General features: G+C 67.8%; 173 protein-coding genes and 11 pseudogenes (1 of these 184 cut by a window edge). 83 read left to right on the plus strand and 101 right to left on the minus strand.

Features of this window, described 5'->3' with window-relative positions:
* Positions 1-394 precede the first annotated feature (394 nt).
* From EJ357_RS00005 to EJ357_RS00030, 6 genes are all read right to left on the minus strand, one after another.
* Positions 395-1,873, minus strand: a complete 1,479-nt coding sequence (locus EJ357_RS00005) for an effector-associated domain 2-containing protein (protein ID WP_126387396.1) — start codon at positions 1,871-1,873, stop codon at positions 395-397.
* Entirely contained in the window at positions 1,870-2,784 is a 915-nt protein-coding gene (locus EJ357_RS00010; RefSeq protein ID WP_175647230.1) for a CHAT domain-containing protein, read from the minus strand. Before EJ357_RS00010 ends, EJ357_RS00005 begins: the two co-directional genes overlap by 4 nt.
* 308 nt (positions 2,785-3,092) lie before the next feature.
* On the minus strand, positions 3,093-3,713 hold the full coding sequence (locus tag EJ357_RS00015) for a hypothetical protein (RefSeq protein ID WP_126387400.1): 621 nt from the start codon (positions 3,711-3,713) through the stop codon (positions 3,093-3,095).
* A complete protein-coding gene (locus EJ357_RS00020) occupies positions 3,714-5,591 on the minus strand; it encodes a DnaB-like helicase C-terminal domain-containing protein (RefSeq protein ID WP_126387402.1) in 1,878 nt (625 codons plus the stop codon).
* Positions 5,592-7,031: 1,440 nt separating this feature from the next.
* Positions 7,032-7,979, minus strand: a complete 948-nt coding sequence (locus tag EJ357_RS00025) for a helix-turn-helix domain-containing protein (protein ID WP_126387404.1) — start codon at positions 7,977-7,979, stop codon at positions 7,032-7,034.
* Between the two features lie 2 nt (positions 7,980-7,981).
* Complete coding sequence (locus tag EJ357_RS00030; RefSeq protein ID WP_126387406.1) at positions 7,982-8,242, minus strand: hypothetical protein; 261 nt, start codon at positions 8,240-8,242, stop codon at positions 7,982-7,984.
* A 395-nt stretch (positions 8,243-8,637) separates the two neighbouring features.
* Here EJ357_RS00030 and EJ357_RS00035 point away from each other — a divergent pair, with 395 nt between their 5' ends.
* Together EJ357_RS00035 and EJ357_RS00040 are read left to right on the plus strand one after the other, a co-directional pair.
* On the plus strand, positions 8,638-10,146 hold the full coding sequence (locus EJ357_RS00035; protein ID WP_126387408.1) for a toll/interleukin-1 receptor domain-containing protein: 1,509 nt from the start codon (positions 8,638-8,640) through the stop codon (positions 10,144-10,146).
* Positions 10,147-10,328: 182 nt separating this feature from the next.
* Entirely contained in the window at positions 10,329-11,300 is a 972-nt protein-coding gene (locus EJ357_RS00040; protein ID WP_126387410.1) for a lipase family protein, read from the plus strand.
* A gap of 14 nt (positions 11,301-11,314) precedes the next feature.
* Here EJ357_RS00040 and EJ357_RS00045 read toward each other — a convergent pair whose 3' ends face one another.
* On the minus strand, positions 11,315-11,734 hold the full coding sequence (locus EJ357_RS00045) for a hypothetical protein (protein ID WP_126387412.1): 420 nt from the start codon (positions 11,732-11,734) through the stop codon (positions 11,315-11,317).
* Positions 11,735-11,842: 108 nt separating this feature from the next.
* Between EJ357_RS00045 and EJ357_RS00050 the strand changes: the two genes are divergently transcribed.
* From EJ357_RS00050 to EJ357_RS00060, 3 genes are read left to right on the plus strand one after another with little or no spacing between them, the layout of a single operon-like run.
* The gene (locus tag EJ357_RS00050) at positions 11,843-13,390 is read left to right on the plus strand and encodes a vWA-MoxR associated conflict system protein (RefSeq protein WP_126387414.1); all 1,548 of its coding nucleotides are present in this window, start codon (positions 11,843-11,845) and stop codon (positions 13,388-13,390) included.
* Positions 13,387-14,394 (plus strand): AAA family ATPase, encoded by a 1,008-nt coding sequence (locus EJ357_RS00055; protein ID WP_126387416.1) that lies wholly within the window; start codon positions 13,387-13,389, stop codon positions 14,392-14,394. Before EJ357_RS00050 ends, EJ357_RS00055 begins: the two co-directional genes overlap by 4 nt.
* Complete coding sequence (locus EJ357_RS00060) at positions 14,387-19,771, plus strand: SAV_2336 N-terminal domain-related protein (RefSeq protein ID WP_126387418.1); 5,385 nt, start codon at positions 14,387-14,389, stop codon at positions 19,769-19,771. Before EJ357_RS00055 ends, EJ357_RS00060 begins: the two co-directional genes overlap by 8 nt.
* Positions 19,772-20,091: 320 nt before the next feature.
* Here EJ357_RS00060 and EJ357_RS00065 read toward each other — a convergent pair whose 3' ends face one another.
* Genes EJ357_RS00065 through EJ357_RS00080 form a run of 4 tightly spaced genes read right to left on the minus strand, consistent with a single transcriptional unit; the run spans position 20,092 to position 24,966 of the window.
* Positions 20,092-21,456 (minus strand): AAA domain-containing protein, encoded by a 1,365-nt coding sequence (locus EJ357_RS00065; RefSeq protein WP_228472882.1) that lies wholly within the window; start codon positions 21,454-21,456, stop codon positions 20,092-20,094.
* Positions 21,453-22,946, minus strand: coding sequence for a hypothetical protein (locus EJ357_RS00070; protein ID WP_126387420.1), 1,494 nt, complete (start codon positions 22,944-22,946; stop codon positions 21,453-21,455). The genes EJ357_RS00065 and EJ357_RS00070 overlap by 4 nt, the downstream gene beginning before the upstream one ends.
* A complete protein-coding gene (locus EJ357_RS00075) occupies positions 22,943-24,088 on the minus strand; it encodes a hypothetical protein (RefSeq protein WP_228472881.1) in 1,146 nt (381 codons plus the stop codon). The genes EJ357_RS00070 and EJ357_RS00075 overlap by 4 nt, the downstream gene beginning before the upstream one ends.
* 50 nt (positions 24,089-24,138) lie before the next feature.
* Positions 24,139-24,966, minus strand: a complete 828-nt coding sequence (locus EJ357_RS00080) for a hypothetical protein (RefSeq protein ID WP_126387422.1) — start codon at positions 24,964-24,966, stop codon at positions 24,139-24,141.
* Between the two features lie 431 nt (positions 24,967-25,397).
* On the opposite strand from EJ357_RS00080, the gene EJ357_RS00085 reads away from it, so the two are divergent.
* The 6 genes from EJ357_RS00085 to EJ357_RS00110 all read left to right on the plus strand — a co-directional run bounded on the left by EJ357_RS00085 (position 25,398) and on the right by EJ357_RS00110 (position 34,117).
* Positions 25,398-26,642 carry a metallophosphoesterase family protein gene (locus EJ357_RS00085; protein ID WP_126387424.1) on the plus strand — a complete coding sequence of 415 codons (1,245 nt, stop codon included), beginning with the start codon at positions 25,398-25,400 and terminating at the stop codon, positions 26,640-26,642.
* A complete protein-coding gene (locus tag EJ357_RS00090) occupies positions 26,639-26,857 on the plus strand; it encodes a P-loop NTPase family protein (protein WP_126387426.1) in 219 nt (72 codons plus the stop codon). Before EJ357_RS00085 ends, EJ357_RS00090 begins: the two co-directional genes overlap by 4 nt.
* Positions 26,854-30,063 carry an AAA family ATPase gene (locus tag EJ357_RS00095; RefSeq protein ID WP_228472880.1) on the plus strand — a complete coding sequence of 1,070 codons (3,210 nt, stop codon included), beginning with the start codon at positions 26,854-26,856 and terminating at the stop codon, positions 30,061-30,063. Before EJ357_RS00090 ends, EJ357_RS00095 begins: the two co-directional genes overlap by 4 nt.
* Positions 30,064-30,671: 608 nt before the next feature.
* Entirely contained in the window at positions 30,672-32,180 is a 1,509-nt protein-coding gene (locus EJ357_RS00100; protein ID WP_407698544.1) for a Mu transposase C-terminal domain-containing protein, read from the plus strand.
* On the plus strand, positions 32,177-32,950 hold the full coding sequence (locus tag EJ357_RS00105; protein ID WP_126387430.1) for an ATP-binding protein: 774 nt from the start codon (positions 32,177-32,179) through the stop codon (positions 32,948-32,950). The genes EJ357_RS00100 and EJ357_RS00105 overlap by 4 nt, the downstream gene beginning before the upstream one ends.
* Positions 32,951-33,088: 138 nt before the next feature.
* Positions 33,089-34,117, plus strand: coding sequence for a hypothetical protein (locus EJ357_RS00110; RefSeq protein ID WP_126387432.1), 1,029 nt, complete (start codon positions 33,089-33,091; stop codon positions 34,115-34,117).
* 148 nt (positions 34,118-34,265) lie between these two features.
* Here the strand turns inward: EJ357_RS00110 and EJ357_RS00115 are convergent, their stop codons facing one another.
* The 8 genes from EJ357_RS00115 to EJ357_RS00150 form a co-directional block, all read right to left on the minus strand.
* Entirely contained in the window at positions 34,266-35,684 is a 1,419-nt protein-coding gene (locus tag EJ357_RS00115) for a Wadjet anti-phage system protein JetD domain-containing protein (protein WP_126387434.1), read from the minus strand.
* Positions 35,677-38,748, minus strand: coding sequence for a coiled-coil domain-containing protein (locus tag EJ357_RS00120; RefSeq protein WP_126387436.1), 3,072 nt, complete (start codon positions 38,746-38,748; stop codon positions 35,677-35,679). Before EJ357_RS00120 ends, EJ357_RS00115 begins: the two co-directional genes overlap by 8 nt.
* Positions 38,745-39,395, minus strand: coding sequence for a hypothetical protein (locus EJ357_RS00125; RefSeq protein ID WP_228472878.1), 651 nt, complete (start codon positions 39,393-39,395; stop codon positions 38,745-38,747). The genes EJ357_RS00120 and EJ357_RS00125 overlap by 4 nt, the downstream gene beginning before the upstream one ends.
* A 4-nt stretch (positions 39,396-39,399) precedes the next feature.
* The gene (locus tag EJ357_RS00130) at positions 39,400-39,963 is read right to left on the minus strand and encodes a hypothetical protein (RefSeq protein WP_126387439.1); all 564 of its coding nucleotides are present in this window, start codon (positions 39,961-39,963) and stop codon (positions 39,400-39,402) included.
* On the minus strand, positions 39,956-41,122 hold the full coding sequence (locus EJ357_RS00135) for a hypothetical protein (protein ID WP_228472877.1): 1,167 nt from the start codon (positions 41,120-41,122) through the stop codon (positions 39,956-39,958). The genes EJ357_RS00130 and EJ357_RS00135 overlap by 8 nt, the downstream gene beginning before the upstream one ends.
* A gap of 350 nt (positions 41,123-41,472) precedes the next feature.
* Positions 41,473-42,996 carry a UvrD-helicase domain-containing protein gene (locus tag EJ357_RS00140; RefSeq protein ID WP_126387443.1) on the minus strand — a complete coding sequence of 508 codons (1,524 nt, stop codon included), beginning with the start codon at positions 42,994-42,996 and terminating at the stop codon, positions 41,473-41,475.
* Entirely contained in the window at positions 42,993-43,475 is a 483-nt protein-coding gene (locus EJ357_RS00145) for a hypothetical protein (protein ID WP_126387445.1), read from the minus strand. The genes EJ357_RS00140 and EJ357_RS00145 overlap by 4 nt, the downstream gene beginning before the upstream one ends.
* Positions 43,472-44,245 carry a DUF6083 domain-containing protein gene (locus EJ357_RS00150; protein ID WP_228472875.1) on the minus strand — a complete coding sequence of 258 codons (774 nt, stop codon included), beginning with the start codon at positions 44,243-44,245 and terminating at the stop codon, positions 43,472-43,474. The genes EJ357_RS00145 and EJ357_RS00150 overlap by 4 nt, the downstream gene beginning before the upstream one ends.
* A gap of 361 nt (positions 44,246-44,606) precedes the next feature.
* Between EJ357_RS00150 and EJ357_RS00155 the strand changes: the two genes are divergently transcribed.
* Positions 44,607-45,233, plus strand: coding sequence for a hypothetical protein (locus tag EJ357_RS00155; protein WP_126387447.1), 627 nt, complete (start codon positions 44,607-44,609; stop codon positions 45,231-45,233).
* Positions 45,234-45,317: 84 nt separating this feature from the next.
* Here the strand turns inward: EJ357_RS00155 and EJ357_RS00160 are convergent, their stop codons facing one another.
* Positions 45,318-47,762: an ATP-binding protein gene (locus tag EJ357_RS00160; protein WP_126387449.1), complete on the minus strand. Its 2,445-nt coding sequence runs from the start codon at positions 47,760-47,762 to the stop codon at positions 45,318-45,320.
* 500 nt (positions 47,763-48,262) lie between these two features.
* On the opposite strand from EJ357_RS00160, the gene EJ357_RS00165 reads away from it, so the two are divergent.
* Positions 48,263-48,688, plus strand: coding sequence for a hypothetical protein (locus tag EJ357_RS00165; protein WP_126387451.1), 426 nt, complete (start codon positions 48,263-48,265; stop codon positions 48,686-48,688).
* A gap of 528 nt (positions 48,689-49,216) precedes the next feature.
* The gene (locus tag EJ357_RS47975) at positions 49,217-49,387 is read left to right on the plus strand and encodes a hypothetical protein (RefSeq protein ID WP_175647232.1); all 171 of its coding nucleotides are present in this window, start codon (positions 49,217-49,219) and stop codon (positions 49,385-49,387) included.
* Between the two features lie 70 nt (positions 49,388-49,457).
* Here EJ357_RS47975 and EJ357_RS00175 read toward each other — a convergent pair whose 3' ends face one another.
* From EJ357_RS00175 to EJ357_RS00185, 3 genes are all read right to left on the minus strand, one after another.
* A complete protein-coding gene (locus EJ357_RS00175) occupies positions 49,458-50,585 on the minus strand; it encodes a caspase family protein (RefSeq protein WP_175647233.1) in 1,128 nt (375 codons plus the stop codon).
* Entirely contained in the window at positions 50,582-50,965 is a 384-nt protein-coding gene (locus EJ357_RS00180; protein ID WP_126387455.1) for an effector-associated constant component EACC1, read from the minus strand. The genes EJ357_RS00175 and EJ357_RS00180 overlap by 4 nt, the downstream gene beginning before the upstream one ends.
* Positions 50,966-51,188: 223 nt before the next feature.
* Positions 51,189-53,381 (minus strand): NACHT domain-containing protein, encoded by a 2,193-nt coding sequence (locus EJ357_RS00185; protein ID WP_175647234.1) that lies wholly within the window; start codon positions 53,379-53,381, stop codon positions 51,189-51,191.
* A 193-nt stretch (positions 53,382-53,574) separates the two neighbouring features.
* Between EJ357_RS00185 and EJ357_RS00190 the strand changes: the two genes are divergently transcribed.
* Positions 53,575-54,048 carry a hypothetical protein gene (locus tag EJ357_RS00190; RefSeq protein ID WP_175647235.1) on the plus strand — a complete coding sequence of 158 codons (474 nt, stop codon included), beginning with the start codon at positions 53,575-53,577 and terminating at the stop codon, positions 54,046-54,048.
* A 121-nt stretch (positions 54,049-54,169) separates the two neighbouring features.
* Here EJ357_RS00190 and EJ357_RS00195 read toward each other — a convergent pair whose 3' ends face one another.
* Positions 54,170-54,604 carry a hypothetical protein gene (locus tag EJ357_RS00195; RefSeq protein WP_126387459.1) on the minus strand — a complete coding sequence of 145 codons (435 nt, stop codon included), beginning with the start codon at positions 54,602-54,604 and terminating at the stop codon, positions 54,170-54,172.
* A complete protein-coding gene (locus tag EJ357_RS00200; protein ID WP_126387461.1) occupies positions 54,585-55,151 on the minus strand; it encodes a hypothetical protein in 567 nt (188 codons plus the stop codon). The genes EJ357_RS00195 and EJ357_RS00200 overlap by 20 nt, the downstream gene beginning before the upstream one ends.
* Positions 55,152-55,492: 341 nt before the next feature.
* Here EJ357_RS00200 and EJ357_RS00205 point away from each other — a divergent pair, with 341 nt between their 5' ends.
* Entirely contained in the window at positions 55,493-55,936 is a 444-nt protein-coding gene (locus EJ357_RS00205; protein WP_126387463.1) for a hypothetical protein, read from the plus strand.
* A 29-nt stretch (positions 55,937-55,965) separates the two neighbouring features.
* Positions 55,966-58,182 (plus strand): tetratricopeptide repeat protein, encoded by a 2,217-nt coding sequence (locus EJ357_RS00210; RefSeq protein WP_126387465.1) that lies wholly within the window; start codon positions 55,966-55,968, stop codon positions 58,180-58,182.
* On the opposite strand, the gene EJ357_RS00215 is transcribed toward EJ357_RS00210, so the two are convergent.
* Together EJ357_RS00215 and EJ357_RS47980 are read right to left on the minus strand one after the other, a co-directional pair.
* Positions 58,163-59,914 carry a helix-turn-helix domain-containing protein gene (locus tag EJ357_RS00215; protein ID WP_175647236.1) on the minus strand — a complete coding sequence of 584 codons (1,752 nt, stop codon included), beginning with the start codon at positions 59,912-59,914 and terminating at the stop codon, positions 58,163-58,165. The genes EJ357_RS00210 and EJ357_RS00215 overlap by 20 nt on opposite strands.
* A 757-nt stretch (positions 59,915-60,671) precedes the next feature.
* The gene (locus tag EJ357_RS47980) at positions 60,672-60,809 is read right to left on the minus strand and encodes a hypothetical protein (protein WP_175647237.1); all 138 of its coding nucleotides are present in this window, start codon (positions 60,807-60,809) and stop codon (positions 60,672-60,674) included.
* A 1,136-nt stretch (positions 60,810-61,945) separates the two neighbouring features.
* Here EJ357_RS47980 and EJ357_RS00220 point away from each other — a divergent pair.
* Both EJ357_RS00220 and EJ357_RS00225 read left to right on the plus strand, forming a co-directional pair.
* On the plus strand, positions 61,946-63,223 hold the full coding sequence (locus tag EJ357_RS00220; RefSeq protein ID WP_126387469.1) for a NucA/NucB deoxyribonuclease domain-containing protein: 1,278 nt from the start codon (positions 61,946-61,948) through the stop codon (positions 63,221-63,223).
* Between the two features lie 131 nt (positions 63,224-63,354).
* Positions 63,355-63,966 carry a hypothetical protein gene (locus EJ357_RS00225; protein ID WP_126387471.1) on the plus strand — a complete coding sequence of 204 codons (612 nt, stop codon included), beginning with the start codon at positions 63,355-63,357 and terminating at the stop codon, positions 63,964-63,966.
* Between the two features lie 469 nt (positions 63,967-64,435).
* Here EJ357_RS00225 and EJ357_RS00230 read toward each other — a convergent pair whose 3' ends face one another.
* The 5 genes and pseudogenes from EJ357_RS00230 to EJ357_RS00250 form a co-directional block, all read right to left on the minus strand.
* Positions 64,436-65,473 (minus strand): hypothetical protein, encoded by a 1,038-nt coding sequence (locus EJ357_RS00230; RefSeq protein ID WP_126387473.1) that lies wholly within the window; start codon positions 65,471-65,473, stop codon positions 64,436-64,438.
* Positions 65,473-66,651 carry a helix-turn-helix domain-containing protein gene (locus tag EJ357_RS00235; RefSeq protein ID WP_126399012.1) on the minus strand — a complete coding sequence of 393 codons (1,179 nt, stop codon included), beginning with the start codon at positions 66,649-66,651 and terminating at the stop codon, positions 65,473-65,475. Before EJ357_RS00235 ends, EJ357_RS00230 begins: the two co-directional genes overlap by 1 nt.
* A 763-nt stretch (positions 66,652-67,414) precedes the next feature.
* Positions 67,415-68,734, minus strand: a pseudogene (locus EJ357_RS00240) (UDP-glucose dehydrogenase family protein).
* A gap of 73 nt (positions 68,735-68,807) precedes the next feature.
* Positions 68,808-69,242 (minus strand): NUDIX domain-containing protein, encoded by a 435-nt coding sequence (locus tag EJ357_RS00245; protein WP_126387475.1) that lies wholly within the window; start codon positions 69,240-69,242, stop codon positions 68,808-68,810.
* A 28-nt stretch (positions 69,243-69,270) separates the two neighbouring features.
* Entirely contained in the window at positions 69,271-70,977 is a 1,707-nt protein-coding gene (locus EJ357_RS00250) for an asparagine synthetase B family protein (protein ID WP_175647238.1), read from the minus strand.
* Positions 70,978-71,340: 363 nt separating this feature from the next.
* Between EJ357_RS00250 and EJ357_RS00255 the strand changes: the two genes are divergently transcribed.
* Positions 71,341-72,732, plus strand: a complete 1,392-nt coding sequence (locus EJ357_RS00255; protein WP_126387479.1) for a sporulation protein — start codon at positions 71,341-71,343, stop codon at positions 72,730-72,732.
* Between the two features lie 99 nt (positions 72,733-72,831).
* On the opposite strand, the gene EJ357_RS00260 is transcribed toward EJ357_RS00255, so the two are convergent.
* Positions 72,832-73,230: a hypothetical protein gene (locus EJ357_RS00260; RefSeq protein WP_228472874.1), complete on the minus strand. Its 399-nt coding sequence runs from the start codon at positions 73,228-73,230 to the stop codon at positions 72,832-72,834.
* Between the two features lie 38 nt (positions 73,231-73,268).
* Positions 73,269-74,888 (minus strand): S8 family serine peptidase, encoded by a 1,620-nt coding sequence (locus EJ357_RS00265; protein ID WP_228472873.1) that lies wholly within the window; start codon positions 74,886-74,888, stop codon positions 73,269-73,271.
* A gap of 813 nt (positions 74,889-75,701) precedes the next feature.
* Here EJ357_RS00265 and EJ357_RS00275 point away from each other — a divergent pair.
* On the plus strand, positions 75,702-76,274 hold the full coding sequence (locus tag EJ357_RS00275) for an RNA polymerase sigma factor (protein ID WP_126387483.1): 573 nt from the start codon (positions 75,702-75,704) through the stop codon (positions 76,272-76,274).
* Between the two features lie 224 nt (positions 76,275-76,498).
* On the plus strand, positions 76,499-77,002 hold the full coding sequence (locus tag EJ357_RS00280; protein WP_228473256.1) for a response regulator: 504 nt from the start codon (positions 76,499-76,501) through the stop codon (positions 77,000-77,002).
* 131 nt (positions 77,003-77,133) lie between these two features.
* On the opposite strand, the gene EJ357_RS48870 is transcribed toward EJ357_RS00280, so the two are convergent.
* Positions 77,134-77,547: a DUF6417 family protein gene (locus EJ357_RS48870; protein ID WP_228472872.1), complete on the minus strand. Its 414-nt coding sequence runs from the start codon at positions 77,545-77,547 to the stop codon at positions 77,134-77,136.
* 391 nt (positions 77,548-77,938) lie between these two features.
* Here EJ357_RS48870 and EJ357_RS47990 point away from each other — a divergent pair, with 391 nt between their 5' ends.
* The 4 genes from EJ357_RS47990 to EJ357_RS00300 all read left to right on the plus strand — a co-directional run bounded on the left by EJ357_RS47990 (position 77,939) and on the right by EJ357_RS00300 (position 80,866).
* Positions 77,939-78,079: a hypothetical protein gene (locus EJ357_RS47990; protein ID WP_175647240.1), complete on the plus strand. Its 141-nt coding sequence runs from the start codon at positions 77,939-77,941 to the stop codon at positions 78,077-78,079.
* Positions 78,080-78,235: 156 nt separating this feature from the next.
* Entirely contained in the window at positions 78,236-79,309 is a 1,074-nt protein-coding gene (locus EJ357_RS00290; protein WP_126387485.1) for a helix-turn-helix domain-containing protein, read from the plus strand.
* Between the two features lie 27 nt (positions 79,310-79,336).
* Positions 79,337-79,900 (plus strand): hypothetical protein, encoded by a 564-nt coding sequence (locus EJ357_RS00295; RefSeq protein ID WP_126387487.1) that lies wholly within the window; start codon positions 79,337-79,339, stop codon positions 79,898-79,900.
* A 165-nt stretch (positions 79,901-80,065) separates the two neighbouring features.
* On the plus strand, positions 80,066-80,866 hold the full coding sequence (locus EJ357_RS00300; protein ID WP_228472871.1) for an SAM-dependent methyltransferase: 801 nt from the start codon (positions 80,066-80,068) through the stop codon (positions 80,864-80,866).
* 29 nt (positions 80,867-80,895) lie between these two features.
* On the opposite strand, the gene EJ357_RS00305 is transcribed toward EJ357_RS00300, so the two are convergent.
* Positions 80,896-81,798, minus strand: a complete 903-nt coding sequence (locus EJ357_RS00305) for a helix-turn-helix domain-containing protein (RefSeq protein WP_126387489.1) — start codon at positions 81,796-81,798, stop codon at positions 80,896-80,898.
* Positions 81,799-81,885: 87 nt separating this feature from the next.
* The gene (locus tag EJ357_RS00310) at positions 81,886-82,122 is read right to left on the minus strand and encodes a DUF397 domain-containing protein (RefSeq protein WP_126387491.1); all 237 of its coding nucleotides are present in this window, start codon (positions 82,120-82,122) and stop codon (positions 81,886-81,888) included.
* A gap of 204 nt (positions 82,123-82,326) precedes the next feature.
* On the opposite strand from EJ357_RS00310, the gene EJ357_RS48875 reads away from it, so the two are divergent.
* On the plus strand, positions 82,327-82,872 hold the full coding sequence (locus EJ357_RS48875) for an ATP-binding protein (RefSeq protein ID WP_126387493.1): 546 nt from the start codon (positions 82,327-82,329) through the stop codon (positions 82,870-82,872).
* Positions 82,873-83,018: 146 nt separating this feature from the next.
* Here the strand turns inward: EJ357_RS48875 and EJ357_RS00320 are convergent, their stop codons facing one another.
* Positions 83,019-83,849 (minus strand): hypothetical protein, encoded by an 831-nt coding sequence (locus EJ357_RS00320; RefSeq protein ID WP_126387495.1) that lies wholly within the window; start codon positions 83,847-83,849, stop codon positions 83,019-83,021.
* Positions 83,850-84,184: 335 nt separating this feature from the next.
* Positions 84,185-84,775, minus strand: coding sequence for a hypothetical protein (locus EJ357_RS48880; protein WP_228472870.1), 591 nt, complete (start codon positions 84,773-84,775; stop codon positions 84,185-84,187).
* 622 nt (positions 84,776-85,397) lie between these two features.
* Between EJ357_RS48880 and EJ357_RS00330 the strand changes: the two genes are divergently transcribed.
* The 4 genes from EJ357_RS00330 to EJ357_RS00345 all read left to right on the plus strand — a co-directional run bounded on the left by EJ357_RS00330 (position 85,398) and on the right by EJ357_RS00345 (position 88,751).
* Positions 85,398-85,661, plus strand: a complete 264-nt coding sequence (locus EJ357_RS00330) for a helix-turn-helix transcriptional regulator (protein ID WP_126387499.1) — start codon at positions 85,398-85,400, stop codon at positions 85,659-85,661.
* Between the two features lie 159 nt (positions 85,662-85,820).
* Positions 85,821-86,705, plus strand: coding sequence for a DUF6083 domain-containing protein (locus EJ357_RS00335; protein ID WP_126387501.1), 885 nt, complete (start codon positions 85,821-85,823; stop codon positions 86,703-86,705).
* Entirely contained in the window at positions 86,702-87,199 is a 498-nt protein-coding gene (locus EJ357_RS00340; RefSeq protein ID WP_126387503.1) for a hypothetical protein, read from the plus strand. The genes EJ357_RS00335 and EJ357_RS00340 overlap by 4 nt, the downstream gene beginning before the upstream one ends.
* A gap of 82 nt (positions 87,200-87,281) precedes the next feature.
* Positions 87,282-88,751 (plus strand): UvrD-helicase domain-containing protein, encoded by a 1,470-nt coding sequence (locus EJ357_RS00345; RefSeq protein WP_126399023.1) that lies wholly within the window; start codon positions 87,282-87,284, stop codon positions 88,749-88,751.
* A 57-nt stretch (positions 88,752-88,808) separates the two neighbouring features.
* Here the strand turns inward: EJ357_RS00345 and EJ357_RS00350 are convergent, their stop codons facing one another.
* The 5 genes from EJ357_RS00350 to EJ357_RS00370 form a co-directional block, all read right to left on the minus strand.
* Positions 88,809-89,990, minus strand: coding sequence for an ISAs1 family transposase (locus tag EJ357_RS00350; RefSeq protein WP_126387505.1), 1,182 nt, complete (start codon positions 89,988-89,990; stop codon positions 88,809-88,811).
* A 71-nt stretch (positions 89,991-90,061) separates the two neighbouring features.
* Positions 90,062-90,634, minus strand: a complete 573-nt coding sequence (locus EJ357_RS00355; protein ID WP_323377762.1) for a hypothetical protein — start codon at positions 90,632-90,634, stop codon at positions 90,062-90,064.
* Positions 90,635-91,196: 562 nt separating this feature from the next.
* Positions 91,197-91,853 (minus strand): DUF6928 family protein, encoded by a 657-nt coding sequence (locus EJ357_RS00360; RefSeq protein ID WP_126387507.1) that lies wholly within the window; start codon positions 91,851-91,853, stop codon positions 91,197-91,199.
* A 53-nt stretch (positions 91,854-91,906) separates the two neighbouring features.
* Positions 91,907-98,923: a polymorphic toxin-type HINT domain-containing protein gene (locus EJ357_RS00365; protein ID WP_126387509.1), complete on the minus strand. Its 7,017-nt coding sequence runs from the start codon at positions 98,921-98,923 to the stop codon at positions 91,907-91,909.
* Positions 98,924-99,046: 123 nt separating this feature from the next.
* The gene (locus EJ357_RS00370; protein WP_228472869.1) at positions 99,047-102,883 is read right to left on the minus strand and encodes a LamG-like jellyroll fold domain-containing protein; all 3,837 of its coding nucleotides are present in this window, start codon (positions 102,881-102,883) and stop codon (positions 99,047-99,049) included.
* 735 nt (positions 102,884-103,618) lie between these two features.
* Here EJ357_RS00370 and EJ357_RS00375 point away from each other — a divergent pair.
* Positions 103,619-104,134 (plus strand): hypothetical protein, encoded by a 516-nt coding sequence (locus EJ357_RS00375; RefSeq protein ID WP_228472868.1) that lies wholly within the window; start codon positions 103,619-103,621, stop codon positions 104,132-104,134.
* Between the two features lie 94 nt (positions 104,135-104,228).
* On the opposite strand, the gene EJ357_RS00380 is transcribed toward EJ357_RS00375, so the two are convergent.
* Genes EJ357_RS00380 through EJ357_RS00390 form a run of 3 tightly spaced genes read right to left on the minus strand, consistent with a single transcriptional unit; the run spans position 104,229 to position 108,308 of the window.
* On the minus strand, positions 104,229-105,488 hold the full coding sequence (locus EJ357_RS00380) for an MFS transporter (protein ID WP_126387511.1): 1,260 nt from the start codon (positions 105,486-105,488) through the stop codon (positions 104,229-104,231).
* Positions 105,485-106,045 carry a flavodoxin family protein gene (locus EJ357_RS00385; protein ID WP_228472867.1) on the minus strand — a complete coding sequence of 187 codons (561 nt, stop codon included), beginning with the start codon at positions 106,043-106,045 and terminating at the stop codon, positions 105,485-105,487. The genes EJ357_RS00380 and EJ357_RS00385 overlap by 4 nt, the downstream gene beginning before the upstream one ends.
* 31 nt (positions 106,046-106,076) lie before the next feature.
* A complete protein-coding gene (locus tag EJ357_RS00390) occupies positions 106,077-108,308 on the minus strand; it encodes a YcaO-like family protein (protein WP_228473255.1) in 2,232 nt (743 codons plus the stop codon).
* 461 nt (positions 108,309-108,769) lie between these two features.
* On the opposite strand from EJ357_RS00390, the gene EJ357_RS00395 reads away from it, so the two are divergent.
* The 8 genes and pseudogenes from EJ357_RS00395 to EJ357_RS00425 form a co-directional block, all read left to right on the plus strand.
* Positions 108,770-109,258, plus strand: a complete 489-nt coding sequence (locus tag EJ357_RS00395) for a GNAT family N-acetyltransferase (RefSeq protein ID WP_228472866.1) — start codon at positions 108,770-108,772, stop codon at positions 109,256-109,258.
* A gap of 527 nt (positions 109,259-109,785) precedes the next feature.
* The gene (locus EJ357_RS00400; protein WP_126387516.1) at positions 109,786-110,109 is read left to right on the plus strand and encodes an acyl carrier protein; all 324 of its coding nucleotides are present in this window, start codon (positions 109,786-109,788) and stop codon (positions 110,107-110,109) included.
* Positions 110,109-111,647 carry an amino acid adenylation domain-containing protein gene (locus tag EJ357_RS00405; protein ID WP_126387518.1) on the plus strand — a complete coding sequence of 513 codons (1,539 nt, stop codon included), beginning with the start codon at positions 110,109-110,111 and terminating at the stop codon, positions 111,645-111,647. Before EJ357_RS00400 ends, EJ357_RS00405 begins: the two co-directional genes overlap by 1 nt.
* Complete coding sequence (locus EJ357_RS00410; RefSeq protein ID WP_126387520.1) at positions 111,644-116,014, plus strand: non-ribosomal peptide synthetase; 4,371 nt, start codon at positions 111,644-111,646, stop codon at positions 116,012-116,014. The genes EJ357_RS00405 and EJ357_RS00410 overlap by 4 nt, the downstream gene beginning before the upstream one ends.
* Positions 116,015-116,199: 185 nt before the next feature.
* The gene (locus tag EJ357_RS48000; protein WP_175647243.1) at positions 116,200-116,337 is read left to right on the plus strand and encodes a hypothetical protein; all 138 of its coding nucleotides are present in this window, start codon (positions 116,200-116,202) and stop codon (positions 116,335-116,337) included.
* Positions 116,338-116,908: 571 nt separating this feature from the next.
* Positions 116,909-117,739, plus strand: coding sequence for a hypothetical protein (locus tag EJ357_RS00415; RefSeq protein WP_126387522.1), 831 nt, complete (start codon positions 116,909-116,911; stop codon positions 117,737-117,739).
* A 42-nt stretch (positions 117,740-117,781) separates the two neighbouring features.
* Complete coding sequence (locus EJ357_RS00420; RefSeq protein WP_126387524.1) at positions 117,782-118,693, plus strand: hypothetical protein; 912 nt, start codon at positions 117,782-117,784, stop codon at positions 118,691-118,693.
* 1,014 nt (positions 118,694-119,707) lie between these two features.
* Positions 119,708-119,889 (plus strand): annotated as a pseudogene (locus EJ357_RS00425) (ATP-binding protein); the annotation flags it as partial.
* Positions 119,890-119,908: 19 nt separating this feature from the next.
* Here the strand turns inward: EJ357_RS00425 and EJ357_RS00430 are convergent.
* A complete protein-coding gene (locus EJ357_RS00430) occupies positions 119,909-120,460 on the minus strand; it encodes an AAA family ATPase (protein WP_126399033.1) in 552 nt (183 codons plus the stop codon).
* Between the two features lie 223 nt (positions 120,461-120,683).
* Positions 120,684-122,900 carry a tetratricopeptide repeat protein gene (locus tag EJ357_RS00435; RefSeq protein ID WP_175647244.1) on the minus strand — a complete coding sequence of 739 codons (2,217 nt, stop codon included), beginning with the start codon at positions 122,898-122,900 and terminating at the stop codon, positions 120,684-120,686.
* A gap of 1,176 nt (positions 122,901-124,076) precedes the next feature.
* Between EJ357_RS00435 and EJ357_RS00440 the strand changes: the two genes are divergently transcribed.
* The 3 genes from EJ357_RS00440 (at position 124,077) to EJ357_RS00450 (ending at position 126,050) form a co-directional block, all read left to right on the plus strand.
* Complete coding sequence (locus EJ357_RS00440; protein ID WP_126387529.1) at positions 124,077-125,006, plus strand: hypothetical protein; 930 nt, start codon at positions 124,077-124,079, stop codon at positions 125,004-125,006.
* 26 nt (positions 125,007-125,032) lie between these two features.
* Positions 125,033-125,275 carry a hypothetical protein gene (locus EJ357_RS00445; RefSeq protein WP_126387531.1) on the plus strand — a complete coding sequence of 81 codons (243 nt, stop codon included), beginning with the start codon at positions 125,033-125,035 and terminating at the stop codon, positions 125,273-125,275.
* 112 nt (positions 125,276-125,387) lie between these two features.
* Positions 125,388-126,050: an HAD family hydrolase gene (locus tag EJ357_RS00450; RefSeq protein WP_175647245.1), complete on the plus strand. Its 663-nt coding sequence runs from the start codon at positions 125,388-125,390 to the stop codon at positions 126,048-126,050.
* Here EJ357_RS00450 and EJ357_RS00455 read toward each other — a convergent pair.
* A pseudogene (locus EJ357_RS00455) lies at positions 126,031-127,195 on the minus strand (helix-turn-helix domain-containing protein). The gene EJ357_RS00450 and the pseudogene EJ357_RS00455 sit on opposite strands and share 20 nt — an antisense overlap.
* A gap of 544 nt (positions 127,196-127,739) precedes the next feature.
* Between EJ357_RS00455 and EJ357_RS00460 the strand changes: the two are divergent.
* Both EJ357_RS00460 and EJ357_RS00465 read left to right on the plus strand, forming a co-directional pair.
* The gene (locus EJ357_RS00460) at positions 127,740-128,237 is read left to right on the plus strand and encodes a DUF6415 family natural product biosynthesis protein (protein ID WP_175647246.1); all 498 of its coding nucleotides are present in this window, start codon (positions 127,740-127,742) and stop codon (positions 128,235-128,237) included.
* A gap of 561 nt (positions 128,238-128,798) precedes the next feature.
* The gene (locus tag EJ357_RS00465) at positions 128,799-129,017 is read left to right on the plus strand and encodes a hypothetical protein (protein WP_126387533.1); all 219 of its coding nucleotides are present in this window, start codon (positions 128,799-128,801) and stop codon (positions 129,015-129,017) included.
* 184 nt (positions 129,018-129,201) lie between these two features.
* Here the strand turns inward: EJ357_RS00465 and EJ357_RS00470 are convergent, their stop codons facing one another.
* Positions 129,202-129,726 (minus strand): nuclear transport factor 2 family protein, encoded by a 525-nt coding sequence (locus EJ357_RS00470; RefSeq protein WP_126387535.1) that lies wholly within the window; start codon positions 129,724-129,726, stop codon positions 129,202-129,204.
* The gene (locus tag EJ357_RS00475; protein WP_126387537.1) at positions 129,723-130,433 is read right to left on the minus strand and encodes an SDR family NAD(P)-dependent oxidoreductase; all 711 of its coding nucleotides are present in this window, start codon (positions 130,431-130,433) and stop codon (positions 129,723-129,725) included. The genes EJ357_RS00470 and EJ357_RS00475 overlap by 4 nt, the downstream gene beginning before the upstream one ends.
* A gap of 103 nt (positions 130,434-130,536) precedes the next feature.
* Between EJ357_RS00475 and EJ357_RS00480 the strand changes: the two genes are divergently transcribed.
* Positions 130,537-131,379 carry a helix-turn-helix transcriptional regulator gene (locus tag EJ357_RS00480; protein WP_228472865.1) on the plus strand — a complete coding sequence of 281 codons (843 nt, stop codon included), beginning with the start codon at positions 130,537-130,539 and terminating at the stop codon, positions 131,377-131,379.
* A 171-nt stretch (positions 131,380-131,550) separates the two neighbouring features.
* Positions 131,551-132,303: pseudogene (locus EJ357_RS00485) on the plus strand (transposase); the annotation flags it as partial.
* Positions 132,304-132,572: 269 nt separating this feature from the next.
* On the opposite strand, the gene EJ357_RS00490 reads toward EJ357_RS00485, so the two are convergent.
* The 3 genes and pseudogenes from EJ357_RS00490 to EJ357_RS00500 all read right to left on the minus strand — a co-directional run bounded on the left by EJ357_RS00490 (position 132,573) and on the right by EJ357_RS00500 (position 134,209).
* Positions 132,573-133,424: a helix-turn-helix domain-containing protein gene (locus tag EJ357_RS00490; RefSeq protein WP_126387541.1), complete on the minus strand. Its 852-nt coding sequence runs from the start codon at positions 133,422-133,424 to the stop codon at positions 132,573-132,575.
* Between the two features lie 16 nt (positions 133,425-133,440).
* A pseudogene (locus EJ357_RS00495) lies at positions 133,441-133,984 on the minus strand (DUF6879 family protein).
* A pseudogene (locus EJ357_RS00500) lies at positions 133,956-134,209 on the minus strand (hypothetical protein). The pseudogenes EJ357_RS00495 and EJ357_RS00500 overlap by 29 nt, the downstream one beginning before the upstream one ends.
* A 232-nt stretch (positions 134,210-134,441) precedes the next feature.
* Here EJ357_RS00500 and EJ357_RS48005 point away from each other — a divergent pair.
* Both EJ357_RS48005 and EJ357_RS00510 read left to right on the plus strand, forming a co-directional pair.
* Positions 134,442-134,852 carry a DUF6415 family natural product biosynthesis protein gene (locus EJ357_RS48005; protein WP_175647247.1) on the plus strand — a complete coding sequence of 137 codons (411 nt, stop codon included), beginning with the start codon at positions 134,442-134,444 and terminating at the stop codon, positions 134,850-134,852.
* Between the two features lie 335 nt (positions 134,853-135,187).
* The gene (locus EJ357_RS00510) at positions 135,188-135,406 is read left to right on the plus strand and encodes a hypothetical protein (protein ID WP_126387543.1); all 219 of its coding nucleotides are present in this window, start codon (positions 135,188-135,190) and stop codon (positions 135,404-135,406) included.
* 132 nt (positions 135,407-135,538) lie between these two features.
* Here EJ357_RS00510 and EJ357_RS00515 read toward each other — a convergent pair whose 3' ends face one another.
* Positions 135,539-135,976, minus strand: a complete 438-nt coding sequence (locus tag EJ357_RS00515) for a glutaredoxin domain-containing protein (protein WP_126387545.1) — start codon at positions 135,974-135,976, stop codon at positions 135,539-135,541.
* 108 nt (positions 135,977-136,084) lie between these two features.
* Between EJ357_RS00515 and EJ357_RS00520 the strand changes: the two genes are divergently transcribed.
* Positions 136,085-136,890 (plus strand): IS5 family transposase gene (locus EJ357_RS00520; RefSeq protein WP_126399039.1). Its coding sequence is split into 2 segments (ribosomal slippage): positions 136,085-136,379 and positions 136,379-136,890, totalling 807 coding nucleotides; the frame shifts between segments, so codons are not numbered across the junction.
* Between the two features lie 886 nt (positions 136,891-137,776).
* On the opposite strand, the gene EJ357_RS00525 is transcribed toward EJ357_RS00520, so the two are convergent.
* The 7 genes from EJ357_RS00525 to EJ357_RS00550 all read right to left on the minus strand — a co-directional run bounded on the left by EJ357_RS00525 (position 137,777) and on the right by EJ357_RS00550 (position 143,823).
* The gene (locus tag EJ357_RS00525; RefSeq protein ID WP_126399042.1) at positions 137,777-139,399 is read right to left on the minus strand and encodes an NADH-quinone oxidoreductase subunit NuoF family protein; all 1,623 of its coding nucleotides are present in this window, start codon (positions 139,397-139,399) and stop codon (positions 137,777-137,779) included.
* A gap of 359 nt (positions 139,400-139,758) precedes the next feature.
* Positions 139,759-140,562: a sigma-70 family RNA polymerase sigma factor gene (locus tag EJ357_RS00530; protein WP_126387547.1), complete on the minus strand. Its 804-nt coding sequence runs from the start codon at positions 140,560-140,562 to the stop codon at positions 139,759-139,761.
* On the minus strand, positions 140,559-140,786 hold the full coding sequence (locus tag EJ357_RS00535; RefSeq protein WP_126387549.1) for a hypothetical protein: 228 nt from the start codon (positions 140,784-140,786) through the stop codon (positions 140,559-140,561). Before EJ357_RS00535 ends, EJ357_RS00530 begins: the two co-directional genes overlap by 4 nt.
* A 373-nt stretch (positions 140,787-141,159) precedes the next feature.
* Positions 141,160-142,284 (minus strand): hypothetical protein, encoded by a 1,125-nt coding sequence (locus EJ357_RS00540; protein WP_126387551.1) that lies wholly within the window; start codon positions 142,282-142,284, stop codon positions 141,160-141,162.
* A 705-nt stretch (positions 142,285-142,989) separates the two neighbouring features.
* Positions 142,990-143,325: a hypothetical protein gene (locus EJ357_RS48010; RefSeq protein ID WP_175647248.1), complete on the minus strand. Its 336-nt coding sequence runs from the start codon at positions 143,323-143,325 to the stop codon at positions 142,990-142,992.
* Complete coding sequence (locus EJ357_RS00545) at positions 143,297-143,572, minus strand: hypothetical protein (protein WP_126387553.1); 276 nt, start codon at positions 143,570-143,572, stop codon at positions 143,297-143,299. The genes EJ357_RS48010 and EJ357_RS00545 overlap by 29 nt, the downstream gene beginning before the upstream one ends.
* A 26-nt stretch (positions 143,573-143,598) precedes the next feature.
* Positions 143,599-143,823 carry a hypothetical protein gene (locus EJ357_RS00550; RefSeq protein WP_126387555.1) on the minus strand — a complete coding sequence of 75 codons (225 nt, stop codon included), beginning with the start codon at positions 143,821-143,823 and terminating at the stop codon, positions 143,599-143,601.
* Positions 143,824-144,251: 428 nt separating this feature from the next.
* On the opposite strand from EJ357_RS00550, the gene EJ357_RS00555 reads away from it, so the two are divergent.
* Positions 144,252-145,001 carry a transposase family protein gene (locus EJ357_RS00555; protein WP_126387557.1) on the plus strand — a complete coding sequence of 250 codons (750 nt, stop codon included), beginning with the start codon at positions 144,252-144,254 and terminating at the stop codon, positions 144,999-145,001.
* 11 nt (positions 145,002-145,012) lie between these two features.
* On the opposite strand, the pseudogene EJ357_RS48885 reads toward EJ357_RS00555, so the two are convergent.
* The 3 genes and pseudogenes from EJ357_RS48885 to EJ357_RS00570 form a co-directional block, all read right to left on the minus strand.
* Positions 145,013-146,575 (minus strand): annotated as a pseudogene (locus EJ357_RS48885) (ISL3 family transposase); the annotation flags it as partial.
* A 204-nt stretch (positions 146,576-146,779) separates the two neighbouring features.
* Complete coding sequence (locus EJ357_RS48015; protein ID WP_175647249.1) at positions 146,780-147,280, minus strand: hypothetical protein; 501 nt, start codon at positions 147,278-147,280, stop codon at positions 146,780-146,782.
* 489 nt (positions 147,281-147,769) lie between these two features.
* Positions 147,770-149,116 (minus strand): FG-GAP and VCBS repeat-containing protein, encoded by a 1,347-nt coding sequence (locus EJ357_RS00570; RefSeq protein WP_126387561.1) that lies wholly within the window; start codon positions 149,114-149,116, stop codon positions 147,770-147,772.
* A gap of 148 nt (positions 149,117-149,264) precedes the next feature.
* Between EJ357_RS00570 and EJ357_RS00575 the strand changes: the two genes are divergently transcribed.
* Positions 149,265-149,693, plus strand: a complete 429-nt coding sequence (locus EJ357_RS00575) for a transposase (RefSeq protein WP_126387563.1) — start codon at positions 149,265-149,267, stop codon at positions 149,691-149,693.
* Positions 149,694-149,805: 112 nt separating this feature from the next.
* Here EJ357_RS00575 and EJ357_RS00580 read toward each other — a convergent pair whose 3' ends face one another.
* Positions 149,806-150,153, minus strand: a complete 348-nt coding sequence (locus EJ357_RS00580; protein WP_228473258.1) for a pentapeptide repeat-containing protein — start codon at positions 150,151-150,153, stop codon at positions 149,806-149,808.
* 4 nt (positions 150,154-150,157) lie between these two features.
* Between EJ357_RS00580 and EJ357_RS00585 the strand changes: the two are divergent.
* A pseudogene (locus tag EJ357_RS00585) lies at positions 150,158-150,829 on the plus strand (IS256 family transposase); the annotation flags it as partial.
* Positions 150,830-150,948: 119 nt separating this feature from the next.
* On the opposite strand, the gene EJ357_RS00590 reads toward EJ357_RS00585, so the two are convergent.
* From EJ357_RS00590 to EJ357_RS00600, 3 genes are all read right to left on the minus strand, one after another.
* On the minus strand, positions 150,949-151,404 hold the full coding sequence (locus tag EJ357_RS00590) for a hypothetical protein (protein WP_126387567.1): 456 nt from the start codon (positions 151,402-151,404) through the stop codon (positions 150,949-150,951).
* Positions 151,405-151,406: 2 nt separating this feature from the next.
* Complete coding sequence (locus tag EJ357_RS00595) at positions 151,407-158,135, minus strand: polymorphic toxin-type HINT domain-containing protein (RefSeq protein WP_126387569.1); 6,729 nt, start codon at positions 158,133-158,135, stop codon at positions 151,407-151,409.
* 163 nt (positions 158,136-158,298) lie between these two features.
* Complete coding sequence (locus tag EJ357_RS00600) at positions 158,299-162,573, minus strand: LamG domain-containing protein (RefSeq protein WP_126387571.1); 4,275 nt, start codon at positions 162,571-162,573, stop codon at positions 158,299-158,301.
* Positions 162,574-162,668: 95 nt separating this feature from the next.
* Between EJ357_RS00600 and EJ357_RS00605 the strand changes: the two genes are divergently transcribed.
* Positions 162,669-162,893, plus strand: a complete 225-nt coding sequence (locus EJ357_RS00605) for a hypothetical protein (RefSeq protein WP_126387573.1) — start codon at positions 162,669-162,671, stop codon at positions 162,891-162,893.
* 265 nt (positions 162,894-163,158) lie between these two features.
* Here the strand turns inward: EJ357_RS00605 and EJ357_RS00610 are convergent.
* Positions 163,159-164,387 (minus strand): annotated as a pseudogene (locus EJ357_RS00610) (IS3 family transposase).
* Here EJ357_RS00610 and EJ357_RS48890 point away from each other — a divergent pair.
* A complete protein-coding gene (locus EJ357_RS48890; RefSeq protein ID WP_228472883.1) occupies positions 164,386-164,757 on the plus strand; it encodes a hypothetical protein in 372 nt (123 codons plus the stop codon). The pseudogene EJ357_RS00610 and the gene EJ357_RS48890 sit on opposite strands and share 2 nt — an antisense overlap.
* Positions 164,758-164,789: 32 nt before the next feature.
* Positions 164,790-165,650, plus strand: a complete 861-nt coding sequence (locus tag EJ357_RS00620) for an IS5 family transposase (RefSeq protein WP_126387575.1) — start codon at positions 164,790-164,792, stop codon at positions 165,648-165,650.
* A gap of 52 nt (positions 165,651-165,702) precedes the next feature.
* Here EJ357_RS00620 and EJ357_RS00625 read toward each other — a convergent pair whose 3' ends face one another.
* Positions 165,703-166,443, minus strand: coding sequence for a Type 1 glutamine amidotransferase-like domain-containing protein (locus EJ357_RS00625; protein ID WP_126387577.1), 741 nt, complete (start codon positions 166,441-166,443; stop codon positions 165,703-165,705).
* 297 nt (positions 166,444-166,740) lie between these two features.
* Here EJ357_RS00625 and EJ357_RS00630 point away from each other — a divergent pair, with 297 nt between their 5' ends.
* The 3 genes from EJ357_RS00630 to EJ357_RS00640 all read left to right on the plus strand — a co-directional run bounded on the left by EJ357_RS00630 (position 166,741) and on the right by EJ357_RS00640 (position 172,359).
* Complete coding sequence (locus tag EJ357_RS00630; RefSeq protein ID WP_126387580.1) at positions 166,741-167,583, plus strand: IS5 family transposase; 843 nt, start codon at positions 166,741-166,743, stop codon at positions 167,581-167,583.
* A gap of 224 nt (positions 167,584-167,807) precedes the next feature.
* Positions 167,808-168,119, plus strand: a complete 312-nt coding sequence (locus EJ357_RS00635; RefSeq protein WP_126387582.1) for a trypco2 family protein — start codon at positions 167,808-167,810, stop codon at positions 168,117-168,119.
* Positions 168,103-172,359, plus strand: coding sequence for a trypsin-like peptidase domain-containing protein (locus EJ357_RS00640; RefSeq protein ID WP_126387584.1), 4,257 nt, complete (start codon positions 168,103-168,105; stop codon positions 172,357-172,359). The genes EJ357_RS00635 and EJ357_RS00640 overlap by 17 nt, the downstream gene beginning before the upstream one ends.
* Before the next feature lie 298 nt (positions 172,360-172,657).
* On the opposite strand, the gene EJ357_RS00645 is transcribed toward EJ357_RS00640, so the two are convergent.
* Positions 172,658-172,810: a cold shock domain-containing protein gene (locus EJ357_RS00645; protein ID WP_126387586.1), complete on the minus strand. Its 153-nt coding sequence runs from the start codon at positions 172,808-172,810 to the stop codon at positions 172,658-172,660.
* A gap of 900 nt (positions 172,811-173,710) precedes the next feature.
* Here EJ357_RS00645 and EJ357_RS00650 point away from each other — a divergent pair.
* On the plus strand, positions 173,711-174,856 hold the full coding sequence (locus tag EJ357_RS00650) for a hypothetical protein (protein ID WP_126387588.1): 1,146 nt from the start codon (positions 173,711-173,713) through the stop codon (positions 174,854-174,856).
* Between the two features lie 435 nt (positions 174,857-175,291).
* On the opposite strand, the gene EJ357_RS00655 is transcribed toward EJ357_RS00650, so the two are convergent.
* The 11 genes from EJ357_RS00655 to EJ357_RS00700 form a co-directional block, all read right to left on the minus strand.
* Positions 175,292-179,017, minus strand: coding sequence for a serine protease (locus EJ357_RS00655; protein WP_126387590.1), 3,726 nt, complete (start codon positions 179,015-179,017; stop codon positions 175,292-175,294).
* Entirely contained in the window at positions 178,996-179,355 is a 360-nt protein-coding gene (locus tag EJ357_RS00660; RefSeq protein ID WP_126387591.1) for a CU044_2847 family protein, read from the minus strand. The genes EJ357_RS00655 and EJ357_RS00660 overlap by 22 nt, the downstream gene beginning before the upstream one ends.
* A 500-nt stretch (positions 179,356-179,855) precedes the next feature.
* Positions 179,856-180,530: a hypothetical protein gene (locus EJ357_RS00665; protein ID WP_126387593.1), complete on the minus strand. Its 675-nt coding sequence runs from the start codon at positions 180,528-180,530 to the stop codon at positions 179,856-179,858.
* Positions 180,531-180,614: 84 nt separating this feature from the next.
* On the minus strand, positions 180,615-181,286 hold the full coding sequence (locus EJ357_RS00670; RefSeq protein ID WP_126387595.1) for a hypothetical protein: 672 nt from the start codon (positions 181,284-181,286) through the stop codon (positions 180,615-180,617).
* Positions 181,287-181,443: 157 nt separating this feature from the next.
* Positions 181,444-181,791, minus strand: coding sequence for a DUF6527 family protein (locus EJ357_RS50670; protein WP_407698545.1), 348 nt, complete (start codon positions 181,789-181,791; stop codon positions 181,444-181,446).
* 50 nt (positions 181,792-181,841) lie between these two features.
* Positions 181,842-183,005, minus strand: a complete 1,164-nt coding sequence (locus tag EJ357_RS00675) for a ThiF family adenylyltransferase (protein ID WP_126387597.1) — start codon at positions 183,003-183,005, stop codon at positions 181,842-181,844.
* Positions 182,980-183,240 carry a multiubiquitin domain-containing protein gene (locus EJ357_RS00680; protein ID WP_126387599.1) on the minus strand — a complete coding sequence of 87 codons (261 nt, stop codon included), beginning with the start codon at positions 183,238-183,240 and terminating at the stop codon, positions 182,980-182,982. Before EJ357_RS00680 ends, EJ357_RS00675 begins: the two co-directional genes overlap by 26 nt.
* A gap of 117 nt (positions 183,241-183,357) precedes the next feature.
* A complete protein-coding gene (locus tag EJ357_RS00685) occupies positions 183,358-183,642 on the minus strand; it encodes a DUF3892 domain-containing protein (protein WP_126387601.1) in 285 nt (94 codons plus the stop codon).
* A 147-nt stretch (positions 183,643-183,789) separates the two neighbouring features.
* The gene (locus EJ357_RS00690; RefSeq protein WP_126387603.1) at positions 183,790-184,815 is read right to left on the minus strand and encodes an ImmA/IrrE family metallo-endopeptidase; all 1,026 of its coding nucleotides are present in this window, start codon (positions 184,813-184,815) and stop codon (positions 183,790-183,792) included.
* Positions 184,816-184,830: 15 nt separating this feature from the next.
* Positions 184,831-185,541, minus strand: a complete 711-nt coding sequence (locus EJ357_RS00695; protein ID WP_175647250.1) for a hypothetical protein — start codon at positions 185,539-185,541, stop codon at positions 184,831-184,833.
* 13 nt (positions 185,542-185,554) lie between these two features.
* Entirely contained in the window at positions 185,555-186,157 is a 603-nt protein-coding gene (locus EJ357_RS00700) for a hypothetical protein (RefSeq protein ID WP_228472884.1), read from the minus strand.
* Positions 186,158-186,524: 367 nt separating this feature from the next.
* Between EJ357_RS00700 and EJ357_RS00705 the strand changes: the two genes are divergently transcribed.
* A complete protein-coding gene (locus tag EJ357_RS00705; RefSeq protein WP_228472885.1) occupies positions 186,525-187,670 on the plus strand; it encodes a three-Cys-motif partner protein TcmP in 1,146 nt (381 codons plus the stop codon).
* 11 nt (positions 187,671-187,681) lie between these two features.
* On the opposite strand, the gene EJ357_RS00710 is transcribed toward EJ357_RS00705, so the two are convergent.
* From EJ357_RS00710 to EJ357_RS00725, 4 genes are all read right to left on the minus strand, one after another.
* Positions 187,682-188,449: a DUF5131 family protein gene (locus EJ357_RS00710; RefSeq protein ID WP_126387605.1), complete on the minus strand. Its 768-nt coding sequence runs from the start codon at positions 188,447-188,449 to the stop codon at positions 187,682-187,684.
* 311 nt (positions 188,450-188,760) lie between these two features.
* Positions 188,761-190,296 (minus strand): caspase family protein, encoded by a 1,536-nt coding sequence (locus tag EJ357_RS00715; protein ID WP_126387607.1) that lies wholly within the window; start codon positions 190,294-190,296, stop codon positions 188,761-188,763.
* The gene (locus EJ357_RS00720; RefSeq protein WP_126387609.1) at positions 190,286-190,669 is read right to left on the minus strand and encodes an effector-associated constant component EACC1; all 384 of its coding nucleotides are present in this window, start codon (positions 190,667-190,669) and stop codon (positions 190,286-190,288) included. Before EJ357_RS00720 ends, EJ357_RS00715 begins: the two co-directional genes overlap by 11 nt.
* A gap of 1,022 nt (positions 190,670-191,691) precedes the next feature.
* Positions 191,692-192,006: a hypothetical protein gene (locus EJ357_RS00725; protein WP_126387611.1), complete on the minus strand. Its 315-nt coding sequence runs from the start codon at positions 192,004-192,006 to the stop codon at positions 191,692-191,694.
* Positions 192,007-192,481: 475 nt separating this feature from the next.
* Here EJ357_RS00725 and EJ357_RS00730 point away from each other — a divergent pair, with 475 nt between their 5' ends.
* Together EJ357_RS00730 and EJ357_RS48895 are read left to right on the plus strand one after the other, a co-directional pair.
* On the plus strand, positions 192,482-195,817 hold the full coding sequence (locus EJ357_RS00730; protein ID WP_126387613.1) for a hypothetical protein: 3,336 nt from the start codon (positions 192,482-192,484) through the stop codon (positions 195,815-195,817).
* Between the two features lie 728 nt (positions 195,818-196,545).
* Positions 196,546-196,629: pseudogene (locus EJ357_RS48895) on the plus strand (IS21-like element helper ATPase IstB); the annotation flags it as partial.
* 16 nt (positions 196,630-196,645) lie between these two features.
* Here EJ357_RS48895 and EJ357_RS00740 read toward each other — a convergent pair.
* Both EJ357_RS00740 and EJ357_RS50950 read right to left on the minus strand, forming a co-directional pair.
* Positions 196,646-197,119, minus strand: coding sequence for a hypothetical protein (locus EJ357_RS00740; protein ID WP_126387615.1), 474 nt, complete (start codon positions 197,117-197,119; stop codon positions 196,646-196,648).
* Positions 197,120-197,513: 394 nt separating this feature from the next.
* A protein-coding gene (locus tag EJ357_RS50950; RefSeq protein ID WP_456114832.1) for an IS630 family transposase occupies positions 197,514-198,586 on the minus strand; the annotation gives its coding sequence in 2 pieces (ribosomal slippage) (positions 197,514-198,140 and positions 198,143-198,586; 1,071 coding nt in all).
* A 167-nt stretch (positions 198,587-198,753) separates the two neighbouring features.
* Between EJ357_RS50950 and EJ357_RS00755 the strand changes: the two genes are divergently transcribed.
* The 4 genes from EJ357_RS00755 (at position 198,754) to EJ357_RS00770 (ending at position 203,769) form a co-directional block, all read left to right on the plus strand.
* Complete coding sequence (locus tag EJ357_RS00755) at positions 198,754-199,167, plus strand: hypothetical protein (protein WP_126387621.1); 414 nt, start codon at positions 198,754-198,756, stop codon at positions 199,165-199,167.
* Between the two features lie 151 nt (positions 199,168-199,318).
* Complete coding sequence (locus EJ357_RS48900) at positions 199,319-200,389, plus strand: hypothetical protein (RefSeq protein WP_407698546.1); 1,071 nt, start codon at positions 199,319-199,321, stop codon at positions 200,387-200,389.
* 455 nt (positions 200,390-200,844) lie between these two features.
* Positions 200,845-201,570, plus strand: coding sequence for a hypothetical protein (locus EJ357_RS00765; RefSeq protein ID WP_126387623.1), 726 nt, complete (start codon positions 200,845-200,847; stop codon positions 201,568-201,570).
* Positions 201,571-202,488: 918 nt separating this feature from the next.
* A complete protein-coding gene (locus EJ357_RS00770) occupies positions 202,489-203,769 on the plus strand; it encodes an IS701 family transposase (RefSeq protein ID WP_126387625.1) in 1,281 nt (426 codons plus the stop codon).
* Positions 203,770-203,984: 215 nt separating this feature from the next.
* Here the strand turns inward: EJ357_RS00770 and EJ357_RS00775 are convergent, their stop codons facing one another.
* On the minus strand, positions 203,985-204,389 hold the full coding sequence (locus EJ357_RS00775; RefSeq protein ID WP_126387627.1) for a type II toxin-antitoxin system PemK/MazF family toxin: 405 nt from the start codon (positions 204,387-204,389) through the stop codon (positions 203,985-203,987).
* Between the two features lie 207 nt (positions 204,390-204,596).
* Here EJ357_RS00775 and EJ357_RS00780 point away from each other — a divergent pair, with 207 nt between their 5' ends.
* A complete protein-coding gene (locus tag EJ357_RS00780; RefSeq protein ID WP_456114844.1) occupies positions 204,597-204,839 on the plus strand; it encodes a hypothetical protein in 243 nt (80 codons plus the stop codon).
* 173 nt (positions 204,840-205,012) lie between these two features.
* Positions 205,013-205,279, plus strand: coding sequence for a hypothetical protein (locus EJ357_RS00785; protein ID WP_126387629.1), 267 nt, complete (start codon positions 205,013-205,015; stop codon positions 205,277-205,279).
* Between the two features lie 130 nt (positions 205,280-205,409).
* Here the strand turns inward: EJ357_RS00785 and EJ357_RS00790 are convergent, their stop codons facing one another.
* Positions 205,410-206,111, minus strand: coding sequence for an NAD(P)-dependent oxidoreductase (locus EJ357_RS00790; RefSeq protein WP_126387631.1), 702 nt, complete (start codon positions 206,109-206,111; stop codon positions 205,410-205,412).
* A gap of 116 nt (positions 206,112-206,227) precedes the next feature.
* On the opposite strand from EJ357_RS00790, the gene EJ357_RS00795 reads away from it, so the two are divergent.
* On the plus strand, positions 206,228-206,947 hold the full coding sequence (locus EJ357_RS00795) for a TetR/AcrR family transcriptional regulator (protein ID WP_126387633.1): 720 nt from the start codon (positions 206,228-206,230) through the stop codon (positions 206,945-206,947).
* A 266-nt stretch (positions 206,948-207,213) separates the two neighbouring features.
* Here the strand turns inward: EJ357_RS00795 and EJ357_RS00800 are convergent, their stop codons facing one another.
* The 3 genes from EJ357_RS00800 to EJ357_RS50430 are packed head-to-tail and all read right to left on the minus strand — an operon-like array spanning position 207,214 to position 208,128.
* The gene (locus EJ357_RS00800; protein WP_126399048.1) at positions 207,214-207,483 is read right to left on the minus strand and encodes a transposase; all 270 of its coding nucleotides are present in this window, start codon (positions 207,481-207,483) and stop codon (positions 207,214-207,216) included.
* Positions 207,425-207,775, minus strand: coding sequence for a hypothetical protein (locus tag EJ357_RS50425; protein ID WP_323377769.1), 351 nt, complete (start codon positions 207,773-207,775; stop codon positions 207,425-207,427). The genes EJ357_RS00800 and EJ357_RS50425 overlap by 59 nt, the downstream gene beginning before the upstream one ends.
* A 32-nt stretch (positions 207,776-207,807) precedes the next feature.
* The gene (locus EJ357_RS50430; protein ID WP_323377771.1) at positions 207,808-208,128 is read right to left on the minus strand and encodes a Ku protein; all 321 of its coding nucleotides are present in this window, start codon (positions 208,126-208,128) and stop codon (positions 207,808-207,810) included.
* 496 nt (positions 208,129-208,624) lie between these two features.
* Here EJ357_RS50430 and EJ357_RS00810 point away from each other — a divergent pair, with 496 nt between their 5' ends.
* On the plus strand, positions 208,625-209,230 hold the full coding sequence (locus EJ357_RS00810; protein ID WP_126387635.1) for a dihydrofolate reductase family protein: 606 nt from the start codon (positions 208,625-208,627) through the stop codon (positions 209,228-209,230).
* 254 nt (positions 209,231-209,484) lie between these two features.
* Here the strand turns inward: EJ357_RS00810 and EJ357_RS00815 are convergent, their stop codons facing one another.
* Entirely contained in the window at positions 209,485-209,694 is a 210-nt protein-coding gene (locus tag EJ357_RS00815) for a hypothetical protein (protein WP_126387637.1), read from the minus strand.
* Between the two features lie 617 nt (positions 209,695-210,311).
* Between EJ357_RS00815 and EJ357_RS00820 the strand changes: the two genes are divergently transcribed.
* Positions 210,312-212,447: a SpoIIE family protein phosphatase gene (locus EJ357_RS00820; protein ID WP_126387639.1), complete on the plus strand. Its 2,136-nt coding sequence runs from the start codon at positions 210,312-210,314 to the stop codon at positions 212,445-212,447.
* A gap of 662 nt (positions 212,448-213,109) precedes the next feature.
* Here the strand turns inward: EJ357_RS00820 and EJ357_RS00825 are convergent.
* Both EJ357_RS00825 and EJ357_RS00830 read right to left on the minus strand, forming a co-directional pair.
* A pseudogene (locus EJ357_RS00825) lies at positions 213,110-214,221 on the minus strand (PP2C family protein-serine/threonine phosphatase).
* Between the two features lie 200 nt (positions 214,222-214,421).
* Positions 214,422-216,206, minus strand: a complete 1,785-nt coding sequence (locus EJ357_RS00830) for a sigma-54-dependent Fis family transcriptional regulator (RefSeq protein ID WP_126387641.1) — start codon at positions 216,204-216,206, stop codon at positions 214,422-214,424.
* 182 nt (positions 216,207-216,388) lie between these two features.
* Here EJ357_RS00830 and EJ357_RS00835 point away from each other — a divergent pair, with 182 nt between their 5' ends.
* The 7 genes from EJ357_RS00835 (at position 216,389) to EJ357_RS00865 (ending at position 223,570) form a co-directional block, all read left to right on the plus strand.
* Positions 216,389-217,414: an NAD(P)-dependent alcohol dehydrogenase gene (locus tag EJ357_RS00835; protein WP_126387643.1), complete on the plus strand. Its 1,026-nt coding sequence runs from the start codon at positions 216,389-216,391 to the stop codon at positions 217,412-217,414.
* Positions 217,415-217,433: 19 nt separating this feature from the next.
* Positions 217,434-219,035, plus strand: coding sequence for an ABC transporter substrate-binding protein (locus EJ357_RS00840; protein WP_126387645.1), 1,602 nt, complete (start codon positions 217,434-217,436; stop codon positions 219,033-219,035).
* An 81-nt stretch (positions 219,036-219,116) separates the two neighbouring features.
* Entirely contained in the window at positions 219,117-219,995 is an 879-nt protein-coding gene (locus EJ357_RS00845) for a carbohydrate ABC transporter permease (RefSeq protein WP_126387647.1), read from the plus strand.
* Positions 219,992-220,837 carry a carbohydrate ABC transporter permease gene (locus EJ357_RS00850; protein WP_126387649.1) on the plus strand — a complete coding sequence of 282 codons (846 nt, stop codon included), beginning with the start codon at positions 219,992-219,994 and terminating at the stop codon, positions 220,835-220,837. The genes EJ357_RS00845 and EJ357_RS00850 overlap by 4 nt, the downstream gene beginning before the upstream one ends.
* A complete protein-coding gene (locus tag EJ357_RS00855) occupies positions 220,834-221,922 on the plus strand; it encodes an ABC transporter ATP-binding protein (RefSeq protein ID WP_126387651.1) in 1,089 nt (362 codons plus the stop codon). Before EJ357_RS00850 ends, EJ357_RS00855 begins: the two co-directional genes overlap by 4 nt.
* Position 221,923: 1 nt before the next feature.
* Positions 221,924-223,003, plus strand: coding sequence for an ABC transporter ATP-binding protein (locus EJ357_RS00860; protein ID WP_126387653.1), 1,080 nt, complete (start codon positions 221,924-221,926; stop codon positions 223,001-223,003).
* A gap of 234 nt (positions 223,004-223,237) precedes the next feature.
* Positions 223,238-223,570 (plus strand): putative quinol monooxygenase, encoded by a 333-nt coding sequence (locus EJ357_RS00865; protein ID WP_126387655.1) that lies wholly within the window; start codon positions 223,238-223,240, stop codon positions 223,568-223,570.
* A 361-nt stretch (positions 223,571-223,931) separates the two neighbouring features.
* Here the strand turns inward: EJ357_RS00865 and EJ357_RS00870 are convergent, their stop codons facing one another.
* Complete coding sequence (locus tag EJ357_RS00870) at positions 223,932-225,050, minus strand: fatty acid desaturase family protein (RefSeq protein WP_126387657.1); 1,119 nt, start codon at positions 225,048-225,050, stop codon at positions 223,932-223,934.
* 7 nt (positions 225,051-225,057) lie between these two features.
* The gene (locus EJ357_RS00875; RefSeq protein WP_126387659.1) at positions 225,058-226,113 is read right to left on the minus strand and encodes a ferredoxin reductase; all 1,056 of its coding nucleotides are present in this window, start codon (positions 226,111-226,113) and stop codon (positions 225,058-225,060) included.
* Positions 226,114-226,201: 88 nt separating this feature from the next.
* On the opposite strand from EJ357_RS00875, the gene EJ357_RS00880 reads away from it, so the two are divergent.
* The gene (locus EJ357_RS00880; RefSeq protein WP_126387661.1) at positions 226,202-227,341 is read left to right on the plus strand and encodes a PucR family transcriptional regulator; all 1,140 of its coding nucleotides are present in this window, start codon (positions 226,202-226,204) and stop codon (positions 227,339-227,341) included.
* A 127-nt stretch (positions 227,342-227,468) separates the two neighbouring features.
* On the plus strand, positions 227,469-227,807 hold the full coding sequence (locus tag EJ357_RS00885) for a thioredoxin family protein (RefSeq protein ID WP_126387663.1): 339 nt from the start codon (positions 227,469-227,471) through the stop codon (positions 227,805-227,807).
* Between the two features lie 243 nt (positions 227,808-228,050).
* Here the strand turns inward: EJ357_RS00885 and EJ357_RS00890 are convergent, their stop codons facing one another.
* On the minus strand, positions 228,051-228,752 hold the full coding sequence (locus EJ357_RS00890) for a FadR/GntR family transcriptional regulator (RefSeq protein WP_126387665.1): 702 nt from the start codon (positions 228,750-228,752) through the stop codon (positions 228,051-228,053).
* A gap of 228 nt (positions 228,753-228,980) precedes the next feature.
* Between EJ357_RS00890 and EJ357_RS00895 the strand changes: the two genes are divergently transcribed.
* Both EJ357_RS00895 and EJ357_RS00900 read left to right on the plus strand, forming a co-directional pair.
* Positions 228,981-230,201 (plus strand): aminotransferase class V-fold PLP-dependent enzyme, encoded by a 1,221-nt coding sequence (locus EJ357_RS00895; protein WP_126387667.1) that lies wholly within the window; start codon positions 228,981-228,983, stop codon positions 230,199-230,201.
* Between the two features lie 17 nt (positions 230,202-230,218).
* Positions 230,219-230,686, plus strand: the beginning of a protein-coding gene (locus tag EJ357_RS00900; protein WP_126387669.1) for an ABC transporter substrate-binding protein. It continues 834 nt past the right edge of the window; only the first 468 of its 1,302 coding nucleotides appear in the window; the start codon lies at positions 230,219-230,221; its stop codon lies off the right edge, out of view.

Below are 230,686 nucleotides of genomic sequence, written 5' to 3' on the forward strand. Positions count from 1 at the left end.
CCAACTTGAAGCGTTGCTGGAACCGGCGTTGGGCAACAACTGTGGCGTCGTCATGCAGGGCACCGGCTAGGGGCCGGTGCCCTGCATGACGACGCTAGTCACCCGGTAGCGGACAGCGGGTTCCGCAGTAGTGGTCCGCGTGAGAATGACATCGGCCCTTCGTCACTCATGCCAGCAACGAATTGGCACCACCCGTCAGCGTCAACACCCAGGTCACGCGCCTGCGCCACTGACGCACAGACGACGTTCAACTGGCACTCCCCTGCAGACCAACAGCGGTTCAGCGGGTGCGCAGCCACCACTCGAGGACGGCGACGGCTCCTGTGGAGCTGGCGAAGCCGCGAATGGCGCGGCGGCCGACTTCCCGCTTCGTTCGACTCAGGCGTAGCCCAAGTCAGTTGGAAGTATCGTGTCCGCACCGCCGTGTCAGCTCGCCAGCCACATGGTCGACGCGTTCCGTCTCCATGGACGGGCCCTCCAGCAGACGTACGGCCTCCAGTAGTTGGCCGAGCGTGCCCGGGTAGCGCAGGCAGGTCCGCACGATGCCGAAAAGGTCTATCCGCAGGTTGGCGGAGCGGGGGCTGGTTGCGGGGATCACGGGGTCGATGCTGTCGAGGAGGACGCTCATGCCGTTCGGGCTTCGCAGCAGCGGGAGGGCCGTCAATGCGTCGACGAGATCGGCAAGTTCGTGTAGCGGCAGGTCGGCGGGCAGGTCGGCAAACACGACGGCCTGGTTCGAGGTGCTGGTGACGTCAGCAGGGGCGAGTTCGTCGCGCGGGGGCAGGCCGGCGTCGTGCTGGAGCAGTTCCAGTTCCGCCGGGGACAGGAGGTCGTACCAGCGGTCCACCCTGCAGGCCGCCAGCCTGCCAATCCCGTCGGATCGGTGGTGAAAGCTCACCATGCCAACCAAGGCGCCGTCGCACCACACTGCGGCCCCGGACATGCCCTCCCACGGGGAGCGCTCTGGCGCGACGCCGACGGACGGTGGGGCGACGACCAGCTCCATTGTGGCCTCACGGCGGTTGGACAGAACTGAGATCGTTCCGCGCACAAGGCAGGAGTCGCGGTACACGATCTGCGTGGAACCGGGGTCTGTGCGGAGTTGGAACTGGGGGAAGCCGACAGCGCTGAACGGCAAGATCGCGTCGGCCTCTGGGATGGCGGCGTAGCGCGGCGAGACGATGGGGGGCAGGTTGGGCGGGACAGCTGTGATTTCCAGCAGTGCCAGGTCCGCCGCCTCGGACAGCAGGACGACGTGGGCGTCGGCGCTCCACTCCCCCGGCCGGTGGGCGTCGAAACACACCTGGACCGAGGCGGTCGGGCCAGCGACGACATGAGCGGCCGTCAGCACGTACACGGGCCCGACCCGGTATCCGGAACCGCGCCGTCCCGGCAGGCCTCCGGGCCGCAATACGATGATCTCGGCGACCTGTCCCGCCTCCATCCTTCGTACCGGTACCGGTGCGTTGGACCACGCTCGTGGGGCCAGCTTCACCACCCTCGTCCCGGCCTCCGCGGTCGCCGGTCCGACCTGGACAGGAACCTCCACCGATCCCATGACCACACCGTGGGACGTGAGCGGAGTCAGCCGGAGGGAATGCCTGCCGGACGTCGTCCGGGTCACCACCACAAACTCGGCCGGGCCGTAGGAGCCGCCGAAGCGGTGCAGCACGACACTCGCGTCATGGACCGCCTCAACACGGAAGTACCGCCCGCCATTTAGGAGGCAGGTAAATTCGATCTCCTCGTCCTCGAAGGGCCATGGCTCCCCGCCGGTGTCGACGAGGGCAAGGTCCACGGAGACCAGGAACGGCTCGCCAGCCACCACGGAGCGGGGCCAGGCGACGCGTGGTTTAACGCGCACGGTGGTCATGTCGATGCCTCACGGGCAGTGAGAGTGACCACGGTGCGCGGACTGCCGTAGTAGACATACATAAAGCGGTACAGCAACGGCAACAGGCGCCGCTGCTCCTCCTTACCGTCTACGTCCAGCAGATCTGCCGGGGTCAAATGGGCCACCGTTGAGCGCAGTTCGCGCAGGGCTACGGCGATCGGTGTGTGGGGGCGGGCACTGAGGAGTTGCAGGAGTTCGTCGGCCATCTGGTGGGCCTCCTCGTCTCCGATCGCGCCACTGGTGGCAAGTACGCCTGCCGCCCCGGAGCGCAGAAACAGCTCGGAGAAGCCGCGTTGGGTCTGGTCCGCGTACTCGCCCTCATCGGCGAGGAGCTGACCGGAATGGCAGGCGTTGAGGAAGACGAAGGTGGCGGCGGACGCCAGCCGTTCGAATGAGTTGCCGCCCTCCAGCATCACCAGGGGCACGTCACCGAGCAGGCAGTCGTCTTCCCCGCGCCCGAATGTGCCGTGACAGGCGACGTACACCATGCCCAGGGGGTCGCCAGCCGCCAATGCTTTGGGCAGGCCCCGCACCCCGGCGATGCCTTCGGATGCGTACGCGTGCAGGAGCCGGTCGTCGTGGCGCATGTCTTCGGCGATGTAGGCGGCGACGGGGCCTGCGCAGGTATGGGGCTCGGCGTACTCGCGTACGACGGACCAGGCGGCGTTGACGGTTAGCCAGCGTGTGAGCGTGATCAACCCGCCGAGCCAGCCGGCCCGTTGTGGGGAACGGGGCGGGGTGTCGAGCCAGAACAGTTCCCAGGGGATGCCGTAGCCCGTCTCATCCCAGATCACCAGTTCCAGGTCGTCGCCGTGCTCGCAGCGGCGGTCGTGCAGCCAGCGGGTGAGGTCGGGTTTTCCGCCCGGGCTCCTGGCACGTTCCGAGGGCACTCTCCTGTCAAAAAGTCCGATAGACGGGGCCTGCCCCATGCCGTACGCGGGGTGCGTTCTGTGCGGTAGGCGCCGAGTAGCCCGCGAAGTTAGTCCCGGCCGTGCCTGGTGGTCGGTGTGAGAATGACATGGTCCTTCGTCACTCAGCCAGCAACGAATGAGCACCACCCGTCAGCGTCAACACGCAGGTCACGCGCCTGCGCCACTGACGCACAGACGACGTTCAACTGGCACTTCCCTGCAGACCATCGGTCTTACGGGGCGCCGGCGCCGCTTTGGGTCGGTCAGGCCGGCCGCGGGCGGTCGTGTCAGGCGCCGATGCCGATGTAGGAGACGTAGGTGTAGGCGCCCCAGTCGGAGTCGAGTTCGGCGATGACGTCGTCCCAGAGGTCTTCCATGGTCTCCAGGTCGCTGGCGACGAGGGCGTCGACGGCGTCGTCCCAGATGTAGCGGACCTGCCGGTGCTGGATCCTCAGGTTGCTGCGGCGGCGTGGTTCGTCGACGGCGGTCTGGTTGACGGGGTGGATCTCGATGCGGGTGCCTCGGCCGCCTCGGTTGAGGTGCTGTTTGAGGGCTCCTGGGTTGGCGAGCACGTTGTGGGCGCGCAGGTTCCAGTAGGCGGTGTCGATCGCTTCGAGGCTGGCTGGGCGCGGGCGTTGGGTGCCGCGGGTCCAGGCGCGGATCGTGGCGGGGGTGGCGTGGATGCCGGCGTCGGCCAGGGCTTGGGGGCCGCCTTTGGTGGTGGTGAGGTAGCGCATGCGGGCTTTCAGGCCGCGGCGGGTGCCTACTGGGGATTTGATCCCGCCGTCGATGATCATGCGTTCGAGGGCGTCTTCGAGGGCACGGGCGAGGGCAATTTTGCCGTGGACGTTTCCAGGGTCGCGGTCTGCGCCGTAGTTGCCGAAGTTCTTCCAGCCGTCGGTCGACATCTATCGGGCGCTCTTCCTCGGCAGGGGGTACTGGTCTTTTTGTTTCATCTGGGTGGTGAGGCGGCCTTCGGTGAATACCGCGCGCCAGTCACCGGCGACGTGGAGTTCGTCGGTGCCGCGGACACGGACGACGCTCAGGCCGTTGCTGTGTGCCCGGTGGGATTTGTACCAGAGGTTTGCGAATGCCTGGGAGCGGATGATGTGCATCCAGTCGGGTCGGCGGATGTCGCGGTTGACGCTTGATTCTCCGATGGTGGAGGTGAATTTCGAGTACATGGCCTTGATGTATTCGACGGTCACCGTGTCGTCGGTTTCGAGGGCTTTGGTGCGGGCCTCGGTGAGGACGCGGCGGAATTTTTCCAGGAGGCCTTCGCTGGTGCCGGAGGTCCAGCACTCGGTGATGTGCGGGGTCTCGCACAGGCCGAGGCGGGCGCAGCGGATGAGGAGGCGGATGGTGGCGTCGTCGAGGAGGACGGGGCCGTCTTCGCGGCGGTTGCCGATGGGGTCGGGCAGGTGGGGGTGGTGCCAGGTGGGGCGGGTGGGGAGGCGGTAGATGCCGGAACGCTTGGGGTCGAAGCCGCCGTTGGGGTCGTGGATCAGGGCGCCGATGGGCAGGTGGGTCTTGAAGGCGGACAGGAAGCTGGCGTTGGTGTCGAGGGCGTAGACGGTGATCGGGGGGTGGGTGCCGTTTTGGAGGGCTTCCATGAGGTGGGTGTTGGTCCAGTTGTGGCGGCCTTCCCAGATTTCGTCGGCGCCGTCTTTTGTTTTCTTTCGGAGGAATTCGAGGGTTTCCGGGTAGACGGTGTGCTCGTAATTTCCGCCGACGCGGGTTGATTCGAACAAGGCCATTGCGTTCGGTACGGCCTTTTTCACCAGGGCTTCGGTTGCGGCGGTGACGTCACCGTCGTGGTCGTGGAGGGCTTCGTCGACGGCGCGGGTGATCATGCCGGTGAAGTAGCTGTAGTCCCGGTTTGCGTAGCCGCCCACGGGCGGAGGTGGAGCGGCGGTGCGGCGGGGCGATGGCCTGGGTGGGTCGGCTGTGTGGGCTGTCGGTGCGGGCTCGGTGGGTGTGGAGTCCGAGGTCGGGCTGTTGGGGGCTTGGAGAGGCGCCTGCGGGGTCTGTGCGGGGGTGTGCTGGGGCGCGGCCGGGGGTGTCTGTGGCTCTGGGGTGGGGCTGGCGTAGGGGTTGGTGGGGTCGGTGATGCGGGCGTGGGCGAGGTCGGCGTGGAGGGTGAGGGTGGCCTGGGGGCCGAGGTCGCGTTCGGTGATCGTGGTGTGGATCTGGTCGGCGTCGCGGGTCAGGGTGATGGTGATGTCGAGGCTGAGCGTGGCGATCAGCTGGGGGTCGTCGGTGTCGACGGCGGCGAGGACGGGGAGCTCGTGGGTGCGGGCCAGGTGGGCGAGAGCCTGGGCGGCGTCGGTGATCTGGGGCGGGCCGGACAGCGGCAGCCGGGGGTCTGCGGTGGTCTGAAGGCGGTCGACCACGACGAGGGCCAGGTCGGGCAGGTCGGGGACGCTCTCGGCGATCGCGTCGGTGGTCAGGTCGGTGCCGTCGTCGATGTACAGCGGGGCTTGGGCCAGGTGGTGGTGGAGGGCTGCGGCATCGTCCTGTTCGGTGGGGGTGAGGCGGCCGGCTCGCAGGCGGCTGTAGTCGACCGGCAGGTGCGCGGCGACGATCCGTGCGGCGACGTCGGCGCGGGTGAGTCCGGAGGCGGCGTACAGCACGGGTCGGTGCTGGTCGAGGGCGCTGGTGCGTGCGGCGGCGGTGGCGATCAGGCTGGATCCGGCGCCGGGAGCGGCTGCGACGAGGTAGAAGCGTCCGGGCTGCAGGCCGCCGAGGACGTCGTCCAGCGCGCGGATGCCGGTCGGCAGACCCATCTGGGGTGCGGGTGTGGTGGTTTCACCGGCGGGAGCGGCGGCCGGGAGGACGGTGTCGAGGGCCTGGGCGAGTACCGCCAGGCGTCGCGGAGTGCGCGGCGCGGTGAGGGCTTGTGGGCCGCTGGCCGGGATGGCGCTCTCGTGGCCGGAACCGGGCTCCGCGGGAGTGGAGGCCGGCGGGCTCGGCTCGGGCTGGCTCGGGGGAAGGGCAGTTGGCGCAGTGACCGGGTGCTGGAGTGCGGCAGGGCTGGGCGGCGGGGCGGTTGGCGCTGGGGCGGGGCCGGGTGCAGCGGAGGGTGTGGGGGTAGGTGCGGGCGTGTCTGGGGCTGCCGGAGCTGGCTGTGGTTCTGAGGGCGTGGTGGGTGCGGCGGCCGCTTCGGCAGGGGCAGTTGTCGGCGCGGGCGCGGGCTCTTCGGCCGCTTCGGCTGCCGTTGTGGTCGCAAGGGGATTCTGGACTGCTTGCTCGCCTTGAGGGGGTGAGGTGGAGTCCGGGGGTGCGGCTGGAGCTGCTGTGTCGGGTGCGGGTTCGGCTTGGGGTTCGGGCGGGATGAGCGTGCCGTCCGCGGTTGCGGGGAGCAGTACGGCGACGGGGGTCTTGTGGCGGCAGAGCACCTGGGGGTGGCCTTCAGCGCCGGACTGGATCAGATCCCCGAGCTTTTTGCGGGCGTCCGCGAAGCTGTGGGTCGTGGCTTGGGTGAGGTCCCAGCCCAGTTCGGTGGCGTGGGCGGGGGTGGTGAGCAGGGCATGGTGCGGGCCGCGGGTCAGGGGTGTGGTGTGCCCTTCGCTGGCAGCGTTGATCATCTGTCGGAGTTTGCTGCGGGCCTCGTGCAGCGTCGCCGGGCGGGCGGGTGCATGGGGGTCTTCACTCGGAGGGTCGTGAGGTGTTTCCGCAGCCGGATCGGCGGAGGCTGTTCCCGCCTCGGTCAACGGGCTGTCGGCAGCCTCGGGTTCACTGTCTGCTCCCTGTCGGCGGTCGGCGCTGGCAGAGAAGGTGGGAGTCGTCGGGAGATGCAGGGGCCAGGTCCCCGCCCAGTGTGGAGTCGGCTCGGTCGGCGATGCAGGAGCTGCGGGCGCGGCATCGTTGGCGGGGTTGTCCGGTACTGCAGCGGCGGAAGCTGCCTCACCGGCGGTGTGGGATGAACGCGAGGAAGGCACCTGAGGGCTCCAGGGCAGAAACGGCGAGCGGGTTTACGGGGAAGCCGAGCTTCGGCTTGGCGGCCGTCAGCAGGCGCGGCACACCGCGCCATCAAAATGTAACGCCACTTCACAGCCTAGCTGACGCTACATCACATTGACCAGATTTATGTAACGCCAACCTCTGAGATTATGTAACGCTGGCGTCGGACTCAAGAGTGCTCCCGAGTCCGGCCCTGCCATGCAGGAGGGATGGCAGTGGGCTGGAGACGCCAGGCAGTCGGCCCGGGGAACTGTCAGGCACGTTCAGTCGGCTCCGTGGGGGCTGTCGGGCTCCACCATGGCCCTCAGCCGGACGCGGAAGGCGGTCTGCTCGGCGGCCCGCGCCTGCTCCTCAGCCTCGCCCCCCGGCTCATCGTCCTCGTACTCCTCGTACTCCTCGACCAGCCATTCCTCTGCGGCTCGCTGGAACGCCCTCTCGCGCATGCGGTCCTCGTAGTCCTCGTACGTCTCGTCCGGCTGGATCTGACCGGTGCGGCGCTTGATCTCCTCGTCGCGCTCGCGGCGTTCGAGGTGCTCCTGCACGGCCGGGTGGGCGTCCGCGCACACGTACCCTCCCCACCGCCGGGGCGGCGGCTCGGGCGGTCGCCGGCGGTCTTCGATCCGGTTGAGGACCGTGTGCCACTGAGCGGTGTCCGGGGCACTCACGTCGAAGGCTTGCAGGAGCGCGGACAACTGCTCGCGGCTGGGCAGGGCCTTCCCGCTCAGGATCAGGTGGGCTGTCGAACGCGGCACACGGTGTCCGCCGGCTTTGGTCGCCTGCTCGATGGCGCTGTAAGAGGGCCGGCCGGCCCGCAGGCGCAGTCGGGCCAGTTCCTGGGCCAGGGATGCCTGGGTGCGGACCTGCCGGGTCCGTCGGGCCCGGCCTGACAGGTGCCGGCGTGCTTTCTCGGCCGCGGCTGCCTTCCACAGGCTCCGGGTTTTCGCTTCGCGCCACTGTATGGAGTAGCCGCCGGGGTCGCCGGCAGCGCGGGCGTAGGCGAGGACGGTCTCGAGCGGTGGCAGGTGTGTGCCGCGGGCGGCCTGGCTGAGGGTGGAGGCTCCGCGGAATCCCGGCGTGTTCGCTGGCCCGGTGCGCTCCGACAGGGTGGCGTAGGTGATGCGGGACTCGTCCTTGAGCTGGCGCAGGTACGCGGCCAGGGCCCGCAGCCGGGGGTGGGCGCTGGCGTCGACGGGCTTGGTGGGACGGCCCATTCTCACCGCCTGCGGCGGCGGGAGGGCCTGCCGAGTGCGCTCGGACGACGGCCGGTGATCAGGTCAGCCGCGGCAGCGGCCACCACGACCAGCGCGGCCGGAACGGGCCGGTTTCCGGCGGCCAGGGCTGCCGATGCCAGGACGACCACGACGACGACCACAACCTCGGGGATGCCGAGCCGGCTCTGCTGAGGGCGCTCCGGTAGGTGGGTGGAGCAGAATGCCGACGGCTCGGGGCTGGCGGGCAGGGGCAGGGCAGACATGTGCAACTCCAGGCAGGCAGGCACCCGACACCCAACTCGGGCGTTTCGGGGTGGGATTGATGCGGGGTCGTGCCCCGCCGTCGAGACCTCATGGTGCCGGTGTCGGCACCCTCGCGGCCAGTCGTATCAGCGTCCGTCCAAACCGACGTGTTCACCGGCGAACCAGGCGGGTTTGCCTTTCGTCCCTGCTCAGGGCCCCTGAAAAATTGAGTTAACCCGAAACCGTCCAAAGGCTCTGCGCCGTCCCGGGTGTGGCTAGGCAAGGTGCTCAGGCAGTACTGGCTGACCGCGTGCAGCCTTGTCCGAGGGCTGCGGCGTCACGTCGGCCGAGTCGCTGATGGCGGCCTGCTCTGAAACAACTCTCGGTGTCAGAGCCTGGATTTATCATCCGACCCATGAGCGACGAAGTGGCCAAACACGTCTTCATCTCCTACGTCCGTGAGGACTCGGATCGGGTGGATGGCCTGTGCGCTGTCCTGGAGGCGGCGCAGATCCCGTACTGGCGAGACCGCCAGGACCTCGGGCCTGGCGATGCCTGGAGAACCGAGATCCGCGCGGCGATCAGAGACGGATCGCTCGTCTTCCTGGCCTGCTTCTCGGACAATTCCAGGGCAAAGGGCAAGTCCTACATGAACGAGGAACTGTCGCTCGCCGTCGAGGAGTTACGTCTCAGACCGCCGGGACGTGTCTGGCTGATCCCGGTGAGATTCGACGCGGGAGCCGTCCCCGAATGGGACCTTGGGGCAGGACGCGTGCTGAGCGACCTCAACTACTCGGACCTGTTCGGGGAGGAGCACACGGCCAACGTGGTCAGACTCGTCACCACGATCAGTCGTCAGCTCGGTGAGAGAAGGCCCGACCCAGCCACCGCCCTGGCCGCCGTCGAACAGGCGAAGGCCACGGACCGAGTGGACCTCCTTCGAAGGCTCACCAAGGAGATGCTCCCCGAACCCTCGCGCCGCATCGAGTTGGACGATCTGATCTCACAGGAAGTCCAGCGTGTCCTCGCGGTCCTGAAAGACCAGGACCGCATGGCCGGGCCGCTGGGCGGCACGGACGAGGAGCAGATCGTTCGCATCGCCGAGGAGGCCCGAGAGCTTTGGACTCTCTCCGTGCCGTTGTGTGCGCCGCTCCAGGTCGCGTCACGATGGGGGACACCGGAATCGTTGACACCCTGGACGAACAGCATCCGGTCCTTCGTCGCGGCGGCCATCAAACAGGAAAGCGGGAATTCCGCGCTCGTTGGTCTTCGGCACATCCCCGGCATGGTGAGCATCATGACGGCCGCGCTCGCCTGTACGTCGAGTGGCAACTGGGCCAACCTCAAGTCGCTTGTCGTCGACCCCTCGGTCAGGGACCGCTACGAACAGAAACCGGCGCCGGTCATCGACATGACGGACCCGCACCAGGCGTTCGGCAGCACCACGGACTTGATCTCCAACGCCCTCGCACGCGCCACCCTGACCGGGAGGGATTTGGGCGACTCGTTGAAGGACTTCACAGAACGCAACAACGGCCGGTATCACACACCGATTGCCGAGTGGCTCCACCAGATCCTTCGCCCGGTCTTCTCTGACCAGTTGCCGGACGATGACACCTACAGCGCGGAGTTCGACAGGGCCGAGGCGGTGCTCGGGGTGCTCGCGCAGGACGTGACGAACGTGCGCGCGGCCGCACACCCGGAAGGGAGGTCGTGGAGCCGCACCCACTGGTACGGACGGTCGACGTGGCGGTCCAACCATCATGGCAACCCAGTCGCCGACCTCGTGTACGAGTTCGAGACTCAGGGCGCCCAGTGGGGCCCGCTCAAGGGCGGTTTGTTCGGCGGCGACGAGGAACGTGCGCGCTCCGCGTTGGAGGCCTACCAGACGTCCTTCAACAGAGTCGCAGGGCGGCAGTTCTAGTAAGGACCGGGGCAGCTTCCTCTCATCGGATTCAGGCGTGGGTTCCCCGAAATGGGGCGCGCGTGTTGACGGATGCCGAAGCGTGGCAGCTGAGCAATGTTTGTCATGTGCGGAGGTTCAGGCACGTCCTTGGCTCCTCACAAGGCAGGATGGTCTTCGTACAGTAAGGCCGGGGGAGGCTCGTGGTGGGGACGGCAAATCCGCAGCTCGTGTTCGTTCACGGGATCGGTGGACTCCGCGACGCGGAGGCGGAACGACAGCAATGGCTCCGGGCGCTGGCCACCGGTGTGCGGGCGGCCGGACGGGCGGAGTTGGTCTCGGCGCTCACCCAAGGCTGGCTCGCGGATGTGCGTTTCGCGGACTACAGCGATCTGTTCAACGCCCGAGGAGCCCAGGGAGGCGCGCCGGGGGGCGAGTTGGATCCGTCCGACGAGCAGGTGCTCTCCGACTTGCTGAAGGCGATGGTGGATGAACTCGCCGAGCAGTATCCACCGGATTCCGGTACACGCGACGCCAGGTTCATCGAACAGGCCCGGCACCAACTTGATGCGGTCTCCTCCGACGGCCGCGCGCAGGGCGTGGGCGAGTCCGGGCGGCGACTGGTGGCGGTGACCACGACGCTGCTCCAGCTGCCCGGTCTTCGCCAAGGTGCCCAATGGGCGGGTGGTCAGGCTTTCGCGCTGCAGCTCTCCCAAGTCGCACGCTACTTGAACCGCCACGGTGACAGGGCCGCGCTTGGGGCGGCCATCCGCTCCCGGGTGCTGGAGGGACTGGATCCCACTCGGCCGCTCGTCGTGGTCTCACACTCCCTGGGCACCGTTGTGGCCTACGAAGCTCTGCACGAATACGAAGGGCCGGTGGCCCTGTGGGTGACGCTTGGTTCCCCTCTCGCGCTCGGCGGCGTGGTCCTGCAGCGCCTGGTGCCGCGGCCGCCGTCCTGCCCGGAAGGGGTGGGGGCGTGGCACAACTTCTGGGACCGAAACGACGTCGTGGTCGGGCGTCCGCGGCTGGCGGACTGGATCGCGCCGAGCGCCAGAGGGGTAAAGGCACAGACCGCGCCCGTGAAGTCCGGTGGGTTGTGGACCCATACAGCTACTAAGTACCTGGAACATGCGGAGGTGGCCGGGCCGATCGCGGAAGCTCTTCTGCCGTGACTGGCCTCGCCACATCAGCGGCACCCCGCCATGTGCTGGTGGTGGGTGCCCAGTGCAGCGGCGCGGAGGAACTGCCGGGCCTGGAAGACGCGGCGCGCCGTCTTCACCGCGCGCTGGTGGACCCGGATCTCGGTGCCTGCGTCGACCGGGGTGAAGGCGAAGCAGGGTCGCTGCTCGTGGGCACTGGCCTGGGCAAAGAGGTTGTCGGAACGGCGATCGCCGCGGCAGCCGATCGGGCGAAGGAGGACCGTGGCCCGCTCGTCCTGGCGTTGCTGGGCCATGGAGTAGGTGGCTGCGGTGGCCCGCTGTACTTCGTCACCTCGGGAAACGCGCAGGACGGACTCGTCCACCAACTGGATGTGTCGTCCACGATCGGTGCGGTGACGAACGAGAATGGACTCGATGGCCTGATAGTCATCGTCGACACCTGCCACGCGGCCGCCTCACTGGTGGGTCCGCAGTCCGTGACAGCCGGAGTCCAGCAAGGCACGGTGCGCGTGTCGGTTCTTTTCGCTGCTTCCGCACATCAGTCGGCATTGGACATGAACCTGAGTGTCCAGCTTGCCGAGCTGCTGGAGCACGGGGTGACGAATGCTGAGGAGTTCCTGACCGTCGACGCTCAGTTGATCAAGGAGCTGCGTGGCCGTATCCACACCCAGGAGCCCGGCAGTTACACCTTCGACGGCACCCCTGGTGACAGTGAATCGCTGTGGCTGGCCCGCAACGCCCAGGCCGCCGCGCGACGCTCCGCCGGCTCTCTTGGTGCCGTCGCGTGCGAGAGGCTGGCCAAGCTGCTGCGTCCGCTGGAAGGCACGGAAGGCATCCACAGCAGGGAACAGCTCACGGACTGGCTCAGCGGGCTGGAACAGGAACGTGTCGGCCACCCTGCGGTCCAACGCGTCCTGGAGTTCGAGCGTGATCTGGACCTCTGCACATACGCCGTAGCCGTCCTCGAGGAGGTCTTCGGGGGTGCTCTGACGGACGACTTGCTCCGCAAGGCGGCGGCCCGCGCCGGATTCCCCTTGAAGGTGGTGGTCCGGGTGCCCTGCCCGTCCTTGCGTGACCTGGTCGAGCACGCAGTCCTCGACCAGTCGGCCATCACCACGGCAGGACAGCACCGGATACTGGTGCATTTCGTCGCCGCCCTCGCTCACCTGCTCAGTCCAGCAGATCTTCTTCCGCAGCAACTGACCACCTGGGCGGCCAAATCGGCAGCCACCATCGCTCTGAACAGCCGGCTGAAGGAACTGAGCGGAGCGACGCCCCGCCTGGTCCTGGTCGCCGCCGACGACGGCGGTGAAGACGTCACCCGTGTGGAGGCATCGCTTCTCTTCGGCTCGGCCGTGGTGCACGCAACAGAATTCCCGTGCGAGCCCGGGCGAGTTGGCCTGGTGTCCGCACTGGAGGATGCCCGAGGGTGGGCGCTGTCCTGGCTGGGAGCGGCGGGCGAGCAGTTGGTGCGGGTCGATGTGTCAGTCCCGACCCTTCTGCTTTTGGACTCCTCCCCGGAGGAGTGGCGAGTGGTCCGCAAGAGACGGATGCTGGGCGTCGACTACGACGTCACGACACGCTGGTCGGGCCTGCTGACACCCCCGTCCGGCGTCAGTCTCGACGACATGCTGCACGCTGGGAGCCAGTTGCTGTCCTCCTTGCAGGCCAAGGTTCAGGCCGGACCGTCGTGGCTCAGCTCCGGTGACCTCAGCAGCGTCGAAGCGCTGCAGGAGTTACTCGACCGTCGTCGTATGGGCGGCTGCGTGTGGGGAGTGAGCACTCTGCCGACGAAGGACTTCGACCTCATGCTGGAGGAACTCCTGATCCACACCCCGGCCCTGATCTGGCCCCGGCGTGAGGGCGTCTCCGACACGCAGGCGCTTCAGGACGCGGTCGCGGAGCACTGGCAGTCACTGCCGGAGAAAGTCGTCCGCGCCTTCAAACAGCGGCTGGAGAACGGACTGGGTGAAGACGTTCCCGGTCATCTGGCTGATATCCGTACGACATGGCACGACGCGCACTGGCAGGACTTCTGCCAGCGACGCGCCGGCCGGGCGGTCGTCGCCCCGCAAGACGTGACGCCGAAGGAGCAGGCATGAACTGGACGCCGTACTACACGGGTACGGGGAGCGTCCCCGAGCAGCCTCAGCAACTGCCTCCCCCGCCTCCGTGGCGCGCGCCGACGGGCAAAACCGGCGCTACGGACGCCGTGCCGTCATCTTCCCCGGCGAGCACCTACCAGGCGGACCCCGGACTGGTCGACGCGGTCAATGCCGCACTCCATCTGCGTCGGCCCCTGCTGTTGACCGGGCCGGCCGGCTCGGGTAAGTCCTCCGTCATCGAGCAGATCGCTACCGAACTCGGGCTCGGGAGTGTGCTGCGCTGGCACATCACCTCCCGCAGCACCCTCGCCGACGCGCTCTACCGCTACGACGCCCTGGGGCGTATCCACGCCTATAACCTCCGCGCCATCGGCCGTCCCGTCGCGTCCAGGGGGCGAGTGGCACGCCGGTCCACCCGTTCCGCGCGCGACGACATCGGGGACTTCGTCCAACTCGGCCCTCTCGGTACTGCCTTGGTGCCCGGCCGTCTCCCCCGCGCCCTGCTGATCGACGAGATCGACAAGAGCGATCTCGACCTGCCGAGCGACCTCCTCGACGTCCTGGAACGCGGCCGTTTCGAGATTCCCGAACTTGCCCGGCACTCGAAGAGGCACGTCACCGTCCGCACGGCCGATCCCGGCGTTCGGCATGAGGTCGAAGACGGCCTGGTGGAGTGCGAGCAGTTTCCGGTCATCGTCCTCACGAGCAACGGTGAACGCGACTTCCCGGCCCCGTTTCTGCGGCGCTGTGTGCGGTTCGACATGCCCGCCCTCACCGTCTCGACCCTCACCAGCATCGTCGAGGCTCACTTGGAGAAGGTCGAGGAGGACACCACCGATGCCCTGGTGAACGCTTTCGTGGACCGGCTGAACCGCGGCGAGAACCTCGCCGTCGACCAGTTGCTGAGCGCCGTCCATCTCCTGCGCGGCAGCCGCGTGCAGGACGAGGAGCAGCGGACGCGGCTGCAGGAGCTGTTGCTGCAAGGGCTCGGGCGTGGCTGAGAACCGTGCCGCACGGCTGCTGGCCGCCTTGGCCCATGCCGGCCCGGGCGACATCAGCGACGGCGCGGAGGGCGACATCCGGGATGCCCTCGACGCTCTTCTTCTCGCCGCGGCCAGATCCGGCATCAGCTGGACCGGTGGCATCGCCGCCGACCTGCTTCCGGCCGACGAAGAGTCACTCGCCGAGGTGCCCCTTCAGCCCGAACCGGGACCGGACGACTCCTGCGACGATCCGCCGGCCTCTGAATCAGCTTCGGACGCAAGCCCTCCTGGGACCGCCTCGGTCTGGCTGAAGGACGACAGCAGCACTCACTCGGTGCCCGGCCGGCCCCTGAGCATTGGCCGCGCCCCAGCCCTGCCGAACGCGCTCGACATCGGCCGCGCCCTGCGCCCTCTGCGCCGCTTCCGGCCGTCCCGGGTTCACCGCCGTCTCGACCTGGGCGCCACCGTCGATCACTACACCCGCACCGGTGTGCTCGTCCCCCAGCTCGCGCCTGCTGCAGAACCCTGGCTGGAAGCCGTCGTGGTTGTGGACCGCGGCACTTCCATGGCCGTCTGGGACGAGACCTCACGCGCACTGACCAAGATGCTGCGCGCTCTGTCTGCCTTCCGCAGTGTCCGCGTATGGCACCTTGAGCACCCGCCTCAGGCCCCGCCTGTTCTCCACAATCACCACGGCCGCCCCCTCCCTCTGGATCCATCCGACCCCCGGCATATCCAGCCGGACCACCGGCTCCTGCTCGTTGTTTCCGACTGCGCGGCTCCCGCCTGGCGCCGTAGCGACCTGTGGCAGACACTCCACACCTGGGGCCGCACCGCCCCCGTAGCCTTGATCAATCCGCTCCCCAAACGCCTCTGGCACCGCTCCGGTCTCGACCTGCCCCGTACCACCGCCACCGCGTCTATCCCGGCATCGCCCGGACGGCTCCTCGCCTACCGCCGTCCCCGCCTCTTCCGCGACGACGCCCCAGGGACGCAGCCCTGGCAGGCACTGCCCGTACTGCAGCTGGATGCCCACCAGGTCCTCGCCTGGACACGGGCCACGATGCGCACCGACCCGAGCGGCTGCGAGGCTGTCCTCGTCCCCGCCTCAGGACGCGTACCCTCCAGGAACCGCAGTCCGCAGCCGAGTACCGTGGCGTCCGGTGCGCCGGCAACTGACACTCACGTCACCGCCGCGGCAGAGGCCTTCACGGACAGCCTGCACTCCCCCGCCGTCCGGCTGGCGATCGCCGCCTCGTCACTGGACGCGTTCACCCTCCCCGTTCTCGACGTGATCCGCGAGCGCATCGTTCCCGAGGCCGCCCTGGCCGACACCGCGGAGTTCCTCACCGCCGGCCTGCTCACGGCAAGCCGTCACGAGGACGCGGACATCGTGTACCGGTTCCACCCGGCCGCGGCGGAACATCTGCGCGGAATGCTCAGCCGCGATCAGGCGTGGGACACGCACTTCGCCCTCACCGACCACCTCGCAGCCCACCCTCAGGTCCCCCACGGAATCGTCGCCGCGCTGCACTCCCCCAACAGCAAGGAGATGCTGCCCACCGGGCTTCGGCCCGTCGCCCAAGCGGCTGCGGCAACAGCGCGACTCCTCGGAATCGAGACCCCCGGCCCTCGCACGAACACTGAACAGGCCAGCCTCGCGCGCGAGCCCTCCCGTGACGAGAAAGACGACGTTCAGCAGACTCCCGCCTCAGGTACCCCGGACGATCTCCAAGAGCCGGACCCGAACGAGGAAGTCACCCCGGACAGCCTCCAGACCGACGGGGCACTCGTTCTGCGGGTCCACCAGCGCGACATGCTTGATCGTCTGAACACCGAGCGCGAGAGCCACGGCTGGCACCGCAACCTCCTGCTCGCTCCCCCCGGTACCGGCAAAACCATCATGTCCGCCTTCGACTACAAGCGCCTGCGCGAGCAGCACCAACGGGACCTGCGCCTCCTCTTCATTGCGGACAACGAGGAAGCGCTGTACCAAGCGCGGCAGGCATTCCGGAATGTCCTGATGACCCCGGACTTCGGAGAGCCCCTGCATGGCGCCAGGTTGAATCCTCCGTTCTGGAATCATGTGTTCGCCACGGTGCCGGCTCTCAGCCGGGTCATGGACGAGTTGTCCCCTGATCACTTCGATGTGATCGTCATCGACGAGTTCCGTGGAGGATCATGGTCGATGTATCTGAGCGTCCTGGACCGCTTCATGCCGCAGGAGTTGCTCGGGCTTTCTGCGGCTTCCGAGCATGAGCACGGCCTGAGCATCCACGATGTGTTCTTCGGCGGGCGTATCGCTGCGGAGATGCGTCTTCAGGATGCGCTGGAGGATGACCTCCTGAGTCCCGTCCACTACTTCGGCATTGCGGACGGCACCAACTTCGAACCGCTGGAATGGAAGCAGGGAAGGTACGACCGGGCTTCACTTGACGCTCTGCTGACTGCCGACCACTCACGAGCGCGGGTAGTCATCAACGCCGTCCGGGACAGGGTTGCCGACGTGGGGGCCATGCGGGCGGTCGGCTTCTGCGTGTCCGTGGCACACGCAGAATTTATGACTCGGTACTTCCGTGACGCTGGCTTCCAGGCCATGACTCTCACCGCGTCGAATAACCCCGCAGCCCGTCAGGAGGTGCTCGCCTCCCTCAGAAGCGGCGACTTGCATGCTGTCTTCTGCACTGCCGCCTTCGGTGAAGGCCTCCGACTCCCTCAGGTGGACACCCTGCTCCTGCTGCATCCGGTGTCGAGCGGCATGCAGTTCGTGCGGCAGGTGGGGGTTGCCCTTGCTCGCAGCCCGGGCAAGGCTGTACTCACCGTGCTCGACTTCATCGGGGCCCACCGAAAGGAGTTCCGCCTCGACGCCCGGTTCCGGGCCATGACGAGTCTGCCGGGGAGGGAGCTACTCCACCACCTTGAGCACGGCCTCCCCCAGCTCCCTGCCGGGCCCACGATCATCCTCGACGAGATGGCCAAGAATCTCGTCATCGACAGCCTCAGCGAGCAGATGCGGGGCACCAACACGGACGCTGCAGGCGACAGCTGGCAGGTGGACGACGGCCGACAGCCCGGGGAAGAGCGGCCGGTGGCGCCAGCGGCGGAACTGCCGACGGCCTCCGAGCGGGCTTCCGGTGCTCCAGAAACGGGCCGGGGGCGGGCTTTCGATCCGTCCCCGCGTGTCGTCATGGTGACGGGGAGACGCAGTCCGGACACAATATCCGAAGCTGGCATCATACTGACGCCCCGTCTCGTGCTCACGTGCGCTCACATGTCGGATGAAGCGCTGTTGCGGATCGTGCGCACAGACGGCAAGGAGATCCCTTGCCGAACCGTGTGGAGAGGGTCGGGGGACCTGGACGCCGCCCTGGTGGTCACGGGCGAGAACATCCTCGAAAGCCATGATTGGGAGCGGCTTCTACCGTCCCGGCTGAGTTGGGGGCGCATCCCTGATGGATCCGCATCATCCGTGCGAGTCACTGGCCTTGGGCGGATCGGCGGATGGACTGGGCTGCGTGGGCTGGCTCGGCCAGTCAGTATGGGGCTCGTTATCGAAGGCACTAAGTCCCTCGACAGGGGCACGTTGACGAAAATGTCGGGCGCGCTGGTGTCCTGCGACGGCTTCTTCGTGGGCATGGTCACCGGGCGGCACCGACAGCGTCCTCTACTCATGGCAGTGTCTGCTGCCCGTCTCCTCCAGGATCAGGGATTTCGCCAGACCCTGGCCACGCACATGACGACGCCGTACGAGCTGGAGGACGTAGGAGGCGAGTTGGCCGCCGATTCCCGGCGGTGGCCATCTGCCCTATGCCTTGCCCTCGAAGCGCGCGCTGTCAGCTCCCGTCAGAACACAGACACTCCTCACCTGACACCGACGTCAACGCAGGACATCAGGCATTCCCTGACCGAAAGCATGCGCCGCGCAAGTACCGACGGTGTAGTCCGCGCAGTGACAACTGACGAGAGAACAGATCTGCTGATGGCACTGAACGGCCCTACGGCCGTTCGGGACATGGGCCGAGTGCTGGCCGAACTGCAGAGCGCTGCCGTCACCCATCATTTGTTGATCGGCGTCGGGGCCTCCATTGGTGAGGTCACGGACACCCACTTGAGCCTTGTCGGTGAAGCCGTGTCGGAGGCCTCGCGGCTTGCCCACAACACGTTCTATACGGAGCAGTCGTTCCAGGCGGCACGCTTCCCCGACTCACCTGTGCACTTCGCCGTGTCCGACGCCCTGCGCATCCTGATCGGGGAGATGTTCGGTCCGGCCTGGAAGGACCTTTTCGTGCCGCTCGGACCACGTGCCCAGGATCGCCAACCCGACTGGGTGTACGAGGGTTCCATCGAGCAGTTGGTAAGGCCACTCACCGCTGTTTCGACCCGGAGGCCTACTTCTTCGCTGGTCAATTCCTATCGAAGCTGGCTGGAAACCAAGAATAAAGCCCGCGCCGACGCGGAGGAGAAGGTCAGCGAATTCCGGAGAAGGGAAGCCGACTATCGCGCAAGGGCCGCAAGGGAACGGACGGCCGCTGGCAAGACCAAGAATGTCAACAACCAACGGGTCAGACTGCGCAGCGCGCAGGTGTTCGAGGACCGTGCGGACAAGGCCGCTCGCGATGCTCAGATTTGGAGCGCGAAGGAGGCCCAATACGGCAGGGAGGCAGCGCACCTTGGGGCGCAGCTCATGAAGGAAGAGCGGGCCGCTGGCCTTGCTGCTGCCGGTGAGGTCGCGGCCGGGATCTTTACATCAGTAGCGGACGGGCACATACACACAACACGAAGGGAGCTTCGGAGACCAAGCCCGGAGAAACTGCGAGTGCTGTTGTTGGGCACTGCCTCTGACAGCAGACGGGAGCAGCTGAGGACCCTTGCGGCAGTGCGGAGCGCCACGCACCGCGTCTTGGTCGAGTTCGTTAGCCGACCGACGGCTGCTGACGCGTTCTTGGAGGCACTGAACCAGTTCCGCCCACACATCGTGCACTTGAGCGGCGGCAGGGGACAGGATCTGATCGCCTTGGGGCAGGGCGACGAGGGCTTCCACGATCAGCCCATGCTCACCCCCGACGTCTTCGCACGGACCATCGCAGCCGTCGACGACAAGCCGCTGGTCGCGCTGTTCAACAGATCCTTTTCCGGCGCCCAGCTCGGTAGCCTCGTCGACGCTGTCCCGTTCGTCATCAGCATGTCTGACTCCATCGGTGACGTCGACGCCCTGACCTACGCCGCCCGGTTCTACGCTGCGCTTGCTGCCGGCGAGTCCGTCCAGGCTGCTCACCTCCTCGGCCGGACCGCCGTCGAAATGAGCGGCCTGCCTGAGCACGACCTGCCAGTCCTAAGTTGTGCCAAGGATGTCGATTCCCGCACTACGAAGCTGGTGAAGCCACTCCCGGGGTAGGGCTTCTGGAACACGAGTCGCGCAGGCGTGGCCGGCCGGCACGCGATCGCCTCGGTGCACAGATACGTTGGACGCTGGCCCGCCTCTGACCTTCAGGCGTATGCGCTGTTCGGCATCGGAGGCGCCTGGATCGCCGCGGGCGATGCGGGTCGGACAGTCTCTTCTCCCATGTGCAGCGAGCGTGCTTGAGGACCTCGGTGTCCTCAGTGAGGTAGCCGACATGCGCGAGCTGCTGACGATGCACCGGTCCTGGGGCCCGGCCTGCTTGCCTGTGCCTTCGTACCCGGCTTGGGTTGCTGCAGGCGTGTGTCTCAAGCTGTCTAGCTGCGGCGGCGGCCGCGCCGCGTCTGAGAACTGATGGTGTGGTCGGTCAGATGGGCGAGGACTGAGTGGTGTGCCTCCCAGCCGTCAGGGACCTTGGAGGTGGCGCCGGGGTGGACGGGGTCGTTGGAGGGGTGGGTATCAAGGAGGCCGGCGATGCCGGCGCGGGCGACGACGATGCAGGCGTGGCGGTGTCGTGTGGTGAGCACGCACAGGCGGCCTGCTTCGAGGTGGAAGGCGGAGGCGTCGCCGCGGCCGGAGAGGGGGTGCAGGACGATGGTGACGCGGAATTCGGAGCCTTGGAGTCGGTTGGCGGTGTTTACGGTGACGCCGTGCAATTGGGGGTAGTTGCGGGCTAGGAGTGCGCGGATGTGGTGGGCCTGGCTGCTGTGGGCGGTGCCGATGGCGATGTCTCCAGGCTGCAGGATGTGGCCCTGTGGGTTGTCTTCGCAGGTGGTGATGGCGTGACGGACCAGCAGTCGCTCGGCGATGCCGAGGATGGCGTGGAAGGCTTCGGCGTCGAGCTGGTGGGTGATGCGGGCCGGTAGCTCGAGTAGGGCCCATCCGGTTCGGGCGGCATGTTCGATGACTGCGTCGGCGGGGGTGCGCATGCCGTTGGACAAGTACGTGAGGGTGCGGTCGGTTTCGCTGCTTCCGGCGTGGAAGGGCGTGAAGGGGTAGAAGGCGTCGCTGATCAGGGTGACGGCTGAGGGCGGCAGGCGCCAGGACACGGGCAGGGAGTGGACGGGCAGGTCGCGGTTGTTGGCGAGCAGGACGGCGACTGCGCTGTTCATGGGGTCGTGGGTCAGGCCGTGGAAGCGGTCTGTTTCGACTGTGGAAAAGGGGTCGAGTTGGCCGGGGTCTCCGACGAAGAGTGCCTGGTCGAAGAGGCGAGCGGTCCCCAGGAGCGTGTCGGAGCGCATCTGGTAGGCCTCGTCGATGATCGCCCATGGCCATCGGCGGTCGGTGACCGTGGCCCATTTCATTGCTGTGCCCACGATGATGTCGGCGGTCTTTTCGAGGTCTTCGATCCGGGTGCCGATTCGGACGCGGGGGTGTTTTTGCAGGTCGTCCGGGACGGTGTAGTCCGTGGCGGTGAGCCGGGCGGTGTGCAGGTGGGGGTGGTGCCGGGCGAATCGACGCACGAGGTGGTCGACCTGGTTGTTGGTCTGGGCCATGACGGCGCAGGGGCGGCTGGATTGTGTGAGGACGTCGGCGGCCCGGGCGGCGAGGGTGGATTTGCCGGCGCCGGGCGGGGAGTCCACGACGAGGCCTCGGTGGGTGAGGGTGGGCAGTCGCTCCAGGATGGCGCGGGAGGCATGGTCCATCCGCTGCTGCGGCGATGGCTGGTGCGGGAGTGTCACTGGCTCTCGTCGCTCTCGTCCTCGTCGGTGTGGTCCGGATGGTCGGGAGGAGGGCCGCCGTGGGTCCAGGGTGTCTCGTCTCGTGAGGGGAATTCCGGCATCCGGTAGTGGTCCGGTGCGATGGTGAATACGAGGAAGGCACCAGGCTCGGGCAGGATGCCGTGGTTGGGGCGGGCTGCGGGGCCCATGCCTGCGGTGATCTCGAGCTCGACGAGAGTGTCGCCGCCGCGGCGAGTGATGTCGCAGATCGTGTAGGCGGCCTTGCGGTGGGCATGGCAGACCAGGGGCTGGCCGGGTTCCATGCGCAGCTGGTCCGTGGTGGACACGATGAGCCGGGGCCGCCATTGGGGCCGTCCGGTGGGGCCGCGCAGGGTGTGCCTTGAGTCGATCACGGTGACGGTTCCGCCGAAGGCTGCGCCGGTGGTGCGCAGTTCCGCCCGTGCGAAGGGGTCGTCGGCGGCGCGTTCTGCGGCGAAGGCTGCGGCTGCGTGTTCCATGCGAGCCAGGCGGACGGCGGCGGCGACGGCTTGGTCGCGGGCTGGCCGAGGGCGCCCGTCCTGGGTCAGGTGGATGCATTCGTCGGTGAACGCGGTGCGTTCGTGGTCCCAGCGGCGTGTGCTGCCTGTGGCTTCTGGGAGGGCTTGCAGGAGTGCGTAGGCGTGCCACATCAGGTCCCAGGTGGGTTGCATGTAGGCGGCCAGCAGGCGTTCGAGTTCTGCCAGGGTGCGGGTCTGGTCTCGTCCTTGGGTCCGGGTACGGGCGTGGGCGTCGAACAGGGGCGCTAGGTGGTCGTTGTCGAAGGCGGCGTCGGTGGCTGGGCCTGCGAGGCGGTGGGTGGCTGGATTTTCTGTCTTGAGTGCGGCGTCGCGTCCCGAGGCTGTGTTGCGGGGTGGGTCGATCCAGGCCAGCAGGGTGGCGAGGTCGTCGTCCTCCTGGGGGCTCTGGCCGGTGACCCAGTGCATGCCGAGGAAGCTGGTCAGGGGTATGAGGGCGGCTGAGCCGGGGATGTCGGCGCGGTCGGTGAGGTAGGTGAGCCAGTGGCCCAGGCGCTGAACAGATTGGGAGTTCTGGTCGTCGGCACGGCGGAATCTCAGGGCGTCGCCGAGATCTTTTAGGTGCTGCACGGTCTGGGGGTTGGGGACGAGGATCTGGGGAGCGTCGGTGTGGCGCCGGCGTGCGGGTTTGTTGTCGGAGACGGCTGGCAGGTATTCGCTGTGTCGCTGGCAGGCGTCGATGTATGCGGTGACGGTGTCTGCCAGGGCGGCGAGCATTGGGGTGGTGCTTCCTGAGGGGGGCGCGATCAGGAGCTGGGGCCGGTATGGGTCGGTGCCCAGCATGACGGCCAGTGGGCGTGCGGCGGGGCCTGTCCGCTTCAGCGCCAGCAGCATCAGCGGCTGGTCGCTGAGGTGGAGGTGGCGCAGGTGGCTGGCGCGCAGGGCGTTGCCGGTGGCGGTGGCACGCATCCGCAGCAGCGAGGTGAGCAGGCTCATGCGGTGTCTGTCTGGAGGTCTTCGTAAATGCGCTGTGCCTGCTGCAGGGCCTGGGTGATGTCCTGCTGGTCCCGGGCCGGGTGGAGTCGGCCGTCGGTGAGGGCCAGGGCTGTGGTGATGGTGTCGATTCCTGCCAGGTCGTCGCGGACTGCGGTTCCCAGGGTCTCGAATCTGCCTTGGTGGCGGGCTTCGTTGCGGCAGTGGAACGCCAGATCGCAGTGGTGACGGCAGCTGGTGGTGTAGCTGGCCTGCACGGTGGCAAGTGCGGCAGTGAGTTCACCGCGAGGCCTGGTCGGGTTCTTGTCGGGTCCGGGGGCGAGGTCGAAAGTGGTTCCGGGGGGAAGTTTGTCCAGCAGTTCGGGCAGTCGCCGGAGTCTCTTGAGGTGACGGCTCAAGGTCTTGATCTGCTGGCGGGCGTTGTAGGTCGTGGCGGTGGGGTGCTGGGTGAAGTTACGTGGATTGATCAGGATGACGGTTTCGGAGACGCGCTCTGGCGGGAGGCCGTCATCGGCGAGGAGTTCACGCATGGCCAGGACGTAGGCTGCGGCCTGGGTCAGCGCTGCGGCGACCTTGGCGGGGTCGGGCTGTCCGTGGATGACGGGGAAGGATTTGATCTCGACGATGTAGAAGGCGCCCTCATTCTGGAAGGCGACGATGTCGGGCTCGAGGTAGACCTGGTGGCCGGCGACGGTCAGGCGCAGTACGGGGTGGTCGAGCAGGGTCCGGTGAAGGTCCGGCCTGCGGTGTGCTGCGCTGAGGATGCGGGACCGGGTGCGGGAGTAGCGTCGCTTCAGGGGAGATTTGTCCTCGTCGCTGCCGACGCTGTTGAGGTCCTCGTAGGCCACCTCGGACAGGGTCAGGCCAAGGGCTTGGCGCAGCAGCGGCACCAGTGGGGCTCCGGCTTGGGCGGTGACCTTGTGTTCGAAGGCGAGGCCGTAGTCGAGGGCGAGCTTTGATTTTCTCAGCGGCTGGGGCAGGCCCAGGTGGGCGGCGAGGGCGGCTTTGTCGATGCCGGCCGCGTCTATGAGGGAGCGGCGGTCGCAGCTCGGGTTGGCGTTCAGTGCTGCCAGGGTTCGTGCATTGTGCGGGGTGGGCGGTGCGGTTCCGCGTAATGCGCTCAGTCGTGCGTCGAGCGAGCTCACTGTTCTTCCTTGGTGGGACAGGGCACAGCCGTGCTGGTTGAAGGGGTGGTTTACGAAGTCCGGCGCAGGCGGTTGGTGTTGCGCAGGGTGTTGCCGAAGATCTGCTCTGCGTCGCCGAGTTTCTGGCGTGCTCGCTGCGCCGCTTCGGCGCGGTGGTCGGCGTCGTCGTGGGCGTGGATCTCCAGTTCGGCTGCGGCGGCCCGTCGCAGTGCGTCCAGGTCACGTGGGCTTCGGATGGTGTCGCCGTGGATGTTGCGGCTGTAGTGCAGCAGGAGTTGCTGGACGGGCTGTGGCAGGCTGGTCTCGCCGGAGAGGTGTTCGGCGGCGTCTGCGAGCCGCAGGGCTGCGGTGAGGAAGTGGACGCGCTGGGTGAGTGGTCCCACCAGACGCTGCTGCAGTGGCCAGGTGCTCAGGGCGAGCAGCCCGCGGGCTGGTGAGAGCAGATCGGACGTCAGCGCGGGGCAGATGTAGTAGGCGCGGCCGTAGGGGGCGGAGCGGAAGGAGCGTTCCTCGTCGCGGCGCAGGGTGGTGAGGCGCGCCGTGTTCAGCGGGCTGGAGAAGAAGGCCTGGTGGACCTGGCTGAGCAGTTTCGGCGAGGCGGGTACGGTGAGGAGAGCTAGCGCCTGGTGGACTTGGTCGCGTACGGGCACAGCCTGGTTGGGCTCGGCGGCCGTCGGTGCGGGCTCAGGCTGGTCCTCTGGCCGGGCCGTTTCCGGGACGTCAGTGAGTCCGCACAGTACGTTCCAGGCGTGCTGAGTGCGCGTCAGTTCCGCGCCGAGGCGGCTTGCTTGGGCGTTGTCGTGTTGCGTGAGCGCCTGCCGGATCGCCTCCTGCAGCTGCTGCATACGCTTCTCGAGAGCGACCAAATGCTCGTCCATGCCCGCATGCTAGCAGCCGCTCGGGACTCCCAGTCTTTCTCCGGGATTTAGGAGGGTCAGCGCCTGATGGTTCTGCTCGCTTGCGAGCTCGCTCTGGTCGGGCTCGACGGCTGCCGGCCCAGGCCCCGACTGGGCCGCGTCCGGGCCGTCAGTGAGTCCGCACAGAGTCATCCAGGCATGTCGGATGCGCGTCAACTCTGCACCTAAGAAACTTACTTGGGCTCTGTTGTGTCGCGTGAGCGCCTGCCGGATCGCCTCCTGCAGCTGCTGCATGCGCTTCTCGAGAGCGACCAAATGCTCGTCCATGCCCGCACGCTAGCAGGTGCTCGGGACTCCCATGATTTGCCCAGTGATTTTGGTGTACAGTCCCGGGCTCGTAGGGCACCACTGGTGCCCTCCTACGCCTCGCTTCCAGAAGGGCGCATGAAGGCATGAGCAGACTGCTCCACACTTCCGACTGGCATTTAGGCCACACCTTGTACGGGCATTCACGCGAAGAGGACTTCGACGCGGTCTTGGCCGAGATCGTGGCCATCGCCCAAGAGAGCCGGCCGGACCTGATCATCCACAGCGGCGACCTGTTCCACTTGTCCCGTCCCGCCATCCACGACCAGTTCCGCGCCATGCGCACCCTGCGCCAACTCGCCGGCATCGCCCCCACCGTGGTCGTCGCCGGCAACCACGACTCCGCAGCGCACTTCGACTTCTTCGACTACATGACCGGCCCGTCCTGCGGCCGGGGCCTGTTCTTCATCGGCCAGCGCCGCCCAGCACGCGACGGCGGTGTCCTCACGTTCGACGCCTGCGGTGGTGAGCAGCGAATCCGGCTGGGTGTTCTGCCATTCGTGCACCCGAACCGGTTCTGGCAACACTCTTCCACCACGGGCACGTCGTACGCCGACTATGCCGAAGCGATGCGCGGGCTGCAGAGTGAGCTGCTGGATGCCTTGCATGAGGGGTATGACGCCGACCGGGACATCCTCGTGTTCACGGCCCATGTGTTTGTCGCCGGTGCCACGACCTCCCCGAGCGAACGAGCCGTCGGCGATGACTTCGAGACCCCTCCCGCGGATCTTCCGGTGGTGTCATACGCCGCCCTCGGCCACATTCACCGCCCACAGGTCATCGAAGGTCTCAAGTTCACCGCCCGCTACGCGGGCAGTCCGTTGCCCATGGACTTCGGTGAAGCCAACGAATCCAAGAGCGTAGTGATCGTCGACGCTGATCCCGGACGCCCGGTGAGGGCACTGCCCCGGCGGCTCTCCAGCGGCCGACGGCTGGCCCAGTTCACCGGGACCCTTGATGAGCTGAAGGCCGCAGCCGACCAGTACGACGAGACCTTCCTCAAACCGACGATCACTGGCGAAGACCCCGACGGGCCGCTCAGCCAAAAGATCGCTGAGATCGTTCCCCACGCGGTGCTCATCAACCCGGCCCCTGCACGTGAGGCAGCCGACGGCGCCGTGCTTGACCGCGATCCCGGAGACGAGCCGGAACTCCCCGACGCGTTCCGGGCCTACCTGGCGAGTGAGGGGCTGAGCGGGGAGGCCGCGGAGTCCACGGTCACGGCGTTCCTTCACCTGCTCAGCGAACTCGACGACGAGACACAGACCCCGTCCCCAGCCGAGGAACTGCTGCGCGCCGCGCTGCAGGACACCTGGAAGGAGGCATCGTGAAACCCCTGCAGCTCACCCTCACGGAAGTGCGCAACTACGCCGGCGCCAGCACCATCGATGTCACCGACGGGCATCCGCCTGGCGACACGCGCTCGGGCAAGTCCACCATCCTTGAGGCGATCCTCTTTGCGCTGTACCGGACGCCTTCGTGGCCCGAGGACGCCGAGGAACCGTCGCGCATCGCGCTGGAAGACACCACGACGGAGGCACCGTGAAGCCCCTACGGCTCACCTTCACGGGAGTGCGCAGCTACGCCGGTACGTGCACCATCGACTTCAGCGACAAGCGCTCGTTCGCCATTCTGGGCCATACCGGCGTGGGCAAAACCACCATCCTCGAATCGATCATCTTCGCCCTGTACGGCGTGTGCTCGTGGTCGAAGAGCGCTGCAGACGTCTATGAGCTGATCAGCACGGGATGCCCCAACATGGACGTGTTGTTCGAGTTCTCGGCGAACGGCCGCGAATGGCGTGTGCACCGCACTCTGCATGCGGACCGCAAGAAGAGGCCGCAGGCCGTGCTGGAGCCCCTCACTGAAGGGGCCAGCGACGCCCGGATCGACGGCAAGGCTGCGGTCACCGATGCGGTCACCCGAGTCATCGGGCTGGACTGTGACGGCTTTGTCAGCACGATCCTGCTCCGCCAGGGAAAGTTCGACCTCCTCCTCAAGGCTTCCGACGCCGTCCGTGCCGACCTCCTGCGGCACATCTTCGGCATCACTGAACTGGCACGCGTACGCAAGCTGGCCGGTGCACGGCTCGAGCGTCTGAATGCGCAGATCAACGAGGCGACCCGGATCCGCCACGACCTCCTGCCGGACCCCCCTGCTTCTGCGGCCCAGGCGATACTGGACTTGGACCGCACCCGGGCCATCGCCGCCCGTCGGCGCGAGCAACTGGATGTACTGCGCTCAGCACAGAGCCAGGCCATCGAACACAGGCACCGCAAGAGCGGCCTGGACAAAGCGGCACAGCTGCTGCGTGAGCGTGCTGTTGCGGATGCGAGCATCACGATGGCGGCGCTGGCACGGAAGAAGAAGGAACTCGATGCCGAGGCAGCAGAACAGGAGGCAACCGGGCACGGCCTGAACGCGAAACTGGAGACGGCCCAGGCCGCTTTGGAGACGGCCGCACAGGCTGGCGACACGGTTCGGTCCCTCTCCAGCGCGTTCGCAGTCCTGTCCCGCCTGCCGGAGCGTGCGGCCAGCCTGGACACCGTCGAACAACGGTTGAAGCAGGAGCAGCTTCAGCACGAGGAGCACGAGCAGGAACATACGCAGGCACGGCAGGAACTGGAGGAGCACGAGCAGCACAAGGCGGCCCTCGTCGAGGCCGCCGGCCGGGCCGAGCGCATGGTGAGCGAGGCACGTGCGCGCACGGACCAGGTGCAGGAGGCCGTCCGGACGGCGCTGCAGGAGGCAAATGCCGCGGCCGGTCATCGGCAGTCCGAGCACACAGCGCTCGAGACTGTGGAGGAACAGCGCAGCCACCTCGCGGACCTGGCGAACAGGCTGGAGGAGCGCCGCGGCGCGCTGGAAGCCGCCCAGGAAGCCCTCGCCGCGCTGCAGCGCGGGGAGGCGGCGCATGCGGCAGGTTCCGGTCTGGTGCCCGGGGACGCCTGCACGGTGTGCGCCCAGCCCGTCCCTGGTGACTTCACTCCTCCGCCGCTGCTGGACAGCAAGGCGCTTGGTCGGGCCAAAAGCAAGGTCCGCACTCACATGAAGGCCGTCAACCCGGCGGTGGAGGCGAAAGCGGAGGCAGCCGCCCAGTTGAAGGGGGCTGAGCGGGCGGTCGAAAAGCACCGCCGTGGGCAGCTGGCTGCCCGCGAGCGTATGGACGCGGCTCTGCTCCAGGTGCAGGAACTGGTAGACGCTTTACACCCGGACGGTCTTCCTGCCACAGCCATCGCCCTGGCCACGCTGCGTCGGCAGACGGCAGCTCAGGCGCACGTTTTGGCCGAGGGCGAACCAGTGAACCGGGCTCAGATCACCCGTGCGGTCAAAGCGCTTGTCCAGCCGGTGCGCGACGCAGAAGGCGAAACCCTCGCGGCCCACTCCAGAGCCCAGACGGAGCTGGGGGCGGCTCAGGCTGAGAATGAAGCAGCCCGGGCCGAGATCAAACGCCAGCGTGGTCGGCTGCAGCGTGACCGCAAACGGCTGGACAAGACTCGGCTGCAGCACGAGAGCGAGCTGGGGAATCTGCTGACAGAGGTCGCAGAGCTCCCTGCCTCAATTCGTCCCACCCAGTCCGCACCGGCAGAACTGCCCTCCCTGCCAGACATCGCTTCCGCTCAGAAGGCGGCCGGAGAACGTCTCGCACAGCTCGAACACACAGAACAGGAGCGTGAGGAAGTCCGGCAGGCCCTGACACTGCACAGCGAAAGTCTGCAGGTCCTGGACGCGCGTCGTCGGCGCTCAGTCGAGACCCCTACACGCAATCTCATCAAGCAAGTGGAACGCTGGGCGGACGCGGCCACCGACGCGGCAGCCCTTCTCGGGGACGCGGTATCCCACGAGTTGCCTCCCGTCCCGGACGGCAGTGACCTGGCCATCGTCGACGCCTACTGCATGGCCCTCGCCTCCCTGCACCAGCGTCTGACCGGCGCACTCGGACAGGCCGCCCAGCACGCCTCCGACGAGGTCCACGCATTCCAGAAGGAGCTCACCCGCCAAGCCGAGGCTACCGCCGACGAGAGGGACCCAGAACCCGGGTTCCCGGTGCCTGCGAAGAGCGACCTGCTCGCCCGCGCCGTTCTCGACCCGCTCAGCCGCAAGACACTCCAAGCAGAAGACGCGCATGCCAAGGCCAAGACCGACCTGCGCCTCGCACAGTCCCAGATCCCCTACGCCGAAGCGCTGGACACCGCCCTCAAAGCCGCCCACCGACAGGCCGCGCAATGGCAGAGCGTGAGTGAACACCTCACCGACGGCAACTTCCTCAAGCATCTCACCGATCAGCGCACCGATTCACTCATCAAGGACGGCAGCAGAACCTTCCAGCAGATCTCCGGGGGCGACTACGTATTCGGCAAGAACTTCCGGATCGTTGACCTCGCCACCAATCACATGCGGCACCCGGAGACACTCTCCGCCGGCGAGACCTTCCAGGCCTCCCTAGCGCTGGCACTGGCCCTCGTCGAACGCCACAATCGCAGCCATACCAAGGTGGAGAGTCTCTTCCTGGACGAAGGCTTCGCCTCGCTGGACAACAACCGTCTGGAAGACACCCTCAACGTCCTCAGGAGCATGACCCGAGACAAGACAGTCACGGTCATCAGCCACCTGTTCCCGGTGGCCGATGCCGTCGACGACGTCCTGTTCGTCGACAAAACCCCTCAGGGTTCAACGGCCACCTGGCTCACGCCGGAAACGCGCACCTCCCTCATCAACGACGGGATCCGGCGCATGCTGGAACACACCTGAGCAGCACCGGGCCGGCCAACAGCGCCGCCGGGAAACCCGCATTCCGGGGGCTTCAGGCACCCCGTCTACGGCCCCGGCGGCCCCTACACAGACACACCGAGCCCGGTACTTGTTTCCACCGCCTGAGGCGGCCCGGGGACACCTGCGGCCGGTAGCGGCGCATCACCCCTGCGCAGCACCAACCGCAGCGCCCTTGCAACGGGCCTGCATACTCCGATGGCAGGCCCGCGAGCCCCTCTCCCCCATGCCAGAGGGCGCCGCGCAACCGCGCCTCCCGCAGTTGTCCCCCTATCCGGGAAGGCCCTCGTACGCGGAGCGGGGCAGACCGCCACACAATGCCTGAACGCCTGAAGCGCGGCCCCTACAAACCCCGCCGGGCAACCCCCCTTTTTTTTTGCGTGACGCCTCCCCGGATGCCCCGTGCCGGCCGGGGCCTCCCGCGTCCGCCAGTACCAGTGCGGCACAACGCGTTTCTGCCACTTCCAGCACCCATTCGTTCGAAAAGGTAAGGAGAAGACTGGATGAGCGATTCCTCTGTCGGCGCGCCCGGCGCCGACAAACCGTTGTTCACTGCCCGTTCCGGGCGGCTGGCCGCGGTGCCGCGCTTGATGGCGCTGGACCAGCACGGCGAACTGACCAGCGCGCACGTACAGCTGGTCGCCACGGCTGTGGGACGGTCGGAGCGGACGGTGTGGCGATGGGTCACCAAGGCGCGCGCCACCGGCCGCCTCGATGCGGCGTACCGGACACGCTTCACCATCACACCGGAGATCCGCCGTCTGCTGGTGCTCTGGGGAGGCAACGCCTCCGCCGTACACCGCGAGTTGCAGCAACGGGCCCTGGCCGATCCCCTGCTGCCTGCCGCTCCGTCGCTGTCGACGATCCACCGGGCGCTGCGACGGGATCTGACGCCTGGGGAGCGGGCCGGGCTCGCCAAGGGAGAGGCCGCCCGGCGTGCCTTCGATGTATTCGGGCAACGCCCGGCCACCCACCGCAACGCCGCCTGGGAAGGGGACCACAAGTGTGTGCCCGTTCGGGTATGGGTCGAGGGCGAGCTCGTGCAGCCCTGGCTGACGTGGTTCATCGACTGCGCCCGCAAAGTCATCATGGGCCTGGCTGTGACGCCCCACGCACCCAGCCGAGACGCAGTGCTGGCGGCCTTGCGGATGGCGTTGGACCGCTCCGAGCCGTTCGGCCCAGCCGGCGGGCTGCCCGGCCTGATCCGCGTGGACCGCGGCAAAGAGTTCCTGTGCAAGACCGTTGCCTCGGCGCTGGGTGCCCTCGCCGTGCCCGTCGTCGACCTTCCGGCCTACACCCCGCATCTGAAGGGCACCATCGAGGCGCTCAACGGGGCGGTTGAGGACATGCTGTTCGTCTCCATGCCGCGCTACGTCCACCGGCAAAAACTCACCGGCGGCCACACTGCGGATCCGGACGAGCCCGCGCTCCCCTTCGAGGCGTTCGTGGAACTGCTGCTGGAGTGGGTGCACTGGTGGAACACCGAGCACCGGCCCAAGTCTCTGGACGGCCTCACCCCGATGGAGGCATGGCGGTCCGACCCGACTCCCCTGCGTGAAGTCCCCGCCGAACAGCTGGCCCATTTCGGGCTTGAGGACGATGGCCGCACCCGCGTCATCACCACCCGGGGAGTGCAGTGGCGTAACCGCCACTACATCGCCCCCTGGATGGTCGGCCAGGCCGGCGTCCGTGTCGCGGTGCGTCACCTGCCTCACCACGACATGACCATCGAGGTCTTCGGCCTTGACGGCGTACACCTGGGCAGCGCCGTTCTGGCCGAGGCGGCCAGCGAGGAGCAGGTCCGTAAGGTCCGCAACGCCCGCACTGCGAAGGCGCGGCGGCTTCGCGCGGATATGAAGGCTGCGGAACGGCTGCGCCGCGAGCGCTTCGAGGCCGTCACCACAGCCGCCCCGCCCGAGCGTCTGGGTGCGCTGACCGAGGCGGAGGCCGAGGCAGAGCTTGCCGACTCGGCCGCCACGGACCTGCGGCGGGCCGATCCCGGCTACATCCCGCACCAGCCCGTCCCGGATGGCTGGGCTCGCCCGATCCCCCCAGCCGCGGACGAGCCGGGAAACGACACCCCTGGGGAGAACGCGTGAGCGGTGACATGGACTACGGCAGGCTGCCTGCCGAGGACGAGGACCACTTTCATCGCCTCGATGCGCGTCTGGTGGCCACCGACGCGCTCATGACGACCCTGGACGACGTCCAGGCGACGATCGACGCCAAGGGCATGATGGTCGCCTATGGAGCGGCCGGATACGGCAAGACGATGTCGGTGAATTCGGCGCTGCGGAAGATCGCCCCCGACAACACCTACCGCTTGGAGCTGCGCTCGGGGCCGACACCCCGCGACATCCGCCACGGGCTGTTTCATGCCCTGGGGCTGCCCGGGGAACCGCCGACCCGGCCGATCGAATTCGACACGCTCCTGAAGGAGACGCTGTCGCAGACGTTCCGGGTGCTGGTGTGCGACGAGGCCCAGTGGATGGGCCGCAGTTCGTTTGAGTACTGGCGCCACCTGTGGGACGACCGCAAGACCGACATCGCGGTGATCTTCGCCGGCGGCGATGGCTGCTACAAGGTCCTCAAGCGTGAACCGATGCTGGCGTCGCGGATTTTTATCTGGCAGAAGTTCACGCGCATGCCCGAGGCCGAGGTCGTCGGCACGCTGCCGGCGTTCCACTCGCTGTGGGCCGGGGTGGACCCGCAGATGATCCGCAACATCGACCGGGCCGCGGCACACGGCAACTTTCGCAACTGGGCCACCATCACCAAGCACATGCTCAACGGCATGAAGAAGAAGGGCCTGACCGAGGTCAAGCAGGACCTCGTCAACTGGGTGTACAGCAAGCTGGGCGGCATGTAGCAACGGCCGCACATGCGCGGCGGCCCGTCGAGCCCGGGCCGCCGCCATCGACCTCGGACTCCGCACGGACCGGCCCTGGCGTCTTCCACATGCAGGGCCCAGTCTGTGCGGTGCACGGCCGGAAGGGAGGCGGTGGCCGTGGTCTACGACGACGTGACGATCGTGGTGGACGAGCAGGACGACCTGTTCTACACCCGGGCGGCGCTGCAGGCCCACCGGCCCGGGGAAGGCCGCATCACCGTGCAGCCGACGCCGGCCAGCGGCAGCCCGGCCGCGCTGGCGCACGACATGCTGTATGCGCTGGGCAAGCGGCTGGCCCCCGGGCCCAACTCCCCCGATGTGTGGCTGGACTCGGTGAACGCGGCCTGGCTCGCCGCGGCTGCCTGGGGTGTCGCGACCGGGGTGCGGCACGTGGTGGTCCCCCGGGCCCACCTGCTGACCATCCGGCGCATCGACCAACTGCTCGCCTGGCGCGAGTCGACGGGAGCTCAACTGACACTGCTGTGGCAGAAGGCCCCGCGCGGACTGCCGCCGGCGCTGGCCCGCGTGGAGCGCCGTATCAGCGGCCGGGGCCAGTTCGAGGCGCTCCTCGCCGAGCCGGGACCGATACCCGCGCGCCCCTCCTTCCCTCCTGCTCCACCGATGGCGGGACCGGCCGTGGTGGCTGCGGGGCAGTCCCCCGCCCCCCGGCCGCGGGAGGCTCGGGCGGCGTCGCTGAGGCCCGGGCGGCCAGCTCACCCCTGCACCGGCGCGATGGCAACAGCGCAGCTGGTCCAGGCCGCCCCTGCCCTCGAGATCGCGTCCGAGGAGGCCGCCGCGCTGGCCGCTCTCGCACACCCGCTCATCGCAGGAGCACTGAGCGTGCTGGCCTTCACCCGGGCCGGCCTCAGCAACCTGCGCTTCACCGGCGACCTCGACATCACCGGCGACGTCACCGCCATCAAGCTCCACGGGGTCGTCCACCGGGACTGCCCTTTGCACGCTGTGCCTGCCTGGGCACGCCCGCTGCTGGCCGGCGCCCGCGCCCACCACCGCCTGACACCCCACCCGCCCGGGGACGGCATGTTCGCCCCCGCCATGGTCGCCGAAGCACGCCATCTGCGCGCACACGCCGGACGCCTGCCCCGGCTCGACCTGTCCCTGCCCGCTGGCACCCTCGTCCCATGAGCTGTGTGTGCCGACCGCCCGCACTGCGCGCTACAGACACGGCACAGCCGAGAGTCTCCATTCGCGGCAGGCACCGCCGCCCATGGCGGGAGGACCAGGGGTAGTGGAAGACAGCCCTGCCGCCCCGCCCTGTCCGCCTGGCGCGAAGTCAGCAACTGCCGGGCAGGTGCACGGCTTTCAGCAGGCCTGGGAGCGTGGGCAGGACTTCGTCGTAGAGGGTCTCCTGCTCGCAGCCGTGCCCGCCGGTTCGGGCGATCTCGTCGGCCAGATCGCGCAGGGCCTCGATGCCCTGGTACGCGAGCCGGGCGGCGAGCTTGCGGTTCTCCTCCAGTTTCGAGGGCTCCTGGTGGTATTTGGTGCCGGCACGGTAGAGGTCGACGGTCATGGCGACGGGGGTGACGGGCCGCCCGATGCGGTCGGCGAGGTTCCCGATGATGCGGATGCCGTGGGCGTCGAGGTCGCCCCATGCCGCAACGGGCAGGCCGTCGAGGCCGCGGAGGAACTCGGCCAGCCCGTCGGTTGCGTAACCCTTGCCCCAGATGCACAGCCAGGTGTCGGCGATCTCCCGGATCTTGCAGACCTGTTCGAAGGTGTCCTCGTTCTCGATCAGGAAGATGCCCTGGGCGTCGCAGGAGATCATGCCGAGGGCGCGGACACCGCGGGCGGGAAGGGCGAGCCAGGGGTTGCAGGCTGCCGCATCGGCGATGACGGTTCCGACGCGCCACTGCAGAGGGCCACGGATGCGTAGTTCGGTGTCGGCCTTGTCGACGGCCTGGTCGAAGGGGATGCCGATCAGGTTGGAGAAGGCCTGCTGCCTGGCTGGGGTCCAGGCGCTCTTGGTGTTGCGCAGGCTGCGTCCGGCGAGTTCCTTGGCGGTGATCTTGCGGGGGGTGTCCTGGGCGGGCCACCAGATGCCAGCGGCCCGGATGGCGACCTCGTACACGCGCCAGTCCTCGGCTCGTGTGGCGGTGCCTTCGGGGATCTTCAGGACGCGCCCGGGTGGTGTCTTGGCCAGCAGCGCGTGTTCATGGGCGAGTTGAGGGACGTCGGCCATGACGTCGAGGAGCTCGCGGTGCAGGTCTTCGGGGTGCTGGCGGCCTTGGAGTTCGGCGAGTTTGTCCTCGGCGAGTTCGGCCCACGACTGGGTCAGGGTCCATGACCGCGGGCTGTAGGCGGTGCCGTTGACGACGTCGCAGCGCAGGATGACAGCGCCGCAGCGGATGAGGTCGACCACGGTCTGCCAGGCGTTGTCGCCGAGGTCGGCTTGGATGGTGGGCCAGCGCTTGGTGGTCTTGGTCCGCAGGACCTTCATCAGTTGTCGGGTGGTCAGGGCGGGCGGCGGCTCATAGGGGCTGACGGGGTGGTCGGCGACGAGGTCGACCTGCCGGGGACTGACCCGCCGTCGCTGGTCCCTGGGGACGCGCACGTGGATGGTGTCGTCCGCGTCCTTGGTGATGCGCGGCAGGGTGACGGCGGTTATGCCCGGCGGCAGATTACGCAAGGGGACGGTCTCGCGGCCGTGTGCCTCGCCGATGAGGAGTGGAGGCCTGGGGGTGGGATCAGACATGGGCGCGTCCTGCGGTGATCCAGTCTTCGGTGAGTTGGGTACGGTCACCGTTGCTGTCGAAGGCCCAGATGTTGGTGGGCTGGTTGATGATGTCGGCCGCTGATGCGTGGACGAACCACAGCAGTTCCCCGCAGACATCGGCGGCGTCGGCGAGGACGCTGTCCTGGCAGGTGCCGAGGATGGTCAGGTGTTGGTCACGGGCGACGTCACGCAGGGCGGCGAGCATGTCCTTGCGGTTGACCTCCCCGAGGCTGTTGCCGAGTTCGTCCAGGATCAGGACTCTGCCCTGGGTCTGGGAGTCGGCCAGGAGTGCCGCGAGGACCAGCAGGATGGCATGCACCTTGACCTGGGCGCTGTTGGCGTTTTCTCGGTAGGAGACATATCCGCCGCTGCGGGAGCGTTTCCACCGCGGGATGACTTGCCACTGCCAGTCACCGGCGCCCTGGGGGCGGACGCTGATGTGCTCGAGCTTGGCTCCGTGGCCGTCGCCACGCAGGTCAAGGTCGTTGAAGGCGGCACTGATCTGGGCGAAGAGGCCGTCAAGGTGCTTTTCGATCATGTCCTGGAGGGTTTCCAGGTTGCGGACGCAGGTGGCGACCCCGGTGGTGAGTTCTGCGATCGCCTGCTCCCGGGCGTGCTGGTCGCGGGTAATGCGCGTTGCGGCCACCTCGTCCTGGTCGCGGTGGCCGGCGAGGCGGTTGTCCAGCGGTGCTGCCACGTCGATGAAGGTGAGGGTGGGCAGGACCGTAGGGTCGGTGTCGGAGAAGGCCCGCATCGTCTCCTCTCCGGCGCGGAGGTCTTCGCCGACGTCTGCGCCTGGGGTGCCGTCCAGCCCGTAGTACTCGTAGGCCTTGCGTAGTTCGTCCTGCGCCTGTCGGTGCAGGGTCGCCGGCCGGGGTGAACGAGCCTGGTCCGATGCCGAGTCCAAGAGGCGGACGGCGTCTTCGAGAGTGCCGTCCCACTGCAGCTGCCACTGGGCTGCTGCGACTTGGCTGCGCTGGCGTTCAAGAGCCGCCAGGGTGCGGTGCCGTTCCTTGAGCGCCTTGCTGACCGCTTCCAGTTTGAGCTTTGCATTGGCGAGGAGCTGCTCGTGGGAGGCGTGCCGGGCCACGGCTTCCTTCCAGGTCTGCTGGAGCTTCTGTTCGTCGTGCGCGGCCTTGTTGACGCGGCCGGTCAGTTCGTCGATCTGTGTCTGAAGGTCGTTCTCTCGGGTGCGGAGGCGTGCGAGTTCTTCAGCGGCCTCGGCGGCCACGTGCTGGGTCGTGGCCAGGGTGAGGGCAGCGGCAGCAACGGTCACGGCCTCGGCGGCCTCAGCGATGCCCTGCTCGGCGGCTATGAGATCGTCGCGGGCTTGTCGAAGCCGGGCTTCGCGCCCGGCCAGCGGGGTCGTGAAGCCACCCGTCACGGTCAGCGCCAGCGCCTGGTCATGGACGGCAGCGCCGTCGGCCGAGGGGATCAGACGTTCTTGAAGGGTGCCGAGGAAGCGTGCCACGTTCAGGGTGCTGTGCATGCCCTCGGGCAGGCGTTCTTGCCCTTCGTCGGACGAGATGATCTGCGCGCCGGGCAGATCGGCATGCAGAAGGCGGCGGGCCTTTTCTTCATGCTCGGGTTCGACGACGATCGCGTCCTGCCAGGGCGCCAGACGCGGTTCCCACGCGGGGCGGGCGGCCTCGTCCACGTTGAGCTGGTCGAGCAGGCCGTGCGCGGGGATGCGGTGTTCGCTCAGCAGATCGATGGCGTGGCCGGCCTTCCCGCTGCGGCCCCGTTCGACGTTGTGCAGGTGGGTGCGGGCTCGGGTGGCGATGTCTTCGGCATCCAGGCGTTGCAGCTCAGCCTTGGCGTGATCGCGTTGGCGTCGTTCCAGGCGGGCGGCCGCGGTGGCACAGTCGCTGCCGTCCCAGCCTTGTGCCTGGGGCAGGAGCGTGGTCCGCTGACTGTGCAGCAGCGCCTGCTGGGTGGTCAACTCCGTCATCTTGCTGGACAGTTCGCGTGCATGTTCTTGGGCGTCGGACCACGTCTGGCGGGCTTCGCTCTCCTGGGTGGCGAGGTCCGCGGCGGAACCGAACGAGGTCACATGGTCCTCGGCGTCCTGCACCAAGTCTGCGACTGTCGCGGCCGCTTGCCTCTCCTCCTCCATGGCCGCGGCGATGCGCTGGTCGCTGTCGTGGGCGTCACGGAAGGAGGCGGCAAGGTAGCGGCGCCATGCCTCGTGACCGAGCTGGAGGGCGAGGCGGGCGGCCTCGCGGGCGTGCACGCCGCTCATCACGTCGTCTTCTGCGAGCAGCGCCTGGGCGTGCTCCGTCTGGGCCTTGTCGAGGTTGATCTGGTGTTCCAGGGCCTGGCCGCGCAGGTCCTCTTCCTCCTCCAGCAGGTGTGTCATGCCCGACAGGGCGATCAGGGACCGGCCGATGTCGTGGGGCTCCATCTCGGTCAGCTGCTGGCTGAGCAGCGAGGGAACGGGTGGGCGCAGGGCGGTGTCGAGGTAGGTGAGGCAGCGCGGGGCGGTGCCGTAGAGCTTCTCGGCCATGGCCCGGGCCGAAAGGATCTGGCGTGTGCCCAGCTCGCGCCACAGGGCGTCGGCCTGGATGCTGCGCTCGTGATCGGTGGGGGCGTCGGCGAGGTGCAGGCCTTCGGTCCAATTGGCCTGCAGGTAGGGGGCGGTGGTGGCGATGCGGACCCACACGGTCAACGAGCTTGTGGCGGGGTCGGTAGGGTCGGCGAAGACGCCGACGATGTAGCCGTGGGTGACCGGCGAGGCATGGTGAGCTTGGTCGACGCCGGCTGCGTCGGGACGGAACAGGATGCCGCTGGCGTGCCGGCCCCCGTTGGCCTCCAGGCGCCACTGCGGGTCGGCCAGCAGCAGGGAGACGGCGATGAGGAAGCTGGTCTTGCCGGAGCCGTTCGAGTCGTCCTTGGGACCGAGGCCGGAGACGGCGATGAAGGTCTCCGGGAGAATCGGAACGGCGTGTGCCGTAAGGCGGGCGATGTCGAAGGTCTGGACACCGACGAGTTGGCGGTCGCCGACAATGCCCCGGGACGGATCGGACGCGGGCGGAGTGGTCATGGTGTGTCGGGCACCTCGTGGTCGGGAGCGGCAGCCGGAGGCACGGCGCGGAGGGCGCGGCGGCGACGGATCGATTCGGCGAGGGGACCGTCGGGGTCGGCGAGCAGGATCAGCCGTTCGAACAGCTCGGCGCCCACGGCCGGCGTCAGGCGCAGGAACTGGTTGCCCAGGACGTAGCCGGGTTTGGTCCGGCGGACCAGATCGGCGTCGGTCAGGCGCTGCAACGCGCCGGTGAGGGCCACGTCGGACACCTGGCAGTCCTTGAGCTGATCCCTGGGCACGGGGGTGCCCTGGGTCCACAGCTGCTCGGGCAGGGTGATGCCGGACGCTCGTGGAATGGCTACGCTGAACAGCAGGATCAGAGTGAGGACGGCGCGGTCGTCACGCGGCAGAATCCCGATCCCTTCGTGCGCCAGACGTTGTCTGATCTCGTCGGTGTAGCCGGTGAGGTAGCCGCCGCCGACCGCGAGCAGAGCGCGTCCGGATGCGGCCAGGACCTGTTCCACCACGACCCGCAGCGGGGTCTCCGCGAGGGCGCGGTAGTGGGTCGGCCGGACAGGGAGCATGGCGGTCTCCACGGCGCAGACCGCCGCTCGGACGTCCGCTCGCCGGTTGTGGGACAGGGCTTGCAGGGCCGGTACGTCCACCGGTTCATCCCTTCCTCGGAGCGGGCAGGACGTCGTATCCGCCGCGGAGTTCGGCCACATCACGCTCGGACCACAGCGCGACCATGGGTCCGAGGCGGATCATGCCGTCGCCGGCGTCCGCCGAGAGGTGGCCGCAGGCGCGCAGGAACCGCAGGGCCGTCAGGAAGTGTGCGCTCTGGCCCAGTGCGGCCACGCCTTCCCGGGGAGTGAGGGCGTCCTGGAGGGGAGCCAGGGAGGCGATGACGTCCTCCTGCGCGGCGGGCTGTCCCGGGTACAGCGGCTGGCTGGGGTCGGGCCAGCAGTGGCGGATGCAGCAGGCCAGTGTGACCAGGCGGACGGCCGAGGCGGTGCGGTGGGCGTCGCTGTCGCCCAGGGCGCCGCTGGCCGGTTCCACGTCGGGGGCCCAGCCGGCCATCAGCTCCTGGATACCGTCGGGTGTGACGGTCTCCACCAGACGGCGCTCCACATCGTCGACGGCGCGGCGCAGCCGGCTGAGTTCGGCGCGGTCCGCGGGGATGGGAACCGTGCGCAGGGCCCGGGCGCGTGCCAGCAGGTAGGGGTCACTCATGGGGGCTCTGCGGTGCGGCTTCGGTGTCGTCGTCCATGCCTTGGGGGCTGTCGGGGATGCGGTACGCGGTCACCGGTGAGGCGTAGGTGACCGGGCCTGCACCATCCACGATGACCTCGCGGGAGATGTCGAGCATGAACGGGATGGCCGGGTCCGCTGCGGCGCGCAGCAGCTCGACCAGATGCTTGACCGCTGCCTGCCAGGGCAGGGCCCGCAGGGCGGCGGTGACGTCGGCTTCGTCCTTGCCGGCCATGAGCAGGGTCACGGTGGCCTCCCGTCGCTGGCGGGCGAGCGCGGCCTTGGCTCGTGCGGCCTCGACCGGGTCCGGGCCGGGCGGCCGCGACGGGGGGCGGGGCAGGCGCTGCCGTGGTGGTGGGGGCTGGTGGTCGGCTGCGGCGGTGAGGATCTGGCCCGTGGTGATCTGGACGTGCGGCGGATCGAAGACGGTCGTGGCGAACACCTGCGCAAGCGCATCGGCGGAGGACCGCCGGGCCGCGGTCACGTACTGCTCGGGAAGGAGCATGCTGAAGTCGCGGCGGGTGGTGGCTTGTTGCATGAGCCGGTCGTGGAACTCGTTGACGGCTGCCGTGTAGCGCAGGGCTTCCTGGATCAGGCGGGTACCGGCAGGACGCAGCGCGGGGTACTGCTCGGCGACGGCGTGGACCAGGTGTTTCGCCTCCTCGAGCGAGGTGGTGTGGGCATGGTGGTGGCGCTGGCCAAGCAGTTCTTCGATGGGCCTGGTCCGAACGAGCCGCAGCAGGTGGTTGGTGTAGTTCGCCAAGCTGCGCCGGGCCTGCGCAATCTTGGCGGCCAGTTGCTCCTCGGTCAGGGAGCCGTTCAGGAGGCCTTCGCGGGTCCGGTCCAGCAGCATGGTGATCTCCTGGACACCGCCAGCCTCCCCGAGCCGCTCATAGACCAACAGCGCCGCGCCGCTGGTCGGGTTGAACACATACCGCTGGTCGTGGGCCTTGCCGCGCAGCGACTCCAGCAGACGAAGCTTGATGAAGACCCTGAATCTCGCATCAAACTCGCCGGCGGAGGCCACCGCAGCACACGCCTGGGCTATCTCCCCGCGGCTCAGGCCGTGTTCGGAACCGAAGTCGCCGAACACGTCCCGGACGGCCTCGGCGATGCGCAGTGCCACCGGATCGCGTGTCACTGCGCTCGGTGCAGCAGCGACCGGTGCCGCGAATGGCGGTATGTGCTCTAGACCCTCCGCGTCGTCCTCCTGCTGCACGGAGAACAAGTCAGGCTGATCCGGCAAGTCCCCCTCCACCCCCGCATCACGTGCGTCCCTGGACCAGCATGACCGCTACCGGGCTCAAAGGGCCTGGAACCACAAAACTTGTCTTTGTCCATCCCCAGCCGCAGCAGTGAGCGCGTGTCAGGTGCATCGGGATAGCCGAGGTGTCCATCGTCCGTCGTGCTGGAGCGGGGCCTCGCGTCGAGCCTGGCCGTCCCGGAAGGGGTGCGGGCCGGCCGACAGGCCGATCTGGCGGGCACCTGGCTTCATGTCCTGGCAGCGGCAGGAGGCTGTGGCAGCGCCGGTGGACGGGCGCGGTCGTCGCCGACCGGGGGGCCGTCGGGATGGTCGTGGATCCAGGACAGTCCGCCCAGGTCGAGGCGTTGGCGGGTGCGGGTGACCGCTACATAGGCCAGGCGGGCTTCGGCGTCGTCGATGGGATCGGGTGTCGGCGGGGGGCCTGTCTGCTCGTCGGGCGGGTTGTTCTTGGGACGGGCGAAGTCGTCCGCGATGAGCACGCGGGACCATTCACGTCCTTTCGCCTTGTGGGCGGTGGAGACGGTGACCTGCGCGTGTGGCTCGGGGGCGAGGCGGGCGACGGCCGTGAGGATGGCGTCGGTGCCGTGGGTGTCGACGAGGTTGACCAGGGGCTGCAGGTCGCGGCCGGCCGCGTCGTGGGCGGCGTAGTCCTGCAGATCGCCCCATGAGGGGAAGAGGATGAGTTCGGGGTGGTGGGTGCGGCGGCCTTCCTTCAGGTCGCGGGCCGCAAGGGCCAGGGCCTGCAGGCTGTCTCCTCCCCCGGCCACGGCGACCCGGTAGCCGGCCGCCATGAGGGTCATGACCTGGGCCATGGCGCCGACGTTGGTGCGGCACAGCACGGCGTCCGGCTGGGTGACTGGGCCGAGTTCGGTGGGCACGGCGGGAGTGCCGGTGAGACGGATCGGGGCGTCGGCGAGGTGCAGCCAGCGGTTGGCTTCCGCGGCGAGGTCGGGGCCGAAGCGGAAGGACTGGGACAGGGTCAGGTGGGTGCCGTCGAAGCCGGTCATGACGTCCTTGGCGCCGCGCCAGTGGTAGATGGCCTGGGCTGAGTCGCCGACCATGACGAGCTGTGCGTGCTCGCGCTGGGCGAGGAAGATCTGTTCGACGACGGGGTTAGTGTCCTGGGCCTCGTCCAGCAGCAGGAAGTCGGCCTGGATGCGGGGCCGGGCAAGAGCCCAGATCTTGAGGTAGTGGTCGTGGTCGAAGCGGACGGCGCCGTCGTCGGGGTGCTGCAGGTCGGCCCAGGCTTTGCGGGCGAACGGCACGATGTAGGCGGCGAGTTGGGCGTGGAGACCGGTGCCTTCCAGTCCGCGCAGATGGGGGACGTGGTGGCGGGTGATGGCCTCGTCTGCGGTGTGGCAGAAGCGGGTCACGGTGCGCAGGGCGGCGTTGGAGAGGGCTTTCGGGGTGACGTCGCGGTCTGCGATGCGGAGGGCTTTGGTGATGCCGAGGGCTTGTCCGGTCTGCCAGGCCGGGCGGCGGGGTGCGTTCAGGCGGCGGGTGTAGCGGTGGCCCACATCTGCGCAGGCGAGCGCGTGGGCGGTCTTGCACTGCACGGTGTTCGGGAAACGGGCGCGTGCGTCCTGGGCGATGGCGCGGTTGTAGGCGAGGTAGCGGCCGCGGCGTGGGGTGGTGCGGGCCAGCAGGGCGAGTGTGGTGGTTTTCCCGGTGCCGGCGCCTGCCTGCAGGGCGAGGTGGCTGCCGGTGTGGAAGGCGTCGACTGCTGCGGTCTGTTCGTCCGTGGGGTTCATGGGGTGGGGCCTTTCAGTGGGCGCGTGAGGACGTGCCCGACGGCGGACAGCAGGTGCGCAGGGGTGGTGCTGGCGAGGAGGTGGCGTACGGCGCGGTCGAGTCGGTCGGCTTCCCGGTCGGCGTGCTCGGCCAGGGCGCGGTGGAGGGCCTCTCGTACGAAGCGTTCGGGGGTCAGGCCTGCGCGGCGGGCGCCGCGTTGCAGAGCGGTGCGCGCGTCGGGTGGCAAGGCGACGTTGAGCAGGACGCGGCCGTGGGTGTCCGGGTAGTGGCTGGTGATCACGTCGATGGGCAGCCGGATGGTGAGGCGCTGGCGCAGGCGGTGGGCGGCACGTGCGTCGGTTTTGGCGTCTGCGAGGGCCATGAGGCGGGTGGCGTTGTGGTTGGCGGCGAGTGGCCAGGCTTGGGCAGCGTGGCGGAGTTCGACCGATGTCAGGGGCCGGGTCAGCGTGATCTCCAGGGCGTGGTTGGGCATCGTCACCGGCTTCCGGGCCGGCGGGCTTCAGGGTGGGGCAGGCGGGTTCGGATGTGTGCCGCGTGCAGGAGGGGATCGAAGGGCTGCCATTCGGCCAGGGCGAGGTCGGCGGCGCCGGGGGCTGCGTCGTGTTGGGGGCAGCGCTGGGCGCGCCAGCGCAGTTGCCCGCGGTAGGGCAGGTGGCCCAGGTCGTAGATGGCCATCAGTACGTCGGGCAGGGCCAGTTGGCCGCGGCGGGGTCCGGTGGGCAGCAGTCTCCAGGTTCCGGCGGGTCCGGTGAGGGCGCGGATGGGGTGGGGGCAGCGGTGACGGTGGCGGGTCTGGGCCACGCAGCGGAGGTGTTCGACCGCGTGCTCGGCGAGGTAGCGGCACAGCAGCAGCTGCACGACGGGCCGGGCGGGGCCGTCGTGGGTGTCGGGGTCGTCGGACTGTCCGCTTGCAGTGGGCGGACCGGGAGTGAGTGCGCCGGTGTCGTTCAGGCGGCGGGTGCGGACGGCGAGTTGGCGGCGGATCGCCTCAAGGTAAGGGCTGGTCTGGCAGGTGGGGGTGCGGGCCGGGCAGAGGACGGTGTGCGGGATGCGGCACTCCTGGGCCAAGTGCCCGGTCGCCGTACACGCCGCCACGCTGCTCACTGGGCCCTGCACCCCGCGCCATTGGCTCTGCCTGCCACTGCACCACCGGCCGTGCGTCTGACGGCACTCGTGCTCGCCGCTCACACCTGCGCTCATGACCACCGCGGCGTCGACATGGACATCCTTGCCCGTCTGTGTGGGCACTCCCCCCATCAGACCGCGGACATGCTCGACCAACTCGTGAGCATCCGCACGCTGTCCGCCTGGCGCTACAACCAGGAGTCAGGCGAGGTGTTCTGGCAACTGCCTCAGCCGCAGGCACCAACTCGTCCCGCAGCACTGCCTCACCGGAACGGAACACAGCAGCGCTGAGACTGACCCGGGGCGAGAAGACAACGCTGGGAAGGAACAACCAGCGCTGTTTGTCCGTACCATCTGTACGCCGAGGCGTCTTGCGGCGCTTGCGGCTCCCCCGCCGGGCCGCCGACATCTCGCCCAAGAGGGGCACCACTCGCATGCGGTGCAGCCCCGCAGCACGGTCATTCGCCGAGGAAAGGTCAGCACCATGCCCGAGTCAACGGCTCCCGCCACCGATCTGACATCGCAGTACGTCGCCCAGGTGACCGGTGATCTCGAACGCAACGCCAAGGAGCAGGAACGTATCAGTGCGGAGATCGCCGCCCTGCAGGAGCAGCTTGCCGCAGTGCAGCGCGACCACACTGTGCTGGTGAACATGCGGCAGGTGCTTGGGATCACGGAAGCGCCAGCTCAGACTGCGGCAAAGTCCGAGAATGCCACAGTGCCCTCTCCCCGGCGGAAGGCTGCTGCCGCTCGCGGCGGGAAGCCCAGGACGCGGAAGCCCGCGGCCGCGCCGGGTAAGGCAGCAGCCAAGAAGCCGGCGGCCGAGACGGAGGGTGCCACGAAGGCGGCCCAGCCCACCCTGGTCGAGCTCATTCGCCGCCACCTTCTCGAGTTGAAGGAACCGCGCTCCGCTGCGGAGATCTCTGCGGCGCTCGGCCAGACCCACCCTGAGCGTCAGATCGCGGACAAGGTCGTGCGGGTTACGCTCGAGGGTCTCGTGGCCAAGAGCCAGGCGGAGCGCACCAAGCAAGGAAGGTCCGTCTTCTACACGGCCCCCAAGTCGGCCACTACTCCTGAGACCGAGACGCAGTCCGCTGAGACTGAGCACTGACAGCACCGAAGGTGCAGTTATGTTCACTCGGGCTGACATTCTGCCGATGCAGCGACATATGGGCGGTTGAGCTTCAAGTGTTTGTCATTCCCGAGGTTCACGGTGAGCAGCTGCGCGCTGGTTTGGCTGAGACGTTCGTACCTCAGTGTGTTGCCTGCGGGGGTGAACGGGGCGAGGGCGAGTCTGTCGCACAGGTGGCACTCGTAGCCGTCGGCGGATGCCGCGCGGCGGCTGAGGGGTTCCGTTGTCGGCTACGTCGGCCGGTGGGAGCCTCCGGCGGACCAGCATGACGACCGCGGCGGCGATGGCGCTGAGGGAGACAGCGATCCCTCCTAGTGTGGTGATTGCGTTGCTCATCCAGCGCCAGAGATCCGTGATCCAGGAGTACCAGCTGTTGTCGCTGGGGGCCGCTGCGACATCGAGGCTCAACATCTGTGGCGGCTTCTCGACGAGCACGGTGTTCCCGTCGCCGAGGTAGGCGGTCACCGTGAGGGCGACGCTGGCTTTCCCGGCATCGCGCGCGCTCAGGGCCCATGTCCAGGTGGCCTTGTCGCTCCGTGAGAGTACGTTTTGGCGTTCTGAGGACAGCGGCGTGCATCGTACGTTGCCCGAGCAGTGAAGTTTCACCCCGATCTGCGCTCCGGCCTTCACAGGGGCTTGCTCTTCACCGGGCTTGGCCTGGCGCCAGGCGCCCCGGATGGCGACTTGGAATCGGCGTGGCTGCGCGCCTGCCACGAGGCCCATCGAGTGCGGGTCTGTGTAGATGAGCTGGCCGCTAAAGAGGCGTTGGCGGGCCTCGCCGATTTCCTCGACGTATGTTTGCTGTGCCCCCTTTCTCGGCTCGTCGTTGTGGGTTGTGTACACCAGGGTCGTCGAAAAGAGGGCGCTCAGGATGGCAATCAACATCCATGGCGCGCACCCAATCCCAGCGGATGCTGCTGTCGCCGCGCCTGCGCCGGCAGCGTCGGCAGCACCGGGGAGCACCGAGACACCAGCGGCGGTGCCGCTTGGGCTGCGGATCGCGGTCATGCTCTCCCGCGTGGCGTCCGCGGCGTCGGTGTCGCCGAGTTGCTGCCACAGCTCAGCCGCCTCGGCCAGGTGAGCGGTGGCAGTGACGTGCCGACCGGTGAGCAGGTGTTGGATGCCTTTCTCATGGGTGAAGTAGGCCTTGGCTCTCTCGTCATCCGCCTGCCAGGCGGCCCGCCGACCCTCGTCGACGACTCGGATCCATACGCCTAACCTCAGTGAACGGGCCAGTTGGGGTGAGACCGCTCTTGCAAGGCTCACCGCAACGTGCGGGACTCCTTGCTCCTGGGCCAACTGCATCGCCCGTTCCAACGCCGCCCCGTGCCAGACGACTTGGGTCGGGGTAATCGTGGGCAGGGTGGCCCACCGGCTGAAGTGGTCGCATAACTGCTCGGCGGGGAACGGACGATTCCGGCGTTGCGCTTCATCCAGCGCGTCGGAAGCGATGCGGTAGCCACGCTCCTCTGCCTGCACCAGCCCCAGGTCGGTCAAGTCCGCGCACACGCCTATCGGGTCCGAGATACCGCACAGGGTGCCGACGTGGGACGGGCTCAACTCTGCGTCCAGTGTCGCCAAGAGCCTGAGGACGTTTTGCTGCTCCGTGTCGAGCCGATCGAACAGCCTCTGCAGGATGGCTTCAGCGTCTGTCGGGCGGGGTACCGTCGGCTCGTCCGACGACTCGATCCGGGCCAGGCCGGCCGCGCGTAGCAGCAGCAGCGGTCGTCCAAGCATAGGTGTGCACAAGTCATGGGCCTCAACGAGCTTGCCCTGATGCTGGGGGCGCCGAAGCCCCCAGGCAACCAGCAGGTCCAGTGCCATTTCACGGCTTAGCCCCGGCACCTCCACGACGTCGACGTCGCCCGGCAGCCGATCGCGACTCGCGAAGACGAAGGTCGCTTGGGGAGCCATGTCCGCGAGTTCGGCCACCTGCTCGGTGGTTAGATCGGCCTCATCGATATATACGGTCATCCGCACGCGGGCCATCAGGCGTCGAAGGTCTCTCCCAGCAGGCGCGTAGTCCTCGACCTCGTAGCAGGCTTCAAACATCTCCTGAGCGAGGTCCGCCACCTCACGGCGGGCCGCGCTTAAGAACAGTGCGCCGTCCGGTCCAGGTGCCAGGAGTCGGGCCGCATGCCGCATGAGCGTGCTCTTGCCCACGCCGGCTGGCCCCACCAGTTGCACGATGCCGCCGCTGTCCTGAGCGGCCCGGACAGCCTCGCCCAGCTCAGCCAACTCAGCGGCACGGCCCTGAAGTTGTCGGTGAGGCCGGTTCAGCGGCTCCGCCCGATCGCGGCGCACCGGATGAGGGCGGGCCTGTGGCTCGAGCGGAGTTACGGTCGACGTCAGGTTCGCGTCGATCACGACGCTGCAGTCCCCCACGATTACCGATCCGGCCGTGCTGGCACTCGTGTTTGAGTAAGGGCCGCCGCCGAGCGCACCGTCCGCCGATACATCGCGCTCCGGCCCCGCTGGCGCCCCGACTGTGTTGTCCTCTTCTTCCATGTCCCCGTCTCATTCCCCCGGGCCACTGCATGGGCGACGCTCCACTGTGCACAGGCGGTTGGCTCGCCCGGGCCGTCCATGGAGCGTATGACCCGCGGGCGGTTCTTAGCCCCCTTTTGTGACAGCAGCGGCAGAGGCGCTGTCGAACGTTGCGCCGCGATGCGCCGATTTCCCGAAGGCTGGCCAGCATTTCAAGATTTATTGCTGGAAAGCTGCCTTACGGAGGCCGAGGAGGAAGCTACTTCCGCCCGACGCGACGAGGAGGTCCGTTCGATGACCATCGACCGCCGCCCCACTCCGCCGGACTCCTACAACCCGGCAGCAGCGGATCCGGTCCGAATCCGGGCCTATGCTGGCATCTAGTCCGAATCGATCTGCGTACTGGGCAAGCTGAGCCGGTCGCCGCGGCCCCAGCGAGCAAGCCGTACGTTCTTACCGTAAGCGTCAGGTCCACGCCCGACCTCAGGGACAACTGCGAGATCCTCCCGATCGGCGGCGGGGTGTCCTGGACCGACCCGGTAGCGGTCGTGCAGGCAGGAACAACCTCGTACGACATCCTCCTGCCCGACATCGTGAAAGCTCTTGAGGCCCGAACAGCGGCGGTGACCGGGCAGCAAGGGGCCATGCGGGCCTTCACCACCGATGTGCTGGGCCTGCGGTGGGGGGCTCAGTGGGCTGAGGCAGTATCCACAGCGCTCCTTGGCGGCTGGGCCAACCCTCTGCGAACAGGCCGCTGTCTCGCACCGACAGCCCTGGGCGTACTGCAGGCCGAAGCCCGTGTCCTCCATCTTCAGTTGACACCGCTGTGGCGGCGCCGAATCCGTGGAGCGCGGATTCTGCTGCTCGACACCCCGCTCGGCAACGACTTCACGCTGTATGACTTGGTGGCTGGCCGGTCCGACCCTGAGGAGACTGTGGCGGGGTGAGGGCAGAACATGATGATCATCGGTGGCGTGCGCGCGAGGATGACGGGATGGACGAACAGGGCACTGTGTCACTGCCCGTACAGATCGCGGATGGCGAGTTCGTCTTCGACTGCGGCTGGTGCGGGGGCGACAACTATTTCCAGGGCCGGCAGGTCGGCTGGTGGGTCGACAAGTGGGAGCTCCCATCGGAATGGCACTGCCGATTCTGCTCGGCCTCAACTACACGCCAGACCCACCGTGGACCGAGTCCTGATCTGCTGCGCCACGGCCGCTGCAGCCAGACTCGCATTCGAAGCCGGGGCACGGCTCTTCCAAAGCCTCGAGATCAACACGCGTACTGCGAATGCGTGTTGATCTCATCACGCTATGTCATGGCGTGTATCAGCCAAATTCGGTTCATCCTGTACCCCACTTCGCGGTGCGCTGCAACACTCTGTGACTGCGGCGGGTGGGCTGTCGCTGTGAGACTGACCTCGGGGGTGTTGCGTGGCGGGTCGTTCTGGCAAGTACTACCGGGCGGGGCATTGGGTGAACCGGTCGGAAGGCAAGGGCACGGGAGCGAAGAAGTCCGGGACTGGAATTGTGGTCGTGGGACTGCTGGTGGTGGGGGCCTGGATGGGGTTCTTCTCTCCCGACTCCAGCAGCAATGACAAGCCTGCGCCCGAGCCGTCGTCCGTCTCGTCGTCCGTCGGCCGCTGATGCTTTGCGTCCCCCTTGCTGCAGAGCGAATGCTCACGTCCCAGGCAGGCTCTCCACAGAAGCCGGGCGGCTAGTGGCGTTTGCGCCTGCGTCCTGGCAGACGGGCTCGCCAAGTCTGGGCCGGTGGCTGCGGGGGCGCCAGCGGTGGCTCCGGGCTTTGCTGTTCGTGGGTACGCAGCCGCTGCCAGGCTGACTGCCATGCCTTGATCTGTTCGGGGTGGAGGCCGCAGGCGGCCAGGTAGATGCCGGTGGTCTTCCAAGTGGCGGGCAGCGTGGTGCGGTTGAGGAGTCGGCTGATGGTGGCCGGTGCCACAGGCGGGTCGGTGCGCTCACTCAGGGCGGGGATTGTCAGGCCGGTGAGTACTCTGGTCTCGGCCAGGGCGTCGAGGAAGGCGAGCGGCGTGTGGCACTCGTCCGGGTCGGGCCAATCCGTCTCGCTGGCCGCTGCTCTGCTTGGGGCGGGGATTGGGCGATAGGCCCGGTTGTGGGCCAGGACGAGGCGTCCGGCGGTGTTGCGGTCCCGTTTTTGCGGTGTCGGCCGGCCTTTTGCGGCGAGTTCGCTGCGCAGCCGCTGGTAGACGGTGTTCAGATCCAGTTCACGGGGCTGGCCAGTGATGCCGTGCTGCAGGATATGCAGGAGTTCGCCGGTGAAGGCGGTGTAGGTCTCCCCGGGCGGGGCGAGCGCACGTCCGTTCTCGGGGGCGGCGGCAAGCAGGTAGCTTCCGTCGATCTCTGCCTGGTCGGCCAGGAGGTCCTCGCCGCCCATCAGTCCCAGGGCCCGTCCGCTCATGCAGCAGTCCAGGATGATGACGATGCGCTGTGCTGCACAGTCCGTGACGATCTCGCGCAATGCCTGGTAGGTGACCCCGGTGTAGCTGTGGCCCTGGACGGAGAGGGGTAGGCCGAAGAAGAGCTCACCGCGGCCGTCGACCAGGCCGTGGCCCGCGAAGTACACCAGCAGGGTGTCCCTGGCGTGGTCGGCGGCCGCCTTGACCGGGTCCAGCATGTCGCGCTGCGTCTCTGGCTCGGCGACAACGCTGCAGTGACTGGCAGGCAGGTTCCACGATGCGGGGTCGGTCAGTGCATCGGCGAGGGCGGGCAGGTTGTTCGCCACTGCAGGCAGCGGTTCCAGTGTCGAGTAGCGGCTGACTCCCACCAGTACCGCCCGGGACGCGGCCGGATCGGGCAGCGATCTCACTGTTGCGGCCCGTCTGCAGCATGCCGTCCGGTGTTCGGGCCTTCGTCGACACCGTCCTCCAGCACGGCAAGAACGCGAGCCAGCTCGGCCTCCGACCCGTTGCAGATGCTGACCTCGACATCTCCCCGCCGGATCGTGACCTGCGGCGCCCGTGACCGGGTCTGGCGCCACGCAGCCACCGCCAGCACGAACGACGCAGCGCTCCATCCGTTGCCCGTCACCAGCTCAAGAACATCCAGCACACCACCCATCGCCCCGGGCTCCACCGACCGTTCACGCAGTGCCACCACAGCGGACCTGCGCACCTCAGGCTCCTGCCCCAACCAGCTTCGCAGCGAGCGCAGTTCGCGCTCCTCATCGATCAGCACCTCAACGCGCACCGAAGCCAGCCCCCTCCGTCAGCGCCAACCGGCCTGCCGCACCCGGCATCCTGCCCCACGCCGACCCTGACCACCCCTTCAACCAGCCGCCCCGGCTCTCTGTTCGGGGCCAGCCGTCCGGTTGTCCTGCGTCAATTCGCTCCAGCGCCGTCAGGGGCCAGTCCCGCGTGCTGTCCTTCCGCCGGCTGTGTCGCCGGGCCTGGGCAGCACTGTGGCGGTGCACTCACCGGACGGCAAGGTGGTCTTGGAGAGTGGAATGCCGGAATTGATAGACCGGCCCCACCTGACGAAGCAGGCCGATCCGACGACAGTCTGCGAGGAACTTCAGTGGATACGGCGGCGCTTGGGAGCGGTAGCGCAAAATCGCGACGGTCATCAGGTAGGCGGGTCCGGGTCTGACGAGCATGAAGTAGGTCAGATCGGACACGATGCCCTCGATCAGCCCTAGCCCCACACCAAGGGCGGCCGCCGTTCCGATCGCCATGAGCGGGTCGCTGCCGAGGTGCTGGAACGCCATGTAGGCGCCGCCTGAGGCAGCCCACAGGAAGACACCGCGGACGGCTCCGTGCCTGCGGTGGGGCGGAAGAGCACGCCAGGTGCATACAGCGACCAACACCGGCAGGGTGAGGGCTAGTCCGATCCCGGGACCCGCAACGATGACCGCCAGGTACTGGAGCGCGAGGGTGGATCCGAATACCAGCCCGTGGGCGACACCGAACATCAAGCCCCAGACCAGCGCAAAAGGAACCGTGAAAACCATGCTGAGGTCGATGCCGGTACCTGAAATGCTGCGGATCAGCCAGTCCGCAGCGGCGGCCGTGGCCCCGACCGTGACCCCCGCCGGCCAGCCGAAGGCAAATCCTGCGGTGACCCCGGCGATGGTCCCGAACCGGAGCGCGTGGCCGACGGCACCGCGGGCCTCACTCTTGAGGTGATCGGTCAGTGACCTGATCGGGTGATTGCCGAAGAGTCCCCCCGTCGCCGCTCGCGGCAAGCGGGCTGTTTCGTCTTCGATGGGCCCCTGCCACATCATCAGCAGCCACAGGCCGGCTCCTGCGAGGACTCCTCCCAGAGCGCCGAGCCACAACGCTGCGACGACCCCCGCAAAGGTGGCGAAGGCAAGGGCGGAGAGAGTTCCGAACCAGCGCCGGCGCACACCGTCGGGCAGGATCAGATGCATGTTCCACCAGCCCAGGTCATAGGTCCCGAGGTCGGCCAGGTGGCGGGCGATGAAGGTCAGCCATCGCCGGACGTCCTCCGTCTCCCAGTCCGCCAACGGTCGGAAGGGATGGGCGACGTCGTCGTCCGGCACATGTCGGTTGTTCTCGACGAGTGCCGGTACGAGTTCGTCGAGCAGGCATCGAGAGACCTCTTGGCCGGTGGTCATCTCCAACAGCACGGTGGGATCACGCCCCTGCTCGACGAACGTGGCCTCGAGCAGCCAGAGCACGAATGGGCTGCCCAGGCCTTGCCCCAGTGCCGTCTGAGGACCCAGACGCAGGTCAGCCAGGAGACGTGCCCAGCCGGCACCCGGTCGCGGTGGAAGCCGCCGTTCAAGGTAGGAGGCGGCCGCCGCAGCGTCGACTGCTTCCGGCTCCAGTACCGGCGTACTGGTCAGGACATCAGCACCTGCGACGGCCTCGGCGTACTCCGATGTGCGGCACGTCAGGATGAACGCATCGGTGCCGGCCATGGCCTGGTTGATCGAGCGGACTTTGCCCGGCCGATCCTCGGCGGCCAGTTCGTCGAGACCGTCGAGTACCGGGATGACCCGGCATTCACGGACCAGGCGATGCGCGGTCTCTGGCGTGAGGAAGGAATAGTCGCGGGAAAGGCGCCTCGTGACCCAGGCCGTGAAGGACTCGTCGGACCAGTCTGCCATGGTGAGGAGCACCGGCACGGGCTCGCCTGGCGAGCGGGTGGCGAGCACGTGCCGTACGAGCAGAACAGCCAGCGTCGTCTTCCCGAATCCGCGCTCTCCGATCAGCACCAGACGCCGTCGCCGCAGAGCCCGAAACCACGCAGCCAGGTTGCTGATGCCGGCTTCTGTAGTGTCGACGCGGCGGGGCGGCGCAGGCAGGTTCTCGAAGCGGTCGACAACAGGCCGCGCGGTCGCCGTCCAGCGGACTGCGACGGGCTGAGGGTCTTCCAGGCGGCGGACGCGTATCTCCTCGAGCCACTGCGCTCGGACGACGGCCGCAAGCTGTTCCTGGGACTCCTCAAGATCCGCGCGGGAGACAGCCGGTGACGTGCTGTCCTGGCGCATCCACCGGAAGACCGGTGGAGCAGCAACGGCGACGGCCAGTACCCAGCCACCGGCCAGCTGTGCCCAACTCGCCGCATCGGAAAGCCCGTCTTGGGTGGCACGCAGCACCCACACCAGCCCGCCTGTAACCGCGGCGACCACAACAGCCATCGCAGCGACGACGGCCCTGCGCATTGGTCCCGTCACCCGTACATCGTCTCAACGCGCTACCGCCTCGTCAGGTGGATAGACACACACACTGGCCCGCTGCCCTCTGCTCGGCTAGCTGGGAGACTCCACAGCGAGACGGCCCTCCTGCTGGCTCCGGCGTTACTCACTGCTACGGCCGCTGATCGCTCCGTCCATGTGCGCGATCAGACGGGCTCAGGAAGAACAGAACACGTCCCTGGGCGTCTTCCGCCCGGCCGACGGCGTCGACTTCCGCTTCGAGCCGGCTGAACCCTGGCCCGCTTCCAAAGCCGCCCTGGCGGGCCAGATGGACCTCCTCGACCAGGACCTGCGCCAACTCGAATGGGTGCCGCTGGAGTTCCGCTACCGCTTCCGTTGCGGCGAATCCGCCTGCTCGGGGCACGACATGGCCCTCAGGGACTGGGAGGCCGGCGAGTCCTATCGCAAATACCTACGCCAGTACGGCCAACGGGGCGTCGAGGACAAGCTCCGCGAGCGCTGGTTCACCCGCATGTTCACCTCGGACCGAGCGGTTCACTGCTTTGTTGGCAACGTTCATAGGCGGCCCAAGACCTTCATGCTGCTCGGGCTGTTCTACCCACGGCGGGACATCGTCGACTGCCAGCAGCAGGAGCTGTTCACGCTCTAGTTCTCCCGTCTGCGGGCACCAGAGGCGGGCGGCGCGTACATGCGACGGTGCAGGGGTCAGTCCGCGATATTGCTCGGCGGGTGGTCTCGGGTTTCTGTCTGTGCTGCGTCACGCCAGTTCCTCAGGGGTGGGGCGTGGACGTGGCTTCTTCCGTTCGGCGTCGCGATTGTCCGGGCCGTCGTTTCGGTTTGCGGGCATCGATTATGGCGGCTACGGCGACAGCTGCTACGGCTCCAGTGACCGCTGTGAGCGCAAGGCTGGCCAAACCTTGGGCGTATTGAGTGAGTTTGGCGGCGAGGGCTGCGACCGCTCCGCCTGCTCCGGCTTGGCCAAGGGTGGTTGTGCGTGCGGAGCGCAGGGCAGTACTGACGCATGCGATGCACCGGCCGCTGCTGATCCGGCTCAGTGCAGTTCGACGGTTCTGGCGGTCGATGTCGGAGATGATTTTATCGAACCGGCGGTCGAGGTCCTTTTCGTCGCCGGCCAGGCGCGCTTGAAGCGTCATGTAGTACCTGTACAGCACGCGGGCGAGGTCGCTATCCGTCTTGCTGGCCACTGTACGTTCCTCTCATGGTTGAGAAAAATGGTTCGAGGAGGGACAGGTTGGCATTTGCCCGGGCCAGCTTGGCGAGGCCTTTCGCTTTCTGACCTCGGCGTGTCGATGGTGCGCCGCCGACTGTTTCGATCAGTCCTTCACTGGTCAGGAGATGGATCAATTCGGCCTCCACAGCGCGGCGTTCTCCGAGGCTGAGTGCGTCGATGGCACGCAGTACCTCACGAACGGGCTGCAGGTCTTCGGTGAGGTAGGCATCGAACACGTCCTCCAGTTTATAGTCAGCGTATTCCCGGGTGTTTGCGTCCTGCCTTTTCTCACGCACGATTTCTTCTGCGATCTTTCGGATGTCGCAGTAAGTGAAGGTGCGGTCTGGCTGTGCGAACGCGCGACGGAACGCCTGGTCTGCGATCTCGAGCGGGTCGACGACCAGGGGAGCACATTCCAGAAGCAGGAAGAGGCGCAGATCGCCTACCTGTTTCTTGTATTGGCTGCGTTGCGCCGCCAGTTGTGCTTCCCGCCTCCGCTTGTCGCGCCGCGGACGGATCAAGGCGACCTCTCCCCTCGAAGAACGCGCCGTCAGTATCGGCGCCGGAGAGGGCCGTCACTGCAGGGTTGTCGGCACGACTGTAGCCGGGCGGGTGCCTGCGTGCGTTTATCACTGATTCTCCTACGTCGGCTTGATCATTTATGCGTCTGCCTGTTCCTTGAGTTACGCACGGGAAGCCGATTCTGATCAAATGATCGGCTTCCTTCCAGGCGTGATGGCAGCGGCGTTGAGGAATACCTTCGGTATCAGCGGCGGCCGGGTGCGAAGCGGTCGCCTGTCGTCGGGAACCGGGGGGTGCGATGTCGGCTGAGGCGGTGGCGGCTGTGGCGGCAGCCGGAGGGATGGCCGTGGTGCAGGCAGCGGGGACAGATGCTTGGGCAACGGTGCGGCGGGCGGTCGCCCGGCTGTTGGGGCGCGGGCATCCCGAGCAGGAGGCCGCCGAGTTGACGCGGCTGGACCAGATGGAGACCGCGCTGGCAGATTCCAGCGATCTGCTGGGGCAGCGGGGGCGGTGGGAGGGGGTGTGGCAGACCCGTCTGGAGCTGGTGCTTGAGTCGGTTGACGTGGAGGAACGCCTCGCTGCCGTGGAGAAGCTGACTGAGATCGTCGCGCTTGCTCGATCGGGGGGTCCTGGCCTGCAGGCCGGGGCTGGGGGCGTTGCCGCGGGCGGAGATGTGCAAGTGCGCGCGGAAGGCGGATCGGTGGCCGGTGCGGTGGTGCGAGTGGAGGGAGATGTGCAGCTGGGGGGCAGCCCTTTACCTATCACACGGTCTCGCCGGGATTGATGTCCGTCGGAGGCGGCGGAGCTCAGCAGTTGGTCGCGCAGCACGGTGCGGTGGCTGCCGGTCGTCTGGAGGTCGGCCAGATGGTGGTCGCCGCGGCGGCGGGGCGGGCGCAAGCGCTGACGCTCGCTGCGCCGTTGGGGTATCGGAATCCCGCCTTGCCGTTGCGCGGCCGGGATGAGCTTTTGAACTGTCTGCTCGATCAGTGCCGCCGTGGTGGTGATGGCCGGTTGCATGTCCTGCACGGGCTGAGCGGCAGCGGGAAGACGGCATTGGCTTTGGAGATCGTCCATATGCTGCAGATGCGGGCCAGTCCTATGTCGGAGCACCGTGTGTGGTGGCTTGATGCCAGGCAGGCTGCGTTGTTCGAGGACGGGTTTCGGGCGGTCGCCCGCCGTATAGGGGTCGCTGGTGATCTGCTTGAAGCGGACGGTGTCGTGGACGCTTTGTGGCATCGGCTCAGTCGCGCCGAGCTGCCGTGGCTGCTGGTGATTGACGGGGTGGATGACCCGCGTCTCTTGGACGGTCCAGGGCTGCTGGCAGCGGGTACAGGGTGGATCCGGCCGCATTCGTGTCCGTGCGGGCTGGTCCTGGTGACGACATGTGACGGAACGGCGGATGCCTGGGGCTCCGGCGCGGTCATGCATCCCGTGCTGCCGCTGAAGGGGCGGGATGCTGCCTGTGTCCTGATGGATCACGCGGGACCGGATGCGGGAGCGTTGGATGACGCGGCCTGCCTGGCGCGCCGATTAGGTGGGCTGCCTTTAGCTTTGCGTATGGCAGGGGTCTACTTAGCCGAGGTGATGGGGATGCCGGATGCTTTTCGTGAGCCTGAGACTCCCGCCGAATTCGACGCGTTCCGCCGGGCTCTGGACGGGCCGGCGGGGCAGGGCCTCAACCCGGCTCAGGTGATTGCCGACACCTGGCGCCTGGCTCTGGATCTGCTGCACCGCCGGGGCTTTCGTTATGCGGCTGACGTCCTGGAGCTGCTGTCCGTTTTCGCTGACGCCCCCGTGCCCCATGCCCTGGTTCTGCGTGCACAGGTGTTGCAACGGCATCCCGGTTTTGAGGGCATCGACGGCGGCACCCTGTGGCGGACGCTGCGTGCATTGGCGGCATTGAGCCTCATCGACTTGTGTCCTGCGCCGGAAGGCGATGACGGGGATGAGTCTGAGGAATCGGCGAGATCGCCGGAGTGCTTGCGTGTGCACCCGCTGATCAGAGACGTCAGCCGTACTCCGCGCTATTTGTCCCTCGTCACCGGTCTGCTGCAGGACGCCTGCTCGGTAGAGCAGGTCGGCAAGCCCGAAGAGCCCAGTTCCTGGGCTGCGTGGTCTGTCCTGGCGCCGCATGCACTGGAGCTGGTGGAACAGGAGGACGATCTGGCCTCTCTGCCTGACGCCGGCCAGGTGTCGGCCGCCGCTGCGGCGGAAATGGCAGCCCGTTTCCTGCAGGCGCGTGGCCTTTCCCGGCGGGCAGGTGCGGTGTTCAGGAAGGTGGTGCGGATCCGGATGCGTGTGCTGGGGGCGGCACATCCGGAAACCCTTACCGCCCAGCACAACCTGGCCGGAGCGCTGCACGACGTCGGCGAGCTCGGCCAGGCCGAGACCGTGTACCGGAAGGTGTGGCAAGCGCACCGTGATGCCCGGGGTGCGGAGTTTGCCCATGCCCTGACCGCCCGGCATGAACTGGGCCGGGTATTACATGACTTGGGCCGGCTGGAAGAAGCACAGCAGCATCTGTCAGCCGTGCTCGACGTCCGCAGACGCCTGCTGGGCGAGCAGCACGGCCACACGCTGTCGGCCCAGCATGAACTGGCCCGGGTATTACATGACTTGGGCCTGCTGCGGGAGGCCTGCAGAGAGTACGGGCTCGTTCTTGCCGCGCGGTGTGAACAGTTGGGGGATGAGCATCCGAGGACATTGACGACGCTCCACAACCTCGCCTGCCTGATGCAGGACGAGGGTGAACTGACAGGAGCACAGCAGCAGTTCGAGAGAGTTCATGCGGTTCGATCGCGGGTTTTGGGCGAGGTGCATCCGCAGACGCTGTGGACCGGGTACCGGCTTGGGTGCGTGCTGCGCGACAGGGGTGACACCGTGCGGGCCCGTGCGCTGCTGCTGCACGTACGCGACGGGTTGTCGGCCGTGCTGGGGGAAGGTCATGTACAGACTGAGCGGGCTGCGCGGGCTCTGGAAGGTCTTGCTGGTCCTGGGACGTCGGACGGTGTCACGATCGCGTGCCGTTGATCCTGCTGATTGCCGCGATCAGGGTCGCCAGGGTCTCCACAACATTGGCCGCACCGGCCTGCTTGAGCCTGCGGGCCTGGCTGCGCTGTGAAGCCACGCCGATGAACTGCACACCAGCTGCCTGGGCCGCCAGGGCGTCGGCCAGGGACTCGCCGATGAGCACGGTGCGTGAGCGGTCGCCGCCCAGGACACTGGTGGCGAGCGAAACGGCGTGCGGATTGGGCTTCATCAGCCGTGGGTCGGTGGGGCGTCCGAAGACGTCCACCAGGTTGGGCGCATCGCCGGTGTCGGGGCGCAGGTGTGTCAGGAAGGTCTGCACGGCAGCGCTCGCGTGGTCGGTCACGACGGCGATGCGCCAAGGGCCGCGGCTGAGAACTCCCAGCAGTTGCGCGGCGCCGGGAAGGGGTTCCGCGCGACGGGCTGCTTCGGTTTCATACGACGTCAGAATTCCGTCGAGCTCGCGGATTTGTTCAGGCGATCCCTGGTCGACGACCGAGCGCAGCACAGCAACCGGGTCTGCGGTTCCGCCCGGGGCGGTGCCCAACTGCAGGCTATGGGCCGCCTGGGTCAAGTGCCCGGAGACCGAACGCACGTTGTCGGCGAACAGCCGGCACAGGACTCCGTCGAAACTGAACAGGACAGTCTGGGATTGGGCAAAGCAATGACGCAGCCAGGCATGGGAGGGTGGCTCCCCTGCCTCCAACTGCGCTTCGAACTGCCGCAGGCTCTCCTGCACCCACGGGTAGAGGGCGTCGTACCAGGGCTTGAACGCGGCGTAGTGGTGCTGCCCGTCCCTAGAAAGCATGTAGGGGGCTGTCCTGCCTGCTCCTGCCTGTATGGACGCCGGCTGTATGAACGGAACCAGGGACGGGGCATGGGGCAGGGTGTTCTGCGCTGCGGTCAGTGCGGCCTTGCTGGAGCGGGCGATGTGCAACTGCCCCAGCGTTTCCCAGCCATGTGGTGACAACTGCGCGCGGAAGAAGGCGTCCATGCGCTGGGGAAGAGTGACGATCGACTGATGAATGCGTACGGCTTCGTTTTGCATACGCCGGCGAGCACGGTCCTGGTCCTCGGACGTGACACCGTAGTGCGCGGTTGCTGCTTCCGTCGCCTGCCGGTGGTGCATCTCCCGCAGGGCCATGATCTGCTGTTGGAGGATGCGTGCAACAGTCGGGGCGGAACGCGCGTAGTGGGCAGCCACGGCTTTGACGACCTCGTCCTCCGGTTCAGGCACGTCTGCACACCCCGGGGCAAGATGCGTGTCGACGAGGGTGCTGAGAAGCTCCCGTACCCGATCGAGGCGTTGGCGTACTCCGGGAACGTTGGCGATATGCCTTTCCAGTACCTGCACGGACACACCCAGCGTGCCCGCCAGGCGCACCGCCATGCCGTAGCGGCTTTCGGGACTCAGTCCTGTCGTCTCCAACCGACGGTAGCTGTGCGGATTCAGCTCTAGCTCCCGGCAGAGGTCACTGGCTCGCAGACCATTGGCTCTACGCAGGTCGGCCAGCTGCCAGTAGGCCATGCCAGCTTGGTTCGCCAGCTCCAACGGACGGACGCCTAATGCTTCGGCGAGCCGGCGGATGCGTGGCGGGTCAGGGACGCGCTGACCGTGCTCATAGGCAAGGATCTGCGCCTTGCTCGCTCCCACCCGCTTGGCAAGCTCCTCGGCGCTCAGCCCGCCCGGTTGCACCTCGGCGCGTGCCTGCCGCAGACGAGCGCCGGAGAACATGACCGCCAAACCCCTCGCCATCGCAGGCCCCTCTCCCTCAGGCGCGGTACATTTTACGTGCGTCGCCTCCGAGGAGCAGGGGGTTAATTCACGCTGCTCGAAGACTCTTGAGCAGTGTGTTTGTGCCATCAAGGCGCATTGCCCTCTCCCCGAAGGCCGCTGCGGACGACCACAGTTGGTGTCCGACACCAGTGACGATTAGGGGCCACCCACAATTGGGTGGACCCCGTGGAAGATTTTTTGGGTCAGCCACGGGGTCCGGGGTCGGCGAACCTTTACCGTCACTCCAGAGCCTCTCCGTAGCACCGGAGGGGCTCTGCGGGTATGAGACCCGGCTAAGTGCGGCGTTGGTCTCCGTCCCGCGGGTCCGGGGGATCCGGGGAGGAGCGCATCGCCTGCCTCCTTCCTTCTGCGGCGGTTACGGAAGGGTGAAGGGTCAGCTGGCCGGTGGACCGTCTGGCCCCTCCCGTCCGGCAACCGATGCCGAAGGGGAAGACGACCATGACATTACCGCTACCTCGCCCGTACGCGTTTACGAGGCGGACCCAAACCAGTGCACCCCCACCGCGCAACGGCAGTGACACTCCTGCTCTGCGCTGAGCGCGCAGGCCCAAGTTGCCTACGCCATAGGGAAGATGGACGTCAGCGCTCATGAGAGCGGACCACCGGGCACGGAGGAAGCACGGGGGCGTGAAGGATGCGCCCGGGGGCGCACGATACCCGCGTCTGCCCCTGTTGAGGGGCCGCGCAACCAGTTTCACGGCGTGCGGCGAGAGTCCGGCGCCGTTCCAGAAGCGACCGCCGTCGTAGGCATCGTGTACGCCGGGGTGGCGAATACGGCGCAGCCGACGATCACGGCGATGACCGCAAGGAGGAGCAGGATCTGGGTATTCATTTGCGGTGCCAACCTGTGGTTCCTGGACCCGCCGGACGCGTCCTCCCGGATCGCCTGCGGCGGGCCTGCCAAGACCCCGCACGAAAGAACGAGGCCCTCCCTGTTCTAGGAGAGACGAGCCTCACCCCTGCCGGTCAGGCACCGCTAAAAGAACGACCATGCAGGTCAGAAGGATTCCCTAGGGGTTAGGTCTTCTCGTCCCACACGCCACGATCGTCTTCCAAAATGCAGAACGGCCTGCAGCACGCCGATCACGGTGTCGTCCTCCCTGCTCTCGCCCTCCGCGAAATACCCCATCATGACCGCGCCGTTGGGCGTGCACCGTGCAGCGCCGCTGAGGTCCTGCCCGACGTCGCCTGTGACGCGGCCCGGCTGTAGTGGGCCGGGCCGCCCACCACGGAGTTTCGCCTGAGCGCCGAAGGCCCTCACGACCAGCCCTCCCCCGCTCTCGGCAAGCTGCTCGACCTCGACCCGCTCGCCCCCGTCGGGGACGGCGCCCGCACTCAGATGGCCATCACCATCACCCGGTCTCCCACCATGCGACGCCAGGAGCGCCAGGCGCCGCTGCGCCGGGCGCTGATTCATATGGCGCGGCACTTCGGCTACGTGTGGGGCCGAGGAAGAGCCGTTGTAACCCTCGCGCCAGCGGGCCCCAGGAGGGCTTCGATGCAGGCGGCCGCTGGGCTTCACTAGCCACGCGCTCGGCGTGTCCGGCGAGGATCGCGGTGAGTGTGTCCGCGGCCCAGGTCTCGACGGGGCGGGTACGAGGCCGTCTCAGAAATGCTGTCCCGGCTCGCCACCTATGCCGCCCGCGCCAACAGCGGCGAGGTGGCCGAGCGGGCGGCCGTCATCTGGCGTGCCGCTCCGGAACGAGGCCGCGAAGAACAAGCGCCTGTCCGACTCCATGGGCGTCCGAGCGGCAGAAAGCATACCGGCGTGGCCCGTTACGACGACGCCGCGGATTCTGAAGCAGCCGTAAATCTGTGGTGATCCCGAGGTGAATGACTTTCGCTTTCGGACGTTCTGTCCTGGCGTGTAATAGCCCATCGGGAACTTTCGACTCTTGACCTTCTGCGTTCGGTGAGGTTTCAGTGGTGCGCGCTCATGCGTGGTGCGTTCGTCTGAGAGGAACTGTCGTGCAGCAGTACCGAAAGAGACGCTGGTTCGCGATCGCAGCGACAGCTGCGGCTTTCACCGTGTTCGCTGGTGCGGCTCCCGCTGCCGCCATGATGGGAAGTCAGGACAGCAGCAATGAAGCTGCCGTTGTTTCGGAATTAACGCGCTTGACCCCGGAAACCACACCGGGCTCCGACAAACCCACGAGCGAAACGGGTACAAGCCGGCTCTCTGACGTGGGGGCGAGTTGCACTGAGCCGGATGAGAACGGCCGGGGCTCGTGTATCGAGTACAAAGCTCCCGACACCATACCGGCCCTGCCGAGCGGCGAATCCAACCCGCAACTGGCGGCAGTTGCACCGCCTCAGTGGTGCGAGGACGCCCAGGGCGTGGTGTATGCCACGCGCACTCAGGCCTGCCGGATCGACTCGGTCTACTACGAGACGTATGTCGTGCGCAATGGCACAAGGACTACTACAGGTGAGGCCAATCTCCTCCTCATCAACTACAGCTACGGCAGCACCAGTGAATCCCGCATAGCCCATCAGCTCGACGTCACGGCCTTTAGTGGCTGGGGCGACGCGCTCAAGGCCTCCTACAACGGCAATGCACGAGTCGGGTATGCCTGCACCAAGGAGAGCGGTTCGTTTTCCGCAAAGCCGATCCAACCGCTGAACCAGTGGCACACGGGCGAGGCGTTCTTCGACTCGACAGCGACTGCTACTGGCGCCGTCGGGGAGTGCGGCACAGGGTGGAACCTGACCTTCACGAACCCGGGCTACACCTCGACGACGTATGTGGTCCCTGTGTTCCGCCAGTTCCGGTGTGACAACAACACCGCCGGCCGTCCGGTCCCCGGCTGCGTCGTGCCGTGGTACGCCTCGGCCGTCTACTACAGCCGGGCCGCCTACCCTGACCTGGCCTCCCATGTCTCACGCGCCCAAGCCTCGGGACTGCCGGGAGCCACCTTCGAGGCTCCACTGACGCGCACGACGGATCCGGCGGTCAACGGGGACAACCGCGAGAAGGCGTGTGGCGATGCGCCCAGCGTGTCCGGCAAATCATGCGACGAATACCCCGTCGCCAGCTCCTATCAAGGCCTCTCAGCCGGCGGCACCCGCCGCACCTTCGACGGATGCCAGTTCCCCGGCATCCCTGCCGGGCAAGGCCCCACAGGCGTCAGCGTCTGCATGATCACCGCTACAGAGAACAGCTCCCAGGGCGGACTGCACACCGGGTTGTATCGGTCTGAACGCGTCCTCGACAAAGACCCGTTCCGTGTAGTGGTGACCCCCTAGCTCCACTGAGAGTGCGTCACTTCACGCAGCCCGCGCGCCGGGGAGCAGCGCCGGTCCCGGCCGCTCCCCGGCGTCGCATGCGGGCGGGCAGCAGGCGCCGACGAAGCTAGCCTGAAGCGGGAGGAGGATACATGGACGCCTCATGGCACGACGTCTTCGTCACGGAAGGCACCTTCGGTCTGTTGGATGACGGGGAGATCCCGGTGCATTCGGCTGACTGGTCCAACGGGCTGATCGCGCCGATGCTCCAAGGAGGGGCTCTTGTCCGCACAGGCATCCAATCGGGATACGTCCGGGTCAGCATCCGCGCCTTGAGGGAACCGGCTGAAGAAATCGACGAGTCACGGCCCTGGGAAGAGATCGTGGAAGCGGCCGTCACCGCCCCCCGCAATCGTCTCCGGCTCGAATCGCTCGACTACGGTCCCCCTGCCCCGGACATGCCCCTGACGACCGCGGACACTACCCAGTACCGCCTCCGAGTCCACGCCCGCGGCAGGGATGCCGCTCGCAGCCAGAGCGCTCAGGTACCCCGGGAGGAGTACCTGCTGTTGGTGTGGCCCGCCGAACCAGCTCCCACGCGCACACTGCGGGGCAGTAATCGGCTCGAAGAAGAAGAACAGGCAGAAGCTGCCAATCCGCATCCTCCGCGCATGCACCCGGCTGAACCCCCCGAGGCGACAGCAGAGCGGGAGATCCGCGCCCGACTCGACGAGGCACTGCGAAGGAGCCGGAAGGATCAGTAGCCGGAATCCGAAGCGGCCTCGCCCGCCGCTGGCGTGGTCCCGTGGATGTGTGGCAACACAGTCCAACGGTTGTCAGCGCACGCGTGCTGGCGCACAGTGCTCAACACTCCGATGCCACGCTGGCGCTTGGCATGCTGCTCCTGGCCTTGGCGTTCGACCCGCACTACCGGATCGCAGCCGCAGCATCCGCCGCCCTCGCTCGGTCTTTGGCCTGGTCATCCGGCCCGTCCTGCCGCACAGCCGTCCTGAGCGCAGCAAGCGGCCCAGGCTGCCGCACTCCCTGCGTGATCGCCGAAGCGCTGCCCGAAGTATGCGCCGACTCCTGCGTGCGCCAGCAACTGGTGTTCAACCGGCTTCAGCGCCCTTCCGCCCTGGTCCGCACCACCATCAGTACCGAACTCTCTACGGCTTGCCCGCCAGCCCCGGTGCCGGCGGCCGCAGGATGCCTTGAGCACGGCGAGCTCGTTCTTCACGTCGTGTCGTCACTGGTGCGGGCGGGTGGGCGGCGGTAGTGGTCCAGGGCCGCGGCATGCTCGTGGTAGGGGATGCGTGGGAGACGGGAAACCAGGGACCACATCGTGCGCTCCGCGGCAAGTTCCTTGGGGATGTCCAGACCGAGCGATGCGGCGAGAGGGTGCCGGCCGACGTTGACCAGAGCCCGTACAGCGGCCGCCCATTCATCGGTGGCGCTGACGGCACAGCGGTACCACACAGGAATGAGGACGCAGAGGACGACTGCCGCAGCAGCCACGGCCGCAGTGCCGGCGGCGGAGGTGAGGGTTGCTGCCGCGGCGAGCAGCAGCGCTATGTGACCGTAGAGCAGGCAGATAAAGAAGTCGACGCTGGTGCGCGCGGTATCGACCTGCCTGCGCGCCTGTTCGGGTGCGGTTGCGGTCAGTTCGTTCCACAGCAGTTGCGAATCCAGCTGGTAGCGGTCGTAGGCGTAGACCTCGAAGCGGCGAATCGCGTTTCCGAGCCGGGTCGGAGCGAGGTGGCCGTCCCCGACGGGGTAGCGGGCGAGGCGCTCTTGCAGGAGGGCCCGGCGGGTGACAGTGCTGCGCCGGTCCAGGCGCCGGTGGCGGGCCAGGTGGGGACTGTGGAGCAAAAGGGTGAGGTCGGCCCTGTGGATCGGGGACAGGCTGGAGTCGGCCGCGCGGCGTTCGAGGCGCATGAGCAGGAGGCGGTCGGTCAGGCGGCGCCTGAGGGCCTGGTGGCGGCGGCAGCCGTGTTCGTACGCGAAGGAGGGCCACAGTAGGTAGCCCTCCAGGATTCGGTAGAGCGGGTTCTGCAGAGCGTTGAGCACGAGGCCCACCATCAGCGATGCGGTGAGGAAGGCCAGCGCGCCTCGTCCTGCGACCAGGTCTGCAGCATGCCCGAGCGCCGGGACACGGCGAAGGCTGGGCAGCAGGACCGTAGTGAGAACGGCGAGGTTGATCGCGGTGGGCAGCACCCAGCCGACAAGCAGGCTCCAGGCGCCTGTGAGTGCGCCTTTGGCGATGTCCCCCATCAGGCGCCGGCACCCTGGTCAACAGAAGTGGAAGCCGGATCCCGGTTGGAGGGAAGAAGAGGCGCACTTGGCCTGCTGGGCGGTGCGGGCCATTCGTCATCGTCTGGAGCGGGCGAAGGTCCGGGTGAGGTGTGCAGGGTCCCGCCGTCTGAGGGGCGGCGCGCGCGGTAGGCCGCCCGGTACGCGGCCGGCGACGAGCCGAGCTGGCGGCGGAAGTGCCCGCGCAGCGCCACCGGCGAGCGGAAGCCGCAGCGGCTGGCGATCTCGTCCACCGAGTAGTCCGACGTCTCCAGCAGGCGCTGCGCCTGCAGGACGCGTTGAGTGACCAGCCACTGCACGGGAGCGGTGCCAGTGAGCTCCCGAAAACGCCGGTTGAAGGTGCGGCGGCTCATGTGTGCGCGTGCCGCCATTGTTTCGATGTCGAACTGCTCGTGGAGGTGCTCCAGCGCCCAGGCGACGACCTCGGCCAGCGGGTCGGCGCCGATCTCCTCCGGTAAAGATCGATCGAGGTAGCGCTCCTGACCGCCGGACCGGCGCGGCGGCACCACCAGACGGCGGGCCAGGGCCCCGGCCGCCTCGTTGCCGTGGTCCGTCCGCACGATGTGCAGACACAGGTCAATTCCGGCCGCCGTACCCGCGGACGTCAGGACGTCTCCGTCGTCCACGAAGAGTTCTCGTGGATCCACGTGCACCGACGGGTAGCGCTTGGCCAGCGTCGGTGCGTACATCCAGTGCGTCGTCGCGGGACGGCCGTCCAGCAGGCCCGCCGCGGCGAGGACGAAGGCACCGGTATTCAGCCCGACTATGCGGGCACCTTCCTCATGCGCCCGGCGCAGTGTGTCGAGCGCGTCCTCGGGTGGCGGCGAGGTGATCGAACGCCAGGCCGGCACGACGACCGTGCCCGCCCGTGAGATCGCCTCCAGGCCGTGTGGTGCGGAGAGTTCCAGTCCCCCTGTGGTCCGCAGTGGGCCTTCCTCGCCGCCGCACGCCAGCAGTCGGTAGCGCGGCACGCCGGCGTCCTGGCGGTCGATCCCGAACACCGACAGCGGTATGGAACTCTCGAAGATGGGGCCGCCGCTGAACAGCAGCACCGCGACGATCTCCTTGCGGCGTCGCCCGGAAAGCCTCGCAGCCGTGGGACGCGGGGGGCCGTCCGTCTTCGTACGGGTGCCCGCCAGCCGGGGCTCCGTGGTGGCCTTTGCGACCGGAAGGCTCGGCCCCTCACGTGTTCCGTCTTCCGGCTCGCCGTGCGGGAACTGGTTCACCAGAACGCGGAGTGGGGTGCTAGCACTGGGCCTGCCACGAAGGACACGTCGCAGGCGCAGGCGCAATTCGGCTTCCACATCCGCAGCCGTGCCCTCTTCTTCGCGTGCGCGGGCGTTGATGAGGTCGTCCCGGGTCCGGTCCAACTGGCGCTCGACGTCCACTCGAGCCTGATCGCCGGACTCGTTGTCGATGAGGAACGCGACAAGGCCATCGCGGACAAGCGGCCAAGAGTCCCCATGCATGTGCTGCACCAGCACCGCCGTACACGCCGCGACGAAGTCCTTCAACGCGGCCACCCCCGTTTCCCCAGCAGCTTCGGCAGCCTTCACCGCTGCCGGAAATACCGTAGGAGGTGGCGGCCAACTCTGCATGTACAAGCTGGACTTGAGATGCTTGCGCACCAAACTCGGCCACGCACACGAGGTACCTCAGTGTGTATGGCGGTTAGCCGTTGCTCGGCAGTCGCCCCCCACACGACCCGAGGCTGTGCTGGGAGGCGCCCTCCATCTGCCAGACAACGGAGCAGTGCTCAGCAGCCCCGGATCCAAGGAATGCGGTTGTGACCGGCGAAGGGCTCTGCATAGCTACGGCCGAACGATCGCACGCGGGTTGCAGGGCGGGCAGCAGCGGCTCGAGATATGTCCTCCGGATTCCCGAACACGCAGGCAGGGTTGCTCATCGCCGGCCGAGGGCGAGGACGGTCCATCCGGCCTCGCGCCAGGTGTCGGCGTTGAGGGTGCCGCGGCCGTCGATGACCTTCGGGGTGGTGACGCGAGCGGCGAGGCGGTGGGGGTCGATGTGGGTGAACTGCGGCCATTCGGTCAGGTGCAGGAGCAGGTCCGTGTCCTGGACGGCTGCGACCGGGTCCTCGATGTAGTCGAGTTCGGGGTGCATCTTGCGGGCGTTGTCGAGGGCTTGAGGGTCGGTGACGGTGACGGCCGCGCCGAGCTCGTAGAGTTGGTGCGCGACGGCGAGGGCGGGCGAGTCGCGGATGTCGTCGGTGTTGGGCTTGAAGGCTGCGCCTCACACAGTGATCCGCTTGCCGCCGAGGTTGCCGCCCGTCTGTTCGCGGGCGAGGTCGACCATGCGCGCGCGGCGCCGCTGGTTGATGGCGTCGACTTCGCGGAGGATCGTCAGCGCCTGGTCGAGGCCGAGTTCGTCGGCGCGGGCCATGAAGCCGCGGATGTCCTTGGGCAGGCAGCCGCCTCCGAAGCCGAGACCCGGGCGCATGCCGCGGGGTCCGATGCGGATGTCGTGGCCGAGGATGCTGGCGAGTTGAGCGACGTCCGCCCCTGAGGCTTCGCAGACCTCGGCGATCGCGTTGATGAAGGAGATCTTTGTGGCGAGGAAGGCGTTCGCGGCCGACTTGGCGAGTTCGGCGGTGGCCCAGCCGGTGACGATCGTCGGCGTTCCGGCGTCGATGATCTGGCTGTAGCACTGCCGCAAGATCGCTTCGGCCCGGGAGTGCTCGGTGTCGAATCCGAGGACGAGCCGGTCGGGGCGCAGCGTGTCGTCGATGGCGAATGATTCGCGGAGGAACTCCGGGTTCCATGCGACCTCGATGGCGTCGCCGACGGGGGCGTGTTCGTGCAGGAGGTCACGGACGCGGGGTGCGGTGCCGACGGGGACGGTGGACTTGACGGCGATCACGGCCGGATGGTGCAGGCGGGGTGCGAGCTGTCGGACGGCGGTGAAGAGGTGGGTGAGATCGTAGGCGTCGCTGCTGGGCTGCTGCGGGGTGCCGACGGCGATGAAGTGCAGGTCGGCGAAGGCGGCGGCCTGCGCGTAGGAGGCGGTGAAGGTGAGGCGTCCGCTGGCGGTGTGCTTGGCGAGGAGGTCGTCGAGGCCGCGTTCGTGGAAGGGGGCCTTGCCTGAGTTGAGCATGTGGACCTTGTCGATGTCGCAGTCCATGCCGAGGACCTCGTGGCCGAGTTCGGCCATGCAGGCGGCGTGCGTGGCACCGAGGTAGCCGCAGCCGATCACGGTGAGTTTCATGAACGGGGTTCCTTTGCGAGGTGGGTCCGCCCGCAGGCGGCCCACCTCTTCCCGTCCGTGAGGGCGAGGTGGTTCAGGCGGGCCGGGCGGCCAGATGGCGGTTGATCCCGTCCCGGATGAACGGCGGGATCGTGAGAATGTCGAGGTGTTCGGGGGCGAAGAATTGGAGCTTGACGCCCTCCGCGAGGGGCAGCCGGCTCTCATCGCTGTCCCAGGAGGCGGCGAAGAACGTGATCAGCTGGCCAGAGCCGTGTTGGTCGCGGATTTCGAAGAGCTCGATGAGGCCGGTGACGGTCAAGCCAGCTTCCTCGTCGAGCTCACGGACGATCGCCTCGCGGGGCTCCTCGTCAGGATCGCAGCCGCCTCCCAGCACGCTCCAGTGGTTCGGCCAGGCGATGCCGGGCAGGTCATCGCGCAGGTGGAGGAGGAGTTCGCCGCGGCGGTTGGTGATGATCGCGACCGCTCCGCGGGCGGTGGCCGGGCTGTCGGCGGTGGTGTCCTGGTGCATCCGGACACCGTAGTAAGGGAGTTCAGGATCACGCGGCAGCCCTCACCGTCTGGCCGTGAAACCAGGCGGCGGCCATGAGGGCCTGCATCCGGGTGCGGTCGAACCGCCCGCCCGGCTTCGTGAGTCCGCCCTCCAGCAGCGGACGCAGCGAGGCCGGAGCCTCGGCGAGTGCGGTGTGGATCTGCGCGCTGGCCCAGGTGGCGAGCTGACTGTTCAGCCAGGACGGGACCGGGGAGGCGAAGCCGAGCTTGTCACGGCTGGCCCAGACCTCCCTCGGCAGACCGAGAGCCTTCGCGGCGTCCCGCAGGATCCGCTTGCCCTCGGCAGGGTGGGCGATCTTGTGCTCGGCAGGCAGCCGGTAGGAGAGCTCGACCAACTCCCGTGCCAGATAGGGCGACCGGCGCTCCAGCGCAAAGGCGGAGGCGAGCTTGTCGCTCGTCATCACCAGCGGCCGCCAGGCCGTGGCCAGGTCGGCAAGGGTGAGTGCACAGGCCAGGTCCCCGCCCGCCTTCCCCATCGCGGCGGCAATGAGGTCACGGATCCGCCCCTCTGGGTCGGGGCCGCGCAGGACGAGCCGGGTGACGGCGTCGGCGGGGTCGAGGTCCTCGCCGGCGGTGTGCATGAGCTTCGCGGCCAGCGGCCGGTAGGCGTCCATCCCCGCAGCCAGGACCGCGTCGGCGCCGAAGAGGACGAGGGAGTGGCGGACGTAGCCCATGAGGAACTCGTCCGGGCCGAGCCCGCCGACCACGACCCGTACACCGAGGGCGGCGATCCTCCGGTAGGCCATGTACTCGGAGAACGTGGACGCGTTGCCCATCGGATAGTCCAGCGCGGACATCATGTGCCCCAGGACCTTGGGGAAGTCGAAGGGCTCCGGCTCGACGACCACCAGCTCGGCACCGATGTCAGCCGCAATCCTCGTGGCGATCTTCGATTCGTCGAGCCGGTCCTGGCCGGGGTAGCGGACGGTGACACAGACCGGCGGCCGCAGCAGGTAGGCGAGCACCGACGAGTCGAGGCCGCCGGACAGTAAGAGCGCGAAGTCGCAGGCCGGAGCCCGCAGCGGGACCTGCTCGGCCAGGACGACGGAGAACGCGGCGAGGGCCTCGCTGTAGGTGCCGGTGAAGGGCTGCCTGTTCTCCAAGCCCCAGTAGGTGTGCTGGGTCAGGGAGCCGGTGACGACGTCGAAGGACAGCAGGGTGGCCGGGGCCAGTAGCTGAATGCCTTGGAAGGGGGTATCGACGCCGGTGGGTGTCTCGATCGCCAGCATCTCCGGACGCAGCACGAGCGGCGCCGGGCCGTAGCCGGTCAAGGTGGTGACCTCGGAGGCGAACGCGAGCCGGCCGCCGTCCAGACGCCAGTAGAGCGGCTTCTCACCGAGCCGGTCGCGGGCCAGGAACAGCTTCCCGACGCGCGGGTCATAGACGGCGATGGCGAACATACCGTCGAGCCCGTCCAGGCAGGACGGCCCGATCTTGGCCCAGGCCCGCAGAATGAGGTGGGCGTCGGTGTCCCGCTCGCCGAGCTCGATGCCCCAAGCGGCTGCCTGGGCCCGGTAGTTGTAGGTCTCACCGTTGAAGGCCAGCAGCACTCCGGACTCGCGGTCGAGGTAGGGGCCGGGCGTGGCCTTCGGGTCGACGATCAGTAGCGTGTTCATGGCCAGCACCGCCCGCCCGTCCATCGCGGCTGCGTGCTTGGTGCCGTCCGGGCCGCGGTGGGCCTGCGACGCGCCCATGGCGCCGACCGTGCTTTTGTGCCGGGCAGCGTCCGCTCCGGCTAATCCTGCGATTCCGCACATCTCTGGGCCGCCCCCGAGTCAGGTGAGGTGGTGCTTCGGCGGCGGCCGCCGGAGGGGATCCGTCCAGTTCTGGCGGCCGCCTGGGCTCTCATCACAGCCGCCCGGCCGGCGTGAGGGGAGGGCTCGCAGGGGGGCTCACAACTCGCAGACGCGGTTCGTCAGTCGTGCCGGGGCAATATCCTCGGTGACCCAACACGCGGAACGCGTACGACTCTTCGCCCCCAAGGCGAGGACTGAACTTATGCCCTCAACCGTCTGTTCGAGTCGGCCGCGGTCCCGGAGACCGGCAAGGGAGAGGTCGTGGCATCGACCACCCGCCGGCCCCGTCCGCCCAACACGGACCTGGCCCGGCTCATCGAAGCCTGCGGCGCGAGCCACAAGTCCCTGGCTCTGCGCGTCAACCAGCTCGCCCATGCCGCCGGGATAGAGACCGACTACACCCACACGTCGGTGGCGAACTGGTGCAGGCGGGGAATGACGCCGAAATGGCCGGTTCCGAAGCTTTTGGCGCAGACTATCGGGGAGAGGCTAGGCCGGCCCGTCGACTTGAGTGAGATCGGGATGGGCGAGGCGGAGACAATTGGCGCCTCGGTGGGGTTGGATTTCCCCAGGGATCCCGCCGACGCCGTCCGCGTCGCCACTTCGTTCTGGAGCTCCGTGAACCGCCGCGACTTCCTGGCCGGATCCGGCTTCGCCGCCTCCGCCTTCACCACCCCCGTCACCCGATGGCTCGTCACCCCGGCCGACGAGACCGCCGAACGCCGCGGCGGCCAGCAGGTCGGCCGGGCCGACCTCAGCGAGCTGCGCGAGGCAGCCGACGACGCCAGGCGGTGGGACTCCAAATACGGCGGCGGGAACTGGAAGGCCAACTCCGTCACCGACTGCCTCGACCGACGGGCCGCCCCGCTGCTTCAGGGCAGCTTCTCAGACAAGATCGGCCGTGAACTCTTCTCCGTCACCGCCGAGTTGTCCCGCCTTGCCGGGTGGACAGCCTTCGATGTCGGCCAGCACGATGCCGCCCAGCGGCACTTCATCCAAGCCCTCCGCCTCGCCCGCGCCGGCGGGGATGTGCAACTCGGCTGCTATGTGCTGACCACCATGGCCATGCAGTCCCTGATGCGCGGTTTCGCATCCGAAGCCATCGACATGGCGCAGGGCGCGTTCAACCGGGCCAAACGCCAGGCGGCGCCGCGGGTGCTGGCGTTCACCAAGCTGATCGAGGCCCGCGCTCACGCCCGGGAGAACAACCCGAATGCGGCCTGCCGGGCCCTGGCCGCCTCCGAGGATCTCCTGGGCAGGGCCGAGCAGGATTGCGGCGACGAGCCTGGGTGGATCGACTTCTACGTGCACTCCCGCCTCTCCGCAGACGCCGCCGAAGTATTCCGCGATCTGAACAACCCCAAGGCAGCGCTGATGTGGAACAGGCAGGCAGCCGCGATGCCGCCCGGCGCTTTCACCCGCTCCGTCGGGATGCGGCTCGCCATCGTCGCAACCGCCCACCTCCAGGCCCGCGATCTCGACCACGGCCTCGAACTCGGCAACCGCTCCGTCGACATCCTCGCCCGCGTCCAGTCCACCCGCGCCAAGGACTACGTCCGCGAGTTCAACACCGCCCTCATCCCCTGGCGGCGCGAGCCAGCCGTCCGCGCGTTCATCCACCGCACGCGAATCGAACTCGGCGTCGCCGCCTGAACCCAGCGCATCGCCCACTGTGGCGTGAAAGCGGGGGTGCCATGCGAGGTTGTGACCACCACGAGGGCGAGGTCGGCTCCGGGATTCCGGCCAGGATGTTTATGGATTGCCCGGCCCGAACTCAGGGGGTGGCGTGAATGTGGCGGTGTCAATGTGCCGGGCGATGTCGGGGGGCAGGGCGTCGAGGCTGAGCGCTTCTTGTGGGAGTTCACCGGCGGGGAGGTGGAAGGTGTCCTGGAACAGGGAGTGTGGCCCGGTGAGTGGGAAGGAGATGCCGACGGTTTCGCCTACGTCGAAGCCGCGCGATGTGAACCAGCGGGTGACGGCCCGGACCACGTCCGGGGACGGCAGGAACTGGTGTACGTGGTTGGCAGTGATCTCCTCGATGGCCGGCGCGTCTCCGGGCGGGCGCAGGACGACGAGTACCGACAGCGTCTGGTCTTGGCCCCTGGGCACGCTGACCATGTCGCAGATGACCTCCTGATCGCGGTTTGGCATGCTCGGGTGGCGCTGCTGGGCGGGGCTTCGATCGGTTTCTAGGGTTGCTGGGCGGCAACGACGGCGGCGTGGGCGTCAACGAGACCGGTGCCGGTGGCCAGGTCGGGGCCCGGGACCGCCGCGTGTCCCATGCCGTCCCGGTTGATGCAGTGTCCTGCGGCCACGTCGCGGGCGGTGCTGCGCAGGATGCCGCGGACCTGCTTGGGGGTCAGCTGTGGGTTTGCCTGTTTGACCAGGGCGCAGACGCCGGCGATCTGAGGAGCGGCGGCGGAGGTGCCGCTGATCGCCGCCCAGCCGTCGTCGGCACGGGTCTCATCGCCGTTGGGGTGGTGGCTTCCTGCGAGGTCGCGGTCGATGTCGTCGTTGGGCTGCACCGGCAGCAGGATGTAGGCCGCTCTGGGCTGCATGCCGACGAGCCCGCACAGATCTGGGGAGTTGCGTCCGATGAAGATCTCGCTGGCGAAGCCGCTGGCGTAGTCCGACGCACGCAGGGTGCCGTCGGGGGTCAGGAAGACGCCTCCTGCGGAGATCACGTCCGGGTGCTGGCCGGGGAAGCCGAATTGACCGTTGCCAGCGGAGAACACCACGGTGATGCCAGCTGCGACGGCCACGGCGACTGCGGCGGCCAGGGCCTGGTCTGCCGCGCTGATCTGTTGCGGTCGCCGCTTGTTCGAACCCCAACTGTTGCTGATGATGTGCGGGTTCAGTGCGACCGCGGCATTGAAGGCGCCGATGGTGTTGAAGAAGCTCATCTTGACCATCGTGAAATCGGCGTCCGGAGCGATCGCGAAGATGTTCGCCGATTCCGCAGTGCCGTGGCCGCTTTCGTCGTCGGCCGGCGCTGTGGCACCAGGCCCCAGCACCACGGGCCGCTGCACTCTGTAGCCGCGTGCAGAGAAGAACGGGTGGTCGAAGTGGCCCGAGTCGGTCATGACCACCTTGACCCCTGTGCCGGTCACCCCCATGCGGTGGGCCTTGTCGGCGTTGCAGCCCAAGGACACATCGCCCGGTACGTCCAGGTGCCAGTAGGCGGCAGACGGGGCCATGGCGGTGGCGAAGAAGTACCGGGGCTCCTCGAGTGCTACTCCCTCGAGGACGTCGGCGAAGTCGGTGTCCGCTGTGTCGATGAGACCCGGCATGTCTGTCTGCGGGCATTCCACGAAGGTGGCGAGGTCTTCTCGCTGGTTCTCCTTGAGCACCGGCCGTTCCTCGGCCTCCAGGGAGCATCCGAAGGCGCGCTCGTAGAGGTCGGGGGGTCCGGAGATGTTGAGTGTCGCCTGGGGCGCGAGTTCACGCACACCACGCTCAGGCGGGGTGTCCTGGAACACCGTGAACCCGGCCTCACGCAGTTGCTGCGCGGCTCGGTCGACGATGCGGGGCTCGGACTGGACGGCCTGTGCGGTGCGAGCGGTAATGGCACCGGCCTCGAACAGAGACGTACCTCCGATCGAGCGGGGCGATGCCTGGGCGTAGACGATGCTGGGCAGGCCGTTGGCCAGCTTTGGCATCTTCGGCTTGCTGAGGAGTCCGGGGCTCCCGTCCGGGTATGGCGCACTCACATTTCTCACCTCATTGGTTCTCAAGGCTGAGCGGTGGCTGACGGCTGCGGGCCAATGGGCGTCGTTGCGCTCCGCGCACGTTTGAGCCGCGAGTTTCACACCGGCGACACCATATGCACATAAACGACAAATTCACCCATTTGGACCACTCGGCTGGCGGATGATGCCTTCTTCCCGCACTATGCGCCGCGCCCGGGAGCCCGGACGCCCCCACCGCTGTGAGTAACAGTTCGCCTGCCCTGGAGCCAAGGCCGACACACAGACCGCAGCCGAACGCGCCGCTCCCCAGGAAGCCCGCCGCGCAAGCGTCCGCTCCCTCTGCGCTTGCGTTCCATAGAAATCCGGTAGAAGCCCATGGTCGTTTTGGGATCGTCGTGGTCCATCAGGTCTCTCCGCACGTCAACTGGGGTGCCGGCGTCGGCATGCCGCTGCGCGAAGGAGTGCACTTGCCGTTGTTCTTCGAAGAGGGCTGGGTGAGGGGGATGCGTGGGGACGGTGACATCCAGCAGCCGTCGTGCAGTGGTTGGAGTGAGGTATCGACGTAGTGCTGCGGGCCGTGCCCCCCGCTGACACTCGGCCTCGGGAGAAAGAATCTTGGTCTGGAGGGCAGCACTTTGGCCGTCTCGTTCGATCTGGTGGTGTGAAGGTCGCTTGGGGAAGTTGGATGGGATGGCTGGGCTGGTTATGGCCGTTGGCCCTACAGCCCGGCTCCTGGCTTGTGCTGTGTCTGATTGCTGCTGCGGCGGCTGTTGACTCGGGCCTGGCTGAACGGCAGCGCAGGGCCACACTGCTAGCGCTCGTGCGTCATGCGCCCGCAGGTACGGTGGTCGTGCAGGAGCAGGGCAGGGGCGGGCCGGCCATGCGCGTTCAGATCGGCAACCCCCCACAGGCGAAGCGGAACAGGAACAGCGGGTGACACAGCCGCGCCTCACGATCGAGACCGCAAGCCAAGTGGCGGCCTTGTGGCACCGGGAATCCGAAGGGCTTCTCCGGTACACCACCGTGATCACCAACAACGCCGCAGAAGCGGGTGACCTGGTCAGCCGTGCCTTCGAGGCGGCCGCACTGGCCTGGGCCACGGTCGGGCCACGCAGTCAGAACGCACAGCGTGCGTGGCTGCGCCGGACGTGCAAGAACATGTGGATCGACGGCATCCGGCGCTCCCACAACCTCGACAGGCTGCAACCCGAACTGGCCGAGCGCTACCAACGTGCTGAGCTCGACCCGGCGGATCTGGCGCTGTTGCGGCAGGCAGCAGATCACTGTTTATGCGTGATCAACAGTCTGCCGACGGTGCGCAGACGCGTCGCGATTCTGTACTTCTTGGAGGAGCACCCACCGCCGGTGATCGCCGAGCTCCTTGAGATCGCGCCATCCGGAGTCCGCAAGCACGTGGCCAATGCTCGTCAAAAGCTGCAAGAAGAAGTTTGGCCCTTCCTCGATGATCGGACACGCACTGCGCTGCAAGAGGAGGCACGCGCATGAGCGACCAGTCCCAGCACAGCTCCGGTGAGCTGGACGCGGTGATCAGCGATGCCCTGCGGCAAGCGGAGTCCGCCGTCGTCGTGGACAGAGCCGACCTCGATCGGCGGCGCAAGGCGTTGTTCGGCTGGCTGACCAACCGCTTGGAGAGCGATCCCGAATCAGCCGCAGACGGTGCGAAGGCAGAGGTGGACGCAGCGCGGCAGCCGGGTGCGGAGCCAGCTGTCGTGGAGCCGGTGGGGACCGACTCACAGGTAGCGCCAGGCAGGTCGGGGCGGGTGCTTGTGGTGGACGACAACAGGGTCATCCGGCAGTTGATCAGAGTCCATCTCGAACTGGAAGGGTTCGAGGTCGTGACCGCAGCCGATGGTGTCGAGTGCCTGGATGTCATTCATCGGGTGCGGCCCGATGTCGTGACCCTCGATGTCATCATGCCCCGGCTGAATGGGCTGCGCACCGCTGCTCAGCTGCGGGCCGATCCGCGGACCAGAGATCTTCCCCTCGCCATCATTAGCGCCTGTTCGCAGTACGAGGTCGAGAGTGGCCTCGACGTCGGCGTCGACGCCTTCCTCGCGAAGCCCTTCGAGCCCGCCGAACTCGTACGCCTCGTAAGGCAGTTGATCGAGCGAAGGCGGGAGACGAGCGTGGCCGGCCTCCCGGATGGGGAACCGATGTTCGGCGACATTCTCAAGGCAGGGGACGCCGAGCGAGCCGGGCGCACCAGTGGCTGATCGCCTGCCAGGGGCCTGGTCGTCCCGCCCTCTGCTCTGACGCCGCGGCGTCGCCGGTCAGGCGGCCACGCCGTGGTTTGGCGCAATTGGTTCGTCGTGGGCTTCTCGACGATCTGGGACCCGCCACTCGTTCAGTGGGGAGGCTCCGATGGCGAGGCCCTCTCATCCTCCGATGGGATCCTGGCAGCAAGTTCGCGGGCCAGATGGTCGGCTTGGCTGGACAGGGCTCCGCCCTCCTGGGCTACGGCAAGCAGCAGATGCAGGAGTTCGTGTGCCTCCTCCAGACTCAGCAGAGCCTGCCGCTCGATGGTCGGCATCGGTGCGAAGTCGAGGTCGGTCTCTTCGAAAGGGTCCACGGCCTGGGCAACGGCACGTGAGCGCGCTTGGTCACGTCGCCGGTGAACACACGCTGCGAATTTGCGCAAACATTCTGCGGGGATGCGGCTGACCGTGGGGACGGACGGTCCGTTGCCCACCGGAAGGGTGTGCGCTGGGCGCGCGCCTTGGTGGGATCGTTCCGGCCCCAGTCGGCCCCTTCCCTGCATTTATGCGGGATGGGCGCGGATTTTGTCAGTTTTGGTCGACTCCAGTCGGAGTCGGTCGAAAGCGAGCGGGGGCGGGTGCTCGTGTTGCCGCTGCTCGGCCATTTGTCACCGCTGTGACGTTCGAACTTTGCGCGATGAACCGTTTATATGGCGCCGGGTGTGACGGAGGCACTACGGTCCGTTGACGCGAGGAAACCCCGGACAGGCTCGCTACCGATGCCGGGGCCCCTCATCGACAAGACCAAGAAAGGCAGGTAAGTGCCCTGTGCTTGACCCGTTTTCCGTTCCCGCTCTCGTTCGGGCGGCAACTCGCGACGACGCTAGCATTCCGCGTCTTCCCCGGCCCGAAACCCGTATCGCGAGTGCCTGGACTGTCACGGTGCAGGCGAGTGTGTTTCTGGCCCTCCTCGTGCTGCCCACGATCCTGATTCGCGGCTGGTGGGCGGCGCCCGCTACCACGGTGCTGGTGGCGGGCCTGATGGTGGCGATGCGCCAGTCGCACTGCAACTACCTGCGGATTCGGCTGAGTTGAGCCGCTCTTAGGCGTGGTGGCGTGCCTGCGGGCATGCCACCACGCGCTTCGGCGGCTGGCGCCGCTATGACTTTGGGAATAGCGAGTTCCTCTTCCGCGCGTGCAAGAACTCGCGCGTGTCCGGAGGAGAAACGGCTACAGCACGTGGGAGGAACGATGGCGGGCACGACTCCCCGCTATGACAGCTGCCGCTACTGCAAGCGGCGGTTTGCACAGACCAGCGGTCCTGGGCGGAAGAAGGAGTACTGCACCAAAGACTGCCGTGGCAAAGCGCAGCGTGAACGGGACGGCCGGGGGCAGCAGCACGCTCGCACTGCACTGCCGTTGGGCCGGCGGATCGCCGAGCATCTGCAGGCGCTGTCGGCGGCGCTGCTGGAGGCCGAGTACGACGGACGTCCCCTGGAGGAACTGCTGCGCTGTGCGGGCGATGTGAGCCGGGAGGTGGAGTACTACGTCGCGGCAGCCGTCCAGGACGCCCGCAACGGTGGTGCGAGCTGGGATCAGGTGGCCGAGGCCGCCCGGATCAGCGCCACCACGGCGCGCACGCGGTGGCCGGAGAACAGGGTGCGAGAACGCTTGAAACGGCGGGCCGCGGAGCGCTCTGCGGTCCGGCAGCCGCCCGCGCCGCCGGTGGAGGACCCGCAGGCGGCGGAGGGAAATCCGCTGTCGCAGTCGGCCGAGCGGGCGTCGGTGAAGCTGGCCTCGGCGCTGTCTCATCTCCACCGGGCCAGCGACTTGACGATCAGTAAGGTGGCTGACGAGCTGTCGCTGTCGCCGTCGTACGTCTCGCGCATCCTGTCGGGCGAGCGCACGCCGACATGGCTGGTGTTGTGCGCGATGGTCGAACTGTTCGACGGGGAACCCGAGGAACTCAAGGCACTGTTCGAAAGCGCGCACGGGCTGGTGGCGCCGGCGCGGCATGCGGTTCCTGATGCAGTTGCGCGTCTGCAGGCGGCGCTGCGGGGGCTGCATCTGGCTGCCGGGCGCCCGCAGGTCGGGGTCGTGCGCAAAGCGACGCACGGGGCGCTGAGCACGCAGGAGATCAACGAGATTCTCGGCGGCGAGATGGTCCCGGGCTGGGAGCAGACGTCGGCGCTGGTGACCGCCATGGGTGGCTGGCCTGCGGATGTGCGGCCGCTGTGGGAGGCCGTCCACTACACGTTCCTGCTCTGCGTGGATCCCGAGGAGGGTCCCCGGCGGCCTCCAGCTGCAGATCCCGAGTCCATCTGACGCTCTGTGCCCCGGAAATGAGGTGCCATGTTTCTGTCTTTACGCCGCCGCGGCGAGTTGCCTGTGCGGGCGTCTTGCCCCCAGCGGGCCCCGGACCATGCCCCGCAGCCGGCGATCGAGCTGGTCCTGCCGCTGGAGTACACGGCGTTTTGCCTGTTGTACCAGGAGCGCTATCTGAGCTACACGCGGGAGCGCGTGCGGGATGTGTGGATGAGCCAGCAGGTCGTGGAGGCGGTCCTGGGGAACCTGGCCACGATCTGGCCGACGGTCATCAGCAGTCCCCGCCCGGCGGCGGTGGCGTGGCGACTGCTGGATGCGCTGATCTCCTCCGCGCTGCGCGGCCGCAAGCCTGCTGTCGCGCAGCCGGTCGATGCGGTGCACCGGGTGCTGCCGCATGCGCAGGCGGATGCGGTGATCCTGCTCTGTCGGCTGCGGTTGAGCGAGGCACAGGCCGCTGAGGTGATGGGGGTTGAAGTGCCGGCGGTCGCCTCCCAATTGCGGATGGCGCAGCGGGCGCTGGGGGATGAGCTGACGGCGCCGCCAGCTGGGCCTGCGAGGGCGCAGTTACCGGCCGGCCGCGTGCGCCGGTGACAGCGGCCATGGCTGGCTTGCTGTAGCGCACTTCGGGTCGGGGCGAGTGATTCTGTGGAGAACTGTCCCGGCCGGGCGCGGTATTTCTACCATGGAGTGTCTGCGGCATTCAGCGTGCCGCAGGTACGGAGGCCAGGGTGGGGTGCCGCATTGGAACGCGGGCGGGTGCCGCAAAAGGACGTCATCGACGTCGCGTCGCCGAGTATTGCCCGGATGAACAACTACCTGCTGGGCGGCAAGGATCACTATCCCGCTGACCAGGAGGCGTGTGAGCGGTTGCTGCAGGTCGTGCCAGGTGCCCGATGCGTTGCGGAGTCCGCGCATCGGTTCCTGCTGCGGGTGACCAGCCATCTGGTGCGCGAGTACGGGATCCGTCAGTTCATCGTTTTCGGTGCCGGATTGCCCATGGCGATGAGTGTGCATCAGGTCGCCCGGAGTGTTGATGTGCGCTGCCGGGTCGTCTACGCCGACGATGACCCGCTCGTACTCACCCACGGCCGGGCGCTGTGGGAGGACCAGCGGCGCACCATGGTCGTGCGGGCCAATCCCCTGCAGGTGGGGTACCTGCTGTGTGCGCCGCCGGTGCTCAGGCTGATCGACATCCACCTGCCCGTGGCGGTGCTGCTGGTGTCCGTACTGCACACGATCCCCGATCGCGCAGATCCGGCCGGCCTGCTGGAGCAGACCGCCCGCGTGCTGGCGCCGGGGAGTTGCGTCGCGGCCAGCCAGCTCGTCAGTGAGGACGCCGATGTGCGGCGGCAGGCCGACGCTGTACTGCAGGGGGCGGCCAGCGGATGGTGGGGACGAATCCGGCCGCGTGCGGAGGTCGAGTCGTTCTTCAGCACGCTGCGGCTACTCGCGCCGGGGCAGGTCGATGTCTCGCAGTGGCGGCCGGGCAGTGACCGCGCTGCGAGTACGGGCAGCCCACTCTGGGCGGAGTACGGCGGCGTGGCCCAGGTCCGCTGACCGGCAAGGGCTCGTGATTGTCCGGCGACTTAGCTGAGGATGTATTCGAGTAGGTCGAGGCTGTGCTGCGGGGACAGGGCTGCCTGGGCCAGGCCGTCCAGGACACGACGGTAGTGCTGGGTTTGCTCAGGCTTCTCCAGGTACTCGGCGTCCTGGAGTTGCTCGAGGTAGACGACGTCGGGCAGCGCTGGAAGATCGAAGCGCAGGTGGGTTATCGGAAAGCCGCCCGCGATGCAGCCGGGGCGATTGAACGGAGCGATCTGCACCGTGACGTGCTCGAGCTGCGCCATCTCCGTCAGATGCCGCAGCTGGTCGCGCATGACCTGCTCGCCGCCCATGGGCCGGCGCAACACGGCCTCGTCAAGGATCGCCCACAGGTGGGGCGCATCCTGGCGGGCGAGCACGTTCTGGCGGGTCCTGCGCAGCTCCAGCCGGGTGTTGATCTCCTCCTGCGATGCCAGCGGGTAGGCCTGACGCACGAGTGCTTCGGTATAGGCGGGCGTCTGCAGGAGTCCGGGGATGAGCTGCACCTCATAGGTGCGGATGGTGGAGGCAGCCTCCTGCAGGCCGATCAGCTTGCCGGCCCAGTCCGGCAGGACGCCGTCGAAGCGGTGCCACCAGCCGGGCTGACGGGAGATGCGCACCATCTCCGCAAAGTGGCCAAGGACTTGGGTGCCAGCCACGCCATAAAGGGCGAGCAGGTCCGTCACGTCGTCGTGCTTGCAGGTCACCTGGCCGCGTTCCATCCGGGAGATTTTGGCTTCCGAGCCGCGGATGAAGCGGCCTGCCGCCTCCGCGTCGATCCCGGCTGCCTTGCGCAGAGTGCGCAGAAGGTGACCAAGGACGAGGCGCACCGCGATCGGGCTGCGCGCGGAGGCGGCAAGGTAGTACTCGAGCGTGGGTGCATCGACCGGGACGGCGGGCGCGGGCATGGGGTCTCCTGTGAAGGGCAGACGACGAGCGTCAGTTTTCCAGGATGCCGTCCGGCGAGGACCCAATTGGGCTTTTTCTGCTTGGCGTTAGCTGGCGATCAGGTCGAACTCGCCGTCCTTCACCCCCGCGATGAAGGCCGCGATCTCCGCCTGGGTGTACACCAGTGCGGGACCGTGTGGGTCCCGCGAGTTGCGCACTGCCACCTCCCCTCCAGCCAGTAAGGCCACCTCGACGCAGTTGCCGTCCGCCGTGCTGCCGCTGCTCTTCACCCAGGTCACGTTGCACAGGGAATCCGCCGGGACACCATTGATGATCTGCGTCATGTCCGCCCTCTTTCAGCGTTGTCCGGTTTTCACTCACCTCTGGTCGATGCTGCTCTCCTTGCCAGGTACAAGCGTTCCCGGGTCGCCTCATTTGGATGCAAGTCACCGATGCAATTGCATGTGGAGCGCGGAGGGGCGGATACTGACCAGTCGGGGCAGGGGTTCCGCGGCCCGCAAACTGGGCGTCTTCCGGGGGGATGAACAGTGGCAGCACACGCGGCACCGGCACTGAGCCGGGCCACAGAAGTCGAAAGCACGCTCGCGCCTGCGGAACAAGGTCCGCTCCCAGACGTCCCCCTGGCCTCGTCCCTCACCTCGGACTGGGGACTTGCGCTGGGTATCAGCACGGCCGACTTCGCTGCCCGGGCTTTCAGCGGTGATCCCGCTAGCCTGCAAACCGTGCGTCGCTTCATCCGCGAGAACCTCAGCGCCTGGGGGCTTAACGCGCTCGCCGAAGACTTGATGATCGTGGTAAACGAGCTCGCCGCCAACGCCGTGCAGCACGCACTAGCCGGCCCCGGCGAAGCAGATAGCAAGGCGTGGTTGGGTGTAGCCCGTACAGGCAGCACAGTGGTGTGCTCCGTGACCGACCCCAGCCCCACACCCCCAACACGCGCCGACCCAACGCCACTGGCAGACGCAGGCCGGGGGCTGCTCATCGTGGATGCCCTCACCAGCCAGTGGGGCTACGCCACAACAGCGCCGGGCGGAAAGACCGTTTGGGCCCGCATCGCCGACCCCAGCCACTGACCGGCTTATTGAGGTGCAGGTCCACTCTCTTCAGGACGGGCTCACCCATCCTTGACAGCGGTGTGGAGCGCCGCGGAGGGCCGGGATGCCGTGTGAGCGGCTTCGAAAGCCAACCGGAGCTCATTGTCGATGCCGCCCCGTCAAAGTCACGTGTACAGCCGCATGGGTCGCCCCTCCCCCATCGGCTCCCGCGCCCTGAGCGCTTCCAGGTCCGTGGCCTCGAGCAGATTCCGCCCGTCCGTGACCCAGTCGGCCCCTCTCTTGCCGCTGAGTTGCGTCAACGCCTCGTCGAGAGCGATGGAGTTGGCGAACTCCCTCCGCCATAGGCCGCCCAACTCGTTGATCTCTTCGGGCTGGAACTCTGTCACACGTCCTCGCGCGACAGGGAGCAGCCTCACCTGGACCTGCGTCAACTGCTCCGACTGAAGAGCGATCTCCTCGAGGATCGCCGCACTCGTGTCCGTCCCAGTCAGCAGCGCAGCCCACCTGGCCGTGATCACGCGGAAGCCGTGAGAGCACCCCCGAAGAAGGTCGTATGCCGTCTGGGCCCACTCCGGATCGGCAGCGAGCACGCTAATCCTGGATGCTGTCCCAGGAGGAACTGCCACCCCATTGATGACTTCGTTCTCCTTGAGCTCAGCAAGATCATGGCGAGCCAGAATCGCCCTGATCCGGTTTGCCGCTTCAGGATCGAGCCGGAAGTCGGCATCCTCAATAAGGTGGCCACCGTTTAGGGCAAACCACATCACCCGCCGCTGAGCCAGAGGCGCCCGAGCCAGCGCCCCGCAGGCCACGAGTATGACCAGCCGAAGCCGAGCCTCGTCGCGCCGCGCAATCCATTCCTCGACGAGCGTCGCACCGAGAGCTAGGAAAAGCACGGAGGACAGTGAACCGGCAAGAAAAGCATGCTGGTTCCAAAAGCCCCGGAGGCTCCCCTGGGGCCAGTCAGACACAGTCAACCCCACAATGACGGCCACGAGGCCGCCACTGACGATAGCCCCACGGCGATTCGGTGACATCCGCCTCCGCATAGGCCCCCCTGGCCTGATCACTCTTCGCACACCGAACGACACAACACGCTAGTACCTGCTTGCGTTCCGTGGTGTCGAGTACGGACGGTGGGTTGTGGTCTGGAAGGAGCCTCGCGGCTCGCGCGCTCAGGCGAGCAATGCTCAAGGCCTGTGGATCGGCGCCGGGTTGGACGCGAGGGGCGTACCTTCCCGACGGAAAGGCCGAGGGCATGCGGCCCGCTCGTGGCTCTCCGGGCTGCCCACGGTTTGTGCCAACGCCTCGAACGGGTGCGGAGGCGGGCTCAGTGCCCAGTAACAGATCTCCCCAGTGTCAGCTCTCGTGCACGCCCCCTCTCCCCGGCCAGGGTCCAGTGCAGGTCTCCCGAGTTCAGGCAGACCTTCCATGACGTGAGTATGCCGGTCGCTGCGAGGCGATCGAGCGTGTTGGGCAGTTCCGCGGGGCGGGCACCGCAAACGTGTGCCATCTGGTCGAGCTCGCTCTGACCGCTGCCGATTTCCGGGGTGGTGTGTGCTGTGAGATAGAGGCTTGAAAGCTGCGACAGCGGTCCGGCTACTCCCACCTCGGAGCTGACTCGCAGTGCCCAGTCTGCGGCATACATTCGGTCGGGGCGAGCTGGGGCCTGCTCGAGCAGCGTGACGTCGAGTAGTTCAGCAACGACCCCGTTAGTGGTACTTCCGGGGGAGGTGCGCAGCCATCGTGCGTGTTCCAACTCGCGCCAGAGCCCCGGGGTATCGAGGCGGAGGCTGCGCAGCATGCCTTTGGGTAGCCGAACTTGCATGTTGGCGCTCATGCGTAGCGCGCACTGCAGCGCGAGCAGGCGTGTGGCGGCTGATGCGTCGGACGGGAGGGCGGCGGCCAGGTAGCTGAGCATTTCACGGACCCGGATTTGTTCGCCTGGACCCTTGGCTTGCCGTGTGCGTCGCCGGGTGGCTGCCGGCTGCCGCGGTGCGCGGGCGAGGGCGGTGTCGGGTACGACGGCGGCTTGTGCTGTTACTGCGGCGCAGGCGCTGCAGGCGTCGGCGAGTCGCCATAGTCGTCCGCCGCGTTCGCAGGCGAGGAGGAGGCGGATAGGGCCGGAGCAGCCGCGGTGGCGGGGGTGCCAGCGGCAGCCTCGTTCGTGGCACTGGCAGATGCGCAGATGTGAGGGGAGGAGGTCGCCGCGTGCGTGGCGTGCGAGGTGGCTGAGTGCGGCTGAGCGGGCGGAGGCTGCGGTGATCTGTCCGCTGCCGTGGGGGCAGTGCTGGCAGACGAGGACGAGCCCGCTGGGGTGCGAGCGTAGTTCCACGGTCCAGGCGCGTGGCGTTGCTGGGCATGTTGTGCGCAGCCTCATGGGCGCGTGGTCCTCCTGTCGCGTGCGCGCCGGTGTGTCTTTGGTTGTGGGGCGGTCGCCCACCGTAGTGCAGAGGTCTGCCCTCTGACGGCTGCCGCGACCTGGGGAAATAGGGCAGAGGTCTGCACTGACAGGGCAGGGGTCTGCCCCTTCGGATGGACGGGTGACGATCTTGCCGCCCGATCCGGACCTCGACGCGCTGCGGTTGGAGCTCGCGCGTCTGCGGGCCGCGCGCGGGTGGACCTATGACGAGCTTGCCGCCCGCAGCGGCCTGGCCAGGCGCACCGTCATCGAGATCGAGCAGGGCCGCACCATCGGCACACTGAAGACCTGGCATGCCCTCGCCCACGCCCTGCAGACCCCGCTCGACGAGCTCTTCGGCACCCTGTGCCGCGGGCATGACCTGCCTGGGCCCACCGAGGCCTGACACGCCGCCCGAGCCGATGCCGGAAATCACCCAGCCGGCAAGAAAATCTCGAACGTTCATTCAGGCATTCGCACTCCAGTCGCACCTAGTGGGGCTGGCCGGGTGATCCGGCGGCACTGCCGCCATGGATCCGGCGTGTTGGCTGGCAGGTTCGCCCGCATGCGCCCCACACCACATCCCTCGGCCCGGCACTGGGACGGCAGCCCGGTCGTCGCCCATCGCGTGCGCCGCTCTCTGCAGGTCTCCCCCGGCAGCGTCAGCCGGCTGCTGCGGTGCGGTCAAAGCGGCCGGTGCCGCGAGTGCGGCAACCGGATCGAGTGGTACCACCGCAGCACTGAGCGGCCCGTCCGTCTCCATCCCCAGGAACTTCCGGCCGCCCGGGTGCCCGCCGCGTGCCGCTGGCACGTCAGCTGCGGTGTCGCCCACCCTGCCGGGGACGGCAGCAGCTGGTGCCGTCTGCCGCACGCCGTCGTCTGCCCCGCCCGGGATGCTCACCCGACTCCCCCCGAACTGGCCGGGCTACGCCGGTCGCTGGCCGTGAACTCCCGGCGCCTGATCGAGGCCGGCGCCTTCGCCCCTCCCCCGCCCTCGCCACAGGCCCCCGCGCCGGCCGTCTGCCGCCCGGCCAGGCCCATCGTGCAGCTGCTGTATATCCGCTACCTCGCGGCCCGCCCGGTGGAGGAGATCCAGTGCGTCGCCCAGACCCGGCGCCGCAACCGCTGCACCAGCCCGCTCCTGACATCCGACGCCCCGCCCGGCACCTGGAGGCTGGTCCCGGCCACGGCAACGAGCGGTCAACTGGCCTTGCCCGCTGAGGTTATGGCGATCTACGACCTGGGCGGACTGCCGTATGCCGAGCAGATGCGGTGGCGTGTGCAGCGGTGCCCGCAGCACGCCGCCACACCGGCGGCGGCCGACCTGGCGGTGGCCGACTGGGAGCCCTTCGAACCCCTACGCCATCACGAGCACATCCACACCCGCCTGCCCGATCGCAACCGACGCCCTGGGCCTGCAAGCCGCGTACGCCGGGCGGTTCGGCCGTGACCGGACACCTTGTGCACCATGCAGTCGAGATCACCCTGACCAGGCCCGCCGCCCCCGGCGAGATCCGCCATGCCCGTCACCGTGTGCCCCTGGCAGCAAATGCGGACCGCACCAGGCTGATGGTGGTGCACAGCGCGCACGGTCCCGGCCGCGCCCTGCATGGGCTGCGGCGCCGTCTGGGCCCGTGGTTGCCCATCGACGTCCTTACCACGCACTACCCGGACCGGCACGGTCAGGTCCTGCTCAACGTTGACCTCGACTCCGCTACCCATGAGGTTCTCTGCCGTGACGCATCTGCCCTGGGGCAGCGTCCGCAGGACGTGCTCGGCCGACGCGTGCGAGCGGCCCTGGACCGGGATGCACGCGAGCGCGCCGAACGTCTGGAGGACCGGCTCGCGAGCCTGCTCGCCCATCACACGCCCGAAGAGGTCCTGGCCAGCGCGGCACGTCGCGTCGGCTGCCGTCATCACCGCTGCGCGCCGCCGGCACCGTAGGACCCTGGCGCAGCTGCCCAGCACAGCCGCTAGAGGCATCCCTCCTCTGCCCTCGATGCTTCTCTCTTTCCCGGAGCCCTTGTTGCACACGCCCACCGACGAACAGGCCCACGCCGCCGACGCCTTCCGGGCCGGTCACCATCTCGTCCTGCAAGCCGGCGCCGGAACGGGGAAGACCAGCACGCTCTGTCTACTTGCTGCCAGCGCCCAGCGCAGCGGCCGCTACCTCGCCTTCAACAAGGACATCGCCCGGGACGCCGCGGCCCGCTTCCCCCGCACCGTGAAGTGCCAGACCGCCCACGCCACGGCCTACGCCGCCCTCGGCCACCGCTACAGGGATCGTCTCAACAGTCCCCGCCAACCTGCCTGGAAGAGCGGGCAGGCGCTCGGTATCACCCGGCCGGTCCGCATCGGCGATCACAAGATCAACCCCAGGGCGCTCTCCCACACCGTGCTGCGCACCGTGACCCGCTACTGCCACTCCGCCGACCGCGCCCTTGCCCACCACCACGTGCCGCACCTGCGCGGCCTGAACACCTCGGGCGAGCACGCTCAACTCGCCGAGGCAGCCTTGCCGTTCGCCACCAAAGCCTGGGCCGATCTACACAACCCCGATCAAGGTGTGCTGCGTTTCGAGCACGACCACTACCTGAAAATGTGGGCCCTGACCCAGCCGAAGCTCGAAGCCGACTTTCTCTTCCTCGACGAAGCCCAGGACACCAACCCGGTCCTAGAGGAGGTCTTCAACGCCCAGCGCCGCCACGCCCAGCTCGTCATGGTGGGCGACTCCGCTCAGGCCATCTACGGCTGGCGCGGCGCACGCGACGTGATGACCGGCTTCGATGCCACAGCTCTCACCCTGACCCGATCCTTCCGCTTCGGCCCTCTGATCGCCAAAGAAGCCAACCGGTGGCTGGCCCTCGCCGACGCCCCCATCCGCCTGACAGGCACCGACACCATCACCACCGAGATCGGCCATCTCGACTGCCCTGACGTGGTGCTGTGCCGCACCAACATCGGAGCCATGGCAGAAGTCATGCGCCTGCTCTCCGAAGGCCACCGTGTCGCACTCACCCGGGGAAAGCAGCAGCTGGCGGCACTAGCACTCGCCGCCCGCGACCTCAAAGGCGGCCGCAGCACCTCTCACCCCGAGCTCGTGCTCTTCAACTCCTGGGGCGAACTGCAGGACTACGCCGCACACGACCCCGCCGGACGCGACGTCCAGCCCTTCGTCGACCTCATCGACACCCACGGACCCGACGCCATCCTCACCGCAGTAGACCAGCTCACCGACGAACAGCATGCCGACGTGACCGTCTCCACTGCCCACACCGCCAAAGGCCGCGAATGGCCCACCGTCAAAATCGCCGACGACTTCCCCCCACCCAAGGACACCGACCAACACGACGCCCAAGGACAGCCCATTCCAGAACCCATCAGCGACACCGACGCCCGCCTCGCCTACGTCGCCGTCACCCGCGCCCGGCACCACCTTGACCTCGGCGGCCTCTCTTGGATCAACACTCACCCCACCGCGCTCAGCGCGGCCTAACGCATGGTGCAGGATCGGCCAGGGCTTCGGCGTAGTCGGCGGGCGTCTGTTTTGTGATCACGCGAGGCCGAGGAGCTCGAGGGGTCGGCGGGCGTCGCGCGCGTTGCGGCGGAGGCCGGAGGCGATGTTCTTCACGCCATTCATTCGCAGGGCGCCGACGGCAAGGTTGCGCCAGGTCGCCATGGCGCGGGGTGCGTTGCCGGTCCGCAGTTGGGAGGCGTCCTCGGCGAAGGTGGTGTCGCGGACGTAGTGCAGGACTTCGATCTTCCAGTGGTCGCGGATGAGCTTCGCGAGCTGGGCGGGAGTGCCCTGCTCGGCGGTCAGGCTGGTGACCGCGTAGACGGTGGTGAGGGTGGTCTTGCCGGTCTTGCGGTCGGTTCGTCGGCGCTTGATCTGCACGGCCTGACGGGCGCCGGGGAAGCGCAGGTTGCCCGCGGTGGCGACCTTGATGCGACGGATCTCGGCGCGGCCGTGGCCTGTGCCGTGGGTGCGGCCTTGGAGCGGGATGTCCTTCCAGGGCAGGGACTTCAGCTGCTTACGCAGGTTCTTCTGGTTGCCCTTGACGATGGCGATGTAGTGGGCCCGGCGGCCCAGGAGATAAGAGGCATGCTCGCGTTGCGTGTGGAGCGCGTCGCTGGTGACCACGGTTCCGGCCAGGTCGGCGACGTTGTCCAGCAGCGGCTGGAAGCGCCTGGTCTCCCCTGTCTTCTCGCCGACGTCGAGCTGAGCCAGGACGAGCCCGGTGGTGTGCTCCACCGCAGCAAGCAGGTGGATCTTCCGCCCCCGAGCCTTAGCCGCGCCGCGCAGGGACTTGCCGTCCACGGACAATCCGCGCAGCCCGGCACTCGCAGGCCGACGATCGGCAAGCCATCCGCCCACCGCCCGGTCCAGGGCGTCTCCGTCGATGCGGGTCAGCAGTCGGCGGACCGTAGCCTCGGCCGGGACCAGCCGCCGAGGCAGCACCGGATCAGGGCACACGCCGAGTCCCTCCAGTACCTGCGGTGGCGCGTCCGCGATCCACTCGCCGACTGCCAGCAGCGAGGTCGCCCCGGCCAGCACCGCGCACGCGGTCAGCGCGAGGACGAAGGACAGGGCGTGCCGCACTCCGCGCGGATCGCGCGGGTCCGGCACCTGGGTCAGCCGCTCCAGCAGGCCGGGCACCTCGCCGGGGCCGACGTCGAGATGCTCTCGGAGCTGGTCAAGGGCGAGCGGGATTGCGGATGATGCGTGGGCAGGCATGGTCTTCCAGGCAGGTCACGAGGGCGTAGAGCACTCCATGAGCACGGGACCTTCCCGGCATTGTCCTCAGGTCACATCAACGCCGCAGCCTTGCCTGCCACCCAGGTCTGCCAGACATGACGGGTGTTTGGCAGGTCAGGGCGGTCAAGGAGCCAGAGCACATACCCTGCATGGCACCGGGCCCACGGACTGTCGGACTCGGCTGCCCGATCGAGCCTGCCGCGCAGGTCAGCGCTGTCGACGGCCCGGGCAACCCGCACGTACTCGCGGTCCTTGCAGCGATACGCACGGTGGACGACGATCTCTACCAGGTCGGTGAGCTTCGCCTTGACGGCCTCCTCCTGGCGAGCACGGGCCACCTCCCGGATCAGGCTCTCCTTCGTACCCCACGCCTTCGCATGCTGCGTCCAGTCCTGGGGGAATCTCGCTTCCCACTCCAGGAAGAGCAACGCGTAGGGCAACCCCGGCCAAGTGGCCAGATCCTCGCTCGCAGGGCGATTCCACAGCCCGTCGGGCAGCGAACGTCTCTGCGCCTGCTGACACCTCCGACGCGCCTTGAGAATGGCCGGCTCCCGGTACTGCTCGTCCGCTCCCAGGGGCCGCGTCAGCCGCCACATCTCGTTGAACCGACCGAGCGCGTCCACGACCTGCCTCCGTGCCTCAGCCAGATGGGCAAGCGCTGCGGTCCTCGCAGCCGGATCATCCGCTATCAGTCCGAACGCCCAGCTCAATCGCTCATCCCATAGACAAGCGTCGTCCGCACCAGTACCTGCCTCTTCAGCCACGCAGGAGATCATCCCCCAGCACAGTCGGCTCGCTCCACCTGACGGTGCTTGCAGACGCAACAGCTCCGAGGCGTACGTCCGTGAGCAGGGATCCGTCCGCTCGCCCTCCTTCAGCTCACGTGATCACGCAACGGACGCCCGACGACTACGCCGACGCCCTGTCAGGATCGGCGCCCAGGGAACCACAAAAGGGCTATTGAGACTTTAACCAACACCCCAACCATCTCAGAGATCTGCCTTAAACGATGAGCGGCTGATATTCCTCGCAGATACACTCGGACACCCTGCACCTCAGACCAGACCCTACATATGAAAGCATGTCCCGCCAGGACACCGATCTTGTCCGATAAAGTCGACATCAGGAATTCACGATAAATAGTCAAAGTCATCGACTTGTCACCTAATTCACCCAATTCGGGAGTCAGGCACGCCGAATCATTCGAGCCGCTCGCTCTCGAATGAGTTGCTGACGATATCCCGCATTCTGGGCACGGTACTCAGTCACCGCGATTTCCTCCGGATCGATGCAATGCTGATCCCAACGACCTTCTAGAACAAATCCAAAGAATGCCCGCAGAGCTTCGTTTCCAAGCTCTATAGGGTGGAATCCGAGACGGGAACTCAGGGAGCGATCCCAATAGGTCTGCTCAAATGTGAATCGCACACCCTCATCCTCGATGATTCCTTCCTCATGGGAGATACTGACAGATCTCCTCAGTCGGCCGTGATCCCACATTGCGAATGCCGCCCATCCGACAATGCTGTCCATAAAGACAGCAAAGGCGCTCCGATCATCTCCCCATCTATGGATATCGTCGGTCAGGTCGCTGGGCCGACGCTCACGGAGATCCTGCGAGGTAATCAGCTCCAGGCCTTCGAAGCTGCCGGCGCACGCAATCCCCGGGAGGGGCCAGAGAGCCTCGTCGAGAGTCACTGGCCCCACAGGTTCCATGCCCTGGTCCGGCAGGATGCGTTCAACCAGACGACGCGAGGAAACTGCATCGTCAACGAGCTCGGAGTGAAGCACCTCGCGGGGCGTCTGGTGAGCAAAAGCAAGTACCGAAACCTTCGAGCCCATCTGTTAACCTCTCTGGCCACCCCTCGTCACGCATCCACAGGTCATGCGGCTCATCAGCAGTCCGGGCAGAGCCAGTGATCGATTTCCACGGTTTCCATCCGGACCTTATCACCCTTCTTGAAACCATATTGCTTCAATTTGCTCGACTGGAGCACTGCGCCAGTAGTCGTGAGTTCAGGGTAGCCGGTCGACTGGTTGGGCGTGAGAGGGCCGGTATTAGTCTTTACCTCGACCGCTACCCACGCACCATCCGGTCGCCTTGCTATGAAGTCAGCGATGAATACATCGCCATTACTGTCAAGGAATCGAACCTCTTTTGTGATGTTCTGATACCCCTCGGCAGCCAGCCGGTCCGCCGTCGCAAATGCCCCTAGGGCTCCGTGGTCAATTCCTGATTCCGGGCACGCTCCAACGCTTCCTGCATTGTGTACGAGTACAGGGTGAGAACCCGCGAGTACGTAGTACGTATGCAGGCCAGCGATGGTCAGGTTGTGTACGCGTGCGCTCTGAGTCCAGCGCTGGATGGCCTTGACCTGAACAAGAGTGCCGGCTGATGTGCGGAGCCACTGGCCGAGCTTCAGGTCGCCAGCGTCGACCCACTGGCCTGCGTTAACGACCCAGAAGGGGTGGTTTTCTGTGGCAGTAAGCGTCTGCTTGTCGTCCGTCTCTTCCTGAACGGTGATCTTTACCAGGTTTTTAAAGCCCTCGCTGAGGAGTTCAGCGGTCACCTTCTGTGGTGAGGTCTCCCCTGTCCAAGGATCCGTCGCCAAGACTTGGTCACCGATCCGCAGATCCTCAATTTCCTTGGTCGAGCCGTCGGCCATGAGTACTTGGGTGCCTGGCAGGAAGCTACTCGGCCTGAGACAGGCCAGCGCTCGGGCGGCCTCCGTGTCGCCCTTCTTGATGAGATTTGCCGCTTTGGCGAGTTTCCCCACAGGCAGAAGCCCAGCCACCGTCCACACGCAGCCGCTGACGCTCCCCTGCGCGCAGCGGATGGCGTCTCGTACGCCGATGAGTTCGAGGAAGTCGCCTGAGGGTCTGATCCAGCCGAGTTGGTGGGCTGCGTTGCACTCGGGGCTTCCCGAGTTCTGGTAGCACAGGTTCTCGGCCCATCGGACGAGGAGCTGGCTGTAGGTCTGGTTCCCGAACGGGTCGTAACCGATGTTGCGGAGGTATTCCTCGGTGGGGATCTCCACGCCGGGAACGAGTTCGGGCTGCTTCGTGCTGCCCTTGTTGTTGCCGCCGTTCGTGCCGCTGGATTGGTTGGTGCCGGCGTAGCCGGGGGCGACTCCTCCGCCTGTCGGGTTGCCGTCCTTGGAGAGGGAGCCGTCGCCGTGGGTGACGACACCGGTTCCGCATTCTTCCGGCGAGCCGGTGTCTCGGCCGCAGGCGAGGCCCAGGCCGGTGGGGTCGGAGTGGGTGACGGGGTTCTGAGCGCCGTAGCTGTAGCCGTTGAGGGTCTGAGGTTTGTCGGTTTCCAGCAAGGGGTCGACGCTGAGGAACTGGCCAAGGGTGGGGTCGTATTCGCGGGCCCCTATGTGGGTGAGCCCGGTTGTGTCGTCGGCGGGTTTGCCGAGGAATGCCTTGTCGTCGGGCCAGGTGGACGGTTCGTTGCCGCGGGGGGCTCCGAAGGGGGTGAGGTAGCGGCGGGTGGCGGGCTGGGCTGTGTTGTCCTTGACGGTCAGGCTCATGGTGCCGTGGTGGTCGCCGGCCTGGAAGGAGAGGCTGGTGGTTCCTGCGTCGGCCGTTCGTACGGCGCCGCCTGCGTAGTAGCGGGTGCCTGAGAGGGCCTTGTTCGCCCCGCTGTTGGAGACGGTGAGTTTCACCTCGGTGCTGCCGAGGTACAGGACCGTCTCGCCGTCGGTTGTGGCGGCTCGGCGGATCAGGAGCTGTCCGTCCGGGCCGTAGAGGTACTGCGTGCTGGTGGCGGGCTTGGTTTCGGCGGCGGGCTCGCTGGCTTGGGCGAGTTTGCCTTCACTGTTCCAGCTCAGCGTCTGGGTTGCCTGCGTGCCGGGCCGACTGGTGGTGTTGCCGGCCTTGTCGTATTTGTACGTTTCGGTGGTCGGGGTGGAGCTTCCCGGGACGGTCGTCTCGGTCTTGGTCAGCGGATGCGGCTGTCCGGTGTCGGTGCCGTAGGTGTAGGTGACGGCGGTGTCTCCGGAAGCGCCGTGCTGCGTTTGGGTCTTGCGCTGGCCGGCGCTGTTGTAGGTGTAGCTGAACCAGTATGGGGCGGCTCCGCCCAGGTTGGAGGTGGTGCGGCCGGTGGTGGAGCAGTCGGCGGTTTTGGGTGTCCAGGCTTCGGTGAGGCGGCGGTGGCCGTCGTAGGCGAAGCATTGGTGGTCGGCCTGGGAGGTTCCTTGCCAGGTGGCGGTGTCGGAGATGGCGGTGATGTTGCCGGCGTCGTCGTGGGTGTACTTCAGGTCCTGCAGCATGTAGCTGTGGGTGTCGGTGGTGACGTCCGACTCCTTGAGACGGCGGGTGCCGTCTTCGTACTGGTTGGCGACGTACACCTTCTTGCCGGCGGAGTCGCTGCCGAGGGTCTGTTGCTCCAGCAGGCCCATGGTGGTGTAGGTGGTGCCGAGCAGGTAACCGGTGACTCCCTTGGCGGTGTTGAGCATGCCGAGGGTGTTGTAGGTGTAGTCGATTTGTTCGTAGGTCTGGGTGCCGGTGGCGGGCAGGCCTGCGACGGCGGGCTCGCGGGTGTACTGGATGGTGCCGTCGACGTTGTAGGCAGTGGCGAAGTCCAGGGTCTGGGGGACTCCTGCGGCGACGAGGGGTTCATCGGCGGCTGCGGGCAGCTGCAGCTGGGTGGACAGGGGCTGGTAGAGGCTGTTGTAGGCGGTGACCTTCTGGGCGTAGGCCTTGCCGGTGGTGCCGCCGACGTAGCGGGTGGCTGAATCCAGGTAGCCCTTACCGTTGGCGACGGTGTCGTAGGTCCAGGCTGCGAGCTTGTTGGCGTCGGTCTTGTCGGTCTGCCACAGGCCTGTCTTGCGGCCGAGGGAGTCGTAGCCGTAGAGCAGCTTCCTGTCCTCGGCGTCGGTGGTGTTGTCCAGCAGGTCAAGGCTGGTGTACGTCGACTTGGTGGTGCCGCTGTCCGGGTCCGTGGCGGTGGTGCGGCGGCCCTTGAGGTCGTAGCCGTAGGACCACTGCTTGGTGTCCGGGCCGGTGACGGTCTTGGTCTGGCCGCCGGGAGCGTAGGTGAAGGCGGTGATGGCCGGTGTACCGGTCGGTGTGGGGTTGGGGTATTCGCGGCTCTCTGTGACCTGTCCGAGCAGGTTGCTCAGCAGGGTGACGGCTTTGCCTCCGGCGGGCGCGGTGGTGGTGGCGGAGTCTCCGGTGTAGCTGGTGGTGGTGGTCCAGCGGGTGGTGCTGTAGGTCTTGGTCACCACTTGGGTCGGGCGTCCGGTGGCGTCGTAGCTGGTGTCGGTGTGCAGCGGAGCGGAGCCGCCCGCGGTGGCGACCAGTTCGCCGGACGGGGCGGTGGCACTTTCCCACAGGTCTGCGTTGGATTCGACTGCCAGGCCGCGGTCGTCGTAGAGGGTCTCGTTGACGATCCGGCCACCGCGCGGAGAGGGAGCCTGGGTCTGGCGCGGCCGCTGGAGCGCGTCGTAGATCTCGTAGCTGGTGTTGTACTGGGTTTTGCCGAGGACTGAGGTGGAGAGCCACGAGGGTTCGGTGTTGGAGATGCTGTAGCCGAACTTGTAGTTGCCGCCCTGGCCCAGGACGTGGGAGCGGTTGGCCAGCCACACCTCGGTCAGTCGGCCGAGGCTGTCATAGCTCTGTTCGGTGATCCTGTTGTTGGGGTCGGTTGTCTTCAGGGGAAGGCCGCGGCTGGCGTCCATGACCGTGACGGTCTTGTGGTCCTTGTCGTTGTAGACGTCCATCTGGGTCAAAGGGCCGGCAGTCGACGGGACGTACGTGGTGCGGGTACGGCTGCCCACGTTGTTCGTGACCAGGGTCGCGCGCCCGAGGGTGTCGTACGTGGTCTCGGTGACCTTCTGCCAGATCGGATTGTCCGAGGCGTCGTAGCCATTGACGCGGCCGATCCAGCGGACTTCGCCCTTGGTCGGCACCTGGTCCGCCGACCATGTGGTCGTGTCGTAGGACGTGGCGGTGTCGCCGATCACGTCGCCGGGACGGGCGTCGTTGGCCGGTAGGTCCAACTGGCTTGTCGCGACGGTGCATTTCTTGGCGACCACCTGCTGGCGGGAGACCAAGGCGGTGAGTCCGGCGGTGGCGTTGCGGGCGTACCAGGTGCGGGTGCACACCTCGTCGCCCGAGGCCTCGGTGGCGGAGTCCTCCACGGTCACGGGCATGCCGTAGTCGTCGTACGTCGTCTGCGTGGTGCGGGTCTTGTCGGTGGCGGTGATGCCGGAGGTCACCCGGGTGCGGGCGTGGCTGGCTTCGGTGCGGACGTAGTAGGACTCGGTGTCGGCGTAGGACTTGTGTTGGGTGGCGGTCTTCTTCGACCAGGGGTCGTTGATCTTTCCGGAGATCTCGTCGGCGCCGTCGTAGGTGACCTGTTCACGGGTGAAGCCGGCGTACTGGTCGAGGTCGTCGATGGGTGCGGCTTTGATCCCGGAGACCTCAACGGTGCGTGTGGAGCCGTCCTTCTGCTTATCGGCGTGCATGCCGCGCAGGTAGACGGTGACGTCCTTGGACTTCGGCCCGGTGTCGTCGCCGACAGTGTGGGTGACCTTTCCGTAGCCGCGCCAGATGGACCAGGTGCGCTCCTTCTGCGGCGTCATGGGGTCGTCGTTGTAGTGCCAGGCGCCGCCACCGGAGTAGTCGTAGTGGTGGTTGACGGCCAGGGTGCCGCCGTAGACGGAGGTGAGGCGGACGTCGGAGACGGGGTACTTCTGGAACCAGTCGAGCTGCGGGACGGAGCCGCCGTTGGGGGACCAGTAGATCGGGTAGCAGCGCTTGGTGTTGTTGTCCTCGGCCGGTTTGGTCATGGCGGCGGTGCACTCGGCCGGCATGTAGTTGATCGTGGTCTGCTGGCCGGTCTCGGAGACGATGGTGGCAAGGCGTGGCTTGCCCAGCGGCAGGATGTTGTCGGCCTTGCCGTCGACACGGTTGGTGAACATCTCGTGGCCGAACTTCAGGGCCGGCAGCTCGATGTCGGTGCCGTAGGTGCCGACGCGCTGGAGTTCGTCCAGCCACAGCGACTGGTCCGAGGAGTCACCGACCTCACCGGGGTCGAGGTAGAGGTGCTTGAGCCGGTAGGAGTCGACCTGGTCGAAGGCGGGGGTGGTGAGCTTGGTGTTCCAGAAGTAGGTGTCGACGCTGGTGAGCCGGTTTCGGGTGAAGAAGGTGGGGCTGGTCTGGCCGGTGCAGGCGTCGCCGGTCTTGCAGATGGCGTCGTAGGGTACGTCGGGCCAGTTGGTGCGGTGCGCCTCATCCAGGGTGTTGCAGCCGGGAGATGCGGCCAGGCAGCGCTCGGCGACGTTGAAGGTGACCTTGTTCGAGGCGGCCGGGGTGCCGGTGAACAGTGCGTCGGCGCGCTGGCCGTAGCGGATCTCCTTCAGGTAGCCGCCGCGGACGTATTCGGTGCCCGGTGTGTCGACGCCGTTCTTGGCGTAGAAGTTCTTCTCCTGGGCGTACCAGTAGGTCATGGCGTTGCCGCGGGTGTCCTCGACCATGTCGAGGTTCCACCGCCATGCCTGGGTCACCGCTCGTCCGCCGAAGGTGGTGGAGTTCCCCCAGCCGGGCTCGCCCTGGTCGTCGCCGAAGACGGGGACGGTCCAGACCGAGTTGGTGCGCTCGCCGGACGGAGCGCCGGGCAGCTTGTGCAGGCCGAAGGTGTACTTGGTGCCCTCGCCGGTGGTGATGCGCCAGTGTTCGCCGTTGCCGTCGCCGTTGCCGAGGGTGGTGTCCAGCAGGAGCTCGACCTTGGAGGCGTCGTCGTTCTTCAGCCGCCACTCGCCGCTGGTGTCGTCCTTGACCAGTTCCGAGGCCTTGCCGTTGAGCACGAGTGAGGCGTTGGTGTACTTCCAGCACAGGTCGTACTTGCCGGTCTCGCCGTCGTCGTCACAGGAGTGGTACTTGCGCTCGACGTAGGAGGAGGTGATGTCGAAGCCTTCTCCGACCATGGAGCTTTGGTTGTTGGTGTTGGCGGTGCGCCCGTCCACGCTGCTGGAGTCGTAGGAGATGGCCAGATCTGGCTCCGGGCCGGCCGCGGGGGCGGGGATGGTGAGCGGGTGGCTCCAGGAGAAGGAGCCGGAGGAGCCGCCGGCCTGCCACGCGGACGATGCCGCAAGCGGGGTGGCCTTGTAGTTGCCCAGTCCGGAGCTGGCCCCTGCGGTGACGGCCAGCAAGGCCATCTGGCGCGGCTGTGTCGTCTGCTCAGCAGCGGGCCGGTCGGGCGTGGGGGTGGTGGCCGGCTTGGGCACGGTGATGTCCCCGGTCACCCGTGCCGTGCGGCGATTGTTGGTGGAGGGCAGTTCCTTTTGGATTCGGCAGGCACGCTTGTGGGGTTTGGTCAGTGCGCAGGCAGGCAGCTGAACCAGGCGGAGCCGACCGGCGAAGTCGGCGCCGCCTACCGCGAACTTGCGGTAGTCCACGGCCAGTCGGGCGGCTCCGGTGGCGTTGCCGGTGACGGTGAGCATCACCCCGTCGACGCCTGCGGCTTTGGCCTTTTTGCGGTCCAGGACCGTAACGGTTACCTCATCGGCTGCCTTGGCGTGCTTTTTCTTGGGGGCTGCGATGGTGACAGGCAGGGAACCTGCCTTGGCACGAGCGGTGCCGGTGGCGGGCACGTCCATGGTGACGGATCCGGGCGTGGGCCACACAGGCTTGGCCGCCTGTTCGTCACGGGCACGCCGTGCCGCGGCCTTGTCGGCGGCTTCCGCCTTCTTCAACGCGGCGGCGCTCTTCTTGTCCGGCTTGGCCTTGAGCGGGCGCAGATCGGCTTCCCGCGGCGCGGGCAGTTTCGGGCGGCCGAGTCCCTTGTCCTTGGCCTCGGCCTGGAACTCGGTGGGCCCCAGCAGGCTCGGCACCATGGCCAGCGCCAATACGGCAGCCGCCCGGCCCATCCAGCGTCGCCGCCCTGCTCGGTGTGCAGCCTTCATGGCCTTGTTCCGCCCATCGTCATCGTCTGACCCGCACCAAGGTGCACGTCTGAATCCGCGTCGTTGCCCTGCTTGCTGAGGTGGGCGGCGTGCCGGTCTCGGCGGCCGCCCATGAGGATCCGGCTAGCCGGTGGTTGTGGCCGGTTCGCCGAGGACCCGCTCGGCGATCTGGCGGCTTTCCATCGCCCCGGCCCAGATCCGCAGTTGCTGTACTGCCCCGGGCAGGTACTCGCCGGGCGCCCCGCTGGTGTGGCTCCGGCCGATGGCGAGTTCACCGGTGCCCTGCTGCGGGTCGGCGAAGTTGGGCTCGGTGGAGTCATCCTGTTGGTCGTCAGCGCCGACGAACAGGTGGAGCTTGCCGAACCGGGTTGCATCGCCGTCCGCGAATGACTCAGCGGCGTTGTACACCCCTGTGACGTGGACGAGTTCGTCCAGCACCGCCACCGCGATGGCCGACACCTGCGTCGCGGAAGCCTTGTTTCCGTTCGCGTCGACCTTGGTGCGCTCAAAGCGCCATAGGCATTCAGGCTTGTTGTCGCGGTCGATGTCGTCGGCCAGCTTGACCAGCTTCAGGGCCCAGGACGCTTCGTTGCCGATCTTCTGGCTCGCGATGGTGACGGTGTAGCCGTCCGCCTTGCCGACCAGTTTGGCCGAGTCCGCCCGGGCCAGGGCGCTGACGGTGAAGGAGCCGGTTTCGTCGACCGCCGGCCCGCTGGTGGAGGCATAGCTGGTGGTGCCGTTCAGCGTGAGCAGCTGCGGGGTCTCTGCGAATTGCGCGCTCCCTGCCAGGGCCATGCCGGTAATGGGGTAACCGGTCGTCTCCGCCAGGGTGGTACCCGTCGATTTGGTGGCGTCCCAGTGCGCCACCAGCTCGGTGGCCGCAGCCTCGTTCTCCTTCAGCTCGCCTTCGGCACGTATCAGGGGTTCGGTCAGTGCCTGCTGCCACACGGCTGTCTCGTCGAGTCGCCCACGGAAGAACTCCCCTCCGACACCAGACTTGACCGAGCGGGCCCACTGCAAGCCTCCGGAGGCTGACCAAGGCTGGTAGGTGGAGGCCGCACTGGCCAGCTTGACCGGCTGGCCCTGGGGCCGGCCGTTGACGAACAGCTGGATGGTGTCGTTGGTCGGGTCGGTGTCCGCAAGGCCGTCATCGCCTTCGGTCTTGAACACGCCGGCCAGATGCGTCCAGACCTTCAGCTGAGGTTCCTCCTCGGCAAGGGAGCGGATGAACACAGGGCTGGTCTTGTCCTGGTCGGTGCGGTTGAACACCCAGGCGTTGTAGGCGGTCGAGTAGTACAGGGCGAACGCGTTCGCATTGGTGCCGGGCTGGGCCATGACCACCCTGTTGGCCGATGCGTCGGTGAGATACGCCCACGTCGAAACGGTGAAGGAGTCGCCGGTGTTGATCGGTGGTGTGGAGGTGGCCGCATAGCCCTGCTGCTTGGCCGGGTCAGTGCTGTCCAGCCACAGCGACCGGTCGGTACCGTCGGTACCGCCGCCGCGGCGCGCCAGCGAGGAAAACCCGGTGCCTTCGGTGTACATGGTGGCGTCGTGCCGCACGGTGCCCTCGGTGGCGGTGTCCCGGGCGAGCTTCTCGAGTGAGCCGGCTGCGTAGTCGTCGAAGTGCCAGCGGCCGATCGCGCCGGTTGCGGCCTGCACCTTGATCTTGACGTGGGCCCATTCGCCCGAGCCGCCGGAATCCCAGCCGCGCACCTGCAGGGTCTGGCGGCCGGCGACCAAGGGAGTGACGGGCTCATCCACACTCGCGCCCGTGGCGAAGTCGGTCTTGGTCATGCCGGGCAGCATCCACTCGTACTTGACGACGTCGCTGTCTGCAGCGTTCTGGGCGAAGTGCAACTTGCCCTGGATGCCTGGACCGCCCTGCGCAGCGCAGTCCTCCGTGACGCACAGGGTGTAGATGCCGCCGTCCACGGCAGTGACCACGGGGGGCTTCGGCCGCTCGAGGTCGACCTTGAAGTAGCACCAGGGCGTGTACGAGGAGAACAGATCCCCGGACTTGCCGTCATAGGTCCAGTGCGACTGCGTACGTGCCTTGACCCGGTACAGCGTCTTGTCAGCTCGCGGGGAGACCTTCGCGGTCTCCACGGTGCCGTCGGGATCCCAGCCGGTGTCGGGCTTGTGGGCACTCCAGCTGCCTACCCAGGTGCCGGAGTGCTGGCGCTCCATCACCCACTCGGCCTGGAGCGATCCCTCGGAGCTTCCGGCGTTGTGCTCGACCTTGGTCTGCACTGCCGCCTGCACGTACGGCTCGGCCCGGGTCACGATGATGGGGTTCGATGAGGAGGTGGCGCACTGCACGTCGTCCGGGTCGCCGCCGGGGTTGCCCGGCCACAGGCCGTAGCGGGTCGGCACCCCGGGCTGGTAAGCGAAGTCCACCTGCAACTCGGCGTTGTCGTCGAAGCGCTTCCAGGCGGTGACATCCGACTCGTCCTTCGCCTTCAGCATCAGCGTCAGATTGTCGATCTTGCCGTCCGCGAAGTTCCGCACCGTGGACTTCAGGTTCTCGTCCGGCTCGTTCGGGTTGTCGTTGAACTCGATCCACGCGTTCGGCTGCTCAGGGGAGCACGCGGTGCCGCGGCCGGCCGAGACGTATTGGTCGCCCATCTGGTCCCAGCTGTTGTCCGCCTTGGGTCCTCCGGGCCCGGGCCAGTTGCTGCCCGAGGAAATGCCGTCGGTGCGCTCCAGGTCCACCCAGGCCGGGTTGCAGTCGAACGACCAGGTCTCATAGGCGCGGAAGGTCGCGTCGAGCACGTACTTGCCGCGCAGGGCGCTCGCGGAGTTGAACTGGAAGTACATCCGGTTCGTGTACCAGGCACCGGTGGTGCAGGTGCCCTGCGAGTTGTAGCCGCACCGGCCGATGCCGTAGCCGGCCCCGTCGAACATCCAGTAGCTGTCGCCGTCGGAGGACAGCACCGCGCGGTATGTGTGCCCGATCCCGACGGCGGGGTCGATGTAGACCGGATAGACCGTCTGGGCACCCTCCAGCACATCGGTGTCCGGCACGACAGCGATGCTGTCGTCTGCGACCTGCACGGGCATGACCGCCGAGGCGTCGCCGTCACCCGGACCGGCGGCCGGGTCTGGCTCCTCTGCCCCGCCCTCACCCGGGGTCTGACTCTCGTCTGCAGCCGTACTCGCGCCCATCATGGGCTGAGCACCCGCGGCTTGAGCCTCGCCTGCGGAGTCCCACATCCGGCCGGGCGGGCCGGTGAATATCTCCACCCCGTCATCGTTCGCCGCGGCCAGGCCGCCGTTGATGGTGGACGTGACCTCCAGGCCCTCGCTGTCGACGCTGAAAAGCACCTTGTCCAACTCCGGGCTGGCCGCGGCCTCCGGTGTCTTGACGACAAGAACTTCGCGATAGGACTCCGCCGTCGCCGTCAGACGCAGATCGACTCCGGGAAGCACCTCACGGTAAGTGGCCGTATCGCCTTCCAGAACCGGCTCGGGCAATGAACGGCCCCAACCCAGGGTGAGCATGTGCCCGTTGCGGTACCCGATCCGGATCATGTCGGAACCGGTGCCCTTGCCGGAGAAGGAAAGGTCCACGACAGCGCTCTTCGGCGCAATGCGGCCATCGGCGCGCTTCGCCAGCGTGACGTCGACCGGCTTCCACGACCCGTCCGACGCCCTCGCATGCTGCGGGGTGGTCGACTGCGTCAGCTTGAAGCTGCCGTCCGGCTGGGCGAAGACCTGGGAATACTCGGTCCGCTCGAACGGCACCTCCACCGGCTCCCCCGATTGGGCAGCGAGGGTGGACGCGGTTTCAGCCTCCGCGGGAATGGCATCCGAAGCCTGCCCAGCGTCCTGTACAGCTGCGGCGTTGGCCGTTACGGCATGAGCCGCAGCGCTGGGTGGCAGCACACCGCCCACGACGGCCACCGCGACCGCTGTCAAGAACGTTTTACCGATGCTGCGGCGCCACATGGACACACTCATCCCATGCCTCCCCCGACTCCACAGCATCCCCACCCCGGAGTCACAAGATGATCAAAGTGGAGGCACCCTATCCAGACGTGTTCTGCATATGTCAAGAACCTGAGCTGCGGCTTCCCGCAGGTAACGACCAGAACGCAGAGACACGACTCGCCCAAAGGCAGCCATGTGCGAGGGGCAGGACAGGCATCGACAGGACTTCGCCGAATCCCGACACAGCTGTAACTCGCTCTACGCGGTGGGGCATTGGCCAAAGGCGTTGTTCGGAGTTGCTGAATCCAGGACAGACCACTAGGCCCGCCCCGAGGCAGTCGTCTATGGGGCGGGAGGCGTGTCGCGTCAGGTCACGCAGAAGGCCGCAGCGGCGCTCAACCCCCGCGCTCTCAGCGCTCGCGCCGATTCTGCGGCACCCCACAAGCATGCGAGGTCCGGCGACTGCCTTATGCTCTCGGCCGGATTGTTCGGGGAGGGGCTGGGATGTTTCGTAGTTCGCGCACGGGCTGTGAGCCCGTCGGGCTTGGTCGGCGAAGAAGCCGTGCAGCAGCCGCGGTGCTAGTCCTTGCCGTGTCCGCAGTGAGCGGGTGCTCGTCGCAGGCTTCCAGTCCGAGCCCCAGTGCCACCCCTGAAGCGCGCTCACTCAGTCAGAGGGAACTGGAAGCCGCGAGACTGACCGAGAGGGAATCGGGACGCTACGGCGTAGGTCTGAGCAGCGAAACACCAACGGACATGAAGGCGGGGGTGACCATCGCCAAGCCGGAGGTCTGCCTGCCCGCGCTCAGGGTGCTCCTACACGGCTGGGCAGAAGGCGCATCCGCCTATACACGGTTGTACCTGAGCGACCCGACGAACACCGTAGGGGTTAGATCGGTGGCGCTGACGAGCTATCCCGCAGGTGGGGCCAAACGGGTGCTCGCAGCGGTTGAGAAGTCGCTTCAGGACTGTCCGTCGGTGGTCTACAAAACCGTGTTGGGAAACTCGTTGCACGCGAAGCTCTCGCTTGGAGAACCGCTGGAGCCAGGTGACGAGTCGCTCAGGGTGAACATGGGCTTCTCCTCGAAGGGGATCGACAACCACACGGCGTACGGACTGGTGCGCATCGGGGATGTCCTCGCCGTGTTCAAATTCAACGAGACGTTTGGCAGCACACTGCCCAAGCAGAAGAAGGCTGCTCTCATGCCGGTGCTGCCGGAGTACCTGGTCGCCCGGCAGGTGAAGAAGGTGGAAGCCGCTCTGCAAGCGGCTTCCACCTCCTGACCGCGGCTTTGCGCCCCTGGCTGCCGCATCGAGGACGGCACCGAGACACAGCCACCCAAAAGTCCCCCGGTGACGTTCTCGTGCCCTGCCGCTTCTATGCCGATACAGCTTCCTTCGGTTGAAGGTTGCGGGTGGCAAGTACCAGCAGGCCCGAGGTTGCCGCGCAGGTGGCCAGCAGCACGAGCCAGGGCAGACGGGCGTTCCAGGCGAAGAGACCTGCCAGCGCGGCGGGCGTGATTACGTGGCTCACGCTCCAGGAGAGCTGATTGACGCTCAGGTATCGGCCGAGGAGGTCAGCGCGTGCCATGTCTGTCACGAGGATCACGCTGGTGGGAGGGTGGATCAGTTCACCGGCGGTGTAGAGCGTCACGGCAGCTGTCATGGCCAGGATGGGTATCAGGCCGCCGATGTCTGGAGTGATCATGAAGGTGGCGAAACCGGCGGCGTAGAGGGCGATCGATGCTTGCAGCATCCGGGAGGGGCTACTCGCTTCGATACGCCGGACGGCGGGGCCTTGGGCCAGCATGAGTAGTCCGCCGTTGACTGCGAAGAGCAGGCCGGGCAACCAGACGGCGTCGGGTGCGAGGCTGTTTGCAGACAGAGGTAGCAGCACGATCAGGGACATGGCGCATACGGCCAGCAGGGCGTTGGAAGCCACGACGAGCAGGAAAGGCCGGTCGGCCAGTACGTTTCGCAGTCCGGCTCGCTTTTCTGCGCTGTCTTCGCCATCTTCCGTTTCTTGGCCGGAGGTTGTCGTGGTTACACGTGCTTCTCGCCATGTGTAGAGGAGCACTGCCACGACCGCGAAGGACAGCGCGTTGAGCAAGACCACTATTCGTGTGCCTTCACTGCCTGTTGCCACGATCACTCCGGACAGGGCCGCGCCGAGGCCTGTGCCGACGGAGCGGACAGTACGTCCGAGGGCGTACCAGCGGGCTCGTTGTTCTCGCCCGCACAGCGCGATGATCATGGCTGAGTTGGCTGGCCAGAATGCGTTGTCGCCCCAGAGCACGACTGCTGAGATGGCGATGATCTGCCAGAACTGGTCGACGCCGAGGTAGGCGAGGAAGGCTGCGGTCCGTAGGAGGCAGGACAGTGCGGCCATCTGGCCGGGGCCGATGCGGTCGATGAGAGTGCCGGTGTGAGGGCCGCCCAGCAGGGCGATGCCGGCGCCGATGGACAGGGCGAGTCCCACCTCGGCGACGTCCATGCCGGCGACGTTGACGAAGTAGAGGACGCTGAGCGGCAGGAACAGACCGGTGCCGAGACTGTCGACTGCGGCGGTGACGACGAGCCGTTTGCGCCGGGCGGTGTCCGGGAATCCCAGGCGGTCTCTCCATAGCGCGGCGTTCACGCCTGGGCTCCTTGTCGCATGCGGGTGGCCAGTTCGGCCACGCGTCGTCCGTGTTCCGTCGCAGTGGCCAGGTCGCTGTCGAGCAGGCCTTCGGGGCCCTGATCGATGTTCGCCTGAGCTGCTGTGCCTAGCCGGTAGCCGAGTCTGTTGGCGTCGTCCGGGCTGCTGGTGGAGGTGTTCCACCCCGCGGGCAGTGACTGCCCGGCCCAGATCATCGAGTGCTGCATGGCAAGAGCGAGCATGTAGTTCAAGGTGTGCAGCTTGCCGCCGGCCATGGCTGCCCCCGTGGTGAACCCGCTGGCCAGGGTGTCAGTCCAGTGGGAGGTCATCTGCCGGCCGGCGGTTTCTTCGGCGAAGGCGACGAAGCTGGCGGTGGGACCTCCGATGTAGGTGGGTGACCCGAAGATCACACCGTTCGAAGCTGCCATCAACTCCCATTGGTGCTCGTTCAGTGACGCAACCCTGATCAGGTGGACCTGCGCGCCTTGTTTCTCCGCTCCGTCAGCGATCGCGCTGGCCATTCGGTGGGTCTTGCCGCCACGCGAGTCATAGACCACGGATATGAGTGTGCTCACTGCTGCTCCGGCTCTACACGTGCGGGAGGGGGAAGTAGTTCAGCTCGTCCTCGGGCGTGGGCTCGCTGTGCCAGCCCAGGGTGACGGCCGCCTGCTGCACGCGGCCTCGTCCAAGCTGTGGGAACGCGGCGGGGAAGTTCGAGGTGAGGCCTGGGACCAGGACTCGGGCCACGTGGAAGCCGCAGGGTGCCACATCGGCGGTGGTGACATCCACGCTGATGACGTCCAGCTCTCTGGCGGCAATCCGCTCGAGGTACAACTCGAAGGAACGCGCTGGCAGTGAGGGCAGGGAGGCCCAGTCGCCCTGAGGCAAATCGGCCGTCCACGGGGCAATGCGTTCCCGGGCTCGCGGGTCGAGGTTCACCTGGCCCTGGCATTGCAGGTCAACAACGTCCCGGAAGTCTGGGCGGTAGCTGTCGAGATAGCGCCGGTCGGCTCTGTGGGGCTTGAGGTTGTGGCCGTTCAGCGCGCCGGCTGCTATCTCAGCCGCGAGCTCTTCCGCGTCCAGTGTGAAGGCGGCGTTGCCCTGCAAGGTGATCGCCTCGGCTAGGGCCTTCTTGGCCGCCGCCAGAGGGGTGTCGCGGGCTGCGAAGCCGATGACCACTGTGTCGTTCACGGTCGAGTCGAGGATGCAGGCCATGACGGGAACGCCGAACTCGTTGTCCAGGTGCACGTACCGGGGCAGGAGCTCATCGGCCCGGTCAGCGATCAGGTCCTGCAGCTCGGGCCGATCCGGCATGGCGGGCAATGCCTTGGCGTTGTGCCACCAGACCATCGACGCGTCACGCTCGATGACCTCTTCCAGGCCCGACATCAGCGCGAAGTCCTTCGAGGGCCCGGCTGCAATGCCTGCCAGGTTCGGATAGGCGTACAGCGGCTCGTCGTGCTTCACTCGTTCGGGGTGCTCGTGCCAGGCCACGTACGCCAGGAACGCCGGCACGTAGATCTCGGCGTTCTTCGTGTGGGACCAGCCTTTGACCCAGGCGCATTCGGATTCGGTGGTGAAGCGTGGGAAGGGGAAGCCGGGGGTCGCGTGCTGGGTCTCGGAGTACAGCACCAGCGAGGCAGGGCTGAGTGCGTTCAGCCCGCGGGCGGTGAGCGAGGCGTAGGAGCCGTGCACCAGCCTTGCGGGGTCCACGTAGTTGCCGCTGTAGCGCTCGATGGCCTCGCCGACCGCCGCCTGTTGTGCCGCTTCGGCGGACTCCCACGACGTGCCGAACGCGGCCGGGTCAGCGGAGAGTTCCATGACGCGTCGTACGCGAGCCACGTCCACCGTGCAGGTGTGCAGCTTGGATGGGTTGCCCTGCCGGGCTCCCCAGGGCTTGACCCGTGTGACGATGCCGGTCTCTCGGCCTACGACGGACTTGGGTGGCGGAGTGTAGTCGGCATCGGCGTAGGGTCGGTGAGGCATGCGAATGATTTCGTGGTGCTGCACGGTGAGGTAGAGAGGGTTCATTTCCAGCTCCGACTCATACAGGTCGGGGCGCATGAGCCCCATGAGCCACCGCTGGAGACGCGTCGCGACTTGTGCCAGCATCCACTGCAGTTCGGATGGCGTAGTGCGCGTCAGGATGGAAGCCTCGTCACGGGCCAGGGCGTCGAAGACGTCCTCCTGGACCGCGGCCGACCGCCGGCGGTCCAGGACGTCGCGCATGTCTACTCCCCGCCCTGGCCAGATTCCTGGGCCGATCAGACCCTGCCCCAGTTCGAACCTGAGCGACAGCCACGGGATGCGCTCGGCTTCGCATGTTTCGTTCAGTGCGAGCAGTTGGGCGTGAGCTGGGGTGTCGAAGAGTGCGAGGAGTACCGGCACCTGGCTTGCTCTGCGGGCGTCGGCGGCCCACTCGGGGAGTTGGGCCGCCGTCACGTTCTCGTACGTGCGGAACTGATTCAGCAGGGGGCCGGCCTCTGACCGCAGTTGTTCTGTTCCAGTGACCGCCAGTCGCACGCGCTCCAGCGGCACCGAGGGTGCTTCCGGATCCGCCATGCGATAGGCCCATCGCTCCAGCACGCCGTTCTGTACCGGGCGTAGGCATCCCGCCTCCTGCAGCACGGCAGCGATCTCGTCGTAGCCTTCCGGGGCGGACTTCAGAGCCTCCTCCAGTGACCGACTACCGTCCAGCAGCTCCAGCCATTCGCGGAGAAGCGGTGCGGGTGTGGAGAGCATGAATTTGGCGCCGTGGGGGGTGACCAGTAAGGACTGGTCTGCCGTCACCTCAAGGACGTCTACCTCGGCTGCGATCACGTCGGTCAAGAAAGTGGCCCTTCCGTGAAACCTAACAGAGTGCGCGGAATGGGGCCGCTTCCAGAGGATGGAAACGACCCCATTCGCTACCGCTGAGAATTCAGCGTGTTCAGCAAGGCCTCAGCTTCAGGCCCAGCGAACCGTGGGCGCCGGGGCCACGTTGTTGTTGGCCGGGGCGCGGGTCGAGAGGTCGTCACGCTCGCCGTAGGTCTTCACCATTTGAGGCTCCTCAAATCGCAAACGTAAGTCGGGATATCCGCCCCGAATGGGAGCGCTCCCGACTGCTGACTTCTTGAAGCTAACACAGGGAGACCTTGTTGTTACAGAGGAAATTCGCTGTGGCGAAGATCACCCATTACCGATGATTACTTGCGTCACGCCTGGCGCATGCACGCATTCCGGAGTTTAGAGTTCCGCTTAATTTCGCATTCCGGGAAGTCTCCTGCGATACGATGCGTGTCGTGACGACATACCAGGCTCACCCCATCGTGGTGCGAACCGCCATCGAAAAGGACATTCCGAATCTCGTCGAATGTGCTGCCGCGCTCTTTGCAGAGGACGCCGGCAGCCGCGACTCGGCTATTAACACCAACTGGCCGCGCGAATACGGGCCGGACCGCTTCGCCACCGGTCTGCACGATCCGGATCGGCTCATCCTCACCGCTGACAGCCAGAACGGAAGCGCTGTCGCCTACCTGACTGGCACCCTCGCCCAGCCCTCGCCCATGACCACCTTCCCCATCGCCACCCTCACTGCCATGTGGGTGAGTCCCGACCATCGCGGGTCTGGCGTCGGTGCCCAACTCGTCGAGCAGTTCCTCACTTGGGCCAAGGAGCGTGGGGCTGAGCGCGCGGAAGTCACGGCCTACGTCGCCAACGAGGGAGCCCGTCGCTTCTATGCGCGCCACGGCTTCACCGACCACGCCACAACGGCCGCTCGCCCCCTGTAGACAACGCGCCTGCGGAAGCGGCCTTACCGCGGCCCCGGCACAGGAAGAAGTCGCGGGCGGGCGGTTGCGGTGCGCAGAACCCGGCCCCCATCTCCTGTAAGTGGCCAGCCGAGAGAGGGGATGCAAGGGCTGCTATGCGGCCCTGTTCACACCGATCCCAGGGGCGCGGAAGCCCTCTCGGGGCCCCGACAGGTTCTGAGAGGGCTTCTTGCTTGCGGAAAGCTTTGAAGGCCCTGCCCTGCCGGGTGATGGCCCTGGCGGTATTCGGGTAGATTGCGCGGCCTGCCCCGGCGTATCGCACCACGGTCAACGGGACTCCGTCTGGGGTGCGAGGATCACTACTGCGCCCGCACTGCACTGATTTCAGCCAGGCAGCAAGATCGTGACCGAAAAAGGCCTTTTGAGATCCGAAGGGCCTGGGCGACGTTTAGTGGCTACAACAGGCCGTTCCTACATCCACAGAACTATGTCCTGAAACCGATTCCCTCGAATGGCCGAAAGTACGCTGCCCGCGAGTGAGGAGTCTGGTGGCAAATCTGCCCAAAATTGCCCAGGCAAGCAAACCCGCTGCACCGGAAGACCCGATGAATGATGCATCGATGACCACCGGCCGAATGCCTTCCGCGTCGGCTTCTGAAGTGGTGCTGAATATCGTCGAAGAGGTCCTACGGGCAGGCACAGTGACTTTGGACGACGGTTTCTACGACTTCGGAGGGACCTCACTTCAGGCCATGCGGATCTGCGTCCGGATCGAGAAGACACTTGCTGTCGTGATCAAGCCTGAGGTCCTTCTCGACAGCGATTGCCTCGGTGACTTCGCGCGATCGGTGGCTGAGCTCAAGGACGCGTGATGACAAACCCCGTGCTGATCCACGAGGGGGTAGCGTGTCGGGCTGCGATGAAGCCTGGGGCAACAGCGGTGATCAGTGGTGTGGAACGGCTCAGCTACGCTGAACTTGATGCAGACGCTGGCAAGGTGGCGCACGCGCTGCGAGAGCGGGGAGTGGCCCGAGGAAGCATCGTTCCTGTGATCCTGCCGCGCTCGGCCCAGTTGATCACCGTGCTGCTCGGAGTGCTTAAGTGCGGCGCAGCCTACGCGGCGATGGACCCGAGCTGGCCGGACCAGCGAGTCCACGCCCTGCTGGAGGCGCTCAACCCCCCGGTACTGGTGGCCACGGCGCCGTCATCGACGCACACCGCCGTGCCTGTCTGGTCGCCCCCCGCCACCTGGCCGGCTTCCGCGACCGGCGCGGCTCCCCTGTCCGGCATCAGCGGCGCCGATCCGGCCACTGTATTCTTCACGTCGGGCACTTCTGGCACATCCAAGGCGGTGCTCTCCCCGCACCGGGCGACGACCCGCCTGTTCCGGGAGCACACCGACTGGTGGCCAGTAGGCGGGGTGATCGCCCAAGTGGCGCCAGCGTCCTGGGACGCCTTCTCACTCGAGGTCTGGGGCACGCTGCTGACCGGCGGTACCTGCGTGGTGCACCCCTCGGGCCACCTTCTTCCAGGAGGGCTGCGCACGCTGGTGGGCACGGCGCGGGTCGACACAGTCTTCCTTACCACGTCGCTGTTCAACTTCCTTGTGGAGGAGGACGTGGACTCCTTTAGGGGGCTGCGCCGTGTCCTCGTAGGGGGCGAGAGACTCTCAGCCACCCACGTCCGCACCTGCCTGGAAAGGCATCCGCTGCTCAGAGTCAGCAACTGCTACGGGCCTGTCGAAAACTGTGTGTTCGCTTCCGTCCACGCAATCGACCGAGAAGACTGTGATCTCACAGGCGGCATACCGCTGGGGCGCGCCGTTCCCGGTACCGGGATCCACGTGCTGCGGGGCGGCCAGCCGGCCGGGCCCGGAGAGACCGGCGAAATATGCCTGTCCGGGGACGGGCTGGCGCTGGGGTACCTGACAGATCCGCAGTTGACTGCCCAGAAGTTCCCCACCGTGCGAGTCGAAGGAGTCGCACGGCGCATCTACCGCACAGGCGACCTCGGCTGGCTGGACCAGGACGGCCTTCTGCACTTCAGTGGACGCGGCGACCGCCAGATCAAGGTGGCTGGCCACCGGGTGGAACCGGCGGAGATCGAGGCGGCTGGCCGGGCTGTTCACGGGGTGCGGGAATGCACGGTGCTGCCCGTAACCGACAGCGGTGGGAGCGTGGTCCGCCTGGCCATGTTCTACGTGCCTGCGCTGCCGACCGTGCCAGGCGAGCAAGGCGCCGCTTCCCCAGCGGCCGTTCGGAAGGCTCTGTCGGCGCGACTGCCCCGATATCTGGTCCCGCACCTGCTCCGGCCGTGCGCGTCCTTCCCCCTCACAACGCATGGAAAGGTCGACTCTGCGGCGCTACTGGCATCTTTGCCCTCCTCACCACGTCCTCGCACCGGCCCATGAGCAAGGAGAAGTCCGTGATCCCGCCTGGCTCCGTCCGCAGGCAGACGAGCGCAGACGTACCGTCGCTGTATCCGATGTCGTATGAGCAGGAGGGGATCTGGCTCGTCGACCAAATCGGCGACGGACCCTCCAGCTACGTGGAGGCGTGGGCACACCACCTGCGCGGTGCAATCGACGTCCCTTCCGTGCAGGACGCTCTGGACGGCATCGTGCGTCGGCACGAGTCCCTGCGCAGTCGGCTCCACATGATCGATGGACAACCGCTGCAGGAGATCGTGCCCCCACGCCCCGTCCCGCTCGCCCGCCGGCAGGTCACCGCAACCGGGCTGCGGGAAGCCGTGCGGACGGCGGTCTCAGGACCAGTGGCACTGGAGCAGCCTCCGCTGTTACGCGCGACCCTGCTCGAACTGGGCAAGGAGGAAGCGGTGCTGGCCGTGGCCGTCCACCATGCGGCGGTAGACGGCTGGTCTCTCCAACTCCTCGACGAGGAGTTCAGCGAGCTGTACCGGGCAGCCGTCGGGGGAACCACTGCGACGCTGCCCGAGCTGCCGTTGCCATTCAGGGCGTACGCGCAGCAGCAGCGTGCGCGGCACACCGATGGGATGGCCTACTGGCGTAAGGTCCTCGCCGACGCCCCCCTTGAGTCCACCTTTCCGCCCGACCGGCCCCGTCCGGACATGCTCAGCCGCCGCGGCGCGGTAGTCGACTTCACCGTGGACCGCGAGATCACCAAGCGGCTGCACCGGCTGTGCCGTGAACTCAAGGCCTCCCCCTATACGGTACTGGCGGCCGCCGTCACTGCCCTGCTCAGCAGGCACAGCGGTCAACAGAACGTGGTTTTGGGTGCACCGGTCTCGCGTCGTGAGGGGCCCGAGCTGGAATCGATGATCGCCTGCCTCGCCGAGGTCCTTCCCCTGCGCCAACCGGTACGGCCCGAGGAGCCGTTCAGGGAACTGGCACTCGGGACGAAGCAGAGGATCCGTTCCGCCGTCGCCCATCGGGACATCCCTTACACCCGGTTGGTCTCTGAAGCGGGCGTGCCACGCGTACCTTCCCGCTCCTCTCTGTTCCAAGTGGTACTGACGGTGGACGACGGGCCACCGCCCGGCCTGTCTCTGCCGGGTGTGTCGGCACAGCGGCTGTATCCGCATGCGGGCACAGCAAAGTTCGACGTCTTCTTCCATCTCACTCCCGAGAACGGAGCGCTGCGAGGACGCCTGGAGTACGCGACAGACCTGTTCTCGGCACGAACCGCCGAAGAGCTGACCCTTCGATTTCGTGCACTGCTCGCTGACGCGGTCACTCACCCCGACCAGACGGTGGCCCAACTGGCGATGCTCTCCCAGGCGGACCACGATCGGGTCGTGGGATCCTGGGCCGCGGGACCGGAGCCGGAACCTGATCCGCCCGTTGCCCACGAGGCATTCCGCCTGGCGGCCGGCCGAACCCCCGATGCAACTGCCGTGCTGCACGGGGAGGACGGGTGGAGCTACGCGGAGCTCGACGCGGCAAGTACCGCGCTGGCGGAGCAACTGGTTGCCGCCGGGCATGGGCAAAGCAGGGTAGCCATTCTGCTGGAGCGCTCCCTTGGGCTGCCGCTGGCCGTGCTGGCCGTACTCAAGGCCGGCGGCTGCTGCGTGGCGGTCGACCCCGGATATCCAGCGGAGCGCGTCGCCCTCATCCTGCACGACAGTGCAGCCGGGACCGTGCTGACCACCCGGAACCTCCAGCACCTGGTGACCGGTCAACCCGCTGTCCAGACGCTGCTCCTGGACGAAGCCCCGTCGACGCATGCCCGGGCCACATCAGACGACACGTTCCCCACACTGCCTGAAGTGACCGGGCACGACCCCGCTTACCTGATCTACACCTCAGGTTCCACTGGCCGGCCGAAGGGGGTGGTGATGCCGCACCGGGCGCTGGCCGGCCTGATCAGCTGGCAACAGCACCGGACCAGCACGACACGGGGTTCACGGACGGCTCAGCTCGCCCCACTCAGCTTTGACGTCGCCTTCCAGGAGTTGTTCGCCACCTGGGCCGGCGGCGGAACGCTGGTCCTGGTCGACGAGGACGTCCGACGAGACCCCACGCGGCTGCTTGGCTTCGTCACGGAGCAGTCCATCGAGCGGCTCTTCCTCCCGTTCGTGGCCCTGCAGCAGCTGGCGGACTGCGCGGCGGCGGACGGATGGCGCTGCGCCAGCCTCCGAGAGGTGGTGACCGCAGGCGAACAGTTGTTCATCACCCCCGCAGTCAGACGGTTCTTCACACAGAGCACCAGTGCCGTGCTCGACAACCAGTACGGCCCCTCCGAGACCCATGTCGTCACCGCCGAACTGCTTTCCGGCGATCCCGCGGCTTGGCCGGAACGGCCGCCCATCGGACGGCCGGTGCCCGGCGCCAAGATTCTTGTTTTGGACGGACAGCTGCGCCCGGTGCCCCCTGGCACGCCGGGTGAGATCTGCATCGGCGGGACCGGTCTCGCCCTCGGCTATCACGGACAGCCGGCAGCGACCGCACAGAAGTTCGTAGCTGACCCCTGGGCTGCCGCACCCGCCCGGCTGTACCGCAGCGGTGATTTCGGTCGGTTCCTGCCGGACGGCCGGATCGAGTTCCTCGGACGCAGGGATGAGCAGGTGAAGATCCGTGGTGTCCGGGTGGAGCTCGGCGAAGTCGAAGCCGCTGTCAAAGGGCTGCCGGGTGTGGCCGACGCCGTGGTGACCGCCGGTACGTCGCAGGCCGGTGACAGGCGCCTGGTCGTGCACTACCTATCCGCCAGCGGAACCGCGCTTCTGGCGGCGGACCTGCGTGCCCAGCTCGGCCTGCGGCTGCCCTCTCACCTGATCCCCGCGCATTACGTGCCGCTGTCTGCGTTGCCGCTCACCGCGAGCGGCAAGGTCGACCGGTCACGGCTGCCAGAACCAGAGGAAACGGGCACGGCGACGCAGCCTCGGCGGCCGATGAGCGACGCAGAACGCCGGGTCGCCACGCTGTGGTGCGAGGTACTCGGCACGAACGAGATCGGACCGGACGAGGACTTCTTCGCGCTGGGCGGGGACTCGCTGCTCGCCGTACGGCTACTTCTGAAAGTGCGTGAGGACTGGGGGATCCGCCTCGGCCTAGGGGCGATGTTCGCCGCACCCACCATCGCCCGCATGGCGACGGTTCTTACCAACGGCGCCGCAGAGACGGCTCCCGGTACGAACACAGACGCTGAACTGGCTCCCGACATCATCGCGCAGGGCACCGGCAAGCGGGCAACGGGCCCTGCCCGATACGTCTTCCTCACCGGGGCCACCGGCTTCCTGGGCAGCCATCTCCTGCATGACCTGCTGGCCCACACCAAAGCGGTTGTGTACTGCCTGGTGCGCTCACCCGATGAGGAGTCTGCGCAGCAGCGGCTGCGCACAACCCTCGCCCACTTCGGGCTGTGGGACGAGGCGTTCGCGCAGCGGCTGATCGCCGTCCCGGGTGATCTGTCGCTCGAGCGACTGGGTTTGCCTCCAACGGACTTCGATGCCCTTGCCCGGCAGGTCGACGCTGTCTATCACACTGGCGCCTGTGTCAACCTTGCGCTCTCCTACGAGCAACTGAAGGACACCAATGTACGCGGCACCGCGGAAGTACTGCGCCTGGCCGTTCAGCACCACACCGTCCCCCTTCACCACGTTTCCACGGTGGGCGTCTACGCGAACGCTGATGGACGTGGCGCCATCCGGCCGGACGATCCGCTGCCCCCGGACGGCACGTTGAGCAACGGCTACGCACAGAGCAAATGGGCGGCCGAGGTGCTGCTGCGGCAGGCCCGTCAGCGCGGTTTACCCGTGTCGATCTATCGGCCCACTCGAATCACCGGGGCTGCCGTCGGCGGACTCGGGCCAACTACCGACTACCTGTGGCTCCTGCTCAAGGGGTGCGTCGACGTAGGCATGGTGCCCAACGACACCGAAGAGATCTTCGACCTGGTGCCGGTCGACTACGTCAGCCGCGCCGTGCTGGAACTCTCGCGGCAGGACGCTTCTGGCAATTTCCACGTGACAAGCGAGCGCTTCCTGCGGCTGACCGAGGCGGCCAAGTACCTGCGCGCGCTGGGCTACCGGATTTCCGAAGTACCGCTGGCGAAGTGGCGTCAGGCCGTCGAGGGTGAACCGACCAATGCCGCCTACCCGTTACTGACCCTGCTACCCGCAGACGTGGGTTCCTCAGGCGGTGATACTCCGTGTGTCTTCGATGCGCACGCGACGCGAAACGCTCTAGCCGACAGGGGGATTCACTGTCCGATCGTGGATGAGGAACTCTTCGCCGGGTATGTGCGGGCATACGTCCGGAGCGGCTTCCTGCCGCCGCCCGGACAGATCCAGGGTGGGTGAGTGCGAGTACGCGCGATGGAGGGCATGGTGTCCTGCCGTCCGGCGATCGTGAGGTTGGTACTGACCGCAGCTATCTCCCAGCGGCCCGACCCGCAAGGGGCCGTCGACGAGATGGGTGATCAGGGTGTCGGTGTGGTCGACGACCTCGAGCGGGTCTGTGGGCTTGGCCTGCTTCCCAGCCAACGATGTCTGCCTTCGCCGGAGAGACCGGCCTGGCCGGAGCCGTCGCCTGCCTGCAGCAATCCCTCGACGAGGGCTCACTTCAGGCAGGCGACGAGCTGACAACCGCCCTGCGCCTGTACGAACGCTACGCCCAGGGATGACGGCCTGAGTTCTGACGACACGCTGCCGGTGCGTGGTAAGGACCGTGGGATGCCGGCAGCCCACCCATCAACCACCAGGGGGTGCATGACGCCCACAGCACCGGCTGGCATGTTGAGCTGCCGACCGTACTGATGAGTGCACAACCCGCCGCCCCGGACATCTGGTGCCCACGTTGGCTGGGACACGAGGGCGAGTCAGAGTTGGCCTCGCTGCAGCGACCTCAGTCGAAGCCGAGCACGGCTCGAGACAACTGCCATTCCTGTACCGCCCACACCCACCGCCCTGTAGACGTCCTCACCAAGCCTGTGGTGGCCTCATCCAACAGGACGCGGTCACCACAGCAGCACTGAGACCTCAAACCCAGTGGAGCCACACGTCTCTGACCAGCGCAAACTCGGCGCCCGCTATAGCGGTCTGCACGAGAATGACATGGCCATTCGTCGTTCATGTTCGTGCCAGTTGAGCACCATCCGTCAGTGCCGATCACGAGGTCAGAAGGCCCGATCCACTGACACTCAGACGACGATGTTCAACTGACACTCCCCTGCAGACCTGCAGCCCGGACACTGCGTGCTGCTGCTCACCGCCCGTCAGAAGGCGGGGGAAACCGTCCTGCGGTGCGTGTGGCGGCTCACCGCCCGGGGCTACCGCTGGAACGGCGCTGCCCTGACCCGCTTCGGCCAGAAATTGTCCGAGGGCATCGCGTGGCTCGCCCTCGGGGACCTGGTGGTCGCCGAGGCGCCCACCGCCCGCACACGGCCGACGGCGCCGGACCTGTCTATGTCGGTCTACGGCAAGCTGGACGCGTCGCCGGTGACTGCGGAGGTCGTCTCTGCCTCGATCGCCACCACTCCGGCAGGCGAGGTCCCCGTCATGCTGCGCCCGTGGATCAAGGCAACCGTCCCCGTGACTCTGTATCCGTCGCGGTCCGTCGGGAGCGACTACTTCGGCGCTGACTGCCTGCTCGCCCCCGCAGGCGACCACGCCGCTCTCGACGCGGAACCGGGTCCTGTCGGTGCTCCCCGCCGGCTATCTCGCGTCGAACGCCTGCCACCTCGAAGATCTCGCCGAGTACGCTGTCGCGGAGGGCCGCAGCCCGCGGAGGGGGCCGCGTTCGCCCGTTGGGTGATCTCGTCGGAGATCCTGACGTTCGGGGTGTACAACGCGGCGTACGAGTGCTGGGAGCGGTCGCTCACCTGCACCATGACCGCTGCCAAGGCGGTGCTCATGTACACGCGGATGAATGGTGCGGCGCTGGGTCTGGAGTGCGGTTGCGGGCGGCGTCATCGGGGTTGGCCGTGGGAGCGCACTACGGTGTGGGACGACGAGGAGCGCCGTTACCGCAGCTTCGGCGAGGTCGACATGGACCGGGCCGGCGGCCTGATCGCCGCGCGCGGGTAACGGGTCACGGGCGAGTGGTCGACCGGTGACGTTGTCCGCCGGGTGGCCGTCGAGCCGAACGCCGCGCCGTCCGGCCCGGGAACGGCCGAAGCGTGGGAGTCCGAGGGCGGAGCCTGCCCCGGCATGGAGCCGCTGCGCGGCCCGGAGCCTGGCCCGGCGGCCATCACCGTTCCGCAGGAGCACGGAAGACGCCTCCTGACCCGCTGCCCGGGCCGGGCCGACGGGTTCGGCCCGGGCAGCCCGCCCCCCTCTCTCGCTGTGCGCCGCCGCCCGGAAGGCCTCGCCATGCTCCGCTCCGAACTCCGCCTGAATGCCCCGTTGTTTGTCGCTCAGTCCGCCGTTAGCAACCACACCGGCCTCATCGCCCGGGCTGGGCTCGCCATGCCGGCCGCGCCCTTCGGTACCCCTGCCTGGCAGCTTCCCGCCCTGGTCTCCTACCTCCAGCGCCTCCACCAGGACGACGAGGACCCCTCCCCCGAACTGTGGCGCGCCCACACCGAACGCCCCATCGGCCCCGTTCCCCGGCCGCACATCCGCTACCAGGGAGACGGCCTGCACGATGCGGACGCGGTGTGCGTGCTCGACATCCAGCTCGGCCCGCGCGACAAGGAGACCGGCTGGCTTCCCGCCGACCTCGCCGTCATCGAACAGGAGGAGGGCGCCTGCCCCTTCGGGCGCGTCACACGCCGCCACGGCGTGGAGGCGATCGCCGCGTACGCCGCCGAGGAGCTCACCGCCGAGCACGCCCGGCTCATGGACCGTGCCCGCCGGCACCCGGACTCGTACTTCCTGCGCCTCGCCGACCTGGCGCAGCGCGCCGCCGACTGGGCCGACAAGGTCCATGCCGCTCACGCCGGCTCCTCTGCACACGCAGGCCCCGCTCGTAAGCTCTGCGCGGCCAGAACGCGTAGCCCTCCAGAAACCGGTACAGCGGTGGTCCCAGAGCACTCATGACCAATCCAAGGAGGACCGCGGCGACGAGGAACGCGGACGTGCTGTTGCCCATCGGCGGCCATTTGTCCAGGGGACCGGGTCCCTTGAGACTCGGCGCGACGGCGAAGATGAAGACGGCGAGGTTGAGGCCGGTGGGCAGAATCCATCCGACAAGCAGTCCCCAGCCGCCGCCCAGCACGCCCTTGGCGATGTCTCCCGTCGCTATCCCCGTGGCCAGTCATCGTCGGGATGGAGTGGAGGGCCCGGAGGCCGGCCCGCTTTGAATTGATCGCCGAAAGCCCTGTGCGTGTCCCCGCCCCTGGGCGTGGGCCTGGGTGGGGGATGTGGGATCGGCGGGGCCGACGGTGGTCTGATCAACTCTGGGACGGCTCGTCGTAGTTCTTCGAGGTCGTCGCCGTTGGAAACGGTCATCTCTTGGTCGGAGGGAAGCCGCACGACGATCTCGATATCGGCCGCCAGCTGAGTCCGCAGCCACGCTCCCAGTGTTCCGATCAGTCGCTCGCTGGTCGCACCCGGCCGCAGCTCGATGACCAGAGCCCGGTTGCGTGCCTGGTCAGGTGTGCCAGCCCGTTGCGGATCCCCGTCCCAGGCCTGGTCGTCGAGCGTGACGGTGCCGTGTTTCTGCCTTCAGACCAGCCGAACCACCGCTGCAAGTCGGGCAGGGCAGTGTCCGCGGCATCGGCGGGAACAACAGTGATCAAGAATTTCATGCGCTTCCCCCGAACCCTTCTTGGCCTCAAGCAGCGTAGGGCAGCGTTGCTCTCGCGCGGCGATTGTGGCGTGCGGTGTTCTTAGGCCGCAGCAGCAGGTTCGTGCAGCATCACGGGCGCAGGCGGTTTCACATCCTTCAGCCGCCGCGAATCAACAAACAGCAGACTCACGGGTATGGCTTTGACAGCGGTTTGTGGTTCCACTTGGCAATCAGGGCTGGGACCACCCGTGTTGGCGGCCGGGTGAGGTGAGGAAGTTTTGGCCCCACCGTCCTTGTTGCGGTGGGAGCATCGATGCGCTCTCCGGTGGGAGGAGGCATCGGTGGCTATCGCTTCCAACGAATCGTTTGGAGGGTGGACAAAGACCTTCACCGATCCCCGGCTCTGCGCGGCGATCGTGGACCGGCTCACCTTCGGCGGCAACATCATCGAGCCGGCACTGACTCCTACCGTCTTGCCCACGCCCAGGCCCCAGCAGGACAGCGGCTGACCGCACCCGCCACGGTCACACCCCGGAGGTTCCACCGGCTCGGACCCGGGCCAGCACCTGGTCGGCCAACTCCTGCGGGGTCAGCTCTCCGTCCAGGAACACCGTGTCACTGGGCAGGGTGTCGGCCGCCGCCATGCACGGCGCGATCCTTTCCTTGCACCAGCGCCGAACCTTCTCGTCCTGCTCAGGGTTGTCCGGGGTGAAGCTCCGGCCGTCGATCCGCTTCTCCAGAACCTCTCGGGAGACCTTCAGGAAGAAGTGGTGGACGTCGATGCCCGCATCCGTCAACGCGCCGAAGACCTCACCGACATAACCGTGATTGACCAAGGTCATGGGGACCAGGACCGGGCGGCGATACTCCTCGACCAGGCCCACCGCCAGGTCGGCGACCTGCCGACGCCACAGCCGAAGGTCCTGGAAGTCGCCGGTCGGCACCTCCACGATCTCCCTCAGCACATAGCCGACCATCTCCGGGTCATAGACCAGCACCTCGGGCCAGCGCGGACGCAACTCGTCCACCAGCGTGGTCTTCCCACTGCCGAACGCACCGTTCACCCAGACGATCAACGCGATCCTCCCCGCCCCGTTGCCGTGCCCCCGCGTCGGGCCCGGCATGTCGGATCAGCATGCCGCGCGGCCTGGATGGGGCCAACTCCACTGCCAGATCAGCCCGAAAGATCGCTAAGTGGGGGCCGAAACCCGCTGCCGAGCGGAGCCAGCTCACGTTGTCGAAGCCACGGGTACGACCAGTCAGACCACAATGTCAGGTCGGGTCTGTGAACCGTGCAACTCAAGTGCGGCTGGCTTCTACGGCAGTCAGGGTCTCCCGTGTCGCCGCCGTTCTCGGGTTGGCCGGGCCGAGGATGTGCGTCTGTATGTCGAGAAGACCCCGGAGTTCTGTGATTGCCTCTTCGATCCTGCCTTGGCTGGCCAGCGTCTCGCCGAGCGCGAGTCTGGCGTCTCCTACGAGATGGTGCTCGGGCCCGAGCACTCGGTTCTCAAGGGCGATGACCGCCCGCAGTTCTGTCTCTGCCTCCCGGTGGCGTCCCTGCGCGGATATCGCCCGTGCAAGTTCGTAGCGGGCGTCGAGTACGTTGACGTGCTCTGCTCCCAGCACGCGTAGTTCTGTCTCCAGCACGTCGCGCAACTCTTGTTCTGCTTCCTGTCCTCGGCCGAGCTCTGTCATGACCCCGGCCCGGTTGGCGCGCGCTTGCAGTGTGTAGGGGTGTCGGGAGCCAAAGACACGCAGGCGAGTCTCGACCAGTTCGCTGTACATGAGTTCCGCCTCTGCGAGGCGCCCCTGATAAGCGAGCTGCAGGCCCAGGTTGTTGTAGGTCATCAGGGTGTAGGGATGCTCCGGCCCCAGCACCCGGGTCCGAATGACCAACAGGTCGCGGTAGCCGGCCTCGGCTTCTGCGTAACGTCCTCGCTCTCCGACGGCCCGCAGCAGCCAGTGACGTGTGGCCAGAGTCTGCGGATGCTCAGGCCCCAGCACCCTGAGCTGGTCGCGCAATACATCGCGGCAGGCGCTCTCGGCCTCGACCAGACGCCCCTGTTCTACGAGTAGATGTGCCGATTCATGACGTGTAGCCAGCGTGGCGGGGTGATCCGGACCCAAGGTGTCGAGTTGAGCCGTCAGAATGCCGCTCAGCTGTGATTCCGCTTCGGTATGGCGTCCTTGGTACAGGGCAGCGAGGGCTTGTTGGTATCGGAGACAGAGCACCGCCTCGTGGTCCGGGCCGAGAGACTCCGCCTGGCGCAGGGCATCGCGTGTCAGCGCTTCCGGGGCCGACCACGCCCCGCTCCACCTCAATGCCGGGCAACTGCTCACAACAGCCCACGCGATCGCGGCAAGGCCCCTGTCGGACAGTGCAGCCGGGGGAAGACACAGCAGGGAACGCACGTGGGGCAGCAGCCGAAGCCAGAAGGGCCAGTCCTCGGGGTCGTCCGGTCGTAGTCGGCCGGTGGCGACTCGTAGTGCGCGGGCGGCTGCTGTCGTGATGTATACGTCCAGGTGTTGGCGGCTGGCGGCCGCTACCAACGGGTGAACGACCACGCTGGCGGCTTCCTCGCATCCAGGCGTTGCCCCCAGCTCGAGTAATCCCACGGAGAGCAAGGCCTCCAGTCCGCTTCGAACGGACATGTCCGCCATACCGAGGCCGTCTCCCAGTACCTGCAGGTCCAGCAGCGAGGAGGTGATGTCCGCAGACGGGGCAAAGCAGGACAGGACCCTCAGCAGCGGCCGGGCCTGGGCTCTGTCCTGTGCTGCCAAGGCGTCGAGGGACAGCTCCCAGGTGTGTGTCACGCCCGATCGGGGATCACTTGCCTGGCCCATGAGCAGCGGGAATCGATCGTCAAGTGCCTCCAGATAGGAACTGAAGGTGCGTTCCAAGGCAAAGGGCGATCCCAGATACACCCCTGCTTGGTGAAGGCCCAGTGGGAGGCCGCCGAGGCGTTGGGCAAGTAGTTGCGCCTCAGCCGCAGGCCCGGCGTGCGGAGCGAGATCCTGAAGGACGCGAGCGCCGGCGGTAGCGTCCAGGCAGAGGACTGGCACCACGACACCGTGGCGGCCCCAATCTCTTTGGTCTTTGACCCGGCTGGTCACAACGATCAGGCCGGCGTACGTGGCGCGGAGCCAGCCGCTGCCATCGCGCGCAGGGGCGTCACCGAGCGCCAGCGTCGCAGTATCGTCGGCGTTGTCGAAGACGAGCAGCCATCCTCGCTCCGCCTCCAGTCGCTCCCACAGAACGTCGGCCGCGTTGCGGACTCCGGCTCGGGCCTCCTCCACTTGCGTGGCCGGCGCGCCCAAGGTGAGAGCCAATTGGAGGAGGGAGCCCAACAGTGACCTCTGCTCCGTGGCAGACACCCACCACACTCTGCGCCCTTGGCGTTCTGCGCGCTCTGCCAGCGCGAGGGCCAGGGTTGTCTTTCCTGTGCCGCCCAAGCCGGCCAGCACCTGAAAGCGGCCGTCAGGTGCGGAGAGCCGGCTGCTCAGCAGCTCCAGCACGTCATCCCGGCCGTGGATCTGCCCCAGTCGTCCCGTTGGAGGGTGCAGCGTTCGTGCAATGGGCACTGTGGTGAGAGCCGATGGCGGGGAAGCATCAGGGGCTGGCAGGGTTGGTGCTCGCCTCGTGCCATTCTCCGGGGGCGGACCTGGGTCAGTAGCCGGCGCGGGACGAGGTGGCTGTCGGCCCTGGAGGAGCGCCACCACAACACTCATCACGCCCGCGAAGGTTCCCACCACGGTGAGTGCTGTCACCAGGTCCACACAGTGACTGTAGGGGGATGGCAGGCACCTCAGCGAGGATGCCGGATCCTGACCGGAAACTCACGCCCAAGCAGCCGTTGCCGTTTCGGTCTTGCACGGCGCCGGCCGAACGCGAATTCCCGGTCAGGCGATCCGGCCGCGGTGAAGGAACCTGCCGCGGAATGAGGGCAGGGTCTCCTGGACAGTCCAGGGGTTGTGCCGAATCAGTGGGCGCTTGCACCCCAGTTCCCTGCCCCGGGGCCCGGCATCGGTCCATCCTGGCTACCTGCGCTGCACCCGGCGACACCCCCGCCGCCGCGTCTACCGTCGGCTCCGGGAAGACCTGTACGCCCTGCGGATCATCTCCGCCCGCCTGCCAAACCGCATACGGCGCTCGCCAGAGAGCCGATCCGCCTTGACCTGCGGCCCACCGGGAATCACCTGTCCGGGTCGCCTCGACGGGCTGCTTCAGCAGCATTTGAAGCCTTGAATGATCCCCTGGCCAGCCAGGGGGCGGTTGAGGTGCTGATGCCGTAGACGGCATCACGAACATCGCCACCGCCCATCTGATGCAACTTCCGGCGCTTCGTGGAGGAACCGAGGGCCACCGCACCCCGTTCCACGTCCGGAACAAGCATGTGCCCGCCTTCGAACGGCAGCGCGCCGCCTAGCGCAGAAGCCGGTCACGTCACTCGAGGCGCCCACGAGATTGACAGCAACCCACCAAGAGCGTCATATTGATTACGCGAAATGGCGGCAAAGCGGTGGGCGGCGGAAAGCATCCCCTATGAGGGTGTCGGCCCAGAGCGGCAACCCCGGCCGAACGTCCCGCCGACCACCATCACCAACTCGACTCGCCCGCCGGTGCGTGAGCGCCGCAGGGACAAAGAGGAGCAGGCCCCAAGTATAGGGCCGCGGCCAGAAGCGGAGAGTGCAATGACCAAGGCCCTGAACCCGCAGCGCCGCGTCGTCGGCGGCCGCGCCCTGGTCAACCGGGACTGGATCCGCGAGTACACCGGCGCCAGCGGCGGCTCCGCGGCCCGCTGGTACAAGGTGCGCGACGAGCAGCCGCAGGAGCACCGTCACCCGGAAAAGGAGCGGATCGAGGGGACCGACTTCTACGACGAGCAGCAGTTCCGGAGCTTCTACACATGGTTCCAGGCGGAGAAGGCGAGCAAGGTCCTCAAGGCCGACCCCGAACTGTACGAGCTCGACCCTGAGGATGTCGTCTCCATCAACAAGGCCGCCGAGCTGCTGAACTTCAGCGGGGCCTCGGTGATCCGCAAGTACCAGCAGGCGAACCCCGGCTACTTCCCGGCCCCCGCCGGCGAGGTCGAGGGCCCCACCGGCCGCATGATCCAGGCCTTCCGCGTCGGCGACCTGCAAGCTTTCGACGGCAAGCGCACCGGGGACAAGCTCGGCAAGGCCGGCCGCCGTCCGGGGCCGCAGCCCGAGGCGCCTGTCGGCCGCCGCTCCGCCCTCGAGGAGGCCCTCGCCTCCGAGCTGAGCGCCCGCGGGGGCATCGAGCCGCTCACCGCCACACAGCTGGCCGCGCAGTACGCCGCCCAGGCGATCGAGCGCGACGGCTACCACCCCGGCCTGGCCGCAGAGCTCAGCGCGCAGTACGGCGGTCCGCAGAGGTCCTGGGAGTACGTCGTACGCAACGCCCGCAAACACCACCCCGAGGCCACGCCCTCCCCCTCCCCCGCCGGCCGGCGAGTGGAGATCGCCCTGACCGCCCTGCGCGAGCGCGGCGACGTCCGGGGCCTTGCCGCCTCCCTCGCCCGCGAACACGGAGGCAGCCCCGACGTGTGGTCCCGCGCAGTGAACACCGCGCGCACCCAGCTCACCGAACCCACCACCTGATCGCGCCCCTCCCGAAAGCCGAACCGATGGCCAGCTTCCAGATCCGCGATACCACCACCTGTCAGCTCCTCGCCCGCGGCCTGCCCGACTACCCCGCAGCCGAGGCCGCCATCGACCGCATCGACGACCAACTGGAACACGACCTCCAGCACAACAACGAGCACACCGGACGCATCCGCCTGGACATCGAAAAGGTCACCGCCGGCATCACCGAGCCCGTCGGCCACCACATCCTTCTCATCGGCGTCGACGACACACCCCGCCTCTGACCACCGCGCGAGAACCCGCAGCCGGACAGGGGCCATTGTCCTCAGCCCACGCCCAGCACACCCGTCGAGGCCACCTCGCCCACCGAACAAGGACCATGGGTACGCTGCCAGCATGATTCGCGCTGTGGTCTTCGATGTCGGCGAGTGCCTCGTGGATGAGACGACCGAGTACAGCACGTGGGCGGACTGGCTCGGGGTGCCCCGGCACACCTTTCACGCGATGTTCGGGGCGGTCATCGCCCAGGGCCGCGACTACCACGAAACGTTCCAGGAGTTTCGGCCCGGCTTCGACCTTGATGCGGAGCGGGAGCGGCGTGCGCAGGCCGGACGGCCCGAGACGTTCGGCGAGGACGATCTGTATCCGGACGTCCGCGATGCTCTGGCTGCTCTGCGTGCGGATGGTCTGTGGCTGGGGGTTGCCGGGAACCAGACGGTGCGGGCCGGGCGGATCTTGCGAGGGCTGTTCGGCCAGGATGTGGATCTGATCGGCACCTCCGACGACTGGGGGGCTTCCAAGCCGGCGCCTGCGTTTTTTGAGCGGGTGGCAAAGGTGGTGCCGGTCGAGGCCGAGGAGATGCTGTACGTCGGGGACCGCGTCGACAACGACATCCGCCCGGCTCACCAGGCGGGGATGCATACGGCGCTGGTGCGGCGCGGTCCGTGGGCGACGGTCCAGTGGCGCAGTGAGGAAGCGCAGAAGCTGCCGACGTTCCGCGTGGAGAGCCTGCTGGAGTTGTCGGGTCTGATTGCGCAGTTCAACGGCTCAGCGCGCTGATGGCGGTCGACCAGCCGTAGAGGCGGTCGTCGAGTCCGCGTACGCAGGGCTGGTGCTGGTGCGCGATGAGCATGCGGCGGACTTCTCGTACGCGGTCCATGCCCATCGCGTACCAGGTGCGCTCGAGGTGATCGAGGGCGCGCAGGGCGTACTGGCAGGCCTGTTCGAGTTGGCCGGCGGCAGCCTCGACTGCGGCCAGGTCGCCGAGGACGACGGTGCGTTGTTTGTCGTCGCTGGGTTTGAGGGCGTCGAGAACGTGCTGCAGCGTCTCTCTAGCCTGGGGCAGGTGGCCTGCGATGAGCTGGGTGTTGCCTGCTGCCGGCGGCGAGAATGCCCTCGGCGTGCTGAATGAGCTGGAGGGCCGTGCGTGTGTGGCCGCAGCGTGTCTCGCATTCGGCTTCGACCGCGTCCAGCCAGGCCAGGAGGTTGGCGCAGGCAGGGCCTCGGCGGGCGTAGGTGCGGGCGGCGGTGATCCGCTCCAGGGCCGCGTCCCGCTCCCCTGCCCAGGCCGGGATGAAAGCGGAGTGCGCAAGGATCGCAGCGCCGAGCAAAGGCGCGTCCGCTTCGCCTGCTGCCTGCAGGGCGCGCACGAGGGTCTGCCGGGCGCGGTCGGCGTCGCGGAGGTCGAAGAACTCGATACGCGCGGCCACCAGCCATGTCTCGCCGAGGGCGGCCGCGATGCGCTGCCGGGTCTGGCCGGCTGTCTCCAGGAGCAGAGCGCATCCCAGGGCGGCATGGGCGAGCGCAGCGGGGTGGAGAGTGGCGGGGGCGACGGACCAGTACAGGCGGCGGTGGGAACGGGTGACGGCCGTGAAGTCCTCTGCCGCGGTGGCCGGTTGCAAGGAGAGCGCCTGCCTCGGTACGGCCGGCAGACCCCCGCCCGTGACCGCTCCGGCGAAAGCGCTGTGCCGGGCGCGTTCGGGGTGCGGCCCATCCGGCGGAGTGAATCCCAAAGACTGAAGGTCCTGGCCGAGTAGGCGGGTGAGGGCCTGAGCCATCTCTGGCTGCGGCCACGGCGGAGTGTCGGACTCCCATCTGCGGACCTGACGCACCCCCACCTGCAAGGCGTCCGCGAGGGCCTGTTGCGAGTGATAACCGGCCGCCACACGGGCGGACTTGAGCCGGGTGCTGCCTGCCGGGCGCACCTGTGCCTCACCTCCGCATCGAGCACCGATGCAAGTGTTGCCGAAAGCCCTCCACTTGACCACCCGTCGCCTCCGCGCAGCCCCCAAAGTCCTTTTCAGGGCCATAAGAAGACCTCTTGAAGTCCTCGGTTTGCTGTTGCTCGAGGGCCAGGGTGATAGCCACCTTTAGATCGCCTCAGGCGACGCCGAGGAGCCGCACGATGCCGACCACCCGTCTCTCGACCACCGCTCCGCACGCCCGCGCGCCCCGGCGTCATCATCAACGCACAGCATGGGCTGGTCGAAGGCGGCGTCTCGTCCTCGCAGCGTCCGACGGCGAAGGCACCGGAGCAGCCGCAGGCAGCAGAACACCGGCTGCCCTGTTACCCATGCATGCCCACACTGCCGACAACTGGTCATGCATGGGAACAGGCCCAACTGGCCGCCCCCTCGGCCGGCAGCAGGCTTGCTCCTCGCCTCGAGATCTAACGGATCAGGACCACGGGCATCGAGCAGACCCAGGGGCGCACCACAGCGTTACGCATCCCCCTGCAGGAGTTGCGCAATGAACCGCACCCTGAACACAACGCCAGCCACCCAGCCGGTGGACATCGACACGATGCGCCACAGCATCAGCCAGCTCCTCGGCCGCGATGCGCCGCCGCCCGCCCGCGACGAGCTGCCCGTATCAGACAGCCTGCTGCGCGGGCACCTGCAGCTGATCATCCCGGAGGTCGAACGCGCCGCACACGCCCGGGACGAGGACGACGTGCCCCGCTACTGCGCCCTCGCCTGCGTCGGCGAGGCCCGCGGCAAACTCCGCGCCACCGCCGCGCAGGGCGAGCACGGTGCCCTCACCCACGCGCGCAAGCTCGCCCGCACCCTGGCGGCCCTGTGCGACCACTACGAAGCCCTGACCGACGCCGTGATGTGCCTGGCCTGCGACCAGCCCCTGCGCGACGACGAAGAAACGCTCCCCTACGGCCTCGTCAGGCCCAGCGACTCAGCCACCCGGGCGGGCAGCCTCCACACCCGATGCGCCCACGCCGTCCGCCGCCACTAATAACCCCCGCCCTGCCAAGGCCGCGCCCCCACCATCACCGCCCCCGAACACTCAAGCCCTGGGCAAACCGGGCCCCGGGGCGCGCCTCCGACAAGGGCCAACCGCAGGCACCTTCGGTGCCCTTCCCCTCCCCGCCACCACCTCACACGAGCCGCCACGAGCCGCCGCGGGCCGCCACCGCCCGGCGCCCGCCCCACCGGAGACCGCCATGAACACCCACGCCGATCCCCCGCCCGTCAGGCCGCCCAGCCTGCCACGGCGCAGCGACCGGGCACCGGACGCCCCCGAGATGATCCGGCAGTGGCTCGCCACCGCTCACGACGTGCCGACACGAGCACGCGCCGAGTGGACCGACCAGGGTGTGGCCCTGCTGCCGCTGGGGCGGCGCTTCGCCGCCATCCGCATCCCCGGCGCTCTCATCCACGCCGCCGCCGGCAGCGACGTCCCCGGCCTGATCACAGAAACGGTGCGCGAGGCGCTCGACGGTCCGGTCATCCACGACCACCTCACCACCGGGCCCGCCTACTACGTCCTCGTCGCCCACGGACGCGGCATGCCCTGGTGGGGGCCAACGACACGCCACTCCTTGCCACCGGCAGCTACCTCGGCGTCCCCGCCCTCGACCGCACCACACCCCCCGGAACCCACTGGGTCACCCCACCCTGCCACCGCAACGGCCTCTGCCCGCACGACGCCGTCCTCGACCTCATCCTCAGAGCACGCCGCGCACTGCGCGCAGCCGCCCGCAACAACGCCTGCGGTCCACCCCCTCAAGGCTGACTCCACATCAGCCCACCCCCGGCCCCCAGGCCACCACAGCCCCGGGCCCCCCGTCCCTGCCGGACGCCGATCCGAGACCCCCGACTCGACCAGGCCCGGCAGGGGGCGGGATCCCGGCCGGCGCGCCCCCGGCGGACCGCTGCGGTCTGCCGGGGGGCGCCTCTGAGGCTGCCGGGTCTGCAGATCAGCGGTCTTGGGCGGCTGCTTCGGCCTCGGAGTCGGCGATGCCGAGGTTGGCGTAGGCGACCGGGTTGGCGTACTCCCACACCTTGATGATCTGGCCGTCGGCGACGTCGATGCGGAAGATGTAGACGTTGTTGTAGACGAGCTTCTCCGCGCTGGACAGGATGTCGCCGTTGGCCTGGAGGAACACCGAGCGGGCGTCCTCGCTGACCGTCCAGACCTTGTCCAGGAAGGCGACGTGGTCGAACTTCGCCGCGACCGACTCGACGTAGGCGAGGACGGCGGCGGGGCTGTCGAAGACGTACCAGGGCTCGGGGGTGCCCGCGATCGACAGCGGGATGACGAAGGTCGCCTCCTTGGACAGCAGGTCCGCCACTGCGGCCGGGTCGCGGTTTTCGAACGCGGTGATGAACGCCTGGGCGGTCTCGAGGGACTTCTGGTGCATGCCGTTCATGATCATTCTTTCGTGGTGGTGGGGCACGGCCGCGGTCTGCAGCCGCGGGAGCGGGAAGGGTGCAGAGGTCACCAGGGCACGGGGCCGGTGGCGCCGAGGAAGGCAGGGCTGGGCGCGCCGGGGCCGGCGGTGGCGGCCGCGGCGATCACCGCCGCGCCGTCCTCCACGCTCTGGGTGCCCTGGTGGCCGTTGAGGTCGGTCGCGGTGAATCCGGGGTCGACCGAGACCACACTGATGTGCGGGAACGCTTGTGCGTAGACCGCGGTCAGCATGTTCAGCGCGGCTTTGGAGGAGTTGTAGGCCAGCAGCGGCGCCCACGCCTGAAGGATATCGGTGTGGGCGGCCGGGCCGGCGTTGATCGCCAGCGAGCCCAGGCTGCTGGAGACGTTCACGACCGCGGGACGGGCCGCGGCCTGCAGCAAGGGCAGAAAAGCGCGGGTGGTGCGCACAGCCCCGAAGACGTTGGTGTCGAAGACCTGCTGCAGATCGGCGGCGGTCAGCTCACCGGCCGGCGCGGCCGGCCCGGCGATGCCCGCATTGTTGACCAGCACATCCACGCGGCCCGCCTCGGCGCGCACCCTCTGTGCGGCCGCATCGACCGACGCCTCGTCGGTGATGTCGATCAGCAGCGGGCGGGCCCCGAGGGCCTTCGCGGCCTGCTCGCCGCGGTGGGCGTCGCGGGCGCCGGCATAGACGGTGTGGCCCTGCTCGATCAGGCGACGGGCCGTTTCGAAACCGAGCCCCTTGGTGGCCCCGGTGATCACGGTGATTGTTGTCATGCCACCGAGCCTGCGCGCTGCAGCAACACACAGGGAGAGCTCTCCTCAGCGGGGGGTCGGCCAGTACCAGGCTGTCGCACCCTGCCCGGCGGACAATGGATGCGTGAACGACGAACCCGCAGCGCTTGGCCAGGCCCTTCGCCACTGGCGTGACCGCACCAGCCCCAAAGACCTGGGCCTGCCCCTCGGGGGCGTCCGCCGCGCCCCCGGACTGCGACGCGAAGAGCTCGCCCAGCTCGCCGGACTCTCCGTCGACTACGTCGTCCGCCTGGAACGAGGCCGCGCCACCTCACCCTCCGGGCAGGTCCTGGCCTCCCTCGCCCGCGCCCTGCGCCTGACCGAGACCGAACGCGACCACCTCTACCTCCTCGCCGGCCAGGCACCACCCACCACCGGCCACATCTCCCCACACATCCCGCCCAGCGTCCAGCGCCTGCTCGACCAGCTGAACGGCAACCCGCTCAGCGTGCACGATGCCGCCTGGAACCTCATCTCCTGCAACCCCCTGTGGGCCGCCCTCATGGGCGACCCCTCGCCCTGGCGCGGCAAAGACCGCAACATCGCCTGGCGGCACTTCACCCACCTGCCCACCCGCGTCACCCACACCCCCGACCAACAGAACCGGCTCGAAACAGCCCTCGTCTGCGACCTGCGCTCCTGCGCCGCCCGCTACCCCAAAGACACCCACCTCACAGCACTGATCACCAGCCTGCGCAGCACCAGCGAACGCTTCGAGGACCTGTGGGACTCCCACACCGTCGGGTTCCACACCACAGACAGCAAGACCGTCCACCACCCCGACCTCGGCCCCGTCACCGTCGACTGCGACACACTCACCATCCCCGGAAACGATCTACGTATCGCCATCTGCTCCGCACCACCGGCAACCACCACAGCCGAACAACTCGCCCTGCTCGCAGCCATCGGCACCCAAACCCTGACCTGACACACCCCACCGCCAAGGCTCAACACCCCCACACCCAAACCCACCACTCCCTCAAACCGGGAGACCAGCACAGCACCTCCAGCCACACCAAGCGCAAAACCCCGCCACCCGACGGCCCGCCACCAAGACGACACCACCCCAGAAGCTGCCCCCTAACCGGCAGGGCGCTCGATGCGCTCGCCGGACACGGGCGAGGTGAAACCAGCGGAAGATCCGAAACGGATCCAGCCACTCTCCGGGCCGACCGAAGGCCAGTTCACCCAGCTGGTGACGCTGGTGGCACTGGTGCGGCGCCGCGGCAATGACGCTCAGCACGGCCGTCCCTGACAGCTGCCGCCGGCGGACCGGGCGCTGCTGGTAGCGACGTACTGGCGCACAAACCTGACATTGCGACAGCTGGCGCCACTGTCCGCAGCCTCGAAACCTGCGGCCGACCGCACCCTCGACCACCTCGCCCCTCCGCCGGCCACCTCACCGGCCCGCAAGCCGCACAAGGACACCGTCCACACCCTCGACGGCACCCCGGCACCCCGGCACCCACCCACGACCGCAGCATCGCCACCCCCAGCAACAACCACCGATACTCGACGAACCATCAGGCCGTCACCGACGCCAACAACCGCCCGATGGAAACGACCGGCCTACCACTGCCCGACAGCCCGGACGACTACCGGGCATTCACAGAACCCGGCACCGACCAGACCCGCCACGACACACCGCCCCTCGCCGACGGCGGCTACCAGGGCACCAGCCTGATCACCCCGCACCGCAGACCACGAGGCCAGACGCACCAGCCCACAGCAGCAAGCGGAGAACACGATCCACCGCCGGACCCGAGCCCAGGCGGAACACACCCTGTCACGGTGGAAAAACCGCAAGATCCCGCGCCACTACCGCCTCAAAAGCAACGACGCGCACCACGCCACGCCCAGCACCACCCCACAACACAGCCCTCACCCGACAACCCACACCCCACACGAGACAACCTGCGCGCTAGGGAGGCCGAGATCGACATTCTCCGGGAGCAGGCTGCGAAGGGCCCTGGCTTCACCCTCAGAGATGGCCAGGGAGGCAATCCAAAGCCGACAGAGGGCCATCGCAGAGATCAAGGCAGAGCTGCCGAAGATCGACCAAGAGTTCCCAGACCCCGAGTAGTAGGCACCCCTCGGGGCTAGAGATGCCGGTTGGCACGATCAGCCATCCAGCGCGGCGAGCGCATGTGTCACGAGTCCCCGCGCGGCGGCTCCGTGAACGGCGAGCCCGGACAGTCCGTGGAAGGCGTGAAGGTAGGCGTCGACCTGCCCCGGCGCCGTAAGCGTCGCGGCGGCGTCGAGCGAGTCGGCGTGGACCCGCTGATCGTCGAACACGGTGAAGGTCGCCATCGGCCAGACGGTGCGCTCGACGGCGAAGGGGATCACGCCCAGCGAGACGGACGGCAGCGCCATCGCGGAGAGCAGGTGCCCGAGCTGCGCGGCCGTCGTGTCGGCGTCGCCGATGCGATACCGCAGCACCGACTCTTCGAGCACGATCGCGAACCGGTGATCGCCCTCGCGGATCACTGAGTTGCGGCGCATGCGCGCTTCCACGGCCTCGGTGACGTCGTCGGGTGTCCTCCTGAAGGCGGCGATCGACTTCAGCAGGGCCGCGGCGTACCCCGGCGTCTGAAGGAAGCCCGGCACGACGTCCGAGCAGTAGACGCGGAAGAGCCGGGTGCGCTGGTACAAGGTCGCGCCGGACTCCTGAAGGCGGCGCAGTCCGGTCCGCTGGAGGCGACGCCACTCGACGTACATCTCGGCCGACTGCCGGTTGGCGGCGATCAGATCAGGCGCCCGGTCGGCTGCGTCGCACGCCTCGCACCAGGCGCGAATATCCCCGTCAGAGGCAGGCGTCTTCGCGCCCTCGATCCGGGCGGACTTGGACTCGTGCCAGCCGCAGCGGACGGCCAGCTCACGCTTGGTCAGACCAGCGTCGAGCCGGAAGTCCCGCAGGCGTGCCGCGAGACGCTCGCGGGCCTGCTGGACGCTCGACGACGGATGCGGAGACATGAGCTGGCTGTGCCGGTCAGACGGTGTACTGCTCATGCGGGACCGCGCGCTCCCAGAACGCCTCGAAGGCGGCCGACACGTGCTTGGTCAGCGTCGGGTCCTCGGTGAACTCGTCGTCGACCACGGCCCCGTCGCCGTCGCCGTCGCCGTCGCCGCCGCCGTCGCCGTCGAAGTGATGGACGCACGCCACACGGCCATCGAACAGCCAGAAGTCATTGCCCGGCAAGGAGAGATCAGTTGTCCGGCGCCGGGGCAGCCAGCGCACCCGCTCGCCCGCCTCGATCAACTCCCACGTGACGTAGTGCTCCACGGATGTACTCGGAGACCGGCTCAGAGACGACCCGGGCACGGCGGATCACTACACCCCGGCCGACCGTGTCCGCGATCGTCTGGAGGTAGTCGTCCCACCAGGAGGCGCGATCGTCCCAGTCGATCCGGTCGCCCCGCCGCCAGGCGTCGAAGCGCTCGGCCGGCGCGTAGGCGTCCCTGAGCTCCAGGTGGACGGCGGAGTGCTCACAGCCCGCCAGCAACTCAGCGAACGTGGGCGCGCTCGACGGCATCACACGCCTCCCTGATCACCGGATCATCCGGGCCGGGATGCGGATGATCGCCTCCGTGTCGGGCACAGAGCCGCTCGCGGGGCTCGACGACTCGCAGGCGGCCTGCGTGGCGGCGTCCGGCCTCCAGCCCTGGAACAAGATCTCTCCTGTCTCGGCGTCCGCCCACACGGTGGGACAGTGATCGCGGCCGGTGTCGGGGTCGATCCCGATGAACTCCATGGCCATGATCGCGTCTCCTGATCTCCTATGTCCAGGCGCTTGCTCGTGCTTGCACATCAGCGCCACGGCCTGCCACGACAGCGTCAACAGGGCGTCTTGCCGCGCGAATTGGCGTGCAAGCCCATGCAAGTTCGTAGCCGACCAGAGTGGCGCGTTCCTAGCGTCGACAGACACGAGAAGACCCCGGCGACCACTGACACGGCCCCGGGGCCGGCCGACGCTTCGAAGGAGCGACGACATGGCAACTCCTACCACCCGCCCACCGGCTGAGGCAGAGGCACCGCCCCTGGACGTCGAGACGATCCGGAAGACCGCCCGGCGGCTGCTCACCGACGACGCCGACCCGCTCACGCCCGAGGCGCCGACGCCGCTCGCTGTGCTGCTGCGTGATCACATCCGGCAACTGAACCCCGAAGCCAAGGCAGCCATCCCGGGCCTGCCGCAGGACGACGTCCCGAAGATGTGCGCGCAGGCATGCCTCGGCGAGACACAGATGCGCCTGCGCCTTGGCAACGGAGACACCGCCGCCGTCCGGCCGGCCGTGACGACCAAGCCGGCACGGTCGGTGAACGCACTGTACAACCACCGCGTGAACCTGGGCGGTCAGCGGGCAACAGCGTCCACATCTGCCGTGCCTGCGAGGAACTGATCACCCACCCGGCGGACGGCGCGATCGCCGCTCAAGAGCTCGGCAACTCCGGGCCGGACTGGGACACCTGGGCCCACCGCGAACACGCCGAGGACATAGAACCGATCGACCCGGACCTGCCGCGGATTACGACCCGCATCCGGGCCGCCCACAGCCCAGCTTGAGTTTTATCCTCGCAGGTCGAATCGTTCCATGAACTTGATCATTCAAGGTGATAACTGCCGTACGGCGGTGCGGACTTCGCCCGAACCGGTGACGAGGACGACCGGGACCCCTCCCCGCCGACGCCGGTTAGCGTCGCGGTCCGGTCCGCTACCTTGTCGGATGGAGAATCCGTGGAAGCAGTATTCGGCATCGCTTTCGTCCTGGTGATCTGGGTCGTCCCCCTCGTCGTCACGGCCCTCAAAGGCAAGTACGGCATGGCTGTCTTCGGCGTGGCCTTTCACTTCCTCTGGTGGGTCGGGGCCATCCGTCTCGCCAAGCCGGATTCCTTCTGGTCACGGCGCTTCTACGACGACGACAGGCTGCGTGAGGCGGTCCGGCGCTTCGAGTAGCGCGCCGTGTTCTGGCGGGGGGCGGCATGGGCCGCCCTCCGATGGCAGGCAGCCTCGGCCGCCCCTCAGCTTGTCTTGTAACCTCCGTGCGCTTGGTGCGGCGGGTGGCTCTCCGTAGGGTGCGGTTTCTGATCACGCGGAAGGGGAGAGCTGTCCGCGCACCCATTCGGGGTCGGGGTTGGTGTGTGGCTGGCCCGCCACGATGACGGTCGGCACGGTCTCGTTACCGTCGTTGGCTGCTCTCACCGCTGCGGCTCCTGCCGGGTCGCGCCAGATGTTGACCCAGTGCAGCTGGCGGGCGCTGCGGCCCAGCCGGATGCGCAGCCGGATGCAGTACTTGCAGCCCGGCCGCCAGAAGACGACCGGTCGGTCGTCGACCGCACTGCGGCGTTGTGCTTCCTGCACGCCGATCGACCTCGGGAAGATCAGGGGTGAGTTCACGCCGGCGAGCGCCAGGAACGCCAGCAGGAGGGCTGCGGCTGTGCCGGGGCTCCCCTTGAAGATCAGCCCGGTTGCGACGGCTGAGCCGCTGAGCACAAACAGCATCGGCAGGATCCAAGCGCGCATCATGGTGATGCAGGCTATCGACGAGTCGAAATGCTCCTCGAACTAGGCCGCTCACCTAGCGCGTGTCTCTTTGGTGGGTTGGTCAGTTGATCGGATGTGTCCGTGCCGCTGATGCCGGCGGATCCGGTCCGCGGGCGGCGATGGGCCGACCACCGTCGCACTCTTGAGGCCATCGCGTGGAAGTACCGCACCAACTCGCCCTGGCGGAACCTTCCCGACGAACTCGGCTCCCTCCAGACCGCTCACAAGCGGCTGATCAGATGGGCCGTGGACGGCACCTGGGAGATGATCCTCGCCGCACTCCTGGCGGCGGCAGACGCCGACGACGACATCGACTGGACGGTGTCGGTGGACTCCACGATCGTCCGAGCTCACCAGCACGCTGCCGGAGCACTCAAAAGGGGGCGGCACGCTCCGGCGAGCCCGCCGATCACGCGCTCGGACGCTCCCGCGGCGGGCTGAGCACCAAGGTCCACCTGGCCGCAGACGGCCGCGCACGGCCTCTCGCCTTCACCGCCACCGCTGGCCAGGCAGGTGATGCACCCTCGTTCGAGACAGTGATGTCCCGCATCCGCGTGCCCCGCACGGGTCCGGGCAGGCCCCGGACCCGGCCCCTGGCTGTTCTGGCCGACCGCGCGTATTCCTCACGCGCCATCCGTAGCCACCTGCGGCGCCGGGGTATCCGTGCGGTCATCCCACAGCCGTCCGACCAAGTCGGCCACCGCCTGCGGCGAGGCAGACTCGGTGGCCGTCCGCCCCGCTTCGACAGCGAGGTCTACAAGCAGCGCAACACCGTCGAGCGGTGCATCAACCGCCTCAAGCAATGGCGCGGCCTGGCCACACGAACCGACAACCTCGCGATCGCCTACCAGGCCGCACTCCACCTCGCGCGCATCCTCATCTGGACCCGACGCTGACCAAAGAGACAGAACCTAAGCCCACCGCGAGCACGCCGAGGACGTAGAACCGATCGACCCAGGCCTGCTGCGGATCACGACCCGCATCTGGGCCGCCCACAGCCCAACGACGTAGCCACGACTTCAACGACGGCGCCAGGGTGACGCGTTCACCCTGGCCATCTGGCGGCGGGCGGGCGGAACGGGCCCCCTCGATCGCGAGGTTACAGGCCCGGCTCCGGTGCCAGATCGGCTTCTGCCCGGCGGAGACACCCGCCGGCTACCTCTTCCTGGCCGGGCCGCAAACCCCACCGGCCCGGCGAGCCGGCAAGACCACCCAGCCGCCAGTACGCCTCGCGCACGCGCGCCCCTCAGCCGAGCAGTGCAAGCACCTTGGAGAAAAGGGGCACCTCGCCTTCCTCGCGCGTGAGACCACGGTGTGGGGCGTCATTGGGACCCGCTATCGCTTCACCCAAAGCGGCCCCGAGCCGCTGCCCGGCCAGGACGACGAACCGCTGCCGTACGAACATCCCCAACTGGGCTGGTTCCTGGCCAGCCAGCTCGTACGCGACTGCGGGACTACGACGTCGTCCACCTCGACGACCTGGTGCACGCTGTGTGGAAGGCAGTTGGCTGGCCGATCTCTTGCGCCTGGCAGGGCGGCACGTTGTAGCAAGCGCCCTGCGCTGACAGGACGCCTGGGCTTGGCTCAGGCGGCCCCGTACACCGCCCCTGGATCGAGACCGCCCGCTCCCTTTCTGCCCTCCCGCGGTTGAATGGGAACGGCGCCGGGTCACGTGCTTTCACTTGTCTCTGGCTGGTTCGCGCGGCATGCCTGGAGCACTGTCGCGGTGACCGATCTCCTCCCGTGGTGCCGATGGCAAGGCCACGCACGGGAGGAGATCGGTCAGATGGCGCCGCGCCGGTCGGGTGTGCCGAGCTCTCGGCCCTGGGAGAGGATCGGCAGGTTGCGGGACGTCTGGTCGTGGGGCGTGTCCTCCTCGATGCGCAGGGCGAGGGCCGGGCAACGGCGCACCGCGCGGATGGCCTTGGCCTCGGCGTGGCGCGGGACCTTCGCCTGGGCGACGGTCGGGAAGCCGTCGGCGCCGAGCTGGAAGACCTCCGGGAGGATGTCCGCGCACAGGCCGTGGCCGCGGCACAGGGTCCAGTCGACGTAGATCTTCTGGCGGCTGGGGCCGTTCTCCTCCGCCTCGGCGCCGCCCGGGATGCCCGCCGGGCCCCTGCCGCCCTCGAAGAGCGGCAGAACGCCCTCCACGGGCCGTCCGCAGCCATTGCCGAGGACGTGCGCCGCGAGGTCGTCGGTGAACGCCTTGATGGTCGACTCCAGGAACATCGCGGAGCCGTCCGGGTGCGAGCACGCGCCGCGCCGTTTGACGTTCTTCGCAACCTGCTTGAGCGCCTCCAGGGCGGCGGGTCCACCGCCGTTGAGGATGTCCTCCATGCCGCGCGCGGCGGCCGGCAGACCGAGGTAGCAGGGACCGCACTGGCCCGCGCTCTCCTCGGCCAGCCACTGTGCGACGCGGAGGGACTCGCCGAGCGGGCATGTTTCCTGGGTGATCGGCAGGATCGCGCCGGCGCCCAGCGAACCGCCCACCGCGTCCAGGGAGTTGCGCGAGACGATGGCCTCGTTGACCGTCGCCGCGTCGATCCACTTGCCGTGGTAGCCGCCGGTGAGCACGCCCTGCGGGACGGGCGGGGCGCCGGCGAGCTGGAGGACGTAGCGCAGCGGCACGCCCGTGGGGACCTCGATGACCATAGGGCGTGCGACTGCGCCGGAGACGGTGAGCATGACGGTGCCCGGCTCGTCGTACAGGCCGGTGTTGCCGTAGCGCTCCGGGCCGATGCGGGCGGCGATCGCGAGCTGGGCGAAGGTCTCGGCGTTGGACAGCAGGGTCGGGGCGCCGCCGACGCCGTTCTGCGAGGCGCTGACCTTGCGGCCGGGCGGGATCGCCGGGCCGCCGTCGATGGAGCGGATCAGCGACGCCCCCGCTCCGGTGACCATGTGGCTGGGGTTGCGGTGCACCCACGCGCGTAGGGGCGAGCGGCGGCTGTTGCTGAGGCCGCGTTCGGCAAGGGCAGCCTCCATCGAGCGCTGCGTCGATTCACGGGTGACCCCGATGACGAGTTCACGGGCGCCGAGGGCCTCGGCGCACAGCAGCGCGCCGTCCAGGACGAGGTGCGGGGCGCGGTTGATCAGGACCGTGTCCTTACGGCAAGTGGGATCGCTCTCGCTGCCGTTGACGACGATGACCGGCCGGACGCCACGCTTGATGGCGGACTCGGCGACCGAGCGCAGCTTCGTGTGGAAGGGGAAGCCCGCGCCGCCGCGGCCCTTCAGGTTGATGTTCTCGGCGAGCTTCGCGAGCTGCTCGCCGCCCAACGGTTCGAGCGGCCCGTGCACCTTCAGATGCATGGGCAGGTCAAGTCTTTCGACAAGGTCGAAGCCCGACGTGAGCTGGGGAAGTCCGACCACGCGGACTTCCGGAATGTCGGGCAGGGTGCCTGCGATGTTGCGCGGTGTTGCCCAGTCTGTGCGGGCGGCAGTGGAGATCGATGCGGATCGGCGGCTGGCGTCGGCCCGCGGCCTGGTTTGCGCGGTGGTCTGCTTGGGGGCTGCTGCCTTGCGCAGCGTGTCGGTGAGCTTGTGCTCCACGTCGGTCGATGCCGTGAGCATCTCCCGGAGCGTCTCGTCTTCGGCGTGCAGCATCCGGGTGAGCGAGGATGCCTTCGGGTCCGCCTGTGCAGCGGCGTCGCATGCAGCCGACAGCTTTGCGTCGATGTCGGTCGACGCGTCCAGCGTGGCCTCCAGCTCGGTCGTGCCCGCCTCAAGGAACATCTGAAGACGGGAGTTCGAGGATGGTTCGGCGTTCACTGCCCACCTCCCGCGTCTTCGTCCAGCAGACGTTCCAGTTTCTGACGGGCCCGCCGCAGGTTCTGGCGTACGTTCGCGGCCGGCACGCCCAGCGCCTCGGCGGTCTCGGATGGTTCACAGCCGTCGAATTCGAACGCCATCACCGTGCGCTGCAGCAACGGCAGGCGCCGAAGCAGCTGGACCATGGCTAACTTCTCCGCAACGTCATCGCTGTGATCGTTCGCCGGGCTCTCGGGGATCTCCTCCGTCAGCTCGTCCGGTCTGATCCGGTACACGGACTTCAGCCACATGCGGTAGGCCGTGGTGCGCAGCCATGGTTCGGGACACTCAACGCGGCGCCAGGTCTCGGCCAGTTCCACACACGCGGATTGCACGGCGTCCTCCGCGTCTTGTCGCGAGCCACCGGCCTTGATCAAAAAGGCCACAAGGGGCACGAACCGAGCGCGGAACACGGCGGTGAAGGCCGCCTCCTCCTCAGAGCTTAGCCACGGCAGGCACCGCTGCTGCTGCGCGAGCGCTGCCGCCTTCTCGAAGTCCGTGCCGGCGGCCTCGAGAATCCCGCTCCAGGAGCTGACTGCCGGTGCCATCCGCAAGAGTGCGCGGCGTTCTCGTTGCGACCAGCCGCCGAAGATGCCGTCCGTGATGCGGTTGTCGAGGGCGTGGGCGAGGCACGGGATCTGGACCGGGCAGCCGAGGCAGTCGCTCTGGCGTCGTTCTCGCGCTCTGGCAGGAACGAACATCTCCCATGGGTCAACTGTGCGGCAGGCCGCACGGGTTGACCACTCAGTTGGCCCGCTCACACCGAACGCCTTTGTGTCCTGTCCTCTGCCCCGACCTCGATGGTCAGTTGGTCTGCCTCGTCGACGAAGCGGCTGCCCTGGGGAAGCTCACGCAGCACGTCACGGCGGAAGGCTCCGCGGGCTTTCTCCCGCTGGACGATGCCTCTCACGCGCACCCATGTACGCAGCACCAGGGCCAGATACCCCACCGCTGTGACTCCTGCCACGACTACATACTCAGGCATCGCTGCGTGCTCCGTTCGCCGCTCGGGTGAAGTGGTCATAGACAAGTGCCGTCCACAGCAGCCGCGCGTGACCTCGCGCGCCTGGATTTCTTGGCGCATCCGGCAACGTGCCTCGGCTCGGAGGGATCATCCGTTCCGTGTGCGCCGGTGTGCTGGCCGGTCGCCTGGGCGACGAGCGCGCGCTTTCAGACCGAGATCGCCCATGGCCTCGGGGAGGTTCGCTTTGGCCGGCCCGACGCATGCGATCGCCGTGACGAAGATGCGGGCTGTGGGGCTGACCTCGCACTGGCCGAGGCCCGGCTGTGGAGATCGATGCCGCGCGGGAGAGGCGGGACGTGGCCGCGCGTGGGCCTCGCTGGCGGTGTGCCGGAACTCAAGACACAATGAACGGCTGCTGCACCGACCTGGATCGATCGCCCCCAGCAGCTAGGCGCTCTTGCAGCCGTGCGTTACGGAACTCGTAGAGGGCACCGGTCTGCCGGAGTACCCCTCTGCGGTGAGCCTCGTCCAGGAAGCGCATGAGCCGCCAGGGCAGGCGGCCGGTGGTACACAGCCAGAGCCGGGTGACCAGGAACCAGCCCCAGGCGCTGAGAAGGACAGCGAAGGGGACCGCGAACAGCAGGATGAACGGTGAGGTCGAGACGGTGTCCGGGGTCGATTCCCCTGGTCCCCGTATGGCGAACGCGCACAGCAGGGCGAAGGCCGTCAGGAGGGCACCACGGCTGACCGCTGCAGCCCGGTCGGCGCGCAGCCCGTCCCATGGAGTGCCGAGCCGTGTGATGTCGGTGGGGGTGATCAGCCAGCGGTGCAGGGCTGCCGTGGCTCCGCTGAGGAGCCCGACGGAGAGGCCGATAAGCAGACACGTCCATAAGGCCCTGGCGAACAAGACACTTGGCGTGCCTGTGATGAGCCAGTTCCCTGTGGCATCCGGAAGGATGTCCTCCATGCCGTAGCTGTCGGCGAAGGTACCGTCGGACAGCTTCACTCGGATCCCGCCGTGACCTGGGCGCAGGTGGAATTCCATGGGTCGGTGGACTGTCTGGCACGTGCCGTCGCACGTCTCACCGGCGGTCTTCGCATAGACCGTCCCGTCGGGCAGGCGGTCGATTTTCCAGTGGGCTGCCTTGGGCGTGAGGGCGACCCGGGTGCCGTCGGCGAGCCGAGCGTGTCGCCATCCATCGGGGGTCACCAGGAATCGATCGCCGTTCGCAGCGGTGCGCCATACCCCGCCCGGCGGAAACTGCGGGGCTGCGGCCGCCCGGCCAGCGAGCACCGTGGCGTCCGCGACGCCGAAGCCGAGGCCGAGCAGGAGCCCTGCGGCGATCCCCCTGGCCAGTGCCCTGCCCATCACGGGAAGCACCCGCCGCCCCCGTGCCGAGGTCCCGCTGCCGGCGGTATGCGGGCTCTTCCAGACGGCCACGATCGCGGCAAGAGCTGCCAGCGCACCCCACGCCACGTTGACGCGGCCGGAGAGTCCGAACTGGACCGGGATCACCACCCCGAACGCGGTCGCCCCGGCGACGACCAGGAGTCCCAGCAGCCTTCTGGCCCATGGACGCCCTGTCTCTGCGGCTCCCAGTGGCCCCTTGTGGTTCTGCCGATGTTTCTTTTCTCGGGCAGATAGCCCACATGCCACCACAGGCTGATATCCGGTTCCCCGAGGTTCAGGCCGCGGAGCAGGGCGACACCCCCCTCGATCAGGTCAACAACAATGTGGCGATGCGGCGCCGGACGAGGGCCGCGCCGACCAGTCCGAGCGCGAGCATTCGGGGGCGCCGTACCGGTGAGCGAGCAGGTCCAGGACGCGCCGCATGGGGGGGGTGGGCCTGCCGAGCAGGCCCAGCACTGCCAGGGCCGTGGTGAGTACCAGACCTCCAGCGAGCGCCGCGGCAGTTCCGCCCGCCACTGGAACCTGACCGGATTGAGCGCGTAATCCTCGCCGCTGAGGTCACCGGCCACGCCGATGACCACGCCCAGCGGTATCGCTCCCGCCGCAAGGACAACCTCGCCGGGAACACCGGGGCTCCGCGTTGCTCGCCGCCGCAGGACGATCCTCCCCCCGGTGCGCAAGAACAGGGACTGTCCGGCGCATACGGGAGCGAAAAGCCCTGCAACGATGGCGATCGTCCAGCCGCTATACGGCCCTGCCACCCATAGCGCGATCCCCAGGCCCAGGACTCCGATCAGCAGCACTGGCCCCCACTCACGCAACGCCCATGGCAATTCCCCTCGTAACTCCCACCAGGCCAGTTCCCTGGTGCTGCGTCGCTGCATGGGCCGGGCCAGGAAGGCCAGCCAATCGAGCGTGCTGCCGAGGGGACGACGGGTCGTCTCGGAAGGCTGCCGGCACGAAGGTGTCGAGCAAGTGCGCCTCGAGGGCGGCCCGTTCAGTCCAGCTTCCCTCGAGGAGTTCGACGGGGTCAGTATCCGGGTCCTCGTATGCGGTGCGCAGCATGGCCACCATCAGCGGCGTCTGCATGACCTCGCGCAGTGCGGTGCAGGCCGGGTCATCAGGGCTCGACCGCAAGCGCTCGATCACGGGGTGCCAGAGCGTGGTGCGCTGCCCCCGCGGGCCCCCTGAGCGGGCGGGCCGTGTGCTGCAGACAGCGGGCGGCCGCCTCAAAGGGCAGTGACTGCAACTCGACAGCAGCGGCGGACGTGAGGACACCACCGGCCTGGACCACCTCCTCATACACCCCGGACCGGCATGTCAGCAGCAGGGAACGGCCGTCGTCGAGGTCCGCGTTCAGCCGGCGCACCGCCATCATGCGCAGCGGCGGCGCCATCTCAACCAGGCCATCCAGAACAGAGATCACCCGCCCGGCTGCGAGGAGTTCACGCGCCCATGAAGCGCCTGGGGAGTGGCGGCCCACAGACGTACCAGCCAGTCGTCCAGGGTCTCGCTGTGTGGTTGCCAGCCGGACAGGGAAAACAGCACCGGCACCGGTCCACCGGGTGCTCGCCGCTCCAACGCTCGCAGGACGAACCGGATGGCCATCACCGTCTTGCCGCTGCCCGGCTCCCCAAGAACAACCAACCAGCGCGACGCTACACGTTCCAGGACGGTGGCGATGTCGGCGGAGCCCTCGGGGGCCCTTCGCCGCCGGGTTCGTCTGCAAGCCACGGGGCCGCAGCGGCCCAGTCAACGGCGATGGGCTCGGGATCCTGCAGACGCCGCAGCCGCCACTCGGCCCGCCACTGCCGCTGTGCGGCATCCGCCAGTTGGTCGACGCGCGAGTCGAGCACCTCCTCCGCGGACAGCCGGGATCCCCCCCGGTTCACTCCGGGACAGACTGAGAGCGAGACCCGCCGCCGAGATACCGAAGCCGAATACCGTGGTCAGCATCGCTGAGCTTCTTCGATGTGGCCACCGATCGGGTGACGGCCCGTGCAGCGCAACGAGCGAGGCCCCCGGGCTGTTGATCGAGATGTCTGACGTCTCAATCACGTTGCTCGGGGGCCTCGTTGGTCGTCCATCCTGCCGCACTTGACCTGCCGCATGCACTCGTGGAGTGGGTCACCATGTTGATCGTCACCCGTGAGGGCGACCGGCGCTGCAAGCTCCGTCCGTCCCAGCGAGCGATGGTGGCACTGGTGTACCTGCGCGAGCACATCACTCTGGCGAAGATCGCTGCCGGGTTCGGGATCAGCGAGTCCACCGTGCATGCCTACACCAGCGCAGTCGTCGACCTCCTCGCCGCCCGTGCACCGGGTCTGCTGAAGACGCTGCGCGAGCATGATCCCGACTTCGTCCTGCTCGACGGCACTCTCGCCGAGTGCGACCGGGTCGGCGACGGCCGGGCCGACTACTCCCACAAACACCGGCGCCACGGCGTGAACGTGCAGGTCGTCACCGATCCCGGCGGCCGGCTGTTGTGGCTCTCGCCCGCCCTGCCGGGCCGCACCCACGACCTGACCGCTGCCCGCACCCACCGGATCATCCGGATCTGCGAGCGCCAGGGCGTTCCGATCGTGGCCGATCTCGCCTACCAGGGCGCCGGTCCGTGGCTGACTACGGGCATCAAACGCAGGCCCCTGAAGAAACTGACTCCCACCGAGAAGACTCGCAACCGTGCCCTGGCCGCAGCGCGCGCACCCGTCGAACGCGGAGTCGCCCGCCTGAAGTCCTGGCGGATCTTCCGCAGGTCCCGCTGCAGCCCCAACCGCATGACGTCAATCGCCAAGGCCGTCCTCACACTGGAGTTGCAACGCTGAAGAAGCTCTTTGATTCTGTTCACGGCACCCTCGGTGATGCCCGAGCTCCAGCGGAGCGTGAGCCCGGCGGTCACGGCGTCGATGTCGTTGGTGAGGCCGCGGGCGAAACTGCTCAGACCTGGCAGTTCCGCTGCCATGGCCTCGTCGATCCAGGCGGGTAGGAGCAGGCCGGTCTGCTCGGTGAGCATGTTGCCGAAGTCGCGGACGAGTTGATGCGCGGCGGTCAGCTCGGGGCAGTGCTCCAGGACCGCTTTGAGCTGCTGGTGTTCATCCTCGGTCAGCGAGGACGGCCGGCGGGTGAGCCAGCCGGTGACCTGCCGGATACTCGGTGGCGCTGGGGGTGGCTGCGGAGTTCGGCGAGGCTGAGGAAGGCGCTTGGCGGCCCAGTCGCGCAGCGTGGAGTAGCTGCCGTGCCACCCGCGTTCAGCCAGTTCACGATGCAGTGCCACCAGGGAGATGCGGCCCCGTTTCTCGGCGATGCGTCGGCTCAGGTAAGCGTGGTGGACATCCAGGCTGCTGCCCCGGAGATGACGCCCTGGCGAGACCTGGTGCCAGTGCTCGGCGCGGGCATACCGTTGCACCGTGTGACGGCCCCAGCCGAGGTGGCGGGCGATGGCCCGGAGCCCCATGCCCTGCTCCAACAGGCCGTGGACCAGGGCATGGTGAGCCTGAAGGCGGGCGGCGAGTCGGCCGTTGCCGTGCGATGTCGCCGGAAGCGGTGGCTGTGGGGTCTGGGGCACGTTGGGCGTCGAAGACCGTGCGGGAAGACACGTGCGGTGGGCGGCGACGGACTTCTCGACGGCCTGGCCGAGGTTGGCCCACAGGTGGTAGCGATCGGCGACTTGTTGAGCGTCGGGCGCGCCGGCGGCGGCACCCTCGGCGTAGGCCCCGGCCCGGTCGCGGCAGATGACCTCCACTCCGGGATGTGCGAGCAACCACATGGTCAACGGCCCAGCCTCCCGGGTGGGCAGCACGTCGACGACCCGGTGGGTGTCTCCGCAGGTCAGCACGGTGGCATAGGTATGGAAGCTCTTGATCGCGAAGTCGTCGACCCCGAGCAGCCGCGGAGTGGCGTACGACGGGTCGGGCATCGCCCGCACCCGGTTCAGCAGCTCCACCCGCCCCGCCACGATGCCCAGCGCGGTTGCCATCCGGGATCCAGCCCGTCCGGCCAGGGCCAGCCCGATCACGTTCAGCAGTGCCCCCAGTCGGTCGGTGCAGCGTGCGTAGGCGCTGGTGAAGCCCGGAATCTGCTCCGCGAACGTCCTCTGTACGCACTCGCTGTTCACGCAGACGAACCGGCGGACCTCCAACTCGATGCGCACACAACGAGCGGCGAGCGGAACGTCCTGGAGTCGCCTTCGGTAGCGATCGTGCACCCGAACAGACAAGGTTCCGCAGCTGGGGCAACAGCCCTCACGGCCGAGGCCGCGAGCTCGGACGATCGTTGCCGCCGTACTGCACGTCGCCGAGTCGCCCCGCAGTGCAACCTCGCCGAAGAGCACGTCCTGCCAGGAGAGTTCGTGTTCATCCATGTCCAGGACGTCGACGTGTACGGGGACGGACAGCCTCATTCTGCGTGAGGTGAGGGGGCGTCAGGTACGGCTCGAATCGGGAAGGCGTACCCCGGCGCGCAAGGAGGAATCGAACAGCTCCGATACCGACCGTGACGGCTCCCCGTGATCGCTGCCAGAGCCGACTTCAGGACGTCCGAAAGCCTCGAATTCTCCACCAACTGGGGCCGCTCGAAGCCAACATGCCGGAGCCGCTGAACAACGTCAGGGCCAGCCTGGACCGTGGCACGGCGGCTCTGCTGCGATGCGGTCGCTGCCTTTCATGATTGCTGCCTGTGCTTCGGCTGAGGGCCAGACGGTCAGCTGGTAGCGCTCGATGGGGTCGGAGTCGGTGCCGTCGGGGTTGGTGCCGCGGCCGTGTGCGTGGACGCGGATGCGGTACCAGCCGGGCCCTGTTGTGGCCAGGTTGGGCAGGTCCTCGGCGGGGCCGAGGTCGAGGGACTCGACAAGCAGCTGGCCGGACTGGCACTGGAGGCTGACCTCGACGATCTCCTCCCAGGTAGTGTCGTCGTCTGCCTGGGGCGGAGTTTGTCTTGCCTCGGCAGTGACCTGGACGTCTCCTGTACGGATGCCGGTGAGGATGATCGCGCCGTGGGACATGGGTGCGGCCAGGCCGTTGGACCAGTCGACTGTGTCCACGGGGATGTCTCCGCCGTCCAGGACTCCGAAGGTTCCTTCTGCGACGAACAGTTGGGCCGCGCTCATCTGTGAGCCTTTCCTTACCGGGATGGCTGTGACAGTTCGGGCCTTGCCAGGCTGCGATGGTACTTCGGTGAGTGGCCGGCCGACGGTTAGGAGATGCGGATCTGGAAGGGGTCGCCGTCCAGCATGCGCTCGCTGCGGAAGAACTGCGTGTTCAGGCCGCCCTGGGCGTTGTTGTCAGATGCGTTGATCATGCAGGCGCTGGCCCCCTTGGGGCCAGTGCCCGTGGGGATGTTCGGCAGGTCGCAGCCGGAGAAGGAGCGACGGGCTCCCCCGGCGCTCATTCGCGGGGCCGTCCTCAGTCCACCGCCTGCATCCCTGGCTGGCCACCCCCGTCCAGTCGGAGCCTCCTGCTCATGCGCTGCCGTCGGTCCCGACGACTCGCCTCAGGGCTGCCCCGTCGTGTGTGTGGGGGGGCGCACCGTACGACTCGATGAAGCTGGTCCTCTAGAACGTCCGGCGAACCCCAGGCAGCTGGGTGGGAGGCCGGGCCTACTGGAGCATGCCCCAGATGAGTTCGGTGTCGGCGTCGGTCACACCGGTCGTGGTGACGCCGGACGACGTGCCGGCGAAGCGCAGCGAGCCGTTGATGGCGCCGACGTAGAGGTCGGCCTTGCCGTCGCGGTTGGTGTCGCGGAGGCGGACCGGGTCGCCGAAGCAGTCGTTCCATGCGACGTCGCCGGGGACGCCGGCGGTGTTGCGGGCGAGCCACTGGGAGTTGGTGCCGGTGATCCCGCTCGCGCTGCCGCGCAGGACGTGTACACCGCCCTCGGTCATCTCCTGGCTGATCTTCTCTCCGTAGACGCCGATCGCGAGGTCCTTGTAGCCGTCGCCGTTGATGTCGGCGGCCGACACGGAGGAGCCGAACAGGTCGCCGGACTCTGGGGTGCCGGCGACGTTGGTGGTGGCCTGCGTGATACGGACGGCGGTGGCGGGGCCGGTGGAGGAGCCGTACCAGAGGGACACCCGGCCCTGGTAGTTGTTGTACATCTGGCTGCCCGCCGCGAGGTCCCCGTAGCCGTCCTTGTTGAAGTCGGCGATCACCGCCTCGCTGGGGTCGCCGTAGTCCGTGACGAGGCGCAGGGTCTTGCCCGCGCTGAGCGGTGAGCCGCCCTTGATGAACCACGCGTCCGTGCCGAAGTTGTCGGGCTCGTCGGTGATTCCGATGATCACCAGATCGGTCTTGGAGTCCCCGTTCATGTTGCCCGAGACCAGAGACGTGGGCGCGAATCTCGTCGTCTTGTCGTGGCTGGTGACCGAGCCTGCCACGCCGGTGCGCGTGATGCTGCGGTAGACGTAGGCCTTGCTCCCGCTGATCGCGGCCAGGTCCTTCTTGCCGTCCCCGTTGAAGTCCCCGACGGCGAGGTCGCGGCCGAAGCAGGCGTTCGACACCTTGGCGCCGGCGTTGGGGATCGCGGTGCCACCCGAGAGGCCGGTCGCGCTTCCCCACAGGATGACGACGCCGCCCTCGTCCGTGCGTCCGTCGACGTCCTCGCGCGACACCGACACGGCGAGGTCCCCGTATCCGTCAGCGTTGAAGTCGGCGGGCACCCGGACGTCGCCGAACTGGTCCTCCGTCTCGTCGGCGCCGGGGACGCCGGGGCTGTCCTGGGTGATCAACTGGGTCTGCGTGCCGGGTCCGGAGGCGGTACCGAAGGTGATCCGGACGCCGCCGCCCTTGCTGTACTGCTCGTAGGTGTAGCTGGCGTAGTCGCGGTAGCCGTCGCCGTTGAAGTCGTCCGCGTACCTGGCCGCCGCCGCGCTGGCGGGAGGTGCCGTGAGGATGGGGGCGAGGGACGCCACGAGGAGTGCCGCGCAGGCTGCGGGGCGAATACGCATGAAGTGTCTCCTGATGATTCTGTGCGACCGCTCCTGTGCCGATTGATGTCTCAGGGACCACAGAGACAGGAGTGGTTGATGATCAGGAGACAGTCGGACGGGGGGAAGGTTGCAGGCGGATAGCTACGCAGGTCAGGGATCGGTCCGAATGCCCCCAGCTGTCGGCAAGGACACCAAGGGATGGGACGAAGCCAAAAAGATCAATGGGCGGAAAAGACATCTGATCTGCGACAACAAGGGCCGGGTTGGTCATGGTCACTGCCGCCAACGTGCCCGACCAGGATGCCGCCAAGGAACTGGTGTTCCGTCTCGCGCTCTCACGCACCCCGAGATCGCCATCGTCTGGGCCGACTCCGCCTACGCCGGAAAGCTCGTGACCTGGGCCACGACCTACCTCGACATCACGATCAAAACAGTGCGTCGCCCGCCGGACGCGAAGGGCTTCGTCGTCCTTCCCCGCCGCTGGGTGGTCGAACGATCATGGTCGTGGATCATGAGGGCCCGACGGCACTGCCGCGACCACGAACGGCGCCCCGAGATGAGCGAATCCTTGATCACGTGGGCCGCCGTCACCTGATGACGAGGCGCCTCACCCGCCGCAAGGCCCGGTCCGCCGGAGCGACGTCAACCCGTACTACCTCCAGCAGGCAGCCTGAGCAGCAGTTCTGCCGGGCGACGCGAATCCCTGCTCACCGGGGCAGGTCGTGGGACGAGTGTGGGCGCAGCGGTGGTGCGTCGTCCCGGGCTGTGACGAGGCCAGCGGCTGCGGGGTCGAATCCTGCTGGCCAGATCGTGGTGGCGTCACCCACTGCGCCCGTCAGGCTGGTCGTGGCAAGGTCGGTACCAGTCAGGTCAGCGCCACGCAGATCGGCCAGTTGAAAACGCGCGCCTTTGACCACCGCACCCGTCAGATCGGCGCCGGTAAGGTCTGTCGCGCTCAGGTCTGCCCCGTCGAGGCGGGCATGCCACAAGACCGCGGTCCGCAGGTCGGCCTGGTGCAGGTTGGCGTCGATGAGTACGGCGCCGGCCAGCCAGATGTGCGTCAACGCCGACGGCCACCGCGAGATCCTCGGCATCGACGTGGCCACCGCCGAGGACGGCGCCGGCTGGCTGGCCTTCCTGCGCTCACTGATCGCCCGCGGCCTGTCCGGCGTCCAACTGGTCATCTCCGACGCCCACGCCGGCCTGGTCGACGCCATCGGCGCGGTCCTGCCCGGCGTGAGCTGGCAGCGATGCCGCACCCACTACGCCCGCAACCTGCTCAGCCAGGTCCCGAAATCAGCCCAGCCCTGGGTGGCCACGCTGCTGCGGACCGTCTTCGAACAACCCGACACCGACGCCGTCCAGGCCCAGATGCAGCACGTCCTCGACGCCCTGGAAGCCAAGTTCCCCAAAGCCGCAGCCCACTTGGACACCGCCCAGCATGATCTGCTGGCCTTCACCGCCTTCCCGCGCGAGATCTGGCGGCAGATCTGGTCCAACAACCCGCAGGAACGGCTCAACAAGGAGATCCGCCGCCGCACCGACGTGGTCGGCATCTTCCCCGACCGCACCGACGTCATCCGCCTGGTCGGCGCCGTGCTGGCCGAGCAGAACGACGAGTGGACGGAGGCCCGCCGCTACATGGGACTCGACTTGCTGGCCAAAGCCCGCCTCCACCCGATCGAGTCAGAATCCGACGACACCACCCTGCCCACCGAACTCACCGCATAGCCTCAAACGAGATCACCGAGTGGCCGTCGATACACCACTCCAGCAGACGTGACCCCCGGACGCAGAAGTAGCAGGGCCCCCACCAGGAAAACCTGGCGGGGGCCCTGCGTGAGCCGGACCTACTGTCCGATGCGGGTTTGTCGCACCAAGATGCGCGGGCCGTCCGATTCGATGTCGTCGTCTAGCTCGACGCTGAACGCGCGATCAGGGAAATCGGATCGCAGCTTGGCCGTCCACGCTTCGAGCAAGAGCTGCGCAAGGAACATCTCGGCCTCTTCCAGGGCTTCTGGATACCCGGGCCACTGGGCGAACAGGTACCGGATGTCGAAAGCGTTGAAACTGTCGACGAACTGACTCCAGGTCATTGCGCCGGACTCGTTCCACGCGGCAACCCGACGCTCGATCTCCTCCGCATCACCCGGGTTGAGGGCGAGGAAGACAGCTCCGTTCACCAGCCTGGTCTCCGGCCAGTACAGACGGCCCAGAGACAGAGCAACGTAGAGGTCTGCGGCCTCGGAGAACGAAGCACTCGCACACCTTCTCAGCACGTCGTCCGCGGCTTCATGGATGCCCATGCCTAATACCCCAGAGGAAGGTTGTCACCAGTGGCGGATTCTCCGTACCCGCCGCCCTTGGGATAGTACAGAGGCGGATTCACACCACTGTGCGGCTTGCCGATTCCCCGGAACCGGGGGCCGAGCCGCCATCCCGACGGCGCGCGCGGCTCAAGGAGCCAGGTCTGGTAGCGGATCACCCGCCCGTTCTCGTCGAGTCCCCATACCGTGTGGTCCCCTTCGGCCTTCCGGTTGGGCTGAAGGTGTTCCACGCGCTTCTTCTTGGAGGAAGAGGACGAAGCCGATTCGTCACCGGTCGGACATTCGGTGTTGTGCACGAGGACCGGAGTGTCGCCAACCAGCACGTAGTACGTGTGGACGCCCTCGATGGTGAGGTTGTATGTCCGCACATGGTCCGTGTAGTGGCGCGTGGCCTGGACCTCGACCGTGGGGCCCTCGTCGGTGCGCAGGGTCATGCCCGGCTTGAGGTCACCGGCCCTGATCCAGCTGTGCTCCGAGACGGACCAGAACGGGTGCCCGTCGGTTGCGGTGAGGTTCTCTTCACCGTTTTCCGTGGCGATCGTCAGCTCGGTGAAGCGCTTGTCGTTCTCCGTGACGACGGTCGCGGTGACTTCGCGTTCACTCGTCTTCCCTGTCTGCGGGTCTGTGGCGACGACCTTGTCACCGAGTTCGATGTCCTCGATGTTCTTGGTGCTGCCATCGGCCATGAGGACGTCGGTGCCTGCGAGGAAGCACTTGCAGTCCACCTTCTTCGCCTTACCCAGCGGGAGGAGCTTCAGGAGTTTCAGCGCCTTGGCTGCGGGCAGGTCCGTCGCGGCCAAGCCGCAGTGGGAGTTGAGGCCGGGGTTCTTCTTGCATGCTTTCCATTCGCCGAAGTCCGGCAGCACGATGGCTTTCGCCATGTCCCAGAAGCTGATCGGAGTGGCAACGGGTCCGTCGTGCGGCATGGCCCCTTCGGCGGCCTTGTCCGCGCCCGACCCGTAACCGGTGAGACCGGAGGTGGAGCAGCCCGGGGATCCGCAGCGGTAATCGGCAGCGGCAGTGTTGCCGTTGCTGTTGCCGTTCTTGCTGGGTTCGTCGTAGTAGCCCTTGCTGCTCGAGGCGATGCCGGGGCCGTCGTCCTTCCATTTGCAGCCCGCGGTGGGCACGGGCACGCACGGGCCGGAGACGGGGTAGTACTTCAGACCGTCCGGGTCGGTGAAGGTGACCGGGCTGTTGTTGCTGTAGGCGTATCCGTTGATCTGCTGCGGATCATTGGAGTCCATGACCGGGTCGACGGAGATGAACCGACCGATCGTGGCGTCGTACTCACGGGCACCGAGGTGCACCAGACCGGTGGTCTTGGTGTCGTCGGTGCCGCCGACGAAGGCCTTGGTGCCGGTCCAGGTGCCGGTCGGTGTGCCGCGGGTGCCGCCGAAGGGCAGCGTGCGCCGGTGGGACAGCGTCAGGTCGGTGGCCTTGACCGAGAGCTGGCCTGTGCCCACGTGGTCGGCGACGGTGATGGTGATCGACCCGTCGTTCGACTGGACGGCCTGGTTGCCGCTGCCGAGGCCGATGTACCGGGTGGCCTTGGTCGTAGTGGTGCCCTTGGGCAGCACGACCTCGGTGTGTCCGAGGTACAGCGTGGTCTCGTTAGGACCGCGGGCGATCAACCGGTTGCCCTCGGCGTCGTAGACGTAGTCCGTGACCTCGTCGGGCTTGTTGGTGACGGGCTGGGTGACCTTGGTGACGCGGCCCTCGGCGTCCCACGCCAGCTTCTGGGTGGTGCCGCGGATGACACGGTCAGTGGTGTTGCCGGTCTTGTCGTAGAGGTAGCTGGTCTTCGACGTGCCGGTCGGGCCGGTCTCGTTGACTTCGGTCAGCGTGTGCGGCTGAGGACCTCCCGCAGGCGGGTAGGTGTAGGAGCGGGTGGTGTCCTTCGCGGTGTCGCCGCTCGGGTCGTGCCGGATCTCGGTCTTGCGGTTGCCCGTCTTGTCGTAGGTGTAGGACTGCCAGTACGGCGCCACGCCACCGACCGCGGCCGCCGAGGGGGTGGCCGAGCAGGCGGTGTCGCCCTCGGTCCACGCCTTGGTCATGCGGCGCAGGTAGTCGTGGGTGAAGCACTGGGTGTCGGTGCCAGCGCGTGAGACATCGGCGATCGACAGGACGTTGCCCGTCTTGTCGTAGCCGAAGGTGTGGTGCCGGTCGATGCCCGCGACGTCCTGCCTGTCGACCCGGGTCGTGGCCAGACGCTGAGTACCCCACTCGTAGGTGTTGGTGACCCAGGTCTTCTTCGCGCCGGCGGCGGTCGAGGCATACGCGTACTGCAGCGGCTTGCCCGTGTTGGAGTACGTCGTGTCGGCCTGGAAGCCGTCGCCCAGGATCGACACCGGCCGCAGGGTGGAGTCGTATGTGTAGCTGTACGAGCCGCCGGGCAGGGCGCCCGCCGCCGAGTAGGAGACGCCCCCGACCTTGCCGGACGCCTGGTAGCTGGTGCCGGACTGGTAGGTGCCGGCCAGATCACCCTCGGACGTCGGGATGGTCATCGACGTGCGCACCGGCCGGTACAGCAGGTCATACATGGTGACCCGGTTGACGTACTGGGCGCCGTTCACGTACCGGGTCGAGGAAGCCAGCTGGCCCTTCGCGCCGATGATCGTGTCGTACGTCCACGAGGCGCGCAGGGTGCCGGTGGCGCTGGTGTCGCGCAGCTCGGTCTTGCGGCCGAGCTGGTCGTAGAGGTGGTACAGGACCCGGTCCTCGGAGTCCTTGGTGGTGACGAGCCGGCTGCGGTCGTCGTACGTGCTGATGGTGACGCCCTGGTCGGGGTCGGTGGACTCGGTCCGGTTGCCGAGCAGGTCGTACTCGTAGAACCATTTGTTGCCCGCCGGGTCGGTGACCTGGGACTCCTTGCCCGTCGGCGTGTACTTGTAGGTCGTGGCGTCGTACGTGGCGGTCGCGCTGCGTGTGTGGTGCTGGCGCAGTTCCGACGTACGGCCGCGGGCGTCGGTCAGGCTGGTGGTGGCCGTGCCGCCCTCCGGCGGGATCACCGTGGTGCGGTCGCCGCCGTAGGTGGTCGTGGTGGTGCCCAGGTCCGGGCCGCCGTCACCGCTGCCGGCGACCTCCTTCGTCGTGATCTCACGGTTCAGACCGTCGTAGCTGTGCCAGGTCTGCGTCTCCACGCTCACCGCGTCGACGGGCTTGAACAGCTCACGGCTGGGAGTCCCGGTCGTGTAGTAGGAGGCGAACTCCTTGGCGACCAGGCCGCGTTCGTCGTAGAAGGTGTCGGTCAGCAGCCGACCGCCGTCGGGTCCCACGTCCTGGGTCTGGCGGGCGCGCAGCAGACCGTCGTACAGGGTGTACGAGGCGATCTGGCCGGCCCCGGCGTTGTCCAGGGTGAGTGTGCGGACCGCGACCGGCTTGCCCTCGTCGAAGAGGTAGTCGAAGTCGTAGGACGGGAGCTGCGTCGTCTTGCGGTCGGCGAGCCAGATCTTGTCGGCGCGGCCGAGCGCGTCGTACGTGAAGGTCTTGAACTTGCCGTTGGTGTCCTTCTCCTCGGTGGGCATGCCGCGCAGCCCGTCGAGCGTGGTGGTGGTCGTCTGAGCGGAGGCCGCGTCCGCGGCCCTGGCGCGCGGCGTGGTCGTAGTGACCGTCGTCGGGAAGCCGGTGGCCGGGGTGTAGGCGGTGGTGCTGGTCAGGCCGTCGGTGCGCGCGGTGCGCACCGGCGCGGTGGTCTCGGTGGCGGTGACGTTCGCCGTCAGGTCGGTGACCGTCAGGGTACGGCCGTAGCCGTCGAAGGTGCTGCCCGCCTCCAGGTACGTGCCGGTGGTGCCGTTGTGCTTGGTCAGTGTGGCCGTGGCGGTCTCGTCGCCCTTGGTGGGTGCGGCGCCGTAGGCGAGGCCGTCATAGGCGCTGCGCACGTCGGACACGACCTGCGTGGTCCGGACCGGCGTGGTCGCGCACTTCACCGAGACCGTCTCCACCCGCGAGGGCAGGGTGAGGATGTTGTCGGTGGTGTTGGTGGCGTAGGTGGTGCGGGTGCAGACGTCGTCGGTTGTGACGGACGTGTCGCCCTGGTCGTCGACCTGGGTGACGCGGCCCGCGACGGTGTCGTACGTCGTGTCAATCAGGGTGGTGCGCCACTGGCTTCCCGCCCCGTCGTCCAGCGATGTCCACGTCCGCGACTCGTCCGTGCCCGTGAAGTTGGCGGTCACCGTGCCCCAGGACCGCGTCTTCTTCGCGGTCTCGTGGTGCCAGGGCCGCTCGACGGTCTTCTTCAGGACACTGCCGCCGGGACCGGAGTACTTGGCGGTCTTGTAGGCAAAACCGGCTGCCGACTCGTGGTCGGTGATCGCTGCGCCCTCGCCAGTGTCCAGGGGGACGCTGACGGACTTGGTGCCGCCGGATGCGTTCAGCCGGTCGCCGTGCATGCCGCGCAGGAAGTAGGTGTCCGCCTGCGTCTTCAGGTACGCGGCGCCGCCCTGGCCGCCGGTCTTGACCCGGACGTGGCCGTAGCCGCGCCACTGCGACCAGGTCTTGTTCTTCTCCTTGGTCAGGCCGTCATCGTCGTCGTAGTGCCAGGCCGCGCCGCCCGGTTCGCCGTCAGGTCCCAGGTACTCATAGGCGGTCACCGAGTCGGGGGCCCCGCCGGTACGGTCGGTGGCGGTCACCGAGGTGACGACGTACTTGTTGAACCAGTGCTTCTTGGGAGCCTCGGTGTCCGTACCGCCCAGCAGCAGAGGGAAGCAGCGGGTGCTGTTGGTCTCCGGGGTCGGCAGCGCGGCCGCGTCGCAGGCCGGGGCCGAGTAGTTGACGTCGATCTGCCCGCCGTGCTCGTCGGCGACTGTGGACAGGCGTGCCTTGATGAACGGGGCGTAGCCGTCGCCGGTGCTGTCCAGCCGGTTGGCGAGCTGCGTGTAGGCCAGCGTCGTCTTCGGCAGCGTGCTCGCATTGGCGCCGGTGTGCCCGGTGCGCTGGATCGAGTCGAGCAGCAGCTGGTAATCGACGTCCGCCTGGCCCCAGCGGTGAGTCAGGGCCCAGGAGTCGACCTTGCTGTAGCCGTCGGCGACGAGGACCTGGGAATTGATGCCGGTCAACCGCTTACGGGTCCAGAAGGACGGTGAGAGCCGGTTGTTGTCACAGTCGGTGCCCTCCGTGCAGTTCAGGTCCCAGGGAGTGTCGTACCAGTAGTACGAGTCCGTGGAGATCGACGAACAGGTCGTGTTCGCGTCGCGTATGCACCGCTCGGAGCTGATGAAGTCGACCTTGGCCAGCGCCTTGGCGCTGTACACGGAGGACGACTTCAGTCCGTACTCGATGCGGTCGAGGTAACCGCCGCGGGCGTAGGGGGTGTCGTCCGTGGCCTTGAGGTTTCGGCCGTAGGAGTTCTCCTCCTTGATGTAGTAGTACGCCATGGCGTTGCCATGGGTGTCGACGGCGTAGTCGAGGTTCCACCGCCAGGCCTGCTGGCACCAGGATTCCGCGAAGGTCGCCTTGTTGCACGGCTCGTCGGAGTCGTCGCCGAAGACCGGGACGGTCCAGGTGGAGTCGGTGGTCTCGTTGCCGGTGGCCCAGCCGGGCAAGCGGTTGTAGCCGAAGTAGTAGCGGTTGCCCTTCGGGTCAGTCACCCGCCAGTACTCACCGTTGTCGTCCTTGTTGTCCCGGCCGGTGTCCGTCAGCCGGTGGACACGCGTGCCGTCGTCCCGCCGGAACCGGTACTCGCCCTCTGTGGCGGTGGGGACGAGTTCGCCGCCCCTGCCGTTGAAGGTGATGTAGGCGTTGTCGTAACCCCAGCACAGGTCGCCGGGCTTGTTCACGCCGTCGGCGGCCGTCTGCCCGTCGTCCGCGCACGGCTTGTAGCGGCGCTCGATGAAACCGGGGGACAGCTCGAATCCGTCACCGACCCAGGAGGACTGGTTGTTGGTGTTGCCGGTGCGGCCGTCGATCGATCCGGAGGAGTACGACATGCCCACGTGCGGGGTAAAGCCGCCGGGCACCTCGGGCACCGGGATGTCGTACGACCAGGCGAAGTCACCGGTGTTCAGGTCGGTGCTCCAGGTGGCGGACGGCGACAGCGAGGTTGCCTTGTAGTCGCCGGTCTTACCCGCGTCCCCGGCCGTCGCGGCCAGCACGGTCGGCGAGCTGCTGCTCACGGACACGGAACGGGTGGTGAGGGTCTGCGCCTGGGTGTCGTTGTCCGTGACCACCGGCTCGGTGGTACGGCAGGCCTTCTTCTTCGGCGTCGTCAGCGCACAAGCGGGAAGTTCCACGAGGGTGAGCCGCGAGGCGTAAGCGCCGCCGAACGCCTCGGCGAAGTCCGCGTAGTCGAGGGTGGCGCCCACCGCCCCGGAGGACGCCTTGTCCGTGGCCTTCAGGGTGAACACCACCCCGTCGACGCCGGCCTTCTTGGCGGCGGCCTGACCGACGACCTCGGCCTCGATGGTGCCGCCGGTCGCCGACTTCACCCGCTTCGCGGGGGTGTTCAGCTCGACCGGAAGACCCTTCGCCTTGACTCGGGCACCGGCCTTCGCGGTCGGCTCCTTGAGGGTGACGAGGGCCGAATCGGCCTCGGGCCAGTCGGCCTTCGGGGCCTCCTGGGGGGTGCGCGGGCCCTGTTGGACCTTGCGCGGCTTCAGTTTCCTGACGGACGTGCCCGCCACCGGCTTGTCCGGGTCGGACACCGCGGGGCGTCCCTTGCCCGCCGCCTCGGCGGCCGGCGCGAACGCCGTCGCCTGAAGCAGCGTGGCGACCATGACCGCCGATGTTCCCAGGGCGACTCTGCGCCCCAGGGCGGCTACGCGCCATGAGCGCGCTCTGCCATACATGAATGAACTCGTTTCTTCGATCAAAGGTTGATCAAGGGGGGAAATCAAGAGGTGCCCGGGGCATGGCGCCCCGGGCACGCTTCTCACTGCGTCAGTCGCCGGGCACCTTGGTCGCTAGGTCGAACCAGGTGTTGGACAGCTTCTCGATCTGGGCGTCGGTGAGCGCGCCCTGGAAGGTCCACACGTCGTCCACCAGGCCCGGGAAGTACGACCCCGCGGCCGTGCCGGTGCCGGACCGGCCAATCTGGAGCGACGTGGCCTTAAACGCGAGCACGTTCTCGGCCCACGGGACCAGGTCCACGCACCCGGTGACGTCGGCCTCGCCGTTGCCGTCCGCGTCCGCGCAGCCGAGCTCGGCGATGTCGCCGTTCACGTACAGGCGGACCTGCTTGGAGAAGCCGTCGTAGGCCAGTGCCAGGTGGTTCCACAGGCGTACGTCGTTGAACAGACCGTTGTCGACCTCCACCACGGTGGGTGTCGCGGCCGGGTCGTCTGTGTCGGTCACCGCCAGCTGCCAGCGTCCGGGCCTGCGGTCGGGGTCGACGGGGTCGGGGATGAACCGCACGGTGAACGCGTTCCGGTTGGCGCCCTCCGCGCCGATCAGGGACACCGGCCCGCTCGGCATCGAGGAGGCCACCGCCCACGCGGTCAACGTGAAGCTGCCCGCGGTGTCGACCGGGACCTTCGAGGTGGACGCGTAGGCGGTGGTGCCGTTCAGCTCCATCGAGGCGGCGTCCATGAAGGCCGAGTACGACTGCGCCGCACCGCCGTTCAGCGTGAGCGAGCTGCCGGAGCCCGCCGCGTCCGGGACGGTGACCGGGGCGGTCCCGGCGGTCGTCTCGAACGTCCAGCGGCTCTTGACCAGCGGACGCTGCTTGAACAGCTGGGTGACCTCCTCGCCCGAGACCGCGCGGTCGAAGATGCGCACATCGTCGATCTGCCCGGGGAAGAACGAGGTGAGGCTGCCGTCGTGGCGGCTCGCACCGAGCTGCACAGGGCCGCCCGCGTACCAGGTCGACGACAGCGCCGTGGAACCGGCGAGCGTGCCGTTCACGTACAGCAGCAGCTTGTTGGCCACTGTGTCGTGCACGCCGACCAGGTGGGCCCACGAACCACCGAAAGCGGTCTTGCCCTCGGCCTGCATGGCGCGGATCGGGGTGCCGGTGGCAGAGTCCGCCGAGTAGTTGTTGAACACCCAGCGGTCGTAGGAGCTGGAGTAGTACAGCTCGAAGCCCGGCTTGTTCGTGCCGAGCTGCGTGGCGACGACGCCCGCGTGGTTCGGCTTGGCCGCCGGGAGCTTCGCCCACGCCGACACCGCGAAGCTGCGCTCGTTGTTCAGCAGCGGCCGGTTGGTGGTGGCGTAGTCGTTGGTGCCGTCCAGGGTCAGCGCGTTGCCCGCCACGCCCTCGCCGCCGGCGGTCGGCCCGCCGACGTAGGTGGCGTCGACCACCTCCTGCTTGCCGGTCAGCTCCGGCGCGCCGGCCTGCTCGTCCATGGCGAAGACCATGCGCGCCGGACGCCCGGTGCTCAGCGACGTCTTGCCGTTGAGCACTGTCACCTCGGCCTGCGACAGAGGCTTGTCGAAGATCTGCACCTCGTCGATGTCACCGGGGAAGAACGAACCGGGCTGCCCGCTGTAGGAGCCCGCGCCGAACTGCAGACCCCGGCGCGCGTCCCACGGTGTGGAGTACGCGGTCGTGCCGACCAGTACGCCGTCGACGTACAGCTTCATCTCGTCCGCGCCAGAGCTGTAGGTACCCACCAGGTGGGTCCACTTGCCGACGGTGACGCCGCCCGCGGCCGGAGCCATCGCCCGCACGGGCGTCGCGGAGGCGGTGTCGGCCGTGTACTGGTTGAACGCCCACCTGTCGTAGGCGCTCGAGTAGTACAGCTCGAAGCCGGGGGCGTGATTGCCGGGCTGGGCCGCGATGACCGCCGCCGTGCCTGGCGCCTTGGACAGCTTCGCCCAGGCCGACACCGCGAACCCGCCGTCCGTACTCACGGTGGGGATGTCCGTCGCGGCGTAGTCGTCCACGCCGTCGAACGTCACGGCCTTGTCCTTGGTCCCGACCGCGCCGAGGGTCGGCCCGCCGTACAGCGTCGCGGGGCGGTCCTTCGCCGTGGCCGTCGCGGCGGTCGCGCCCGCAGTCTCGTCGAGCTGCCACATCGAGCGCTCCGGCTGACCGGACTTCACGCGGAAGTGGTACGTGTACGTCTCACTCTGGTGGCCCGCCGCGTCGATGGCCTTCGCGGTCACGAACTTCACGCCCGGCTCCGACGGCAGCACCTTCAGGATCTCTGCCGCACCGCCGCTGGTCGGCAGGGTGTTCGCTGAGGAGGGGTCCTTGTTGATGCCGTACCAGTACTTGGTCACATCGGTGTTGGCGGCCTTGATGGTGAACGAGCCGTACTTGCCCACGCCGTCGTACCAGGGGGCCTGCGGGTCGTCCAGATCGGCCAGGGGGTACTCGCCCGAGGTGATCGAGGGGGCCTTCGGCCACTGCGTGTCGTAGACGAAGTAGCAGCCGGTCGGGTCACCCGCGTTCGACCAGGGCGAGTACTGGGCCCCGTCGTGGGAGCGGACGTACCAGTTGACCGTCTTGTTCGGCGGGATCGATGTCGGCAGGCTGATCGTGAAGGACGAACCCGAGGCCTTCGACCCGGTCCGGCCGGGGGTCCACGAGCCGCCGTCCCACTTCGCCTGGAACTGCACCGAGACGGGGTCACCGTCGGGGTCGGTGATGCCGGTCGCGTAGATCTTGCCCAGCGTGCGCACGCGCGCCGCGCTGGAGGGTGCCTTGCAGGTGCCGCCGTACTCCATCGTCAGCTGCGACATCTTGATCTGCCCCGGCGGGCGGTTGTACTTCACCCGAAGGAACGCCTTGTCGGAGAACCGCTTCCAGGCGTACTCGTCCGTCTCGCTGGCCGCCCGCAGACCGAACGTCATCGACGGGTCCTTGGCGTTGGCGGCGGCCTGCAGCGCCGACTTCACGTTGAACTCCGCGTCGGCGGCGGAACAGCCCGAGTAGCCGTACGCGAAGGAGTCCGACGCGAGCTGCTTGTTCCAGAACCCGGTCGCGTTCTGGGAGTTCCACGTCGTCTGGTCCGAGATGGGGTCGGTGTCCCACAGCTCGACCGTGCGGTCCGAGCAGGAGGCCGACCAGGTGTTGCGGACCACGAAGTTGGCTTCCAGGATCGTCCTGCCCGCGAACGCCGAGGTGGAGATGCGGTAGAAGAGCCGCTTGGTGTCGTGCGGCTGGCAGTAGTACCAGCCGCAGTAGCCGAGGCCCGCGTCCGAGTCGCCGTTGAACCTCCACTGCGGCGACGACGCCCAGTACTTCGACGCCATCGTCCATGCGGACGCGCGCGGCGAGTACCACTGCGGGTCGATGAACACCGGGTACTTGGTGCCCGCACCATTGAGGACGCTCTGGTCCGGGGTCAGCACCAGCTCGTTCTCACCGGCCGGGAGGTCCACTCCGACCGGGGCGAGCTTGCCGGACTCACCGGCGCCGGGCTCACCGGCCGAGGTGGCGGTGGTGGCGGTGGTGGCGGTGAGGGTCTTGCCAGAAACACTCGGGGCCTGCGCGGACTCGCCGGGGCTGGAGTCCCACATGACCGGCTTCGGCGCCTCGAAGACGGTGCCGTTCGTGGCGCCGTCGACCGCGCGCAAGCCGCCCTGGGCGTTCTCCTTGACCTCCAGACCGTCAGACCCGAGCTTCAGCCGCAGTTCGGCGAGATCCGGATTCTTGGCGGCCTCGGCCGACTTGACCACGAGCAACTGCGCGAAGCCGTCCTCCTGCGCGGTCATCCGTAGGTCGACGTCCGGCAGCACGTCAGGGTATGTCGCCATAGCCCCCGACAGCTGCGGCTCGGGCAGCGCAGTGGGCCACGACAGGCTCATCGTCCGCCCCGCACGCTCCATCCGCACCAGCGGATCCTGGGCCCCGCCCCCGGAGAACTCCAGGTTCACGGTGGCCGCCTTGGGCGCGACCGTCCCGCCCTCGGTGGCGGCCAGCTCCGTGTTGACGTGCTTCCAGCCGTCCTCGGCGCGCGTCCACGTCGGCCGCAGATACTCCCGTGCCTCGAAGTTCCCGTCCGGGGTGGCGAACACCTCGGTGGTCTCTCCCCGCTGGGACAGGACCTCCACCGCCTCGCCGGACTTCCTGGCATTGGCCAGCGCCTGGGCCTCGGTCGCCGCGGCGGCCGGGCCGTCGGTGGTCCCCGTGCCCGCCGTGACGGGTGTCTGCGTCCCGGCCATGGCGTAGCCGACCGTTCCTGGAACCAGGCCGGCGGCCAGTGTCACACCGAGCAGTGCGCCAACTGCCCTACTACGGCCCGGTTGTCGGGCCCATATACCTGTCATCACTCACTCACAACGTATTCACATTTGTGATGTGTACATAACGACGTAGGTGATCGCGAAGTCAATTCCAAGAGACCGCATCGTGAGATCAAGGTTTGGCAAAGCCGGCGGTGTTCAGGGCCCGCCGCAACTTCCGCGACTACGAAAAGCTGCCCCAGCACGCCGAAGCCCATCTGGCCTGGAGCGTCATGGCCCTGATGACCCGCCGCCTGACCAAGCCCGTGGCCGCCTGGCGCGAGCCCAAGCCGCCGCCGGTCGCGCCGACTGCGCCGATGCGGATCCGCCTGCACCCCTGGACCGTCCGCCTCGCTCCCGTGTGACCCGGCAAAGCGGGCCGTGGCCGGCTGGGCAGGCTCCGGGCATGTCGGCGCGTGCGGCCCGGAACCTGCCGACCGGCCTCCCACCGGAGAGGGGAGGTCAGCCCCGTGCCGCGCGGGAGCAGGGTGCGGGGCCGTCGGCGCAAGTGCACACCGCATGTCGCACGCGGTCAACGACCGTGCACCAGTAAGGGCCCGCGCCCCCTAGCATTCGATCATGCAATCCAGCCAGAATGGGTGATGAAGCGCTCCGGGATCGGTGGAGGCTCTATGCGTTGACTCCAGCAGCCGGTTGGGCGTAGTAGTTGGTTTCGTGTTCGTGGGGCGGGATGTCCCCGGTCGCTGTGTGGAGGCGCTGGTTGTTGAACCAGTCGACCCATTCCGCGGTAGCGAGTTCGACGTCGGCGAGGCCGTGCCAGGGCTTGCGGGGTTTGATCAACTCCGTCTTGTAGAGACCAATCTGGGATTCCATGAGCGCGTTGTCCAGGGCGTCGCCGACGGTGCCGATCGAGGCGTCGATGCCGGCCTCGAGGAGGTGCGCGGTGAATGCGAAAGACGTGTACTGACTGCCCGCGTCCGAATGATGAACCAGCCCTGGCCCAGCGGGAGTTCCGGCACGGTCGCGGCGCCACAGGGCCATGTCGAGGGCGTCGAGGACGAGCTTGGCCCGCTTGCTGGTGGCGGCCGACCAGCCCACGATCGCCCGGGAGAACACGTCCACGACGAATGCGACGTAGACGATGCCGGACCAGGTGACGACATAGGTGAAGTCAGCCACCCATCGCTGGTTCGGACGTGACGCGGTGAAGTCGCTGCAGCAGGTCAGTCGCCCGTTCATGCCCGCTGTCGCGGACCGTAGTGCGGATCTTCCTGGCGCGGCGGGCGCCCTCCAGGCCCAGATCGCGCATCAGGCGGGCGACCGTGCAGCGGGCTGCTTCGATGCCCTCACGGTGCAGCTGCCGCCAGACTTTGCGGACCCCGTAGACGCCATAGTTGTCGGCGTGGACGCGGCTGATCTGGGCTTTCAGCTCCGCGTCCCGCATCGCTCGGGCGCTGGGTGCACGTTTCTTGGCGGCGTAGTAGGTGCTCGTTGCGATCTTCAGTCCGTGACCGGAGAGCACACGGCAGATCGGCTCGACGCCGAACACCTTCTTGAACTCGTCGATGAACGCTACGAGCGTTTCGACGGCCGGTCGAGCTCGGCCGCGAAGAAAGCCGACGCCGCTTTCAAGATCTCGTTGGCCCGCCGCAGTTCAGCGTTCTCGGCCCGCAGACGCTTGATCTCCGCGGCTTCCTCGGAGGTGGTGCCGGTCCGCTCGCCTGTGTCCACCTGCGCTTTGCGGACCCAGGTCCGCACCGTCTCCGCCGCTCCGATCCCAGCTTCGCGGCGACCGCCTTCATCGCGGCCCACTCGGTCGGGTAGTTCGGACGGATCTCCGTAACCATGCGCACCGCACGCTCACGAAGCTCAGCAGGGTAGGGGGACGGACGTGCCATGACTCGATCCTCTCAGGGAATCGAGCCTCCATCAGACCCGGAGCGCTTCACCTACCAGCTCATGGCCGCCACCCGCCTGACCCGCTCGCAGATCGGCCGCGGCATCCGGCACGTCCGCGACGTCGTCGCCGCGGAGAACCTGACGCCGATCACCTGGACCCGCCGCGACGGGTTCATGTTCTCCGACGACCCCGCGGACTGGATCCAGTACGTCAAGCGGCAGTTCCGGCAGACCCTTGGCCGCCTCACCCGGGTGATCACGGGCACGCTCGATCCGCACCTGGCCCGCTACCCCGACGACGAATGGGCCCAGCTCGCCACCGCACAGCTCACTGGGGTGCGTGCCACCCTCGCCCAGCTCTCCAAATAGCCCCCGCTGCCGATCACCCTGCCGAGCCCGCCATGCCCGTTTCCTCCCGTCGCCGCCGCTACCCGTCCGACACGTCGGTCGCCGAATGGGCCCTTCTCGAGCCCCTGCTGCCCGTCCCGGCCTACCGGACCAAGACCGGCGGGCATCCGGAGAAGTGGCCGCGGCGGGAGATCGTGGACGGCATCCGCTACATCGTCGACAACGGCGCCAAGTGGCGGGCCCTGCCTGCGGATTTCCCGCCCTGGGAGACGGTCTACGGGTTCTTCTGGCGGTGGAACCGGGCCGGGGTCGTCACCTACATCCGTGACCAACTCCGCCGCAGGATCCGTACCGGCAAGGGCCGCTGCCCGCATCCGGTGACGCTGATCGTCGACTCCCAGTCGGTCAAGGGCGCCTCCACCGTGGGCCACAACAGCCGGGGCTACGACGCCGCGAAGAAAATCAACGGCCGCAAGCGACATATCACCGTGGACACGCTCGGCCTGCCCGTGATGATCACGGTGACGCCCGCCGACATACAGGACCGCGACGCCGCCCGCGACGTGTTCTGGCGGCTGCGTCTCACCCAGCCGCAGATCACCCAGGTCTGGGCCGACCGCGGCTACGCCGGCGACCTCGTGGACTGGGCGCGCGAACGCCTCTGGCTGAGCCTGCGCATCGTCTCCCGGCCCAAGGGCACGAAGGGTTTCGTCGTGCTTCCCCGCCGTTGGAAAGTCGAGCGCACGATCGGCTGGTGCATGAACGCCCGCCGCAACGCACGCGACTACGAACGACTGCCCCAGCACTCCGAAGCCCATCTGAACTGGGCACTCATCACCATGATGACTCGACGCCTCACCCGCAAAAGCCCCCGCACAAGTCAGTGGACCAAGAAGCCGTCGGCGACCCGCTGAGCTGGGACGATTCCAACGCGATTCGTCTCGCCCCGCGAAGTGAAAGACCTGGTTATCGCCAAGATACGGTCAGTCTGCGAGGTTCGATGCGCTCCTCCACCGCCTTGGTTCCGTCGCTTTTGACGATGTAGGCGCCCTTACCGGGAGTTTCCGTCACCGCTTCCACCAATTCCGTTCCGCGGTACACCAAGCCGACTCCATCGTCTGTGCAGTGAGCAGTAGACATGGTGCCGTCCGCCACAAGCTGGTGAATCAACGGACGCCGACCCTCATCCGAGTCGTAGTGCACGCCGTTGCCATACGGCAGGAAACCGAGTGCGTCCGTGACCGGGCGCAGTTCCGGCCCGAACGAGTCGGTCGCACCTCCCTGGAACCAGCAGAGGGAGCCTGCGCTGACTCCGCTGAGCACGACACCGGCCTGCCAGGCACGGTGCATGATGCGGTCCAGGCCATGCGCTCTCCACACCGCCAGCAGGTTGACCACCGAGCCCCCCATGACCCAGACCACATCGTGGTCGAGGATCGAGCCCTCGACATCTTCGAGGTTGGGCATGGGGAACAGGTGCAGAGGCGTCAGGTCGAATCCCGCTATCCGCGCAGCCTCGGTCATGCGGGTCGTGAAGTGCTCGGCATCCCCGATGGCGGTGCCGACGTACATGATGCGCGGGCGCCGACCATGCGCACCGGAGAGGTCAACCGCATGATGCACCAGAGCATCAAACATCACCCTGGTCCGTCCTCCGACTCGATGTCCGCCGGAGGTCGCGAGGATGGTCGGTTCCAATGCCGTCATGGCCATGATCGTATCGGTGGCATGCTGACGGACCTGGGTCGCCTCAGGTTGAAAAACACCTACTCAGAGGTCGTTTTCCTCTGTAGTGCGGTGTTATCTCTTGTTTTGCTCCTGCTGATGATCTGGTGCTGGCGAGTCTGCAGTGCGGGCAGCGGTTGGCGAGGCGGATGGTGTGGCGTCTGGGAAGAGAGCCGACTTACGCCTGTCTCATTCCAGGACGCCCGGATCTGTCCCGTGCTCCCGCCAGGCGGAACGCACGCCTGGGCGCACGCCCCCAACCGGCGGTATGCCCAGGTCATGACCGACCGTCGTGCGTATCCGAGTGATCTGTCCGATGCCCGCTGGGAGTTGATCGAGCCGGTGCTGTCCGCCTGGCGCTTCGAACGCCGCGGCCGGGCCCTGGACTTCGGCCGGCCGCCCCGGCACGACCTGCGCGAGATCATGAACGCGATCCTGTACGTGGACCGCACCGGCTGCCAGTGGGCCTACCTCCCGCACGACTTCCCGCCCCACCAGACGGTCTACGGCTACTTCGCCAAATGGCAGACCGACGGCGTCTTCGCCCAGCTCAACGGCTTGTTACGGGAGTTGGTGCGCCAGCAGGAAGGCAAACACCGCCACCCTTCGGCCTGCGTGATCGACGCCCAGAGCGTCAAGACCTCCACCTCCGTCCCCGCCAGAACACAAGGCATCGACGCGGGCAAGAAGATCGTCGGCCGCAAGCGCAGCATCATCACTGACACCCTCGGCCTGCTGCTGGCGGTGCTGGTCACGGCGGCCGGCGTCCAGGATTCCACCGCCGGCCGCACGCTGCTCGAGCAGGCCGCCACCGACCACCCCACCCTGCGCAAGGTCTGGGTCGACGGCGGCTACCGCAAGCACTTCGTCGAGCACGCCGCCACCCTCGGCATCGACCTCGAAATCGTCCAACGCACCCCCGGGACCAGAGGATTCGCCCCGATCCCGAAGCGGTGGACAGTCGAGCGAACCTACGGCTGGCTCATGCTGCACCGGCGCCTGGCCCGCGACTACGAAACCCACCCGCACCGCTCCGAAGCCATGATCCACCTGGCCATGACCGACCTGATGGCCCGCCGCCTCACCGGCGAGACCACCATCTCCTGGCGCGACCCGACATAGCAGAATCAAAGCGACATCTCGGGATGAAACAACGGGAGAAAACGACCTCTCAGGCAGCGCCAAGCTCGCACCAAGGCCGCGGTCTCGGGCTGAACCGGCACCCTGGGAGCCGTTGTCGACTACTGGCCCCGGCCGTTGCCACCGGTCGCGTTGCGCGACACCATAGGCCGGCGCATACCTGGCTGGCCGGTAGCATCAGGGAATCCGGTGCGTGAGGGGGCGCTGTGATCGAACTGTCGGACATGGTCCGCGAGTTGAGGGCGCAGTTGACGGCAGCCGTGGCGGATGCGGACGGCGAGCTTGTGCGGTTCGAGCTGGGGCCGGTGGAGGTCGAGGCGACCGTCGCCGTCACACGCGAGGCGGGCGCGGACGCCAAGGTGCGGTTGTGGGTCGTCGACGCGGGCGCGAACGGCAAGTACACGCAGGCGCAGACCCAGCGGATCAGGGTCACCCTGACGCCGAAGGCCGTGTCGGCGGACGGCAGCCCAGTCCGGCCCGTTCTGATCGTGGGCGACGAGCTTGACGACGAGCGCTGACCGAGGCCTTGCGCCGGAGCGGATCGCCGAGATCATCGTGACCCTGCCGGACGGCAAGGGCCGGCGCGGCACCGGGTACCGCGTCTCGGCAGAACGGATCCTCACCGCCGCGCACGTGGTCGACGGCGGCACGCGGATCCGTGTGCGTTTCCAGGCCGACCGCCCCGGAGAGTGGACCACCGAGACGACGGTGACCTGGCGGCACGAAGGCATCGACATCGCGGTCCTCACCATGGAATCTCTGGCCGCCGTAGCGCCCGGAGCCGCCGATACCGTGGAAGGGGCCACCCCCGCCGAAGCCGTTCCGCTCGTCTCCTACGGCCGGATCGGTGAGCTGGACGCGGTACTGACCTGCACCACCCTCGGCTTTCCCCGCTTCAAGCTCCGTACGGACGACGCCGGTTCACGCTTCCGGGACGCCGAGCACGTGCAGGCCACCTGCGCGGTCCTGTCCAATCGGCGCGAGGGCACCCTCGACCTCGCGGTCGGCTCCCCTCCCCCCGACGATCCCGACCCCCAGCGCAGCCCATGGGAGGGCATGTCCGGGGCACCCGTCTTCACCGGCAGCCGACTCGTCGGCGTCGTCGCCCACCATCACCGCAGCGACGGCCCCGGGCGCCTCGCCGCGAGCCGCGTGGACCGCTGGGCCGACGGCCTGAACACGGAAGAGCGGACCACGCTGGAACGTCTACTCGGCCGCGAACTTCGCTACTGCGCGCTGCCCTCCGCCGCGCCGCGAGAAAACGCCGACCTGGTCCAGGAGATCTACCGCGCCCAGCTCACCGACATCGCCCCCGAACAACTCCGCGACAGACTGACTGAGTTGGACGACCTGGTCGCATTCTGTGCCGGCGCCGAGACCTACCGCTGGCTCCAAGCCCCACCGTGGGCGGGCAAAACGGCCCTGGCAGCCTGGTTTGCCCTGCACCCGCCTCGCGGTGTCGTTCCGGTCTGGTTCTTCATCACCAACCGCTCCGCGAGCCAGTCGGACGGCACGGCATACACGGAAGCGGTCATCGACCAACTCGCCACGATCGCCGGCCGGGAGCCGGTCCGCGCTGCCTCCGCCCCGGCACGCGACGGCGAACGTCGGCTGCTTCTGCGCGAGGCGGCCGAACGGGTCGCCGAACGCGGCGGCACGCTGCTCCTGGTCGTGGACGGCCTGGACGAAGACCAATCGCTGAAACCCGGCGGCAGCGGCACAAGCATCGTCTCACTGTTGCCGGAGCGGCCCCCTCCCAACGTCCGCGTCCTGGTGACCAGCCGGACCGGCCCCGGCATCCCCGCCGACGTCGGCGGCGCGCATCCGCTGCGAAATTGCCGCGTGGAGAAACTGGCCGCCGCTGCCGCGGCCCAACACACCGAGTACGAGGCAAAGTACGAGCTTCAGCAGGCCCTGTCCGGCGACCGTCTGCAACGCGATCTGGTCGGCCTGCTCACCGCCGCACGCGGCACCCTGACCCTCGACGACCTGCGCGAACTCACCGAAGAACCGGGCTACGAGCTGCGCCGACGGCTGAGCAGCGCGTTCGGGCGCATCCTGCGGCTGCGCGGCGGCACGAACCCCGGTGGCGGTGGCGGCATCGACGGCTACGGCTACGGCTACGGCCACAGCAGCGGAGTGACGCTGTACGCGTCCAGCCGCGGCTACCTCTTCGCGCACGAGACCCTACTGGCCGCCGCACAGGACGAACTCGGTTCCGACCTGGCCGCCTACCTGGAGCGCCTGCATACCTGGGCCGAGGGCTACGAACGGCGCGGCTGGCCGGAGGGCACCCCGCCGTACCTGCTCCAGCAGTACAGCCGCCTACTCGCGCACTTGGGGGACGATCGCCGTACGACCGCGCTCGCCACGGACGCCCGACGCCGGGAACGGCTGCGTGAGGTCACCGGAAGCGATGCCGCGTGCCTCGCGGAGACCGTGGGGGCCCGGGAGAACGTCCGCCGGGCCAGCCCGGACAATCTGGCGGCGCTGGCGGCACTCGCGGTCACCGAGGATCTCGTGGCCCGCCACAACGAGTCGCTGCATCCGGCGATTTCCGAGGTGTATGCGCGTCTCGGGCATACCCGGAAGGCCATCGGCCTCGCCCGCAGCCTCTTCTCGCCGACGGACCGCGCATGGGCACTGGGCCGCGTGGCCCGTGTTCTCGCTGAGACGGGCGACAGACGGGCGGTGGGCCTAGTGGAGGAGGGCGTGGCGCTGACGGAGAGAGCGCTGGCTGAGACCCGCCGCGTCCACGATCCCTCCCTCATCCAGGCGGCGCTCGGACAGGTCGCCCCGGTGCTGGCGCTGCTGGGCAGGCGGACCGAGAGCCTACGCGGGCTCCGCGAACTACCGTCCCCAACCAATGACCCGGCGACGCGGTACATCGTCAGGGCCCACATCGAGACCGCTCTCGCGCTGGGCGACCGGTCAACGGCCGTCGAACTACTCAGCCAGGCGGAGGAGTGGGCCGGGAGGGTGTCGGACGCGGACGTCCGGGTCCGCGCGGTGGGCACCGTCGCCGACGCATGGGAACGGATCGACCAGCCGGACCGGGCGGCGCGGCTCTACGACTTGGTCGCGGAACTCGTCCGCAGTGAACCCCACGATCCGGTCGGGGTGTCTGGGGCCGCTGCCGAGGTTCTGGGGCGGGTACGGCCGAAGGAGGCGGCACAGCTCGGCCGACTCGCCCTGGATCTGGCCGGCAGACTGCTGCGTACCCCCGAGAACCTGCCCGAGGGCAAAGAAGCGTGCGATGCCGTGCGCGCGCTCGTCGCGACGGGACGTACGGATGATGCCATGCTGCTCGCCGAGGCCGTTGGGCCATGGCTGGCCGAGCGCAGACCTTGGCAGTGGCCGGACGCGTGCTTCGCCATTGCCGAAGGACTGGCCCGTGAGGGCAGAGCCGAGCAGGCGTGGGCCGCGCTAGCGGACGCCCAGGAAGTGGACTTCCGCGCGTCCTTCAACGGGCGTGTCCGCACCGGCACGCGCATCGTGGATCTGCTGATCGAGGCCGGAGCCACCGATCAGCTGGAGGCACTGCTGTACGCCCCCACTCAGAATCGGCCCCATGTCCGGCCGAGGACCGTCGCCGCCGCATTCGCCACGCTGGCCCGCCACTTCGCGGACCGCGACCAGACCCGGTGCCTGCGCCTGCTGGACCAGGCTCAGCAGGCGCGTGAATCCGAGGACGGATCCGCCTACAGCACCCGGGACGAGCGGCTCGCCGTCCTCGCCGGAGCGCTCGCCCGTGCAGGCCGCACCGAGGACGCCGAGCGGCTCGCGGCCACGATCGGTTCACCGGACATCCGTGCCTGGGGATACGCGGCCGTCTCCGTAGCCCTCGCCGGCAAGAACACCCGGCAGGCACTGCGCTGCGCAGAACGGGCGGCCGACGTGACACGGGTGTCGGACACCTTTCTGGTCCAGGTCAACACCTCGACCGCGATCGTTCAGGCATGGGCGCTGGTGGGAGCAGCGGAACGAGTCGCGGAAGCGATCGAACAGGTGCCCACGAACCAGTGGACCGACCGGACACGGCAGCATGCCCTCGCCGCCGAGGGACTGTGGGCTTGTGACCCGCACGCGGCGGTGCGACTCTTCGACCCGCTCCTCGCGGGCAGGGAGCGCTACGGCGCCCCTGATCTGGCTCTGTTCCTCGCCGTGGCCCTGCCCCATGACCAGGCACGCGGCGACAGCGTCATGGAGCACTTACTCGGTCTCGAACAGGCCTCCGTTCCCTACGACTTCAACGAGTCAGCCCTGCTCTGTCTGGTGACCGCCACTACCAACCGAGCCGCCGCCCGGCGCACTCTCGACCTGCTGACACGGTTCTGGCACCGCGACCCCTTCGACAGGCAAGCGGTCATGCTGGCTCTCGCGTGGGGCGCGCTTCATGGCCTCGAAGCGGCCCGCACCATGGTGCTGGACATCGCGACAGAGACGGAACGCCTTGAGGCACTCGCTCACCTCGCCGCCTACACGGCCGGACTGGAGCGCGACGACGCCCTGTTGAACCGGCCGGCGGACAGGTTCGACTACCTCCACGTCGCCCTGCGCCTGGCCATTCTTCTCCACCCGCCGCAGACCGGCCCCGACCTGCCGCGCGCCAGAGCCCTGCTCGCCGAAGCCCTCACCCAGGACGGCTGGCACCACGCCATCCCGGTCCTTGCAGCCCTCGCCCCCGAAGCGATCCTCCCGGCCCGGGACGTCGTTTTCGCAGACCTCGGCCTGCGCGACGGTGCTGCAGCCGAGTAGATCTCTCCGACGTGCGGGGTACGGCCTGTGCGCAACTGCCGCTGCTGCGGTCAGAGCAGCAGCAACTGGTCGATGAGCTGCTGTCGCTGAACGGCGGGGTGCCGGTGGTGGCAGCCGCTGATCAGTGATGCTGTGTGGCAGACGCTGTCCGGGCTGCCACCTGCACGGTCGCACACGTGTCGGGCCAAGCTCACTGCGGCAAACTCGCCGACCTCGGCTTGCAGTGGGAGGCGTGAGTACGCGTGAGAAGCTGCTCGGGGTCCGTGCCGGTGACGCAGACGGCACGGACCCCCTCAGCTCAGCCCCGGACGATGTTCTGCGCCTGCGGCCCCTTTTGCCCCTGGCCGATGTCGAAGGTCGCATGCTCGCCCTCGGTCAGTTCGCGGTACCCGCTGCCCTTGATTTCGGAGTAGTGCGCGAACACGTCCGGGCCGCCGCCGTCCTGCTCGATGAAACCAGACCACCCCGCTTATCCGACCGGCGACGCGCTGAACGCCCCCCAGACAGCTCGCTGGGCCTCGGACTCCCCCGGGTGACGGAAGGGACAGCACTACGAATCGGAGCACTGTGCTCGCGGTGTCGGCAGGGCATCGGCGACTGAGTGGCTGAAGGCCAAACCCCGTGTGTGTCATCCGACCTGCGGGCTAGATGACACACGCGTCACCGCCGGGACTGAACCTGCCCCAGGCTCACCGTGGCCACGCCGGGATGACATGGGCGTCTCGTGTCCGGAGCGGCAAGACCTGGAGAATGCGCTGGCCTTGGCTCTGCAGGAAGTTGCTCGTGACAAGGCTCCGGCTCTGAACTTGCCCTTCACCCCTCCGGCCAGAGAGATGCCGCAGGCGCTGCTCCCCGGCCCCGCCGGTCAAACGCTTCCTCAGCCCAGGCCCGTTCAGGAAATACGAGATCGGGCCGACCGAGCAGGTCTCGTCTGGTGCAGGTACCGATCGGGGAGGCTCGTTTCCTGTCTCTCTCTCGTGGTCTGGGCCGGTGTGGCAGGCGGCGGGCGTGCCCGGTGGCCCCGGGGCTGGCAGCGCGGTGGGCGAGGAGCTCTCGTCGGGCGATGAAAGGGCTTGGTGGCGGTGAGAGTTCGCGGTGAGCTGCGGCCATGATCGATCCCGCGGGTAGCTCGTCAGGTGCCACTACAGGGCCATATGACGCAGTCGTGAGGTCGGGCCAGGCCTCGGCGAGAACCACGCTGCAAGTGCAGTGAAGGTGTAGCCATATGACGCTCGAAAGCCTCAGGGGGTGTCGGAATAAGCGCCGGCTGGCCGCCGCAGGCTCTGTGGTCCGTCTCATAGGCTCAGCGAGACATCACTGTGCAGCGTAATGTCTGCGGAGGAGCACCTTCATGACCCGCTACTGTGTCGCGTCTGACCGGCACGAGTTGATCGCCACCTGGGGTACTGGCGAGGGTGACCTGGCCGCCGCTGTCGCTGCGGCGCCGGTGGGTGCCGACATCGGCAGCCTGCTGGCCCTGGCCCGGGTGCTCACCCAGCTCTCCAGCGCCGCGTGGCATACCTACACGCATCCCGCCAGTGCCGCCGACTCTCTGGAACCCAACAGTGAGGGCTGGCGTCGTGAGGAGGAGCGCAAGCAGTTCAGCGAGGTCGTCGACGCGATCAGCCGGCCCAACCTGCCCAGTGGCGGCACGTTGACGGTCTCCTACAGCAGCCTCCTCGAATCCGCTCATCGCGTGGGGCGTGCCCTGCACCGCATCGGCGACCCGCAGCTTGTGGAGGGCGTTGCCGCTGAAGTCGCCGTTGAGCTCGCGGCCGTGGAGAGTGCCGAACTCGGTGATCTCAGCGGCCGGTCCCAGCAGGCTGTCCTCCTCAGCCGTGAGGACGCCTCCCCCGTGCAGGTCGCCGCCGCCGATCAACTCCTGCAGCAGGATCCCTTTGGCCCCGACGATCTATTCCGCGGCATCGATCCGACGGCGGCATCGGTCGCGGCGGCCCACTGGCTCGCCGCGGCAGCCGAGGTCACCGGCGAGGCATCCGGACTCGACCCCACCCAGGTGGTTCTGGAAGCCGACAACATCGAGGAGCTGCCCCACGAGTCGCCCACCCTCGTCCTCGGCCTCATCAATGACGGCGTGTCGCCGTACGACGCTGTGACGAGCCTCGTCCGGCATGCCATGCAGGTCACCGACGGTGTCCTGCCCGACCCCACCGCTCTGCGGGAACAGCTGGAGGATCTGCACGAGACACTCGCCAGGTACAGCGGCGAGGAAGAACCCGACTTCACTGACGTCGCCCTGCGTCTGACTCCTCTCGACCCTCAGCGGCCCGCCTGTGACCTCCTCGAGGACCTCCTCACCGCAATCCACGGCTGCTGGCTTCTCCACAGTGAGTACGAGGGCCTCGACCACGCTGACACCGACGACGTGGAGGAATGGGACGACGCACGGGCCGAACTGGAACAGAACCGCAGCCGCGAACGCTTCGCCCAGCTCGTCCGGGACACCGCCACCCGCCATCGCGGGCGACTCATCTGACCTGGCCGCCTGCACTGCTCCGGCCCAGGCGGTGGCCTGCCTGCGGCCCGCACCGTGCACCGAGTCCAGCCGGGACGCAGCAACCGTGCAGGCGGGCCTGGACGGGGCTGCGGCTGGCGATGATCCGAGGCTTTGACGATGACGAGTGGGCCGTCCGCCACCCTCGGCGAAGCAGGGCCATGAACGCGTCGGCCGGTCGGCAGCTGCAGTTTCCGGCGTGGGCTGTCCGAGCGGCGACTCGTCGGGGCCGCCGCGAAGGACGGTGCCGACCGCAGTCGTTGTTGCCGCACTACCTGGACCGGGTGCTTCTACGTGTTGTCCGCGACCCGGTGCCTGAGACTCTCGATGTAGTCCGGGCGGAGCGCCTCGTGCAGGTCCTGAAGTGGCACTGCATGACCTACTTCGCCGACGACACCGACAACCGTCCGCCGTCCATTACAGATCCGGCAGGCGTGTCCGCGTCTGGTGGGTGCCGCCCGGTGTATCGGGGGCGGGGTCCCACGATGCCGGGCCCTCCCTCAGGCGGCGCAGATGCGGCAGGTTACGCATCGCCTTGGCCGCCCATGCTCGCTGAAGGCGTGAGTAGTTTGAGTCGTTTGCGACGCGGGTGAGGAGTTCGAGGACACCCTTGGCCGCGCGAGGACGGTGGGAGTCGCGCGGGTCCTGGACCCTGTGGACACCGGCGGCGTACCAGTCGAGCAGGCGAAACGCTTCGTCGCGGGCCGTCTCAGGCATTTCGGGGTCGATGACCAACTGCACCAGGATGGCGGTGAGGCGGGGGCTGTGCCCGCCCGGCTCAGCCTTGGTGAGCGCTCGGGCGGCGGCCACGCGCGCGTGCTCGTCGAGCACACGGTCGGCGGCCAGGGCAGCGAAGACGTCGGCCGCGGACGCATGCCCCGTGGCCTGCAGCTCGTGTGCGGCGCCCAGCCTGATCGGCGCGGCGACCGACATGTCGCCGGCCAGGGTGGTGAAGAGCTCGTCCGCGCGCGGGTCGTGCAGCTGGGCGAGTTGCTCGGCGACCCGCAGGCGGGTCGTCTGGACGCGTTCCCCGCCGACGGGGTCGGCGTCCAGTTCGGCGGCGAGGGAGGCCAGCAGGTCGGCGGCCCGTTTGTCACCGGTGTGGGCGAGTTCGCCGAGCGCGGTGACGCGGGTCCCCGGGTCGAGGTCGGAGTCGGCGCCGTAGGAGGCGAGAAGCTCCGCGTAGCGGTCAGCGTCGGTGGAGCGCAGGGTCCGCATGAGCTCGTATCGCAGCGTGCTGTCGGCTGTGCTCTCGCCGGCCAGGGCCAGCAGTAGTGCGGGGGCGCGCCGGTCACCCGCTGCCGCGAGTTCGCGGAGCGCGAGGGCGCGGGCGTTCTGGCCCAGTTCGGGGTCCTGGGCGTAGGAGAAGAACAGTTCGGTGCAGCCTCTCGGGTCGGCCGAGCGCAGTGCGTTGAGCACGTCCCGACGCAGCCCGTCGTGGAAGACGGGGTCGGCGACGATGGCAAGGAGCTGCCTGCCGCGGGAGGTGTCGTCGAGCCCCTCGAGGATGCGCTGCATGGCCTCGACCCGGGCGAACAGGCCTACGTCGGTGTCGGCGGCGATGCTCAGCAGGGACTCGGTGTAACCGCTGCCGCGCAGGGCACCCAGTGCTCGGGCAGCCATGATGCGGTCGTCGTCGCTGACCATGGGGTCCGTGGCCACGGCGGTGAGGATGCGCGCGTCTCTGCCGTCGCCGAGAGTGCGCAGGTGCTGGGCGAGTTCGCGGCGAAAGAAGCCGGTGCACTCTGGCATCTTCGCGGCGGCTGCGAGCGTGTCGGCACAGCGGCGCATGGACTTGGGAGCGACTGCGATGCCGTCCGCGACCAGTTCGGCAATGAAGCGGGCGCCCTCCCAGCCTTTTCCGCAGCGCCACAGGGCTCGGCCGAGCAGGGGGCGCTCCGTTACAGCCGCGATGAGGAAGCGGGTGAAGGAGTCGTGCCGTCGCCATTCTGGGGGCGGGCGTCTGGCCCAGCGGCCGAAGACGTTGCGCAGCTCGGTGTCGGCTCGCCGGGGGTCTACGGCGACACGTTGCGCGGCGAGGAATTCCAGCAGAGTCTGGTGGATGAAGACGAGGTCGCCGCCGCGTTCCGTGAACAGGCCGCTGCGGCGGAAGGTTTCGCGCAGGATCTCTCGCCAGACCGGCTCGGGGAGGTCGGGAGGGCGCTGGTCCTCAGTGCGTGCGGCGAACAGCTCGACTGCCGACAGCTGCTCCCCGTCCAGCCAGGCCAAGGCGAGTTCTCCGGCCAGACCCACGACCTGGGCGGGCAGGCGCTCCACGGTGCGCACTGCCGATGTGCCGTACTTGGCGGCGGCGCCTGTGGCCTGGGCGATGATCCCGGAAGCCGTGTCGCTGTACTGCCTGCTCTGCAGAAGCCCGATGAAGGAGCGGTACACCTCGTGCCGGGTGGTCGGCAGCGGGGGTTTTGGCTGGTCGGCGAAGAGTTGGCACAGCATCGTGGCCATGAGCGGTACGCGTACGAGCGCTTCGCGACGTCGCTCGCCGAACTGAAGCGTGAACTGCTCCGCGGCACGCTCGGGGTCGGGCAGACCGAGGGCGTTCAGCCAGCGCTCGGCGAAGTCCCGCAGCTGGCGGGTGTCGAAGGGCAGAAGGTCGAAGACGGCGGCCCGCCAGGCCGGGGAGCGCGACGTGGGCAGCTCCGGCACGGGACGCGTGGCGATGACGCATCGGTACATCGTCCCTTCGGGATCGGCGGCCCGTATACCCGCCAGCCTGGTGAGCACGACCTGACGCTGCTCGGAGGCCAGCAACTCGTCTAGCCCGTCCACGAGTACGAGCCATGACGCATGCGTGGTGGGCGGCCCCCGGAAGAACTCTGCCGACCAGGCCTCCAGCGGACCGTACCGCCCGGCATCGGCCCGGACTCCGGCTTCCAGCGCTTCGGCCAAGGGGCGGTCGGGGACCAGATCGGCGGCTTGTACGTAGACCGGGACCAGCAGAGGGGTGGACGTGGTGCGGTCGGGGCGGGGGCCGGGCCCCTGCGGCGCGGACTGTTCGTCTGCGCCGTCGCCCGAGCCACCCCCGCCCTGGTCACCTTCCTCCCCGGCCCACCCATCACCCCACCCCGCCACGCACTCCCGCACGAAGCTGCGCAGAAGGCTGGACTTGCCGGCTCCCGGTCCGCCGACCGCCAGGGCGTCCATGTGGTTCTCGATGATGGTCGCGGCCGACACCCGTTCCTCGGTGTCCGGTTGGTCTGGCCGCGTCAGAGTCTGTATGGAGTGGGCGTGTTGACTGACGTAGACGGTCGACAGCGGCGGGGAGACGTTGCCCGGTGCCACTCCGGGATAGGGGTGGGACTCGGCCGCACGCGCGGCGGCTGCGAGGTAGCCGCGCAGGCGGCGGCCGGGGAACGCCCAGCCACCCGCCTGGAGTTGGTCATCGGTGAGGGTGCGCAGCCAGGGCTGGTCGACGTCCCAGACTCCGCTGCTCACTCGCGAACTTACCGCGCGGGCCGCGGACTTGTGCAGCTCCTGGACCTGTTGCGGGCAGCGCGAGAGCAGTGCCGCGGTGGAAAGGGCGTGCACGCTGCCGGAGTGGTCGGACGTGCAGAGCATTCCGCAGACGGCGCCGGTGCGTTTATTGAGGATCGCGCTGCCGCTATAGCCCCCACCGATGGGAGGACCCCAGAACCGTTCCAGCAGGCCGGGTCCGTCCGGGTCGCGCGACGAAGGGCCCTGGTAGTCGAGTTCGACCGACTGGCCGCTATGGAACATTCCCTCCGGGTGCCCCCGGACCCAGACCCGGTCGCCGTCCCGCAGGTCGTCGTGGAACAGCGCCCAGGGGTCGGCAAGGGCGGCCAGGCCGCTGGCGTCCGTCACGACTCGCAGAAGGGCCAGGTCGAGGCCCGTGTTCCGGTCGCGGAAGTACAGGGCGGGGGCGGGACGCAGCCGCAGTTCGCGGTCCGTGCCACCCACCCGGGCGTACACCACTTCCGGGAGTGTTTCAGCGCTGTCCGCGACCACGTGGGCGCACGTCGCCACGGTGCCTGGCGCGATGAGGAAACCCGTGCCGGATCTTCGCGACGCACCATCGGGTGAACGGATCATCAGCGCCACCGTCGCCGCCGTGAGCAGATCCCGAGTGGTGGTGCTCAGGGCGGTCACGGCGTCGGCGCGGCCCATTCCAGTGCGACCTTGAAGGTGGACCGGGCTGTGGCCTTGCCAAGGACCGCGACGAGCGTGCCGGACTCGACCGCGAACTCGCACGCGAACTCGACGGTCGCCTTCTGGCTGCCGGTCTGCTGCAAGCGCGTTCCCACCGCTCTGGCGACCCCCACCAGCGAGTCCAGGGCCTCCTCAAGGGTCGGCCGCGAAGCCGCGATCTCCTGCTCGTCCGCACCGGCTTGGCCGGACTCCAGCCGCCGCACCGACAGATACAGCGGATGTCCTTCCACTGTCACGGGAACCACGGCCGTTTCGTCCCCGGCCGTCGTGTCGGCCCCTGCCCGCTCGTCCAGCACCCCGCGCCTCCCCTTCACCTGCCCACGCATCGCCCGCGCAGCAGCGTTCAGCCTAGTGATCCCGTCGGTCGTCCGTCGGAAAAGCTGCTCGGATCACTCCCAAGTCCAGCATCGTGTCCGGCACCTTCACGAAGCACACTCCGTCTTCCGGGTCGATCGCGACCGCGACCGGCCCGCGCAACCAAGCCGACCTTTCCGGCCGCGCCCACCTGAGCACGCACCACGTTCCCGATCTCCACGTGGATTGGACTGAACGCGAGGCGCTGCTGCGTGTACCAACCGCCGGAGCCACGAGGGGCCGAGATCGGCTACGACCATGTGTGGCTCGGCACCGCGGCCGAGCTTCTTCCGCATTCCAGTGGCCGGCCCAAGCACCCGTGGGCGGAGCTGGATAAAGCTGCAGGTCCGACAGAGCAGGGTCATACAGCACCGCCTCGTGGAGACCCGGGTGAGGGTGCGAGACCCATGGGTTAATGACCGCCGTATGGCCCGGCAACCGCTCAGTCCTCGCCCTGGTACTCGTTCTCGGTGCCGTCCACGTCCGCGATGAGAGCGAACAGCGACCGCTCCGGGGCCACCGGCAGGGACACGGTTCCTTGAGCGGTGCCGTCCATGTTCGTGGCCGTGGCTGTCCAGGGCATCGTCAGCGTTCCGGACATCGGCCGCTCGGTCACGGCTACGAACAGCGCCAGGTCCTCAGATAGCCCGACTCGCACGTCCTGCGCTGGGAAGACAACCGTCGTCTCCTCGACCTCGATGTCCCACTGTGACGGCACGACGCTAGGCGCCGCGGCCGTGAACGAGTACGGCAGGAGAGGGTGAGCGATGGGACCGATGTGGAACTTGTTCACCGGCCCGTAAGGGCGGGGAGCTTTGAGGAGACCGCTCAAAAAGGGCTCCCTTCTGTCCCGATCCTCAGGATCCATGGGAACCAGAGCGAGCATGCCGTCTGGCATCACGAGCCTTACCTGCACGTCCTTCAGGTGAGTGTGCGTGTTGTTGTGCAGGCGCAACGCAACGCACGGTGCCGCAAGCGCGGCCACTTCCGGCAGAGTCTGTGGGAGTGCTCCCCGGAGCACCTCCAGGTACAGCTCAACCTCTCTGAGGTACCCGTCACGGCCGCGCGGGTCTGGCCGCGTCCCCATCGCGATCTCCGACGCGAGGGTCTGCATCATCTGGTCCACAGTGCTGGCGTGGTCCGTAGCGGCAGGCGGCTGACGAGACGCTCCCGTTCCGCGTTGATGACCTGCTCCAGGACATCAACGCGGAACGGTCATGGGGGTCACCTCGCCCTGCTGCACAGTGAGGGTCAGGTCAAGTGTCTGGTGCTTGCGCAGGAGGCGCTCGCCGAGGCGGTCGATGTCGGTGGCCCGGGCCCGGTCCGTCCGGCCGGGGCGTCGCACGAAGATCGCCGCTTCGCGGATGGTGTCCTTGTCCTTCGCCTGGTCCGATTCGCCGCGAGGGGGCGGCGGGATCTCCTTGCGGATGCAGAAGATCGGATCGCCCCAGTTCGGCGGGCTGACGGTGACGATCAGGACCGGCAGCTGTTCGTGCCCATCCTCGCTGACGTGGACGTAGGTGGTACGCCAGTCGATGCCCTCCCCGACATACGGGGTGATCCACCGCTCCAGCTCAACGCTGTCGATCTCTTCAACGCCGTGGTAGCCCTCCGGGTCAACCCCGACGACCAGGAACCCGTATCCCTCCGCGTTGCGCAGGGCGACGTCAGGCTGGCGGTTGGCAAAGCCGATGATGGCGCGTGCCAGATGGGCACGGGCGCTCTTGTCCGCCTTGTTTCTTGGCCGGAAGTCCAGCGTCGACTTCCATTCCAGCCAGTCCAGCTCGTCCGCTGCGCTCGCCGCGCGGATCGCTTTCACCAACTCCAGGTAGTGCGAGGCACGTACGGGCGCGCGGCGCGTGTCGAACTCCAAGGCCACTAGCGGGTCACCCTTCACTCACTCCCTCGCAGTATCGCTGCTGACGGGATTGCCGAGCGAGTGCTTTCCCCACGAGCCCGCCCCTAGCCCGTAGACGTCGTCCTCGCGCGGCCGGTGCCGCAACTGACGATGGGCAGCCCGATCGTTGCCCCTACCGTCGCCACGACTGCAGGTGGCGACGCAGCCTGGTCAGCGTCCTTGGCCTGTGTTCTTTGGTACTTGCGGCTAGCAGACGACGGTCACGATCCCTGTTCTGGACGATTTCTGCCGCCGAGTAGCGCCGGCTCCATCGGACACGGCCGTCATGGATCCAGTAGTGCGACCAGCAAGGGAGTGCCCAGTTGCCGACAGAGGGGGTGAGAGACACGTTCTCGCCGTCGTAAGTGATGGCCCATTGTGCTGGGGAGAGTGGTGTGATGACCTCGTGGCCGCAACCGCAGCAGCAGAGGTGACCGCAGGTGCGGTAGGGGATCGAGACGTACAGCACCCCTGCGTCCATCGTTTTGGGGAAAGTCTCGGTGAAGACCGGGCGCAGGGTGTCTTGTGCGGTCACGGCAGGTCCTCGTTGGCGATCTCGTTGGTGATCAGCGAGTAGGTGGTGTGGTTCTCGTCGGTTGCGTCGGCGTAGATACCGATGGAGCGTTTCCAGCGGATCACGGCCAGGACGGCGTTGAGCGCGTTGAGATCCGCGGTCTGGATGTTGCGTGCGTAGGCGTCGCGTTCGGGGGCCGGCTGGGGGATGCGGTGGCGGGCTGCAGCTCGGCGGCCTGGGAGGCTGGTGGTGACGCGCAGGAGTCCGGTGAGCCGGCCGTCGATCTCTTCGATGCCCATGCCGACGTCGATGAAGGGTACGTTGTGTGCTTCGAGCCAGTCGATGATCATCGGTTTGCTCGCCGCGTCGTCGGAGGCAAGGAACACGAACGTGGCCCCGGTGAGCAGGTCGAGGTTGTCCTCGTCGAGGTATTGCGCGCAGGCGGACACACCTCGGTGCATGTTCGCGTAGACCGAGGCAAGGTAGGTGGCCTTGGGCGGGCGGTCACGCAGGGTGTCGAGGGTGGGGGCACCGGGGGCCCGGAAGGCGTTGTGGTTGTCGAAGGTGTCGCCGTCGATGAGGAGGATCGAGTCGACCTCGGTCTTGGCGACCTGGTCGAGGATGTAGCTTCCGCTGCCTCCGAGGCCGACGATCACGATGCGGTGGCCTCGAAATCGGCGGTTGACGGCCGCGATACCGGCTCGGGAGGTGGCGGTGTCGCGGTAGGTGAAGGGGCTGTCGTCCTCGGTCTCCTGCCATGCGGCGCCGGGGGTGGCCGTGGCGTCGAGTGCGTGTGCCTGGTCGGCGATGATCCTCGCGTACGCGGTGATCTTCGTGTACTCGTCGGGGTAGCCGTCGGGGCTGGGTTTGCTGGAGAGCATGAAGTTCGCCTGCATGCCCTCGGCGATCATCCGGGTCTCCGGATTAGCGAGGGGCAGGGGGCGGCCGTGCTCGTCGCAGGGGGTGGAGCCGCTGAACCAGATGCGGTGGTCGGTTCCGGAGACCAGGCGGTCCCCGCTGATGGTCACGGGGTAGGCGAGGAAGCCGTGTTCGAGGGTGCGGTTCTCGGTGACGTACGGGATGTGCCGGACGATGATGTGGCCTGCGTGGACGACCACGTCGTAGCCGTCGTCGAGGAGGCGGGCGAGGTCGGGGTCACGAGCGGGATGTGCGGTAGGCATCGAAGACCATCCCCTTCTTGACTCTGACGCTGTGGCCGGCGGTGAGGCTGCCCGTTCCGTGGCCCTCGTGGCCGCGGCTGTAGCGGACGGTGTAGATGTCCTGGTCGTTCGGCGGCTCGCCGGGGTAGGCCAGGTCGACGACCTGCTCGAAGGCGATCTCCTTTGCCTCCCAGGTGTGCGGTCGGGCGTTGACGATGATCGTGACGGGCGCGGGCCCGCGGCTGTCCTGGGGCATAGGTCCTCCCGGAGTGAGGGTGCCGTGTGTTGGCCCGGGAGTGCCTCGGGCGGGGCTGGGGCGTCTGCCGCGCCGCCGGAGGGGCGGCGCGCCAGACAGTCGTGTTGTGGTGGCGGGTCAGCGCCGGGGAAGGGCGAGGAGGTTGTTGGTCCACACGCCGTCGGCGTGGGTACGCAGGTACTTCTCGCCTCGGGTGGGCGTCACCACGGCGACTTCCGTGCGGTGCCCGGCTCGGTCGCTGGTGTAGGCCTTGCCGGCCTGGTTCTCGATCCAGTCGACGATCTGTGCCCGCGTGTTGTTGCCGGTCTTGCCGGACGCCTGCTCGGTCCACCACAGGTGGATGATGTGTTCGTGCATGGTGTCGCCGGTCGACAGGCGCACCGCGGTGATCTGGATAGCCATCGTTCTGTTCCTGCCGGCGAGGTTCCGACGGCGCCCGCGGCCGGCGCCCGGGCTCCGTGATCACCCCTGGATGGGGTGCTTCGCCTGGGACGGACGACGTAACTCGCGGGTAGGGGTGATCGCCGTGCAGATGGGGGTGGCGAGGCGTCAGTCGCAGTCGAGACAGCGGTCGCTGTCTGCAGAGAACATCGAGGGCGGGTGCAGGGTGAAGCAGCCTGGGCAGAGGCGTTCGGGGACGCGGGGCGGGCAGGAGCAGCGGCCGCATTCGGGGCACGGGGGAATGTGGCAGCGCTGGCAGGCGGGGTCGAAGGAGTGGTACTCCTCGCTGCAGTTCGCGCAGATGTAGTCGCGTGCCTGGGGGCCGGTGTCGGGGGTGGGTGGGGTGAAGGCGCGCCAGGGGGCGGAGTCGGTGACGAGGACTGCGACGAGGTAGCCGTCCATGGGCGCGGTGTCGGTGTGCAGTTCCCGTCCGAGGATGCCGTCGCGGTAGCGGACCTGTGTCAGCCCTCGTGCGTGGCCGGAGCCGGACAGTGCGCGGTCGATGACGGCTACGTCGCCTTGGAAACTGCCGCGCCGCAGAGGCGGCAGGCCGTAGGAGGCGGCGAAGGCGAGGTGTCCCAACGGGTCCAGGAGGAGGATGTGTCCGGAGGCGGGAAGATGCTGGGCGGCTCGTACGCAGACTGCCATGCGGGAGGCGTTGCTCGCCTGCCACAGCTGGGTGATCGCCGAGGCGGTGGGTCCTTTGGCGTCCAGGTGCTGGTTGACGAGGGGCGTGGGAAGCAGGATCTCGGCGGCGAACGCGTCGCACGCTGCATCCTCCAGCAGGAGGCCGCCGTCGGATTCCCTGCCGAAGGGCTCCATGAGGGCGAAGCTGTTCTTCTGCAGGTGGTGGCCCAGTTCGTGCAGGGCGGTGAAATCCCGCCGTGCGCGGCTGACGGACGTGGCGACGGACAGGTGCGGTGGCGGGCCGAAGTCGTACGCTCCGGCGACGCTGCACCCTTGTTCCACCAGATTCTCGTCGACCTCCAGGACGGTCAGCTCGGGCCAGGTTTTCAGCTCTGCCAGGGCGCCTTGTGCCAGGCGCTCGACCGCGCCGGGACGAGCCGCTTCGAGTTCCTGGATCATCGCAGCGGCCTGGGTCCGGGCGGCATCGGCGCGCACGTAGTTGACCACGCGGTGTACCCCCCTTTATTCGCCCAGCCGCAGTTCGAAGTAGCGGTCCGTGCGTGCCATCCAGCTCGGCTGCGTGCGGTCGTCGTCGCGTGCCGCGAGCGTGTAGATACCGTAGGCGGCGCGCAGCCGGGCGTCGCGTTCGGTCTCGTCGTGCTGGGCAGCGAGCGCCTTCACCTGCTTGCGGCGCAAGGGACGGTTCAGTTCGTGCACGACGGCGGACGGCAAGGCAGGGTTGGCCGCGAGCAGCTGGCTGGCCGGCTGCTCGAGGCGATCGGCTAGCGTGGCTGCCTGGTCGGCGGTCAGTGCCAGTTGCCCCCTCCAGACGGCGAGCGCCTGAGGCGGCGGCAGTTTCAGTTCGGCCCCGAGCTGTGGGGCGGTGATGCCGTGGTCACGAAACAGCTGGTTGAGGCCTCCCGAGCCTTGGGGAGCCCACTGCGCAGAGGCAAAGAGCGCTAGCTGGTCGGCCAGGACTCCGCGATATTCGATGGCCGGCGCGGACAAGCCCGTACTGCTCCCCCACCGCGTGCCGGGCACGGCGTCGGCGAGCGTACGGGCGGTGAGGGCGGGAGGGCGGTTGGTCAGCTCGCTGACCTGCCCGTCCAGCACACACCACGGAAGGGTGGCTTCCAGGCCCCACCACAGGGCCAGTGGCTGTTCGAGGGTGGTCGCCTGGGCGGGCAGGAGCAGGGTGTCGGGGTCGGCGTACCGTTCGAAGGAGGCTGGCACGGCGCGCAGGATGTCATCGTCGCCGGCCGCCGTGATCAGCAGCAGCTGGATGGTGTCGTCCCATACTGCGCGCCAGATCTGGCCGGGCTGCGGGTCCTGGGACCGTCTGCTTGGGGGTGGGGCCGGAATGGTTCCAGCGGGTGATACCGACACCTGTCACCCGTGCCGCCTGTGCGATGAGATCGTCGAGATCTCCCTGCCACACAGCTCCTTCGGCATGCTCGGCCAGCGCCCAGCGCGGCGGTGAGCCCTTGCTCTTCCGGTAGGCCGTGTCCTCGCTCATCAAGTGGGCGATGCGGCGCCGGAGCTTGCCCCGCGGCGTCTTCTTCGCGTCATCGATAAGGAAGTTCTTGATCGACGTGAGGAACAGTCGCTCCAGGGAGGCCTCGTCGGCGGCCTGGGCGAAGCAGACGGTCACGAACCGTTGTCCCGCTCCTTCCTGGGACAACATCGCAATGATCACGTCGTAGGCCGCGTCATCGCTCCAGACAGTGTGCCCTTCCGGGGGCGGAAAGCCGGAGGCACGGCGCACCTGGTGGACCAGCAGCCGCAACAGATCAAACGTGGCAGGCCCGAACTCGCCGGTCTGCAGCTCCTCGAAAGCCCCGCTGGCCACGAGCCACCCCCGATCTCCTGCTCCCCGCTCGGCGCCTGCAGCGGCCGACCTTCAGGTCTGCATACACCAACGTGCAAACCTCAGGCGCGCGACGCGCCCAAGACCCCTTGCCTCGCGGAACAGCGCAACCAACTGGGCGTCTCTGGCCGATCGGCCGCGGGCACCCTGCAATGGCACGTCCTGCCTGGAGCGGTTCGACTCGGCCGACCGGTGGTCGAGGCAACAGGTCGCCGAGAACGAGGCAAGGGCTGCGGCGTACGCCTCGGCCGCATCGGAAACGTGCGAACCCTCTCACTCACGGCCGTCATGGGTCTCGGATCGGACGGAAAGGCGCTCTGGTGCCTGACGGATGCTCAGCGGACAATCGATGCACATTCTGTTGACCGAGGGGGCCGGCATGGGTGTTCTGTGGCCGCTGGAGCCTGCTACGGCAGCCAAGCATCGCCTCTACCAGCGGTATCTCGATGCGTGGTGGCCCATCCTGCTGCAGACGTCGCAGCGCACCGGATACAGCCGGCCCCGGGTGACACTGCTGGACGCGTTCGCCGGACCGGGCCGATACGAGGGCGGAGAACCCGGTTCCCCGGTGTTCATCCTGGACCGGCTGCTGAACCACACCGCCGTTGACCGGATGAACCTCACTCCTCAGCGGGTGCACCTGGTCTTCATCGAGAAGGACCGGGCCCGCCACGAACACCTCGTGTCCGAACTGACCGGCCAATTCGGCAACCTGTCGGAGCTTCCTGTGCGGGTGGAGGTCCGGCGCGGGGAGGCGGGGCGGGACAGCATTGCAGTGCTGAGCGAACTGCATGCGTGGGGTCATCCCATTCTCGGGATCTTCGACAGCTGGGGCAGCGTGAACGTGCCGCTGGAGGTGACGCGCAGGATCGCCCGTAACCGTTCCAGCGAGGTCATCACCACTTTCGGGCCCAACTGGTTCAGCCGCAGGGAAGAGCTGAACGCCGACGTCCTCGACACGGTTTTCGGCGGCCGTCAGCACTGGGCGCCGGCCGCGGACGAGGCCCGGCCCGATGAACGGTGGCGAGCGTGGCTGGGCACCTACCGCAGCGCGCTGCGGCGGGCGGGCTTCGCGTACCAGCTGCAGTTCCGGCTGGTACCGCGCACCGGGCAGCCCCTGTATCTGGTGTTCGGCACCGGCAGCGACGCGGGCCTGAAGGCGATGAAGGAAGCGATGTGGAAGGTCGACGACCGCGACGGCGAAAGCTTCCAGGATCCCCGTACCCGCGGCGCCCAGCCTGTCGGTCAGCTCGATCTCTTCCAGGCGTTCGAGACGTGCGACCCGGAACTGCTGGAGCTGGTGGCGCAACGGCTCGCGTCCGGCTCCGCCCCAGTGGAGGCGGTCGGCCAGTGGCTGCTGACGGAGACCTCCCGCTGGATGCCGACGCACGCATTGAAGGCGGTGCGGCAGATGCGTCAGGATGGCTCCGTAGTGATCCTGTCGTCGGGCAAGCTCACCAGCAAGAGCCAGGTGAGCCTCCCTGCTGCCGCCTGACGTCCCGCTGTTCAGGCCGGGGCGCGGTCCCGGGCTTGTGGATACTCCCGCACCCGTAGGCCGGCGGGGAAGTGTGTGATGTCCTTGTGATGGGTCTTGTTCCAGCACGAGCCGAGCTGCTTGACGAACGGGGCCGTCCCGGACTGCCTGCACTGCTCGACGATGTCGCCGGCCCAGGCCAGGTCCATCGGCCGGGCTCCCGGGCCGGACTCACCGCCGACGATCGCCCAGTCGATGCCGTCCAGGTCCAGGCCCTCGAGCGGGCCGAGCAGGGGCTCACACGACAGGAACCGCACCGACGCCGGCACCAGCCGTAGATCGTCCACGCGCGGCAGTTCCTTCGCGCTCTCCACCGACACGCCCATCCACAGATTCCCCGGCCACTGGAGCCGGTCCGCAACCTGCCGTAACCGCCGCGCCCGCTTGGTCAGGACCTGATAGGTATGCTGCGGCGTCGACGCCATCACATCGAACACGTGCTGCACGTAGTCCAGGGGGACCCGGGCGTGGAAGAGATCGCTCATGGAGTTCACGAACACCGTGCGCGGAGTGCGCCAGCCCAGCGGCACCCGCAGCGCCTGCGGATGCACGGTCAGCCCGAAACCCGGACCAGAGGTACGGGGATCCCCGTCATTCTGATACTTCGCCGACCCCATCGCCTTCAGCCGCTTGGCGAGCGTGATCGCGTAGCAGTTGTCGCATCCGGCCGACACCCGGTCACAGCCCGTCGTCGGATTCCAGGTCGCCTCGGTCCACTCGATAGAACTGCGGTCGCTCACCGGTCCCCCTCCACCCTCGTCCAAGCTGCCTCGGACCTGCCGTCCGTCACGGTGCGCTGCCTAACGATGCCGCCCCAACCGCAGTAGCGGGATGCGTACACGGGTATGCGACCGCTTCTGATACCTTTCCCAACCTCATTAATCGAACCTCCGTTTGATGACGGCCGGGTCAGGGGGCAAGTCATGCAGCCCTAAGCCGGCGCACCGAGGCATGGACGCCGTGCACGACGACCCCACTACATCGCCGCGTTGCTGCGGGCGAGGTACAGCGACGGCCCTCCCGTCTCGCCGGAGCGCAAGGCCGTGCCTCTTTAGCAGTCGGCAAAGAGGCCGACTGCCTTGCACACTTCAGGCATTTCAGTGATCGTCTGTGTGCCCGCGTAGTAGCGGATGGCGTTGGGATACCTCTTGCCTTGCTCCCGGTACATCACAACCTGGCCTACCAGGGCGCTGATCTGCCATGAGTCACCCATGGCAGTGGCGAGCAGACGGAAGGCCTGATCGGCGCTGAGAGAGCTGTCCGGCAGGGCGAGCCGCACCTGGTCGAGTTCGTTGTCCCTGGGCTCGATGCGCAAGCCGTAAGGGAGTTGGGCGCGTAGTTGCGCGGCCATCTGGTGCGCCGACACTTCGGAGGGTGGATCGTCGAAGCGAACAGACCATGACAGGTCGATGGGATGGAGCACGTCGAAGTGGTCGCCGCTGCGCCGGTGGGAGTCCCTCATCCTGCCCGCGTCGTTGTTGCCGAAGCCGCTGTTGTTCCACTGCGGAGAACGACCCTGGGCATGCAGGTGCTGTAGCACCAGGCGCTCCGGCGCCAGGACACTGAGGTCGTCGTCCAGTTTGAGATAGCTGAACGAGAGGTCACGGGCGTCGATATGGCAGCGTCCGCTGATCTTTCGCAGGTGCTGGCCGAGACGGACGGCGATCGAACGGTCGCCCCGTGCGGCGTAGAGGATCTCCGGGGCACCGCCAGACTCCCGGTGCAGAACGTAGACGCCGGGCCAGTCGTCCAGCGTCGCGATACTCCCGGCCGTGAGGGCGTGGCGCGGCTGTGCGGCGAGGATCCGAAGGAAGTGGTCCACGTGTTCCTGAGGGAGCAGCCGGAATCCGGAACCGCCGGCGTACGCGACGTTGCGGCTGAAGGGGTAGGACTCGACCGTGTCGGTCCCGCGCTGGTTCGGCTCGGGAAGACCGCGTGCCTTGAGTGTGCTCTTGAGTTTGGGATAGATGTCGGTCAGAGCCAGCGCTGGCGGGGCGCCCGGGATGCCGCTTCCTACGACGTCACACAGGACTTGAGTGAAGGATGTGCTGGCGGTCTCGTCCCGCGACGGCACGTGCGCGACCTGGTCGGCTGCGGTGAGCGTATAGACGCCGCGGATGTCGGTGCTGTCCACGAGCTGGCTCTCACCGGCACCCGCCAGGCCTTGGATGATCCGGCCAGAGTAGCAGCAGTCGAGGATCACGAGCTTCACCTGGGCCGGGGAGTCCAGCAGAGCGCTGCGGACCTTGTCGTACTCCAGGCCGGTGAGGTCGGGATAGCGCAGCTGGGTATCGCCGGCGGCCAGGCACAGGGAACCGGACCTGCTGACAACTCCGTGGCCGACAAAGTAGATCAGCAGGGTACCTGTGGTCTCCTCGGCCAGGCGGTGCAGTTCCAGGGCCAGGTCCGTGGCCCCGGCGGGGTCCTCCAGAACGTGCACCTGGTCCTCGGACCAGCCGCACAGCTCGGGGCTGGTCAGCAGCCGGTGCATCGCGTGCAGGCTGTTGCGCGCTGCGGGCACGTCCAGGAGGGAGGGGTCCCGGTACTGAGAGACGCCGATGAGGATGGCGGCGTCGTCAGACTCCATCGGTGTCCTCCCCCAGGAATCTCTGGATCAGCGCCTCGGCCTCGGCGGCGTCACCGGTCTCAAGTTCCAGGGTGCGGTCGGCCCGGGTGATGGAGATGCGGATCGTGGTCGGGGTACGGCGGTTCTGCAACCAGGTGGCGAGGGAGCCGGCCAGGACGGTGGCGATACCGCCGGAACCGAGGGACACGGTGAGCAGTTCGAGACCGGCACCGAGTTCGTTCTCCGCAGGTGCGGCGGGCAGGACGTGGAGGCGCCCCTGGAGGCCGCGTTCACCGCGGAGCCACCCAATCAGCGCCAGGCGATCGTCGAGTTCGCTCGCCGAGTCGAGCCTGATCTGGACGTCTGTCGCCCCGGTGTCTTGGGTGCTGTGCATGGCGTGCTCCCCCGCTGCTGCGCATATCTGACGCCCGGGGCCGCCCCGGGCTGGTACGCGAAGTCACCCTACGGGGCGGGCCGGTCCTGTTCGGGACAGGCCCGAGGAAGCGATGCCACGCCACGGCACTGGGCCGACTCGGAGCCTTCACACCAGCGCCGCTCGACCGCCGCAACCGGCTGCCCCTTGCCCCTGAGCAACCGGAACTCGGGCCTCCAGGATGACGGGCTCGGCGCCTGGTGCGCTCCGGGCAGTGCGGTGCCCGTCCGGGGCGGGACGGCATGGTCGTTCCTGGATCGCGTCGCCGCCTGCTACGGAGGGGGGCCTCGGGCCGTGATGAGACCCTCCCCGGCACCTCGCGCACACAGTCTGCGCCCCTTCAACACCAGCGCTCTTCGACCACCACCACCAACGTCCCCTCACCCCTGAGCAGTCAACGCTCATGTTGAGCAGAGCACGGCCACATCAAGCAAAACCACAGGTAAAGCCAACTCTCAGAGGCACACGCTCAACCAAGCCCCAGAGCTACCTTTCAGTAACTTCCGCCGAACTCCGCTCTCCAACACTGAGCAACGCCCTGGTGAGCCTGCAAGGACTGCTCATCTCCACGAGAGCCGCAACATCCGAGCGGACTCGCGAGCGGGCTGCTGTTCGGGCTCTTCTTCATGGCGCCTGCCGGGCTTGCAGTCGGGGCAGCAACCGGCCTTCTGACCGGGTTCACGGCCGCGGGAAGACGTCCACCCAGCGCTCCGAGCACGCGACTGCGCTGGTCTGCCCGGGCATTCGGGCGCCGACTCCTCTCCGGGCTGGCGTATGGGATCCCTCTGGGTCTCCTCTTTGGGCTGATCGTTGGGCTCGCGTTCCAGTACGTGGGCTCGCTCGGCCTCGGCCTCGTCGTCGGACTCTTGATCGGCCCGTCCCTGGGACTCACCGGCGGGCTCGTGACGGTGAAACCCGATCTTGCTTCCGCTGCCGGCCCGTCAGCGGTGCTCAGATCAGACCGACGCACGTTCCTGGTGTCCTCACTCGTGGGCGGGCTGGCTTTCGCAGGGGGCTTCAGCCTGTGGGCCGGGCTGGCCGCCGGACTTACGGCCGGGCCGGGTTGGGGCATAGGCATCGGGCTTGCGGTGGGTGTTGGGGCCGGCCTCACGGGCGGGCTCGTAGCCGGCCTCGAGACGGCAGGGGGCCACTTTGCCGTGACGAACGTCTTCTTGTCGGCACGGCGACGAGTGCCGTCGGACCTGATGGCGTTCCTCGCCGATGCGCACGAACGCCACGGCATCCTTCGACAAGTCGGAGCGGTGTACCAGTTCCGGCACATCGACCTTCAGCGGCACCTGGCGACCAGCTCCCGGCCCTTCGGGCCCCCTACGGTGGTGATCAGCTGCGGGGATCTATCCGAGCGTTTGGTCCGTGATCACGTGGTCCTGGACGACGGACTTGATGTGCTCGGCAGCCGTCGCAGACGAGGGAAGTGGCCCAGCGGGCAGTCAGCGGCTGTGGGCGCGCCCCTGAGCCCGTTGGGCACTGAGGATCGCGGGTCTTCCTGCCACAGGCCCCCTGTGGCCTGCGAAAGGCGGCGTAGCATGTGGGGTTGTGAATCTTCCGGCTCGTGTACGGCAGGCGCTCAACGAGGCCGTTCATCCTACGGAGTTCGAGCGGTGTGCTTGTGCCCTGCTCCAATCCCGCTACCCGGGACTCTCGGCGGTGGAAGGCGGCCACGACTTCGGCCGTGACGCCGACATCTACTTCCCTCACGGCCGGAGTTCTTCCGGAGCGCGTGGACGTCTTCTTGTCACCACGGGGGACCCAGTGGCCAACGTGCGCAACGGCCTGCGCCGTATGGAAGAGGAGGGTCTACGGGTCGATCTGGTCGTCGTGGCCTGCTCACGTCCGGTCGATGCGCGAACCCGCAGGGTGCTGGACCAGATGTGCACGGGTCGGGGGCTGCCGCCTGCGGAGGTCTATGCCCAGGAGTGGTTTGTGCAGCAGCTGGTCCAGGATGCGGCGTGGCGCCGGAGTCTGCTGGGTATCGAGGGCCGGCTGGGGGTTCTACTCGAGGTGCCCTTGGAGACCACTCCGACAGCGTCTCCGCAGGTACTGGTCGGCAGGGAGCCCGAGCTCGAGGCCCTGTCCGGGGCTGTGGCGTCCGGTGAGGACGTGGTGCTTGTCGGTGTCCCGGGGGTGGGCAAGACGCGGTTGACCGGGCAGCTCGGCGAGGGCGCCTTGTACCTCGGGACAGCTTCCCTGCACCATCTTTTTGACGAACTTTTATTGACGCGGCCCGGCGCGGTGATCGTGGACGATGCGCACGCTCATCCCGAGGGAGTGCGTGCAGTGCGACAGGCCCGCCAGCAGACAGAGCATTCCTTCTCTGTGGTGGCAACCACCTGGCCCGACCGTCTCGAGGACGTCCTCAAGTGGCTGCCCGGTGCGACGGTCATCCCCATTGGGCTCCTCGAACGGGCACAGATGAACGAGCTGGTGACCTCCGTAGGGGTCACGGGCTACCGGGCTCGGGCAGCCGTGCTCGAACAGGCGGCCGGCCGCCCCGGCTGGGCGGTGACCCTGTGCGCGCTACTGGCCGACGGACAGGACGGGGATGTCTTCAGCGGCAGAGCGCATATGGCGCACGTCGAGCGTCATCTACGCGAAGTCACTTCCTCGCCCACAGTGTTGGACGTGCTGGCATGCGTTGCCGCTCTGGGCGGGGCCTCGCCGGAAACCTTGTACGAGCTGGCACCCCTGGTCGCTGTGGCTCCGGCCGAGTTGTCGGGCGTCATGGAAGACCTTGCGCACAACGGCCTGGTCGAGTTGGCCCGCGGCGCGTGGCAGCTGCAGCCGACACTGTGCGCGCCGCTGGTGACGCGATGGTTCTTCACCAGCCCGGTGCGCCGACCGTGGGGCACGCTGACGGCCGCGTTCCCCAACCGCGCGCTGGATCTCGCCTCGTCGGTGATGTCGGCGGCCGCGGCGTCTCCCGCCCCGCAGGCACGGGATCAGGCGGAGACGTGGATCAGGTCACTGCCCGCCCCTACGACGTGGAGTGCCGACATCTTCGCGGTCGTGGCGCAGTACGCACACCTGGATCCGCGGGCGGCTGCGTTCGCCGTGCGGGGCGCGTTGACCGCGCTAGCCGCCGAGCGCGAACCGGTGGAGATCTACGGGGTGAGCGTCGATCCCGTCGGCCGGGCGGCGGTCCAGCAGCTGATCCAGAGCGCGCGCCAGTTCCTGCTGCCGGAGGCGGTCGAAGGGTTGCTGTCGTTGGCCGTGGGCGACACCCGGCGCCGGCACTCCACCCCGGAACATCCGCTGCGGGTGCTCAGTGACCTGGCCATCGTGGTCGATCCGGACTTCGGCACATCCCTGGAGATTCGCGCGCGTCTGCTGCAGGCGGTGCTCAGCTGGATGCGGCAGCACCGCAGTTCGGTCGAACAATGGAGTGTGGCCACCGAAGCCGTGGCTGGCATCTTCAGCGTCGGGGTGTCGGGCGACTGGACCAACCCAGGGGCGCTGGACACCATCACGCTTGTCCGAGGCATCGACAGTGCCGACAACCTGTCCGGACTGCTGCGCCTGTGGGATCAGGTAGTGCCGGCACTGAACAGCGAGCCGGCGCAGGAGGGCGATATCGCCTGTCCGCCTGCGGCGCTGGTCGTGCTGCTCGAGACGGCGCTGGAGTGGGTCCGTCTGGGCCTGAATACCGCAGAAGGGCAGGACCGGGCTCCTTCTGCCGAGCATCGGCAGTGCGGTGCCGAGGGCGGAAGGGTCCTCATGGACACACTCCGACCGCTGCTCCAGCGCAATCCAGGCACAGCGCTGCGCGCGCACCGGGAACTCGCATGGCTGAGGCCGCGGGCAGAAGAGGTCGGCCACGCGTTGCCCGACTTCGACATCGATCTCGATCTCGAAGCCTTCTGCGAATGGGCGAGTGTCCGCGTCACCCGTGACTACGAGGAAGCCACCGAGGAAGTATTCACCCGGGCGCAGGCACTTGCGGAGAAACTGGTCGCGCTCGGATCACGTGCAGGCGTCGCGCGGTTCGACGAGCTGGCCGCGCAGGCAGCAGTCGCAGGCGACAGCGCCGCCGGGCATCTGACGGCCGTCCGCATGGGCGAGTTGATGACCGACCCGTCTGCCTGGCACCAGGCGGCCGCCGCCTCGGGCAACGTACTCCTACTCGGGGCCGCCCTGCGGCAGTGGTTCAACGCGGGCCCCGGGTGTGTCCCAATTCCTGTACTCCGTCGCGCCCTTGAAGGTACCTCCACCCGGTCGACGGTCATCAGCACCGTCCTTGCACGAGACGTCGTGGACGAGACCGGAGAAATGGTGATCTCCTCGCTGACGTCGGCCGACACGGCCCTGCTGGAGATGCTGATCCGCCACGAGCCGGACGAGGTCATGCACCGGTTGCTGGTCCACTCCGTCCCCGCCATCGCAGCCAGCGCAGCCATCAACTTCTCTGGCCTCGGCGCACCTCACGGCCCCGCACTACCGTCGGCATGGCGCACCGCCTGGCGTACCGCCGTCGAAGGCCTGCGCCTCGATGACTTGTCCCAGCACAACCAGTGGCGGGCGGGCCGAGTTCTTGGCCATCTGGCGCAGCACGACCCCGACACCTTCGAGGCATGGTTCCTCAAACGTCTGCACGAGATGGCAGACCGAGGCTGGTATACCTCACCTCTCCCCCACGACAGCGACAGCATTCTGTCCTTCCTCCCGCACTCCCACCGCCTCCGTCTCGCTGTGCACTGCGTCGGCCTGTCCCGCATTGGCCACAGCGCCCTTGTCCACCTGGTCGGCTCGGACACCGAGTTGGCCAGGCGGTTGCTCGACGAGCATTCGGTCGCTCCGGGCGAGTTGGTCCCCGCGCTCATGGGACAGCGCACCACGGCTATGGAACGGCTTTGCCTCCTGCTTCTGGAGCGGGGGGTGGAAGCAGGGCAGATCGCTGCGGCCGTGGCCTGGTACGACTTCTGGTCAGGGGACCGCTCCCGCCTGCACGTCGAGCTCCTGGAGTACTTCGCTGACCTCGCCGACCGCGTCCCCGCGCTTCAAGCCGTGGCTGCAGCAGGACGCCTGCAACAGCAGGACCTGCTGAGGCAAGCCGAAGATCGGGAACGCGCCGCTCGGATCCGCGGAAGATGACCCGGAGTGAGGGCATGACTTGCCTGGTCCCGGGCGCAGTTGGTGATAGGGATGAGAACTGCGGTGGCAGCCGGGGGGTATGACGGGTGGATGCTTGGACGTGTGAGGCGTGCGGCGACGAAGTGCCCCAGCTGGAGATGGAAACCGCGGCGGCGGCTGTGCGACGGCATGCACGCGCGGCCGGTCATACGCCCGCGAGTGTGCGCAGACAGTTGTCTGGCGGCACGGTGCAGCGGTGGCGCACTCCGGAAGACCGCGAGCGTGTGAGGGAGCACGATCAACAGCGCAGGCGCCCGCCTCGTAGAGAGCGAGCCACCCGTCACGAGCCCACCAGCGCCGGCCAGGTGCGCCCGTCAGAAGCTGGCTGGGGCGGGCGCACGGGCAAGCCGTGGCCGGCGGGCACCACACGCAGTCGGACCGGCATTCAGGACGACCTGCAGCTCATCAAGAGCGTGGGTGCTCTGTCCGTCGTAGCGGTCGTGCTCGGGTTCATCCTGGTACAGCTATTCGGCGAGCGCGGGTACTGCTGGAGGCACCAGGATGCAGGGCCAGGCATGCGCAACGGTCACAGGGCATGCTGGGAGGTGGGCGGGACGACGGTTGATGCGGTGTGGTCCTACATCGGAGTCATACTGATCGTGGGCGGGGTATTGGCCGTCATCAGCGCTCTGGCCTGGACTTTCCGACCGTCCGTACGAGGCTGGTGACCGGCGAGGCCTCCATGCCACTTCGGCGGCAACATCATCGAAACCGGCACCGACTCCTACCGCCTCGCCACCCCCCGCGCCCAAGCGGAACGAGCAGCCGTTTGAGCGCATTCCTCCTGCTCTATCGAACTGGCCCGCACTCATCGACGATCACGGTCGGCTCTGACAGGAAGACATCCTGGTCGACGGGGCTATAAGCGATGTTGAACGTGTCGAGCCAGTACGACCAACCGCGGATTCCCAGGGCGCTGGTGAACCGGTAGTTCAACTGCCAGCGGACCCACTGCCCGGGAAGCATTCGAACTGCCGGCGGCCTGCGCGGCCGAGGCGGCAACCCGAAGAGCGGCTCCACACGAGCGAGCACTCGGAGCCGATCACCTTCGTCCCGCAGGCTGACACCGATCTCGCAAAGGTCTTTCGGGCTCGAACGTGGCTCGAAGCCGTCACGCTCGGACATCTGGACGAAGTGGGCAAACCCAGAGGGCACCTGAGGCAACGAGAAGCCGACCGGCGCCGCGTTCCTGCGGGCAGCGGCCTCCCCGCCCCGAGACTGCTTCGTCCAGGACGTCTTGATCCACTGCACCGTGATGTCCACCGCACCTGCCCTTCGCCGAGAGCCTACGGTCAACATTTGCTTGACGTCACTCAGGTTCCGACGCAACTGCCTGCTGCCAGTTCTCAGCAACATTCCATAGGGGTAGCGACCCAGACCGCTCTCCGATTCGTTCGGAACGCGCCCCGGTTTGGGGGAACCGACCGCTATTCTCCCGTCTACGTCAGCGCACGGTTGGGCAGGTGCACTGCCAGCCCTGGCACAGCGACCGAAGGTGCTGAACCTTGTAAGGCATTCAGGCAGCATGAGAGAGGCCGTGCAGTCAGTAAGGGGCGTTCCAATCAACCTCGTTCACGCAGATGAACTCTTCCCTGGGACTTCCTGTGGGCTCTACGCTCGTGGGATGTCCCAACGATCAGAGTTACTGAGTTTGAACTCATGAAGTCGTAGGGGTGAGGGAGAGTCCGGTTCCGGCGAGGCATCCGTCGATGAGGTGAGGGCGGTACTGGATCTTCCTCATTCCGTGGCGGATGGTCTGGATGAGGTGCTCAGGGGTGGTGAAGGCTGTGTTGGACAGCCAGCCGCGGCGCAGCAGCGACCAGATGCCCTCGACCGGGTTGAGGTCGGGTGCGTAGGACGGCAGCTGGTAGACGGTCAGCCAGTCCTGCCGGGCGATGAACTGCCGCATCCCGTAGGCCAGATGGACATTCAAGTTGTCCCAGACGAGCACGATCGGCCCGCCGAGCTGCTGATGTGCGGTGATGAGCAGGTCGCGGTACTCGGTCCAGGCGAAGCTCTTGCGCCCGTCACGCCGGCCGTCGTCACGGCGCGGCCGGTAGATCAGCCTCGACCGTTCGCCGGGTTTGTAGCAGGCCAGCGCGGCGATCGAGATCCGCCGGCGGGAGCGGCCCCTGACCCGGATCACAGGCGTCTGTCCGCGGCGGGCCCAGGTGCGGGTGACTGGCGGCGTCATCGAGAAGCCGGACTCGTCCTCGAAGACGATCCACGCGTCGAGCGCCGCCGCGGTGCTTCCACCTGCGGCCAGGTCTCCTTCACCCAGCCGGTGACCTGTTCCTCATCGCGTTCGACAGCACGTCTTGTCGGGATCTGGCAGGAGAAGCCGTGCCGGATCAACAGCTTGCGCACTCCTTGCAGGGTGTAACTCTTATGGAAGCGCCGACCGATCACGGTCTTGATCCTCGACAGCGTCCACCGCTGATCCGGCCAGCCGTGCGCAACCGGCCCCTTCACCAACTCCGCCTCCAGCTGGGCGAACTGGGCCTCGCTCAGCCTGGGCGGCGAGGCCGAACCCGCCGAGCGCAGCGCCCGCGGCCCGCCCCTGTCCCAGGCCCGCCGCCACCGCTGCACGGACCGGACGCTCACCCGTAACTCCTTGGCGATCGCTGAGCTCGGCTCACCAGAGGCGAACCCCTGGGCCGCCTTCAACCGGATGCCCTCACGGAACTGCCGACGCTCGTCCGACAGACCGCCGCCCTGCGCATACCTCATGACAACGGCGTACCGCGAGGATCAAGCGCTGTCAGCCGCTACGACAACCCGAGTTCAAGCTCAGTAGGCGTCCACTACCGGGGGAAACCGTGGAAGTGTCGACCTTAGTTCTGTTGGGGGCAGCAGGAGGTCTGCTACGCGGGCTCCTGGACGTCTACACGCAGTTCATGAACTGGCAGGCGGACCGGCGCGCCCACCGGCAGTCGCCTGAGCAAACCGAAACACCGCGATTCCAGGAGTACTACGACCCCATTGCCGATCCCATCGCGGCCGTTGTCCACAGTGCGATGGGGGCGGGAGCCGCGGTGCTGTTCGGCACCACAGGGCAGATCAGTGGTGCCTATGCGGCCCTCGTGGTCGGGATGTCAGCCCCCATGCTTCTGACCCAGCTCGGGCGGGTCCAGTCGGTGAGTGACGTGGTCACGGGCAATACACAGGCCAGCAATATTGCGCAGATCGAAGTCATCTCTCAGCCGGCCCCGTCTGCCCTGCAACCGGACCCGACGCTGACCAGGAGCCAGTTCCCCACGCGTGTTGCGGCCGACAGCCGCCAGTCCGTCCGCGAAGAGGGGACGCCATGACCGCGCCCCTCCAGCACGTACTCGAAGCGGCAGGGTCAGAGCCGGACTCAGCTCGGACTGATGCAGACCACGTACCGGCATGTGGCGAGGTCTCTGGCCGAGTCGGCCGCCGGAGGTCCCGCATCATGGCGGAGCGAGGGGTGCGCTGATGATGAACAGCGTTCCGCAGCACCTGCACAGCGAGGACCGCCAGGAGTACGAGCGGATCCTCGACGAGGCGCTGCGCTCCGCACCACACCGCCCGGAACTGGCCGCTGTCGGACAGCGGCTCAACCCCGAACAGCTGCGCACCATGGCGCTGAACGCCACCGCACTCATCACGGCGGCCGCGGCGACCGAGTACCAGCACTACATCCGCGTCCGTGAGGAACAACGCCGGCCAGCGCCCTCCAGCCCGTCACCGGCGCGCCCGTACGGCTCCACCGAGCCGGGCATGGGCGCGATGGGGCTCGCCACCACGATCGGAGAGGTCGCCTCTGCGCGGCCCAGTCCGGCAGCCGTGGTGCTCAGCCGCATCCTTATGGCTGTCTTGGGCCTTGGACTCCGTGGCAGTCAGGTGAGTAATCCGTCCCGGCAGCCGGAGCAGCTGTCCTTTGGACGCCGCCTGTCGGCGGCACTCCTGGGGGTACGCCTCCGCCCAGTTGCACCGCCGGTGGCCAGGGCGGCTGCTGCAAGGGAACTGGCAGTCAAACTGAGCGGTTCGTTCCGGGCTTTCGCTGTACTCGCCGGCCTCCTGGCTACGCTCGCCACGTTGCTCTGTCTGTTGCTGGGCTACGTCCTGGAGGAGTTTGGTGCTGCGGCCTCGACCGCCGAAACCTTGGTCACCACTGGATGGATTCTCGGCGCGGCGGTCGCAATCCCGATCCTCATCGCCATTGCCGCAATGTTGTTCGGCGCCCGACGCAACCGGCAGGCCTTCGGTTCCGGACCACACGGCGAACTCAACGAAGAGGTGGCCCGGGCCAAGGAAGCCTGGCGCGAAGCCCTGCTAGAGCGCGGCATCCTGCCCTTCCTTCGTGAGGCACTCGCCGACCCCGGCACGGCGGCGGCCCTGCACCGCATGGCCCCGACGACACCGGCCGGCCGCATCCCGCACCTCGGCTACAACCGGCCTGGTTTCGACAGCCCGGACGGCGGCCCCGTCGCAGGTCCGCGCCCGAGCTACACGAGCCCTGACTACACCAACCAGGACTCCGGAGGGCCGGAGCACCAGTCGGAATAGCACCGGGCCTGCGCGGATGGTGCGAAAGGGCGGACCGGCCAACATGTTCACGGCGAGTCGGGCGTACGGCTGCGCTGCCAACTGGGCACGTGCCAGACACTCCCCAGTCCGGGTCTGCACCGTAGACGGCCCCGAGCGGACTTACCGCTCACCGTTCGGGGCCATTTGGCCGCAGCGCTTCCCCTGAAGATCAGGGTGCCCAACAGCACGCACAGCTGTGAATTTGCGCAAACAGGCTTCTGGGACGGCGTGGGGCTCCTGGCGGACGGACGAGATCAGGCTCGCTGCCCAGGCATGAAGAGGCTTCCCTTGAGAGAGTCAGCCACTTCCCGGCATTTACGCGGGATAGATCGCGAGTTATGTCAGTTCTGGTCGACTTTAGTCAGAGTCGGTCAGAAATGAAGAGAGGCGGGTGTTCACGCCGTTGACGCTCGGCGGTGACGCGGGCTCGGGAGGTGCTGGACACGACGGGGATCCAGTGGGCCAAAGCCCAGATCCGGCAGGCCTCGCGCGCGGCTGTGACGAGTACCCCGGACGGGGTGCCGCTGGCCGCGCTGCCGTTGACGGGGCAGCTGGAGTACCCGCGCTCGCCGATGTCGCAGTTCCTGGCCCGGCACCTGCCGCGCACGGACCGGCTGGTCGCCTCCTACCTGCGCCAGTCACGTGGGTTTGCCCCGGCGGTGCAGCCGATGGACGAGCGGCGCCCCGACTATGCGGCCCTCGGACGCACCATCGACTACCGTCTCCGGCTCAGTCTCGGGTGCGGCCTGGGCGGCGCGGTCACGACCGGCGTGCGCCTTCTTGGCAGTACTGTCCCGATTCAGGGTGCTCCCCCGCCAGACGCGCGGCGAGCCCTGCATACGGCCGGCACCCGGCTGCACGCCCGGATCCAAGCCCACCTGGAGGGTGCGCCGCGGCTGGGAGAGGAGGAGCTGACCCGGCTGTGTCACGTGGCGGGGTTCTTTGAGGCCGTCTACCGCAACGGCGTGTTCTCCCGACGCCGGAACCTCCTCGCACACGCCGATGCGCGTACCACCCTCGCCCATCTGACCGCGGCGGTACCCACATACGTGGTCGAAGACATCGCCGAGCAGATGGAGCTCGCCGAGCGGCCCTTCACATCGCTGCGGCAACTACTGCCGGAAACAGCGGGTGTGCGGGCCGGTGTTCGCCGGCAGTGACGACCTGGGCGGCGCGGATCAGGACTTCATCCCGGCCCCCGTTCAAGACGGCGGCATCACCCCGTGCCGCCTGTGCTGCTGGGTACCGCGGCTGTGGCCACGGACAAAGATCGTCGGCGGTTGAGCGAAGCTCGGACACAGGCATCCGGTCCGGCGATGAGAACCGGCAAGTGTCGGCGCGTGGTCGATCTGGGTCGGGCCGGGGGTGCGGGAGCTCATGCCGACGTTGCGGGCGGCCGTAAGGTGTTCTGCCTGGGCACACATGGGGTTCTGGAAGATCCACCCACCGCTAAAGAGCTCCGCGCTGCACGACGAGTTGAGGCCGCCTGCAGGAGGAGTCTCGGAACTTCCTCACGTTGACGCGGGCCGCCCCTCCCGCTCACGACGCGAGAACCAATGCCTGGTGGTGGGAGGTCCGTCTCCACGTCTGCTGTGGGAGCGCGCGGGCAGCTTGGTGTTGGAGGCGATCCGCCGCTGTCTGTGGGCCGGTTCGGGCGGCGGATCCCGCGGTAGACGTAGGAGCTATGTCTACTGCCTATGTATCGTTGGTCGTCGAGAGCGGGACGTGCCCGCTGGGCGTCTCTGGCGGGGCGGGGGCCGGAGGTCCCAACTCTGTCAGGACTCGTCTATTTCTACCCGGTGTTGTCTTGGATCCGTCGTCACGTTGCCGTCGGCGTCGACCGTCTCCTCCGTCCAGCGGATGGTTGCTTCTCTGATGCCCCGGTCCCGTCCCCTTCGGCGTAGGTAGCCCTTGATCTGGTCGGCGGCCACGTCAATCGCGATCCCGACCGGGATAGTCAAAAGGAGAGACAGCAGCTCGCCGTTGCCTCGCGCTCCGCTCTCATCCTTTTCGCCATGTATGCCTATTGGACTCCGTTAGGTCTTCCTGTCGGCCCTGTTCGGGAGCACGTTGGGTGTGTGGACGCACATGAAGTGAACCGTGTTCGGGCGAAGTTGGCATTGTTCGTGGCGGACGTGTTCGCCTCGGTGCCGCGCAAGGACCAGCGGGCCAAGGGCGACTGCTATCTGCGTGGGCTGATGCTGGACGGCCGCCGCAAGTCCATCCAGGCCATGGCCTGTCGGTTGCCGGACGGCAACGAGCAGAACCTGCAGCAGTTCGTGAACCAGTCCACGTGGGATCCGGTGCCGGTGCAACGGAGGATCAACGAACGCATGCTGCCGTTGATCGACCCGACGGCCTGGGTGATCGACGACGTGTCGGTGCCCAAGGACGGGCGGATGTCGGTCGCCGTGGCCCCGCAGTACTGCGGCGCCTTGGGTAAGCGGGCGAACTGCCAGGTCGCGGTCAGCGTCCACGCCGCGAGCGATACCGCCTCCTGCCCGCTGCAGTGGCGCCTGTTCCTGCCCAAGGAGTGGGCCTCGGACACCGTCCGCCGCAGCCTCACCCGCATCCCGGCCAACGTCACGCACCGGGAGAAGTGGCGTCTGGCCCTGGACATGCTCGACACACTCGCCGGCTGGGGCATGACGCCGCCGGTCGTCGTGGCCGACGCCGCCTACGGAACCAACGCCCGGCTGCGGGCCGCACTGGCCGACCGCGCCATCGCTTACATGCTGGCCATCCGCGCCGATGTCATCGCCCACCCATTCGACGCCGAGCCCTTCGCTCCGGCCCGCAACGGGCCCGTCGGCTGCTGGCCGCAGCCCCGCTACCGAGATCCCGCGCCCTCGGTGGCAGCCCTTGCCGCCGGCCTCGGTGCCACGGCATTCACCTCTGTCACCTGGCGCAACGGCTCGCGAGGTGAGTTACGCTCCCGCTTCGCCGCAGTGCGCGTGCGGCCCGCGGGCAAGGCTGTCGAGCGTCCGATCAAGGCCACCGCCTCCGCCGAACAAGGCTGGTGGGACGGGATCTTGCCCGACTGCTGGCTGCTGATCGAATGGCCCGCCGATGCCGAGGCACCCACCGACTACTGGCTGTCCAGCCTGCCGGACGACGCACCGATCACCGACCTGGTCCGTCTGGCCAAGGTCCGCTGGCGCATCGAGCACGACTACCGCGAGCTCAAGCACGGCCTGGGACTTGATCACTTCGAGGGCCGATCATGGCCGGGCTGGCACCACCACGTCACCCTCGTGACCGCCGCCCACGCCTTCCTGACCGAACAGCGCCTGGCCCCAAAAGTGCCCGCACCGGACTCACCCTCTACCAAGTCCTCGACACCCTCCAGAACATCCTGAGGTGCTGGACCGGAATCTGCACCACCTGCCAACAGCCCCTGCCCAGCAGGACACACACAACGCCAAGATCGAGACAGACCTAACGGAGTCCTACTAGTACTCCAGCCGCAGATCGTGATCTTGCGAGTAGGGGCGCCCTGCAGGGGTAGGTGCGGCCACCGTTGATCATCTCGACGAGATCGGCCGGACTGTCAGGGAGGCCGTTCTTTCTCCGCCTACTTGAGCCCGCCGAGACGGAGGGCGTCCCTCATGTCGCTGAGCTTCGCAGCCGTCGCTGGGGTCCACTCCATCTCCTGTTCGCTGAGACGGAGAGCATCCTCAATCGCACTGAGCTTCGCGGAGGACAGGACGCCCGCCTGCTCGATCAGGTCGCCCCGGGACATTGTGGTCAGCCATGTGCAAGGGGTGAAGCCTGGATGCGAGAAGGCGAACCGCAGCACGCCTTCAAAGGGCAGTCCTTCCGTAGCTCCTACTGCCACTTCGACGCCCAGACCGCTGATGTCGACGTCAGCCGGAGCGACGACCTGCATCGCCCGGAACCCGCGCGCCTCGTCTCCCGACAGGAGTACGACCGGCCGCCGCTCGTCGAACTCGACCCACCAGATCTCGCCTCGTTGCACATGTCCTCCTGGCCCGGGACGGCGGGCGAACCCCGCACGCTCGCGACCGAAGCACGGAAATGGTGCAGCCCCGTCTCCGGACGCTGTGACTGTTTGAAGGACACTAACCTGCGTCGCCAGGCCGGCCGCCCACTACCTGGCCAACGATCCTGATCTTTGGTGGGGGCTGCCGTGGGAACGCGTGCGGCCACCGCTGATCATCAGTGTGTGAAGACAGAAGATCATGCAGTGGCCGCAGGTCACAGCGTAGCGCCTGCCGGTTGGCGGGAAGTGTTCGAGGGCCTGATGGGTCGGATCGCGAGCCGGTTCGCGCGGGTCGAACCCCGCCGTCGGGTGCGGCAGTTGATACTCAGGCTGCTGGCGGACCTGCCGCGCAAGAACTGCTGGACGATCGCCGAGCATGGTCGCGCCCGCCACAGCCACTACCGCCGCCAAGCCGCCCAGCCATGAAGATCACGATCTACGGCTGGAGTACCAGAGTCAGCCAGCGCCTGCTCCCTTACATCAGTAAGTTCCGTCCCAGCAGGGCGTGCGTTTGCCTACGATCAGCACGCCTGGCGTCAGCGGAATACCGCAGCTCTCGAATACCGACGCTTCACCAGTGCGCCCAGACCACGTCCGCAGTGGTGATCGGCGGTGTCACCGGCTCGTTGAAGGATCAGCTCACCCTCTTGCTGGGCCGCTACGACGAAGCCGGCGGCCTGCGGATGGTCGCTCGCGCCACCCCTGTGACGACCGCGGTCCGGCGCGATGTGGGCCAGCGTCTGACACCCACAGAATCCGAACGCCCCTGGCACGGGCGGTATTTCAGCGCTGGCTGGGGATGCCGCGACATCGACGGGGAAGTCCGCGGGTCTGGGCGGAATTTCGTGACGGTCACGATCGCGTAGTCCTTGGCCTCTGTGAACGGCCATCCCGATAGGGATCACGAACGCACTTCCGTGGCTCTCCGGTTCCGCCGGCGCAACAGCGCACGCTCAGGGCCGTCCGACAGATGCAGTCATGGCCCGTCGGTGTCGGTCAGTAGCCGATGGTGAAGCGACGTTGGACGAAGCGCGGCAGTTCTGCCTCGTCGACAAGGGCGACGGCGGAGTCCTCCATGGAGATACGGCTGCGCCCTTCCGCGTCGAGTACCGGCTGGTCGCCACCGATGCGGAACCGGCCCGTACGTTCGCCGGGTGCGATGTCCTCCGCAGGGCTGAAGTAGGTCCACAGCCGGTTGGAGGTACGCAGCACATTCAGGGCGTCGCGGTGACCGCGCACCGCGGCGGCGTACTCCCTCGGCAGGCCGATCGCGTCGAGGGTTTCGTGCAGAAGTTCGTCGGAGTCGGCCCGTACGACTCCGGGCTCGATCTCCAGGCTGCCGGCACCGCCTATGACGATGAGCCGGGTTCGCGGGTGGCTTTCCAGCGCCTTGAGGAGGGCTCGCGCGGCGGTGACGTACACCGTGGGGTCGGCGATCGAGCGGACGACGGTGTCGGCGATGTCCCTGGCGGCGTTTCCGGGCTGGAACCCGCTGATCAGTACGTCGAGGCCGGGTATGACGGCGGCGACGGCGTCGGCGTCCAGGACGTCGACGCTCTTCCAGACGACGTTCTTGCGGTCCTCGTCGATCCGCGTGGCGTCACGGCTGAAAGCCGTGACGTGATGACCCCGGTCGAGGGCTTCGCTGACGACGCGACTGCCGATACCGCCTGTGGCCCCGATGACTCCGATGTGCATGGCTCTCCCTGGGTGGTTGCTGGTGCCGTGCCGACAGAATTCACAGCGTACATAAACTATACGGCGTGAAGTATTTATACAGCACATAGTACTGTGACGCTGTACAGTTGCCAGTCATGGAGAGCGTGGGAAACACCAAGGGGCGCCGCGAGCGACTGAGGTCCGAGACGACCGCAGAGATCAAGAAGGTCGCGCTGGAGTTGATGGCTTCGGGGGGACCGGACGCGATCACACTGCGGGCCATCGCACGCGAGATGGGCATGACGGCCAACGCCATCTACGGCTACTTTGCCACCCGCGACGACCTGGTCACCACGCTGATCAACAACGTCTACACCTCGCTGGCCGACACCGTGGATGCCGCCTGGGACGCCGCCCCCGCTCAGGATCCGGCCGTCCGGATCCAGGCATGGGCCCGCGCCTTCAGGGACTGGGCGCTGGCCAACCCCGAGGGCTTCCGCCTCATCTACGGCGACCCCGTCCCCGGCTACCGGCCGCCCGAGGGGGGCGCCGCTCCGGAAGCCGCCCGCCGTGTCTGCACCGGCATTACCGCACTCGCGGCCGCGGCCTGGCCGCACGCTGAACTCCGTTACTCGGACGGCGACTTCGAGTGGTCCGACTTCGACCTTGGCCTGCTGGACAAGGTCCGCCCGGCCTTCCCCGATCTGCCCCCGGCCGCCGTGGCCCTCGCCCTGCGCATCTGGAGCCACCTGCACGGCCTTGTGTCGCTGGAGATCTACGGCCACCTGCAGACCCAGGCCCTCAGCCCGGAAAAGCTCTTCCGCGAAGAACTGGCCCAGCTCATCCGCTCCTTGGACATCCCACCGCAGAGCTGACTGCCTTACGCAAGCGACACGGCTACAGGACCGCTGACTCGCCTCCGCGGGACAGGCAACTACCGCCGGGGCATCAATCCCGCGAGCGTGCGCGCCGCTGCTGGGGGTACTTCCCCCGTGGAATCGCAGGATGCTCAAGCTGCCGTCGATGAGGGAGTACTCGATGCTCGGCAGCGTCGTGCTTGGCTGCGGGAATGCCCTGGCCATGGGGGTTCTGTCCGCTGATGGGGGCTCCGAAATCGGGTCTGGGCGGAATTTCGTGGCGCTCACGATCGCAGCAGGACGCGGGTGCGGAGTAGCCGGAAGGAGCCTCGCCCGTACATCTGCCGCTTGATCGTCTTGAACGGTTGACGTGCCCCTTCGACGACTCCGGAGTCGCGCGTCATGCCGGCGAGGACGGCGTCCCAGTCCTGGCGGAGGAAGCCGGCGAAGCCCCGCGCGGGTCCGGGCCCGTTGGTCCCGGCCTCGCGGACCCAGTCAGCGAGGAGATGCCCTCGCTGCCGGTCGCGGGCCAGGCCGACGAAGATTCGCCGCAGCTTTCTTGACCGGCTGCTTCTTCGCCGTCGTCTTCTTGGCGGCGGTCCTCTTCTTCGGCGGCTCGTGCACCTCGGCTGGCGCCTCGCCGCGTGAGGCCTTCGCCTTCGCTTTGGCCACTGACTTGTTGAGGGCGGCCATCAGGTCGAACACCTTGCCGGCCTCCTGGCCGGGTTCGGGTGCCTCGGGCAGGGGCTTGTCCTCACGCTTGGTGTCGATGACCTCGGCCAGCGCATCGGTGTACGTGTCCTGGAAGTCCGGGCTCTCGAGGTCGTCGCGGCTCATGGAGTCCATGAGCGCGAGCGCGCCCTCGATCTCGTCGTCGGTCAGCTCAGCTCCACCGGCGACGGCAGCAGCTCGGCGGGGTCGCGGATTTCGTCTGGCCAGCGCATCGTATGAAGCACGATCACGTCGCCCATCACCCGCAGCAGGCCCAGACGCTCGCGACCCGACCATGCGTACTTCGCGACCGCCACTCTCGACGACCTCTCCAAGGCCTGGCTCAGCAGCTTGTACGGCTTCCCCGCAACCTGCCCGTTCGGCTGCAGGTGGTAGCCCTCGGCGATACGGATCGGGTCGATCGAGTCGAGCGGCATGAAGGCCTCGATCTCGATCGCCTTCGCCGTCGGTAGCGCCAGATTGCTCAACTCATCGTCAGTGATCGCGACGACCTGGTCTTTCGCGTACTCGTAGCCTTGCCGATCTCCGATTGGGCGCCCTCCCGGCCGTCCAGCTCGCACACCTTGCGTACCCGCGCCCGGCCGCCATCCGCCAGGTGGTACTGGTGAAACTGGATGCCGGGGTTCTCCGTAGCTGACTGGACGTCCACAGGAACGGTCACTGGACCGAAGCTGATCGCGCCGCTCCAGATCGTTCGGGGCATGGCAGACCTCCGCGACTACCCCGAGCAGCACCAGCCCACGGCGTCACGGGCGCCCCTCATACGCGAGCACACCGAAGACCAGCCCCGCCGCATGAGAACCCATCTTTGAACCGGCCCTCCGGGCCCTCCGAAGCAGTGCCGCTCCGCCGGCCAGATCGCCCGCAGCGTCATGGGCTTTCTCGTTACTCCGCAGCGCGCGGCCGATGAGTTTGTGGCCCCCGGCCGGTCCAAGCTCATGACACCTAGGAAAGGACACCGCGATGTCGGAGCTTCTCGTCGACTTCATCACCTCCCTCGATGGCCACGCATCGGCAGAGGGATGGCCCGGGTTCTGGGGCCTCGAGGGCCCGGAGTACCTCGCATGGCTCGGCAAACAGCCCGAGGCCACCTACCTGATGGGAGCGAACACCTACCGCCTGATGTCGGGCTTCGCCGCAGGCGAGGTCCCAGATGGCCAAGACGAGTTCAGGCCCGAAGAAGAGGCGTCCGTCGACGAGCTCACCCAAGCGTCCAAGGTGGTGTTCTCCTCCTCACTCGAGGAGCCACTGACGTGGGCCAACTCCACGCTCGTCCGCGACGACGCCGTCGAGACGGTCCGCGCCATGAAGTCGAAGGGCTCGGGGCTCCTCAGCACGATCGGCAGCCTCAGCCTGTGCCGGTCCCTGCTACGAGCCGGACTCGTCGACCGCTTCCGGGTCGTGATGTTCCCGGTGATCACCGGGGCCACGGGCGAAGAACGCATCTACGACGGCTATCCGGACGTTGCCCTCGAGATGATCGAGCACCGCACTTTCGACGGCCGCATCCAGCTGGTCGAGTACAAGCCCCGCGTGCTCGAGCACCCGCCGCTCGGCGGCCCTGCGTGACGTCGCCCCGCCGGCGCCGGTCTGGACGGCCGCCAGACCGGCGCCGGCGGGCGCGGAGCAAGACCTAACAGGGCCGGGCCCATCGCTCGACGACGGGTGAACGAGCACAAAGCTCCTGGCAGCGACGGATGATCTTGATCAAGAGCCCGTTGCCGCCAGGAGCTTCACCTTTCCGAACCGCCTCCTTGCGCCAACGCCCCAACCACACCATCAGGCTGGAAGGAGGTCACCGACTGGCGGTCGGACTGCAGGTATCAGAGGGAGGCGCTGACGCTGACGTGGCTGTACTGGCCGGCGGCGCCCAGCACCTCGTTCTTGACGGCGTCGAGCTGGGCCAGGACATCCGTGCTGGTGACCGCCGCGGGGCCGGCGACGAGACTGGCGTGCGGGTTCAGGCCGCCGGAGACGTCATCGAGCGCGGCGTCGGAGATCTCAACGGTCTGAACCTGGGGAGCGGAGTTCATAAGGAAATTCCCTTTCGTATGGATGATCCACAAGGGGGGCGGCCCCGCTGGGGACAGCAAGCGGGCCTCGACCGCAGGTGCGCGACACCCGTTTCCGGAGACTGTCGCGCGGCTCCCGCGGTGCAGAGGATCAAAGCACGGAGCACACCGGGCGACCAATCAACCTGAGCACGCATCCAAGGAGTTGAACGAACGGGCTGCGCATCCATGGAGAACTACGCACGACTTGGAGGCAGCTTCTCTACATCCCACACGACATCGGGACGCGACTGAGATGGTCGCCGGGCTCCCGAACCGGACACTCGGCACCAAACAGAACGGCATCCGGCATGCCCTTATGCGGACGCGCCGCGCCCCGTGACGCGGCTGCGCATCCGATGTGCAGATTCACTGAAGCCGGGAGACCACTCCACCTCGGACACTGACTGCTGCCAACCGATTGCAGACCGTGAGACCGACTCAGGTCCGGTTGCGGTGAGCGCGGTGAGGACAGGGTGTGTTGTCCGGTCGTCCAGAGAGACGATGGAGACCGAAGCGCCTGCAGACCAAGGCAGGTCCCGCTCCAGCCGGGCCGCGGATGGCTCACGTGACGCCGGCCGGCGGAAGGAGTGCCTGCGATGAGCGAAGCAGAACAGCCGCCAGACGTCGGCTGGGCGGATGTCCCCCGGCCGGAGGGCGAGTCGTCGCAGCCGAGCGGGCTGATGGACCTCCTCGGTGTCGCGGCGGTGCTGCTGGACGCAGAGGGACGGGTGGTCCTGTGGAGCCCGCAGGCCGAGGAGCTGTACGGCTACCTGGCCGAGGAGGCGCTCGGGCAGTACGCGGCACACCTGCTCGTAAACGAAGAACACCGGGACTGGGTGATCAAAAAGTTCGCCGAGGTCATGGAAACCGGCCGGAGCTGGGCCGGCACGTTCCCCATCCGGTGCAAGGACGGCAGCACCCGGCCGGTGGAGCTACGCAACATGCGGCTGCTCAACGACCGCGGCGAGTTCTACGCCCTCGGCCTGGGCACCGACTCACCGACCCTGCGCGAGCTGCAGCGGGACATCGCCCTGTCCACCCGGCTGATCTCCCAGTCCCCCATCGGGATCGCGATCCTCGACCCCGATCTGCGGTACGTGGCCGTCAACCCCGCCCTGGAGCGGATGCACGGCATCCCCGAGGCAGAGCACCTCGGTCGCCACTACCGCGACATCATGAAAGCCACGAAGTTCGAGGTGCCCGAGGCCGCGATGCGGCAGGTCCTGACCACCGGGATCCCCCTGGTCGACCAGTCCACCATCGTCGGCCGCACGCCGGCGGACCCGGGACGCAAGCACGCCTGGTCGATCTCGCTGTACCGGCTGGAGGACCCGCAAGGCCGGGTACTCGGGGTGGCCGACATCGTGGTGGAGGTCACCGAGCGCTACCAGGCGGCCATGGAAGCCACCGAGACACGGCGGCGCCTGGCCGTGATCGCCGACGGCTCGGCCCGCATCGGCACCAGTCTGGAGATCGACCAGACAGCCCGGGAACTGGCCGAGGTCACCGTTCCCGACTTCGCCGACCTGGTCACCGTCGACGTACTCGACTCCATCGTCGACGAGCACCGCCCCGCCACCAGAGACGGTCCGACGCTCTTCCGTGCCCTCGCGGTGAAGGCCGCATACCCCACCGAGGCCGTCCACGCCGCCGATCCTCCAGGCCAGATCGCCGCCTACGACGCCGACCGGCTGGCCACCCGGTGCGTCCGTACCGGCCGGCCCGTCCTCATCCGCCACGCCGACGGCAACCACCTGACCAGCATCGCCCGCGACGAGCACGCCGCCACGTTGCTGGCCCGCGCCGGCGTGCACTCCTACCTGGCCGTCCCGCTCACCGCCCGCGGCACCGTCCTCGGCTTCCTGGGCCTCGCCCGTGCCCGCGATCCACGGCCCTTCGACGAGGACGACCTCGCCATCGCCACCGAGCTGGCCTTCCGCGCAGCGGTGTGCATCGACAACGCCCGCGCGCACCAGAGCGTGCGCAACGCCGCCGAGACCCTGCAGCGCAGCCTGCTCCCCGACCACCCGCCCGACCTGCCCGGCCTGCAGGTCGCCTCCCGCTACCTGCCCGCCCAGGCCGCCTACGAAATCGGCGGCGACTGGTACGACGTCCTGCCACTGGGCGGCGACAGGACAGCGCTGGTCGTGGGCGACGTCATGGGCAGCGGGATCGACGCCGCCGCCACCATGGGCCGCCTGCGCACCGCCACCACCGCCTTCGCCCGCCTCGACCTCGACCCCGCCCAGGTTCTTGAACATCTGGACGCGATCACCTCCGAGCTGGAGCAGTACATCGCCACCAGCGTCTACGCCGCCTACGACCCCCAAAACGCCGAGTGCCGCATCGCCAACGCCGGTCATCTGCCCCCCGTCCTCATCCGCCGCGGAAAGCCTCCCCGATTGCTCGAACTGCCCACCGGCACACCCCTCGGCGTCGGCGGCATCCCCTTCGAAACCACCACCGTCGGCTTCGGTCCCGGTGACCAGTTGGTCCTGTACACCGACGGACTGGTCGAGACCCGCCACCACCCCATCGACGAACGCCTCGATGCCCTCCTCCGCCTCCTCGACGCCCCCGACTCCCCTCTTGAAGAAACCTGCGACCGGCTCCTTCACGGCCTACGACACCCCGACAACCACGACGATGTCGCCCTGCTGATCGCCCGCGCCCTGCCCAGCACGCCGCATCGCGGAGACCGCCACCCACAACGGGCACTGAGACGCCTCTGAGACGATCGCGTCCCGCGAAGTGGCGCAGCGATGTGGAGTTCACGACGCCGCAGGTCGCCTGTGTCAGCAAGGTCAGCGCCCGGGCAGGGCTCCGCTCAGCCATCGCACGGCAACATGATCGCGCTCGCAACGTCCGCTTGACATGGGAGGATTCGGACCGCGACCACCGCGACATGTCGCCGACTCAGTGCATGGTCAACCGCGCGCTCTCTGAACCGTTCCGGGTTCGGCAGGGATGGTATGCCCCGGTTCTGATGGAGTCGGATTGCTGGACAATTGACGATCCAGCAGCTGCCGGAGGCCGTGATGCCCCGCAGCTATCCGCCAGAGTTCCGCCGCAAGGTCCTCGATCTCGTCGCATCCGGAAGACCGGAAGAAGGGTCGCCGAGGTTCCCCAATTCCTCGACATCAGCGACCAGACGATCCGTGTCTGGCGTCGCCAACATCGCATCGATACCGGGCAGTTGCCCGGCACGACCAGCAGCGACCAGCACGAACTCCGCACCCCACCGGTAGCGTGAAACCAAGCAACTCGACTCCACCCAACTCGGGGCAGTCCGGAGTCTCGATCAAACCCGGAGCGGTTCAGACCGCTCCGGGGCGGATTGCGAGACTCGCTGCGCGCGGTGGCTGTCCGGCTCCCGCCGCGCCATGATCCGGATTCACGGCGCGAGCAGCGACTGTTCGATCCACACGGTCTTGCTCTCACGGGTGTAGCGGGTACCCCAGAAGGGGTCCGCCGGGTGGGCGAGCGCCGTGCGCAGCCGTTGCGGGCCCGTGTCGACGTCCAGGTGGCGGTCGCCGATGAGTCCGTTGGTGTAGAGCGTGAGCAAGCTGCCCTCGGCCAGTTCGATCTCCCGGGTTTCGAACGGCAGACCGCCCAGGTCGAGCGGTGGACCGGGAGGCAGGTCGAGCACGGCTGCCTGTCCGTCCGGGGTGGTCACGACCCGTAGCGGGTGACCGGCCCGCGTCACGGCGCATTGCCGGGAGACGGGGTCGTAGACGGCGTACAGGCAGGTGGCGCCCACCATCTGCTCGCCCATGGGCCGTTCGCCGGCTGTCTCTTGTTCGGCGGCAAGGAGATTGACCAGGTCGTCCAGCCGGGAAAGGACCTCGTCCGCTTCGACGTCGAGGGTGGCGAGGTGTGCACGGCGGTACGCAGTCGGCCCGTCGTGGCAGCGGCGTGCAGTCCGTGACCGACCGCGTCGCCGACCACGAGCGCGGCCCTGGCCCCGGACAACGGGATGACGTCGAACCAGTCACCGCCGGGACCGGTGGCCGTAGTGGCCGGGAGATGGCGTGGGGCCACTTCGAGGGCCGGCTGGTGCGAACGCTCCTCGGCAGAAGGGTGCGTTGCAGGGTGGACGCGGTCTGGTGCTGTTGGGTGAAGCGTCGAGCGTTGTCGATGCTGACGGCGGCACGCAAGGCGCGTTCCAGGGCCGGAGTGAGATCGTCGGCCTCGAACGGCTCGGGGTGCCGCGATCGCCACAGACTCATCATGCCCAGCACCAGGCCGCGCGCGGCCAGTGGCACGACGATCAGCGAATGTGCCGAGAGGTCCGGTGCATGCTCGCCCCGGCGCGGCTCTGCCAGGAACCACTCGGGCGAAATGACCGGTTCGAGGAGGGGCCGCCCGTCGGCCAGGCAGCTGGCCTGGGGGGGCGCCGGGTGCGAGCTGCACCGGTTCGCCTTCCGGTTGCGGCTTGTCGGGCTGCTGGGACCCGACGCAGGCACCGGTTGCGACTGTTACGTGGTCGGCCAGGTGGGGGACCATGACATCCGCGAGTTGGCAAGCCGTCTGCCGCACGTCGAGCGTCGATCCGATGCGGGCGCCGGCCTGGTCGAGGAGCGCCGACCCGCCCTGCCACCCACGCCACAGGGCCGGGCCCACCCCCTTGTCCCTGCCGTGGGGCCGCCCGAGCGGCGACGCCGCCAAGGCGCCGCACGGCGCGGCCTCCGTGCCGGAACAGCCCGTCACGTCAAGCTCGACGGGACGATCCCGTAGCGCCGCATCTTGCGGTACATCGTGGCGCGGGAGATCCCGAGGTCCTGCGCGGTCCGCTGGACGTTGGAGTTGCGGTCCATCAGTCCACGCAGAATGGCGTCGCGTTCCAGCGCCTCGATGGTGGTGAGCACCTTGTTCGACGACGCCCGGCATTCGGGCGGCAGCTCCTCCGCGTGGATCATCCGGCCCGAAGGACGCCGCGCCAGGCCCCGGATCACCGACTCCAGCTGCCGGACGTTTTCCGGCCAGGGGCATCGCTGCAGCATGGTCAGCGCATCCGGGGAGAACCCGCTCTCACCGCTCGGCCGGTACTTGCGCAGGAAGAACCGCGCCAGGTGCTCGGCGTCCCCGAAGCGATGGCGCAGGGCAGGCACCTCCACCAAGGCGCCGCAGAGCTGGTCGAGCCCGTCGTCGGCGCTGACCATCGACGGCTGGCTGGTCATGACCAGTTGCCCGGTCGCGCCGCCGTCCCGTCGCACCAGCAGGTTCGTGAGCCGATGCCGCAGGTGGTCGCCCAGCAGGTGCACGTCGCGCAGGAGGAGCACGTTGGACGGCACGACGAGCAGCTCTTCGATGTCGTGCAGCCAGCGCTCGGTGACGGCAGGTGAATCCGACAGTGGCGCTTCCCGTATCTCCAGCCGACGTCCGGCGCCATGGGCCCGGTGCATGGCCTCGACCAGTGTCCTCTTGCCGACGCCGGCTTCGCCCAGGAGATGGAGCCATGTCCCGGCGACGAAAGCCGTTTCACTGTCGGCGACCGCACGCAGCCAGTGCGGGGACGAGCCCACCAGTCCCAGGTTGGAGCGGTCGGGCGGGGCGGACACCACAGAGCTGGGCTGGGCCCGTCCGATCAGCCGGACTCGGAAGACGGCGCCGGCGTCGCTGTCCTCGCGCCGGCAGCGACTGACCCTGAGTTCGGCGACCCGCCCCGAGGGCAGGGCGATGCTACGGGTCCCCTCCAGCCGGGGATGGTCTGCGATCTCACGGGCGTGGTCGAGCAGCGCATAGTGATCGGGCCCGGTCACGGCGGCACTGAGCTGCTCGTTCATCATGACGAGATCACGGTTGAGTGCCAGCACGGGTCCTGGGCGCGCCGAGGAGCACGCCTCCATGTAGTCCTGGAAGAGAGCCCGCTCGCGCCGCGAGGTGATCGCCGCGATCTCGGCCTCGATCTGGGCCGCGACCGAGCGGGCGAAGGCCATCAGCATGCCGTCGGAGCCCTGACGGATGGTGGTGAGGTTGAACGCTCCCAACAGCGTGCTCCGGGTGGGATGCAGGATCGGCACGGCCGCGCAGTGGAACTCCCGCAGCTCTTCGACGTAGTGCTGCCTCCCGGCGATCACGACCGGGCGGCCGCTGGCCAGCGCGGTGCCGATGCCGTTGGTGCCCACGTAGCGCTCGGCGAACACATGCCCCGGGGCCAGACGCACGCGGTTGAGGTGCGTCGTCAGGCCGTCGTGGGACACCTTCCGGGACAGCACGACGCCGTTCCGGTCCGTGATCATCGTGGATACCGGGTCGTCGGCGAGCTGTTCGTGCAGCGTGTCCAGAATGGGCAGCGCCGCCCTGGCCAGGGGGCTGTCCAGATTGGGGTTGTCCAAATAGGGAGCGTCGAGGCTGCCGGACTCCACCTTGTACTCGATGGAACGTTGCCATGAGGCGACCACGAGCGGCCGGGCGCTCGGATCGTTGGTGGCCTCCAGATAGAGCTCTCTGGCTGCTCTCAGTGAGTTCCCGGGTTGGTGTCGGGGCATTTAACACTCCCGTGCGGCGCGCGTCACATTCCTCGGTGCAGTGATTGGAACAGCTCGGCGGCATCGCGCCTACCGCGTGTATCACATTGAGACATCCGCGGACGGATTCTGAGACATCGACCTGCGAACGGCGGCCTGTGTAATCGGCGCACCCCCCACCCGCCGCATCTCAGGGAGCCGCCATGAAAGCCGTGCAGGTCATCGAGTACGACGAGCCGCCCGTGCTCGTGGACGTGCCGGACCCGCAGATCACCAGCCCGCTCGATGTGATCGTGAAGATCGGGGGCGCCGGAGTCTGCCGGACCGATCTGCACATCCTCGAAGGACAGTGGAAGGAGAAGAGCGGGGTCGCCCTCCCGTACACGATCGGTCACGAGAACGCCGGCTGGGTCGCGGAGGTCGGGGAGGCCGTCACCAACGTCGAGGTGGGTGACCCGGTCATCCTGCACCCGCTGGTGACCTGCGGTCTGTGCCGCGCCTGCCGGGCCGGCGACGACGTGCACTGCATGAACTCGGCCTTCCCCGGCATCGACGCCGACGGGGGCTACGCCGAGTACCTCAGGACCAGCGCCCGCTCGGTCGTGCCTCTCGCCCCGTCCCTGGAGCCGGCCTCGGTGGCGGCCCTGGCCGACGCCGGGCTCACGGCGTACCACGCCGCCGCCAAGGCGGCCCGGGCACTGTGGCCCGGCGACAAGGCCGTGGTCATCGGCGCCGGCGGACTCGGACACATCGGCATCCAGGTGCTGCGGGCCCTGTCACCGGCCGAGATGATCGTCATCGACCGCAGCCCCGAGGCCCTCGCCCTGGCCAAGGAACTCGGCGCCGACCACGCGCTCCTCGCGGACGGCAGCGAAGCCGACCGCGTACGGGACCTCACGGCGGGACACGGGGCGGAGGCCGTCCTGGACTTCGTCGGTGAGGGCGGCGCCGTCGAGACGGGCGTGGCCTGCCTGCGCCGCAACGGCAACTACTACGTCATCGGCTACGGCGGCCACCTCCACGTGCCGACGATCGACGTCATCTCCACGGAGATCAACTTCATCGGCAACCTCGTGGGGTCCTACAACGACCTCTCCGAGCTGATGGTCCTGGCGGCCCGCGGCAAGGTCGCCCTTCACACCCAGCGCTACCCCCTCGCCTCCTTCCGGCAGGCCCTCGACGACCTGCACGCCGGCGCCGTACGCGGCCGAGCGATCTTGATCCCCTGACACCCGCAGGAGAAGCCCCATGCGCAGCAGACCGTACAAGGGCCTGGTCGCCGTAGCGGCCGTAGCCGCCCTGACCGCCACCGCGTGCACCGCCCAGAACGAGGCACAGCACAAGCCCAAGGAAAAGGCCGCGCTCTTCAAGCCCGGCTCGGAGATCAGCTACCAGAAGTACGGCAGGAACTACCCGGCGACGAAGGTCAAGGACGTCCCCGGCCGCTGCAGCTACGAGTCGATCAGCCGCAAGGACTACTCGGGACAGACGCTGAAGATCATCAGCCATGCCGTCCCGGTCATCGGTGAGCCGACGCAGCTGCATGCCAAGCAGTTCGAGGAGATCACCGGCGGCAAGGTCGAGGTGGTCAACGTCCCCTTCGGCGAGCTGCACCAGAAGATCCTCACGCCCCTCCAGGCGGGCCAGCCTGCGTACGACGTGATGTTCTACCCGTCCCTGTGGATCGGTGACATGGCCCCGTACCTGGCGCCGGTGCCGGAGAACTACCTGAACACCACCGGCATGCAGGACGTCACCGCGGCCTACATGGACGTGGCGACCTGGGACGGGAAGGTCGTGCAGTATCCGGTGGATGGTGACCGGCACTACCTCAAGGTCCGCACCGACGTGCTGAAGGATGCCAAGTGGCAGGCGGAGTACAGGAAGACCACGGGCAAGGAGCTTCAGGTCCCCAGAACGTGGGCCGAGTACCAGCAGACAGCCAAGTTCTTCAGCGACAAGGACCTCGACGGCGACGGCAAGCCGAACTACGGCAGTGCCGAGGTGACCAAACGCGATGACCTGACGTTCTCCGCGTTCATCAGCCGGGCGGCGCCGTACGTGAAGAATCCGGACGTCGAGGGCGGTGTCTTCTTCGACCTCGAGACCATGAAGCCGCTGATCAACACGCCCGGCTTCGTCCGCGCCCTGGAGGACATGGTCAAGGCCAAGGCCACCTGGGCACCCGGCGGCGCCAACTTCGGCCTGGGAGACGAGATCTTCTCCTTCGGAGGCGGCCAGACGTTGATGTCCTACTCCTGGGACGACGCCTTCATCCAGGCCCAGCAGCCGGACAGCAAGATCCGCAACATGGTTGAGGCGGCGCCCTTGCCGGGCTCCACGGAGGTCTACAACCGCACCACGAAGTCGTGGGACAAGAAGGCCAACCGGGCGGCCTACTTCACCTGGGGATGGACCTCCGCGGTGACCAAGGCGTCCAGCCACCAGGAGATGGCCTTCGACTACCTGTGCTTCTTCAGCAACGAGGCCAACACCGCTCTCGACCTGACCATCGGACGTTTCGGCATCAACCCCTATCGCATCGCCCACTTCGACCCGGAGTTCTGGGAGGAGCAGGGCTGGGACGAGGACGTCGCCAAGGCATACGTGAACACGCTCTCCGGCATGGAAGAGAACCCCAACCGCGTCTTCGACCTGCGGGTCCCCGGCGTCAACCAGTACATGTCCGCGCTGGCCAACGGAGTCGCCGCGGCGCTGGCGGGCCAGGAGTCCCCGCAGCGGGCACTGGACGGCGTGGCCGGCGAATGGGCCAAGATCACCGACCAGATCGGCAAGGACAAGGTCCAAAGCGCCTATCGCAACGTGGTCGCGCTCGAGGACGAGTCCTGATCCGAACGCAGGGCGCCCCGGATGGCCGGACCGCACCGGCCGGCCACCCGGGGATTCCCGCTCCCTTCCGCAAGGAGAACCATGGACGGCCTGCGCCGGCACAAGAGCATGTTCCTGCTGCCGGGACTGCTCACGCTCTTTCTGATCATCATTTTCCCGCTGCTGTTCACCATCCGCGTCAGCTTCTCCGGCTGGAACGTCAGCAACCCTCAGATGGACTTCATCGGAGGGGCCAACTACACCGCGATGCTGGACGACAGCCGCTACTGGGCCTCCATCACCCGGCTGATCCTGCTGGCGGGCGGCACGGTCCTGATCCAGTACCTCATCGGGTTCGGCATGGCTCTGCTGGTCTGGCGCGAGGTACTCGGCCGCAGATTCTGGCGGGTGCTCTTTCTCGTCCCCATGATGACCACGCCCGTGGTGATGGCCGCCATCTGGCAGACGATCTTCCATGAGTCGCTGGGGCCGGTGAACGATTCGCTGGGGATGCTGGGCCTGTCGGAAATTCCCTGGCTCACCGAGTCCGGACCGGCCCTGTTCGCGCTGAAGACCGTCGAGGTCTGGCAGTGGACCCCCTTCATGTTCCTGTTGCTGCTGGCCGGCCTGCTCAGCCTTCCCAAGGAACCGTTCATGGCCGCCGCGATCGACGGCGCCGGTACCTGGCGCACCTTCTGGAAGGTGACCTTCCCGCTGATGGCACCGGTCTCGGTCGCGGCGGTCATCATCCGACTGATCGAGGCGTCCAAGCTCTCCGACAGCGTCTACGTCCTGACATCCGGCGGGCCGGGGTCCTCCACGGAGACACCGGGTTACTACCTCTACATCCAGGGGCTCCGCGATCAGCAGACCGGCTACAGCGGGGCGATGTCCCTGACCTACCTCGTCCTGATGATCGTCACGCTCACGGTCGTCGCCGCCCTGCTCACCAGGGCCCTCAAGTTGAAGGGGGACTCATGAGGTCGCGCCTTTATCCCGTATTCAAGTACACCGTGATCGCCCTGTGGGCCTGCTTCGTCGCGGGACCGTTCTTCTGGGCGATGACGACCAGCTTCAAGAACGCCAATGCCGTCCAGGGCGGCCCCACTTACCTCCCCTGGGCGCAGTACGAGCCCACCCTCACCGGCTGGCGCAACATCTTCGGCGGAGCCGGCGGCATCGATGTCATCGACCCCTTCATCAACAGTGCCATCGTCACCATCGCCGCGTCCGCCATCAGCCTGGCGCTGGGGTCCCTGGCCGCCTATGCGCTGTCCCGGTACCGGTTCAGGCTGGGCTTCATCAAGAACAGCGACATCGTCTTCTTCTTCGTCTCCCAACGGATCATGCCGCCCGTCGTCCTGGTGATCCCCTTCTTCTACCTCCTGCAATGGGGTGGCCTCCTGGACACCATCCCCGGCCTGGTCATCGTGACGGTCGCGCTGCTGCTGCCGATCGCGGTCTGGGTGATGGTGGACTTCTTCAACGGCATCCCCCGGGAGATCGACGAGATGGCGATGCTGGACGGCTGCCCCCCGTTCCAGACCTTCGTACGGGCGATCCTGCCGAACTCCCTGCCCGGGCTGACCGTGGCGGCGATGTTCTGCGCCGTGTTCGGCTGGAACGACTTCTTCTTCGCCTTCCGGCTCACCTTCACCGAGGTCCAGACCCTGCCTCAGGCGGTCGTCGCCCTCAACTCCTCCATTCCACCGTGGTGGACGCTGTCCGCCGCCGCGCTCTTCGGCGTGGCACCGCTGATCCTGCTCGCCCTGTGGGTGGAGCGCCTACTGTCCAAGGGGAACCTGTCGGGAGCGGTCCGATGAATCTCAGCGCCACTGATCTGTGCCTGACCGTCGACGGCGTCGACCACCTCAAGAACGTGACCGCCACCTTCCGGCCGGGACGGCTCCACACCGTCATCGGCAGGACGATGGCAGGGAAGACGACGCTGCTGCGGGCCCTGGCCGGCCTGCAGAAAGTGGACTCCGGCTCGCTGACCCGGGCAGGGGCCGACTTCCTGAAGACGCCGGTGTGGCGGCGCGACACCGCCATGGTCTACCAGCAGTTCATCAACTATCCGCATCTCAATGTGTTCGACAACGTGGCTTTCCCGCTGAAGCGGGCCGGGCTGTCACGGGACGAGATCCGACGACGGGTACGGCAGAGCCTGGCGAGCGTGGGGCTCGCGGACTTCGAGAAGCGCAAGCCCTCCCAGCTCTCCGGCGGCCAGCAGCAGCGCGTCGCAATGGCTCGCTCCCTGGCCCGCGGTACCGGCATCCTCCTGCTCGACGAGCCACTGGCGAACCTGGACTACAAGTTGCGCGAACAGTTGCGCGACGAGTTCAAGACCCTCTTCTCGGAGCAGGGCGACACGATAGTGGTCTACACGACGACCGAACCCGCCGAGGCGATGATGCTCGGGGACGTGGTCCTGGTCATGCACGAGGGACGGATCCTCCAGAGCGGCACCCCGCAGGAGGTCTTCGAACGCCCGGCGACCACCACGGTGGCGTCCATCATCAACGACCCGCCCATGAACATCTTCGCGGGCCGGCTGGCGGGCGGCCAGGTCACGGTGGCCGGCTTCCAGGCCACGCACGCCTCCGCGCACCTGGCCGACCTGCCCGACGGTTCCTACCGGTTCGGCCTGCGCGCCACCGACGTCAGCCTGGCTTCCAGCGGTGTCGAGGGCCAGGTCACCTTCGTCGAGATCTCCGGCTCCGAGACCTTCGTCCATGTGGTCGTCGGCAAGACCCCCTTCGTCGTACAGATCGAGGGCATCCACGACGTCGCCCTCGGCGACGTGGTCAGACTCCGGCTCCGTCCCGACCGGCTGTTCGCCTTCGACGAGCAGGGGGCGCTCATGCGGACACCGTCCTACGATCTCGCTTCAGTGGAAGGCCGTTGACATGGCGCAGTTGGACATCATCGACGTCGGACACACATACGCGCCGGGCGCCGAGGAGGAGCGGTGGGCTCTCAAGCCGCTGAAGCTGACCTTCGAGTCCGGCAGGACGTATGCGCTGGTCGGGCCCTCGGGATGCGGCAAGACGACGCTGCTGAACATTCTGTCCGGCCTCGTCAGACCATCCCGGGGGCGGGTGCTGTTCGACGGCGTCGACGTCACCGCCCTGCCCACAAAGGCGCGCAACATCGCCCAGGTCTTCCAGTTCCCCGTCATCTACAAGTCGATGACGGTCTACGACAACCTCGCCTTCCCCCTGCAGTGCCGACGCCAGGACAAGGCGAGGATCGACGCCAAGGTCCGGCAGGTCGCCGAGGCCCTGGACCTGCACGACCGGCTGCGGCAACCCGCTCGCGGGCTCACCGCCGACGACAAGCAGCTGATCTCACTCGGCCGCGGCCTCGTCCGTGACGACGTGGCGGCCGTCCTGATGGACGAGCCGCTCACCGTGATCGACCCGCAGCTGAAGCACTCGCTGCGACGCAAGATCCGAGAGATCACGGAGCAGTTCCGGCCCACGGTGATCTATGTGACGCACGACCAGTACGAGGCGATGAGCTTCGCGCAGGAACTGCTCGTCATGAAGGACGGCCGTGCTGTGCAGCAAGGCACCCCTGAGCAGCTGTTCGAGGCACCGTCCTCCACCTACGTCGGCTACTTCATCGGCTCACCGGCGATGAACTTCCTGACCGTGGACCGCAATGACGGGCCCTTCACGCTGGGCGGCCGGCCGCTGTCCGTCGCCTGGGACATCCCCCGCCGCACAACCGAGGTCCGAGTCGGCGTCCGGCCCGAGTACGTCAAGGTCGTCACGGACCCCGGCCCCAACACCTTCCCCGGCCGGCTGCGGGGCGTCAGTGACCACGGCGCGCAGCGCGTGCTCGACATCGAGGTCGCGGGGCAACCCGTCAGGGCCAAGACGCCGCGGGAGGAAGGAGTTCCGGTCGGCGAGGAGGTCCTCGTGCACCTGCCGCGCGCCAAGGTCCTTCCGTACGCGGACGGTAAGTTGGTACTCCGTTCGTAACGATCCGTCCGCCATCACCGCGACACGCTGGGTGTCGCGAAGTCCCCAAGCCAGCACCGGCAAGGCCGTTCGTACGATCCTTTCGCCATGAGTCCCGATGGCGCGACCGGAACGCGAGCAAGGCCCGCCTGCCCATGGATCGGTTCGTCGTCCTGCCGGTGCAGGACGACGCCGTCAAGCCGTACGCCACGCCCGTTGTGATGCAGGGTGCACAGTCATCAGCAAAGGAATCCCGTGATCTTCATTACCGCCAAGTTCCGAGTCCGACCCGAGCACGCCGACCGCTGGCCCGAGATCACCGCTGACTTCACCGGGGCGACGCGCGCCGAGCCCGGCTGCCTGTGGTTCGACTGGTCGCGCAGCGTGGACGAGCCGACGGAGTACGTCCTGGTCGAGGCCTTCCGCGACGACGAGGCCGGGGTCGCGCATGTACAGTCCGCGCACTTCAAGGCTGCGCAGCAGACGCTGCCACCCCATCTGATCGAGACGCCGCGCATTGTGAACGCGACGATTCCGCAGGAGGATTGGTCGCTCCTTGGGGAGATGGCGGTCCCAGGACAGGAATAGCACCCTGCCCAAGCATCAGGGAGAGACAGAGAGACGGGCCGTGGTCCAGCACGCAACCCAGAGAGGGCGGGCAGTGTCCACGTCACAGCCCCTGCCTTCCACCCAGCCCGCCCGTCGGCAAACCGAGTACGCGTACGCACCCGACTACCGGCCCGACCACAGCAGGTCAGCGCACTACAGCTCCTCGCCGAGGGCTGTGGCCGAGCTCCTGGCGCACGTCCAGGCAGCGCAGCCGGACACCGGGCTGCCCGGATCCCGTGTCGTACGGTCTGATGTTGCGGCCGCCCTCCGTCCGCAACGGGTCTCACCGAACCCGGCGGTGCCGCCGGTACGGCCGAGGGATCTGAACCAGTCCCGGGAATCAGGCCGCGACGAGCTCCTGCTCGCGGTCCGGCGTCTTGACCTTGGACTTCTTGTTCGGCAGCGAGAGCCGGACGACCTTGCGCCACGCGGAGAACACTTGCTTGGGCAGCGGCCCGGTGACGTACTCCAGCTCGTACTTCTCGAACAGCGCGCGCACCTTCACCGCGACCTCGGCGTACCGGTTGCTCGGCAGGTCCGGGAACAGGTGGTGCTCGATCTGGTGCGAGAGGTTGCCGGTCATGAAGTGCATGGCCTTGCTGCCGCTGATGTTCGCCGAGCCCATCATCTGGCGCAGGTACCACTGGCCGCGCGTCTCGCCCTTGATCGACCGGCGCTCGAAGACCTGCACGCCCTCGGGGAAGTGCCCGCACATGATCACCGAGTGGGACCAGAGGTTGCGGACCAGGTTCGCGGTGAAGGTGGCGGCGAGCGTGGGGAGGAACGAGGGGCCGGACAGCAGCGGGTGGATCACGTAGTCCTTGAGCACCTGCTTGCGGATCTTGCGGCCCACGGCCTTGGCCCGCGCGCGGAACTCCGGGTTGTTGCGGCGGCGCTTGTGCAGGTTCTTGCCGAGTTCCAGGTCGTACGCTGCGATGCCGTACTCGAAGAAGCAGGCGTTGATGAAGTTCCACAGCGGCTGGCCGAGGTGGAACGGGTGCCACTTCTGGTCCTCGTCGACGCGCATGATGCCGTAGCCGAGGTCGTTGTCCTTGCCGATCACGTTGGTGTACGTGTGGTGCAGCTCGTTGTGGGAGTGCTTCCACTGGTCGGCCGGCGAGACGTGGTCCCACTCCCAGGTGGTGGAGTGGATCTTCGGGTCCCGCATCCAGTCCCACTGGCCGTGCAGGATGTTGTGGCCGATCTCCATGTTGTCCATGATCTTCGCCACGGACAGCCCGGCGGTGCCGATCAGCCACGCGGGCGGGAAGATCGAGAACAGCAGCACGCCCCTGCTGACCAGCTCGAGCTTGCGCTGCGCCGAGATGACCTTGCGGATGTAGGCGGCGTCTTTCTCGCCGCGGCTTGCGATCACCTCGTCGCGGATCGCGTCCAGCTCGCGGCCGAGCTCCTCGATCTGCTCCGCGGTCAGGTGGGCGGTGGGGTCGATGGCGGTCAAGGTGCTCCTACCGTTCGATGTCGCAGGGGCCCGCTGCGGCGGACACGCAGGTCTGGATGAGGACGCCCGGTTCGGCCTCGGTGATATCGCCGGTGCGCAGGTCGCGGACGGCGCCCGCCTTGAGCGGCGTGACGCAGCCGAAGCAGATGCCCATGCGGCACCCGGAGGGCATGAGCACGCCGGCCTCCTCGCCGACGTCCAGCAACGGCGTGGCGCCGTCCGCGGCGACGGTCTTGCCGGTGGCGCTGAACGTGACCTCGCCGCCCTCTCCGGCGACGACGATGCCGGCGCGGAAGCGTTCGGTGTGCAGGCGCTCTGGTACGCCGTGCCTGGCCCAGTGCTCCTCGGCGGCGTCGAGCAGCCCCGCGGGCCCGCAGGCCCAGGTCTCGCGCTCGGCCCAGTCGGGCACGAGTTCGTCGAGACGGGCGATGTCGAGCATGCCGTCTGTGTCGGTGTGCACCTCGGTGAGCCGCAGCTTCTTGTCCGCGACCAGGTCGTGCAGTTCGTTGCGGAAGATCACGTCCTGCGGCTGTGGCGCACTGTGGACCATGACGACGTCGTCGAACTCGGTGTCGCGCAGCATGCCCATCACCGGCGTGATGCCGCTGCCGGCCGTCAGGTAGAGCACCTTGGCCGGCTTGGCCTGCGGCAGCACGAAGTCGCCGGTCGGCTGGTCGAGCTGGATCAGCGTGCCCGGTTTCGCCCTGCGGACCAGGTGGTTGCTGACCTTGCCGTCCGGGATGGCCTTCACGGTGATCGTGAAGCGGCCGTCCTGGCGGTTTGTCGGCGAGGTGAGGGAGTAGGCACGCCACAGGCGCACCCCGTCGACGTCGACCCCGATCCGCACGTACTGACCGGCCGTGTGGCCGCGCCAGCCCCGTCCCGGCCTGATCACGATGGTCGCGGCGTCACCCGTCTCGGGGTGCACGGCCTCGATGCGCCCACGCAGGTCTGCGCCCGCGCGCAGCGGGCTGACCAGGTCGAGGTAGTCCGACGGCAGCAGCGGCGTCGTGACCATCTCCAGCAGTTTCCACGCCCTGCTGCGGAGGGCTGTACTCGTCATGGCTTCAGCTTGCTGTGTCTCAGGGCGTAAAGTCCTGACCGCAGGACGTGAATCTGGTCGGCTGAATTGTTCGCAGGGAATAAAAGACGTGAGCCATGCAATGCGGAGGGTCAGCGAACTGGCCCTGGATGAGACGACGGTCACCGCGCTTCGGGCCGCGCTGAAGACCACCGCCGACGAGGTCGTTCAGGCGATCATCGACGAGGTCCCTCCCTACGCCAATGCCCTGTCGGGCCACATGGGCGCCACCATCCGCCGAGCCGTCCGCACCGCCCTGGGGCACTACCTGGACCTCGCGAGCGGGAACGCCACAGGCGGCGACGCCGGTGACGCGGCCTACGAGCTGGGCCGCGGCGAGGTGCGCGACGGCCGCTCGATGGACGCCCTGCTCAGCGCCTACCGGGTCGGCGCCCGCGTGGCCTGGCGATGCCTGGCAGCGGGTGCCGTACCCGCAGGTCTGCCCGCCGCCGAGGTCGCCAAGTTCGCCGAGCTGACCTTCGCCTACATCGACGAGCTCTCCGCCGCGAGCGCCGCGGGCCACGCCGACGAACTGGCCGCCCAGGGCCGGGCCCACGAGCGCCACCTGGAACAACTGGCCCGCGACCTCCTCGCCGGCGCGAGCCCGGACGTGCTGGTGGCCTCTGTCCAACGGGCCGGGTGGCAGCCTCCGGTTTCACTGACCGCGGTCCTGCTGCCCGCCGCCCAGGCCCGGCCTGCCTACCGCACGCTCGACCCGAGCACCCTCGTCCTCGACGATCTGCCGGACGCCACCGGTGTGCTGCTCGTCCCCGATGCCGACCGATCGCATCTCTTGAGGCAGCTGACCGACCGCACCGCCGTGGTCGGCCCGGCCCGGCCATGGACTCGTGCGTCCGCCTCGTACGCACGAGCCGTACGCGCGCGCTCCCTCTCCTCTGCCATTTGCGACACCGAGGACCACCTGCCCGAGCTGGTGCTGAGCGCCGACCTGGACGCGTTCGCAGACCTGCGTGCCCGAGCTCTCGCACCGTTGCGGACCTTGCCTGTCGCGACCGCACGGCGACTGGAGGAGACGTTGCGGGAGTGGCTGCTGCACCAGGGCAGGCGGGACGAGGTGGCGGCGGCGTTGTTCGTCCATCCCCAGACAGTCCGGTACCGGATGTCGCAGCTGCGGGAGCTGTTTCCGGATCTCGCATCGCCTCACCGGCTCCTCGAACTGACGCTGGCGCTCGGTCTTCGGGTCAGCTGACGCGTACTTCGACCGTCCACGAAAAAGAACGGGTAGTGGCCGGCTGGGACCGGGGGTGATGGGAAGGCAGACAAAGCCTCGGGGGATGATGGGGGTGGAAAGACAGAACGTGAGGTCAGGAGCTTCCATGGCGAAGCGGGTTCACCGACCCCGTGAGGACGCGGAGTTCGATTTCATCCTCGGGATGAGCGAAGTTCCGGTCCTCGCATACTTCACCGGGACATGGCCCAAAGCAATCGAGCCCTGCCGGGCGATGGACCTCGTCGTGGGTGGCATCGCCGACGACTACACGGGCCGCCTGACGGCCGTCCGCGCCGACATCACGCGTTGTCCGGCCGCAACCGAGCGATACGGGATCACCGGAGCCCCGTCCTACGTCCTGCTGAAGGAAGGAGAGGCGGTGGCCCACGGCACGGGGCCCATGACCATCGCCGAGGTACGGAAGTTCCTGGACGGCCACCTCTGAGCGGCCGCTGCGGCACGTGGCCGCGACGCCCGTCTCGTCTCGTCTCGTCTCGTCTCGTCTCGTCTATGGGAGCTGCGCCACAGGGAGCCCTGCCAATCGCCGCACGAAATCACGGCCATCGGTCCCGCAGCATTCGTCGCACACGTCGTCACATCGTCGGCTGACGTGTTCGAGGAGGACGCCCAGCGGTGAGGATCTGTGGATCATGCCACGGAGGCGGTCCTCCGGGTTGTGTCACCGCGGTCAGTCTCCGTCGCCGGTCTCCTCCACGGGCGGCATGAACGCCCGCAGCCACCGCTCCGTCTGCGCGACATGCGACTGGGCCGCCCCGGCCGCCGCCACCGGGTCGCGGTCGGCGATGGCAGTGGCCAGGACGCGGTGGTCGTCGTCGCTCTTCCTGCGCAGGTCAGGCCCCTCGGGCAGGGTGAAGACCTGGTACTTGCGGGAGCGGGCGCGGAAGACCGCCAGGAGGGTGGCCAGGGTGGGGTTGCCGCCGACGCGGGCGATCTCCGCGTGGAAGCGGTGGTCGAGTTCGGAGGCCTCGGTGGGGTCGCTCGTCGCCTCCATGTCCTCGATCAGCGAGAAGAGCGTGCGCACGGTCTCCGGTGTGCAGCGCGCCGCCGCCTGGGCGGCCACGTGGGCCTCCAGGACGCGCCGGATCTCGTAGACCTCCAACAGGCCCGAGAGCGGCAGGAGTTCGAGGGTCAAGGAGAGGCTGCCGATCACGTCCTCGGGCCTCAGCTGTGAGACGTAGGTGCCCGAGCCGTGCCGCGGCTCGATGACGCCCAGGGCGGCGAGCATCCGCACGGCCTCACGCAGCGAACCGCGCGAGACCCCCAGCTCCTCACAGAGCTCCCCCTCGGGCGGAATGCGCTCGCCCGGACCGAGGCGTCCCGTACCGATCATGTGCCGTAGGCCGTGGAACGCCTTCTCGACTGCGGACATCCGTCCCCTCTTCCTCCCCTGACGGGCCGGCGAATCATGCCGCCGTCCCTCGGAGCACTGTAGCGAGTCTCCGATGTGTCGGATGCATGCCACTCGAAAGTCATCTGATGACTTTCACTGTACGACCCTTGTTCCCGCCGATAAAGGTGGTGCAGGATGCCGAGTCATCAAACGTGTTCGGCGGAGTCCGGCCTTCCGTGAACCCGCCCTGCCCAGATGTGGAGTCCTGTGAGCGAGACCGAGGTGACCACCGCACCGCGCCCTCTGCTGCTGGCGGACGGCCGGCCCGCCGACCGGGCGTGGTCGCTGGATCCTGCCCTCAAGCACCTCAACCACGGCTCCTTCGGGGCCGTTCCGCTGGTGGCTCAGGAGCGGCAGGAACTGCTGCGCGTGGAGATGGAACGCTCACCCGTGGTGTGGTTCCCGGCGCTCCCCCAGCGGCTCGCCGCGGCCCGTGTCGAGCTCGCCGACTTCCTGCGCGTCAGCGCCGGCGACCTCGCCCTGGTGCCGAACGCCAGCGCCGGCGCGAGTGTGGTCTACGCCGCCCTCACCCTGCGTCCCGGCGGGGAGATCGTCGTCACGGACCACGGGTACGGGGCTGTGACGATGGGTGCCGAGCGGCTGGCACGACGCTGGGGCGGCCAGGTCCGTACCGCCCGGGTGCCGCTGAACGCGGACGAGGACGCGGCGTACGAGGCGGTGGTCGCCGAACTCGGCGACGCCACCGAACTCGTCGTCGTCGACCAGATCACCTCGGCGACCGCGCGCCGGCTGCCGGTGGAACGCATCGGGGCCGAGGCCCGCCGGCGCGGCATCCCCGTCCTCGTCGACGGCGCACACGCGCCCGGTCTGCTCGACGCGCCGCTCGCCGACGCCACCTACGACGTCTGGACCGGCAACCTGCACAAGTGGGGTTGCGCCCCGCGCGGCACGGCGGCCCTGGTGGCCCGCGGCCCGCTGCGCGACCGGCTCTACCCCCTCATCGACTCCTGGGCCGCGGCCGATCCCTACCCGGACCGCTTCGACCAGCAGGGCACGATCGACGCCACGTCCTACCTGGCCGCGCCGACGTCCCTCGGCTTCATCGAGCGCACCTGGGGCTGGCCCGCCGCCCGCCGCTACATGGACGACCTGGCCGACTACGGTGCCTCGGTCATCGGCACCGCGGTCACCGGACTGACCGGCGCGGACAGCGCGGTCGACGTGGGCATGCCCGTCCCCGGCATGCGCCTGGTGCGCCTCCCGGACGGACTCGCCGCCGACCGCCTCGAGGCCGACGCACTGCGCGACCGGGTGGCCCTCGAACTGGGCGTGGAGGCGGCCTTCACCAGCTTCGACGGCATCGGCTACATGCGCCTGTCCGCCCACGTCTACAACACCGCCGACGACTACGAGTACTTCGCCGAGGAATGCGTCCCCGCCCTCGGCCGGTGGGCACGAGAAAACTGAAGGAAGAGGTCAGCACAATGAGAAGAAGGACGGCAGCTCTCGCGCTCGGCACCGCCGCCGCGATGGTTCTGACCGGCTGTTCCACCATGAGCCCCGAGGCGAGCGGAACAGTCACCCTCAACATGGTGGAGAGCCTGACGAACCCGACCCGCACCGATCTGCTCAAGGACCTCATAGCCGACTTCGAGCAGCAGAACCCCAAGGTCAAGGTCAACCTGGTCTCCCCGCCCACCGAGCAGGCCGACCAGAAGCTCCAGCAGATGCTCCAGTCCGGCAGCGGGGTGGACGTCCTGGAGGTCCGCGACATCACCGTCGGGCCCTGGTCGAACAACGGCTGGCTCTACGACATGAAGAAGGACCTCGCCGGCTGGAAGGGCTGGGAGGCGATGACGGAGAACGCCGTCAACGCCTCGAAGGACGCCGAGGGCAAGACGTACTTCGTCCCGTACGGCTTCTACGGCCTCAGCCTCTTCTACCGCACCGAC

Source organism: Streptomyces cyaneochromogenes (assembly GCF_003963535.1).
Taxonomy (GTDB): domain Bacteria; phylum Actinomycetota; class Actinomycetes; order Streptomycetales; family Streptomycetaceae; genus Streptomyces; species Streptomyces shaanxiensis.

Coding starts and splice junctions, on each gene's coding strand:
- EJ357_RS00005 (WP_126387396.1), bottom strand. CDS start 1,873: ATGACCACCGTGCGCGTTAAACCACGCGTCGCCTGGCCCCGCTCCGTG.
- EJ357_RS00015 (WP_126387400.1), bottom strand. CDS start 3,713: ATGTCGACCGACGGCTGGAAGAACTTCGGCAACTACGGCGCAGACCGC.
- EJ357_RS00020 (WP_126387402.1), bottom strand. CDS start 5,591: ATGGGTCTGCCGACCGGCATCCGCGCGCTGGACGACGTCCTCGGCGGC.
- EJ357_RS00025 (WP_126387404.1), bottom strand. CDS start 7,979: ATGGGCCGTCCCACCAAGCCCGTCGACGCCAGCGCCCACCCCCGGCTG.
- EJ357_RS00030 (WP_126387406.1), bottom strand. CDS start 8,242: ATGTCTGCCCTGCCCCTGCCCGCCAGCCCCGAGCCGTCGGCATTCTGC.
- EJ357_RS00035 (WP_126387408.1), top strand. CDS start 8,638: ATGAGCGACGAAGTGGCCAAACACGTCTTCATCTCCTACGTCCGTGAG.
- EJ357_RS00050 (WP_126387414.1), top strand. CDS start 11,843: ATGAACCTGAGTGTCCAGCTTGCCGAGCTGCTGGAGCACGGGGTGACG.
- EJ357_RS00055 (WP_126387416.1), top strand. CDS start 13,387: ATGAACTGGACGCCGTACTACACGGGTACGGGGAGCGTCCCCGAGCAG.
- EJ357_RS00070 (WP_126387420.1), bottom strand. CDS start 22,946: ATGAGCCTGCTCACCTCGCTGCTGCGGATGCGTGCCACCGCCACCGGC.
- EJ357_RS00080 (WP_126387422.1), bottom strand. CDS start 24,966: ATGGACGAGCATTTGGTCGCTCTCGAGAAGCGTATGCAGCAGCTGCAG.
- EJ357_RS00085 (WP_126387424.1), top strand. CDS start 25,398: ATGAGCAGACTGCTCCACACTTCCGACTGGCATTTAGGCCACACCTTG.
- EJ357_RS00100 (WP_407698544.1), top strand. CDS start 30,672: ATGGCGCTGGACCAGCACGGCGAACTGACCAGCGCGCACGTACAGCTG.
- EJ357_RS00115 (WP_126387434.1), bottom strand. CDS start 35,684: ATGTCTGATCCCACCCCCAGGCCTCCACTCCTCATCGGCGAGGCACAC.
- EJ357_RS00120 (WP_126387436.1), bottom strand. CDS start 38,748: ATGACCACTCCGCCCGCGTCCGATCCGTCCCGGGGCATTGTCGGCGAC.
- EJ357_RS00130 (WP_126387439.1), bottom strand. CDS start 39,963: ATGAGTGACCCCTACCTGCTGGCACGCGCCCGGGCCCTGCGCACGGTT.
- EJ357_RS00140 (WP_126387443.1), bottom strand. CDS start 42,996: ATGAACCCCACGGACGAACAGACCGCAGCAGTCGACGCCTTCCACACC.
- EJ357_RS00155 (WP_126387447.1), top strand. CDS start 44,607: ATGCCCGAGTCAACGGCTCCCGCCACCGATCTGACATCGCAGTACGTC.
- EJ357_RS00160 (WP_126387449.1), bottom strand. CDS start 47,762: ATGGAAGAAGAGGACAACACAGTCGGGGCGCCAGCGGGGCCGGAGCGC.
- EJ357_RS00185 (WP_175647234.1), bottom strand. CDS start 53,381: ATGGCTGTTGTGGTCGCCGCGGTTACAGGCGGGCTGGTGTGGGTGCTG.
- EJ357_RS00190 (WP_175647235.1), top strand. CDS start 53,575: ATGTGCGCGATCAGACGGGCTCAGGAAGAACAGAACACGTCCCTGGGC.
- EJ357_RS00205 (WP_126387463.1), top strand. CDS start 55,493: ATGGCCGTGGTGCAGGCAGCGGGGACAGATGCTTGGGCAACGGTGCGG.
- EJ357_RS00215 (WP_175647236.1), bottom strand. CDS start 59,914: ATGTTCTCCGGCGCTCGTCTGCGGCAGGCACGCGCCGAGGTGCAACCG.
- EJ357_RS47980 (WP_175647237.1), bottom strand. CDS start 60,809: ATGAATACCCAGATCCTGCTCCTCCTTGCGGTCATCGCCGTGATCGTC.
- EJ357_RS00225 (WP_126387471.1), top strand. CDS start 63,355: ATGGACGCCTCATGGCACGACGTCTTCGTCACGGAAGGCACCTTCGGT.
- EJ357_RS00230 (WP_126387473.1), bottom strand. CDS start 65,473: ATGGGGGACATCGCCAAAGGCGCACTCACAGGCGCCTGGAGCCTGCTT.
- EJ357_RS00245 (WP_126387475.1), bottom strand. CDS start 69,242: ATGCACCAGGACACCACCGCCGACAGCCCGGCCACCGCCCGCGGAGCG.
- EJ357_RS00250 (WP_175647238.1), bottom strand. CDS start 70,977: ATGGGCGCGTCGCAGGCCCACCGCGGCCCGGACGGCACCAAGCACGCA.
- EJ357_RS00260 (WP_228472874.1), bottom strand. CDS start 73,230: ATGCCAAACCGCGATCAGGAGGTCATCTGCGACATGGTCAGCGTGCCC.
- EJ357_RS48870 (WP_228472872.1), bottom strand. CDS start 77,547: ATGCAGGGAAGGGGCCGACTGGGGCCGGAACGATCCCACCAAGGCGCG.
- EJ357_RS00290 (WP_126387485.1), top strand. CDS start 78,236: ATGGCGGGCACGACTCCCCGCTATGACAGCTGCCGCTACTGCAAGCGG.
- EJ357_RS00295 (WP_126387487.1), top strand. CDS start 79,337: ATGTTTCTGTCTTTACGCCGCCGCGGCGAGTTGCCTGTGCGGGCGTCT.
- EJ357_RS00305 (WP_126387489.1), bottom strand. CDS start 81,798: ATGCCCGCGCCCGCCGTCCCGGTCGATGCACCCACGCTCGAGTACTAC.
- EJ357_RS00310 (WP_126387491.1), bottom strand. CDS start 82,122: ATGACGCAGATCATCAATGGTGTCCCGGCGGATTCCCTGTGCAACGTG.
- EJ357_RS48880 (WP_228472870.1), bottom strand. CDS start 84,775: ATGCTCAGCTACCTGGCCGCCGCCCTCCCGTCCGACGCATCAGCCGCC.
- EJ357_RS00335 (WP_126387501.1), top strand. CDS start 85,821: ATGCGCCCCACACCACATCCCTCGGCCCGGCACTGGGACGGCAGCCCG.
- EJ357_RS00350 (WP_126387505.1), bottom strand. CDS start 89,990: ATGCCTGCCCACGCATCATCCGCAATCCCGCTCGCCCTTGACCAGCTC.
- EJ357_RS00360 (WP_126387507.1), bottom strand. CDS start 91,853: ATGGGCTCGAAGGTTTCGGTACTTGCTTTTGCTCACCAGACGCCCCGC.
- EJ357_RS00365 (WP_126387509.1), bottom strand. CDS start 98,923: ATGAAGGCTGCACACCGAGCAGGGCGGCGACGCTGGATGGGCCGGGCG.
- EJ357_RS00370 (WP_228472869.1), bottom strand. CDS start 102,883: ATGAGTGTGTCCATGTGGCGCCGCAGCATCGGTAAAACGTTCTTGACA.
- EJ357_RS00405 (WP_126387518.1), top strand. CDS start 110,109: ATGACAAACCCCGTGCTGATCCACGAGGGGGTAGCGTGTCGGGCTGCG.
- EJ357_RS00410 (WP_126387520.1), top strand. CDS start 111,644: ATGAGCAAGGAGAAGTCCGTGATCCCGCCTGGCTCCGTCCGCAGGCAG.
- EJ357_RS48000 (WP_175647243.1), top strand. CDS start 116,200: ATGTCTGCCTTCGCCGGAGAGACCGGCCTGGCCGGAGCCGTCGCCTGC.
- EJ357_RS00440 (WP_126387529.1), top strand. CDS start 124,077: ATGACCAAGGCCCTGAACCCGCAGCGCCGCGTCGTCGGCGGCCGCGCC.
- EJ357_RS00445 (WP_126387531.1), top strand. CDS start 125,033: ATGGCCAGCTTCCAGATCCGCGATACCACCACCTGTCAGCTCCTCGCC.
- EJ357_RS00450 (WP_175647245.1), top strand. CDS start 125,388: ATGATTCGCGCTGTGGTCTTCGATGTCGGCGAGTGCCTCGTGGATGAG.
- EJ357_RS00460 (WP_175647246.1), top strand. CDS start 127,740: ATGAACCGCACCCTGAACACAACGCCAGCCACCCAGCCGGTGGACATC.
- EJ357_RS00475 (WP_126387537.1), bottom strand. CDS start 130,433: ATGACAACAATCACCGTGATCACCGGGGCCACCAAGGGGCTCGGTTTC.
- EJ357_RS00490 (WP_126387541.1), bottom strand. CDS start 133,424: ATGTCTCCGCATCCGTCGTCGAGCGTCCAGCAGGCCCGCGAGCGTCTC.
- EJ357_RS48005 (WP_175647247.1), top strand. CDS start 134,442: ATGGCAACTCCTACCACCCGCCCACCGGCTGAGGCAGAGGCACCGCCC.
- EJ357_RS00515 (WP_126387545.1), bottom strand. CDS start 135,976: ATGATGCGCGCTTGGATCCTGCCGATGCTGTTTGTGCTCAGCGGCTCA.
- EJ357_RS00535 (WP_126387549.1), bottom strand. CDS start 140,786: ATGCCTGAGTATGTAGTCGTGGCAGGAGTCACAGCGGTGGGGTATCTG.
- EJ357_RS00545 (WP_126387553.1), bottom strand. CDS start 143,572: ATGGCGCCGCCGCTGCGCATGATGGCGGTGCGCCGGCTGAACGCGGAC.
- EJ357_RS48015 (WP_175647249.1), bottom strand. CDS start 147,280: ATGAGCGCGGCCCAACTGTTCGTCGCAGAAGGAACCTTCGGAGTCCTG.
- EJ357_RS00570 (WP_126387561.1), bottom strand. CDS start 149,116: ATGCGTATTCGCCCCGCAGCCTGCGCGGCACTCCTCGTGGCGTCCCTC.
- EJ357_RS00575 (WP_126387563.1), top strand. CDS start 149,265: ATGCCCCCAGCTGTCGGCAAGGACACCAAGGGATGGGACGAAGCCAAA.
- EJ357_RS00590 (WP_126387567.1), bottom strand. CDS start 151,404: ATGGGCATCCATGAAGCCGCGGACGACGTGCTGAGAAGGTGTGCGAGT.
- EJ357_RS00595 (WP_126387569.1), bottom strand. CDS start 158,135: ATGGTCGCCACGCTGCTTCAGGCGACGGCGTTCGCGCCGGCCGCCGAG.
- EJ357_RS00600 (WP_126387571.1), bottom strand. CDS start 162,573: ATGACAGGTATATGGGCCCGACAACCGGGCCGTAGTAGGGCAGTTGGC.
- EJ357_RS48890 (WP_228472883.1), top strand. CDS start 164,386: ATGACTCGATCCTCTCAGGGAATCGAGCCTCCATCAGACCCGGAGCGC.
- EJ357_RS00620 (WP_126387575.1), top strand. CDS start 164,790: ATGCCCGTTTCCTCCCGTCGCCGCCGCTACCCGTCCGACACGTCGGTC.
- EJ357_RS00625 (WP_126387577.1), bottom strand. CDS start 166,443: ATGACGGCATTGGAACCGACCATCCTCGCGACCTCCGGCGGACATCGA.
- EJ357_RS00630 (WP_126387580.1), top strand. CDS start 166,741: ATGACCGACCGTCGTGCGTATCCGAGTGATCTGTCCGATGCCCGCTGG.
- EJ357_RS00650 (WP_126387588.1), top strand. CDS start 173,711: ATGACCCGCTACTGTGTCGCGTCTGACCGGCACGAGTTGATCGCCACC.
- EJ357_RS00655 (WP_126387590.1), bottom strand. CDS start 179,017: ATGGGCCGCGCCGACGCCGTGACCGCCCTGAGCACCACCACTCGGGAT.
- EJ357_RS00665 (WP_126387593.1), bottom strand. CDS start 180,530: ATGATGCAGACCCTCGCGTCGGAGATCGCGATGGGGACGCGGCCAGAC.
- EJ357_RS50670 (WP_407698545.1), bottom strand. CDS start 181,791: ATGGACGCAGGGGTGCTGTACGTCTCGATCCCCTACCGCACCTGCGGT.
- EJ357_RS00675 (WP_126387597.1), bottom strand. CDS start 183,005: ATGCCTACCGCACATCCCGCTCGTGACCCCGACCTCGCCCGCCTCCTC.
- EJ357_RS00680 (WP_126387599.1), bottom strand. CDS start 183,240: ATGCCCCAGGACAGCCGCGGGCCCGCGCCCGTCACGATCATCGTCAAC.
- EJ357_RS00685 (WP_126387601.1), bottom strand. CDS start 183,642: ATGGCTATCCAGATCACCGCGGTGCGCCTGTCGACCGGCGACACCATG.
- EJ357_RS00705 (WP_228472885.1), top strand. CDS start 186,525: ATGCACATTCTGTTGACCGAGGGGGCCGGCATGGGTGTTCTGTGGCCG.
- EJ357_RS00715 (WP_126387607.1), bottom strand. CDS start 190,296: ATGGAGTCTGACGACGCCGCCATCCTCATCGGCGTCTCTCAGTACCGG.
- EJ357_RS00720 (WP_126387609.1), bottom strand. CDS start 190,669: ATGCACAGCACCCAAGACACCGGGGCGACAGACGTCCAGATCAGGCTC.
- EJ357_RS00755 (WP_126387621.1), top strand. CDS start 198,754: ATGAACTGGCAGGCGGACCGGCGCGCCCACCGGCAGTCGCCTGAGCAA.
- EJ357_RS48900 (WP_407698546.1), top strand. CDS start 199,319: ATGAACAGCGTTCCGCAGCACCTGCACAGCGAGGACCGCCAGGAGTAC.
- EJ357_RS00790 (WP_126387631.1), bottom strand. CDS start 206,111: ATGCACATCGGAGTCATCGGGGCCACAGGCGGTATCGGCAGTCGCGTC.
- EJ357_RS00795 (WP_126387633.1), top strand. CDS start 206,228: ATGGAGAGCGTGGGAAACACCAAGGGGCGCCGCGAGCGACTGAGGTCC.
- EJ357_RS50425 (WP_323377769.1), bottom strand. CDS start 207,775: ATGGACTCCATGAGCCGCGACGACCTCGAGAGCCCGGACTTCCAGGAC.
- EJ357_RS00810 (WP_126387635.1), top strand. CDS start 208,625: ATGTCGGAGCTTCTCGTCGACTTCATCACCTCCCTCGATGGCCACGCA.
- EJ357_RS00815 (WP_126387637.1), bottom strand. CDS start 209,694: ATGAACTCCGCTCCCCAGGTTCAGACCGTTGAGATCTCCGACGCCGCG.
- EJ357_RS00820 (WP_126387639.1), top strand. CDS start 210,312: ATGAGCGAAGCAGAACAGCCGCCAGACGTCGGCTGGGCGGATGTCCCC.
- EJ357_RS00830 (WP_126387641.1), bottom strand. CDS start 216,206: ATGCCCCGACACCAACCCGGGAACTCACTGAGAGCAGCCAGAGAGCTC.
- EJ357_RS00835 (WP_126387643.1), top strand. CDS start 216,389: ATGAAAGCCGTGCAGGTCATCGAGTACGACGAGCCGCCCGTGCTCGTG.
- EJ357_RS00840 (WP_126387645.1), top strand. CDS start 217,434: ATGCGCAGCAGACCGTACAAGGGCCTGGTCGCCGTAGCGGCCGTAGCC.
- EJ357_RS00845 (WP_126387647.1), top strand. CDS start 219,117: ATGGACGGCCTGCGCCGGCACAAGAGCATGTTCCTGCTGCCGGGACTG.
- EJ357_RS00850 (WP_126387649.1), top strand. CDS start 219,992: ATGAGGTCGCGCCTTTATCCCGTATTCAAGTACACCGTGATCGCCCTG.
- EJ357_RS00855 (WP_126387651.1), top strand. CDS start 220,834: ATGAATCTCAGCGCCACTGATCTGTGCCTGACCGTCGACGGCGTCGAC.
- EJ357_RS00860 (WP_126387653.1), top strand. CDS start 221,924: ATGGCGCAGTTGGACATCATCGACGTCGGACACACATACGCGCCGGGC.
- EJ357_RS00875 (WP_126387659.1), bottom strand. CDS start 226,113: ATGACGAGTACAGCCCTCCGCAGCAGGGCGTGGAAACTGCTGGAGATG.
- EJ357_RS00885 (WP_126387663.1), top strand. CDS start 227,469: ATGGCGAAGCGGGTTCACCGACCCCGTGAGGACGCGGAGTTCGATTTC.
- EJ357_RS00890 (WP_126387665.1), bottom strand. CDS start 228,752: ATGTCCGCAGTCGAGAAGGCGTTCCACGGCCTACGGCACATGATCGGT.